The sequence below is a fragment of the Mesorhizobium sp. Arg314 genome (assembly GCF_053714275.1).
This window is the reverse complement of the sequence record NZ_JBSKBP010000001.1, coordinates 159,617-386,144: the sequence shown is the minus strand read 5'-3', so window position 1 is coordinate 386,144 and position 226,528 is coordinate 159,617. Positions and strand designations below refer to the sequence as shown.

Below are 226,528 nucleotides of genomic sequence, written 5' to 3'. Positions count from 1 at the left end.
CAGACCAAGTCGATCGAGCGCGCCGTCGGCTCGCTCAAGCTCAACGAGATCGCCTTCGAGGGCTCCGACAGCCTCGATGCTCCCGACAAAGTGTTCAAGTAAGGTCCAGGGCATGATCCCAGAAAGTGGAAACCGGTTTTGGGATAAGATCATGCCCGACTGGGAAACCGGCATGATCCCAGAAAGTGGGAACCGGTTTTTGGACTAACAAACCAGCCAAGTGGCGCCAGACCCGCCGTCAGCCAGAGCAAGTAAATGCTGATCTGTCATTGCAACATCATCACTGAAAAGGAGATCGAGCAGACGATCGTCGGCCTGCTGGATGAGGATCCCTGGCAGCTGATCGTGCCCGCCAAGGTCTACCATGCGATGGGCAAGCGCGGTCGCTGTTGCGGCTGTTTCCCAAATGTGGTGGAAACGATCATTCGGGTCACCGAGAACTACCACGCCCGCTCAGAGGTGGGCGACGTGGACATCGTTTCACACCTGGATCGCGTGAGAGGCTTGCGCGTCCAATACGGGAGCAGAAGCCATGAAAGGCGAACCGCAGATCATCGAGCGGCTTAATGAAGCTCTGTTCCTGGAGCTTGGGGCCGTCAACCAGTACTGGGTGCATTATCGTCTGCTCGAGGATTGGGGCTACACCAAGCTGGCAAAGAAGGAGCGGGCGGAATCGATCGAGGAAATGCATCACGCCGACCGGCTGATCGCGCGCATCATCTTCCTCGAAGGCCATCCGAACCTGCAGTCAGTCGCGCCGCTGCGCATCGGCCAGAACGTCAAGGAAGTGCTCGAATCCGATCTGGCCGGCGAATATGACGCGCGCACCGCCTACAAGCGCTCGCGCGAGATCTGCCACGACGAAGGTGATTTCGTCACGATGAAGCTGTTCGAGGACCTTTTGACCGACGAGGAAGGACATATCGACTTCCTGGAAACGCAGCTCGACCTGCTTGCCTCGATCGGCGAGGAAAAGTACGGCCTGCTCAACGCCGATTCGGCTAACGAGGCGGAGTAAGGACATGCGGGAATGCGGCGCCCCGTAGATTTTTCGCGCCGTTCGCGTCGGGCCGGAAACGACGGCCTGTCGTTTCAACAGACCCCGCGATACCGGATTTGTCTCGGGGCATCGCTTTTGCTGGCAATCATGCTTTCCGCATCCGCCTGGGCCGGTGCGCCAGCCGATCTGCCGACAAGCCGGACCGACCTGACGCCGAAGGATCAGGCGCGGGTCCTTGCGGTCACCAAGCCAACGACCGATTTTACCAAACCCGAGCAGTTCGAGTTGATGCAGGGCGGCGCCGGCACGTCGCGCAAGGACGTCAACCGCGATGCCTTCTCGCAATCCTCGGCCAACATCACCTTCGAGGAGGAGGGCAGCTTCAAGCTCGGCAACGCGCTTTTCCGCAAGAACTGGGTGTCGTCGCCGTCTTCGACCCAGGCTTCGGATGGGCTCGGCCCGCTGTTCAACGAGCGCGCCTGCCAGAACTGCCACCTGAAGGATGGCCGCGGGCGTCCTCCGGAAGGCCCGGTTGGCTCGACATCGATGTTTCTTCGGCTCGCGCGCGACGCCGGCAGCGCCGAGGAAAAGGCAGCGCTTGCCGACCGCAAGCTGCTGAACTTTCCCGATCCGGTCTATGGCGCGCAATTGCAGGACCTCGCGGTCCCCGGCCTCAGGGGCGAGGGCCGCATGCGCGTCGACTACAGGCAAGAAAAAGTTACGCTCGGCGACGGCGCCGTCGTTGCGCTGCGCAAGCCAAGCTATTCTGTCGAAAATCCGGGCTATGGCCCGCTCGATCCGCGCACCACGCTCTCGCCGCGCCTGACGCCGCCGATGATCGGGCTCGGTCTGATCGAGCAGATTGCACCGGCCGATATCCTTGCCCATGCCGATCCGGACGATCGTGACGGTGACGGCATTTCGGGCAGGCCGAACATCGTGCGCGATGAGTTGAGCGGCGTGGTGACTTTGGGTCGCTTCGGCTGGAAGGCGCAGACCGCCTCGATCCGCCAGCAGGCGGCCGATGCCTTTGCCGGCGATATCGGTATCTCGACCCCGGAAATGCCGAAGCATTGGGGCGATTGCAGTGAAGCGCAGCAGGATTGCCGTGCCATGCCGAACGGCGTGCAGCAGCGTCTCGGCACGGCCGAGGCGCCGCCGCCGGTGATGGACCTCGTCACCTTCTATTCGCAGAACCTGGCCGTCCCGGCGCGGCGCGATCTCGACACACTGCAAGTGCTTGCCGGCAAGAAACAGTTCTACGATATGGGCTGCATTTCCTGCCACACGCCGAAATTCGTCACCATGCGCGGCACACACAGCAAGGCGCAGTCCTTCCAGCTGATCTGGCCCTATTCCGACTTCCTGCTGCACGACATGGGCGAGGGTCTCGCCGACGGGCAACGGGTGGGGGAAGCGAGCGGCAGCGAGTGGCGCACCCCGCCGCTTTGGGGCATCGGGCTCACCGCGATAGTCAACGGCAATGCTTTTTATCTACATGACGGCCGCGCCCGCACGCTTGCCGAGGCGATCCTGTGGCATGGCGGCGAGGGCCAGAAGGCACGCGACCGCTTCGCCGGAGCCCCCGCGGCCGATCGTGATGCGCTGATCAAATTCCTGCAGTCGCTCTGATGTCGACACGCCTGGCCGCCGCGCTTGCCCTTCCGCTTCTTCTGGCCGCCGCCTTGCCCGCATCGGCCGCGGTCAAGGCCTCCGATCTCATAGGCCCCGCGATCGACGGTTTCGTCCGCCCGGCCTATGCCAGTCTCGACGAGCACGCGGCGGGCCTGGCCGAGGCGATGCACCAGCTTTGCGAAACGCCATCCGAACAGAATCTCGAAGTAGCGCGTTCGACGTTTTCCGCAACGGTCGAGGCCTGGTCGGTGGTCGAGATCATTGCCTTCGGACCGATCAAGGAAAACAACCGGCTGGAGCGCATGCTGTATTGGCCGGACCGCAAGAGCATCGGTCTGCGGCAGGTGCAGTCGACGCTTGCCGCCAAAGATCCCTCAGCCACCGATCCGGCGCAACTGGCGCAAAAGAGCGTGGCCATGCAAGGTCTCGGCGCGCTCGAATACGTGCTTTACGGCGATGGCGCCAAAACGCTCGTCAGGAAGGACGATCCCTATCGCTGCGCCTATGGCGCCGCGGTTGCCGGCAACATCGAAACGATCTCCGGCGAGGTGCGCGATGCCTGGAACAAGTCCGACGGCTTCGCGTCGCTCTGGGCCAATCCGGGGCCGAAGAACCCGCTCTACCGCGACGGCGCCGAAGCCGTGACGGAACTGGTCGGCGTCTTCATCAACGAGCTGGAAATGATCCGCGACGTGCGGCTCAAGGGCTTTCTCGGCGCCAAGCCCGATGCCGACAGGCCGAAGCAGGCGATCTACTGGCGCTCGCAGAACACGATGGCTTCGCTGGCCGGAAACCTGTCCGGCGTCGACGAGCTGTTCCAGGCTTCCAAGCTTGGCGATGCGCTGCCCGCCGATGCGCAATGGATGGCCGGATCCATCCACATCCAGCTCGTCAATGGCGTGACCACCGCGAAATCCGTCAGCGGCCCGATCGACAAAGCGCTCGCCGATCCGGCGCTGCGCGACAAGCTGGATCAATTCGCGCTGGTAACCTCCAGCCTGTCGACCTTGATCGCCACCAGGATGACCGCCGAGTTCGGCCTGACCGCCGGCTTTTCGTCGCTGGACGGGGATTGAACGATGATGTGGCCAGGTACACAGCTCATCGACCGCCGCGATTTCCTGCGGGCCGCGGGCGCGAGTTTCGCCGCCATCATGACGCCGCGCGCCTGGGCCGACACGCTGGCGGTGGATGCGGTGTTTGCCACGGCCTTCGTCAAGCGCGACGGAAGCTTCGGCGCCGCCGTGCTTTCCGAGGCCGGCAAGATCCTGCACACGGTCGATCTGCCGGACCGCGGCCATGACGTCACCTTCGATCCGGTGTCGAAACGCTCGGTTGTCTTCGCTCGCCAGCCCGGCACTTTCGCTGTGGTCTTCGACCATGCCGGACGCGACAAGCCTTTGACCATAGCCAGCATCGCCGGCCGGCATTTCTTCGGCCATGGCGTGTTTTCGCCCGATGGTGCCTTGCTTTATGCGACCGAGAACGACTTCGTCAACGCCGCCGGCGTCGTCGGCATCTACGACGCGCGCGCCAGGTTCAATCGCATCGGCGAGTTCCCGACCTACGGCATGGGGCCGCACGAGCTGCTACTGCTCGGCGATGGCCGAACGCTCGCCATTGCCAATGGCGGCATCGAAACCCATCCCGACTATGGCCGCGCCGAGCTCAACATCGCGACGATGAAGCCGTCCTATGCGCTGGTCGACAGCATCACCGGCGACCTGATCGAAAAGCACGAATTGCCGCCGGCGCTGCATCAGCTTTCGATCCGCCACATGGATCGCGACAAGGCGGGCACGGTCTGGTTCGGCTGCCAATATCGCGGGCCGGCAACCGACCGTCCGGCACTGGTCGGCCGTGCCGCGCGCGGCAACGAGCTCGAACTGCTGGAGATGCCGCAGGACGTGCTTTCCGGCTTTCGCAACTATATCGGCTCTGTCGCCGCCAATGCCGCGACGGGTACGGTCGCCGTCACCTCGCCGGAAGGAAACTCGCTGGCCGTCATCGACGCCGCCAGCGGGCGCGTGGTCGCGACCAGATCGCTGATCGAGGTCTGTGGCCTGGCGCCCGACGGCGCCGGCTTCATGGCAACGACCGGCGCCGGCGAGATCGTCGGCGGCGCCGGCGCGACCCGTTCCGAATCGGACTATGTCTGGGACAACCACATGCTGCGCATTGTCGCGACGGCGTGATCGCCGCGCGTAGAAGCAAAGCCGCTTAACATTTCTGCGCCCTGGCCCTTGCGATGGCGGGCCATGCCGGGCACAGGGAATTGTGTTTCGGTCCAGTTCGTTAACCGGTCATATGAAGCTGCTCATATGAAGTTGCTCGCCATCGACTGCGCCGCCAACCTCTGCGCCGCCTGCATCTATGACACAGGCGCGGGAGCGGAGCTTGGCCGCGAGGTGCTTGATCTCGGCAAGGGCCATGCCGAGCATCTGATGGCCGTCATCGAAGCTGCTTTGAAAGCCGCCAGCACCGGCTATCACGACCTTGGCGCTATCGCCGTCTCGATCGGACCGGGCTCCTTCACCGGCCTGCGCGTCGGCGTCTCGACCGCGCGCGGCCTGGCGCTGGCGCTGAAAATCCCGGCGATCGGCGTGACGACGCTGGAAGCCCTGGCGGCGGAGGGTGCGAATACCTTTCCCGGGCGCGCGGTGCTTGCCGCGCTCGATGCCGGCCGCGAGGAAATCCATGCGGCGCTCTATGACAAAGCGTTAGCCAAGGCTTACGGACCTTCGGTAACCACGCTTGCCGAGGCAACGACCATGGCTATCGGCGCGCAAGCGGTTTTTGTCGGGACCGCCGCGCCGCAGATTGCCGCGGCGGCCGGGCGTGCCTTCGACACTGGCCCGGTTGCCGCCACCGCCGACATTGCGACCTATGCCAGGCTGGCCTCGGCAAAGGGGCCGGGCGAAAGGCCGAAGCCGCTCTATCTGCGCGGTGCCGACGCCAAACCGCAGGCGGGTTTCATCCTGCCAAGGCAGGATAAGGGATACGATTCCTGATGCGCATACCGTTCTTTCAGCCGCGCCGCAGGGACTATGCCTTGGAACCGCTGACGGTTGCCGACAGCGCCGCTGTTTCGGTCCTGCATCGAGAGGATTTCGTGCGGCCATGGACCGATGGCGAATTCGCCGCGCTCCTCGAACAGGATACAGTCTTCGGCTATGCGGCGCGGGAAACCGGCCAAGGCGCCAAGCCGCCGGTCGGCTTCGTCCTGGCCCGGCTCGCCGCCGGCGAGGGCGAGATCCTGACCGTGGCGGTCGCCCGTACGCATCGCCGCCAGGGTCTCGGCTGGCAATTGATGGACGCGGTGCTGCGCGAACTGCATGCGCAGCGCGCCGAAGCGCTCTTCCTCGAGGTCGACGAGACCAATGCGCCGGCGATCGGGCTTTACCGCAGGCTTGGCTTCCGCCAGGTCGGTCACCGGCCGAACTATTATCGCTCGACCGAGCACGGTCCGACCGGCGCGCTTGTCATGCGCCGCGATCTTCGCTAGCCACAGTCGCGCATGACCCCGAAAATCGGCTCCGATTTTCGGAAAGGATCATGCGCCAAGTGGGAGTGTTACAGCGTCCTTTGCGCGCCCAAGGCGCGCGGCGCTGTAATGTTAGGGCCGGAGCGAATGATCAAGAAGTTACGGATTTTCCTGGCGCTCGGCTATGTCGTCGTCTGTTCACTGGTGCTGGTGCCGCTGCAGATCCTGTCGATGAAGACGGGGCTCTGGCCCGAAACTTTCATCCTGAAAATCTGGCACGGCATGATCCTACGGGCGCTTGGCACGCGGGTCCATGTGAAGGGCGCGCTGGCCAAGGAGCGCCCTCTGCTGGTGGCGGCCAACCACATTTCCTGGACCGATATCATGGTGCTCGGTTCCTTTGTCGATGTGAAGTTCATCGCCAGGGCCGATATGGAGGGCTGGCCGCTGATCGGCATGCTGTCCAAGCTGCAACGCACCGTCTTCATCGAGCGCGAGCGCAAGCGCACCTCCGGCGACCAGGCAAGCGAGATCGCCAGGCGTATGGCCAAGGGCGATGCCATGGTACTGTTCGCCGAAGGCTCGACCGGCGACGGCAATCTCGTGCTGCCGTTCAAGAGCACGCTGTTCGGCGCGGCCTCCATGGCGATTTCGGAAGGCGCGGCGGAACAGGTCTTCATCCAGCCCGTGGCGATCGCCTATACGCGGTTGCACGGCATGCCGATGGGCCGGCGCCACCGCCCGATGGTCTCCTGGATCGGCGACCAGGATCTGATGCCGCATCTCAAGGGTCTGCTTGCCGAGGGTGCGATCGATGCCGAGGTGCATTTCGGCGAGCCGGTGCCGTTCTCCAAGGGCTCGAACCGCAAGGAAACGGCAAGGCTGATGGAAGCCAGGGTGCGCGAGATGATGCAGGCCGTCCTCGCCGACCCGGCCAAGAGCCGGTAATCAATGCATGTCGCCCAAAAGTGTGCAGCGGCTTTGGGATAACGACATGCACAAAAGGGAAGAGGCCTGAGGCGCGTCTTGCTCAGTCCATACAGCACGAGGCGCTTCAGGCAAAATCGTCTGTTTTTTGTCACGGAAAGGCGGTAGAAGCCGCCCGATGGAATTGAACACGATTGAAAGCCACGACATGGGCGGTGCCACTGAGCATCAGCCGGTGCCCGCCAGGGCGGCGAAAAAGGTCTTCGTCAAGACCTATGGCTGCCAGATGAACGTCTACGATTCCCAGCGCATGACCGATGCGCTGGCCGCTGACGGCTATGTCGCCACCGACGTCGTCGAAGACGCCGATCTGGTGCTGCTCAACACCTGCCATATCCGCGAAAAGGCGGCGGAAAAGGTCTATTCGGAGCTTGGCCGCATCCGCGACATGAAAGCAGAACGCGCCGAAGCCGGCCGCGAGCTCTTGATCGGTGTTGCCGGCTGCGTGGCGCAGGCCGAAGGCGCAGAGATCATCCGCCGCGCCCCGGCGGTCGATCTGGTCATCGGCCCGCAAACCTATCACCGGCTGCCCGATGTGTTGGCCAGGGTCCGTGGCGGCGAAAAGATCGTCGAGACCGAATACGCCATCGAGGACAAGTTCGAGCATCTGCCGCAGCCGAAGCGCGCCGAGCTTGCCAGGCGCGGCGTCACCGCCTTCCTGACGGTACAGGAAGGCTGCGACAAGTTCTGCACCTTCTGCGTGGTGCCTTACACGCGCGGCTCCGAGGTCTCGCGTCCTGTGGCGCAGATCGTCGCCGAGGCCGAGCGCCTGGCTGAAGCCGGCGTGCGAGAGGTGACGTTGCTCGGCCAGAACGTCAATGCCTGGCACGGCGTCGGCGAGAATGGCCAGGAATGGGGTCTCGGCCGCCTGCTGTTCCGGCTTGCGGAAATCCCCGGCCTGGCGCGGCTGCGCTACACCACCAGCCATCCGCGCGACATGGACGACGAATTGATCGCCGCGCATCGCGACCTGCCGGCGCTGATGCCCTATCTGCATCTGCCGGTGCAGTCTGGCTCCGACCGGATTTTGAAGGCTATGAATCGCCGCCATACGGCGCGCGACTATCTGGCGCTCATCGGGCGCATTCGCGCCGCCCGCGCCGATATCGCCATGTCCGGCGACTTCATCGTCGGTTTCCCCGGCGAGACGGATGAGGATTTCGAGGCGACGCTGAAACTGGTGCGCGAAGTGAACTATGCCTCGGCTTTCTCGTTCAAATACTCGCCGCGCCCCGGCACACCGGGCGCCGAAATGAATGGCCATGTCCCTGAAGCGGTGAAGGACGAGCGTCTGCAGCGTCTGCAGGCTCTGCTTCTCAAGCAGCAGCAGGATTTCGGCTTGAGCCTGGTCGGCAGGACCATCGGCACGCTGATCGAGAAGCCTGGCCGGCAGGCTGGCCAGAAAGTTGGCCGTTCGCCCTGGCTGCAGCCGGTTATTGTTGACGACAAGGCTGGCGGAATCGGTGACATTATCGACGTACGAATCACAAGGACCGGCTACAACAGCCTGTTCGCCGAGTTGGCCTGATGCATGTCGTCCAAAAGTGCTCGCGGTTTTGGGACAACGACATGCATAGCCACAAGCCTCGGCAGATGAGGAGAGACGGTTGAGCGCTGCTGAACTGAAGAATCCGCCCCAGAGCCAGGCGTCCGGGGCCTCCGATATGGCGCACATCGTACTGACCTTCGACAACAACAAGCTTGCCAGCGCCCTTTACGGTCAATTCGACGAGAATTTGGCCCGGCTTGAGCAGAAGCTCGGTGTCGACATACGCTCGCGCGGCAACCAGCTTACGATCAAGGGCTCGGCGGCAGCCTCCGAACAGGCGCGTCGCGCGCTGGATACGCTCTATGGCATCCTGCAAAAGGGGGTCGATATCGGCCAGTCGGATGTCGACGGCGCAGTGCGCATGGCGATCGCCGCCGACGACCAACTGACGCTGCCGACGCTGGAGCGCAAAGGCAAGGTCTCGGCTGCCCAGATCGCGACGCGCAAGAAGACGATCTATGCCCGCTCGCTCAACCAGGACGCCTATATGCGGGCGTTGGAGCGCTCCGAAATGGTGTTAGGCATCGGTCCTGCCGGCACCGGCAAGACCTATCTGGCGGTGGCGCATGCTGCGATGCTCTTGGAGCGCGGCATGGTCGAGCGCATCATCCTGTCGCGCCCGGCCGTCGAGGCCGGCGAGCGGCTGGGCTTCCTGCCTGGCGATATGAAGGAGAAGGTCGATCCGTATCTGCGGCCGCTTTACGACGCGCTCTATGACATGATGCCGACCGACAAGGTCGAGCGGGCGATCGCGGCCGAGGTGATCGAGATCGCGCCGCTGGCCTTCATGCGCGGCCGCACGCTGGCGCATGCGGCGGTGATCCTCGACGAGGCGCAGAACACCACGCCGATGCAGATGAAGATGTTCCTCACCCGCCTTGGCGAGAACTCGCGCATGATCGTCACCGGCGATCCGACCCAGATCGATCTGCCGCCCAACACCAAGTCGGGACTTGTCGAGGCGCTGCGCGTCCTCGACGGGGTCCCCGGCATCGTCACGGTCCGCTTCAACGAAGGCGACGTTGTCCGCCATCCGCTGGTTGCCGAGATCGTCAAGGCCTATGATCGCGACGGCAAGCTGGCGAGAGGGCTCGGCGCCGAAAGCTGATCAAAGGCCGCATGGCTGAAGACACCAAATCCCCTGCCGGAATCCCGGTCGATATCGATATTTTCGTCGAGGCCGGCGACTGGCCCGCGGAAGCCGAACTGACGCGTCTGGTCGAGCGCGCCGTCGCGGCCGCCTTTGCCGAAACCGGCGCCAGCGGCGCCTCCGAGCTCAGCATCGTCTTTTCCGACGATGCCCATATCCAGACGCTCAATGCCGGATGGCGCGGCAAGGACAAGCCAACCAACGTCTTGTCTTTTCCGGCTTTTTCGGCTCCGAAAGGCGGCCCGTTGCCGCCGATGCTGGGCGATATCGTGCTGGCTTCCGAGACGGTGGCGCGCGAGGCCACTCTGGAAGACAAGCCGATTGCGAACCATATCACTCATCTCGTTATCCATGGCCTGCTGCATCTTTTGGGCCATGATCACGAGACCGACGCCGAGGCCGAGGAGATGGAAGCGATCGAGCGCGCCGCGCTCGCGAGGCTTGCCATTCCCGATCCCTACGCGTAACAAAAAAGCTCAATTGACCCGATGGCGATGAACGACACACCAGAAACTGCCGCCCGTCCGGACGCCGGCAGTGCTGCCAAGTCTTCCGAAAAGACGGAAGAGGGCTCCAGTCCGAGTATTGCGACCGGCAGCGCGGGCGCGGAGCCGACGCATGCCGGTCCTTCTCTCTTCGACCGTGTGCTCGGCTTGTTCCGGCACCGCAACGGCACCAGCCTGCGCGAGGAGATAGCCGGCGCGCTTGCCGAAACGGCGACCGATGCCGGCGCTTTCTCGCCCGGCGAACGCGCCATGCTCAACAACATCCTGCGCCTGCGCGAGGTGCGGGTCGAGGACGTCATGGTGCCGCGCGCCGATATCGAGGCGGTCGAGATCAACACGACGCTTGGCGACCTGCTCGGCCTTTTCGAGCAGTCCGGCCATTCGCGCATGCCGGTTTATTCCGAGACGCTCGACGATCCGCGCGGCATGGTCCACATCCGCGACGTGCTCGCCCACATCACCAAGGTCGCCCGCGTCAAGAAGGGCCGCACGAGCCGCAAGACGCCGGCGACGGCCGCGCTCGACCTCGCGCAGGTGGATCTCGCCCGCACCATCGGCGATCTCAACTTGATCCGCCAGGTGCTGTTCGTGCCGCCGTCGATGCTGGCCTCCGACCTGATGGGCCGCATGCAGACGAACCGTACGCAGATGGCGCTGGTCATCGACGAATATGGCGGCACCGACGGCCTCGCCTCGCTGGAAGACATCGTCGAGATGGTGGTCGGCGACATCGAGGACGAGCACGACGACGACGAGCCGATGATCACCCGGACCGGCGACGGCGTCTTTGTCGTCGACGGCAAGGCCGAGATCGACGAGGTCGCCAAGATGATCGGCGAGGATTTCGCCGCCGGCGAACACGGCGAATATGTCGACACTATCGGCGGCATGATCTTCAACACGCTCGGCCGCGTCCCGGCCAGGGGCGAAGTGGTGCAGGCGATTCCCGGCTTCGAGTTCCATGTGCTCGACGCCGACCCGCGCCGCGTCAAGCGCGTGCGCATCGTGCAGAGCCCGAAGGGCGAGCGGCAGCGCCGCCGCGCCGCCCGCACCGAACAGGCCTGATATCCTGGAGCAATTCCAGGAAAAGTGCGTAGCGGTTTTCCGTCCGGAATTGCGTAAGACAAAAACTTGGAGCGCAATTCCAGGAAAAGTGCGTAGCGGTTAGGCTCGGCGCCTTCGCCGTAGCCTTCCGTCCGGAATTGCGTAAGACAAAAACTTGGAGCGCAATTCCAGGAAAAGTGCGTAGCGGTTAGGCTCGGCGCCTTCGCCGTGGCCTTCCGTCCGGAATTGCGTAAAGACAAAAACTTGGAGCGCAATTCCAGGAAAAGTGCGTAGCGGTTAGGCTCGGCGCCTTCGCCGTGGCCTTCCGTCCGGAATTGCGCAAAGACAAAGACTTGGAGCGGCATGCCGATCGACGATCCGTTCAAGCACGCGGTCCTGGGTTCGGGCGTTTTCTATAAGGATCCACGCGCGGCCTTGGCCTGGCTGCAGGCCGCCTTCGGCTTCGAGCCGAGCATGCTGGTGAGCGACGCCGACGGTCGGCTTGTGCATGCCGAAATGCGCTTCGGCGACGGCTACATCATCGTCGATTCCGAATGGACCGACCACGTCGCCAGTCCCGCATCCGTCGGCGGCAGGAATACGCAGGCCGTCTATGTCCGTCTGCAGCAAGACCTTGACGCTCATTGCGAAAAAGCACGCATGGCGGGCGCGGAAATTCTTGAAGAACCGGCGGACCACTTCTACGGCGAACGGCAATATCGCGCCCGCGACCCCGAGGGCCATATCTGGACATTCACCCTAACCGTGCGCGTTGTCCTGAAGGACGAGGCCGAGCAACTGAGCGGCCTGCGGATCGAGGGCTGGCACCGCTGAGCATTTTGCAGCCAAGCGGAATCGCATGGCGTTGCGGAAATGCGGCTAAAACAAAGAGCTATAGCGGGATACTGTTCCCGCTATAGCGCAACCGTGTTCAGGCCGCGCGCCTATCTGGATTGGATCGGGCAGCGCAGCCTGTTAAATCTCTAACTCCCTGATTCGCGCGACTTGGGAAGTTGAATGCAGCGCTTTGCCGGCCGGATAATTCTGCTGTGGGGGTGGCGGCGGGCGCTGGTCGCGTTTGCCGCCGGCGCGCTCGCGGTGCTTGCCCAGGCGCCTTACGACTTTTTCGCCGTCTGCTTCGTTTCGTTCCCGGTTCTGGTCTGGCTGCTCGACGGCGCCACCGGCGAGGCTTCCGATGGCTGGTTCAGGCGCCTGAGGCCGGCTTTCGCCACCGGCTGGTGGTTCGGCTTCGGCTATTTCCTCGCCGGTCTCTGGTGGATCGGCCAGGCATTGCTGGTCGAGGCCGACAGCTTCGCCTGGGCCTTGCCCTTCGCCGTTGTCGGCATCCCCTTCGCGCTGGCTTTCTTCTATGGCTTTGCCACCGTGGTGGCGCGGCTGTTCTGGAGCAGCGATGTCGGCCGCATCGCCGCCCTTGCCTTCGGTTTCGGCCTTGCCGAATGGCTGCGCGACTTTCTCTTCACCGGCTTTCCCTGGAACGCCGTCGGCTACGCGGCGATGCCGGTGCCGCTCTTGATGCAGAGCGTGTCGGTGACCGGCATGATCGGCATGAACGCGTTGGCGGTCTTCCTGTTCTCCCTGCCGGCACTCGTCGTGGCGCGCCGCCATCTGAGACTGGGCGTCGCCCTGTTCGTCGTCCTTGTCGCCGCTCATGTCGGCTTCGGCTATTTCAGGCTCGTCGCGCCGGTCGAACCGACACGCTCGATCGATGTCCGCATCGTCCAGCCCGCGGTCGATCTCAGCGAAAAATGGGACGCCTCGGTGCGCGACCGCATCTTCGCAACTTTGCTGGGGATATCGGGGGAAGCGCCGGTAGACGGCCACGCCAGGCCGCAGCTCATTCTGTGGCCGGAAACATCGGTGCCGTTCCTGTTCACCGAGCGTCCGGACGCGCTGACGGCGCTAGGCGACATGTTGGCCGACGGCCAGATGCTGATCGCCGGTGTCGTGCGCGAGGAGGGCGGATCGGCGAATGCCCGCAGCCGCTATTACAATTCCGTCATGGCGATCAACGACAAGGGTGAGATCGTCGATGCCGTCGACAAGGTGCATCTGGTGCCGTTCGGCGAATACCTGCCATTCGCCGACCTGTTCGAACGCTTCGGCATAGGCCAGCTCGTTGCCGGGCCGATGAATTTCGCCGCCGGCAACGAACGCCATCCGATCAGCGTGCCGGGCGGCCTGCGCGCCGCTCCGTTCATCTGCTACGAGGTGATCTTTCCCGATCTGGTTGCAGTTGACGCAGCGTCAGCTGAGCTTATTGTGAACGTCACCAACGACGCTTGGTTTGGCGACACGCCAGGCCCGTATCAGCACTTCAGGCAGGCCCAGATTCGTGCGGTGGAGAATGGATTGCCTCTGTTGCGCGCGGCTAACAATGGCATCTCCGCCGTAGTCGATTCGCGCGGGCGCATTGTCGATGCGCTGGCCGTCAATGCGCGCGGCGCCATCGACGCGCATGTGCCGATTTCCGGCCACGCGCTTTTTCCTGCCGGCCAGCGGCGAGTTAACGGATTGCTGATCATGTTGGTGCTTGCTCTGGCGGCCTTCACATTGAATGTAAGGCAGCGGCTACGGGTGAATTGACAGTCGGCACATTAGAAACTCATACTGTAACGCCTAAAATTTTCTCGAAGTCGGTTGGAGGGTTCTGTTGGGGCAGGTGGCTCCGGCTTCATATGGGCGGAACAAAATAGAAAAAGCCGGAAAAATTCGGCGAGGAAAAAATGACAGAAGAGAACAAGAAGAAGCCGAATCCGATCGATATCCATGTCGGGAGTCGCATCCGGCTGCGTCGCAATATGCTTGGAATGAGCCAGGAAAAGCTGGGTGAAAATCTCGGCATCACGTTTCAACAGATCCAGAAGTACGAAAAGGGCACGAACAGGGTCGGCGCTAGCCGTCTGCAGGCGATCGCCTCCATCCTGAGCGTTCCCGTCGCCTTCTTTTTCGAGGACGCCCCCGGCGAGGAGACCGGCGGCGGCAATCGGGGATTTGCCGAAGACTCCTCGATGGCGTTCGCCATCGAATTCTGCGGCAGTCCGGAAGGGCTTCAGCTCAACCGGGCCTTTGTCAAGATCGGCGACGTCAAGGTCCGCCGCAGGATCATCGATCTGGTGAAGGCGCTGTCCGCCGACGACGCCGAATGATTTGTCTCATGCCGCCGGCGGTGACACCGCCGGTGGCATAGCCGGCTTTGCCGACATTCATGCCAGATCCGTCGCGCCGCTTGACGAGCAGCGCCCGGCACCGCTAACACGTGGCGCGCCAAAAATCGGCAGCCTGCCGATCTTTTTTCAAGAGGGGACACCCGTGACGCGGCAGAATTATCTCTTCACCTCGGAATCCGTCTCCGAGGGTCACCCCGACAAAGTCTGTGACCGTATCTCCGACGAGATCGTCGATCTGGTCTATCGCGAAGCCAAGAAGACGGGCATGGATCCGTGGAAGGTTCGCGTCGCCTGCGAAACGCTGGCCACCACCAACCGCGTCGTCATTGCCGGCGAGGTCCGCGTCCCCGACACGCTTTTGAAGAAGGACAAGGCGGGCAACGTCCTGATGGATGCGTCCGGCCACCCCGTGGTCAACCCGGCCAAGTTCAAGTCGGTTGCCCGCAAGGCGATCCGCGAGATCGGCTACGAGCAGTCCGGCTTTCACTGGAAGACCGCCAAGGTCGACGTGCTGCTGCACGGCCAGTCGCCCGACATCGGCCAGGGCGTCGACAATGCCGCCGACCGTCAGGGTGAGGAAGGTGCCGGCGACCAGGGCATCATGTTCGGATACGCCTGCCGCGAGACGCCCGACCTGATGCCGGCGCCGATCTACTACAGCCACAAGATTCTGGAACTGCTGGCCGCGGCGCGCCATGAAGGCAATGGCGACGCCGGCAAGCTCGGCCCGGACGCCAAGAGCCAGGTCACCGTTCGCTATGCCGACGGCAAGGCGGCGGAAGTCACGCAGATCGTGCTTTCCACCCAGCATCTCGATGCGAGCTGGGATTCCAAGAAGGTCCGCAAGGTCGTCGAGCCGTACATCCGCGAGGCGCTTGGCGATCTCAAGATCGCCGAGGACTGCAACTGGTACATCAACCCGACCGGCAAGTTCGTCATCGGCGGGCCTGACGGCGATGCCGGTCTCACCGGCCGCAAGATCATCGTCGACACCTATGGCGGTGCGGCACCCCATGGCGGCGGCGCCTTCTCCGGCAAGGACACGACCAAGGTCGACCGTTCGGCGGCTTATGCGGCGCGCTATCTCGCCAAGAACGTGGTGGCGGCCAAGCTTGCCGACCGCTGCACCATCCAGCTGTCCTACGCCATCGGCGTCGCCCAGCCGCTGTCGGTCTATGTCGACCTGCATGGCACCGGCAAGGTCGACGAGTCGAAACTCGAGGATGTGCTGCGCAAGGTGATGGACCTGTCGCCGTCGGGCATTCGCCGTCATCTCGACCTCAACAAGCCGATCTACGCAAAAACCTCGTCCTACGGCCATTTCGGCCGCAAGGCCGGTCGCGACGGATCCTTCTCCTGGGAGAAGACCGATCTCGCCAAGGCGCTCAAGGACGCCGTCGCCGCCTGACGCCAGTAGACGCCAAGGACAGGCCGAGCCGCGCGACCGAAGGATTTTTCGGTCGCCGGCACGGCAAGACTATACGCCCGCAGCAGGCGGTCGCCCTTGAAAGCGGCCTGCGCGAATACGGGGTCGACCTGACGGCGGAAGCGCCGGCCGACCTCCGAAGCCTGTTCAAGGCGGAAATTTCGGCCCTCCAGCTGGAAATCGGCTTTGGCGGCGGTGAGCATCTTCTGCACCGGGCCACCGAATTGCGGGCAGTCGGCTTCATCGGCGTCGAGCCTTTCGTCAACGGCATGGCCAAGATGATGACAGCGCTTGGCAAGGCGCCGCTTGCCAATCTGAGGGTTTATGACGACGACGCCACGCGCCTGCTCGACTGGCTGCCGTCAAGCTCGCTCGACGGCATCGACCTGCTTTATCCCGATCCGTGGCCGAAGAAGAAGCACTGGAAGCGGCGCTTTGTCAGCGCCGCCAATCTCGGCCGCTTTGCCCGGGTGCTGAAAGCCGGCGGCAGGTTCCGCTTCGCCTCCGACATCGACAGCTATGTGAACTGGACGCTGCTTGCCTGCCGCGATCACGGCGCCTTCGCATGGCGGGCCGAAGACGCTGCCGGCTGGCACCGGCCCTATGACGGCTGGCCCGGCACGCGCTACGAGGCCAAGGCCATCCGCGAGGGGCGGCAGCCTGCCTACCTGACCTTTATCCGGAGATAGGCCGGAAGATATCGAAGCACCAAAGCGCCGGTAGTCAGCCGCTACAAAAGCGAGCGGTCTTGTCAGAAGCGGCGCCGGTCGCCGTGGCTCGACTTGCGGCCGGCACCGAGGATCGTTGTGCCGCAAAACCCCAGCGCCGACCATACTGGCGACGCAAATACTGTGGATCCCGGCAGAACCGCGCGGGCATGGCGCATGGGCGAGGGCAGTGTCGCCATTCCCACAGGTCATTAAGATCGCAGGCCCTATCGCGATATTCTGACACCTATGGCGTGGGAGGCAATCAACGACAGCTTTATCGGTCAATTGGATGAAGGGTATCTTGGCACATCCGCTCGCCTCGCGGTCATGAAGCGCGCGCCGTTGCTACTCCAATATGGATTTTGGCCGATATTCCCGCTCTTTGACGAAAAGCTTGCCGCAGCTCTGCTGAGCACAACGGCAGATGAGCGACACGAAAAGAGTGCCCTTCAGCGCGCTGTAAGGCAATTGCTCGGCGACAAAGACATTTTCGGCGTGTATGAAAAAGAGACGCTTGAGCGGGCTTCGCACGAAGCACTTTGCCTCACCCAAAACAAAGTCCTGGATGATTTTGCGAATGCTCGGCTAATCGATTTGCGGATAATTCGCGCAGGTGTAATAAGCCCAGATGTGATTGGTGATCTGTCCAACCCAAGAAATCCGTTTGTACCTGTATTATCCATTCTACATGCAGTTGAAAAGTTTGTGCGATGGAATTTTTGACGTGGTAAATTACGAACTGGTCGTTAACGAGCTGCTGCCACGCGATGCCGGCTCAATCGAGCTTATATCAGACGGCGTCAACAAGATTTTGCGGCTCGAAGACCGCAATGATGATCTCTTCATGCGGCTGAGTCCGACGCAGTTGCACTCCAAGGCGGCTCTTCAGCACGAAGCAGCGCTCGTGCGAGGTGCTCACACTTCAGGGGTCCCATGCTGCGAGATGGTCGAAGTCGGCGGCCAGCCGGTACTTGGTCCGGTTGATATTGATGGAGTTGAGTATCACGCGGTTCTGACGCGAGCTATTGCCGGCCACCCGGCAGAGCCGAGCATCGCCCATGCGGCGGCCTTTGGGAAATCGCTTGCCAAATTGCATAGGGCCAATATCGCGACCCCTGAACGGCTATCGGAGCCGGGAAGTGAGCAGCAAGTTAAACCGATTTTCCAGCCAATCATGGACGAGCTGTCGGAGGCGCTAGATCGGATTTTCCCGGCGAGGCAACATCCGTCATCATCGGGCATACGTCATGGCGACGCGCGTATCGGCAATGCAATCATGCTCGACGACACTGCCATCTTGTTCGATTTCGAGTTCATCGGAATGGGCGATCTGGCCTACGACATAGCCACTTTTCTGTGGTGCCTTGTTACTGAACCTAAGGTTGAAACTGTTTCTGTATTTCGCTCGTTTGTTGCCTCATACAGGCAGGAACACAATATCCTGTTTGCTCAGGATGAGCTGAGACGAGCCTATCTCAATAAAGAGATGAACAACTTATATTTTCTAAGCAATTTCATCCGTATAGATCGGGACACTACACTTGCAGCCATCAACTACGCACGAGATACGATCAGCTTCGTCATGAGCGACCGATTTGACCGCTATGGGTGGAACTGACCAAAGCTCTACTCCACCGGCCGGTATATCGATACGGTCTCCGCGATTCTCGGATAAGGGTGGGCTCGAAAGGGTTTACCTGTCGGATTCGTTCAACGAATTTGTATCTATTCCCCCGGACAAGGCGACCATAGCCGCAACTGTTGATGCGAATCTCGGCGAGGCACGCCAAAATCCTCGAAAATTCATTTTCCGGGTCGCGTCTCATGCACAAGCGGTAGCTGGCTTCGCGATCTGTTACAAAAAGGAGAGCGGCAGCTGGGGGCTTCAAGTCGGCGTCCATGCCGATGCCAGGAGGCGTGGGATTGGAACGGCGCTGCTCAGGGAGATGTTTTACCAAATGGAACGGCGCGGCCCCGGTTGCTGCGAAGCAGTTGTTCACCCCAGGAATCTCGCGTCTCTTCGCCTACTGACGCCATTTTTTCACGATCGTATCGCGCACAAAAGCATGGCGGGTTTCTTAATGTGTATTTCACGCTGGTGAGCAATCGATTGCCCGCCCTCTGCTCTAACTCGCTTGTGCAACATGAGATCGTGCACCCATATGGCTAAAAGGGTTTCAATATCGTTCCGCATGCCCTCTACCGCAGCGGCACAAAATTTCGTCATCAGGGCCATTTCCCAAGAACAGCGCCTGGGAAAGGACGATTTTCCGCCCACTCTGACAGTTTCAGAACAACTGCTATTCTGACGTATTTCTACAAATATAGTAGATATTAGCTGACCTGGCGATTTCGTTATTTTAATAGAGGCTAAATTGAAGAGGTTCTAACATGATGTATCGCAGACTGGTAGGATTCGCCGGCAGCTTCAACCGCCCGTCGCGGTCCCGTGCGCTCGTCGAGCTGGTGGCCGATCTTGCCGCCGAGCGATACAACGTCACGGGGAGCGTCTACGACACTACCGACCTCGGCGCTTCACTCGGCAATGCGCATCGCTTCGCGGATCTGGACGCAACGGCGCAGAAGGTCCTGCGTCAGATCACCGATGCCGACGTGCTTGTGGTCGGGACGCCGACTTACAAGGGTAGCTACACCGGGCTGTGATCGAAGAGAGCACCGCTTTTCCTCGCGAGAATTTCCGGCTCCTTCACGAGGCGGGCCTACTTGCACTGACCGCTCCGATAGAGCTTCGCGGCTGCGGAGCTGGGCTGGCGACAACGTCAGAGGTCATCCAAATCATCGCGCGCGGCGAACCGTCGACGACGCTGATCCTGATCATGCAATATATATCAACCTCGCGACCATGCCGAAGGGATGCTGGCCGCGGCACCTAGTACGCCGGGTCGTCGCCGGACAGCCTGCAGGCTTGAATCACAATTCGGGATCGTCTATATCAGCCTCAAATTCTTGGTCGGTATGACGAAGAGTGGGTCCACCCGGTCCCGCTCTTTTTTGTTACCTGGCGGCCGGAAGCAAAAAGCGACAGGGATCTGATGACTGCAGCGGCAAACGAGGCCGACGACCGTATCATCCGCGAAAGCGGCATCGATGCGCGCATTGCGCTGATCGTGCAGCCGGTGCTCAAGGCCATCGGCTTTCGGCTCGTGCGGGTGCAACTGACCGGCCAGAACGGGCTGACGCTGCAGATCATGGCTGAGCGCGAGGACGGCACCATGACCGTCGAGGATTGCGAAGAGGTCAGCCGCGCCGTGTCGCCGGCCCTCGATGTCGATGATCCCATCGAAAAGGCGTATCATCTCGAAGTTTCGTCGCCCGGCATCGACCGGCCGCTGGTGCGCAAGTCGGATTTCACCACCTGGACCGGCCATCTGGTCAAGCTGGAGACATCGGTTCTTGTCAGCGATCGCAAGCGTTTCAAGGGCAAGATCGCCGAGGCGGATGCCGACGGCATCCTTATCGAGCGCGACAAGGCGGCCTATGGCGAGGAGCCGACGGTGCGCGTGCCTTATGACGCGATTGCCGAAGCCCGGTTGGTGCTGACCGACGATCTCATCCGCGATGCCCTGTCGAAGGACAACCGGGCGCGCAAGGAAGCCAAGAAGCGCCGCGGCGAAGCGGAAGACGCCGCCGCCGGCGAGGAAAACGAAACCGAACAGGAAAGTTGATTGAGTAGCCGGGCCATATGCCCGGCGCGAAATCGGGAGAAAGACAATGGTTGTAAGCGCCAACAGGCTTGAACTGCTGCAGATCGCCGATGCGGTCGCGCGTGAAAAGTCGATCGACAAGTCGATCGTCATCGCCGCCATGGCCGATGCGATCCAGAAGGCGGCGCGTTCTCGCTACGGCCAGGAGACAAACATCCGCGCCGACATCAACCCGAACACCGGTGAGATGAAGCTGCAGCGGCTGATGGAAGTGGTCGAGAAGGTCGAGGACTACGCGACGCAGATCGCGCTTTCCACGGCGCGCGAGCGCAACCCCGACGCTCAGCTCGGCGACTTCATCGCCGAGCAGCTGCCGCCGATGGATTTCGGCCGCATCGCCGCCCAGTCGGCCAAGCAGGTCATCGTGCAGAAGGTGCGCGAGGCCGAGCGCGATCGCCAGTATGACGAATACAAGGATCGCATCGGCGAGATCGTCAACGGCACTGTCAAGCGCGTCGAATACGGCAACGTCATCGTCGATCTCGGCCGCGGCGAGGCGATCATCCGCCGCGACGAGCTGATCCCGCGCGAGAATTACAAGTATGGCGACCGCGTCCGGGCCTACGTCTATGACGTGCGCCGCGAGCAGCGCGGCCCGCAGATCTTCCTGTCGCGCACGCATCCGCAGTTCATGGCCAAGCTGTTCACCATGGAAGTGCCGGAAATCTATGACGGCATCATCGAGATCAAGTCGGTCGCCCGCGATCCGGGCTCGCGCGCCAAGATCGCCGTCATCTCGCGCGATTCCTCGATCGATCCGGTCGGCGCTTGCGTCGGCATGCGCGGCAGCCGCGTCCAGGCGGTGGTCGGCGAGTTGCAAGGCGAGAAGATCGACATTATTCCGTGGTCGCCTTCGGCGGCTTCCTTCATCGTCAACGCGCTGCAGCCGGCCGAGGTCGCCAAGGTGGTGCTCGACGAGGATGCCGAGCGCATCGAAGTGGTGGTGCCGGACGACCAGCTGTCGCTGGCCATCGGACGCCGCGGCCAGAACGTGCGTCTTGCCTCGCAGCTCACCGGCTGGGATATCGACATCCTGACCGAGCAGGAGGAGAGCGAGCGCCGCCAGAAGGAATTCGTCGAGCGTTCGGCACTCTTCATGGAAGCCCTCGACGTCGACGAGATGGTCGGCCAGGTGCTCGCCTCGGAAGGCTTCACCAGCGTCGAGGAAGTCGCCTATGTGGATTCAGGCGAGATCGCGTCGATCGACGGCTTCGATGAGGACACCGCTTCGGAAATCCAGACCCGCGCCCGCGAATATCTGGAGAAGATCGAGGCCGAGCATGACGAAAAGCGCAAGGCGCTTGGCGTCAAGGACGAGTTGCGCGAGATCCCCGGCGTCACCACCGCCATGATGGTGACGCTTGGCGAGGACGGCGTGAAGACGATCGAGGACTTCGCCGGCTATGCCGCGGACGATCTGATCGGCTGGAAAGAGCGCAAGGACGGTGAGACCAAGGTCTATCCGGGCGTGCTCGCCAGCCACGGCGTCTCGCGCGCCGAGGCCGAGCAGATGGTTCTGGCCGCCCGCATTAAGGCTGGCTGGATCAGCGAAGACGAGCTTGCAGCCGAACAAGTCGCGGCTGACGAAGCTGTTGGTGCGTGAGGTGAAACCGCATCGCACACAACCCGCCCCAGGACGAGATGAACGATCGCACTTGCATCGTTACGCGCAGGCAGGCCGAAGCGGATGAACTGATCCGCTTCGTCGTCGGCCCGGATTCGGCCGTCGTTCCCGACATCAAGAGAAATCTGCCCGGCCGCGGTTGCTGGGTCACCGCCGATCGCCTACATATCGAGAAGGCAGCGGCGAAGAACCTGTTTGCCCGTGCTTTCAAGGCGCAGGTGACCGTTCCAGCCGATCTCGGCGGCATGGTCGACGGGCTGCTCTCCAGATCCGCTCTGGGCATGCTTGGCCTAGCCCGCAAGGCGGGTGCCGTCGTTCTCGGCGCAGCCAAGGTCGAAGGTGCGGTGCGCGACGGGCAGGCGCTCCTCGTGCTGCATGCGGCCGAGGCTGCGGACGACGGTATCCGCAAGATCAGTCAGGCGCGGCGGGCAACCGTCCATCTCGGCGGCCCCGCCATCCTTGCCTATAAACTTTTCTCCGAGGCCGACTTGAGCTTGGCATTGGGGGGTACAAATGTGATACATGCTGCCGTCCTCGCGCAGGACGCGGGACAGGCGGTTGAGAAGCGCGTTGTTGCGCTCGACCGATATCGGGGCGGTACCCCGAACGATCTGGCAATGCTTGCGGCCGTTGCTGACGAAGATGAGGCCGCAGAGGATATGGAATGAACGATACGAAATCGGGCGACGACAAGACGTTGAGCGTTACGCCGAAGAAGACCTTGACGCTGAAGCGCCCCGGCCTCGAGCAGGGCACCGTGCGCCAGAATTTCTCGCATGGCCGCACCAAGTCGGTCGTGGTCGAGACCAAGAAGCGCAAGTTCTCGTTGCCCGGCGACAAGCCGGAGCCGGTGGCGCCGTCCGTCTTCACGCCGAAGCCCGTCGCCGCTGCCCCTGTTGCCGCAGCGCCTGTCGTGCAGGAAGCGCCGAAGGCGCCGCCCCCGCCGCCGGAACGCTCAGGCATGGTGCTGAACGAACTTTCGCGCGGCGAGATGGAAGCGCGTCGCAAGGCGCTTGAAGGCTCCAAAGCTCGCGAGGTCGAGGATCGCCAGCGAGCCCAGGAAGAAAGCAAGCGCCGCGCCGAGGAAGAAGATCGCCGCAAGCGCGAGCGTGAGGACTCCGCACGCCGTCAGGCCGAGGAGGAGGCACGCCTCCAGGCTGAGGCCGAGTCGCGCCGACGCGCCGAGGAAGAGGCTCGCCGCCGCGCGCCGCTGGCAGCCGATGTTGCCACTGTCGACGACGACGAGGGGGCCAAGCCGAGGCGTACCGGCCCCGGCGCCGGCGCGAGTACGCCAGCGCGCCGCCTTGCCACGCCCGAAGTGGCGCGGCCAGCCAAGCCCACCAAGGGCGAGGAAGACCGCCGTCGCGGCAAGCTGACGCTGAACTCTGCGCTGTCGGATGAAGATGCGCGCGCCCGTTCGCTGTCGTCGATGCGCCGCCGCCAGGAAAAATTCAAACGCGCGCTCCACAATGAGCCGCGCGAGAAAGTCATGCGCGAAGTGATCCTGCCCGAAACCATCACCATCCAGGAATTGGCGCAGCGCATGTCCGAGCGCGCCGTGGACGTGGTCAAGTTCTTCATGAAGCAGGGCCAGATCCTGAAGCCGGGCGACGTCATCGACGCCGACACGGCCGAGCTGGTCGCCTCCGAATTCGGCCACACGGTCCGCCGCGTCGCCGAGTCCGACATCGAGGAAGGGCTGTTCAACATTGCCGACCGCCCGGAAGACCTGGTGTCGCGTCCGCCGGTCGTGACCATCATGGGCCATGTCGACCACGGCAAGACCTCGTTGCTCGACGCCATCCGCAACGCCAACGTCGTCTCCGGCGAGGCCGGCGGCATCACCCAGCACATCGGTGCCTACCAGATCGAGAAGAACGGTCAGAAGATCACCTTCATCGACACGCCCGGCCACGCCGCCTTCACGGCGATGCGCGCCCGCGGCGCCCAGGTCACCGACATCGCCGTGCTGGTGGTGGCGGCCGACGACAGCGTGATGCCGCAGACGATCGAATCGATCAGCCACGCCAAGGCGGCCGGCGTGCCGATCATCGTGGCCATCAACAAGATCGACAAGCGTGACGCCGACCCGCAGAAGGTGCGGACCGAACTGCTGCGCCACGAAGTGTTCGTGGAATCGATGGGTGGCGAGGTGTTGGACGTCGAGGTTTCGGCGACCAAGGGCACCAATCTCGACAAGCTGCTCGAAGCGATCCTGCTGCAGGCCGAAGTTCTCGACCTCAAGGCCAATCCCGACCGCACCGCCGAAGGCGCGGTCATCGAGGCGCAGCTGGACAAGGGCCGCGGTCCCGTCGCCACCGTGCTGGTGCAGACCGGCACACTGATGCCGGGCGACATCATCGTCGCCGGTAACGAGTGGGGCCGTGTGCGCGCGCTTGTCAACGATCGCGGCGAGCACGTGCCGGAAGCGCCGCCGGCAATGCCGGTCGAGGTGCTTGGCCTCCAGGGCACGCCGCAGGCGGGTGACCGCTTCGCCGTCGTCAACAACGAGGCGCGCGCCCGTGAGATCACCGAATACCGCCAGCGCCTGGCGCGCGACAAGGCGGTGGCCAAGCATGCCGGCCAGCGCGGCTCGCTCGAGCAGATGATGTCGCAGTTGCAGACGAGCGGACTGAAGGAATTCCCGCTGGTCATCAAGGGCGACGTGCAGGGTTCGATCGAGGCGATCAATGCCGCCCTCGAAAAGCTCGGCAACGACGAGGTGCGCGCGCGCATCGTTCATGCCGGTGCCGGCGGCATCACCGAAAGCGACGTCTCGCTCGCCGAGACGTCCGGAGCGGCGATCATCGGCTTCAACGTCCGCGCCAACGCGCAGGCGCGTGCGGCCGCGGCCGCCGCGGGCATCGAGATCCGCTACTACTCGATCATCTACAACCTCGTCGATGACGTGAAGGCGGCGCTTTCCGGCATGCTTTCGCCGGAACGGCGCGAGACCTTCATCGGCAATGCCGAGATCCTCGAGATCTTCGACATCTCCAAGGTCGGCAAGATCGCCGGCTGCCGCGTAACCGAAGGCAAGGTCGAGCGTGGCGCGGGCGTTCGCCTGATCCGCGACAACGTCGTCATCCACGAAGGCACCTTGAAGACGCTGAAGCGCTTCAAGGACGAGGTTTCGGAAGTGCCGGGCGGCCAGGAGTGCGGCATGGCCTTCCAGAACTACGAGGACATGCGCGTCGGCGACGTCATCGAGTGCTTCCGCATCGAGATGGTAACCAGAACGCTGTAAATTCGGGTATACGTGCCGGAATGAAACGGGCGGCGGCCGAAAGGCTGCCGCCCAGCCCCTTATGCAGTTGAGACATGTGGCGCGGTCCCATCCCGCGCTTCACGATTTCAGGACCGAAGAAAAATGCCCCGTTCGACCATATCAGGCCCCTCCCAGCGCATGCTGCGCGTCGGCGAGCAGGTGCGTCATGCCCTGTCCGAGACCTTGCAGCGCGGCGAGATCATAGATCCGGTGATCGAAAACAGCGTCGTCTCGGTGTCCGAGGTGCGCATGTCGCCCGATCTCAAAATCGCCACCGCCTTCGTCTCGCCGCTCGGCGCCGGCGACACCGGCGCAGTGATCGAAGCGCTCAACAAGCATGCGAAATTCATCCGCGGCCGTGTTTCCGGCGCGCTCAGGCAGATGAAATACATGCCGGAATTCCGCTTCCGGCTCGATACCTCCTTCGACAATTTCGCGAAAATCAATGAACTGCTGAAGTCGCCCGAAGTGGCGCGCGATCTCGGTGACGGCAAGAATAACGACAAGGACGAGGAATAGGTGGCGCGTCGCGGCAAGAAGAAGGGGCGGCCGGTCTCCGGCTGGGTGGTGCTGGACAAGCCGGTCGGCATGGGCTCGACCGAGGCGGTCTCCAAGATCAAATGGCTGTTCCAGGCCGAAAAGGCCGGCCACGCCGGCACGCTTGATCCGCTGGCCTCCGGCATGCTGCCGATCGCCTTGGGCGAGGCCACCAAGACCGTTCCCTACGTGCAGGATGGCGCCAAGATCTACCGCTTCACCGTCGCCTGGGGCGAGGAGCGCACGACCGACGATCTCGAAGGCCCGGTGACCAACAGCTCCGACCGTCGACCGGACGAGGCGCAGGTGAGGGCGCTGCTGCCGAAATACACCGGCGTCATCATGCAGACGCCGCCGCAATTCTCGGCCATCAAGATCGCCGGCGAGCGCGCCTATGACCTCGCGCGTGAAGGCGAGACGGTCGAGATTCCGGCGCGCGAGATCGAGATCGGCCGCCTCGAAATCGCCGAGCACGGTACCGACAAGACTGTCTTCGAGGTCGAATGCGGCAAGGGCACCTATGTGCGCTCGCTGGCGCGCGACATGGGCCGCGACCTCGGCTGCTTTGGCCATATCGCGGAATTGCGCCGCGTCGAGGTCGAGCCGTTCACGCCCGATGATTTTGTCACCGTGGCCGAGCTCGAAGCGGCCCGCTTTGGCGGCAACACCGAAGCCAGTCCGGACGAAGCCGAGGCTGCGGTCGATTTCAGCGCCATCGACGCGCTGCTGGTCGACACCGCGGTCGCGCTCGACTGCCTGCCGCAGGTCGCGGTCAGCGACGACGCGGCCACCAAGATCCGGCTTGGCAATCCCGTCATCATTCGCGGCCGCGATGCGCCGGTCGAGGCCGAGGAGGCCTGTGCCACCGCGCGCGGCAGGCTCGTCGCCATCGGCGCCATCGAACAGGGCATGTTCAAGCCAAAACGGGTCTTTGTCGGGTGAAACCGGCTGAGCGCTGAAGTTCCAGGGATCTCATGGCCAAGGCTGATACAGGCAAGAAGCGGGCATCGCTGAAAACCCGTCGGCCGCCGGTCGGGGCGTCGCCTGGCACGCTTATCGCCGATCCGGCGGCGCGGCGCAGCGAGCTTCGGCTGACGCTGATTTCGCCGGAAAATACAAAACCATCGACAACGCCAGCATCGACGATCTCAACACCCATTGCGAGAAATGGCCGGTGGTCTGGCTGGACTGCACCGGGCTTGCCAACATCCCGCTGATCGAGGAGATCGGCCGGATCTTCAATTTGCACCCGCTGGCGCTGGAGGACGTCGTCAACACCGGCCAGCGGCCCAAGGTGGATTTCTACGAGGATCACGCCTTCGTCGTCATGCGTATGGTCGACGATGTCACCTCGCATCGCTACGAGCAGATCGCGATGTTCTTCGGCAGGAATTTCGTCGTCACCTTCCAGGAGCGCGAGGGCGATCCCTTCGATCCGGTGCGCAAGCGCATTGCCGGCGCGATGCCGAACAGGCTCCGTTCGCGCGGCGCCGACTATCTTGCCTATGCGCTGATCGATGCCATCGTCGACAGCTACTTCCCGCCGATCGAGGCGGCGAGCGAATTGGTCGACGGCATCGAGGACGAGATGCTGAACAACCCGCACAAGCATCAGATGCGGCAGTTGCATGAGTTGCGGCGCGACGCCAATGTGCTCAAAGGCGTGCTGTGGCCGATGCGAGACGCGCTGGCGACGCTGATCCGCAACGACGTGCCCTTCGTGAAGGCCGAGACCAAGATCTTCTTCAACGACACGCTCGACCATTCGCTGCGCCTCATCGAACTGGTCGAGAACCAGCGCGATATGCTCACCGGCCTGATCGAGATGCATGTCTCGCTGACCCAGGCTCGCACCAACGACGTTATCTCCTATCTCACGATCGTCTCGGTGATCTTCATGCCGCTGACCTTCCTTGTCGGCGTCTGGGGCATGAATTTCGATCCGCAGACCTCGCCCTGGAACATGCCGGAGCTGAAAGCCTATTACGGCTATCCGGTGGCGCTGGTGTTCATGGTGCTGGTCGCCGCCGGTTTGATCGCGTTCTTCAAGTGGAAGAAGTGGCTGTAGCCTCTGAGTTCTGCCGTTTCGCAACCGGAACCTGCGACAAGCCGGCTTGACAATTGGGCTGGCGTTTTATCCGGAATTGCACTATATGCGCCGCAGCTTCGCGCCCTGACGCGTCGCTTGTACTGGCCCTTGCTGGACGACATCCCGGCTGTGGGCGTCCCGTTTCCTCCAACAGATAAGGAAAAGCACGATGTCGATCACTGCCGATCGCAAGAAGGAATTGATGACTGAATTCGCAACCGCCAAGGGCGATACCGGGTCTCCGGAAGTCCAGGTTGCCATCCTTTCCGAGCGCATCAAGAACCTGACCGAGCACTTCAAGGACCACAAGAAGGATAACCATTCCCGTCGTGGTCTGCTTGCTCTGGTCTCCCAGCGCCGCAGCCTGCTTGACTACCTCAAGCGCAAGGATGACGCGCGCTACCAGACGCTGATCGACAAGCTCGGCCTGCGTCGCTGACGAATTGACCGGCGGGCTCTCCAAGGGGGCCCGCCGGTCGCGCATTGGCGTATCGGATGGTCCGGTGCCTCGATGCAGGAAAAGTAAATTCCCCTCCGCGCATGGCGCGTTCCGGAAACACCGGTTTCCGGCGTCATGCGCAAGGCCGGCCGACCAATCGGCCAATCGGGTTCCGGACTTGCAGAGGGCTTTCCGGAACCGCCCATGGACGGTCATGGGGCAGGATTGCAGGACGCTCGCTCGGCTGAGAGCCGGACTTGATCGAGCTTCCCGTTGTCTTGCCCGTGGCTGCCCGAAGGAAGCCAGGAAAGGGAGAACCCGCGACCGCTAAGACGGTGCGGCCCTTTCCGCATATGAAGGACAAGATATGTTCAATCAACACAAAGTGGAAATCGAATGGGGCGGCCGTCCGCTCATCCTGGAAACCGGCAAGATCGCCCGCCAGGCTGACGGTGCGGTGCTCGCCACCTACGGTGAGACCGTTGTTCTCGCCACCGTCGTCTCGATGAAAGAGCCGAAGCCCGGCCTCGATTTCTTCCCGCTTACCGTCAACTACCAGGAAAAGACCTACGCGGCCGGCAAGATCCCGGGCGGCTATTTCAAGCGCGAAGGCCGTCCGAGCGAAAAGGAAACGCTGGTTTCCCGCCTGATCGACCGCCCGATCCGCCCGCTTTTCGCCGACGGCTACAAGAACGACACCCAGATCGTGGTCACCGTCGTCCAGCATGATCTCGAAAACGATCCGGACATCCTGTCGATCGTCGCCACCTCCGCGGCGCTCACGCTTTCGGGCGTGCCCTTCATGGGCCCGATCGGCGGCGCCCGCGTCGGCTACATCAACGGCGAATATGTGCTCAACCCGCATATTGACGAGATGCAGGAATCCAAGCTCGACCTCGTCGTCGCCGGCACCGCCGACGCCGTGCTGATGGTCGAATCCGAGGCCAAGGAACTCTCCGAGGACCTGATGCTCGGCGCCGTCGTGTTCGGCCACAAGAGCTTCCAGCCGGTGATCGAGGCGATCATCAAGCTGGCCGAGGTCGCCGCCAAGGAGCCGCGCGACTTCACGGCGCCGGATTACTCCGCGCTCGAAGCCGAGATGCTGAAGATCGTCGGCGACGAGCTTCGCGAGGCTTACAAGATCACCGACAAGCAGAAGCGCTACGCCGCCGTCGACGCCGTCAAGGCGAAGGTCAAGGCCGCGTTCGCGCCGGCCGAAGGCGAAGAGGCCAAGCACACCTCCGAGCAGATCGGCTCGGTGTTCAAGGAGCTCCAGGCCAAGGTCGTGCGCTGGAACATCCTCGACACCGGCTCGCGCATCGATGGCCGCGACCTGAAGACGGTCCGCAAGATCGTCTCCGAAGTCGGCGTCCTGGCGCGCACCCATGGTTCGGCGCTGTTCACCCGCGGCGAGACCCAGGCGCTGGTCGTTGCCACGCTCGGCACCGGCGAGGACGAGCAGTATGTCGATTCGCTGACGGGAATGTATAAGGAGAAGTTCCTTCTTCACTACAACTTCCCGCCCTACTCCGTCGGTGAAACCGGCCGCATGGGCTCGCCCGGCCGCCGCGAAATCGGCCACGGCAAGCTCGCCTGGCGCGCTATCCGCCCGATGCTGCCGAGCGCTGACCAGTTCCCCTACACGCTGCGCGTCGTTTCGGAGATCACCGAGTCCAACGGCTCGTCCTCGATGGCGACCGTCTGCGGCACCTCGCTGGCGCTGATGGATGCCGGCGTGCCGCTGGCAAAGCCGGTCGCCGGCATCGCCATGGGCCTGATCAAGGAAGGCGAGCGCTTCGCCGTGCTCTCCGACATCCTCGGTGACGAGGATCATCTCGGCGACATGGACTTCAAGGTCGCCGGTACCGCCAACGGCGTCACCTCGCTGCAGATGGACATCAAGATCGACGGCATCACCGAGGAGATCATGGGTATCGCGCTTGCCCAGGCCAAGGACGGCCGCCTGCATATCCTCGGCGAGATGGCGCATGCGCTGTCCGGCGCCCGCGCCGAGCTCGGCGAGTTCGCGCCGCGCATCGAGGTCATGCACATCCCGACCGACAAGATCCGCGACGTCATCGGCTCCGGCGGCAAGGTGATCCGCGAGATCGTCGAGAAGACCGGCGCCAAGATCAACATCGAGGACGACGGCACGGTCAAGATTGCTTCGGCGAACGCCAAGGAGATCGAGGCGGCGAAGAAGTGGATCCACACCATCGTCGCCGAGCCGGAAGTCGGCGAGATCTACGAAGGCACCGTCGTCAAGGCGGCCGACTTCGGCGCGTTCGTCAACTTCTTCGGCCCGCGCGACGGTCTCGTCCACATCTCGCAGCTCGCCAATGAGCGCGTCGCCAAGACGTCCGACGTCGTCAAGGAAGGCGACAAGGTCTGGGTCAAGCTGATGGGCTTCGACGAGCGCGGCAAGGTCCGCCTGTCGATGAAGGTCGTCGACCAGGCGACCGGCAAGGAAATCGCTCAGGACAAGAAGAAGTCGGAAGGCGAGGAAGACGCCGCCTGATCGGTCTTATGCATGTCGCCCAAAAGTGCGTAGCGGTTTTGGGATAACGACATGCATCAGACAAAAAGCCACGGATACATCGAGACGGGCGCGCCGCGAGGTCGCGCCCGTTTTGCTTCAGGGTGAATGAATGGCCGCGGAGCCGCTGAAAACGCTGTTCTATCCGTTTGAGGCCGAGGCGCTGCCTCTGCCGCGAAAGGATGCCCGCGTTCTTTTTCTGGGCGCCGAGCCCGGTTTCCGCTTGCCCGCCGGCTTCGACGCGCTGCATCTCGTGCAAGGTTTCCGGCCGCATTTTCGCGCCTTGCAGGCGTCAGGCCATAATGTGACGGCGCGGGCGGAAGGGCAGCGCTACGACATGGCTCTCGTGCTCGCCGACCGGCATCGCGGGCAAAATGAGTTGCGCATCGCCGAAGCCATCGAGCGCGTCGCCCCGGGCGGGCTGATCGCTGTCGCGGGCGGCAAGGACGACGGCGTCGACAGCCTGCGCAAGCGGATCAATGCCCTGACGCCGCTCGAAGGCCACCTGCCGAAGCATCACGGCGTTGCCTTCTGGTTCCGGCGAGCCGGCACGGAGACCGCCGCGACGCTGCGCGCCGGCAACCCCGACCTTGTCGTCGAAGGCGTCTTCAAAACCGCGCCCGGCATGTTCTCTTTTGATCGGGTCGACGCCGGTTCAAAATTGCTGGCCGCAAGCCTGCCGGGTGACCTCAAGGGCAGCGTGGCTGATTTCTGCGCCGGCTGGGGTTATCTGGCGGCGGAAGTCGCTCGGCGCTCGCACGGCCTCACGGCCCTCGATCTCTATGAAGCGGATTTCGAAGCCCTCGAAGCAGCCAGGCTGAACGTCCATGGCGCCGTCGAGCCGCGCTTCTTCTGGACCGATCTTCTCACCGAGGCGGTCGAACGGCGCTACGACGCAATCGTCATGAACCCGCCCTTCCATAGCGGCCGCGCGGCCGAGCCTGGCATCGGAGCCGGCATGATCGGTAAAGCGTCGAAAGCGCTCAAACCGGGCGGCCGCCTGTTTATGGTCGCCAACCGCCAGCTTCCCTACGAGCAAGCGTTGTCGGCCGCCTTTGCCAGCTATTCAGAGGTCGCCCGCGACGGCATGTTCAAGGTGTTTTCGGCGCGCCGCTAAAAAGCAATTCCAGGAAAAGTGTGGAGCGGTTTTCCGTCCGGAATTGCGCCGCTAAAAAGCAATTCCAGGAAAAGTGTGGAGCGGTTTTCCGTCCGGAATTGCGCCGCTAAAAAGCAATTCCAGGAAAAGTGTGGAGCGGTTTTCCGTCCGGAATTGCGCCGCTAAAAAAGCAATTCCAGGAAAAGTGTGGAGCGGTTTTCCGTCCGGAATTGCGCCGCTAAAAAAGCAATTCCAGGAAAAGTGTGGAGCGGTTTTCCGTCCGGAATTGCGCCAGGAAAAGAGCGCGCGCCCTACTGCACGCTGACGATGCGAGCCGGCTCGCGCGCGCCGAACGCCGGCCGCGCTTCGCCGAGCTCCACCTTGAGCGGTGCCGGCCGGCCGAACAGATAGCCTTGCACCACCTCGCAGCCGGCGGCCCTGAGCAGCGTGGCCTGATTCTCGGTCTCCACGCCTTCGGCAATGATGCTGACGCCCAGCGCCCGCGACAGCCCGACGATGGTCGAAACGATCGCGCCGGAGCTGGAGTCGGTGTCGATGCGGCTGACGAAGGAACGGTCGATCTTCAGCTTGCCGAAGGAGAAATCGATCAGGTAGCTCAAATTGGAATAGCCCGTGCCGAAATCGTCGACGGCCACTGAAATGCCCATCTCGGCAAGCTGCTCCAGGATCGTCGCGGCGCGGTCGCGATCCTGCATCATCGCCGTCTCGGTGACCTCGAGCTCGAGCCGCGACGGTTTGATGCCGGTCGATTCCATCACCTCCCGCACGATGCCGACGAAATCCCTGGTCATGAACTGGACCGGCGAGATGTTGACGGCGACGAAGCAATCCTGCGGCAGGTACTGGGCATCGCCGCAGGCCTTGCGCAGCACCCATTCGCCGATCGGATTGATCATGCCGGTTTCCTCGGCGATCGGAATGAACTCCATCGGCGGGATCATGCCGCGCTCCGGATGCTTCCAGCGGATCAGCGCCTCATAGCCGACGACGCGGCCGCTCGGCAGGTTCAGTTGCGGCTGATAGTGGAGGCTGAAGTCGCCACGGTCGAAAGCGGTCTTTAGCTCCGACTCGATCCATTGCCGATAGTCCGCCACGCGGCCCATGTCGGCGTGGAAGACGGACCAGTTGCCGACGCCGCTGGCACGCGCGTTCTGCAGCGCCAGGTTCGAGCGGCGCAGGACAAGAACGGGATCGACGCCGTCCTTCGGCATCGCCACGATCCCGACCGACAGGCTGACCGACTGCAGATGCGTCTGCAGCTGGTAGGGCTCCATCATCTCGTTGATGAGTTTTTCGATCAGCCGCTCGATCGAACCCCTGATGTCGCGATCCGGCAGCAGCACGCCGAATTCGCCGGCGCCGGTGCGCCCGATCACCGCACCCTTCGGCATATTCTCCTTTAGCCTGCTGGTGAAGGCGCGGATCAGCTCGTCGCCCTGGCTGTAGCCGATGGCATCGTTGATCTGCTTGAAGCGGTCGATATCGATGTCGATCAGGAACACCGGCTCGCCGGTTCGGATCGTCCCGGAGGCGGCATCGGCAATCTTGCCGACCATGGCCTGGCGCGACAGCAGGCCGGTCAGCTTGTCGAAATGGGTCTCCTTGAAGACATAGGCCTCCGATTCATCGACGCCCGCGAAGAACGACAGCGCCGCACCGCCGGCGGCAAGGGCACAGAGCGCGGCGATGATGCCCGCCATCATCTCGGCGGGCATGCCGGCCATGCCGTCGCCGAAGCCGAACCGAAGCCCCCATAATCCAAGGATGAAACTGCCCATGCCCGAGCTGGCGATGGTGATCAGCCGGAACAGCGGTGTTCGCTTCGGGTTGCTGACTGCAGACATGCAAGCTCCCTAGATTAGGGGGCCTTATAGCGGATATCTCCTTAAAATGAGTTTCCGCCAATGCATCCAATTTTACTGGAGGCTACTATCGCGGCCGCAAACTATTCGCGAGCGCCGTCGTTCTGCTTCAGTTCCTCCAGTGCAGGCATCGAAACGATGTGATAGCCGGAATCCACATAATGGATCTCACCGGTGACGCCCGACGACAGATCGGAGAGCAGGTAAAGCGCCGAACCGCCGACTTCGTCGATGGTCACGGTGCGCCTGAGAGGCGAATTGCGCTGCTGGTAGGAGAACATATGGCGGGCGTCGGAAATGCCCGAGCCGGCAAGCGTCCGCACCGGACCGGCCGAGATGCCGTTCACCCTGATGCCGCGCGGGCCGTAGTCGTTGGCAAGGTAGCGTACGCTGGCCTCGAGCCCGGCCTTGGCGACGCCCATGACATTGTAGTTCGGCATCACCCTGACCGAGCCGGCATAGGTGAGCGTGATCATCGAGCCGCCATTGCCCATCAGCGCGGCGGCGTTGCGGGCGACCTCGGTGAAGGAATAGCAGGAGATCACCATGGTGCGCACGAAATTGTCGCGGCTGGTGTCGGCGTAGAGGCCCTTGAGCTCGTTCTTGTCGGAAAAGCCGATGGCGTGCACCACGAAGTCCAGCCCGCCCCAGGCCTTGCCGAGGGTCTCGAAGGTCGCGGTGACCGAGGCGCTGTCCTCGACATCGCAGGGCACGATCAACGAGGCTCCCACCTTCTCGGCAAGCGGCTTGACCCGCCGCCCGAAGGCGTCGCCCTGGTAGGTGAAAGCCAGCTCCGCCCCATGTTCCGAGAGCTTTTTGGCAATGCCCCAGGCAATCGAATGGTCGTTGGCGACACCCATGACAAGCCCGCGCTTGCCCTTCATCAACCCGTCCATAAAAGGCATCCTTATGCGGAATAGCGCTGGAAAATCAGCGTTGCGTTGGTGCCACCAAAACCGAAGGAGTTGGACAGGACGGTGTCGATTTTGGCGTTGTCGATACGCTTGCGCACGATAGGCATGCCCTCGAATTCCGGATCGAGCGCCTCGATATGGGCGCTCTCGCCGATGAAGCCGCCCTGCATCATCAGGATCGAATAGATCGATTCCTGCACGCCGGCCGCCCCCAGCGAATGGCCGGTCAGCGACTTGGTCGAGGTGATGTAAGGCATCTTGTCGCCGAACACCTCGCGGATGGCGCCCATTTCCTTGGAATCGCCGACCGGCGTCGAGGTGCCGTGAGTGTTGATGTAGTCGACCGGGGTCGAGACGGTGGCAAGCGCCTGCCGCATGCAGCGCATGGCGCCTTCGCCGGATGGGGCCACCATGTCGTAGCCATCGGAAGTCGCGCCGTAGCCGACGATCTCGGCATAGATCTTGGCGCCGCGCGCCTTGGCGTGTTCCAATTCTTCCAGCACCAGCACGCCGGCGCCGCCGGCGATGACGAAACCGTCGCGGTTGACGTCATAGGCGCGGGATGCGGCCGATGCATTGTCGTTGAACTTCGACGACATTGCGCCCATTGCGTCGAACAGGTCCGACATCGTCCAGTCGAGGTCCTCATGGCCGCCGGCAAACATCATGTCCTGCTTGCCCCACTGGATCAGCTCATAGGCATTGCCGATGCAATGCGCCGAGGTCGAGCAGGCCGACGAGATCGAATAGTTGACGCCGTGGATCTTGAACCAGGTGGCCAGAGTGGCCGACGCCGTCGACGACATCGCTTTCGGCACGGCGAACGGGCCGATACGCTTGGGACTGTTGTTCTTGATCGTGGTTTCCGCCGCTTCGACGATGGTCCGGGTCGAGGGGCCGCCGGAACCCATCACGATGCCGGTCCGCTCATTGGTGATGTCGCCTTCGCCGAGTCCGGCATCGGCGATCGCCTGATCCATGGCAACGTGGTTCCAGGCAGCACCCTGGCTCAGGAAGCGCATGGCGCGGCGGTCGATCATCGGGGCGGGATCGAGCGTCGGCGCGCCCCAGACCTGGCAGCGGAAGCCGTGTTCGGCGAAGGAATTGGAAAAGCTGATGCCGGATTTGGCATCGTAAAGCGAGCTCTGCACCTCATTGGCATTGTTGCCGATCGACGACACAATGCCGAGCCCTGTCACTACGACCCGTCTCATTCGCAACTCCTTCCGGCGTATTGGGACGAAAAACCTAGCCGGTTTTCGCCTTTGATCATACGCAAATAAACTGCTCCCTTGCGGTCCGTCGGACACGCGGGCGCCACGCTAATCGGTCAGGCGGCGGACTGCTTGGACAGGCCGACCTTCAGATCCGTAGCCGCGTATATGGGTTCGCCATCCGCCTTGAGCCAGCCGTCGGCAATGCCGAGCACCAGGCGGCCGCGCATCACGCGCTTGAAGTCGATGCCATATTCGACCTTCATCACCGACGGCGTCACCATGCCCTTGAACTTCACCTCGCCGGTCGAAAGCGCCATGCCCTTGCCCGGCTCGCCGAGCCAGCCGAGATAGAAGCCGGTCAACTGCCACATGGCGTCGAGGCCGAGGCAGCCCGGCATGATCGGATTGCCGATGAAGTGGCAGGCGAAAAACCACAGGTCCGGCTTGATATCGAATTCGGCGCGGATGAAGCCCTTGTCGAAAGCCCCGCCGGTCTCGCTGATCTCGGTGATACGGTCGAACATCAGCATCGGTGGGTAGGGCAGCTGGGCGTTGCCTGGCCCGAACAGGTCGCCGCGCGCGCAGGCAAGCAGTTCCTCGTAATCGTAGCTGGACTTTTGATCCGCCATCAAATTTCGGTCCCCGTGTTCTTCGCGGGCGGCAGGGCGCCCTTGTCGGTGGTTTCCTAACACACTCTGTTTGCGGCCGGAAACCGGCGTTTGCGCTTAACCCGTGCGTCTGCCCGGGTCAATGCGCGCTATTGATCGCATTCGGACTACAGAATATATGTCGGCTGATGTCCGGTTTTGGCTTTTGACGTCTTTTTGCCATTCTGGACCTGTTGATGGGCTGGGCAGCAAAGCTTCGACGCGAAGATGGATTCGGGCTACCGGAAGGAAAATGTCGCTGTGGACAAGCGGGTTCGCGAAGCCGGCCTGAGGCCGACGCGTCAGCGCATTGCGCTGGCCGATCTGCTTTTCGCCAAGGGCGACCGCCACCTTTCGGCCGAGGAACTGCATGAAGAGGCGATCGCGGCCGGCGTGCCGGTTTCTCTGGCGACGGTCTACAACGCGCTCCACCAGTTCACCCAGGCCGGCCTGCTGCGCATCCTGGCGGTCGAAGGCTCGAAAACCTATTTCGACACCAACACCTCCGACCATCATCACTTCTACGTCGAGGGCGAGAACCGGATTTTCGATATCGAAAGCGGGCCGGTAACCGTCTCCAACCTGCCGGCACCTCCGGAAGGCATGGAGATCGCCAATGTCGACATCGTGGTGAGGCTGCGCCCCAAACGGTGCGATTGATCCGTTCGCGATGCGTCCCGTCGACCTGGCAGTCCGGCTGGAATGGGTCGCCGTCGCTGTAGCTGCCATCGTTTTCTACGCAATGGCGGGGGTCTCCTGGTGGCTGTTCGCGCTGCTCATCCTGGCGCCCGACCTGTCGATGCTCGGCTATCTTGCCGGGCCGCGCATCGGCGCGATTGCCTATAACGCCCTGCACATCCTGATAGCACCGCTCGTTCTGGCGCTCGCCGGCAAGCTTCTTGGCAATTCAACGGTCACTGCCGTGGCGCTGATCTGGATCGCCCATATCGCCGTCGACCGCGCGTTGGGCTATGGCCTGAAATTGTCCACTGGTTTTCAGGATACCCATCTCGGGCGCATCGGGCGCCGTGGGGCGGAGCCTTCCGGCAAACTCAGTTCTTGACCTTCTCGCCCGGATAGGCGCCCCACACCTGCGACTGGGCCATCCAACCGGTGTGGCCGTCGAAGGTCATTTCGCACCATTGGCCGTCGCATTTCTTGATCGCGCCGATCACGCCCGGCTCGATGATGGCGATGACACCGGCATCCTTGTCGGGCCCGTTGAGCAGGTTGATTCGCCCGCCCTTGCCGCGCTGCCACGGCGCGACGATCGCGGTGCGGCGGCCGGAGAGCAGCGATTGGTTGATCCAGCCCTCCGAGCCGTCGGCATCGCGCACGCGGCGCCAGGTATCGAATTCCTGGATGACTTCCATCGGCAGGCCGGCCTTCATGTACATCCAGTTGACGGAGTAATTGGCGCCAGGGCCGACGCGCGAGTTGACGCGGGCCGGCTTCAGGCTGACGAAGCGCGGCAGCGGCAGGCCGCTTGGGCCGAGCGTTATGGTCTGCGCCGGCGCGGCCGCACTCTGCGCGAATGCCTGCGGCGCGCAAAGCAGGGCACCGAGAATGGCTGCGCTGAAGGCCAGGCGAAGCGACGCGATACCAGACACTTTCGTTCCTTTCGGCGCCGGTCCGTCGGGATGAGCGCCCCTTTTTCTTTGTCTTCGGCGGCACCGCTTGTTACAGGAGTGGGCTGATGCCGCGATTGGCTACAAGTTTCGCCGGTCTTGGTTAAAGAGGTCTCAACGAGATCGGTTTCGAGAGCATGATCCCGAAAAGTGGGAACCGGTTTTCGGAAAGATCATGCTCCAAAAAAGAGTAGGATCAGGATGACGATTCAACGAAACGTCATTCTGATCTAGGAAGCTTCGGGGATAAAATGGCAGGCAAAAAACGGCCCCTCGTCGTCATCACGCGCAAGCTGCCCGATCCGGTCGAAACCCGCATGCGCGAACTGTTCGACGCGCGGCTGAATGTCGAGGACCGGCCGATGACGCAGCCGGAGCTGGTCGCGGCGGTCAAGGAAGCCGATGTGCTGGTTCCCACCATCACCGATCATATCGACGCCGCGCTGATCGCCCAGGCCGGCGAAAACCTCAAGCTGATCGCCAATTTCGGCAACGGCGTCGACAAGATCGACGTCGCTGCGGCAGCCAAGAAAGGCATCACCGTCACCAACACGCCGAATGTGCTCACCGAAGACACCGCCGACATGACCATGGCGCTGATGCTCGCCGTGCCGCGGCGGCTGGCCGAAGGCGCCAATGTGCTTACAAGCGAGAAGAAATGGGCCGGCTGGTCGCCGACCTGGATGCTCGGCCGGCGCATCTGGGGCAAACGGCTGGGCATCGTCGGCATGGGCCGCATCGGCACGGCGGTCGCCAGGCGGGCCAAGGCCTTTGGACTGTCGATCCACTACCACAACCGGCACCGCGTGTTGCCGGCGGTCGAGGAAGAACTGGAGGCAACCTACTGGGAAAGCCTCGACCAGATGCTGGCCCGCATGGACATCATCTCGGTCAATTGTCCCTCGACGCCGGCGACGTTCCACCTGCTGTCCGGCCGTCGGCTGGCGCTGATGCAGCCTTCGGCCTACCTCGTCAACACCGCGCGCGGCGATATCATCGACGAGGAATCGCTGATCAAGCTCATCCATGACGGCAAGATCGCCGGCGCCGGCCTCGACGTTTACGAGCACGAGCCGGCGCTGAACACCAAGCTGTTGAAGCTTGCCGCCAAGGGCAAGGTGGTGCTTTTGCCGCATATGGGCTCGGCCACGCTCGAGGGCCGCATCGACATGGGCGAGAAGGTGATCATCAACATCCGCGCCTTCTTCGACGGCCACCGCCCCCCGGACCGGGTTCTGCCCCTGAGGACCTGAAAAGGTTCAAGCGGCCACGATGACTGCACCGTCCGCGGCGACCGTCACGGCGGTCCCGTGATAGGTATCGAACGCGCTACGTTCGAGCCGCACCGCCATCGGCGTTTCCCAGCCCATTTCCCTGGCGACGATCAGGCCGAGCAGAAGGATGGCGTCAGGCTCGTGCAGCACCAGGGCCGCCGGCGCCCGTCCGTTGTGGACGAGCTCCATCAGCACCGCCGAAGCGGATGACGAGCCGATCGTGCCCGGCAAAAACAGCACCCGGCCGGCGATGACTTCGCCATGCTGAGGGTGGCGAACGTCGGCGATGCGCCCGGTCCTGGGATCGACGCCGCCCCAGAAGCTGATTGGCGCCGTCAGCACCAGCGCCTCGCCTTCGCCCGCCTTGCCAGGCAGCAGGATTTCGGCCCGAGCGCTCATGTGGCGATATCCGTAAAGACCGGCTTGCCGAGGACCGCGCTTTCGACGCAGTCGGCCAGCGATGCGTAGAGCACCGCATAGCCGGTGTTGCCCGGCGCGTAGTGCGCGAACTTGCCCGAATTGGTCATCAGCACGCCGTTGCCGAGGTCCGGCATGATCGGCGTCACCACCACGCAGGTATCGGCGACGATGACGACGCCGCTGGCTTCGAGCCTCTTTCGCCGGCCGTTCTGCTCCAGCAAGGCAAGCGCGTGGCGGCCGGTGCAGGCATAGACCGGCACCGCAAGCCGCCGCCCGGCGATCAGCCGCTCCAGGCTGTCGAACTCGGCGTGCGACAGATGCGGGCTGCCGATCGCCACCGCGTCGATGGCTTTGCCCGCGGCGGTGGTCGACAGGCCGGCGCGAGCCTTCGCCGCCATCTCGCGCGTCACGCGGATCACCGCCTCCGGTTCAGCTCCGGCCAGAATGGTTTCGACGTCGGGAGCCTCGGGCGTGACGCCGGCAATATGGAACAGGCCGACCGCGCCGGACGAAGCGGCTGCGGCGCCGAAGGCCTTCAGCGCGTCCTCGCCGGGATGACTGGCCACGCCGGTGACGACAGCGATCGCGTTGCCGACCTCGCGGCCATAGAGGCTGCCCAGAACAGGCCAGGCGATCTCCGAGGCAAGGAAAGATGGCGACAGGCCCGAGACATCGAAAATGAGCCGCGCCCGGCGATTATCAGGCCGGTGCAGGCCGTAATCCGGCGCGCGGCCGGTAATGGCGCACGCAATGTCCAGGAAATCGCCGTAGCGGTTGGTGCGCGCCCCCAGCACCGAATTGCAGAAGACCACCGCGTTGGACTCGCCCCAGGCGACGTCGCTGCCGAGCGGGGGCCTGTGTCCGGCCTGATAGGGCGCGCAGGTCCAGCTCTGTTCGCAGCCGAGCTTGCGATAGGCCTCCATCATCCGGCGAGCCATGCCGCGCTGCGGCTCCTCGAGACGAATGCGCGAGCAACCCGTCAGGTCGAGCGCTCCGACATTGAGCGTCGAGCGCACCGCGATCTTCGCGCCGCCTTCGACCAACTTCTCGGCAAACAACGTGCCGGAATCGCCATGGTAAAGCGCGCCGTCGATATGGGTGGAGGCGATCGGGATGAGCCGCGGCGCGCCGAGCAGGCGAGCGCTTTCGGCGACGATGCGCATCGCCATGCCGGCGCCGTCCTGGCCGGCGGCGATCGCCTGTTCTTGCGGGCTGAGTGCGAGGCTCAAGACAGCACCTTGCGCATGGTGATGGAGGTTGGCCTGTCATAGCCCTCATGCGCCGTGCGCTCGGTTTCGCGAAAGCCGAGCCGGGCGAAGGCTGCGTGGTTTGCGGTCAGTTCGATACGGGTCTGAAGCTCAATGGCATCCTTGCCGCGTTCGCGGGCAAGATCCTCGACCGCCCGCATCAGCCGGGTTCCGATGCCCTGGCCCTGGAACCGTGGCTCGACCGCGAGCTTGCCGACATAGAAATCCCGCACTCGCTCCAGCGCGAAGACGCAGCCGACGATGCGGCCGTTCTCGACGGCCAGAAACCCGGTTTCCTGTTTTGCCCTCCCGCCAAGCCTGTCGGCGGTCAAAAGATGAGCCGATGACGGCGGGTCGATGACGCCGTCCATATAGGCAAAGGCGCGCCGGATCAGCGCGAGCAAGTCGTCCCATCGGTCGAAATCCGCGGGAAGGCCGACTATGGAGATGCCGACGGTCTGGTCCATGTGCTCAGACGGCCTTGTAGCGGATGGTGTCGAAGCGGGCGGTGAGCCCATCGTAGAGCAGAAGCCGGCCGATGAGTGGCTCGCCTATGCCGGTGATCAGCTTGATCGCCTCCATCGCCTGCAGCGTGCCGATGACGCCCGTCAGCGCGCCGACAATGCCGGCAACGGCGCAGGACGGCACCAGCCCTTCCGGCGGTGCTTCCGGGAACAGGTCGCGATAGCTCGGATTGCGCTTGCCGTCGGCGCCAGTTTCGAATGGCTTCAGCACCGTCACCGAGCCGTCGAAGCGGCCGACGGCGGCGGTGACGAGGGGTTTCTTCTCGCTGACGCAGGCATCGGCGACCGCGTAACGCGTGTCGAAATTGTCGGAGCCGTCGACAACGATATCGTAGCGGGCGACGAGGGCAGGGGCGTTCTGCGCCGTCAGCCTCAGGCGGTGCGATTCCACCGTGACGTTGGGGTTGATGCGCATGATCGCTTCCCGTGCACTGTCGGTCTTGGCCATGCCGATCGTGTCGCCGCCATGGATCACCTGCCGCTGCAGGTTGGACAAGGACACCGTGTCGTCGTCGACGATGCCGAGCGTGCCGACGCCGGCGGCAGCAAGATATTCGAGCACCGGCGCACCGAGCCCGCCGGCGCCGACCACCAGCACCCGCGCCCGTTTCAGCTTCTGCTGCCCTGGGCCGCCGATCTCGGGCAGCACGATGTGGCGGGCATAGCGTTCGAGCTCTTCGTCGGTCAGGGCGGTATTGGTCATGGCTGGACCTTATAGCCGGTGCAAAGCCTTGTCATGTACGGGCAAGGCGCAGCCTTGTCCCGCAGGCACGGCAAGGCGAAGCCTTGTCCCGCAGGTACGGGCAAGGCGCAGCCTTGTCCCGCAGGACACGCGCTGATGCCGGTTTGGTTCTTCAAGAGATCAGCCGGTCGGCCCGACGCTGCCGTGATCGACCGTCAGGAACTGCGCGCGCCCGGCAAGGCTCGAAAACAAGGCGGCATCCGTGCCCGTCATGAAGGCCTGGCAGTTCAATTCCTCGAGGATGGAAAACAGTGCCGCGCGCCGGCCTGCATCCAGATGCGCGGCGATCTCGTCCAGCAGGAGGATCGGCGTCAGGCCCGACATCTCGCCGGTCAGCCTGGCATGCGACAGCACGATGCCGACCAGCAGTGCCTTCTGTTCGCCGGTCGAGCATAGTTCCGCCGGCGTCGACTTCGGCCGGTGCCGCACCACGAGATCGGAGCGGTGCGGGCCATCCAGCGTGCGGCCGGCGGCGCGGTCGCGATCCCGGCCGTTGGCAAGCGCCGCGCGATACCGCTCCTCGACATCGACCGCCGGCGCGCTGTCGAGCGCGCTCTCCAGATCGCCGGCAAGACTGATGTCGGCCTGCGGAAACGGCCCGCTGCCGGGCAATCTGTCGATCATGGCGGCAAGCAGCCGTACCAGCTCGGCCCGCGCCGCCGCGACCGCCACTCCCGTTTCGGCCATCTGCGTCTCGATTGCGTCGAACCAGGCACCGTCACGGGAGCCTTCGGTAAGCAGGCGGTTACGGCCACGCATGGCTTTCTCATAGTCGAGCGCGCGCTGGCCGTGGCCGGGGTCGATCGCCAGCACCAGCCGGTCGAGGAAGCGGCGGCGATCGGCCGCCGGTCCAGGAAACAACCCGTCCATAGCCGGCGTCAGCCAGACGATCCGCAGCCATTCCAGCATGTCCTCGGCCGATCGCGCCGGCGCACCGTTGATCCGCACTCTCCTGCCGCCTTCTCCGGCGGCGTCGCCGCCGGAAATGCCGGTGCCGATCTCGACATAGCCCTCCGGCCCCTCGATGCGCGCGTGCAAGGCGAAGCCGCCATCGCCGCCTTCGCGCGCCACATCGGCATAGGGCGCGCGGCGCAAGCCCCGGCCCGGCGTCAGGAACGAGATCGCTTCCAGGAGATTGGTCTTGCCGGCGCCATTGTCGCCCGAGAGCACCACCGCGCCGGGCGCGAGCTCAAGCGACAGCGCCGCATAATTGCGGAAATTAGTAAGTGTTAGCTTACTAACGTAGCTTTGCTGCCGAAGCTGTTTCGCGTCCGCGGTCACGGTCAAACATCGGGTCCGCTAGAGCAATTCCAGGAAAAGTGTGACACGGTTTTCAGTCCGGAATTGCGACAGACAAAAGCGCAATTCCAGGAAAAGTGTGACACGGTTTTCAGTCCGGAATTGCGACAGACAAAAGCGCAATTCCAGGAAAAGTGTGACACGGTTTTCAGTCCGGAATTGCGTCGGCAAAGAGAACCTAGACCCGCATCGGCATCAGCACGTAGAGCGCTGTCTCGTCGGCCATGTCGTGGATCAGCGTCGGCGAGCCGGCATCGGCCAGCATGAACTTGGCTTCCGAGCCGGTGAGCTGGGCCGCGACGTCGAGCAGGTATTTGGCGTTGAAGCCGATCTCGATCGGATCGGACGAATAGTCCGCCGCCAGCTCCTCGGTGGCGCTGCCCGAATCCGGGTTGTTGACGGCAAGTGTGACCTGACCTTCGTTGATCGAGAGCTTCACCGCGCGGCCGCGTTCGGACGAGATCGTCGACACGCGGTCGACGGCGGCGGCGAAGGTTTGACGGTCGATGATCAGCTGCTTGTCGTTGCCGGTCGGAATGACGCGCTGATAGTCGGGGAAGGTGCCGTCGATCAGCTTCGAGGTCAAAACGACGCTGCCGATGGTGAAGCGGATCTTGGTGTCCGACAGTTCCGTGGTCACCGCCACATCAGGGTCGTCGACCAGCTTCTGCAGCTCGCTCACCGTCTTGCGAGGAATGATGATGCCGGGCATGTCTTCCGAACCGGCAGGCGCGTCGATCTCGGCGCGCGCCAGGCGGTGTCCGTCGGTCGCCACCGAGCGCAGCTTCAATTTGCCATCCACCTCATGCGTGTGCAGGAAGATGCCGTTGAGGTAATAGCGCGTCTCTTCGGTGGAGATGGCGAATTGGGTCTTGTCGATAAGTCCCTTGAGCGCCGCCGATTCCAACCGGAAGATATGCGAGAACGAACCGGCCGAAAGCTCCGGAAAGTCGGATTGCGGCAGGCACTGCAGGCGGAAGCTCGAGCGGCCGGAGGTGACGGTCATCGCGTTGCCGTCTTCGTCCGTCTTCAGCATCACCTCGGCGCCGTCGGAAAGCTTGCGCACGATGTCGTAGAGCAGATGCGCCGGCACTGTCGTCGCACCGCCGCGTTCGACCTTGGCGGGCGTCGCCTCCGTCACTTCGAGATCGAGGTCCGTAGCCTTCATCTCGAGGCTGGCGCCCTCGGCGCTGAGCAGCACGTTGGACAGGATCGGTATGGTGTTGCGCCGCTCGACCACGCGGTGGACGTGGTTGAGGGACTTCAAGAGATTTGACCGTTCCAGGATAACACGCATGACGAAACAGGCTCGCTTCAATGAATGAACGGGTCACCGGCGGGCGGCATCCCGCGAAAGCTCTGAAAGGCTTTCAGAATCTGTGTAAGCTGACAGTAAAAAGCCTGCGAACGCAAGCCCGCGGCACCGGTTCCGGCCGGTTGCGCGGGCTTTCTGGGGATAAAGCCGGCGAAGCACGCCGACCGATGCACGTCGCCAAAAAGTGCGCAGCGGCTTCGGGAAAACGACATGCATGAAAACAACTGCAGGTCGCCCAAAAGTGCGCAGCGGTTTTGGGAAAACGACATGCATGAAAACAAGGACTTAAAGCGCGTCGCTCGAATCCGTGCGACACGACGCGCTTTAGCGTTTTGCGCTGTCTCAGGCCTGGTCGTTGATCAGCCTTCTGAGCAGCTCGAGTTCCTGCGCCAGCGTGTTGTCGCCGCCTGAAAGGTCTTCGATCTTGCGCACGGCATGGAGCACGGTCGTGTGGTCGCGGCCGCCGAAACGCCGCCCGATCTCCGGCAATGAGCGCGGCGTCATCACTTTCGACAGATACATTGCCACCTGCCGCGGCTTGACGATGGTGCGCGTGCGCCGGTTGGACAGCAGCTCCGTCTTCGACACGTTATAGTGGCGCGCCACGATGCGCTGGATATCCTCGATGCGCACCCGCTTCGGCTCACCCGACCGGTAGATGTGGCCGAGGATCTCGTCGATACGGTCGATCGTGATCTGCGGCTCGAAGGACTGTCGGAACAGAAGCTGGTTGAAGGCGCCTTCAAGCTCGCGCCCGCTGCCGGTAACCGTACGGGCGACATGCTCCAGGATCTCGTCGGAGATATCGAGCGAGGTGTCGTCGGTCTTGGCGGTGGCACGGCGCAGCTTGAGCATGCCAAGCCGCATGGCGAAATCCGGCGCCGACATTTCCAGCGCCACGCCGCCATTGAGGCGCGAACGCACCCGCGGCTCCAGCGATTCCAGTTCCGACGGCGGCCTGTCGGCCGCGACCACCACCTGCTTGGCGCTGTCGAGCAGCATGTTGATCAGGTGGCAGAACTCGTGCTGGATCGATTTGCCCTGCAGGAACTGCATGTCGTCGATGATCAGGAGATCGATGTCGCGCAGCTGTTCTTTCAGCGTCAGCGCGTTGTTGTCGCGGATCGCGGTCGCGAAGCGCCACATGAAATACTCCGCCGTCAGATAGACGACGCGCGACTTCGGATTGTGCCGCAGCGATTCGGCCGCGATCGCCTGCAAGAGGTGCGTCTTGCCGAGCCCGACGGTGGCATGCAGGAAAAGCGGGTTGAAACGCACCGCGCTCGACTGCGATTCCGCCACCGCCCTGGCCGCGGCGAAGGCAACCCTGTTCGACGGTCCCTCGATGAAGGAGGCGAACGTATAGCGCGGGTCAAGCGGCGACCCCAGCACATTGTGGCGGAACTCCGGTTCCACGGGCACGCCCTGGCGGGGCGCGGGTGCCCGTTGTTCCACTCGCCCGGCGCCCGCGGTGCCGTTGGCGAGCGCGGTATGCGTCTGCTTAGTCATCTTGCGCGCCGGTGCGATTTCCGGCTCGACATGGTTGCGCCCCTGGCGCGTCGCGGTGCGCACGACGATCTCGATCTTGAGAATGTCGGGATCCTCATGCCGCCACAGCTCCGCGATAAGCTCGAGATAATGGCCGTTGATCCAGGACCGCAGGAAGGCCGTGGGCACCGAAATGCGGACAATGCCGCGGGAAGCCTCGGCGACCTTCATACGGCCAAACCAGCTCGAATAGACCTCGGCCCCCAGACGCGCCTTCAGCTGGGTCTTGACCCGCTCGAACTTCTGTTCCGCGTCGCTGGATGCCGCCACGTCGCTGCCCCCGACAAAAGTTGCTGGAAGTGGAAGCTCGCCCGCCAGCTCCCTCTCAATGCCGCTTTGCATGATCAAAGTTCCTTGTCTTCTCGTACCCTTTTCCCGCCGGGGATGCGCCTCCTGCATCCTCGGTCCGGCGACCTCATTTCGCTGCGCCGCCACTGCCGCCGCCGGCAATGATGGTCGCAACGCGCGCAAGGGACCGGCTGCCGTCTCCGCACGCCGGCTTTCCGACAACGACAAGGCAATACCTCACCCTCCGGCGAAAACGCCGGCGAGACATCGACCGCCATGTACAATTACGCCAGTCCCCTACCCGCACCGAAGAGACAGACCAAGCCACACGCGGAATTGCTCCACGTCATGAATTCTGCCATTTTGTGCTGGCCGATTCAGGCTGGGTCAGGGGCAAGAGCCCGTCCCTTCGATGGATGGACATTACCGAAATCGTTGTGGATAGGGCAAGGCCACGTCTAACGGTTTTTTAACGAATCTGGTTACCGGACGGGCCTTGAAATCCGGTGCTGCGACGGCACATTTTGACAAAGCCATTGTGATTCAAACCCTTTTCCGGCGAATATGAAAAAGGCCGCCCGAAACGAAATAATCTGAAATAAATCTCTTGACAGCTACTTCTCCCCCGCCGCTCGATCATGAGTTGAACAAGCTGTGGATGACCGGCTGTAAGTCACTGAAAAAACAGCAGATTTTTTGACAGGAGAAATTTGGCAGCTTGCCGCGGAGCGGTCCCGTCAATATCGGCGGCGCTGTATATGCCGGCAAAGCATCCACGCCATTGCAAGTCCATTCCGAGAGCTGTTCTCGCGTTTTTTTTAAGTACTTGCCGGCAAACGAAAAAACCCGGCCTGTGGGGCCGGGTTCAACGTCGATGGATCGAGGGTTAAATCGGTCAGGCCGACAGCGTCTTGACCCGCTGGGCCAGCCGCGAAACCTTGCGGGAAGCCGTGTTCTTGTGGACGACGCCCTTGGTGGCGGCGCGCATCAATTCCGGCTCTGCCACCTTGAAGGCTGCCACCGCCGCGGCCTTGTCGCCGGCGGCCAGCGCCTCTTCGACCTGGCGGATATAGGTGCGGACACGCGAGCGGCGGTTCTTGTTGACCGCCGCGCGGCGGGCGATCTTGCGCGTTGCCTTTTTGGCCGAAGACGTATTGGCCATGATGCCTCTCTTCTGATCTGGTGGGCGCCAGCGGGGTGCCGCAGGGCGCAAAAAACAAACGGGCAGCCACAGGGCCGCCTCGGTTGGTGCGGCTTATAGTTCAGCTTTTCCGGCGCGTCAACGCCACTTGGCGGTCTTTTTGGAGACTGGAAGCGCGTCACGTCACGACCCGCTCTCAGTCATTGGGCAGCATGCCCTAGCGATTGGTGAAATTCGGCTTCCGTTTCTCGACGAAGGCGGCCATGCCTTCTTTCTGGTCGTCGAGCGCAAACAGCGAATGGAACAGGCGGCGTTCGAAGCGCAGCCCCTCGGTCAGCGTCGTCTCGTAGGCGCGGTTGACGGCTTCCTTGGTCATCATGACCGACGGCAGCGAGAACTCGGCGATCTTCGCCGCCGCCTTCAGCGTTTCCTCGAGCAGCTCTGCGACCGGGACCACCCGCGACACCAGTCCGCAGCGCTCGGCCTCGGCCGCATCCATCATGCGCCCAGTCAGGCACATGTCCATGGCCTTGGACTTGCCGACGAAGCGGGTCAATCGCTGCGATCCGCCCATGCCCGGCATGACGCCGAGCGTGATTTCGGGCTGGCCGAACTTGGCGTTGTCGCCGGCGATGATGAAGTCGCACATCATGGCCAGCTCGCAGCCGCCGCCGAGCGCATAGCCCGCGACCGCCGCGATGATGGGTTTGCGCGTGCGCGTGAATTCCTCCCAGCCGACGAAGAAGTCTTGCGTGTAGGCGTCGGCGAAGGACATCGCCTGCATTTCCTTGATGTCGGCGCCGGCGGCAAACGCCTTTTCCGAGCCGGTAAGCACCATGGCGCCGATCCCGGCATCGGCGTTGAACGCGCTCGCCGCCGCCACCACCTCCGCAAGGACTTGCGAATTCAGCGCATTGATCGCCTTGGGCCGGTTCAGCGTGATCAGCCCGACCTTGCCGCGCGTCTCGACGAGAATGGTTTCATAAGCCATGGTTTCGCTTCCTCCGCGGCAGTGGGACGATCGATACCGTTCCTAGCTTACCGCTGACAGGTCCGGCAATAGAAGGTCGAGCGGCCGCTTTGCACGATGCGCTCGACGTGGCCGCGGCAGCCCGGTTTCGGGCACGGCTCGCCTTCGCGATCGTAGACTGCGAAGGAATGCTGGAAATAGCCAAGCGATCCGTCGGCCTGGATATAGTCGCGAAGCGAGGAGCCCCCGGCGGCGATGGCGTCGGCGATGACCGAGCGGATCGCCTCGGCAAGGTGTTCGCTTTGCTCTCTCGCCTTCTTGGCCGACCCGGCAATGGTACCGGCTTCGCGCAGCGGCGAGAGGCCGGCGCGCCACAAGGCCTCCGCTACATATATATTGCCAAGCCCGGCAATCAGCCGCTGATCGAGCAGGGCTGCCTTGAGCGGCGATCTGCGGCCCTCGAGCAGCGACGCGAGCAGCGCGCCGTCAAGCGCGTTGCCGGTCGGCTCCACACCCAGTCCGGCCAGCATCGGATGCGTGTCCGGCGCGCCTTCGGCAAACAGCATGAAGCCGAAGCGGCGCGGGTCGTTGAAGATGACGCGCGAGCGCTCGCCCTTCGGCGAGACGACGTCGAACACGACGTGATCGTGCGCGGCGCTTTTCGAGCGCTCGTCATGGAAGGTGCCGGGGACGTCGCTGCTCTCGGCGGCTTCGACCCGGAACGATCCCGACATGCCGAGATGACAGATCAGCACGGGACCGTTTTCGATATGCATCGTCAGATATTTGGCGCGCCGGCCAAGCGCCGTCACGGTCCTGCCGGTAAGCCGCTCCGAAAAGCGTTCGGGGAAAGGAAAGCGAAGGTCGGGCCTGCGCGCCTCGACCTTGACGAGCCGCGCCCCTTCGAGCACCGGCTGCAGTCCGCGCCGGACGGTTTCGACTTCAGGCAGTTCAGGCATGGCCGCCTATCGTTGCGAGGAATGATGTTCCGTGGCGGCCGGCTGCCAGGCCAAGGTGATCCGCGACCGTTTCGCCGATATCGGCGAAGGTTGGCCTCAGCCCGATGTCACCGCCCTTCAGCCCCGGCCCGATGCCGATCACCGGAACGCGCTCGCGTGTATGGTCGGTGCCGCGCCAGGTCGGGTCATTGCCATGATCGGCGGTGAGGATGAGAAGGTCACCCGGCCTGATGCGCGACAGCGCCTCAGGCAGTCGGCGGTCGAAGGCTTCAAGCGCGGACGCATAGCCGGCGACATCGCGCCGGTGACCGAAATCGGTGTCGAAATCGACGAAATTGGCGAAGACCAGGTCGCCTTCGCCGGCGTCGTCCATGGCGCCGAGCGCCTTGTCGAACATCGCCATGTTGCCGCCGGCCTTGCGCACTTCAAAGATGCCGCGATGGGCGAAGATGTCGCCGATCTTGCCGACGGCGATGACCTTGCTGCCGCGGCCGGTCAGCCGGTCGAGCAAGGTCTCCTCTGGCGGCGGCACCGCATAGTCGCGGCGGTTGTGGGTGCGCTGGAACGTGGCTGGTGTCTCGCCCACGAAGGGACGCGCGATCACCCGCCCGATCTTCAGCGGGTCGACCAGGCGGCGCACGGTAAGACAGAGCTCATACAGTCGCTCGAGGCCGAAATGCGTCTCATGCGCGGCGATCTGCAGCACGGAATCGACCGATGTGTAGCAGATCGGCTTGGCCGTCCGGATATGCTCTTCGCCGAGCCGCTCGATGATCTCGGTCCCCGGCGCATGGCAGTTGCCGAGGATTCCCGGCACCTTGCCTTCGCGGATGATCGCCTCGGTGAGCTCGGCCGGGAAGGCCGGCACGGTGTCGGGAAAATAACCCCAGTCGAAGCGCACGGGCAGGCCGGCAATCTCCCAATGGCCCGACGGCGTGTCCTTGCCGCTCGACACTTCCTGGGCGGCGCCATGGAAGGCCGAGGCACTTAGCGGCGCGTCGATGCCTGGTCTCAGTCCAGTCGCGGTTCGCGCCGCACGGCCGAGCCCGAGCGACATCATGTTGGGCACGGCGAGCGGCCCGTTGCGCAGACCTTCCCGATCGGCGCGACCTTCGGCGCAGGCCTTGAAGATATGTCCGAACGTGTCGGCGCCGGCATCGCCGTAGCGTTCGGCATCGGCCGCGCCGCCGATGCCGAAAGAATCGAGAACGAACAGGAAAGCGCGCGCCATGGGTATCTTTGTTGTCAGTCCTGGCTGCCAGACATAAGGTTCCCCGGCGGCGTTGGCAAATCGGAAACCAAACCGCAAAGGGTTCGCGCCATAGTTGCGACGAGGCGCAGACGCGGCGGGAGCAAAGCAGGTATGGCGAGGCGCGGCAGAACCGCGGCAAGACTGGCCGTGAAGGTGTTCGCGGCCGCTCTCATGGCGTTAGGCGCTGCCTCCTGGCCGGCACGCGCCGACTGGCGTGACGACATCGGCACGTTCCGCATCGGCGTCGTTGCCGAGCCGGGCGGCGGCAACACCATCCCCGGACTTGCGCGCCTGACGGACGCCTATGCCAATGCGCTCGGCATGAAGGTCGAGTTCGTCGTCGCGCGTGACTATGCGGCGTTGATCGAGGCGCAGGCGAGCGGGCGCGTGCAATACGCAGTCTATTCGGCTCTTGCCTATGCTACGGCCTCGGAGCGCTGCGGCTGTGTGGAACCGCTGGTGGCGCCGGTCGATGCCGACGGCGCCGTCGGCATCCGCTCGGTCTTGGTGACGCGCGACGGCAGGCTTCCGGATATTGCCGCCATGGCCTCGCATCGGATCGCGATCGCGCCGGCCGAAAATGTCGGCGGCGCGCTGCTGCCGCTGGCGGCTCTTTCCGCCGAAGGCGTCAAGATCGCGCAGGATTCGCCCTTCCTGGCACGCGCCGCTTCGGCCACCGCGGCCGAGACGATGCTGGCCGGCGGCGAAGTGGACGCCCTGTTCGGCTGGGAGCCGGCCGATGCAGACGGCCAGCCCGCCCATTCCGACGGCACGGTGGCGCGGCTGGAGGCTGCGGGCATCCCCGGGGCGTCGCTTCGGGTGTTGTGGATTTCGGGCATCATGCGCTACGGCCCGCACGCCGTCCGCAGCGATCTCGATCCCGAGGCGAAGCGCCGGCTGACGGTCTTCCTGACCAATCTCAAGTCCCAGACCCCTGATGTGTACGGTCTGCTGGAATCGACCCATTCCGGCGGCTTTGCGCCGGCCGTGCAGAAGGACTACGCAATGGCTCTGGCGATCGTGCGGCGGGAAACGGCCGGAAAAGAATAGCCGGTCAGCAGTCGCTGCAAGGGATCGTCGGACTCCGGCGAGGCCTGAGATAATAAGTCTCGCTCATGTTTATGTGGCTGAAGGTCGACAGCAATCCAAACGATTTCGCTTTTTCATCGGTCGCGCTCCAGGCGATGACCGGTGTATAGCCGAGATCGCTTTCCACACGAATTAGGAAAGTGTTGCGGACTATCAGCGTCGAGGGGACAGTCGTGGTGTCGCCGGGCTTGGCATCGGCGCTGTAGGTGTTGCCCACCAGCTTGCGCGACCACACCACCTTCACTGTCGGCGACGCCTCGTCCGACATCTGTATGGCGGTGATGTTGATCGTCGGATCCGAGCGGTTGTAGGGCAGAAGCGTCGTGCTGCCGATCTTCATGATGGCATCGAGGTTCGCCTTCATGACCGCTTGCTGCTGCGTCACGAGATCAGCCACCATGCTGCCGATGCGGCTGACCTTCTTGCTGGTCTCGATGGCCTGCGAGGCTTCCATCGTGATGAAATACATGATGAGCAGCACCGGAACGATGAACGCGAACTCGATCGCCGCGACGCCGCGCCGATCGCGGCCAAACCGCCTGGCTCGCGCCACGATGGCCGAAATCCCCCAATGTGCCCCCGCACGGTACATCCTATCCTCCAGATCGCCGCAGTCTCAGCCGTCCACCAGTCTCAGTTGTTGTCGAACGGTTCGTTCTGCCAGGTTACGGACGCGAAATGCAGCGTGGTGCCGTCAGTGAAATTCTGCATCTGTTTGGCCAGGAGATCAGTCATCACCGGCCATTTGTAGAACACCCGCAGCATGTTGATCGATTCGGCCAGCCCGGGCGAAATCGTGAAGGTCTTGTCGCTTCCGCTTTGCGTCAGCACGATTTGGTCGCCATTTATTCTGTAGCCTGCCGTGGCGGCGTCCGCGAAGCTTGAATATTCGCGCAGATCCACCAGCAATCCAGGGCAGTCCTTGGCCACGATAATCTCCAGCCTGGTGCAGATCAGTTGCTTGATGGAGGCCTCGGTGACGTTCGACTTCTGAAGCTGCCCTGTCCGCAACTGGCGGGCGACATCGTCGGTGATGTTGGCCATCACCTCCTGGCCGGCGAACGAAATGCAGCTCTCGAGGATGGCGAAGACGAGAAGCGCGAACGGGACGGCCAGCATCGCGAATTCCATCGCCGTGCTGCCGCGTCTGTCGCTGAAGAAGCCGGGGCGGAATTTGGCGCGCGCCTTGCTGTCCATGCCGTTGCCGGATGTGGCATCCTTGCTCATTTTGCGTTTCCTGCCGATCCCATAGCGGTACGGCGGCAAGGTTAGCGAAAACCCATTGAGGGCCGGTTTGGATGATCGATAAATTCGCCGCGCAAGCTTTAAGCTGTCTTTAACGCCTGCGGGTCGCCCTTGTTTGGGCTCAGTGCGCGGCGCTCATTTCGGATTCGGAAGTCTTCTCGGCCTCGGTCTTGAACGCACTCTCGCAATAGGGCGTGCAGGACATGGTCTGGATTTCGGCGCGCCTGTAGATGCGTACCGAGGACGCGGCCTGTCGCACGACGGTCACCTGTTCATCGATGATCGGGCTGCCGTCCGAGTCGAGCACGACCAGATTGGTGACGCCAAAACCTTTGCCGGTGAGAACGATGGTCGAGGCGTCCTGCACGGAGGCGTCGGCGATCAGCGGATTGCCGACGACGACCGTGTCGGCCGCGCGTGACAATTTGACGATCTTTGCCTGGTTCATGGTGACTTCTATCCCCGCGCCGGCCATGGCCGGCATGACCAAGGCGGCAGTTGCCAGCAGCGCGGCGACTGGAAACAGCGATCTGGACAAGGTCATGGAAGCGCTCCCGGCGGGCAGATTCTTCAACGGAACATGAACGAGATTGGTGAACCAACGGTTAAACCGTGCCTGGCCACGATGGAGGATCGGCTTCCCATGCCTTGCGCATCAATGGAGCTCGCTGTTTTAGCAATATTGCAGGAGCCGCCGGTTTCCGCCGTTTTCCGGGATCCCATGCTGCCTGACAGTGTTTAGGTCACGGTTAACCACGCAACGCGTTCGCCATCGGAAAGGAATCGGTAAGGCTGTTTATTAAGCCGATTGAAAGGGCTTCTCCCTAGATTTGCAGCATCCGATCAACCGTGAAGAGAAGTTGACGGAAGTGCTGTAACACGTGGAGTAGGAGCTCTCGAATGTCTAATCTCATTGCACGTTTTGTGAAGGACGAATCCGGCGCGACCGCTATCGAATACGGTCTGATCGCTGCTCTCATCGCGCTCGCCATCATGGTCGGCGCCAGCCAGCTCGGCGGCGCCCTGAATGCCAAGTTCGTCGCCATCGCAGGCGCCGTCAACACCGGCACGGCTCCGTGATAAACGGAAACCTCCTTGTCTAGCAAAGAGGGCCGCCAAAGGGCGGCCCTTCTTGTTTGATACGGGCCACCAATGCATGTCGCCCAAAAGTGCGCAGCGGTCTTGGGAGAACGACATGCATCAAACAAAGACTTAAAACGCGTCGCTTGAATTCGTTTCGTCGCGGCGCGCTTTAAGAGCGCCCCCGTCTCATCAATCGTTAATCGGATATGCCTAGGGTGCAGGCCGAGAGTTTTCCACGGGCGCCGCGTCGATGCTTGAAGCTGTGATCTTCGTCGTCTTTCCTTTCTGCATGCTGTTCGCGGCGATCTCGGACACGCTGTCGATGACGATCGCCAACCGGGTGCCGGTGCTGCTTCTGGCGACATTCGCCCTGATCGCTCCGTTGACCGGAATGGACTGGGCCACCTATGGCTGGCACTTCGCGGCAGGTGCCCTGGTGCTGGCAGTGACATTCGGCCTGTTCGCGCTCGGCGGCATGGGCGGGGGTGATGCCAAGCTTCTGGCGGCGACGGCCGTCTGGATGGGGCTCAACATCAATCTCGTCGGCTATCTGGTGACTTCGACACTGATCGGCGGCCTGCTGACGATCGCCATTCTGGTCTACCGAAAATCGCCGCTTGCGGCCTACACCGGCCACAACCGCTTCCTGCGCCATTTCGCCGACGAGAGGGTAGGTGTTCCTTATGGTGTCGCGCTGGGGCTCGGCGGGCTCATCACCTTTCCGGAATCCCCGCTAATGGTCTGGGCGCTGGAGAGGCTCACTGCCTAATGCATGTCGACCAGAAGTGTGCAGCGGTTCTGGGACAACGACATGCATAAAAACAAAGACTTAAAGCGCGTCGCCTGAATCCGGTTCAGCGCGACGCGCTTTAGTTCGCCCCGTCGACGAGAACTGGCTAACGAGGCGGCAAGGCCGCCTTTTTTCGTTAACGGCAAGCGGTTCGTTCCAATTTGAGTAAACCTTAAATTAATCACGATCGTAAGCATTGCATTAACCTTGTTTTGACGATTGCGGTTGCAAAGTCCGGCCTGGCGAGGGTGGTTGCCACGAGGCGAGGGTTTCGGACGAATGCCAGCATCCCGATTGATCATTCTGGGCGTGGCCGCGGTGGCGGCGGGTGGTGCAGGCTATGTCGCGAAGAACATGGTCGTGGCGCCTGCGCCTCAGCTCATTGTCGATGGGCCCAAGCAGCCGGCGATCGCGTTGCAGGATGTGCTGGTGCTTTCCGGCGACGTGCCGATGGGCAGCCAGCTCGCCAACAACATCAGTTGGGAAGAATGGCCGGCCGACGGCGTCAATGCCAATTTCATCACCCGCGCCGCCGAACCGGATGCGATCGAAAAGCTCAAGGGCTCGGTCGCGCGCGTCGCCATGTATACGGGCGAGCCGCTGCGACGCTCCAAGCTGGTCGGCGAGGGGCAGAGCTTCATGTCGTCGATCCTGCCTTCCGGGATGCGCGCAGTCGCCACTGCGATATCGGCCGATACCTCCGCCGGCGGCTTCATCCTGCCCAACGACTTCGTCGATGTCATCATGACCCGCCGCGCCGACACCGGCAATGGCGGCACCGGCTTCAACACCGAGACGATCCTCAAGAACATCCGCGTGCTGGCCATCGACCAGACCATCCAGGAAGACGAGGAAGGCAAGAAGACCAGGGTCGGCCAGACCGCGACGCTGGAGCTGACGCCGCAGCAGGCCGAGATCATCACCGTGGCGCAGCAGATGGCGGACCGCCTGACCCTGGCGTTGCGTCCGATCACCGACATCCATGACAAGAATACGGGCGAAGCCGACTACCTGGTCAACGGCAATGGTCGACGCGGAACGGTGCGGCTGATCAAGTCGGGTGAGGTTTCCGAGGTAGGAGCAAGGAAATGAGGCGAGACGGTAAACTGCTGCCCTTCTTGGCGGCCGCGGCGATCGGCCTGTTCCTGCTCGGCACCAACGCCGTGGGCTTGGCCGAAGCCAAGGCCGCGAGTGCCGGCGTATCGGCTTCCGTCGCCACGCAGCGCGTCAAGCTCGGCCTCAACAAATCGGTGGTCATCGACCTGCCAAGCGACGCCTATGATATCCTTGTCGCCAATCCGGCGGTTGCCGATGCCGTGACCCGCACGGCGCGGCGCATCTACCTGTTCGGCAAGGCGGTCGGCGAAACCAACATCTTTGTTTTCGGCCCCAATGGCGAGCAGATCGTCAGCCTGGATCTGGCCGTCGAACGCGACGTCGCCGGGCTGGAGGACTATCTGAAGCGCTTCATCCCGTCCTCGCAGATCAAGGTCGAGCTTCTCAATGACAACGTCGTCCTGACGGGCATGGTCGACACGCCTCTCGACGCCAAGCGTGCGGTCGACCTGGCGACCATCTTCGTATCCGGCGGTGAAGCGACGACGGGTCAGTATTCGCAGACTGCCGCCGGTGGCTCGGTCAATGGCGGCGTCGACATCAACAACCCCGACCAGCAGCGCCGGGTCTCGAAGATCGTCAACCTGTTGCAGATCATCGGCGACGATCAGGTGACGCTGAAGGTGACCGTCGCCGAGGTGAGCCGCTCCGTGATGAAGCAACTCGGTGTGAACATGGTGGGTAACGGCAGCGCCAACGGCATAACCTTTGGCTCCGCCGTCGACACCTATCCCGGCCTCGGCAAGCCGCTGTCTAATTCAGGCTTCAACATCAAAAGTTCGTCCCTGCAAGGCACTATCAACGCCATGGAGCAGTCCGGCGTCATGAAGACACTGGCGGAGCCGACACTGACGGCCGTGTCGGGCGAGAAGGCGACGTTCAAGGTCGGTGGCGAATACAACATGGTGAGTACCGTCACCAACAACAAATCGACAGACAATCAGACCGGCGAAAGGACATGGACGGCAGACAAGGTCGAATACGGCATCGGGTTGGAATTCCAGCCCGTGGTATTGTCTGCCGGCCGTATCAGCCTGAAGGTAAGAACCGCGGTTTCGGAGCCGACTACGGAAGGCTCGTTCGCGTTGGGCGACACGAATATCATATCGCTGCGCAAACGCTTGGCGGATACGACGGTCGAATTGCCTTCCGGCGGCTCGATGATGATCGCCGGCCTCGTCCGCGACGATGTCCGGCAGGCTGTCGACGGCTTGCCCGGGTTAACAAAAATCCCGGTGCTCGGCGCGCTGTTCCGCAGCCGCGATTTCGTCCGCAACGAGAGCGAGCTCGTCATCATCATCACGCCCTATCTGTCGCGGCCGGTGGCGCGCAACGACCTCGCCAAGCCGGATGACAATTTCAATCCGGCGAGCGACGGCGCCGGCATGTTCCTCGGCCGCGTCAACCGCGTCTACGGCACCATGCAGACCGACAGGCCGCCCGGCCGTTACCACGGCGTCGTCGGCTTCATCTACAAATGAGTGGGAATGCGGATATGTCCAAGTCAGCATCGAAAGTCATGACAGTTCGGACCGCATCCGGTATCGCGAGAATCCGTCTGCAGGTGATCCCGGCGCTGGCGATCGCCCTTGCGGCGTCGCTTGCCGGCTGCGCCAATCGCGACAGCATCACGGTCGGGTCAGTCCCGGACGATTACCGCACGACCCATCCGATCGTCATTGCCGAGAAGAACCAGAAGATCGACCTGCCGGTCGGCGCCGGCGATCGCGGCATGACAGGTGCCCAGCGCGACACGCTGCTCGGCTTTCTCGACGGTTACGACAAGAGCGCCGCGCCGACGCTGACGATCGCCATGCCGGCCGGCTCCGCCAACGAGATTGCCGCCCGGGCGGCAGGCCGCGATTTTGCCAGGCTCGCCATGGCGGCGGGCGTCAAGCGCAACCGTATCGTCATGACATCCTATCAGTCGGCTGTGCCGGAGGCGTCGGCGCCGGTGCGCGTCGCCTTCGTCGCAGTGCGGGCCCAGACCGACAAATGCGGGCGTTGGCCCGATGACCTGACGGAGACGTCGGAAAACAAGCACTATGCCGATTTCGGGTGCTCCTATCAGAACAACCTCGCGGCCCAGGTGGCCAATCCCAACGATCTGCTCGGGCCGCGCAAGCAGTCCGACATCGATGCCGAAAACCGCGGCGCGGTCATCGACAAGTACCGCGCGAGGGGCATCACCGGCGAATTCCTCGGCGGTTCTGAAGTGACGTACTGAGCCGCGCCAGACGACGGAAAGAGCATGACGATGAGCAATCTTGCCTACGACACGCCCGCGGAAACCGGCGACCTTTCGCAGCAGGACATCGCCGCCATGCAGGCGCTGCGTCCGGTGCCGCGCATTTCGATCCAGGCCTTCTGCGAGACCGAAGGCGTCGCCAACCCCGTGGAGCGCGCGGGTGAAGACCGCCGCATGGCCAAGGCCCATCTCAAGGTCCACATGGGCGGCGTCCCGACCGCGATCGAGTTCTACCAGTCCGCGCCGACACCGAACCTGATCCTGCTGGAATCGCGCAGCGAGCCGCAGCAGCTGCTCGAACAACTCGGCCAGCTCTCGGAATACTGCGATCCGTCCTCCAAGGTCGTGGTCATCGGCCACTACAACGATGTCGGGCTCTACCGCGAGCTTATCCGTTCGGGCATTTCAGAATATGTCATCGCGCCGGTCTCGATGACCGACATCGTCAGCGTCGTGTCGTCGATCTTCGTCGATCCTGAATCGGAGCCGATCGGCCGCTCGATCGCTTTCATCGGAGCCAAGGGCGGCGTCGGCTCATCGACCATCGCTCACAATGTCGCCTGGGCGATGTCGTCACTGTTCAAATCCGAAGTCGTCATCGCCGATCTCGATCTCGCCTTCGGCACCGCCAACATCAATTTCGATCAGGACCCGGCGCAAGGCATCGCCGAGGCCGTGTTTTCGCCTGAGCGGGTCGATGAGGTCTATCTCGACCGCTTGCTCGCGCAATGCGCCGAGCATCTGTCGCTGCTTGCTGCTCCCTCCACGCTGGAGCGCGTCTATGATTTCGATGCCGAGGCGTTCTCGCAGATCATCGAGACGGCGCAGCGCAGCGCGCCTTTGCTTGTGCTCGATATCCCTCACGTCTGGAGCGGATGGACGAAGAGCACGCTGATCAAGGCCGACGAGATAGTCATCACCGCCACGCCCGAGCTCGCAAATCTTCGCAACACCAAGAACATGGTGGATATGCTGAAGCGGCTGCGTCCGAACGATCCGCCGCCGAAGCTGATCATCAACCAGGCAGGTGTGCCGAAACGGCCCGAGATCGCGGCTTCCGATTTCGCCGAACCGCTCGGCATCACGCCCATGGCCGTGATCAACTTCGAACCGTTGCTGTTCGGCAATGCCTCCAACAACGGCCGCATGCTCAGCGAGATGGACGCCAAGAGCCCGGTCGTCACCACCATCAATGAGATAGCGCATGTCCTGACCGGACGCAGCGAAATCAAGGCAAAGAAGAAGGCGGGCCTGGGCTCCATCCTCGGCAAGCTCTCGCGCAACAAGAAGTGACGCTGATTGAGCGGCATCGGGTAGTCGATCATGTTTGGTAAAAGAGGCAAGGACGACGGCAACCGGGCAACGCCCGAATTCCGTCCGCCGGCATCTGCTCCCGCCGCTGCCGCTTCAACGGGAACGATGACGGCCGAGCGGCCGGCCGCGCCGACGTCCAGCGCGCCGGCCGCGCCGGCGCCTCGCCGTCCCGTCGAGGCGCCGCCGATGGCGTCAGAGCCGCCGAAAAGGGTCCAGCGCGAGCGCAGCGAACTCTACTACGACACCAAGAGCCAGGTTTTTTCCGCGCTCATCGATACGATCGACCTGTCGCAGCTCGCCAAGCTCGATCCCGAGAGCGCGCGCGAGGAAATCCGCGACATCGTCAATGACATCATCGCGATCAAGAACTTCGCGATGTCGATCTCCGAGCAGGAAGAGCTGCTCGAAGACATCTGCAATGACGTTCTGGGCTATGGACCGCTGGAGCCGCTGCTTGCCCGCGACGACATAGCCGACATCATGGTCAACGGCTCCAAGAACGTCTACATCGAAGTCAACGGCAGGGTCGAACAGACCGGCGTCCGCTTCCGCGACAATCAGCAGCTGCTCAACATCTGCCAGCGCATCGTCAGCCAGGTTGGCCGCCGCGTCGATGAATCGAGCCCGATCTGCGACGCGCGTCTTCCCGACGGCTCGCGCGTCAACGTCATCGCGCCGCCGCTCTCGATCGACGGCACCGCGCTCACCATCCGCAAGTTCAAGAAGGACAAGCTGACGCTGGATCAGCTGGTCAAGTTCGGCGCCATCTCGCCGCAAGGCGCGGAAATCCTCAAGATCATAGGCCGCGTCCGCTGTAATGTCGTCATCTCAGGCGGTACCGGCTCCGGCAAGACGACGCTGCTCAACTGCCTGACCAACTATATCGACCGCGAGGAGCGCGTCATCACCTGCGAGGATTCGGCGGAACTGCAGCTGCAGCAGCCGCATGTGGTCCGTCTCGAAACCCGGCCGCCCAATCTCGAGGGCGAGGGCGAAGTGACCATGCGCGACCTGGTCAAGAACTGCCTGCGCATGCGTCCGGAGCGGATCATCGTCGGCGAAGTGCGCGGACCGGAAGTGTTCGACCTGCTGCAGGCGATGAACACCGGTCACGACGGCTCGATGGGAACGATCCACTCGAACAGCCCGCGCGAATGCCTCAACCGTATCGAATCGATGATCGCCATGGGCGGCTATTCGCTGCCGCAGCGCACTGTGCGCGAGATCGTGGTCGGCTCGATCGACGTTATCATCCAGGCGGCCCGCCTGCGCGACGGCTCGCGCCGCATCACCCACATCACCGAGGTGGTCGGCATGGAAGGCGACGTCATCATCACCCAGGATCTTGTCCTCTACAACATCAAGGGCGAGGACTCGAGCGGCCGGCTGGTCGGCGAGCATGTGTCGACGGGCATCGGCCGCCCGCATTTCTGGGACCGCGCCCGCTATTATGCCGAGGAACAACGTCTCGCCAATGCGCTCGAGGCGATGGAGAAACGCGCTGACTGATGCAGCTGGAGGTCTAGAGCAATTCCAGGAAAAGTGTGAAACGGCCGGGCTCGGCGACTTCGCCGTAACTTTCCGTCCGGAATTGCGTGAAATTAAAGAGATAGAGCGGTTCGTCGTTTCCGTGAAACGATGAAACGCTCAGGGATACCGGTCGATGTTCGGAATTGACACCACCGTACTGGCTTTCATCGTGCTTGCCGGCTTCAGCGCAGGCGCGATAGCCTATGCTTTCCTGTTCACGCGCATCGACAACGAGAAGCAGGCCGGCAAGCGGCTTCAGACCATCAAGACAGCCGAAACCGACCGGTCCGTGGTGAAAGCCACGCGCGACCGCGCCTCGGAAGCGGTCAAGCGGCGCAAAAGTCTTCAGGACTCGCTCAAGCAGCTCGACGAGAAGCAGAAGGCCAACGATCGCAACGTCAAGAAACCGCCGCTGAGGGTCCAGATCCGCCAGGCCGGCATGCAGGTTCCGATCGAGCGTTTCTACATCTACTCCGCCGTCTGCAGCATCGTCCTGACGGCCATTCTCTTTTTCCTCGGCGCGCCTCTTTGGGCTCTGCCCGGTGCCCTGCTGGTGGGGGGCCTCGGCCTGCCGCGCTGGTTCGTTACGTTTCGCCGCACGCGTCGCGTCAAAGCCTTCCTGGAGGAGTTCCCGAACGCGCTCGACATCATCGTACGCGCGGTCAAGTCCGGTCTGCCGCTCAACGACGCGATCCGCCTGATCGCCACAGAGTCGCCAGAACCGGTCCGGTCCGAGTTCCGCCGCATCGTCGATTCCCAGCAGCTGGGCATGTCGGTGCCCGACGCCGCCTTGCGCATGTCCGAGACCATGCCGTGCAGCGAGGCCGGCTTCTTCGGCATCGTCATCCAGATCCAGTCACAGGCCGGCGGTAACCTGTCCGAGGCGCTGGGCAACCTTTCGCGTGTGCTGCGCGACCGCAAGAAGATGAAGGCCAAGGTCCAGGCGCTGTCGATGGAAGCCAAGGCATCCGCCGTCATCATCGGCGCCTTGCCTTTCGTCGTCGCCGTCCTCGTCTATCTGACAAGCCCGACCTATATCATGCCGCTGTTCACCACCAACGTCGGTAACCTGATTCTCGGCTGTTCGGGTGTCTGGATGTCGATCGGCATCCTGGTGATGCGCAAGATGATGAACTTCGAAGTGTAGGGGCGCGGATCCAGTGACAGAGCAGGTCGTCAAAACACTCACCGATCCTTCCTTCCTGATCGCGCTGCTGGTCGGCATCGCCGTGTTTGCGACCGTCTTCACCCTCATGCCCGCGCTCGGCGGCACTTCGCTCAAGTCGCGCATGAAAACCGTGGCGCTCGAACGCGACGAACTGCGCGCCAAGCAGCGCCAGCGTCTTGCCAACGAAGCCGACCGCCGCCGCAAGGGTCTGCGCGAGGAGCAGTCCATCGGCATGCGCAACATCGTCGACCGCCTGGATCTCAGGCGCGCGCTTGCCGACGAAAACACGATCCAGAAGCTCAAGGTCGCGGGCTTTCGCGGCCAGAACCCGATGACGCGTTTCCTCTTCTTCCGCCTCGTTCTGCCATTCGTCGGCTTTGCCCTGGCGGCGATCTACCTGTTCGTGCTCGGCGGCCTGCCGCAGCAGCCGGCGTTCGTCAAGCTGTTCGTCTGTGTCGTCGTCGCTTATGGCGGCTTCTACGCGCCCATCCTCTATGTCAACAACCGCGCGACCAAGCGCAAGCAGTCGATCCAGCTGGCGTGGCCTGACGCGCTCGACCTGATGCTGATCTGCGTCGAATCCGGCATGTCGGTGGAAGCGGCCTTGCGCAGGGTTGCCGACGAAATCGGCGCGCAGTCGGTGGCGCTTGCCGAAGAATTCGTGCTCACCAATGCCGAGTTGTCCTATCTGCAGGATCGCAAGATCGCTTATGAGAACCTGGCAAGCCGCACCGGCCTGGAATCGGTGAAGTCGGTGTCGCAGGCCCTGGTCCAGGCCGAACGCTACGGCACGCCGGTGGCGCACGCGCTGCGCGTGCTCGCCTCGGAAAGCCGCGACATGCGCATGAATGCGGCCGAGAAGAAGGCCGCGGCACTTCCGCCCAAGCTCACCGTGCCGATGATCCTGTTCTTCCTGCCGGTCCTATTCGCCATCATTCTGGGCCCGGCTGGCATCCAGGTCAGCCAGCGTGGTGTCTTCGGCGACCAGCACAGTTCCTCGAGCCAGTAGGCGAGCCCGTTCGCATCAGTCAAAAAGCCGCGCGTGGTCCGCGCGGCTTTTTATCTCCAGCAGTGATCGGCGCCCAGAGCAATTCCAGGAAAAGCGTGACTCGGTTTTCCGTCAGGAATTGCGTCAAAACAAAGAGATAGACAGCGCCGTACGCGGTCAGTTCGTGGCGACTTTCGCCTTGTTCTTGTCCTGATCCTTCAGCTGGCTCCAGGCGTTCTGCTGGGCAAGCATCTGGCGCAGATAGGCGACGTTGGCCTGGGCCTGCTCCGGCGAAAGCTCCTGCGAGGCGATCTTCTCGGCCTCGTCGAAGCGGCCCTGCAGGCCCACCACAAGCGCGAGGTTCTGTCGCACCCGGCTGTCGGCGCCGGGCTGTTGCGCGGCCGAACGCATATAGGTCTCGGCGGTGCGCAGGTCGCCTTCGAGAACATAGGACATGCCGAGATTGGACAGCACCGAAGGCTCGTTCGGCTTGAGTTCCAGTGCCTTCCTGTAGTTCTGCCGCGCTTCGTCTTTCTGGCCCATCTGGTCGAGAATGGCGGCTTCCGCCGAGACCAGCTTCCAGTCCGGATATTCGGGCGTCTGGGCGCGGCGCACGGCGTCGAGCGCCGGCTCGAACTGCCCGTTGGCGGCGAGCGCCTTGCCATAGGCGGCAAGCACCTCACGATCCTTGGGGTAGGCGATCGCCAGCTTGCGCATCACGGCCAGCGACTGATCGGCATCGCCATCCATCTGCAGGGCCGCCGCGAAATTTATCGCCATGCGCTTATCGTTGGGATTGCGGGCGTAGGATTCGCCGAGCCTGGATGTGGCGGCGTGCAGTTCGCCGGTCGACATCGTTTCCAGCGGCCTGCTGTCGGAGCGGGATATGGAGCCGGTGGTGAGCCTGCTGGTGCTGCCGCAACCCGCCACGCTGGCTGCCAGTGCCGCGATGAAGGCCGTGGTGATCAGACGCTTGGCTGTAAGGTTCAACGCTTTGATCGGCATCGGCGCCCGGTCTCCATTCCTGTGCGGCCATTGGCTGGCCGTCTTCCCTCCCGCAGAAATATTCTGTTAACCCTAACGGACCGTTAAGAAGCCGACTCGTCGTGTTCGGCCGGAGATCATCGCATGCCTGTCGAACTCGTCGAGCAAAAGCCGGACGCCTCCTTGCCTGTCTATCTGGTGGCAAGGGACGCCCTTGAAGCCGCGGCGCTGCCGCCGCCCGCCATCGCCTGGGCAAGGGCCAACGGGTTTTCCGGTGAGGCCGGGCGCACGCTGGTCTTGCCGGGCGAGGGCGGAGGCCTTGGCGGCGCATTGTTCGGCACGGGCGACGGCGAGAGCGCGCTTGCGCTCGGCGCGCTTGCAAGGGCGCTGCCTGAAGGCGATTGGCATTTTGCTTCGGACTTGCGGGAGCCCGATCTGGCTGCGCTGGCGCTGGTCCTCGGCGGCTACGTCTTCACCCGCTACGGCAAGAAACCGGGCAAGGCGTTGCGCTTTGCGCTTCCGGACGGCGCCGACCGTGCGCATGTCAGCCGCGTCGCCGATGGCGTGTTCCTGGCACGCGACCTCGTCAACACGCCGACCAGCGACCTCGGCCCGCTCGAGCTGGAAGAAGCCGCCAGGAAGCTGGCGGCCGCCCATGCCGCCGATATCTCCGTGATCTACGGCGATGATCTTCTGGCGCGAAATTTCCCGATGATCCACGCCGTCGGCCGTGCCTCTACCGGCGCGCCGCGGCTGATCGACATGACCTGGGGACCGACCGAAGCGCCGAAGGTGACGCTGGTCGGCAAGGGCGTCTGCTTCGACACCGGCGGCCTCGACATCAAGCCGTCGTCGGGCATGCTTTTGATGAAGAAGGACATGGGCGGCGCCGCCAATGTGCTGGGTCTCGCTTCCCTGATCATGGCGGCGAAACTGAATGTCCGGTTGCGCGTGCTGATTCCCGCCGTCGAGAATTCGATCGCCGGCAATGCCTTCCGGCCCGGCGACGTGCTGCGCAGCCGCAAGGGCATCACGGTCGAGATCGGCAACACGGACGCCGAAGGGAGGCTGATCCTGGCCGATGCGCTGGCGCTGGCCGATGAAGAGCAGCCCACCTTGCTGATCGACATGGCGACGCTGACCGGTGCTGCCCGCGTCGCGCTGGGACCCGATTTGCCGCCTTTCTACACCGCCGACGAGACGCTGGCGGCCGATCTGGCCGCCGCGTCCGTTGCGGTCGAGGATCCGCTCTGGCGCATGCCGCTGTGGCGTCCCTACGATGCTAAGCTCTCTTCGAAGATTGCCGACATCAACAATGTCACCACCGACGGTTTTGCCGGATCGATCACCGCAGCGCTTTTCCTCAAGCGCTTCGTCGAGAGGACTCACGGCTGGGCGCATTTCGACATCTTCGCCTGGAACCCGGCCGATCGCCCCTACGGCCTGGCCGGCGGCGAGGCGCAAGGCATTCGCGCGCTGGAGCGGATCATCGCTCAGCGATTTGCGTAGAGGCCAAGGAGCAAGTAGGCGGGCAAGCCGTCACTGAAACGGAACCGAAACAATTTGCCGGCATGCTTGGGCGATGTCGATCTCGATGCGCCCGAGCCAGGCCTTGCGACTGTGGCAGCAGGTGATGCTGGCCCAGGTGCGCGACGGCGCGCCGGATCTCACCATGCGCCAGACCGCGATCCTGTTCACCATCTATCTCGATCCGCCGCCCCATACGGTGCGCGGGCTGGCCGCCAAGCTCAATGTCACCAAGCCGGTGATCACCCGAGCCCTCGATACGATGGGCGCGCTGAAGCTGGTTTCGCGCCATCGCGACGAACTCGACAAGCGCAACGTGCTGATCAGGCGAACGGTGGAAGGCGCGCTCTTTGTCGAGCGCTTCGGCGATGGTATCGTCGCCAGGGCGCACGAACTGCCCATCTAGAGCATGATCCCGAAAAGTGGGAACCGGTTTTCGGATAAGATCATGCTCCAACAAAAATTCGACTGGATTATCGATTTGACCGCCAGGGATGCCCGCCTTCATGCCTTCCGCTCCGACCTTGCCGATGCGAGGCTGAAAGGCGAGGTCGCCGCCGACCGCTTCGTCATCGGCCGCCCGGCGCGGATCACGGCATCGGTCGCCGATCTGCGCAAGGCGCCGCGACCCGATGCGGGCGTGAACACACAGGCGCTGTTTGGCGACGACGTGCTGGTCTTCGAGGATGCCGAAGGCTGGGCCTGGGTGCAGGCTGAGCGCGACGGCTATGTCGGCTATGTGGCGGACAATCTCCTTGGTCAGCGCGACCATGCGCCGACGCACATCGTTTCGGTGCCGCGCACCTTCCTCTATCCCGGGCCGGATCTGCGCTTTCCGATAGGTGGGCAACTGTCGATGGGCTCCACCGTCACGGTGACCGGCTCGGCCGAAACGCGCGGCACGCATTATGCCTTGCTGCCCTCCGGGGAGGCGATCATCGCCAGACACCTGCGGCCGGTCGACGACATGGCGGACGACTATGTGACGGTCGCCGAAAACTTCCTCGGCACCCCCTATCTGTGGGGCGGCGTCTCCGGCTTCGGCATTGACTGTTCCGGCCTCGTGCAACTGTCGATGCGCATGACCGGCAGGCAAGTGCTGCGCGATTCCGATATGCAGGCGGCGAGCATCGGCACGCCGTTCGAGCCGGGTCCGGATTATTCAGGACTTCAACGCGGTGACCTCGTCTTCTGGAAAGGCCACGTCGCGATCATGACCGATGCCCGCGACATGATCCACGCCAACGGCCACACCATGCTGGTCTCGCGCGAGGGGCTGAAAGAGGCGGTTGACCGCATCGGCTATCTCTATGGCGGTCCGACTGGGTTCAGGAGGCCGTAGCGTCTTCACCTCTCCCCCTCCTGTGGGAGAGGTCGGATTGCCCCGATTTGTCCTTCGCAAATCGGATGGCAATCCGGGTGAGGGGTAAGTGGCGCCAAGCTGGAACACCCCTCATCCGTCTCGGCGCTGCGCGCCGATCCACCTTCTCCCACAAGGGGAGAAGGGAAGAATGATCCCCTTTTGTTCCGATTTTTCTTGGCGATTGCTTGCGGTCGCGCTACCTGTTGCGCGTGACCGAGCAGCCGCGCCTCGCCGAACGGAATGCCGCCGTCCTGCTGCCTGAGCCATTCGTCAAATGGTTCGGCGAAAAGGGCTGGTCCCCGCGCGTCCACCAGCTCGAGCTGCTTGCGAAGGCGCAAGCCGGCCAATCGGTGCTGCTGATTGCGCCGACCGGCGCCGGCAAGACGCTGGCCGGCTTCATGCCGTCGCTGACCGAGCTGGCCAACCGCCCAAAGCGAAAGCCGGGCCAAGCCCACCGCGGCATCCACACGCTCTACATCTCGCCGCTCAAGGCGCTGGCTGTCGACATCGAGCGAAATCTCGGCAAGCCGGTCGAGGAGATCGGACTGCCCGTCACCATCGAGACGCGCACCGGCGACACGCCTTCGCACAAGCGCCAGCGGCAGAAATTGGTGCCGCCCGACATCCTGCTCACCACGCCCGAGCAACTCGCGCTGCTGATCGCGTCGAACGACGCAAAGCGTTTCTTCGAGGATCTGCGCTACGTCGTGCTCGATGAATTGCATTCGCTGGTCACCTCGAAGCGCGGGCACCTGCTGGCGCTCGGGCTGGCGCGGCTGCGCGCGTTCGTTCCGGAATTGCAGACCATAGGTCTCTCGGCGACGGTAGCCGAGCCGGACGAATTGCGGCGCTGGCTGGTCAGCCAGGCTTCGCCCGGCGCGATGTCCGAACTGATCGTCGTCACCGGCGGCGCGAAACCTGAGATTTCCATCCTCGACTCTGAGGAGCGCGTGCCCTGGGCTGGCCATTCGGCGCGCTATGCCACGCCGGAAATCTACCGTGAGATCAAGCGGCACAAGACCACGCTGCTCTTCGTCAACACCCGCAGCCAGGCCGAGCTGCTGTTCCAGGAGCTTTGGCGCGTCAATGAAGACACTTTGCCGATTGCGCTCCATCACGGCTCGCTCGACGTCGCCCAGCGCCGTCGCGTCGAGAAGGCGATGGGCGAAAACGCGCTGCGCGCCATTGTCGCCACTTCCACGCTCGATCTCGGCATCGACTGGGGCGATGTCGATCTGGTCGTGCATGTCGGTGCCCCCAAGGGCGCCAGTCGCCTGGCGCAGCGTATCGGTCGTGCCAACCATCGCATGGACGAGCCTTCAAAGGCGATCCTCATTCCCGCGAACCGTTTCGAGGTGCTGGAGTGCCGGGCGGCGCTCGACGCGAACTATCTCGGCGCCCAGGACACGCCGCCGCTGGTCAATGGCGGACTCGATGTGCTGGCACAGCACGTGCTGGGCTGCGCCTGCGGCGCGCCGTTCCATGCCGACGCGCTGTTCGATGAAGTAAGGACGGCTGCACCTTACACCAGCTTGGATAGGCCAACCTTCGACAGGGTCATCGATTTCGTTGCCACGGGCGGATACGCGCTCAAGAACTACGAGCGCTATGCCCGCATCCGCTTGAACAAGGAAGGCCTTTGGCGGGTTTCAAATCCGGGTGTCGCCCAGCAATACAGGCTCAATGTCGGCACCATCATAGAAGTGCCGGCGCTGAACGTTCGCTATGTCCAGGCTGGCAGCCGAGGGGCAGCCTCGCGCGGCGGCAGGGTGCTGGGAAAGATCGAGGAAGCGTTTCTGGAGACTTTGACCCACGGCGACACTTTCATGTTCGCCGGCAGGATCTTGCGCTTCGAAGGTATCCGCGAAAACGAGTGCTTCGTCTCGAACGCACCGGGCAGCGACGCCAAAGTGCCCTATTACGGCGGCGGTAAATTCCCGCTTTCGACCTATCTCGCCGAGCAGGTGCGGGCCATGCTCGATGACCCGCAACGCTGGAAGAAACTGCCCGAGCAGGTGGCGGATTGGCTGCGGTTCCAGGCGGACAAGTCCGTATTGCCGAAACGGGACGATCTGTTGATAGAGACGTTTCCGCGCGGAAACCGCTTTTATCTCGTCGCCTATCCGTTCGAAGGCAGGCTGGCGCATCAAACGCTCGGCATGCTGCTCACGCGCCGCCTGGATCGGGCCGGCGCGAAGCCGGTAGGCTTCGTCGCCACCGACTACGCGTTGGCTATTTGGTCCCTGGCTGACATGGCCTGGATGTTCAAAAATAGGAAGCCTTCCCTGGCCGCGCTCTTTGATCAGGATATGCTTGGGGATGATCTCGAAGCCTGGTTCGCCGACAGCTGGCTGCTCAAGCGCACCTTCCGCAATTGCGCGCTGATTTCCGGACTGATCGAGAAGCGCCACCCCGGCAAGGAGAAAAGCGGTCGCCAGGTGACCGTCTCGACCGACCTTATTTATGACGTGCTGCGCAGCCACGAGCCCGACCATATTCTGCTGCAGGCCACCCGTACGGATGCCGCGACCGGGTTGCTCGATGTCAGCAGACTTGCCGAGATGCTCTCGCGCATCCGTGGTCGAATCATGCATAAGAATCTTGAACAGATATCGCCGCTGGCGGTGCCGATCATGCTCGAAATCGGCAAGATGCCGGTGAACGGCGAGGCTGATGAAGCCCTGTTGATGGATGCCGCTACCCTCGTTGAAGAGGCCATGGGGCCGGAGATGGCGGACTGAGAGAAGGCGGAGAGGGGATGAATTTTTCGCTGTCGCGCGCAACGCTGATCGCCGAGGCCGACCTTGTCGGCATCGCCGGCGAGCGCGCGGTCTGCGACCGTCGTGGCGTGCTCTATTTCCCCGATCTTCGCTTGCTCACGGTTTCCGATCTGCATCTCGAAAAAGGTTCGTCCTTCGCCAGGCGCGGTGCGCTGATCCCGCCTTACGACACTGGCGCGACGTTGCTCCGGCTGCAGGCGGTGATCGCCGACTACCAGCCGCGGATCGTCGTCAGCCTCGGCGATTCCTTCCACGACGGCGGCGGCGCCGAACGCATGCATGAGAGCTTCCGTGAGCGCTTGGAAGCCATGATGGCCGGACGCGACTGGTTCTGGGTCGCCGGCAACCATGATCCGGATGCCCCAGCCGACCTGCCCGGCGAGACGGTCAAGGAACTCGCCATCGGCTCGCTGCTCTTCCGGCACGAGCCGTCGAAATTGCGTGTCGAAGGTGAGATCGCCGGTCATCTCCACCCTTGCGCGCGCATCGTCCAGCGTGGCCGCTCGGTCAGGCGGCGCTGCTTCGCCGGCGATGGCGGCCGCATGATCATGCCGGCCTTCGGCGCCTATACCGGCTCGCTCAACGTGCTCGACCGTGCCTATGCCGGCCTGTTCCGCCTGGAAACGCTTGTGGCCTATGTGCTCGGCGCCGAGCGCATCTTCGCCATTTCAGGCTCGATGCTGCGGCCGGGCTGAGACCTACTGCCTGCCGTAATAGAGCGTGACCGTGTGCTTGGCTTCGGCGAAGAACAGCCAGCGCTCGACCAGCATGCCGGCCAGTTGCGCGACGGCTGCAAGCACGGATGCGATCGCGCCCAAAGGCCATGGCAGGAAGAACACTATGGCCAACAGGACAGCGGGCGTTACGAAAGCCAGAGCCTGCGCGATCAGCCGCAGCTTTGCGCTGTGCTTGCGCGCGATGCGGAATCCCATCTCCTTGAGCAGATAGTTCTCTTCCGTATGCGGCCATTCGATCGACCGCACCGTGCCGCCGGCGAGGCCTGTCGCCGTGTTGGCAGTGGTCGCGATTTCCAGCCGGTCGTTGTGCCGCCAGGTCGCAAGCTTCCAGCCCCAGCCGGCGAGCGTGGCAAGTATCGCGCCGATCAGCACCGCCGCCGAACCCATCGCGAAACCCTGGAGAAGGACATTCAACAGCACACCGCCCGTCATCGCCGCGAAGATAAGATAAGCCGGCAAAGTATAGCGGCTATGCCACTGCGCGATCGGCTTGAGCGACGCATAGATCATCCCGGTCGTGCAGACGGTTATAGCCGCGCCTGTCGCCGTCAGCAGGCCGGCGACCGCCACCCAGCCGCCGCTCTTGCCGAGAAACACCCAGCCGATGCCGAACAGCCCGGCCGGAATGAAGGTCGCCACCGAAGCCACGCCTTCGCGCGACAGCCACGAACTGCGCCATTGCGAGAAGGCGCGCCAAGCGCGCTCGGGCCGGCCGAGATGGCCGGTGGAGGACAAGAGCCCGGCCGCGATCAGGCCGAGCGCGAGCGCCATGCCGACAAGGCCAAGCCAGAAATCGGCGGGGATCGATCCAAGCCCGCCAAGCAGGCCGAGCAGCGCCAGCAGGCCGTAGCCGGCCCCGGTAGCGGTGGTGAAGAAGACGACCGAGAAAGCGGGATGCATGATCGCTAGTTCGAAAACATGCGGTCGATCCAGCCGAGGAAACCGCCCTCGGCCCGGATCGGCTCCAGCGCTGGCGCGTCCACCTTCGCCGCGCGCTCGCTGCGGGCACGCGGTGGCAGGTATCTGTTGGTCGGCTTGTAGCCAAGCTCCGGCATCAGCGCGACGCCGCCACGCTCCTCGACAAGCTGTGAGATGGCCGAGGCCGGATCGCCGAGGTCGCCGAAATGCCGGGCGCTGGTCGGGCAGGCGGCGACGCAAGCCGGCACGCGATCCTCCGCGGCCAGATTGTCGTTGTAGATGCGGTCGACGCAGAGCGTGCATTTCTTCATCACGCCGACATCGGTGTCGAACTCGCGCGCGCCATAGGGACAAGCCCAGCTGCACAATTTGCAGCCGATGCATTTATCCTCGTCGACCAGCACAATGCCGTCCGCGGCGCGTTTGTAGGAGGCGCCGGTCGGGCAGACGGTGACGCAGGCAGGCGTCTCGCAATGCAGGCAGGAGCGCGGGAAGTTCACCGTGCGGCCGCCGAATTCCGTCGTGTGCTCATAGCTGTGCACCCGATTGAACCAGACGCCGTCGACATGTCCGCCATACGGGTCGATGTCGGTCAGCGGCGCCATGTGTCCGCCCGTGTTCCACTCCTTGCAGGCGGTTACGCAGGCCTGGCACCCGACGCAGGTGTCGAGGTCGATGACGAGGCCGAGCTTTTTCTCGGTTTGGGCGGGAAGGCAGGTCATTCGGCGGCTTCCCTCTTCATGCGAAACGCGGCGCCGAAGCGAAGAACGTCCGGTGACGCTTCCATATGTGGCGGCTGACGGAAGCGCTCGAATTGCGGCTCGGTGAAGCCGGCTTCCTGCGGCGCGCATTTGACGATGCGCACGCGCACGTCGAACCATGCCGCCTGTCCCGTGACGGGATCCGAATTCGAATAGCGCTTGCCGTTGGCATCGGCCGACGTCTGGTCGCCGATGATGTGGTTGAGCAGGAAGCCGCGGTTGGACTCCGCCGCATCGTCCTTCAGCCCCCAGCTGCCGCGCCGCTTGCCGATAGCGTTCCAGGTCCAGACCGTATCCGGGTTCACGCCGTCGATCAGCTTGATCTGGCCCTTCACCCGGCCATTGATGCTCTCGATCCACACCCAGTCGTCATCGTCTAGGCCAAGCCCGGCGGCCGTCTGGTGATGGACGAAGAGCCGGTTCTGGCTGGTGATCTGCCTCAGCCACGCATTTTGCGAGCCCCAGGAATGGTACATGTGCATCGGCCGCTGCGTCAGCGCATGCAGCGGATATTTTTCAAGATCGACGGTCTCCTCCTCGAAGGGCGCATACCAGAACGGCAGCGGGTCCATATAGGCTTCGATGCGGCCGCGCTCAGCTTCCGGCGGCTGGACCTTGCCTTGGCCACGCGCGGCGAGCCTGAAGCGCTGCATGGGCTCGCAGTAGAGTTGAAAGACGATAGGCTCGGCCTTCGGGATAAAGCCCATCTCGACCGCGAAATCGAGATAGGAGCGGTTGCCCATCTTGTAATAGCGCTGGTCGTCGGAAAAATCGTGGTGCCAGAAGCCGCCATTGTCGATGTAGCGCTGCAACTGGTTGGGGTTGACGTCGCCCTTGCCGATCGCGTCGCCATTCTTGCCGCGCCAGCCGGCGAGCGGACCGATGCCGGGCGTGCGCTGATGGTTGACGATGTAATCGGCATAGTCGCGATATCTCGCCGAGCCGTCCTCGTCGACGAAGCCGGGCAGGCCGAGCCGCGCGCCGAGCTCGATCAGCACCGACTGGAACGGCCGCACATCGCGGTCCGGCTGCACCACCGGATGGCGGATGGCGTCGCCCGGACCGTCGGCATGGCTGATCGGCCGGTCCAGCAGGCTGATGCAGTCATGCCGCTCGAGATAGGTGGTGTCGGGCAGCACCAGATCGGCGAAAGCCACCGTCTCGGAATAATAGGCGTCGGAATAGATGATGAAGGGGATCTTGTGGGCGCCCGCCTCGTCCTTGTCGGTCAGCATCCGAATCGTCTCGACGGTGTTCATCGACGAGTTCCAGGCCATGTTCGACATGTACATCATCAGCGTGTCGATCGGATAAGGATCGCCGGCCCAGGCGTTGCGGATGACGCTATGCATCAGCCCGTGCGCGGCCAAAGGCGCCTCCCATGAATAGGCCTTGTCTATCCGGGTAGGCCGGCCGGCCTCGTCGACCAGAAGATCGTCCGGGCCGCAGACGAAGCCGAGCGGCATGCCGTCGAGCGGCGTCATCGGCCGAACGTTTTTGCCGCATGGCTTGGGACCAGGGGGCGCGCAACGGGGATAGGGCGGCTTGAAGCGGAAGCCGCCTGGAACGTCCACCGTGCCCAGCAGCACTTGTAAGAGATGGATGGCGCGGCAGGTATGAAAGCCGTTGGAATGGGCCGAGATGCCGCGCATGGCATGCATCGAGACAGGCCGGCCCTTGATCGTCTCGTGCCGGCGGCCCGCCCAGTCGGTCCAGGCGACCGGCAGTTCGATGGTCTGTTCGAACGCGACATGCGCCAGTTCGGCCGCAATGCGCCTGATCGTCTCGGCGGCAACACCGCAGCGCTCCGCCACGGCGTCCGGCGAGTAGGTCTCGCCGAGATAGCGCTCGGCCATGAGCTGAAACACCGGCACGCAGCGCTGTCCGCCGACGTCATAGCTGCCGGTCAGCGCCGGCTTTGCTTCAGGGTCGGCTGCATTGACCGGCCGCTTCGCCACCCTGTCCCAGGCAAGCGGATTGCCGTCGGCGTCGCGAACGAACAGCCCGTCATCGGCGGCCCCCGGCTCCTGCACGACCAGCACCGGCGCGTTGGTGTAGCGCAGCAAATAGTCGAGATCGACGCGGCCGGCCTTGAGCAATTCATGGACGAGCGCCAGCACGAACAGGCCGTCGGTGCCGGGGCGGATGCCGATCCAGTCGTCGGCGATCGCATTGTAGCCGGTGCGGCAGGGGTTGATCGAAACCACCTTGGCGCCACGCGCCTTGAGCTTGCCGAGGCCGATCTTGATCGGGTTGGAATCATGGTCCTCGGCAACGCCGAACAGCATGAAGTATCTGGTGTTGTCCCAGTCGGGCTCGCCGAACTCCCAGAACGAGCCGCCGATCGTGTAGAGCCCGCCCGCCGCCATGTTGACCGAGCAGAAGCCGCCATGCGCGGCGAAATTGGGTGTACCGAACTTCGACGCCCACCAGCCGGTCAGCGATTGCGACTGGTCGCGTCCGGTGAAGAAGGCGAGTTTCCTCGGGTCGGTGCGGCGGATCGCCGACAGCCTTTCGGCGGCGATGGTCAGCGCTTCGTCCCACTCGATCTCGCGGAATTCGCCCGAGCCGCGCGGTCCGCTGCGCAGCAACGGCTTCCTCAGCCGGGCCGGGCTGTAATGCTGCATGATGCCTGAACTGCCCTTGCCGCAGATCACGCCGCGGTTCACCGGATGGTCCTTGTTGCCGTTGATGTAGCGGACCTTGCCGTCTTTGATATGGACATCGATGCCGCAGCGGCATGCGCACATGTAGCAGGTGGTCTTGGCGATGCGGTCGGAGACGTTTGGCGAGGTCTCGACGCCGTCGCCTTCATTCGGCGCTCGGCTGTCGGCCAGAGGCCGCTGCGAGGGGGCGGAATTGGCGCCGCGCGGCGCGGCTTTGCTCATGATTCGCGAACGCTCTTGCCGTTCGCCATCTTGGCCTTTGTCTTAGGTCCCGGGCCGCGCATGTAGTGGAGCTCGGGATGATAGCGCTCGCCGGCGAGCTGCCGCTTCAGCCGGCGGCTCCAATGCGCGAATAGGGATTTGAAGCGCCCTGCCATTTCCAACTCTTGGCGTAAGACGGCCAATTTTTTCCATCTTCCGGCAAAAACTTAGAACAAAGCAATTGATCCGTCTAACAAGCAGCTCTTGTAATTCCGATCGATTTTGCTTCTTAGTTAGCCCATGACCCTCGACCAGTTGCGCATATTCGTCGCCGTCGCCGAGCACGGCCACATGACCAAGGCCGCCGAGCGGCTCGGCATCTCGCAGTCGGCGGCATCGGCCGCCATCCGCGCGCTCGAAAGCCAGCACGGCGTGCGCCTGTTCAACCGGGTCGGCCGCAACATCGAATTGGCCCAGACAGGCCACCGCTTCCTGCCGGAGGCGAAGGCGGTCCTGGATCGCGCCGCGGCTGCCCGCGGCGTGCTGGAGGATGTCTCGCAGACCGTCGCCGGCAGCCTGTCGATCGCGGCCAGCCAGACCATCGCCAGCTACTGGCTGCCGCGTCGCCTGGCGTCCTTCCATGAGGCCTATCCTGCAGTGAAGCTGAGCGTGACGATCGGCAACACGAGGCAGGTCGAGACCAATGTGCTGGACGGCCGCGCCGATTTCGGGCTGGTCGAGGGCCGCACCGAGTCCGACATCCTGCGCCGCGCCACGGTCGATGAGGACCATCCGATGCTGGTGGTGGCCCGTTCGCATCCTGAGATTCCGATGACGCGAGCGGGAAACCTCGACATCAGGGCATTGCGCTGGATCATCAGGGAAGGCGGATCGGGCACGCGCGAGGCGCTGGAGGATTTCGCGCACAGTCAGGGCGTCCCGCCGGCGGAGCTGCAGATTTTCCTCGTTCTGCCCAGCAACGAGGCAGTGCGTCAGGCGGTTGAGGCCGGCGCGGGGGCTACGATCATCTCGGAACTCGTTGTCGCGCGCTCGCTGGCGGAGGGCAGCCTCAGGGCCGTGCCGGTCGAATTGCTGAAGCGCGACTTCGCCATGATCACGCACCGCGACCGCCAGGCGAGCCTCGCCCAGATGGCGCTGAAGGCGCATCTTAGCGGGAAGCTCGGCTGATCTCAGGGCGCGGCCGGATTGCGTCGTTGGATTGCAGATCCATCGCGAACGTTCGCGATTGGCCGAAGATTGCGAACTTCGTCATCCACGGGCGGAGCGACGCGAAGCGGAGCGCAGACCCGAGGATCCATGCCGTTACCTTGGCCGAGGAGCTCAACGGAGCAGAATTCTGCACCCTAGCAGCGCTCTGAAGTCACGGCATGGATCCTCGGGTCTGCGCCGCGTCGCTTCGCTCCCTGCTCCGCCCGTGGATGACGACGTCACGGGCGTTTCGTCCAACCTCCGGGCATGCCATCGCTACCTGATGGACAACCCCCGCGGCTACCTTGCATCAGAAACGCTCACGCGTATTTGCGCTGCGCGTCGAGCGCCAGGCCGAGGCCGACCGAGCCGAACATGTCGCCTTCGATGACGGAGGCCTGCGGCACCAGCGAAAGGATCTGCCGCTTCGCCAGTGGGATGGCGGTTGAACCGCCGGTGAGGAACACGGCGGTGATGGCCGAGGCGGCAACGCCGGCGTCGGCAATCGTCTGTTGGACTGTAGCGGCCACGCGTTCGATGTCGCCGCGGATCGTCTCCTCAAGGCCGGCACGCGTGATCTCGGCCGCGAAGCGCGCGCCCGGCAGCGACACCTTCACTTCGGCCGAAGGCTGGTCGGTCAGCGCGATCTTCGCCCTTTCGACCAGTCCTGCCAGCGCATGGCCGTAGCGATGCTCGACGACATGGACGAAGCGGTCGACGAGGTCGGCCCGCTCGGCTTCGTAGCGGATCTGTCGCAGGTCGTTCATCGCCTTGGCGGTGTAGACGAGGTTGATGCGCTGCCAGGTCGCGAGGTCGATGAAATAGGCCGCCGGCAGGTTGCGCTTGTGGTCCTTGGTCCGCGTCAGATAGCCGAGCTCGGGCATGACATGGCCGATGCTGAGCAGCCGGTCGAAGTCGGTGCCGCCGATATGGATGCCGCGATTGGCAAGGATATCGGCCTTGCGATCGGTCGAGCGGGCGCGCTCCGGCGAGACCCGCACGATCGAAAAGTCGGAGGTGCCGCCACCCATGTCGACGATCAGCGCCAGCTCCTCACGGGCGACCTTCTGCTCGTAGTCGAGCGCCGCCGCGATTGGCTCGAACTGGAAGGCGATATGTTTGAAGCCTTGCGCATGGGCGGCCTTTTCAAGCTCGCCTTGTGCCTTCGCATCGGCAGCCGTGTCGTCGTCAACGAACTGCACGGGCCGGCCAAGCACGACGCTTTCGACCGGACCGCCTGCGTCTTCTTCCAGCCTCTTCTTGAGATGGTCGATGAACAGGCCGATGATGTCGATGAAGCCGATCTGGCGCGCCTTGATGCGCGTCTTCTCGTCGGCAAGCGAGCTGCCGAGAACGCTCTTCAGCGAGCGCATCAGACGGCCTTCGATGCTATCGGTGTAGTCGCTGATCGCGCGGCGGCCGAAATAGGTGAAGCCGTCCTCGAAGTTGAAGAACACGGCGCTTGGCAAGGTGGGCTGCTCGCCTTCCAGCGCCACCAGTCGCGCCCGGCCGTTGCGGATCACGCCCACCGTGGAATTGGACGTGCCGAAATCGATGCCGCCGAATGCCGATTGCATCGCAGCCTCCTGTCGTTTGCCTTGTGGCAGGATTGCCAATGACGCGAAGCGCGCCGTCATCCGGATGGCCGGACCGCTCTGCCGAATTGATCGTGCGTGCTTACCTTGGGCTGGGAGGCGGCGGTTTATCGCATGATCGCTTGAAGGGAAACCCCTTTTCACGGAAAAATGGGTCGCCCCATTTTTCCCGGGAAACGTCAATCTTTGCGGAAGATGAGCCGGCCCAGCCAGCCGGTCAGCATGGCGAGCGATATGGCGAAAACGCCATAGAGGAAGGAATAGTCATGCGCGACGCGGAAGACCGACTGCTCGAAACCGGACTTGCGGATTTCGAGCTGGGCCGAGCTCTCCTTGATGAACAGGCCGCTCTTGAACAGGAACGCGCGCGCCTTGTGCGTGCCGACTGGAACATTGGGCGCCAGGCGCACAGTGGCGCGAAACAGGTTCTGCGACAGGAACTGCACCCCGCCGACATTCTCGCTGTAGAGGCCCGTCGCCGCCTTGCGGTCGCGAAGCGCCGCGGTGAATTCCTCGATGGTGGCCGGGCTGTCGGTCTCGTCGGCGGGCTTCATGTAGAGGTTCTGCGCGCCGAGCGAGAGCTGCTTGTATTTGGCAGGCTCAGTGATGTCCTGCAGCGGCCGCGTGGTTGCGACGGAATAAGAGACCGGCACATTCTCGAACGTCTCCGACTCCAGGTTGATCCAGACGCCGAGCACCCGGTCCTTGCGCCGGACCACGACAGGCCGTGGCGGCCCTTCGAGCACCACGATCACGTCGTAGCGCCCCTGGCGCGCGACCAGCGGGTCGGGATTTTCCAACGACCCGAAGATCGTCAGGTCGGCGCCGGAGAAACCCGCCGTGATCGAAATGGCGTCGGTCGACAGGCCGATCTGGATGCTTTCGGCGGGCGGCGTCTGCGCGGTCGCCGGGGAAAGGGCAAAGAGCATCGACAACGAGACGGCGGCTGCAAATGCTCTCAATCCCGCCATCAGTTGAGGCCCGCGGCGGTAAGCGAATAGAGATTGGGCGGCGTCACGAAGAGATCGACGGCAAGGCGGATGGCAACGGCCAGCACCAGCATCGCCAAGAGCGCGCGCAACTGTTCGCCGCGCAGCCTCTGGCCGGCCTTGGCGCCATATTGCGCGCCGGCGACGCCGCCGGCCATCAGCAGGAAGGCCAGGATCACGTCGACCGTCTGGTTGGTCGTGGCGTGCACCAGCGTCGTGTAGGCCGAGGTGAAGATGATCTGGAACAGCGAAGTGCCGATAACGACATTGGTCGGCACCTTGAGCAGGTAGATCAGCGCCGGCACCATGATGAAGCCGCCGCCGACACCCATGATCGACGACAGGAAGCCGATCCCGGCTCCGAGCCCAAGCACCGGGATGACGCTGACGAACAGCTTCGAGGCGCGGAAGCGCATCTTGAACGGCAGCCGGTGGATCCAGTTGTGCTGTCCGGATTTCTTCAGCACGGGCGCCGCGCCGCTGCGGCTGGCGCGCAGCGCATTGACGCTTTCGACCAGCATCAGCCCGCCGACGGTGCCGAGCAGCACGACGTAGAGCAGCGAGATGAACAGGTCCAATTGGCCAAGGCGGCGCAAGAGCGCAAAGACGAAGATGCCGGCCGTCGAGCCGACGATGCCGCCGGCCAGCAGCACGCCACCCAGCTTGAAGTCGAGCGTGCCGCGCTTGAAGTGCGAGAGCGCGCCGGAGAAAGAGGAGGCGATGACCTGGTTGGCGCCGGTGGCGACCGCGATCGCCGGCGGGATGTTGTAGAAGATCAAAAGCGGCGTGATCAGGAAGCCGCCGCCGACCCCGAACATGCCCGACAGGAAGCCCACCGCCGCGCCCATTGCCAGCAGCACGAAGACGTTGACGGAAATTTCCGCGATCGGGAGATAGATGCCCACCCGTCTGTCTCGATCAGTTTGTCTGTCGGCGCATAGTGCCGTCCCCGGACAATAAAGCACGAAAAGCCAATTTTTTCTTGCACCGACGCGGCGGCAGGGCCAAACCCTGCCGCCGCGTCGAAACAAAAACCATCTCAATCAGTTAACAGGCAAATGTGTGGCAAGGCGTCGCGTATGCGACGCGTCTGCCGTTATTTGTGCGCCAGCAGCGCCTTGACGAGCGGTGCGTCGATCTCCCCGGTAGGCTTCATCTGATTGTCGGTCTGGAAGGCCATGATGGCGTTCTTGGTTTTGCCGCCCATCACGCCGTCGGCGCCGCCGGCATCGTAGCCGTTCTTGCTGAGGATCAGCTGGATGTTCTTCACCGCCTTCTTCATGTCGATGCCGGCGGTGGTCTGTGGCGTCGAGTCCTGCCAGGACTCCGGAACGTCGGCCGAGTTGGCGGCCGGGTTGAGCGGCTTGGCCTTCCACAGCTCCGTGGCGGCACGCGCCCGCTCGAGCTGCTCGGGCCGCAGCGCATTGGCGATCTCGTCGCGCTTGGCGGCGGCGTCCTTGTCGCCGGTCTTGGCGACCAGCGCGAACCATTTGTAGGATTCTTCCAGGTTCTGCTTCATGCCGACGCCCTTGGCGGCCAGGATGCCGAGGTTGAACTGGCTGTCCTTGACGCCGAGATCCGCGGCTTCCTGGAACCAGTGCGTCGCCGATTCATTGTCGGTCACCCCGTCCGCGGCCATGGCGAACAGCACGGCCAGATTGTGCATCGCGCTGGCGTTGCCCTGTTCGGCGGCGAGCTGGTAGTAGGTCTTGGCCTTCTTGATGTCGCGCGCGACGCCGATGCCTTTTTCGTAGAAATTGCCGATGCGGTATTCGGCCGGCGCGAAGCCCAGCTCAGCCGACTGCTCATACCATTTGGCGGCTGCCTTCATGTCTTCCTTCACGCCGCGCGTTTCCGCGTAGCGCGAGCCGATCTCGAACAGCGCCTTGGCGTCGCCGCCGGCGGCTGCGTCGCGCAGCGCCACCGGGCCGATTTCTGAAGGAATGTCGAATTTGGCCGCGGCCGGCTGGCTCCCGGCCGGCGGCACGGCGCCTGTCGTGTCGGCGGTGGTGGCCGCCGGTACGCCGGCTACTGCGCCGTCGGCCGCCGGACTGGTCGTCGCCGGTTCCTTGGCCATCGGCCGCGTGTCGCCATCCGTGTCCGTCGCGGTGGCGGCCGCGGCGGCAGGTTCGGCCGGCGTCGCCGAAGCCATCGGCGCAGGTTCGGCAGGCATCGCAAGCGCCAAAGGCGCCGGTGCCGGCTCGGCGGGCATGGCGGCGGCATTTTCAGGACTTGAGGGGATAGAAGCGGCCGGTGCCGTGTCCTGGACGGGCTCGGCCTGCCTGACGGGGCGGGCCGGGGCGCTTTCGGCCTGTGCGGTCCCCGTGTCGACTTTCGGCGTGTCGGCCTTCGGCGCGGCGGTAGCATTTAGCGAAGCCGTATCGACCGTCTGCGCGGAGACGATCGGGGCGGGCTGGTTGTTGGCCACTGCGACGGGATCGGAGAAGAAGGCCTTGCCCAGTTGCAGGCCGGCCAGCGCCATCATGATCGCGGCCGCCGCCATCAGGATCGGCTTGCGCCGCGCCTTGAGCAGGTCGCCGATCCTCAGCGCCTTCACCGGGCCGGTCATGGTCGATTGCCGCTTCAGCGTGTCGGCTTCCGCGGCGGCCGCCTGGGCCGCGCGGCGGGCCGCGGCGATGAAATCGGACTTCGCGGCATCGCTCTCGTTGCGCCTGACCGGCTGGCCGCCGCGTTCGTCGCGCACGCGCTTCATGATGGCGTTGAGGTCCGGCGCGCCGGAACCGGGTTCCAATGGCCGGTTGGCGGCCTTGGGGTCGAGTGGTTCGTCAATGTCGACGCTTGGCACGTCGCCGACCGGTGCCGAGCCGGCAAGCGGCTGCGTATCCGCATCCCTCTTGCCCTTGAAGGCGCGCGCCAGGCCGCCGAACATCGATCTCTTGCGGCCGGCCGTCTCGCTCTTGTCGCCGACCACATCCGGTCCGAGCGCAGCCATGGCCGCTGCTGCCGCAGCCTGCGCAGGCGTGCGCGGCGCATCTGGCTCTTCGCGCATGATCGCCGCGGCGCGGCCTTCAAGACTGGCCATGTCTCCCGTAAGAGGCAGTGGCTGGTCGATATCCATCGAAGGCGCGTCCTGCACCGCGATCTTGCCGCCGCGGCCGCCGCGCTTGCCGGCCGGTTGCGGATCGACCAGTTCGCTCACCGCTTCGCTGGTTTCATCCGTTTCCAGCGAGCCGAGCCGATCGACGATCTTCAGCAGCGTGTCGTGGATCGCCTCGAATGTCCGCGAGTTGCGCTCGTCCGAGCGGCGGGTCAGCGCTTCGAGCGTCTTCAAGTCCTGGGCAAGGCCGGCAACGGCGATCGCATTGGTCTGGGCGGTGCTGGAAGTCGACTCGGCGAGCGATTTGACGGCGCCCTCGGCCGCCTCGCGCGCCACGCTCAGGATGGAATCGCGTGTGCCGGCCAGCGACTTCTCGATCTCGTTGAGACGCGGGCCGATGTCTTCGAATTCGGGCAGCGGCGTGCCGGGCTTGGAAAGATGCGCCGACAGACCGGCGACCTGGGCTTCCAGGCTGCGGATCAGGGCCGGATCGATGCCCGCGACCTGCTGCGCCGACGATTCCAGCCGGCTGGAAATATCCTCGAGCCGGCTTTCCAGTCCGCGGATCGCCATGTCGCTGGCGGGATCCGGCGCGCGTGTCTCGATGCGCTGGGCAAGCGCGGTAAAGCGGGCGTCGATCGCTTCCATGATGCCGGCGCTGTCGTCCTGGCGCATGCGCTGGTCGAGCCTGTCGGCGACCTCGTCCAGCCGACGCTCGAGATCACGGAACAGGAGATTGCCTTGTTCCATCGCATCGCCCTGGCGACGCTCAAGCAGCATGGACAGAGCGTCGAAGCGCTGCTCCAGGCCCTGGAAGATATGATCGGCGTCGGGCATGGCCGGCGCGCTGTCCATCTTGTCGGTGATCAGCGCGATTTGCTTGCCCAGCCGCTCCATGGCCTGCTCGGGCAGGTCGGCGCGGCCGGCCAGCTGGTCCACGCGGCTGGAGAGAAGGCTGAGGCGGTCGAGGACCTCCGCTCCCGGCCGCGACTGCGCGACCTCTTCGATCTGCACCGCCAGGGAGGCCATGCGCTTCTCGATCCGGCCGAAGGTTTCAGGATCGAAGGCGTTGGCCTGCGCGGCCACGGTCGAGGCGACGATGGCGCGCGAAATCTCATCCAGCCGCTCGTCGATCATGGCGAGCGTTTCGCCGCCGCGCACGGTCTGCTGGCCGGCGAAACGGTCGACCGCGCCGGCAAGCGTGCGCACCTTTTCCTCCAGCGAGCGTAGCGAAAGCGATTCCGGCAGGCTGTTGACGGCGCTGCTGATCTGCTCGAGCCGGTCGGTCAGCACCGAAAGGCCCGGACCTTCGGCGCGTTTGCGCTGATCGGCGTCGACGCGGTCCTCGAAGGCGCTCCAGCGGCGATCGAAATCGTCCCAGCGGCGGTCCACCTTCTGAACGCTTTCCTCGCGGGCCAGCGTGTCGAGCGCGCCCTTCACCTGCTCCAGTTCCAGCCGCAGCAGGTTGACGCTGCGGTCGTCGCTCTTTTCGGCGAGCGTCTGGATGGCGCCCGAAAGCCGTTCGAATTCGAGGCCGAGCTCGGCGCTGCTCTTGTCCGGCAGGCCGTTGGCGCCGCGCTGGCTGTTGGCCTGCATGGCACGGTCGATGTCCTGGCGAAACGCTTCGAATTCGCGCTGCAGGCCGACGGTCATCTGGTGGCGCAGTTCCTCGCGCAGCCCGCGCAGCTCGACGGCGATCTTGCCGACCATGGCGACGCTGTCTTCCTGGCCGCGCACCTGATCGATGTCGCGCGCGATCGCCTGATAGCTCTGGCCGAAGGCAGGTGCGGCGGGCGCCGGATTTTGCGGAGCGCGATATTGCGGCCGCGGATTCTGCGGGCCTGGAGCCTGTGAGCCAGGGGTCTGCGGCGCCGGACTTTGCGGCGCCCGGTCCAGAGGCCTTTGCGCGGAATAGGGATCTTCGTACCAGCGCGGCTGGCCATAAGGCTGGGCGCTGGGATAACGCGGCTCGACGGGCGGCCGCCGCAAGTCGGGGCGATCGGGCATGTCGGCGCGCGTGCGGTCCAGCCGCTGCTCCAGCGTTTCGAGCGAGCGGTTCAGTTCTTCGAGCGAGGCGTGCGACCGGCGTTGCCTGCCGGCGTTGAGTGTATCGAGATAGGACCGCTTGCTGTTCATCGATGCGCCCGTGTTCAGAATGGCCGGCCAAAGACCGGCTTCCCAGTAGCCTGCCGGGAACGAAGCGAGCCGAGCGGTTTTGCTGCGGAGGAAGACGAGCTTCCCGGGTTTTCACCCGCGCTTCGAAAAACCGTGAAAAATTCGCTACAGGATAAACACGGGTGACCGACATGCGCACATTTCGCCCAACGTGGTAAACAAGGCGTTAACCAAGCTTAAGAGCCGCGCATAAATCATGGGCCGCCTGCCGGGTGCGGCATAAAGGTCCGTTTTGACAACGCCCTTGCGTCACCTCGCGGCTGTCGGTATAGAATTGACGTAAACGTAAAAGGTGCGAAGCCGTGCCTCTTGCGATTGACTTGTTGCAACCACGATTGGAAGCACGCCCCCGCTTCCATTCAGGCGACGCTTGGTCCGCGACCGCGACGCCGCCAGGGGAAAGCCAGTGACCATGAAACTTGTTTCGCCCGGCGAAGCCGCGGCTAATACCAATGACATTCCAGCTGAAGCAGGCGAGGAATTCGTCCGCATCGGCGAGATGGCCAAGAAATACGGCGTGACCCTGCGCACGCTGCGTTTCTATGAAGACAAGGGCCTTCTCAACCCGCATCGCGACGGCTCGACCCGTCTCTATACGCGCCGCGACAAGGCTCGGCTGAAGCTGATCCTGCTCGGCCGCAAGGTCGGGTTCTCGCTGCGCGACGTCAAGCAGATGATGGATCTCTACGATCCGACCGGCACCAACACCAAGCAGTTGCGGCTGGCGCTCGACAAGTCGGAGAAGCAGCTCGCCCGCCTGCAGAAGCAGCGCGCGCTGATCGACGACGCCATCAACGAGTTGAGCACGTCGATGACGGCGGTGCGCCAGATGCTCGTCGAACGCACTGCGGCGCCGCAGGCCAGCGCCGCCGGCTGAACGCTCGCGTTCAACAGCGACGATCCCGGAAACGGAGAGCCGCGCGGCTATAGCCGCGCGGCTTTTTTGTCGCCACAATGCCTGACCGCTCACAAAATTTTTTGGCTGCGACGAAGTTGACGTTTACGCAAACGTCAATATTTGCTATCCGGGCATCGACATTGGCCCGGCCTCCTGTCCAGGACGAGGACAAGGCAACTTGCCGGCCGGGACTATAAGGGTGGAGGAAGGCATGACGATCTACAGGGCGCCGATCCAGGACACGCTGTTCGTGCTCAACGACGTGCTGGGCTATCAGCGCTATTCCAATCTTCCGGGTTTCTCCGACGCGACGCCCGATGTGGTCGAGGCGATCCTTGCCGAGGGCGCCAAGCTTGCCGAGAACGTCATGCATCCGCTGAACCGTGTCGGCGACATGGAAGGCTGCGTGCGCCATGACGATGGCTCGGTGACGACGCCCAAGGGCTTCAAGGACGCTTACGACCAGTATCGCGAAGGCGGCTGGATGGGGCTTGCCGCGCCTGCCGAGTTCGGTGGCCAGGGCCTGCCTTACGCCGTCCACACCGCCGTCTCCGAATACATGATCTCCGCCAACATGGCGCTGATGATGTATCCCGGCCTGACGCAGGGCGCGATCGCGGCCATTGTCACCCACGGTACGGACGAGCAGAAGGCAACCTGGCTGCCGAGGCTGATCGAGGGCATCTGGACCGGCACCATGAACCTGACCGAGCCGCATTGCGGCACCGACCTCGGCCTGCTGCGCACCAAGGCCGTCCCCAACGGCGACGGCACTTACAAGATTTCCGGCCAGAAGATCTTCATCTCGGCCGGCGAGCACGACATGTCGGACAACATCGTCCATCTGGTGCTGGCCCGCGCCGAGGGCGCGCCGGAAGGCGTCAAGGGCATCTCGCTGTTCATCGTGCCGAAGTTCAAGCTCGATGCCGCGGGCAATCCCGGCCAGCGCAACACACTCTCCTGCGGCTCGATCGAGGAGAAGATGGGCATTCACGGCAACTCGACCTGCGTCATGAACTATGACGAGGCCGAGGGCATGCTGCTCGGCGAATTGAACGGCGGCCTGAAGGCCATGTTCACGATGATGAACGAGGCCCGCCTCGGCGTCGGCCTGCAGGGGCTTTCGGTCTCCGAGATCGCCTATCAGAATGCCGTTTCCTACGCCAAGCACCGGCTCCAGGGCCGCTCGCTCTCGGGCGCCAAGGCGCCGGACAAGAAGGCTGACCCGATCATCGTCCATCCCGACATCCGTCGCTCGCTGATGACCATGAGGGCCTTCAACGAGGCCGGCCGTGCGCTGGCGTTGTGGACGGCGATCAAGTCGGACGTCGCGCATCGCTCTGGCGACGACAGGGACCGCGAGGCGGCCGACGACTACACCGGCCTGATGACGCCGGTCGTCAAGGGCGTGCTCACCGACAAGGGTTTCGATCACGCCGTGATGGCGCAGCAGGTGTTCGGCGGCCACGGCTATATCGAAGAGCACGGCATGAGCCAGTTCGTACGCGATGCCCGCATCGCCATGATCTATGAAGGCGCCAACGGCATCCAGGCGCTCGACCTCGTCGGCCGCAAGCTGGCGCAGAATGGCGGCCGAGCCGTCCAGGCCTTCTTCAAGGAGGTTGGCGAGTTCTGCGAGGAAAACCGCGCCGACGAGAAGATGGCGTCCTTCACCAAGGCGCTGAAGAAGGGGCTCAACGACCTGCAGGCGGCTACCATGTGGCTGATGCAGAACGCGATGGCCAAGCCCGACAATGCGGGTGCGGCCTCGACCGACTACATGCACCTCTTCGGCCTGGTGGCGCTGGGATATATGTGGGCGCAGATGGCGAAATCCGCTGAGGCGAAGCTCGCGGAAGGCGCCAATGGCGCTTCGGCGTTCTACGACACCAAGCTCACGACGGCGCGCTTCTTCATGGAGCGCATCATGCCTGAAACGGCGACGCGTCTCGCCCGCATTTCCAGTGGCGCGGACACGCTGATGGCGCTGCCGGCGGAAGCGTTCTAGTTTGGCGGGCCGGCACCGCCGGCCCACAATTGTCGGAACGCGGAGGAAATCGTGGCGACAAACCCAGCCGAAATTCTTGGTCTTCCGAAGCCCGCCTGGGCGGCGGACGAGGTCGGCATGCTCTACGACATGGCGTCCCGCTTCATGGCGGAAGAGATTGCGCCGCGCTACGACGAATTCGAGAAGAACGAGATGTTCGATCGCGAGAGCTGGCTGAAGGCGGGTGCTGCCGGCCTGCTCTGCGCCTCGATGCCGGAAAAATACGGCGGCTCGGGCGGCAGCTTCGCGCATGAGAGCGCCATCATCGAGGCGATCGGCCATGTTGGCGTCGACGGCTTCGGCATCGGCCTGCACAATTCGATCGTAGCACCCTACATCCTGCATTACGGCTCCGAGGAGCAGAAGCAGAAATGGCTGCCGAAGCTTGCGACCGGCGAGCTGATCGGCGCCATCGCCATGACCGAGCCCGGCGCCGGCTCCGATCTGCAGGGCGTGAAGACCCGCGCCGAGAGGGACGGCAACCATTACAAGATCAGTGGCTCGAAAACCTTCATCACCAATGGCCAGCTCGCCAATCTGATCATCGTCGTCACCAAGACCGATCCGGACAAGGGCGCCAAGGGCACCTCGCTGATCGTCGTCGAAACCGACGAGGCCGAGGGCTTCGAGCGCGGCCGCAATCTCGACAAGATCGGTTTGAAGTCGAACGACACCTCCGAATTGTTCTTCAACGACGTGCGTGTGCCGACCTCCAACCTGCTCGGCCACGAGGAGGGCAACGGCTTCGTCCAGCTGATGCAGCAACTGCCGCAGGAGCGGCTGCAGATCGGCACCGGGGCGATCGCCATGATCGAGCGGGCGCTGGCGCTCACCATCGACTACGTGAAGGAACGCAAGGCCTTCGGCAAGGCGGTCATCGATTTCCAGAACACCCAGTTCAAGCTTGCCGAATTGAAGACCGAGGCCACGATCGGCCGCGTTTTCTACAATGACTGCGTCGCCCGCCACATCGATGGCGGCCTCGACCCGGTCACCGCCTCGATGGCCAAATACTGGCTGTCCGACCTGCAGGGCAAAGTCGTCGACGAATGCCTTCAATTGCATGGCGGCTATGGCTACATGAATGAATATCCGATCGCCCGCATGTACCGCGACGCCCGCGTCCAGCGCATCTACGGCGGCACCAACGAAATCATGAAATTGCTGATCGGGCGCTCTCTCTGAGCGCGGCGACCGGCAAAGCCAAGGAGCACGAAAATGACTGAGGCTTACGTCTATGACGCCGTGCGCACGCCGCGCGGCAAGGGCAAGAAGGATGGCTCGCTGCACGAGGTGCCGGCGGTACGGCTCGCCGCCAGGACGCTCGAGGCATTGCGCGACCGCAACGGGCTCGACACCGGCAATGTCGACGACATCATCTTCGGATGCGTCGACCCGGTCGGTGAGGCGGGCTCCGTCATTCCGCGTGCCGCGGCGTTCGAGGCCGGCTACGACACCAAGGCCCCTGGCATGCAGATCTCGCGCTTCTGCGCCTCGGGTCTCGACGCCATCAATTTCGGCGCCGCCAAGATCGCCCAAGGGGCGGACGAGATCGTCATCGCCGGTGGCGTCGAATCGATGTCGCGCGTCGGCATGGGCATGTCCGGCGGTTCCTGGTTCATGGACCCGTCCGTCGGCCTGCCCGGCTGGTTCGTGCCGCAGGGCATTTCGGCCGACCTGATCGCCACCAAATACGGCTTCAGCCGCGACGACGTCGATGCCTATGCCGTCGAGAGCCAGAAGCGCGCCGCAAAATCCTGGGCTGATGGCCGCTTCAAGAAGTCGGTGATCCCGATCAAGGATCAGAACGGCCTCACCATCCTCGACCATGACGAGCATATGCGGCCTTCGACCGACATGCAGTCGCTGGCCTCGCTCAACCCGTCCTTCGTCATGCCTGGCGAAATGGGCGGCTTCGACGCGGTCGCCGTCCAGAAGCATCCGGAAGTCGAGGAGGTCAACCACGTCCACCACGCCGGCAACTCGTCCGGCATCGTCGATGGCGCCGCCGCCGTGCTGCTCGGCTCCAAGAAGGCCGGCAAGGCGATGGGCCTGAAGCCGCGCGCGCGCATCCGCGCCTTCGCCAATATCGGCTCCGAGCCGGTGCTGATGCTGACCGGTCCGGTCGACGTCACCGAGAAGCTCCTGAAGCGCGCCAAGATGAAGCTGTCAGACATCGACCTGTTCGAGCTCAACGAGGCTTTCGCTTCCGTCGTGCTGCGCTACATGCAGGCCTTCGAGATCCCGCACGACCAGATCAACGTCAATGGCGGGGCGATCGCCATGGGGCACCCGCTCGGCGCCACCGGCGCCATGATCCTGGGCACGGTGCTTGACGAGCTGGAGCGCCGGGATCTCAACACCGCGCTGGTCACGCTCTGCATCGGCGCCGGCATGGGCACCGCAACCATCATCGAACGCGTCTGACGGGGAGAGAAGAAATGAGCTACACCAATTTTACCCTCGATATCGACGCCGACGGCATTGCGCTGGTCACCTGGAACATGCCGGACCGCTCGATGAACGTGTTCACCGAGGAGGTGATGCGCGAGTTGAACGCCATCGTCGATCACGTGGCCGGCGATGCCGGCATCAAGGGCGCGGTCATCACCTCCGGCAAGGACTCTTTCTCCGGCGGCGCCGACATCGCCATGCTGCAGAAGATGCTGGCGACTTTCGCCGTCGACAAGGAGAAGGACCTCGAAAAGGCGACCAAGGCGCTGTTCGACAATGCCGGCTACATGACCGGCCTGTTCCGCAAGATCGAGACTTGCGGCAAGCCGTTTGTGTCGGCGATCAACGGCACCTGCATGGGCGGCGCCTTCGAGATGTCGCTCGCCTGCCACGGCCGCGTCGCCGCCGATTCCGACAAGGTCAGGATGGCGCTGCCCGAAGTGAAGATCGGCATCTTCCCCGGCGCGGGCGGCACCCAGCGCGTGCCGCGGCTGACCGACCAGCAGCAGGCGCTGCAGATGCTGACCACAGGCCAGAACCTTTCGCCGCAGAAGGCGAAGTCGATGGGCCTGATCCACGAGATCGCCGAGCCTTCGAAACTCGTCGAGACCGCCAAGGCGATGATCAGGAACGGCCTGAAGCCGGTGGCGCCCTGGGACGAGAAGGGTTTCAAGCTGCCGGGCGGGCCGATCTATTCGGCGGCAGGCGCCAATCTCTGGCCGCCGGCCATCGCCATCCTGCGCCGCGAAACCTACGGCAACTATCCGGCCGCGGCCGCGATCCTGAAATGCGTCTATGAAGGCCTGCTGGTGCCCTTCGATACGGCGCTCAGGATCGAGCAGCGCTATTTCACCGAGATCATGCAGTCGAAGGAAGCGGCGGCGATGATCCGCTCGCTGTTCCTGTCGCTGCAGGAGCTGAACAAGGGCGCGCGCCGGCCGGCCGGCGTGCCGGACACCAAGTTCAAGAAGATCGGCATCCTCGGCGCCGGCTTCATGGGCGCCGGCATCGCCTATGTGACTGCACGGGCCGGCATTCCGGTGGTGCTGCTCGACCGTGATCTGCCGTCGGCCGAGAAGGGCAAGGCGCATTCCGACAGCCTGATGGCCGATCAGGTCAAGAAGGGCCGCGCCAAACCGGAAGACAAGGACAAGCTTCTGTCGCTGATCACGCCGACGGCGGACTATGCCGACCTTGCCGGCTGCGATCTCGTCGTCGAGGCGGTTTTCGAGGATTCAGGCGTCAAGAAGGAGGCCACCGAGAAGGCGGAGGCGGTGCTGAAGTCGTCGGCGATCTTCGCTTCCAACACCTCGACTATTCCCATCACCGCACTGGCAAAGAACTCGGCGCGGCCGAAGAACTTCATCGGCATCCACTTCTTCTCGCCGGTCGACAAGATGATGCTGGTGGAGATCATCCTCGGCAAGAAGACGGGCGACAAGGCTTTGGCCGTCGCGTTCGACTTCGTGCGCGCCATCAAGAAGACGCCGATCGTCGTCAACGACACGCGCGGCTTCTACGTCAACCGCTGCGTGCTGCGCTACATGTCGGAAGCCTACAAGATGCTGATCGAAGGCGTCCCGGCGGCAATGATCGAGAACGCCGCCAAGGCTGCCGGCATGCCGGTCGGCCCGCTGGCGCTGACCGACGAGACCGCCGTCGACCTTGCCCAGAAGATCATGAAGCAGACCATCAGGGATCTCGGCGAGAAGGCTGTCGACCCCAGGCAGATGGCGCTGATCAACACCATGGTCGACACACATCGCCGCTTCGGCCGCAAGAACGGCAAGGGTTTCTACGACTATCCGGCGAAGCCGGCGAAAAAGAAGCTGTGGCCAGGCCTGAAGGATCTCTATCCGCAGATGAAGCCAGAGGAGGTCGACTATGAGGAGCTGAAGCAGCGCCTGCTGGTCACCATCGCGCTGGAAGCGGCGCGCGTGATGGAGGAAGGCATCGTCACCGATCCGCGCGAAGCCGATGTCGGCTCGATCCTCGCCTTCGGCTTCGCGCCTTTCACCGGCGGCGCGCTGTCCTATATCGACGGCATTGGCGCCAAGCGTTTCGTCAAGATCGCCAAGGGCCTGCAGAAGAAGTATGGCGCCGAGTTCAAGGCGCCGAAGCTTCTGCTCGACATGGCGGAGAAGGGCGAGACCTTCTACCAGCGCTTCGACCCCTACCAGAAGGGCGAGGTCAAGCAGGCGGCCTAAGCCCTTTCGATGTATGTCTGGGGGCGCATGGCCCGCACCATGGCCACGGCGTCGAGCCGTGGCCCTTACCGGGTCGGCGACGAAAGCCGGCTGGCCTTTCGCTGCCTGCCGATCGACATCGACTTCAACCTGCATCTCAACAATGCCCGCTACATGATGCTGGCCGATCTTGGCCGCATCGATATCTTCCTGCGCATAGGCCTGATCGCTCTGGCGAGGCGCAACGGTTGGGCGCCGATGATCGGCGGGCTGCAGGTGGCCTATGTGCGCGAGATCAAGCTGTGGCGCCGCTTCGAGGTGGTCTCGTCGATCGAGACCTGGGAAGATACGTCCGTCATCGGCCGGCACCGCTTCGTTCTCGACAATGGTGAGACGGCGGCGCTGATTCTGACCACGGGCGGCGTCTATGATCTCGGTGGTCGTCGCTTCCTCGACATCGACCAGGTCGTTGCGGCGCTCGGCCACGCCGCCAGTCCACGCCCGTCGACCGAAGCCGAGCGGGCGTTCATGCTTTCGCACCGGAATTTGCGCGAACAGGCCAAGGGGGCCTGATCGCGCCTCGAAGCGGCTCAGGCCGACTTGCCGAGCAGGAAATCGGCCACCTCATCCGAAAAGACCATCATCTATGCATGTCGCCCGGAAGTGTGCAGCGGTTCTGGGACAACGACATGCATCAAAACAAAGAATTAAAGCGCGTCGCCTGAATCCGGTTCAGCGCGACGCGCTTTAGCCGTCAAGGTGAGGACGGCCCGCCTGCCTTGAGGGTCTGGCCGTCCGGCCGGCATGAGGCATTCTTAACGATCCGCCGGCTAGGCCGGTGGACAAGGGCGTGACTGCGCGCTAGACAGGATCGAGGCATTTTTTCCTGTTTGAAGGAGAGCGCGCGTGCTCTCACACGACCGCGTTTGGGCCGCAATCGACGCACTCGCCGAGCGCTATTCGCTGTCGGCTTCCGGCCTCGCCCGGCGCGCGGGTCTCGATTCGACGGCCTTCAACAAGTCGAAGCGCCTGTCGTCCGACGGCCGGCCGCGCTGGCCGTCGACCGAATCGCTGGCCAAGATCATCGAGGCCACCGGCGCTTCGCTCGAGGAATTCACCGGACTGGTCGAAGGCCGCGGCGTCGACTCCATAACCCAACAGCGCAGCGCCGTTCCGTTGCTTGGCTTCGCCCAGGCCGGTGCGGGCGGCTTCTTCGACGATGCCGGCTATCCGGCGGGGCAGGGCTGGGATCTGGTCGAGCTTCCAGCGCGGGCGACCGAGACGTCCTACGCGCTGCAGGTGCAAGGCGATTCCATGCTGCCGCTCTACCGCAATGGCGACGTGCTGATCGTCGAACCGGGCGCGCCGACGCGCAAGGGCGACCGTGTCGTCGTGAAGACCACCGCCGGCGAGGTGATGGCCAAGGTGCTCGACCGGCAGACCGTGAAGTCGATCGTGCTGGTTTCGCTCAACCCCGCCCACCCGGACCGGGACATCCCGGCGCGCGATATTGAATGGGTGGCGCGCATCGTCTGGGCGAGCCAGTAGGTCCGGACCGGTGCGGCTTCTTCAAACAGCCCTGGCGGTTCTGGCAATTCCGGTGATGGCGGCGCTCGTCATTGCCGGCGGCCGCGCGGTCAAAGGCCATGAGAGCGTGATCGCCGTGGATCAGATCGATCCGGCCGCGATCTACGATCCGGGAACCGACACGCCGGCGGAAGAGGCGGCGACCTCGGCCATTCCCGCGCCCGCCGCTCCGCAGCCACCTGTTCATTCGAGAGCCATCGATCCCGAAACGGTCGCGCCGCCCGCTCTTTCGGACAACCAGCTCGAACGGGTGGAACCGCGCGCGCCGCTCAGCGACCTGGCGCTGGCCGGGCCGCCCAAGCCGCCGAAATTGAAGATGCCGGGCGACTGGAACGGCACCAAGCTGTTCCAACCGGTCGCCATCGCCGCCGGGCTGATCGAGGCGAATGGCTATGCGGTCGCCGTGTCCGGCGTGGACGTCGTCAAGGCGGACGAAACCTGTAGCGACGCCGGCAACACCTGGGCTTGCGGCGCGCGTGCCAGGACAGCCTTCCGCGCCTTCCTGCGCGGCCGGGCGGTCGCCTGCACGGTGCCGCCGGAGGGTGGCCGCGACAGCATTTCCGCCGAGTGCCATATCGGCAATCAGGACATCGGCCAATGGCTGGTCGAGAATGGCTGGGCGCGGGCCGCGCAAGGCGGCCCCTATGTCGAGGCCGAGAACAAGGCCCGCACGGCGAAGAAGGGAATCTTCGGCCAGGCGCCGAGCCTTGGCGGCTTGCCGGCGATGCCGGCAGCGCCAGAACCGGCGCCGGTCGCGCCGGATTCGATCCTGCCGGCGGAAGGCGGCGCCGTTACGCCGCCAGCTGACCAGCCAGCGCCCGCTCAATGAGCGCGCGCGTCTCGGCGATGCCGTAAAGTGCTGCGAACGAGCCGAAGCGCGGTCCGCGCTCCTGGCCGATCAGCACCTGGTAGATCATCTGGAAGAAGGCGACGGATACGCCGGGCCCGCCTTCCGGGCTCTGCTTGGAATGGTCCTGGTAGCGCTCGATGCGGCGCGCGACATTGAGCGCCGCGTTCTGGATCGCCTCGCTGTCGGCGCCCTGCGGCAGCGCGCCAAGCGCCTCGGAAAGCTTCGCCAGCGCCTCGCACTCCACCTCGTCGGCGGCGCGGTAGATCTTGGACGGCTTCACGAAGTCGTCGAAATAGCGGATCGCGTAGCCGGTCAGCCGGTCGAGCTCCGGATGCGTCTTCGGCGTCACGCCGGGCGCATGCCGCGAGATGAAGCCCCACAGCACCGCCTTGTCATGCGCGTTGGAAGCGCTCACCAGGTTGAGCAGCAGCGCGAACGGCACCGGCAGGTCGATGGCTGGCGGGTTGCCGTCATGCATGTGCCAGACCGGATTGCCGAGCCGCTCCTTCCAGTCCTGGCGCGGATAGGCGCCAAGGAAAGCGTAATACTCGTCAACCGCCTTCGGGATGACGTCGAAATAGAGCTTCTTCGCCTGCCGTGGCCGCTGGTACATATAAAGGCCGAGGCTTTCCGTCGGCGCGTAGGTCAGCCATTCGTCGATGGTCAGGCCATTGCCCTTCGACTTCGAGATCTTCTGGCCCTCCTCGTCGAGGAACAGCTCGTAGACGAAATGCTCCGGCGCGCGCCCGCCGAGGATGTTGCAGATGCGGTCATAGATTGCCGCGTTGGTCTGGTGGTCCTTGCCGAACATCTCGAAATCGACGCCGAGCGCTGCCCAGCGCATGCCGAAATCCGGCTTCCACTGCAGCTTCACATGGCCGCCGGTGACAGGCAGCGTCGTCTCGGTGCCTTCGTCGTCGAAGGTTATGGTGCCGGCCTTGGCGTCGACATCCTTCATCGGCACGTAGAGCACGCGGCCGCTCTTCGGCGAGATCGGCAGGAACGGACTGTAGGTCGCCTGACGCTCCGGTCCGAGCGTCGGCAGCATCACGCCCATGATCTCGTCGTAGCGCCCGGCGGTGCGCAGCAGTATCTCGTCGAAGCGGCCGGCCTTATAGTATTGGGTCGCGCTGGCGAACTCGTAGTCGAAACCGAACGTATCGAGGAAGCGGCACAGCATCGCATTGTTGTGGTCGGCAAAGCTCGCATAGTCGCCGCCGAACGGATTGGGCACCGCCGTAAGCGGCATGTGCAGATAAGGCTCGAGCGCTGCGCGGTCTGGTACGCTCTCTGGGATCTTGCGCATGCCGTCCATGTCGTCGGAGAAGCACAGAAGCTTGGTCTTGACCTTGTTCCCTGTCAGAACCCGAAAGGCGTGGCGCACCATGGTCGTGCGCGCCACCTCTCCGAAGGTGCCGATATGCGGCAGGCCGGACGGACCGTAGCCGGTCTCGAACAGGACGGTCTCGGGATAGTCCTTGCCCTTGTATCGCGCGATGATCTTCTTGGCTTCCTCGAACGGCCAGGCCTTGCTTTCGGCGGCCGCGGCAAGCATCTCGGGAGTGAGATCGATGATGTTTGATCCCGTCATGTCAAAGTTCCAGTCATGGCCGTCTTCGCGGCGGTAAGATTTTTCAACCGGTCTCTAGGCGCGACAGGCCGGAGCGTCAACGATTTGCGGCTGTTTTCCTTGCGGCGGCATGACGGCGTCCCTACTTTCGAACCTCATCGTCAAGGAGTTTTGGATGCCTTTGCTGAACCCGCATGAAGCCCTGATCCACCTGATGGTCATCACATCGGCCTCCGATCGCGACATGACCGATGTCGAGCTGGCGCGGATCGGCGACGTCGTCCGCTCCTGGCCGGTGTTCGTCGATTTCAACCAGGACAGGCTGGTGGCAGTGGCGCAAGCCTGCCAGAAGGCACTGCATGAGAAGGACGGGCTGGAAGGCGTGCTGGCGCGCGTTGCCGAAGCACTGCCGGAGCGGCTGCGCGACACCGCTTACGCAGCTGCTTTCGAGGTCGCCGCCGTCGATCTCGAAATGCGCATGGAGGAGGTGCGCGTCCTGCAACTCATCCGCCTCAAGCTCGATCTCGACACGCTGACGGTGGCCGCCATCGCGCGTGCGGCCAAGGCGCGCCTGCGCACGCTGACGTGAAGCGATGCCAGGAAAAGTGCGCAGCGGTTTTCCGCCCGGAATTGCGTAGATAACGGCTAGAAAAAGCTCACAGGAAAATAGCGCAGATAGAACTCGGCGAACGTGCCCTTGATCGAGATTTCCTGCAGCGCGTAGTCGAAGGCCGCCGCCAGCGCGGGGTCGCCCGCCCTGGTGGCGATCGCCATGCCCGAGCCCAGATATTCCGGCGCCAGATACGGGCCGCCGGCGAAGCGGCAGCAGCCGGCGGCATCGGAGCCGCCCAGCCAGAAGGCGAAGCGCATGCCGTCGCCGAAGGCGGCGTCGATCTTGCCGGCCTTGAGATCGGCATACAGCTCCTCGGCCTTGTCGAAGGTCACGACCTGCACGGTGTTGAAGTAATCGCGCAGCATTTTCTCATGCGCCGAGCCGGCAACGACGCCGACCCGCTTGCTGCGCAGCTTGTCGAGGATCGGCTCGGCGAAGGCATTCGCCTTCGGCATGATGAAGCGCGCCGGGAATTGCATATAGGAGCGCGAGAAAGCGTATTTCTCGCGGCTGTCCGGCGTCGCGGCGATGCCGGCAATGATCGCCTCGCCTTCGCCTTTCTGGAGAGCATCCTCAAGCTCATTCCACGGCAGTGCCTGGACCTGGCATTTCTCGACGACGCCCAATTCGGCGCAGATCGCCCGCGCCAGATCGATGTGGAAGCCCGACAGGCGGCCAGAGCCGTCGAGGAAGTTGAAGGGTGGAAAATCGGTGGTGGTGAGGAATCTGAGTCGCGGCAGCGCGGAGAGATCGGGTTTCGGCAGCCGCTCCTTGGCATCCCACAGCACCGGCACCTGCGGCTCCGCCGCCTGAGTCGCGCCGGCAAACGGCAACACACCGATCAGCGCAGACATCAGGGCCAGCAATATCCACCGCAATTTCACGACATGGCTCCGCCCGGTCCTTCGCTCGGAGGCTTTTCGTATGAAAATGATGCAGGCACAACGGTTTTTGATTTCAAGCGGTCAAATTAGGCGTATGGTTTAGCAGGTTTGCAAGTGACCTCGCGGCGCCGGAAAGGGGAAGTTACCGGCATTCGCAAAGGTGTTTCCAATCCGGGGGTTGATGGCGAAGGACGGTTCGGGCATCTACCGTCGGTAACGAAAAAACAGAAGCAACATGGGGTAGATGTTGCGATGAGTATGTTCGACAGAACTCTGGAATACATCGACCAGCTGCAGAATGCTGGCACCGCGGCAGCGGTTTGCGAGCGCCTGCTGGGTGTCACCTCGAATTTCGGCCTGACGGCCCTGATGGCGGGAACCGTGCCGCAGCCCGGCACGCCACGCGGCCAGCAGAAGCAGCACGTTCTGCTTTGCGATTGGCCCGGTGCTTGGCTGGAGCGCTACGTGGCGCGCAACTATGTCGACCATGATCCGGTCGTCAGCCACATGAAACAGCTGCAGGCGCCGTTCCAGTGGCGAGAAGCGTCTCGCAGCATCGCCATCGACAAGAGCAGCGACGAAGTCATGGGCGACGCCCGCGAGTTCAAGCTGCGCGACGGCCTCGCGTTTCCGCTGGTCACGCTCGACGGCCAGATCGTCATGGTCTCGCTCGGCGGCGAGTCCGTTGAACTGTCGGATGCCGAATTCGGAATGGTCTCGCTGGCGTCGACCTACGCGATCGGCCGCGCCATGCAACTGCACACCAAGGCCGACAACATCATCGATCACATTGAATTGACGCCGCGCGAGCGCGAATGCCTGCAATGGGCCGCCGTCGGCAAGTCCGAGTGGGAAATCTCCCAGATTCTCGGCATCTCGGAGCACACCTCCGAGAAACATCTTCTCAACGCCAAAGGCAAACTCGGCGCAGCCAATCGCGTGCAGGCTGTCGCCGAGGCAATCAGGCGCGGCTATATTAGCTAGGACGTGCCGGCCTAAAATTCCTGCTTACGCGATCACGTGATATCTTCAGAAAAGCGCAGCCGAATCTCCCTCTTGGGAGAGGGCTAATGATTTCTTAACGCCAAAAACAAACTAGGCCCCACTACCTTGTGCAGACAGTCGCGGAGGCGATTAGGCGTGGCTATATTAGCCAGGTCGGCCGTGCTGGCCTAGAATTCTTGCCTACGCGATCGCGTAATATTTTCGGGAAAGCCCGGCCGTATCTTCCTCTAAGCCCAGGAGACGGCTAATGCTTTTTTCCCTTACAACCCAGGAATTGATGGAACGTCCCGACCTTTGGGAGGCCGTCCATCGCCTGCGCTACAGGATATTCGTCGAGGAAATGGGGTGGGCCGATCTCGATCGTCCGGACCAGCTCGAGATCGACCAGTTCGACCATGACGAGGCCGAACATCACCTTGTCATCCGCAACGGTGAACTGGCTGGTTACCAGCGCATGCTGCCGACGACACGGCCGCATCTTCTGACGGACGTGTTGTCGGATCTCTGCGAGGGGCCGTCCCCCTCGGGACCGAACGTCTGGGAGTTGACCCGCTACGCGGTGGCTCCGGGTTTTCGCGACGGCAAGCGCGGCGTCTCGACGGTCGGCACCGAGCTGATCGCCGGCTTCGTTGAATGGGGCCTCAAGCGCAACGTCAACCAGGTCATCATCGAGTTCGAGCCGATGTGGGTGTTGCGGGCGCTGCAGCTGCACTTCCTGGCAACGCCGCTCGGCTACCAGCGCACCTACGGCAACCAGCAGGTCGTGGCGACGTTGCTCACCTTCACCGAGCATACGCTCGATATCGTGCGAGCCCGCCGCAACCACTTCCTGCCGGTGCTGAACTGGGGTTATCCGGGTCTGCTCGGCCTGAAGCAGGCTTCGTGATGGAGGCGGTCATGAGTTTCCATCCCGAACCGGAACTGCGCGGCCATACGCTGGTGGTCACGGTATCCTCGCATGACGGCCGGCCGGTGCTCGACAGGCACGCCTATGCGAGCCTTGCCAGGACCTTCCACGAGGCCGCCGTCAATGACGAGGTCCGCGTCGTCATGCTGCGCGGCCTTGCCGGCTGCTTCTGCCTTGGCGGCGACTTCTCGGAGTTCCTCGATGCCACCAAGCACCGAGAGCTGATCGCCGCCGTCACCGACATGTTCCGCATGTTGGCGACCTTCCCCAAGCCGGTGCTTGCCTGTGTCGACGGCGACGCCGTCGGCGTCGGCTGCACCATCCTGTTCCATTGCGACATGGTGATCGCTTCCAGGGGCAGCACCTTCAGGGTGCCGTTCGTCGATTTCGGCCTGGTGCCGGACGCGGCGACCAGCATCCTGGCGCCCCAGAAACTCGGCTATGCCGGCGCCTTCCGCTTCTTCTGCCTGGGCGACACGCTCGGCGTCGAAGACGCCAGGGCGCTCGGCCTGGTCGGCGAGATCGTGACGCAAGGCAGCGCCGAGGAAGCAACGCTGGCGAGGGCGAAACAGCTCGCCAAGAAGCCGGTTGCGGCGTTGCTGCAGACGCGGAGCCTGCTCAAGGGCGATACGGACGTGTTGTGCGACCGTATCGACCACGAGATCACGCTGTTCCAGCAGGCGCTTCAGGATGACACCACGCTGAAGCGGCTGCAGCGGATCGCTCGCCTGGCCGCCTGATCGGCCGGCATGAAAGTCTCAGCGCCGCGCGAGCTGAAAGGCGCGCGGCGCTGTAATTCGGGATCTTTGCTTGATGTATCTCGTTTTCCCAAATACCACCGCGCTCCGGGTCGGGCCCGAGGGCATGCTTTTGAGAAACGTGCATCAGTCCTTCAGGAACGACGGCCCTTCGCCGATGATCTTCTTGTCGGGCTTGCCGACGGCATCGAGGTCGCGGCCGTCATAGGGCAGCGACAGAAGGATACGCTGGATCACCGCAAGCCGGGCGCGGCGTTTGTCGTTGGCGCGCACGACGATCCAGGGCGAGAACTCCTTGTGCGTGCGCTCGATCATCTGGTCGCGTGCCTTGGTGTAGTCGTCCCATTTGCTGACGCCGGCGATATCGATCGGCGAGAACTTCCAGTTCTTCAGGGGCGACCAGCGGCGGTCATGGAACCGTTCGAGCTGCGTCTCGCGGCCGATGTTCAGCCAGAATTTGAAGAAGTGGATGCCTTCGTTGCAGATCATCCGCTCGAAATGCGGCGTCTCGTCGAGGAATTTCTCATGCTGCTCCGGCGTGCAGAACCCCATGACCGGCTCGACGCCGGCGCGGTTGTACCAGGAGCGGTCGAAGGTGATGAATTCGCCCGACGTCGGGAAATGGTCGACATAGCGCTGGTAGTACCATTGCCCCGTCTCGGTCGGCGTCGGCTTGGTCAGCGCCACGTTGCGCGCCGTGCGCGGGTTCATAAATTGCCGCAGCACGAAGATCGTGCCGCCCTTGCCGGCGGCGTCGCGACCCTCGAACAAAGCCATCACCCGCTTGCTGGTCGCTTGCAGCCAGGCCTGGGCCTTGACCAGTTCGATCTGCAGCCGCTCGAGCTCCTTTTCGTAGTCCTCGCTTTTCATCTTCTTGTCGTAAGGATAGCCGCCGGCGGTCAGCTTGTTCTCCTCGATCCAGTCCGGAAGCGTCGGATTGTCTATATCGAACTCGCGCTCCTTGCCGCCGATCTTGATCTTGATCGGTCCCGTGGCCGGCACCGCTTCAGCCGTTTCCTTGGCGTTTTTCATCCAGACGAACCTTTCCAGTTTGCGGACTCATGCTATGGAGCCTGTGCGGCGTGGCGCCCATCCGGGCGCAAAGACGCGCTGTAGCATTTTGATTTTGCGCATGAACCTTCGCGAAAATCGATCCTGATTTTCAGGGCCTCATGCGCCAGGCCAGTCCAGCGAGCCGCTGACCGGTCGACGGGATGCGGGGTAGCGCAGGCCTATGGCAGAGACGAGCGCGGAGCAAGAGAGCAAGGGGCAAGCCTTGGCGGCGCGGCTTTGGCGCAACCGCTGGCTGCTTGCCGCGGGCGTTGTCGCGGTCTTTGCCGTCTATTATTTCGCCGGCGTCTCCGGCTATGCACTGCTGCTGGCCCTGGCTCTGCTAGCGGCCGCGGCAATGCTGCCCGTCGACGCCGAGCGCCAGTCGACCGATGCCGCGGCCGCCATCGAGGCCAGCGGGCTGCAGCGGCTTTCCGGCGAGTATCTGGCCGCCGCTGTCGCCGATCCGCTGATCATCTTCGACCATTCCGCCGCCATGGTTCATGCCAATGCGGCCGCGTTCGCGGTCTTTGGCGGGCTGGCGCCCGGCATGTCGCTGGCGCTGAAGTTTCGCGCGCCGGAAATGCAGGCGCTGCTGGACAGCATTCTGTCGGGGGAGGTCGCCTCGGACGCGGTCGACTACACCGAAAAGCTGCCGGTGGAGCGGACATACCGGGTTAGCGCGTCGACGGTCGGCCATGCCACGGGCCTCTATGTGCTGGTGTTCAAGGATCAGAGCGAAACGCGCCGCATCGATCGCATGCGGGCCGACTTTATCGCCAATGCCAGCCATGAGCTGCGCACGCCGCTCGCCTCGATCGCCGGCTTCATCGAGACGCTGCGTGGCCCGGCCCGCAATGATCCGGCGGCGCGTGACCAGTTCCTCCAGATCATGCAGAACCAGACCGGCCGCATGGCCCGCCTGATCGACGATCTGCTCTCGCTGTCGCGGCTGGAGATGAAACCCTACCTGAAGCCGGGCACAGAGGTCGATCTTCGCCAGACGATCGACAGCGTCATCGATTCGCTCGGGCCGCTGGCCGCGGAGAACGGCATCGTCGTCGAGCGGGAGTTCGCCAATGGGCGGCTTGTCGTTCCCGGCGACCGTGACGAACTGTTCCAGGTTTTCGAGAATCTCCTGGAGAATGCCTGCAAATACGGCCAGTCAGGCGGGCACGTCACCGTATCGGTTGCCGCCGGCGAGGATGCCCAGCAGGCGGGCTTCGACGTCACGATCAGGGACTATGGTCCCGGCATCGCCGAAGAGCACATCCCGCGCATCACCGAGCGTTTCTACCGCGTCGATGTCGAAAACAGTCGCACTCACAAAGGCACCGGCCTTGGCCTTTCGATCGTGAAACATATATTGACTCGTCATAACGCAAGGCTGTCCATCAAGTCGGAAGTCGGCAAGGGCGCGGCGTTCACGGTTCATTTGCCGGCTCGCTGATCGTGTACCGGTTGCTAACCGAGATTTTCTTCTTTCTGTCATGCGGTTCGCGTATCAGCGACAGATTGAGGGAACGCACCAGCCGGCACAAACCGGGAAGGCATGTTTATGCAGTCCGTCCATATCGCCAGTGCCTATGATGAAGAGCTGAAGTTCCTGTCGAAGCGCATCGCCGCGATGGGCGGCCACGCCGAGCGCATGGTCGAACAGGCGGTCGCGGCGCTGGTCAATGCCGATCTCGGCCTCGCCCGGAAAGTCATCCAGGATGATCTGGTCCTCGATGAAGGACAGCGCGAGATCGACGACAAGGCCATCATCATCATCGCCAGGCGCCAGCCGATGGCAACGGATCTGCGCGAGATCGTCGGCGCCATCCGCATCTCGGCCGACATCGAGCGCGTCGGCGACCTCGGCAAGAACGTCGCCAAGCGCGTTGCCTCGGTCGACGGCCGCCAGCCGAACAGTCTTTTCCGCGGCCTGGAGGCCCTTGCCAACCTGGCGTTGACGCAGCTCAAGGAAGTGCTCGACGTCTACGCCTCGCGCTCGGTCGAGAGGATCGGCTTCGTGCGCGACCGGGACGACCAGATCGACGCCATGTACACCTCGCTGTTCCGCGAGCTTTTGACCTATATGATGGAAGATCCGCGCAACATCACGCCCTGCACGCATCTTCTGTTCTGCGCCAAGAATATCGAGCGCATCGGCGACCATGCGACCAACATCGCCGAGACCATCTACTACATCGTCACCGGCGACCAGATGCCCGCCGACCGGCCGAAGGGTGACAAAACCGATCAGGTGGTTCTTCCGGGAACGGTATCGGTTAAGTGAAGTCCGGGCTCTCGAACGCTTTTCTAAATTAGGCTAAACTCTTCCGGCACAGCGATCTGTCAGGCGCTGTCGCGGGAGGTCGCGATGGAACAAGTTCGAAACCTGACCCCGGCCACAACGTCGGGCATCATTGCATCCAGCGTCTATTCGGGCGGCAAGCGCATCGCCGACATCGCGATTGAACAGGCCGGCGAATGGGCGGCAAAGCCCGGCCATGTCGTCTGGATCGGCCTGCTCGAGCCCGATCGCAACCTTCTGCTCAGGGTGCAGGCGCAATTCCACGTGCATGACCTGGCGATCGAGGATGCCGAGCACCCGCATGCGCGCCCGAAGATCGAGCAATATGGCGACGCCCTGTTCATCGTCGCCCGCACCGCGCAATTGATCGACGGCCGCGTTACTTTCGGCGAGACGCATCTGTTCGTCGGCACCGGCTACATTGTCAGCGTCCGGCACGGCCCGTCGACCTCCTACGCCGCCGTGCGCCAGCATTGGGAAAGCTGCCCGCATTCGCTCGCCAAAGGCGAGGACTTCGTCCTCTACGCCATCCTCGATTTCATCGTCGACAATTACATGCCGGTGCTGGAACAGATCGAGGATGAGGTCGAGGCGATCGAGGACAAGGTGCTTTTGAAGCCGATGACCGGTTCCGATATCGAGCGGCTTTACATGTTGCGCCGCGATCTGCTGCGCCTGCGCAACGCAGCCGTGCCGCTGGTAGAGGTCTGCCGTCGGCTGACCAGCGCCGATCTGCCGCAGGTCCATGCCGCCATGCATCCGCTGTTTCGCGACGTCACCGACCACATCCGCACCGTGCAGGAAAAGATCGACTCCCTGCGCGAGGTTCTGGCCTTCGCTTTCGAAGCCAGCCTTCTTGTCGGACAGAGCCAGGAAACCGCGATCTCCAAGAAGCTCGCCTCATGGGCCGCCATTCTGGCGGTGCCCACTGCCTTCGCCGGCATCTACGGCATGAACTTCTCCGACATGCCGGAACTGAAGATGGAATATGGCTATCCGACCGTGCTCACGGTGATCGCGCTGATCTGCGCGTTCCTGTACTGGCGGTTCAAGAAGAATGGATGGCTGTGAAGAGGTGAGTAGTGAATAGTCAGTAGTGGTTGGTAAGGACGGCCCGCATCCTCACTCACTACTCACTACTCACTCCACTCACTACTCACTCCGCTCAGCGGCTTCTGCGCCGTTCCGCCGCCGGCTGGAACGCGACACGGGAATGATACTTGCAGTACGGTCCCGTTTCGGCGGCGTCGTTGCCGCAGAAGCTGAAATCTTCCGACAGCGGATCGCCGTTCGGCCATTTGCAGGTGCGTTCGGTGAGCTCCACGAGCTGCAGGTGCCGCGAGATCGGCACCACGACGTTCTCGACCGGGCGGAGGTAATGACGCGCGACCGGCTCGGCGTCGAACTGCACCTGCAGCGCGGTGGCGCCGATGGTCGCCGTGACATGGCGCGTCGCACTTGCGGCGCGGGTCACCGATTTCTGCATCGACGCGCCTTGTGTCACCTTCTTCTGGCGTGCCGGGGCGGCCGTCGCGCGACCGCGGCCCGATAGCTTCAGGCGATGCACCTTGCCGATGACGGCGTTGCGGCTCACTCCGCCAAGCTGTGCGGCAATCTGGCTGGCGCTCAGACCCTCCGACCACAATTTCCTGAGAAGTTCTACCCGCTCGTCAGTCCAGTTCATGAGACCGCGCTCCTGCTGAAGCGTGCGGCAGCCAGAATCCTTTCCCGAGCCGGCTCTCGCCGGGCAAACGACACCACATGTACCGGGTGATTTAGGTCCGCCGCACGAAATATAGTTATTTCTCGACTACAAATACCTTATGCGCTGACTCGGTGACAAGAGTCCCAAAGGCAACACCGATTCGGTTTTTACGGTTTTCCCCAACTTGCGGCCTCATCATGTGCCGGCGTGGCGTCAGGGGCTTGCCACGCACTTCTGCGTGACGTTTTCGTTGACTTCATGGCCGAAAAACATGATAAGCCGCAAAGGCCGCCGCATTGGCGGCTTTTTTGATTTCCGGTTCCGGAGACGCATATAATGAGCGGTTCGGCGCTTTACGAGACCTTTGCCCGCGCACCCCTGGCTTTCGACCGTGGGGAGGGGACCTGGCTGGTCACCGACAAGGGCGAGCGATATCTCGACTTCGCGGGCGGCATCGCGGTGAATTCGCTGGGCCACAGCCATCCGCATCTCGTCGCGGCGCTCACCGAGCAGGCCGCCAAGCTCTGGCACGTCTCCAACCTCTATGAGATCCCGGAGCAGCGCCGGCTGGGCGAGCGGCTGGCCGATGCGACCTTTGCCGACAAGGTGTTCTTCACCAATTCGGGCGCCGAGGCGCTGGAATGCGCCATCAAGACGGCCAGGCGCTATCATTTCGTCAAGGGCCATCCCGAGCGTTTCGGCATCATCACCTTCGAGGGCGCCTTCCACGGCCGAACGCTGGCGACGATCGCCGCCGGCGGCCAGTACAAATATCTCGAAGGCTTCGGCCCGAAGGTCGAGGGCTTCGACCAGGTGGCCTTCGACGACATCGACGCGGCTGAAAAGGCGATCACGCCGGAGACCGCGGCGATCCTGATCGAGCCGGTGCAAGGCGAGGGCGGTATACGCCCGGTGCCGACGCAATCGCTGAAGCGGCTGCGGCAACTCTGCGACAAGCACGGCCTGCTTTTGATCTTCGACGAAGTCCAGTGCGGCATCGGCCGCACCGGCAAGCTGTTCGCGCATGAATGGACAGGCGTCACGCCCGATCTCATGGCGATCGCCAAGGGCATCGGCGGCGGCTTTCCGATGGGCGCCTGCCTTGCCACCGACGAGGCGGCGACCGGCATGACGGCCGGCGTGCACGGCACGACCTTCGGCGGCAATCCGCTGGCGATGGCAGTCGGCAATGCCGTGCTCGACGTTGTTCTGGCCGACGGCTTCCTGGAGGACGTGCAGCGCAAGGCGCTGCTTCTGAAGCAGGGCCTTGCGGCGGTCGCCGACGAGTTTCCCGATGTCATCGAAGGCATCAGGGGAACCGGCCTTATGCTGGGCCTGAAATGCGCCATGCCCAACACCAAGGTGAACATGGCGCTGCGCGACCAGCACCTGCTTGCCGTGCCGGCGGGCGACAATGTCATCCGCCTCCTGCCGCCGCTCACCGTCACCGACGAGGAGATCGCCGAGGCGCTGAAGCGCATCCGTGGCGGCGCCAAGGGCCTGGCCGACGCGATAGCGGCCGAAGCCGCGAAATAATTTCTGGAAACCTGCCGATGAGTGTTCGCCACTTCACCGATCTATCCGCCGTTTCCGCGGGCGACCTGCGCATCATGCTGGATGACGCGGTGGCGCGAAAGACCAGGCTCAAGGCCGGTGAGCGTTCAAAGCCGCTCGATGGCAAGGTACTGGCCATGATCTTCGACAAGCCGTCGACGCGCACGCGCGTGTCCTTCGACGTCGGCATGCGTCAGCTCGGCGGCGAGACCATCATGCTGACCGGCACCGAGATGCAGCTCGGCCGATCGGAGACCATCGCCGACACCGCCAAGGTGCTGTCGCGCTATGTCGACGCCATCATGATCCGCACCACCTCGCATGACCGGCTGCTGGAACTCACCGAGAACGCCAACGTTCCGGTCATCAACGGGCTGACCGACGACACGCATCCCTGCCAGCTCATGGCCGACATCATGACCTATGAGGAGCACCGCGGTCCGGTGGCCGGCAAGACCTTCGCCTGGACCGGCGACGGCAACAATGTGCTGCATTCGCTGCTGGAAGCCTCGGCGCGGTTCCGTTTCAGCTTGAATGTCGCGGTGCCGGAAGGCAGCGAACCTTTCGAGAAATATGTCGATTGGTCGAAGGCCAATGGCGGCAAGGTTCGCTTTTCGCGCTCGGCCGAAGAAGCCGTCGACCAGGCCGACTGCGTCGTCACCGACAGCTGGGTCTCGATGGGTCAGGAACACCGCGCCCGAGGCCACAACGTCTTCCTGCCCTATCAGGTCAACGCGGAGCTGATGGCCAAGGCCAAGTCCGACGCTTTGTTCATGCACTGCCTGCCGGCGCATCGCGGCGAGGAGGTCACCGACGAGGTGATCGACGGGCCGCATTCGGTGGTCTTCGACGAGGCCGAAAACCGACTGCACGCCCAAAAGGCGGTGCTGGCCTGGTGCCTGGGCGCTTGATCCGACGCGACCGGTACGGGGATGTCGACTTGATCCGGGGATATGTGATGCCTATTTGGGGGCCATCACGTAAATTGAACGCGCTTCGACGCATGCGGCTCACCGGGCGGCATGGCTGCGCCCCGGAGTATTGTCATGTTGGAAACCCAGACTTTGGCTGAGCATAAACCCCAACTCGGTGAATTCGGCTTCGCCGGCGACGATCATGTCGTGCCTTACGAGGTCGCGCCGCTCGATGTGCGCGGCCGCACCGTACAGCTCGGGCCGATGCTCGACGCTATTTTGAGCCGCCACGATTATCCCGAGCCGGTCGCCCGCCTGCTGGCGGAAGCCTGCGTGCTCACCGTGCTCCTTGGCACCTCGCTGAAGTTCGAAGGCAAATTCATCCTGCAGACCCGCACCGACGGGCCGGTCGACATGCTGGTGGCTGATTTCACCACGCCGCATGCGTTGCGCGCCTATGCGCGCTTCGATGCCGACCGGCTGCAGGCCCTGATCGCCGCCGGCGAGACCTCGCAGCAGACGTTGCTTGGCAACGGCGTGCTGGCTTTAACCATCGACCAGGGCGCGCATACGCAGCGCTATCAGGGCATCGTCCAGCTCGACGGCACCTCGCTTGAGGACGCCGCGCGCACCTATTTCCGCCAGTCGGAGCAGATCCCGACCGAAATCAGGATGTCGGTCGCCAAGCTGGTCACGCCCGGCCCGGCCGGCGCACGCGAGCAATGGCGCGCCGGAGGCATCCTGGCGCAGTTCCTGCCGCAGTCGCCGGAGCGCATGCGCATTCCCGATATTTCGGGCGGCGACGGCGATCACCGCGAGGTGGCGGACCATCCGGCGGACAATTCCTGGCAGGAATTGCTGGCGCTGCTCGGCACGATCGAGCCGACCGAGCTGATCGATCCGACGGTGGGCGCCGAGCGGCTGCTCTACCGGCTGTTCCACGAACATGGCGTGCGCGTTTTCCGCGGCGTTCCGGTCGCCGACCAGTGCTCCTGCTCGCGCGACAAGATCCGCGGCATCCTCGAAGGCTTCTCGGCTGAGGAGATCAAGGACTCGACCGAGGAGGGCGGCATCCATGTCGCCTGCGAGTTCTGCTCGACGCAATACGACTTCGACCCGGCTGAGTTCGCGGCCGAGTAACGCCTTTCCTTCTCCCCGTTTCACGGGGAGAAGGTGCCCGAAGGGCGGATGAGGGGCGGCGCCAACCTCGAAGAGATCACGCCGGCGCCTCAAGGCTTTCGTCGAGCTCGAAGGTAATCTCGGGAAGCCGGCGCTGCCCCTCATTGCCCTACCGGGCATTTCTCCCCCGTATAGTGACGGGGAGAAAGAGGCTAATTCACCGTGCGCCTGGTCCCCGGCATATCGAGCGAGAAGGCGGGAATGGCGATATCGAACGTCTCGCCGCGGCCGTTTCGCATCGTATAGTGGCCGACCATGATGCCCGACGGCGTCGAGAGCGGGCAGCCAGAGGTGTACTGATAGCTGTCGCCGGGGTTGAGTTCCGGCAGGTCGCCGACGACGCCGGCGCCGCGCACCTCCTCGACACGGCCTCGGCCGTCGGTGATGTGCCAATAGCGCGACAAAAGCTGCACGAACTCGTCGGAGCGGTTGTCGATCGTCACCTGATAGCCCCAGACATAGCGGTTCTCGGATGGATCGGAGCGGTCCTCCAGATAGAAGGGCCTGACCAGCACTTCGATGTTGCGCGTCACTGCGCGATACATGGGCTACTCCGGTTGCCGCCGCAGGAGAATGTCTTCAGCACTTCGCTGTTATCACGCGAGGCGCCGGCCGTCCTGCCAGCCTTTAAGCGCAAGTGCCGAAAAACAATGTCATTTAAGTGACACATGACAATGTTGGTGTGCACGAACCGTGCCGGGCGACTCGGGCGCTCTGTCGACTGATGAAACGGCCGCATGCGGCCTTTCGGGAGTGACCAGATCTCGATGGAACTGACTATCGCAGCCGCGCTCGCTTCGTCAGCCCTTCTTCTCTGCAATCTCATCAGCATTCTGCTCGCCTCGTCGCGGCTGAAACGGCGGCGTGTCGTTGCGCCGCCAGCCGTCGCGCAGCCGCCGGTCTCGATCGTCGTGCCGTCGCGCGGCGTCGAGCCGTTCACGCAGGAGACCTTGCAGCGCGCCTTCTCGCTCGACTGGCCGCGCTATGAGCTGATCTTCTGCGTTGCCCACACCGAAGACCCGGTGGTCAAGCTCATCAATACGGCAATCGCGCGCTACCCGAAGGTTCCGGCGCGGCTTATGATCGGCGACGACCGCATCAGCGCCAATCCCAAGCTCAACAACTGCGTCAAGGGCTGGCAGGCGGCGCGGCACAATTGGGTGATTCTCGCCGATTCCAACGTGCTGATGCCGACGGACTATGTCCAGCATCTGATGGCGGCATGGCGCCCGGGTACCGGACTCGTCTGCTCGACGCCGATCGGCTCGCGGCCGGACGGTTTTTGGGCCGAAGTCGAATGCGCCTTCCTCAACACGCTGCAGGCGCGCTGGCAGTATGCCGGCGAGGCGCTTGGCCTCGGCTTTGCCCAGGGCAAAAGCATGCTGTGGAACAAGCTGATGCTCGACGCCAGTGGCGGTATTCAGGCGCTTGGCGCCGAGATCGCCGAGGACGCGGCCGCCACCAAGCTGGTCAATAGCCTGGGCCTGCGCGTCAACCTCGTCGCCTCGCCCTTCGAGCAGCCGCTCGGCCAGCGCACGCTCGCCGAGATCTGGTCGCGCCAGGCGCGCTGGGCGCGGCTGCGTCGGGTCACATTCCCGCTGTTCTTCGCGCCCGAGATCCTGACGGGCGCCGCGATGCCGTTGCTGCTGGCGCTGATTGCCGCGGCAAGCGCCGGGGTCAGCCTGCCCGGCACGGCCTTGTGCGTGCTGGCCATCGCTTATCTGCCGGAATGCCTGCTGGCCTCGGCCAAAGGCTGGTATCTGTCGCCGCGCAGCGTCACCGCGATGATCGCGCGCGACGCGATGCTGCCCGCCATCTGGGCGCGCGCCTGGTTCGGCGGCGCCGTCGAATGGCGCGGCAACGCCATGACCATCCGCACCAAGGCGATGACCGAACTGGAAGAGCTCGCCTGAAGTCCTATGGTCGCTGCGGGCGCCGCGACAGGTCCTATTTGGCCGCCTTCAGCGCCTGTTCGACGTCGGCCAGCAAATCGTCGGTGTCCTCCAGACCTACGGAGAGCCTGAGCGTACCAGGGCCGATGCCGAGCTCGGCGCGCGCCTCGTCGCTCAGGTTTTTATGCGTCGTCGTCGCCGGATGGGTGATCAGGCTCTTGGCGTCGCCGAGATTGTTGGAGATCAGCACGATGTCGAGCGCGTTCTGCAAGGCGAAGGCCGCCTGCTTGCCGCCCTTGACGTCCAGGCAGATCAGCGTCGAGCCGCCCGACATCTGCTTCTTGACGATATCGGCCTGCGGATGGTCGGCGCGGCCCGGATAGATGACGCGGCCTATCTCCGGCCTGCCGGCCAGGAAATCGGCGATCTTGCCCGCACTTTCTGTCTGCTGGCGCACGCGCAGCGGCAGCGTCTCCAGGCCCTTGAGCAGCGTCCAGGCATTGAAGGGCGACAGGCTCGGGCCGGTATGGCGGAAATAATCGTGCAGGTTCTCGTCGATCCATTTCTTGTCGGACAGGATGACGCCGCCAAGGCAGCGGCCCTGGCCGTCGATATGCTTGGTCGCCGAATAGACCACGATATGGGCGCCGAGCTGCAGCGGCTTCTGCTGCAGCGGGGTGGCGAAGACGTTGTCGACGATCAGCCGGGCGCCGATCGAATTGGCAAGTGCTGCGACTGCCGCGATGTCCACCACCTCCAGCGTCGGATTGGTAGGGCTTTCCAGGAAGAAAAGCTTGGTGTTCGGCCTTATCGCCTTTTCCCAATTGGCGATGTCGGTGCCGTCGACCAGCGTCGCCTGGATGCCGTAGCGCGGCGCCAGTGTCTCGACCACCCAGCGACAGGAGCCGAACAAAGCGCGCGCCGCGACGATATGATCGCCGGCCTTGACGCTGCAGAGCAATGCGGCGGAGACAGCCGCCATGCCGGAGGCGGTGGCGCGGGCATCCTCGGCCCCTTCCAGCGCGCACATGCGCTTTTCGAACATGTCGACGGTCGGATTGGCGTAGCGCGAATAGATGAAGCCCGGCTCCTCGCCCTTGAAACGGGCCTCCGCGGCCTGCGCCGTCTCATAGACATAGCCTTGGGTGAGGTACATCGCCTCGGAGGTCTCGCCGAAGCCGGAACGCAATGTTCCGCCATGCACGAGTGCCGTCTGAGGTTTCCAGTTGCGCTTCTTGGTGCTCATAGCCCTGCTTCCAGACACAAAAAAACCGGCCGCGAAGTCGCAACCGGTCCATATAGCCTTGCGGCTCGACGGTCCTTTAGCGACTTGTTTAACGTGGCTGCAAGCCGACCGGCCAAATCACCACGGGATAACGACCCTTTAGACCCGCGCCGCGCTTGCGTCAATTGCCGGCTTCATTAAGAGGTTTGTACCAGCAGAGCGGAGTAAGACTTTGCGGCAGACAGGCATTCTTCCCGACCAGGATATCTCCGCGCTGTTCCAGTCCGGTGCGCTGAAGTCGCCGCGCGCGCTGGATGCCGATCAGATCCAGCCGGCCAGCCTCGACCTCAGGCTCGGCGACAAAGCCTTCCGCGTGCGCGCCTCGTTCCTGCCTGGCCCGGACCACCTGGTCGCCGACAAGCTCGAGCGGCTGAAGCTGCACGAGATCGACCTTACCGGGGGGGCGGTGCTCGAGACGGGCTGCGTCTACATCGTGCCGTTGCTCGAGAGCCTGGCATTGCCGGCCGAGGTTTCAGCTTCGGCCAACCCGAAGAGCTCGACCGGCCGGCTGGACATCTTCACGCGCGTCATGACCGATCGTGGCCACGAGTTCGACAAGATCGCCGCCGGCTATCACGGGCCGCTCTACCTCGAAGTCAGCCCGCGCACCTTCCCGATCGTCCTGCGTGCCGGATCGCGCCTGTCGCAGATCCGCTTCCGCACCGGCAACGCCGTGCTTTCCGAGAGTGAACTGCGTGACCTTCACCGCGCCGAGATGCTGGTCGCCACCGAGCCGCCCAACATTTCCGGCGGCGGCATCGCGCTCTCCATCGACCTCGATGGCGACAAGGACGGCCTTGTCGGTTACCGCGGCAAGCACCACACCGGCCTCGTCGACGTCGACAAGCGCGCGGCGCAGGATGTCGTCGATTTCTGGGAGCCGATCTACAAGAGCGGCGCCGGCGAGTTGGTCCTCGATCCCGACGAATTCTACATCCTGGTCAGCCGGGAGGCCGTGCACGTGCCGCCGCTCTACGCCGCCGAGATGACGCCGTTCGATCCGCTGGTCGGCGAATTCCGCGTCCACTATGCCGGCTTCTTCGATCCGGGCTTCGGCCACTCCGCCGCCGGCGGCAGCGGCAGCCGCGCGGTGCTCGAAGTGCGCAGCCACGAGGTGCCGTTCATCCTCGACCACGGCCAGATCGTCGGCCGTCTCGTCTACGAGCACATGCTGAAGCGGCCGCAGGCGCTTTACGGCACCGATCTCGGCTCGAACTATCAGGCGCAGGGCCTGAAGCTCTCCAAGCACTTCCGCGCCGCGCGCTGAGGTTGGAACTGCCCCTTGTGGGGAGATCACCCACTCACAGTGCCTTCACCGCCACCTTCACCGGCTTTTCGATCTCCAGCGGATTGCGCAGCGGCAGGCCGAAATCCTGCGCCTCGATCTCGAAAGTATCGCCGGCCTCGGTCCTGATGCCGTCGGCGAAGGACAATGTCGCGGTGCCGAACATATGCACATGCACGTCGCCCGGCTGGCGGAAGGCCGAATATTTGAAATGATGATGCTCGAGATTGGCGATGGTGTGCGACATGTTCGCTTCGCCCGACAGGAACGGCTTTTCCCACAAGAGCTTGCCGTCGCGCCAGATGCGCGATGCGCCGCGGATATCGGCGGGCAGGTCGCCGATCAGGATTTCGGGGCCGAACGAGGCGTTGCGCAGCTTGGAATGGGCGAGGAACAGATAATTCACCCGCTCGGTGACGTGATCGGAGAACTCGTTCGACAGCGTGAAGCCGACGCGGAACGGCGCGCCGTCATCGCCGATCACATAGATGCCGGCGATCTCTGGCTCCTCGCCGCCGTCCTGCGCGAAGGCGGGCGACATCAGGGGCGCGCCGGGCGCCACCGCCATCGTGCCGTTGCCCTTGTAGAACCATTCCGGCTGCACGCCGACCTGGCCCTTGGCGGGTTTGCCGCCTTCGAGACCCATGCGGAACATCTTCATGGAATCGGTGAGCTCCTCCTCGCCGCCCTCGCTGAGTTTCCTGTGCATGGAATCGCGCGTCGCCGCGGAGCCGAGATGCGTGAGGCCGGTGCCGGTGAGGTGCAGATGCGCCGGATCGGGATGATTGATCGGCGAAACCAGCCTGCCTCTCTTGTAGGCGGCATCGAGATCGACCGCCTCGCCATAGCCCTTGCGTTCGATCAGCGCTTCGAGGCCTGTGCCGGTCCGTGCGGCCTCCATCGCCAGCGAATAGACGCTGCGCGCGCCGTTGATGACCCTGGTCTTGCCGCCGCCATTGCGGGCAACGACGCGGATCGTCTCGGCGTCGTCGAGGATCTGGGAGATCAGCATGTTTGAATCCTCTCTCATTTCGCCGGGTGCGGCTGCCAACGCGCAAACCTCGACCGGCGCGGCGCGAAGCAATCCGCGCCACGGTTGAAACTCTTCGTCCGGATTGCGCTCGCGAGCCTGGTCCTTGCCTGGACTTCTTGGCGCCGACGGGTTGCCGGCAGCTTCGCGATCTAGAACCCGTATGCCTCCTGAACCTCGCTTGCCGCCTTTAGATTGAGCATGATCTTTTCCGAAAACCGGTTCCCACTTTTAGGGATCACACCCTAGGCCTTGTTCTTGTTGTAGACGTCGAAGATGACGGCGCCGAGCAGCACCAGGCCCTTGACCACCTGCTGCCAGTCGACGTTGACGCCCATGATCGACATGCCGTTGTTCATCACGCCCATGATGAAGCCGCCGACGACGGCGCCGATCACCTGTCCGACACCGCCCATTGCCGAGGCACCGCCGATGAAGACGGCCGCGATGACGTCGAGCTCGCTGCCGAGACCGGCGGCCGGCACCGCCTGGCCGAGGCGCGCCGCGATGATCAGCCCGCCCAGCGCCGACAGCACGCCCATGTTGATGAAGACCAGCAGCGTCAGCCTTTCGGTGTTGATGCCCGAAAGCTGCGCGGCCTTGGCGTTGCCGCCCATCGCATAGATGCGGCGGCCGATGGTCATGCGCTTGGTGACGAAGACGAACAGCGAGATCAGCACGCCCATCACCATAAGCACGACCGGCAGGCCCCTGTAGCTCGCGAACTGGAAGACCAGGAACAGCGCCAGCGCGCTGCCCACCAGCGTCTTGACGACGAACATCGGGAAGGGCTCCGCCTCATAGCCATGACGCTCGCGCTTGCGCCGCGTCCTGAAGCCGAAATAGGCGTAGGCCAGCACCGCGATCAGGCCCAGCACGACCGTCGTCATGTGCAGCGTCAAGCCGCTGCCGACGATGGTCTTGCCGGCGGCATTGACGGTCGGTGGGATCAGCACGAGCGGCCCGATCACGTCCGGAATGAAGCCGGAGCTCAGCGCCTTGAAGCTGTCCGGCAGCGGGCCGACCGAGGAGCCGCCGCCAAGCAGCGCCTGACAGATGCCGCGAAAGATCAGCATGCCGGCCAGCGTCACGATGAAGCTCGGTATCCGGTGGTAGGCGATCCAGTAGCCCTGCGCGGCGCCAATGAGCGCGCCGACGATCAGGCAGACGATCGAGACCACCAGCGGATTGCTGAATACACCGAGCGGCCAGATCACCATCATCATCGCCGCAAGCGCGCCGACGAAGCCGGCGACCGACCCGACGCTGAGGTCGATATAGCCGGAAACGATCACCAGCAGCATGCCCAGCGCCATCACGATGATGAACGAGTTCTGCTGCACCAGGTTGCTGAGGTTCACCGGTTTGAACAGCGTTCCCGACGTCGTGTACTGGAAGAACAGCATGATCACGATCAGCGCGATGATCAGGCCGTACTCGCGCAGGTTCGTCGTCAGCGCCGAGACGGCAACGCGCGGTCCCTGCTTGATGTCCTCGGCGACGCCGCTTTGCGGCGCGGGAGCGCTGTCTGTGCTCATGATGCTTTTCCTTCTCCCCGAACGATGGCGCGCATGATTTTTTCCTGGCTGGCGTCGCTTGCCGCCATTTCGCCGACGATACGCCCTTCGTTCATCACGTAGATGCGGTCGGAGATGCCGAGCAACTCGGGCATTTCCGACGAGATGACGATGATCGCTTTGCCCTCGGCGGCGAGGCGCGCGATGATCGTATAGATTTCGTACTTGGCGCCGACGTCAATGCCGCGGGTCGGCTCGTCGAGGATCAAAACTTCCGGATCGGCGAACAGCCATTTCGACAGCACCACCTTCTGCTGGTTGCCGCCCGACAGGTTGCCGGTCAGCTGGTAGACGCTGGAGGCGCGGATGTTGGTCTTCTTGCGATAGTCGTTGGCGACGCTCATCTCGCGCATGTCGTCGATGACGCCGCGGCTGGAAACGCCTCCGAGATTGGCCAGCGTCACATTGTGCTTGATGTGGTCGATGAGGTTGAGGCCGTAGGTCTTGCGGTCCTCGGTGACATAGGCGACGCCGCTTGCCACCGCCTTGCTCACTGACGAGAGGTCGATAGGCTTACCACGCAGCGACACCTCTCCGGTGATATGCCGGCCGTAGGAGCGTCCGAAAAGGCTCATCGCGAATTCGGTGCGGCCGGCGCCCATCAGCCCGGCGATGCCGACCACCTCGCCCTTGCGCACATTGAGGTTGATGTTCTTGATCACCTGCCGCTCGGCATGGATCGGGTGGTAGACCGACCAGTTCCTCACCTCGAAGATGACATCGCCGATCTTCGGCTCGCGCGGCGGATAGCGGTCGTCGAGCGAGCGGCCGACCATCGAGGTGATGATGCGGTCTTCCGAGATGTCCTTCCTCGGCAAGGTCTCGATGGTGCGCCCGTCGCGGATCACCGTCACCTTGTCGGCGACGCGGTTCACCTCGTTGAGCTTGTGCGAGATCAGGATCGAGGTCATGCCCTGGCGCTTGAACTCGAGCAGGAGGTCGAGCAGCGCCTGGCTGTCCTTTTCGCTGAGCGAGGCGGTCGGCTCGTCGAGGATCAGAAGCTTCACTTCCTTGCTGAGCGCCTTGGCGATCTCGACCAGCTGCTGCTTGCCGACGCCGATATTGGTGATCAGCGTCTTTGGGTCTTCCTTGAGACCAACCTTTTGCAGCAAGGCGCCGGTGCGCTTCTCGTTCGCATTCCAGTCGATGACGCCATAGGTGGCATGCTCGTTGCCGAGAAAGATGTTTTCCGCGATCGACAGCATCGGCACCAGGGCAAGCTCCTGGTGGATGATGACGATGCCGATATGCTCGCTGTCGTGAATGCCTTTGAAATTGCATTCCTGGCCGCGAAAGATGATCTGGCCATCATAGGTGCCGGATGGATAGACGCCCGACAGCACCTTCATCAGTGTCGACTTGCCGGCGCCGTTCTCGCCGACGACGGCGTGGATCTCACCTTCCTCGACGCTGAGATTGACGTTCGACAACGCCTTCACGCCGGGAAACGTCTTGGTGATGTCGCGCATCTCCAAAATCGTCGAGGCCATGAGGTTCTGCTCCCTGGCGCATGTCTTCCATTCGCGGAAAGCGTCATGCGCGAAATCAACATACTGCAGTCTGGCCAGCGCCGCGACGGCGCATGGCGCTGCAGAAGCCGGCAAAAACAATACCGGGGTCGCTTGTGAACGAAAAGGGGCCCTGCGTCGCGCAGGACCCCTTCCTTTGAGGCTGGATTACTTCAGCTCGTCGGCCTTGATATAGCCGGAGTCGACGACCTGCGCCTTGTAGTTCGACTTGTCGACCTCATGCGGCGTCAACAGGATCGACGGAACGACCTTGACGTCGTTGTTGTAGGTCTTTTCGTCGAGACCGTCCGGCTTGCCGCCGGAGAGCACCTTGTCGACCAGCTGCACGGTGGCCTTGGCCAGTTCGCGGGTGTCCTTGAACACCGTCGAATACTGCTCGCCCGAGATGATCAGCTTGACCGAGGCGGTCTCGGCGTCCTGACCGGTCACGATCGGCCAGGGCTGTGCGTCCGTGCCGTAGCCGACGGCGCGCAGCGAGGCGGTGATGCCGCGCGACAGGCCGTCATAGGGCGACAGAACGCCATCGACGCGGCTGCCGTCCGAGTAGTTGGCCGAGAGCAGGTTATCCATGCGGGCCTGGGCGGTGGCGGCGAGCCAGCGCAGCGTGCCGACCTTGTCCATGCCCATCTGGCCGGACTTGATCTTGATCGAGCCGCCGTCGATCAGCGGCTGCAGGACCGACATCGCGCCGTTGTAGAAGAAGAAGGCGTTGTTGTCGTCCGGCGAGCCGCCGAACAGTTCGACGTTCCACGGCTTGGTGTTCGGGAAACGCTCCTTGAGGCCCTTGACCAGAGAGTTCGCCTGGATGACGCCGACGCCGAAATTGTCGAAGGTGGTGTAGTAGTCGACATTCTTGGTCTTCTTGATCAGGCGGTCATAGGCGACGACGACGACGCCTGCGTCATTGGCTTTCTGCAGCGCGTCGGCCATAGTGGTGCCGTCGATCGAAGCGATGATCAGTGCCTTCGGGCCCTTGGTGATTTCGTTTTCCAGCTGGCTGAGCTGGTTCGGGATATCGTCCTGCGCATATTGCAGGTCGACCGTGTAGCCAAGCTTCTCGAGCTGGGACTTGACGGCGTCGCCGTCGTTGATCCAGCGCTGCGAGGTCTTGGTCGGCATCAGCACGCCGACGAGACCCTTGTCGGCTGCATGCGCCGAATAAGTCATGGCGGCGATGCCAAGGGCCGCGACGGCGGCCAGCGTCTTGATGATCTTCACATTACTCTCCCTGGTTGATGGACGCGACACCTCGGGGCTTCGCGGGGCGCGCAGTCGAACAGGTGCGCTGGCGCGCCACTGTCGGCTTTATCGATCTCCGGTATCCTCCCAATCGGTCCCGCGACGCAGTTTCAATCGATACGAATTGGCTCGTTGCCGACTGTTGCGCCTCGGAACGCCCAAAGGTTGGGTTCCTTTGACATAACTGTCAAATGCGATCTTCGCTGGTTGCTATATCGGAACCGGTATAGCTTAAAGGACTGATATAAGCCCGGTGGAGAGGCTCCAAAACATGGCGGCACTGCGCGATTCCGACGCGATTTCAGTTAGCTACGAGAAATTGCCGGGAGACGGCGAGACGCTGCTGCGCAGCGGCCTGAGCCTTCGCCACATGCGCATGATCACCGCCCTGGACGATCACGGACGGGTGAGCGCCGCCGCGCAGGTCATGAACATCTCCCAGCCGGCCGCCTCGCGCATGATCGCCGAGATGGAGGCGGTGCTCGACGTGAAGTTGTGCGAGCGGCTGCCGCGCGGCGTGACGCTGACCCCTTATGGCCAGGCGCTCGCCCGGCGCGCCCGTTCGATCCTGCTCGAGATGCGGGAGGCAGATCGCGAGATTTCCGAGCTAAAGGCCGGCAAGGGCGGGTCGGTGTTCCTCGGCGCGGTGACGGCGCCGGCGATCGAACTCGCGGTGCCGGCGATTCGCGAGATCCGCCGTATCTATCCGCGCATCGAGATCACCATGCAGGTCGAGACCTCGAACGTGCTTGCCCGCGAGCTGATTGCGTCGCGCCACGATTTCATCATCGCGCGCATCCCCGACGACCTCAATCCTCGGCTTTTCGAATCGCGCGTCATCGGTGTCGAGAAGGCCTGCCTCATCGTGCGCCGCGGCCACCCGCTGGCCTCAGGCAAGGCGGTGCGGCTGGAGGAGACGGCTGGCTATGACTGGGTGTTCCAGTCCGGCGGCTCGCCGCTGCGCCAGGCTATGGAAAGCAATTTCCTCAACCGCGACATTCCGCTTCCCGACCGCATCCTCAACACGTCTTCGCTGCTGCTCACTTTGGTCATGGTGGCGCAGTCCGACGCCATCGCGCCGGTGTCGATCCAGGTCGCCAAGTTCATTCAAGGCGGCGATGGGCTCGCCGGCGCCATCGACGTCGTGCAGACCGAGTTCGACATAGAGGTCCGGCCCTACAGCCTGATCACGATCAAGAATCGCGTGCTCTCGCCGGCCGCAAAAATGCTGCACGACTTCATCTTACGCGAAGTGGGGTGATGGAACGAGAATGCTACTTGTACGTTCAATCCGATCGGCGGCTCGCTGGAGCCTGTTGCGGGTGAGGGAAGTGCTGCCGTTGCTCAACATCTCGGGAGGTTTGATGGAACGTCGATTGTTTCTGACTGGAATACTTGGCGTTGCGGGGGCGGGTGCACTTGCAGGCCTGGCCGGACCTAGCAAGGCGGTTGCCGGAATTCCCGCCGGCAACGGAATCCTGGACGAACTCGACAAGCCGGATATGCTCGAAAATCCGGACGAGGCGGTGTTCGAAGGCGACGATCAGGCTGAAGTAGAACTGGTTTCGCACTACCGTCACCATCATGGCCATGGAAACTGGCGCTGGCGTCACCGCCGTCGTGGCCGTCGGCGCGGCTGGAGGCATGTCTGTCGCCGCTTCTGGCATCATGGCCGCTGGCGCCGCCGCTGCCGGCGCGAGCGCGTATGGATCGGCTTCTGGCTGTAGTTCAGGCGCAAGCGGCGTTGAAAGGATGGGTCTTGCAAGACGACCGTGCAAGACCCATCACCCCGTTGATCGGTTACGCAGCCAGGTACTTCGAGACGAATTCAGAGACCGAGGTGTGGAAATCAGGCATCGCCGCTTCGATTTGATCGTCGCTCCAATCCCACCAGCGGATGGCTAGGAGTCCTTCTATGACTTTCGGCTCAAACCGATGCCGGATTAGCTTGGCAGGGTTGCCGGCGACCAAGGCGTATGGCTGAACATCTTTTGTGACCACGGCACCTGCGCCGACGACCGCGCCATCACCTATCTTCACACCGGATAAAACAATGGCGCGGGAACCGATCCACACGTCATTCCCTACGGTGATTGGACCCTTTGCGATGTCACGCGTGGGTGGTCCAAATCGGTGAGCGTCTGGAAAAGGGTAGCTGGATACCGAAGACATCGGGTGCTCGCCGGCTGCGATAAAAAGTACGCCAGCAGCGATCGAACAATAGCTTCCAATGCTAACAGGCGCCTCTGCAGTCGCCTGGAAAATGTTGCCAAAGTCGACGCCGTAGGTCTTTCTGCCTATAATGACATGCCTGCCAGGGTATGGTTTTCTCAAGCCCAGTTTTGTTCTAAGTTCTCTAAACATTGCCATGGATGCGTCGATAGCCGACCCTAGCCGACCAGTACAGCTCCGTTTAACCCTGGGGCAGGCGAATTATGCGGGCAGAGCCATCAAGATATCCAGGATGCTGCGTCGCTTAAGCGCAAGCAATTGCTGGCGGCGAGCCGGCTCCATGTCAATGTCGGTCGTGAAGCGGCTTTCGTGAAGCCAACTGTCGATACGCTCGAAAAGCGCTTCGTCCATTGCTACGCCGGCAGCGACTGTTGTCCGTTGATAGTCGGCCGCGCATAGATCTTCATTGCCGAGTTCCCGGTACAGACAGTGCCAATTCAGGCCGCCGGTATCAAATCCGTCGAGCCAGTCCCGACCGAAGTTGAGCCGATCTGTCAGCAATCGACCCAAGTTGAAAAAGGCGAAACCGGGCCATAGGTACCAGCGCTCATTCGGCGCCGTCCGAACCAAGCCCGCTACGGCCGCTTGATCAAGCATGCGGAAAGGATCTGTCTTGGCGGTCGGGAAAATATCGTGATCCAGAAAGCCGACCATGGAAGGCCGGTTTGCAAGAACGATATTCCTCCATGCCCAATTAAGGGCATAGCCATGCGATTTGCCCCCTTCCTTCTCTCGACTTATCCAAGGGTTGGCCGGCACCGCTACGAAAGCAACATCGGCCGCCGCGCAGATGTCTCGAATCGCGACCCTTGCCGTCGAGACGGTTGAGTTGTCAGCCACAATATGGATGGCCTCGGACACGTTTTTAGCGATCAGCCTGGTCTGCCACTCGATCACCTGGGGATCATTGAACCCGATCGTAATCAGGACTTTCCGGCCACGGATACGAGGAAGAGCCACCGGGCTGGCGTGCCTGGCCAGCGCAATTCGTTCCCGAACCTGATAGCGAGCATGATTCTTGCGGTCGACCAACGGCCGTAGCCTGAACCATTCGCGGACAGTATATTTCGATAGGGCGCGCGGCATGCTTCGCCTTGTATCCATCAGCGACCGAAACAACAACCATAAGCCGTGGTCCGAGCGGCTTGGAGTTCGCCTACGCGCAAGATGTGCCTCCGTGTCAACGGAAGCATGGCCGATATCGGGCTTAGATATTTGCGGAGACTGGAGCGGGTAGCGGGAATCGAACCCGCGCGTTCAGCTTGGGAAGCTGACAGGCTACCATTACATCATACCCGCGCGAGCCCTCGTTACCATGATGGCGCTGCCTCAAGCAATCGGCAAAACAGAACCGCTTATGACGGCAAGGTGGGCAGTTGCATACGCACGCGCGCACCTCGCCACCCGCAGCTCAATATCCTGATCGAGCCGCCATGCAGCCCGGCGATCTGCCGGGCGAGATTGAGGCCGAGGCCCGCGCCGCGCGACTGCGGCTGCAGGCGATAGAAGGGCTGGAACACATTTTCCCGCTCCTCCGGCGGAATGCCCGGACCTTCGTCGCGCACTTCGACGCCACCGCTCTCGTCGACGGCGACCGTGATCGCGCCGCTGCCGCCACCATGGTCGATGGCGTTGCGAACGAGGTTGGCCAGGGCGCGCTCGATCTGCAAGCCATTTGCGGCGACATGGACCTCGCCGGCCGGAGGCTCGAAGCCGAGGTCGTAGCCGGCTTCGATGGCCAAAGGCGCGAAGTCGGCTGCCACCTGGCGGGCAAGCTCGCCTAGATCGACGATCTGGCGTTCTTCGTCGGGGCGCTCGAGCAGTTGATGGTCGAGCAACTGCTGCGCCAGGTGCGACAGGCGTTCAATGTCCTGCAGCAAACGTTCGCTTTCGGGTTCCTTCTTCAGCAATTCGGCACGGGTGCGCAGAATGGCGATCGGCGTGCGCAGCTCATGCGCCGCATCGGTCAGGAAGCGGTTGTGCCGATCATAGCCGCGGGCCAACCGGGCGAGCGTCTCGTTGAAGGCCTGGACCAGCGGCGCGATCTCCTGCGGCACGCGCTGGACCGGCAGTTGCATGCCGCGCGTGTTGATGTCGATGCGCGCCGCCTGATCGGCCGTGTCGACTAGGCCGGAAAAGGATCTGCGTACCACCGCCGGCGTCGTCACCAGCGTGGTGATGCCCATGACCACGACGATCGGCAGAAGCAGAATGGCGATGATCAGCGCCAGGGCCGGCAAGGCCCGCTGCCAGTTGCGGCTGCCGTCCGGATTGCGGGCGACGTCGATCGTCGCCGAGATGTTGATTTCCAGCCCGTCGGTCTGCTCTCGCGACGAGCGGGTGGCAGCGATGATCTGGACTGGCCCGGCCTTGGTCGGGGCGTTCTCGACATAGGCTTCCGGGCGAAGGTCGTCCCTGGCGAACTCAAGCGTGGCATGATCGACCGCACCCAACAGCGCGCCGGGCGTGCCGGTGTAGACATCCGGCACAGCACCGGAACGGACGCTCTGTCCGGTCCTATCGCGAACGATGTACCAGGCATGCGGGAAGCTCTCTTGGAAGTGTCTCAACTCCTCCGTCTCGTGCACGACCAGCGTGCCGTCGCTGTTGCGGTCGATAGCGTCCTTCAACGCCGCCACGGCGGCCTCGTTGTCGACCAGCAGCCGCGGGTTGGCGACCCAAAGAGCCGCCGCGCAAAGCGCGATGAAGATAGCGAGCATAGCCGCCTGCAGCAGGATCAGCCGCCGTACCAGCACCCATTGCAGCGAACGCGGGCGCCGCTGCCTCATGGCACGGTCCTGAGCAGATAGCCGACGTTGCGGATGGCACGGATCTCGATGCCGGCGGCGACGTCTGCGAGCTTGCGGCGCAGCCGGGAGATATGGGCGTCCAGCGCGTTGGAGCCGATCTCGTCGTCGAGCGCATAGACGGCTTCTTCCAACACTCTGCGCATGACCGTGCGGCCTGGCCTGCGGACAAGCGTTTCGAGCACCAGACGCTCGCGCCGGGGCAGGTCGAGCACCCGGTCGCCCACCAACGCCTCGCGGTGGCCGAAATCATAGACGAGGCGGCCGGCCTCGATCCGGTCGGCGCGCAAGGTGAACTGGCGGCGATGCAGCGCGCGAAGCCGAGCGACCAGTTCCTCGGTGGCGAAAGGCTTGACCATATAATCGTCGGCCCCGGCATTCAGCCCGCCGACGCGGTCGTGGAGGCCAGCCATGGCCGTCAGCGCGATCACCGGTGTGTCGACATGCATGGCGCGCAGGCGAGGGATGAGGTCGAGGCCCTCGCCGTCGGGGAGGCGGCGGTCCAGCACGATCGCGTCGTAGGCTCCGACCCTGGCCATCATTTCGGCGTCGGCCAGCGTCGAGCTCCGGTCGACGATGAATTCCTGTCGCTCCAGCGCGGTCTTGAGCACTGATGCCATTTCCGGCTCGTCCTCGATCAGCAGGATGCGCATGGTGCAGTCTCCGTCGTCGGTTCGGCGGCGTCCGCCCTTTCTCGGCTGCCGGGCAGGCTGTAGATCGCGGGCCGATCGCGAACAAGGGCCAGCCAGAAGGCGGTGCTTAGCCTATTCGCACTCGAGCTTCGGCTTGCGGAAATTGGTGATGAACCAGCGGCTGCCCGATGCGCGGGCGTAGAACGTGTAAAAGCACTCCTGGCGTTCGACATAGCCGGGCGTCTCGGTCATCTCGTACTCGGTGCCGTGCTTGGTTTGATGCACCTCGCCGCTCGAAGTGCCGGAAACTACCTTGGCGGATATCTTGCGCCACTGATAGGCCCGCTCGCCCGGGCCGAGATCGACGACCGCGGTCGGCGGGCCGTAGTCGAGGACGACGGATTCGATCGGCTGTCCGACATAGTTCTTCATGATGTCCGAGGCGCAGGCGGACATGCCGGTGAGCGCCGCCGCGAGGAAAGCCTTCAGGATGAGGTTCCGGCCCCTGCTTGTCGTGAACATGGTCTGATTCCTGGGATCGAGATGCGTTCTGGCAGCTAGGCCATGAAAATTGCACCGACATTACGCGGAAGGTTCGGCGGCCAAGAGACGAAGAAAGGCAGTTTCCTGTGGTGGAGATCGGCGGGGCAGCCGCCACGGAAAACTGCTCTCCGGCGCGCCACGAGCTAGAAGCGGTAGTTGATCCCGGCCTTCAACTCCTGGCTGCCTATACCGGTCTTCGCTGTGCCGAAGGCCGATCTCGTTTCCACATTGGGTGTGCGGATGTAGTCGTATTCGATCTTGGCGGAGAGGCCGCCGGCGAAGGCCTGCTCGACACCTGCGCCGACCAGGTAGCCAAGCTTGCGGCTGTCGGTGTCGCGCACCCCGCCTGCCTTGTCGAATGTGGTCATCGCGACGCCGGCGGTGCCGAAGACCAGCGTCTGGTCGAAGGCGAGGCCCGCCTTGGCCTTGGCGGCGGCGCGCCATTTCTCCTTGATCTTGCCGCCCTCGACATTGTGCTCGGCGCCGCCGAGATAGGAGCCTTCTAGCTCGGCGCCGAACACGGCCGGACCCGTCTGTATGTTGTAGCCGGCCTGCAGCCCGCCGCTCCAGCCATTCCGGCCGGCAAACGGATTGGGCATCTTGGTGAAGGCCGTTCCGCCATGGACGCCGACATAGGCGCCGCTCCACTGGAAGGCGGGTGGATTGTTGTAGGTGGGGGAGAGGTCGGCGGCCATCGCCGTCCCGCTGAGACAGGCGGCAAAAGCCGCCGTAAGGGCAATCTTGGTTCGACAAAACACGTTCCACACTCCAAACGCATAGGCGCAGGGCATCGCCATGCGCGGATTGACCCGTGGAGTCGGCTCCTGGAATGACCGCTCCGGTTCGTTTGTCTCTCGCAGGCAACAAAATCTTCTGCCGCAAAGCGCCTGCCTTGCGGTCCGAACTTCCGTTGCGACGCACTGCTCGAAAGACCAGCTCTATCTGTCAGGCGAAAATTGCCGGCACATTGCGCGGGTCGGCAAAATGAAGATTTTTCTATTTATTTTCAGCGATTTGCTGCGTTTCTGTTTACGCAAAATTAAGCATTCGCGGCGGCCTGGACTGTCCTCCTGGCCGCTTGATGGCGGACAATCGAGTGCGTATTTCTGGGCTGCGCTGCCGAATCGGGCGGCTCGAACCGGAGAATGGCCTTGTCCGCACTGACGCGCTTTCTTGGCGACACGCCGCTCAGGGTGCTCCTGAAGCTGCTCGTGGTCTCTTTCCTCGTCGGCCTCGTCATGCATGCCTTCGGCTGGTCGCCGATGGATGTTTTCTATGGCATCCGCCAGTTCTTCGTCGATTTGTGGAATCTTGGCTTCCACGCCATCGACCGCTTCCTGGGCTATATCCTGCTCGGCGCCGCGATCGTCGTGCCGGTGTTCATCCTGCTCCGGATCGCCAGCTACAGGAAATAAGAGCATCCCGAACCGAAGGACCACGATCGCGAAAAGCGGTTGCCGGTTTTTGCTTCGCTGACCTCCGGTTCGGAAAGATCATGCTCAAGATAGATACTCAGGCGTGTTGGGCGGCCACCTCGAAGAGGATGGCATGACGCGCGGCCAGCGCCGGCACGTCGGTCGAGTAGCCGCCGCCGATGACGCCGCACAGCGGCACGCCGCGGTTGCGGAAGTGGCCGATGACCATGTCTTCGCGGGCCCGCAGGCCGTCGTCGGTCAGCGCCAGCCGGCCGAGCCTGTCTTCGGCGTGGACATCGACGCCGGCATTGTAGAAGACGATGTCCCAGCGCCTTTGCCCGGATAGTTCCGGCAGGATGGCGGCGAGCCGCTCGAGATAGGCGTCGGCGCCGGTGCCGTCCGGCAAGGCGACGTCGAGGTCCGAGGCGATCTTGCGCACCGGGTAGTTGCGCTCGCCATGCATTGAAAAGGTGAAGGCACGCGGTTCGTCCCTCAAGATGTCGGCCGTGCCGTCGCCCTGATGCACGTCGAGATCGACGACCAGGATGTTTTTCACGACCCCTTCCGCAAGCAGCGTCAACGAGGCGACGGCGACATCGTTGAAGGTGCAGAAGCCGGCGCCTTGCGCCCGCCGTGCATGATGGCTGCCGCCGGCGGCGTTGCAGGCAATGCCGTGTCTCAGCGCCAGCTGGGCCGCCAGCACGGTCCCGGCGGTGGCGAGCTGCGCCCGCAGCGACACGCGCGGGCCGATCGGAAAGCCGATCTCACGCTCGATTTTCGCCGGCACCCGGCAGGCGATCACCTGGTCGACATAGTCGCCTGCATGGGCAAGCTTCAGCCACGCCGCCGGCGCCGGCTCGGGCGTTGAAAGCGCGCCCGGCACAGCCAGGCCGCGTAAGCGCAAAGCCTCCATCAACAGCGGATATTTGCTCATCGGAAAGCGATGGTTGACGGCGAAGCCGGCGTCATAGTCGGGGTGATGGACGATCTGCAGCGGCATGGATCGGGAGGTCTGCGCCAGCCTGGAGCAATTCCAGGAAAAGTGTGAAACGGTTTTCCGTCCGGAATTGCGTAAGACCAGCAGAAAATTCGGTTGGCAGTTCGACGGATGGCGGTTGCGTGACGCCGGCAAACTGGGGCACATCGGTTCCTCGATCAAGCCGCAATCAGCCAGGAAGCAATCTCCTTGGATGCAACCCAAGCCAACGTCAGGTCCTTCGCCGTCACCAACCGTTCGGTGCTGGCGATCGCCGTGCCGATGACGCTTGCCTATCTGACGACGCCGCTGCTCGGCATCGTCGACACGGCGGTGGTCGGCCAATTCGGCGACGCGGCCCTGCTCGGCGGCCTGGCTGCGGGATCGCTGGTCTTCGACGTCGTCTTCACCACCTTCAATTTCCTGCGTTCGGGCACCACCGGCCTTGTCGCTCAGGCCTTCGGGCGCGGCGCTGCGCTGGAAGAACAGGCGGTGCTGTGGCGCGCCGTGCTGATCGCGGTCGTCGCAGGCGTCATACTTGCCGCCCTTTCGCCGCTCTTTGCCGTCGCCGGCCAATGGTTCATGGGCGCCGAGCCCCGCGTCGGCGCGGCGATGTCGGTCTATATCCGCATCAGATTGCTCGCCGCGCCCTTCTCGCTGATCAACTACGCCATACTGGGCTACGTGCTGGGACGCGGCGAAGGCGGGCTCGGCCTGATGCTGCAAGCGGTGCTCAACGGCATCAACATCGCGCTCTGCTTCCTGCTCGGCCTCGAGCTCGGCTGGGGCGTCGCCGGCGTCGCCTGGGCGACGGTTACGGGCGAATTCCTGGCCATGCTGCTTGGCCTCGCCATCGTGCTCAGCCGCTTCCGCAAGCTGGAGCGGCCCTCGCGCCGGCGCATCCTCGACCTGCCGGCCTACCGGCGCATGCTGTCGCTCAACCGCGACATCATGATCCGCTCCTTCTCGCTGCTTGCCGCCTTCGCGCTGTTCACGCGCCAGGGCGCGCAGTTCGGCACGGTGACGCTTGCCGCCAATGCCGTGCTGATGAATTTCTTCCTCATCGCCGGTTATTTCCTCGACGGTTTCGCCACCGCCGCCGAACAGCTCGCCGGCCGCGCCATCGGCGCGCATGCGCCCGCCCCGTTCCGGCAGGCGGTCCGGCTGACGCTGATCTGGGGTTTTGCCCTCGCCGGCATCGCCACGCTCGTCCTGCTGACCGCGGGCGCCGGTTTGGTGGCATTGGTGACGACGTCTCAAGAAGTCCGCGCCATCGCCGACACCTATCTGCCCTGGGCGGCTTTCACGGCGCTGAGCGGCGTGCTCGCCTTCCAGATGGACGGCGTTTTCATCGGCGCCACCTGGTCGCGCGACATGCGCAACATGATGCTGTTGTCGTTTCTCGCCTTTAGCGCCGCGCTCATCACCCTGGCCCCGGCCTTCGGCAACAACGGCCTGTGGGCATCGCTGCATGTCTTCCTGCTGGTGCGCGGCTTGAGCCTGCTGACGGTTCTGCGGCTGCGAGTGCGCACAGCGTTCAGCTGATCGGCTTTGCAGCCCAGAGCTCGCAAGCGGAGTCGCGCAGTTCCCCGATCGAGCCGAGCCGCTCGCGCTCCGCAAACCGCGCCATGCCGGCAACGATGCGGCCAGGCAGCGCCGGCCCGGCATAGATCATGCCGGTGTAGAGTTGGACGAGGTCGGCGCCGGCTCGGATCTTCTCCAACGCGGCCTCGGCCGAGTCGACGCCGCCGACACCGATGATGGCCATGTTCGGCCCGAGCAGCTTGCGCATCCTGGCGAGCACTGCCGTCGAGCGCTCGAACAGCGGCTTGCCCGAAAGGCCGCCGGTTTCGCCAGCGCTGGTCGTACTCCGCAATCCGGTCCGTGCAAGCGTCGTGTTGGAGACGATGACGCCGTCGATCTTCTTCTCGGCGACCTCGGCGGCGATGTCCTCGAGTTCCGCCTCGACGAGATCCGGCGCGATCTTGAGGAAAACCGGCGGCTGCGCTGCCGCTGCCGCACGCGCGGCCATCACCCGCGACAGCAATTCGCCGAGTTGCTCGCGCGCCTGCATGTTGCGCAGGCCCGGCGTGTTGGGCGAGGAGATGTTGACGGTGAGATAGCTGGCATAGGGCGCGAAGCGGGTGACGCCGCGCTCATAGTCAGCGATGCGGTCGGCGCTGTCCTTGTTGGCGCCGATGTTGACGCCGACGATACCCGGCCGTCCCTGGCGTGCGGCAAGACGCTTTTCGGCGGCCGCGTGGCCTTCATTGTTGAAGCCCAGCCGGTTGATCACCGCTTCGTCCGCCGTCAGCCGGAAGATGCGCGGCTTCGGATTGCCCGATTGCGGCAGCGGCGTGATGGTGCCGACCTCGGCGAAGCCGAAGCCAAGCCCAAGCAGCGCGTCCGGCACTTCGGCATTCTTGTCGTAGCCGGCCGCCATGCCGAGCGGATTCGGGAAATCGAGGCCGCAGAGACTGACCCTGAGCCGCGCGTCGTGCGGCGCCGCGGTGCCGACCGGCAGGCCGCAGCGCAGCGCCGCGATCGACATGCCATGCGCTGTTTCCGGATCGAAGGAGAAAAGCAGCTTCTGGCCGATCCGGTCGAGCACGCTCATTCGCCCTCCAGCGCCGGGAATTCGTGGCCGTTGGCGCCGAGCGGCAGCGGTTTCACCCAGAGAACGGCATCGAGAGCGAGCGGAGCATAGAGATGCGGAAACAGGGCGCCGCCGCGCGACACCTCGTATTTGAGCCCTTCGCCCAGCCGGTTCCCGTCGATGGCGATCAGCAGCAGGTCCGTCTGGCCGGCAAAATGCTTGGCCGCCGTCTCGCGCACTTGGCTCGCGGTGGAGAAATGGATAAAGCCGTCGGCAACGTCGATCGGCGCGCCGGTGAAGCGCCCGTTCGTCTCGGCTTCGCGCCAAAGCGCCTTGGGCGCGATCTTGTAGATAATCTGAGACATTGTCGCGCTATAGTCCGAAGCTGAAGCATGGGGAAGAGTTGAGCCGCGTTCTTCCCCATTTCAGGCGCAAAGCTATGACAGGCTGCGCATATTGGCTCATGGAGGACAACATGCGTCTTCAGCACATCCTTATCCCCGCGGCGCTCTGCTCGCTGGTTGCCGCTTCCGCCTATTCCGAAGAGACCGACCGCTACCGGCTGGAGAAGTCCGCCGACGGCTATGTCCGCATGGACACCCAGACCGGCGCCATGTCGATCTGCGAGGAGCGCTCCGGCCAGCTCGTCTGCAAGATGGCGGCCGATGAGCGTGCCGCCTACCAGGACGAGATCGACCGGCTGGACAAATCGGTCAAGGCGCTCGACACGCGTGTCGCCAAGCTCGAGAATTCGCTCTCCGCCCGGCTGGAATCGCAATTGCCCAGCCAAGAGGATTTCAACAAGACGATGGGCTACATGCAGCAGTTCTTCCGGACCTTCAAGGACATCGTCAAGGACATGGACAAGGAAGACGGAGACGGCGGCGCCAAGCTGAACCAGAAGACCTGAACCGGGGCGCAATTCCAGGAAAAGTGCACAGCGGTTTTCCGTCTGGAATTGCGCAAAACAAGAGCCGAATCGTTGGGAAAAACCCTTCGCACGGCCTTTGCCGCTTGAAAACGCGCCGCGCCGCCGCATAATCATTCTGGTCCCCGCAAGAAGCTAAAAAATCATGATGGGATCGGGGGAGGGATACTTGCCGTCGGGCCACACTTTCGTCATTGCCGACGACCATCCGCTTTTTCGCGGCGCCTTGAAGGAGGCGCTGGCCGGCATCGGCGACGTTGCCGCCATCCACGAAGCCGGCGATTTCGAAAGCGCCAAGGCGCTGGTGCTAGCCAATGAGGATGTCGACATGGTGCTGCTCGACCTGTCGATGCCGGGCGCCAGCGGGCTTTCCGGCCTGGTCTCGCTGCGCGGCATCCATCCGGCAGTGCCGCTGGTAGTGGTGTCGGCGCATGACGATCCCGTCACCATCCGCCGCGCCCTCGATCTCGGCGCTTCCGGCTTCATCTCCAAATCGGCCAGCATGGAGGAGATACGCAGTGCCGTGCAGGCGGTGCTTGCCGGCGATATCGCCGCGCCTTCCGGGATCGAACTGGGCGTGGAGCGCGACCCGGAAATCTCCGACCTGATCAAGCGGCTGCAGGCCCTGACGCCGCAGCAGACGCGGGTGCTCGGCATGCTGGCGGAAGGCCTGCTCAACAAGCAGATCGCTTATGAGCTCGGCGTCTCCGAGGCGACCATCAAGGCGCATGTCTCGGCCATCCTGCAGAAGCTCGGCGTCGACAGCCGCACTCAGGCGGTCATCCAGCTGTCGAAGATCGGCGGCGATCCGCTGCAGCCGGTCGGCTGATCGGTTCGCCTCAATCGGAGCGCTGAACCGCTGCCTGCCGCGCTAATGCATGTCGCCCAGAAGTGTACGCGGTTCTGGGACAACGACATGCATAAAAACAAGAACTTAAAGCGCGTCGCCTGAATCCGTTTCAGCGCGACGCGCTTTAGTCGTGCCTTGAAGATCGCAAAGCCGATCGCCGCCATGATCCGGACACCGATGTCGCCATAGAGCATCACCCGGCCGAAGCCGTTTGACAGCGCGTCGCGCGCGGCATTGTCCGGCGGTTGAGACTGCGGCTGGAGGTTACTCCGCGGCCGGCGCCAGCGGCCTGGCGCGTGCCATCATCGAGCGCAGCACGGCCGGCTTCAGTGGCTTGTTGACGACCGGGATGTCGAGCCGGCCGGCAGCCATGCGCACTTCGCTGGAGCGGTCGGCGGTGACCAGCACGCAGGGCAGATCCTGACCGTAGGCGGCGCGCAGCGTGGCGATCGCATCGAGCCCGCTGCTGCCGTCGAGATGATAGTCGGCAAGAACGAGGTCCGGCTTTGGCGCGTCGGACTTCAGGAGATCGCCTGATCCCGAAGCCGTCTCGACACGGCAGCCCCAGCCTTCGAGCAGCAGCCGCATGCCGTCGAGGATGCGCGCGTCATTGTCGATACAGAGCACATTGAGCCCGGCAAGCGTGGAGGCGGAGCGCGCCGGCGCCTTGCCGATCTCACGCGGCGGCGCCGCGACCGCCGCGACCGGCAGGAGGACGGAAAAGCGCGTGCCTTTGCCAGGGTTGGAGGAGATGCGGATTTCGAGTCTCAGCACGCGGGCTATGCGGTCGACGATCGAGAGCCCCAGACCAAGGCCTTCGGCCTCGCGCGCGCCTTCGTCGAGCCGCGTGAACTCATGGAAGACCGTGTTCAGCTTGTCGCCGGCAATGCCGATGCCGGTGTCGATCACCTGGATTTCCGCCAGTTCGCCGCGCCGCCTGACACCCACCAGGATGCGGCCCTCGCGCGTGTATTTGATCGCATTGGAAACCAGGTTCTGGATCAGCCGGCGCAACAAATTGCGGTCGGTCATGACGCCGAGCGAGGACGGTATGATCTTGAGCTCGAGCTTCTTTTCGGCGGCAAGCGGGCGGAAATCATTGCCGATCTGGCCGAGCAGCCCGCCGAGGCTGAAGGCGGTGTCCTCGGGTTTCATCGCGCCGGCGTCGAGCCGCGAGATGTCGAGCACCGCGCCGAGGATGGTCTCGACCGACTCCAGCGAGGACTCGATGTTGACCGCCGCCTTGCCAGCCGGCCCCTTGCCGGTCTTTTCGATCAGCGACGAGCAATAAAGCCGGGCGGCGTTCAGCGGCTGCAGGATGTCGTGGCCGGCGGCGGCGAGGAAGCGCGTCTTGCCGAGGTTGGCCTCCTCGGCCAGCATCTGCGCCTGCGCCAGTTCCTCGTTGACGCGGGTGAGCTCCACGGTGCGGGTCTTGACCCGCTGCTCCAGCGATTCATTGGCCCGCTTCAGCGCCAGGTCCTGTTCGACCCGGCCGGAAATATCGGCATAGGTGGCGACGATGCCGCCGTCGGGCATCGGGTTGGAGCGCAACTCCAGGATGCGGCCGCTGGTTTTCAGTTCCATCTGCCATGGGCCGGCGAAACTGGTCAGCCGGTTGAGCATCGTCACGCGCTGGTCGGCGGGAATATCGCCGCGCTCGGCGAGATGGCGCAGGATCCGGTCCAGCGAAACACCAACCTGGCCCATTTCGTCCGGCAGGTCGAACAGCAGCCGGTATTGCCGGTTCCAGCAGATCAGGCGGAAATCACGGTCGAAGACGGTGATGCCTTGCTCCATCTGGTCGAGCGCGATCTGAAGCAGGTCGCGATTGTGCTGCAGCGCCTCGGTGGCGTCGTCGAGCAGCTTGAAGGCGTCTTTTGAATCGCGGTCGTTGCGGCGGAAGAGAAGCGACAGGATCAGCCGCGCCGAGGACGAACCGACGGCGCTCGCCAGCAATTGCTCCGAGAGGCGTATGACATCCATGCTCGCCTGCTCCTTGCCGTGCAGGGAGACGTTGGCGCTCTTTTCGAAGGACTGGAAGGAGCGCTCCGTGCGCTCGACGCCGAGATAGCGCGAAATCGTGTCCTTCAGGTCGTTGACGGTGACGGCGGTGCGAAAGCGCCGCAGGCTTGGCATCGGGCTGGTTTCGCGCGGCACGAAGATCGCCGCCTGGATGCGCTCCAGCGGCACGGACGCGCGGGAGAGGGAGCCGAGGACAAAAAACAGCGCGTTGACCGAGAGGCTCCACAGCACGCCGTGATTGAGCGGCTGGCCGACGGTGCCGAACAGCGCCTGCGGCCTCAGCGCCTCGAAGCCGAACAGGCCGTGCTGGAGGATGCCGGCGTTGGGGCCGGCGAGCGACGGCAGGAGCAGTGTGTAACCCCAGACCGCGATGCCGGCGACCATGCCGAGCGCGGCGCCCCGGCCGTTGGCGCGGCGCCAGATCAGCCCGCCGATCAGCGCCGGCGCGAATTGCGCGATTGCCGCGAACGACATCAGGCCGATCGACGACAGCCGCGCCCTGTCGGTGCTCTCGCGATAGTAGAGGAAGGCGATGAACAGCATGATGAAGATCGACGCGCGCCTGACGTTCAGGATCAGCGTCGACCAGTCCTCGTTCTCCGAAGCGCTGGTCTTGAGCACGCGGCGCACAAACAGCGGGATGACGAGATCGTTGGAGATCATGATCGACAGCGCGACGCTCTCGACGATCACCATCGCGGTCGCCGCCGACAGGCCGCCGATGAAGGCGGCCATGGCGAGCAGATCGTGGCCGCTGAGCAGCGGCAGCGACAACACATAGAGATCGCTGCTGGTCTTGGTGCCGACCAGGGACAGGCCGGCAAAGGCGATCGGCAGCACGAAGAGGTTGATCGCCACCAGGTAGAGCGGGAACACCCATGTCGCCGTGCGCAGCTCCGCTTCGCCGCGGTTCTCGACGATGGTGACGTAGAACTGTCGTGGCAGCATCAGGACGGCAAAGCCGCTCAAGCCGGTCAGCACCAGCCAGGTGGCCAGAGAGGTGCTGTAGCTCATTGCCTGGCGCACCTGGCCGTTTGCGGCGAGCTTGGCGAACATGTCGCCGGGGCCGCCGAAGATCAGGAACGTCACCATCAGGCCGATGGCGATGAACGCGGCGAGCTTGACCACGGTCTCGACTGCCACCGCCAGAACCAGCCCGTCCTGATGTTCCGTGGCGTCGGCATGGCGGGTGCCGAACAGCACCGCGAACAGCGCCAGCAACATCGCCACCACCAGCGAGATATCGCTGACGAACGGATCGAAAGAGGGCGGCGAGCCGGTATAGTGCTCGACCATCAGGCTGACGGAGCCGGAGATCGCCTTGAGCTGCAGCGCGATGTAGGGCACCGCGCCGATGGTGGCGATCAGCGTCGCGATCGCCGCGACGGTGAAGCTCTTGCCGTAGCGGGCGCCGAGGAAGTCGGCGATCGAGGTGATCTTCTCGCTTTTTGCCAGCCTGATCATGCGGTTGAGCAGCGGGAAGCCGAACACGAAGACCAGCACCGGGCCGGTATAGATGCCGAGGAATTCGAGGCCGCGCTCGGAGGACAGGCCGACCGAGCCGAAAAATGTCCATGACGTGCAGTAGATGGCGAGGCTGAGCGCGTAGATGAAGGGCCGTGCCCGGCCCAACCCGATCGTGGCCGAACGCCGGTCGCCGACGCTGGCGATGGCGAAAAGCAGCGTCACATAGGCGATCGCGATGATGACGACGAACCAGCCTTGCACGGTCCGCACTTCCTCCCTGGCCGGTCTCCTATCCGGCTAGCTAGACGCAATCATAGCTTAGGGCCTAAGTCCATCGCGGCTTTTGGCGCATATCCCGTTGATGACGCTGCCTAAACATAAACTGGTGCTCTCGTCGTTTTTCCGGTTTTGCAACCGGGGGTTTTTGTTATTGTGAGCCCGGGCCGGTGCCGAAGGACACTGGAGAGGCGGCAGCGCGGCCCGTGATGCAAGGAGGGTCGAATGCTGAAAGAATTCCAGGAATTCATCTCCAAGGGCAATGTGATGGACTTGGCCGTCGGCGTCATCATCGGCGCTGCTTTCGGCAAGATCGTCGAATCGCTGGTCAATGACATCATCATGCCGATCGTCGGCGCGATCTTCGGCGGACTGGATTTCAACAATTACTTCTTCGGACTGTCCTCGAACGTCCATTCGGCGGCGCTGGCCGATGCCAAGAAAGAGGGCGCGGTCTTTGCCTATGGCAGCTTCATCACCGTGGTGCTCAACTTCGTGATCCTTGCATTCATCATCTTCCTGATGGTCAAGGCCGTGAACAATATGCGCAGGCGGCTTGAGCGCGAAAAGGCCGCCCCTGCTGCCGCGCCGCCGCCGGCCGACGTCGCGTTGCTGACCGAAATCCGCGATCTTCTGGCCAAGAAATAGGTCTCGCGAGCATTCTGGACCAAAACCCTGGTCGTCGCGGCTGGGGTTTTCTCTTTGGCGATCTGGTAAGAGCGCTGGCGAGACGAATACGGATTTGTCCATGACCATCATCCAGACATTGCGCCCCGAAGCCCTCGCGGCGCCTGAAAGCGGCATCGTCGCCGTCGTCAACCACGGCCGCTTGCGCGAAGGACTGATCCCGCTGTGGGCCGGCGAGGGCGATCTGCCGACGCCTTCTTTTATCAGCGATGCCGCTGCACGCGGGCTCGCCAATGGCGAGACGTTCTACACCTGGCAGAAGGGCATCCCCCAGCTCAGGCAGGCGCTCTCCCGCTACTACGCCAGGCATTTCGGCAAGACCTTTGCCGAGGAAGAGTTCATCGTCACCGCCTCCGGCATGCATGCCATCCAGCTGGCCGTCGACGCGATCGCCGGCAGCGGCGACGAGGTGATCTACCTCTCGCCCGCTTGGCCGAATTTCGCCGCTGCCGCCGGTGTGGCTGGCGCCGTGCCGGTTCCGGTCACGCTCGACCAGTCCGGCAATGGCTGGTCCTGCGATGTCGACAAGATCGCCGCGGCGATCACATCCCGCACGAAGCTGTTGTTCATCAATACGCCGTCCAACCCGACCGGCTGGACCGCCGACAAGGAGACCCTCCAGGCGATCCTCGATCTTGCTCGCCGAAAGGGCCTGTGGATCATCGCCGACGAGATCTATTCGCTGTTCCACTATGGCCATGGCCGCGCGCCGTCCTTCCTCGACATTGCCACGCCCGAAGACCGCATCCTCTTCGTCAACAGCTTCTCCAAGAACTGGGCGATGACCGGCTGGCGCGTCGGTTGGATCAAGACCCATCCGGCCTTGCAGCAGGTGTTCGAAAACCTGATCCAGTATTCGACCTCGGGGGTAGCGCAGTTCATGCAGCGTGGCGCGGTCGCCGCCCTCGACGAGGGTGACGGCTTCATCGGGAGCCAAGTCGAGCGCGCGCGGGCCGCGCGCGATCTCGTCTGCGATATCCTGGGTGCCACCGGCAAGGCGCGCTTCACCGTGCCACAGGGCGCCTTCTATCTGTTCTTCACGGTCGACGGCATCACCGATTCCCGCGCCGCCGCCTTCGACATCGTCGACAGCGCCAATGTCGGCCTGGCGCCCGGCACCGCCTTCGGCCCCGGCGGCGAAGCCTTCCTCAGACTATGCTTCCACCGCCGCCTCGATCAGCTGGAGGAAGCGGCGCATCGCCTGGCGAAATGGATGAAGACGGTGTGAGCGAAGCGGCTTCAGCCGCCTGACTTCGGCACCAGCAACGGAATGATGCGGTCGCTCTTGGCGACGGCGGGACGGCCGGAGCCGGCATAGGGAATGCCCAGCGCGTCCCAGGTCTCGACCAGCGCGTCTTGCAATTCGGCGATCAGCGCATCCGAATGGAACGGCGTCGGCGTGATGCGCAGCCGCTCGGTGCCGCGCGGCACGGTCGGATAGTTGATCGGCTGGATGTAGATGCCGTGCACGCCAAGCAGCCGGTCGCTCGCCATCTTGCAAAGCTCGGGATCGCCGACCAGCACCGGCACGATATGGGTGGCCGATTCCATCACCGGCAGGCCCGCCGCGGCGAGAACCTGCTTGGTCGTGGCCGCCTGGCGCTGCTGCGCGTCGCGCTCGGCCTGCGAGCGCTTGAGGTGCCGGATCGAGGTGGTGGCGGCGGCCGCGATCGCCGGCGGCAACGCGGTGGTGAAGATGAAGCCCGGCGCATAGGAGCGCACCGCGTCGATCACAGCACTCGTGCCGGTGATGTAGCCGCCCAGCGTGCCGAACGCCTTGGCGAGCGTGCCCTCGATGATGTCGATGCGGTCGGCCAGCCCTTCGCGCTCGGTGATGCCGCCGCCGCGCGGTCCGTACATGCCGACAGCATGGACCTCGTCGATATAGGTCATGGCGTTGTAACGCTCGGCGAGCTCGACGATCTGCCTGATCGGCGCGATGTCGCCGTCCATCGAATAGACGCTTTCGAAGACGATCAGCTTGGCGCGCTCGCGGCCGGCCGCCTGCAGCAGGCTTTCCAGATGCGCCACGTCGTTGTGGCGGAAGATCTTCTTTTCGGCGCCGGAGCGGCGCACGCCTTCGATCATCGAGGCATGGTTGAGCTCGTCCGAGAGCACCAGGCAGTTGGGCAAGAGCCTGGCAATGGTCGAGATCGAGGCCTCGTTGGAGACGAAGCCGGAGGTGAAGACCAGTGCCGCTTCCTTGTCATGCAGGTCGGCGAGCTCGTGCTCGAGTTCGACCAGCGGGTTCGAGGTGCCGGAAATGTTGCGGGTGCCGCCAGCGCCCGAGCCCATCTTGCCGGCAGCGTCCTGGAAGGCGGCGATGACATCGGCATTCTGGCCCATGCCGAGATAGTCGTTGGAGCACCATACGGTGATTTCCTGGGCGCGGCCGTTGGAACGCCAGATGGCGCGCGGGAACTTGCCCACCATGCGCTCGAGGTCGGCGAAAACGCGGTAGCGGCGCTCCGCGTGGAGCTGGTCGATCGCATCTTCGAAGAACCGCTGGTAGTTCATGTCGACTTCCCGATTTTTGGGCCGGATCATAGTCACTGCCCCATTCCGCGTCCACCGGACCCAACCGGTCAAAATGCCACGCCCCGGCCCTGTTCCTAACGATGCCGGATCGTGGCCTATTCCCGGCTGTTTGACGCAGTTTTGTTTCAGTACGATGCCTCAGGCGGGAGGAACTGTTACGGGTTTAACATTGGGAGGGAATGCATGTCGCCCAAAAGTGCGCAGCGGTTTTGGGAGGACGACATGCATCAAACAATACAGGCTTGCGGCGGGGTTTCCAGCAAGGCGACTGTTTGAGACAGTTTCCGATAAATCTTGATCAGCGAGGTAGATGATGACGGTTTTGGTGACAGGCGGTGCCGGTTATATCGGCAGCCACATGGTCTGGGAGTTGCTGGACGCCGGCGAGAGCGTCGTGGTGCTCGACCGGCTTTCCACCGGCTTCGAATGGGCGGTGGCCCCGGAAGCAAAGCTCGTCGTCGGCGATGTCGCCGATCGCGACCTGGTCGGCGGGATCATCCGCGAAAACAAGGTCGATGCCATCATTCATTTCGCCGGCTCGATCGTGGTGCCGGAATCGGTCGCCGACCCGCTCGGCTATTACGAAAACAACACCTGCAAGACCCGCACGCTGATCGAGACCGCCGTGCGCGAGGGCGTGCCGCATTTCATCTTCTCCTCCACCGCCGCCGTCTATGGCGGCGCCGGACTGGAACCGGTGCGCGAGGATGCGCGGCTGGCGCCGGAATCGCCTTATGGCCTTTCCAAGCTGATGAGCGAATGGATGCTGCGCGACGCGGCGCTGGCGCACGACATCCGCTATACGGCGCTGCGCTATTTCAACGTCGCCGGCGCTGATCCCAGGGGCCGCAGCGGACAGTCGACGCCCGGCGCCACGCATCTCATCAAGGTCGCCTGCGAGACCGCGCTCGGCAAGCGCCCCTTCATGCAGGTCTTCGGCACCGACTATCCGACGCCGGACGGCACCTGCATGCGCGATTACATCCATGTCAGCGATCTCGCCGCGGCGCACCGGCTGGCGCTGCAGCGGTTGCGTGACGGCGGCGAGAGCCTCGTCGCCAATTGCGGCTATAGCCACGGCTATTCGGTGCTCGAGGTGATCGACAGCGTGCGCCGAGCCTTCGGCCATGATTTCGACGTGCGCATGGGGGACCGCCGGCCGGGCGACGCCGCCGCCGTGGTCGCCAATTCCGAGCTTGCCCGCAAGGAGCTCGGCTGGACGCCGCAGCGCGACGATCTCGACCTGATCGTCAATGACGCGCTGGCATGGGAACGCATCCTGACCAGCAAGAACTCGGTTCGAAGCTGAGCAATTCCAGGAAAATTGTGTAGCGGTTTTCCGTCCGGAATTGCGTAATGAGACTGACCTGTTGGGCCAAGGGCTCGTCCGGCGGGTTTAGACGCGGTAATGAGGCACATGCAGTGGTGCGCTGAGGCGCGCCGCCGCGATGATGCTTGAGGGACGGCATGAAGGTTCTGGTTCTTGGGGCCGGCGTGGTTGGCACGGCGGCCGCCTACTATCTGGCTAAAGATGGTCACGAGGTGACCGTGATCGAGCGTCATGAGGCGGTGGCGCGCGGCACCAGCCAGTCGAATGCCGGTCTGGTATCGCCGGGCGACGCCACTGCATGGGCCTCGCCCGCCGCGCTGAAGACCTTCCTGCGCGCGCTCTGGAACCATGACCTCGGTATCAAGGTCAGGCTGCGCCTCGATCTGTATTTCTATACCTGGAGCCTGCGCTTCCTGCGCGAATGCACCGTGAAGCGGCTGCGCGCCAACACCGAAATCAAGCTGAGGCTGGCGCTCCATTCGCGTGATTGCATCAATGCGCTGTCGGAGGCGACCGGCATCCACTATGACGAGCGCAAGAAGGGCATCCTATACTTCTTCCGGTCGCAGAAGAGCCTCGACACCGGTACCGACAATTACCGCTATCTCGGCGAGCACGGCCTGCCGATCGAGATCGTCGGCCGCGAGCGTCTGGTCGAACTGGAACCAGGCCTTGCCGGCGTGAAGGAAAAGATCGCGGGCGGCATCTATTCTCCGATCGACCAGACCGGCGATTCCAAGCAATTCGTGGACAGGCTCGCGGCCTATGCGGCCGAAAAGCTCGGCGTCAAATTCCTGTTCGGCACGACCGTCGAGGGCCTCGACATCGAGGGAGACCGGGTGCGCGCCGTCATGACATCGGCCGGCCCGGTGACGGGTGACGCCGTCGTCATCTCCATGGGGCCGGAAAGCGGCCTGCTCGGCCGCCGCTACGGCATCGACCTGCCGGTCTATCCGGTGAAGGGCTATACGGCGACGATCCCGTTGCAGGACGAGAGCAAGGGGCCGACCATGGGCGGCGCCGACGAGGACCGGCTGATCGGCTATTCCAGGCTGGGCAATCGCCTGCGCATGTCCTCGACGGCCGAGTTCACGGGTTTCGACCGCACGTTCAAGCCGCGCGATTTCAGAACCATCCTGGAAACCGGCAAGGATCTTTTCCCAGGCGCCTTCGACGAGAAGAAGGCCGTGCTGTGGGCCGGCTTACGGCCAATGATGCCGAACTCCGTGCCGGTCATCGGCCAGGCGAAATACCGCAACCTCTATCTCGACACCGGCCACGGCCATGTCGGCTGGACCATGGCCTGCGGCTCGGGTCAATTCCTGGCTGACGTCGTTGCCGGCCGCAAGCCGCAGATCGACCCGCGGGGATTGCTCTACGGGACAGCGCGCTGAGCCGGTTGGCTTACGCCGTAACGATCTTCCGCCACGCTCGCGTGTAGGCTTGCCAAGCCGGATCGGCTGGCGGTTCGGTCCGCTCGCCCTTGCTCATCGCTTGCGTGCCATCAGACGCCAGCAGCGCGGCACCGATACTGGTCCCGGTCGACGTCTCCGACGCAACCACTGGTCTCTCCGTCGAGGCTGCCAGCATGCGGATGAAAAGCCGGTTTTGCGTAAACGGTCCCTCGACGGTCGTCGGTCCGTCGCCGCCGATAAGCTCCAGGCAGGTGGCGGTCATCAGCGCCAGATAGAAAGAGATGACGGCGAAGCGCTGTCCTGGGCCCAGGCCCTCGGCGTTGACCCACTGCGCGGCGCGGTTCGGGAATGGCCCCGACCCCTGTTGTGTGGAAGGCAGCAGCAAGACCTGCCGTGCCAGCACGGCGGCAACATCGTCATCGATCCATTCCTGTGGCTGGCCATCGGTCAGCAGCGAGAACTCACGGCCGCCCATGAAGCGCGCCGAAGGCACGGGATCGCCGAGCGCATTGACATTGACCAGCGTGTCGCGCGCCGGGTCGAGTTCCACCTTCCGGCCGCCAACCGCCATCGAGACCACCCAGGTGCCGGTCGAAACGACGCAGAAGGGCGGCTGGTCGGACAACAGATGCGGCAGCAGCGAGGCGTTGGAATCGTGCAGGCCGCAGAATACGGGCGTCGGCAGGTCGAGCCCTGTCCGCCGCGCCAGCTCCGGCAGGATCGGGCCAAGCCGGTCCTTTGCCCGCCGCACCGGCGCCATCAGCCGGCGCCAGCCCATCCTGTCGACAAGCGAGGAATAGTCGGACGTCCAGGGGTTCCACAAATCGGTGTGGCAGCCGAGCGAAGTCACCTCGTTGGCGGCGACGCCGGTCAGCCGGAACGCCCAGTATTGCGGATACATCAGCATCGCCGCGGCCCTGGCGAATTCCGCCGGAAAGCGCTTCTGCTGCCAGAAGAACTGCGCGCCGAGATTGAGGCCGATCGGCAGCCGCGGCGTACCGGTCTCGGCAAAGGGCGGACGCACGGCGTCATAGTCAATCGCAAGCTGGTCGGGGGCGTCGAATTCATAGTCGAGCACCGGCAGCACCAGTTCGCCTGTTCGGTCGACCAGCGCGCCGGTCGCGCCATGCGTGGTGATCGAGATCGCATCGATCGGCCGCTCGCGGTTGAGATCGGCGAGGCTGTTCAAGACGAACGTCCACAACGCCTCGATATCGTGATGCGGGTAAGGCGCTTGTCGCACCGGCGCGTTGGCGGTACGGCGCAGCGCGATCTCGCTCAGTGTCGCGAGATCGACCAGCGCCACCTTGGCGTTGGTCTTGCCAATGTCGATGACGGCGACAATCATGCCATATGGAACACAGTTTCCAGTGGCGCCGCCACCGGTTCGTTGTCGGCCCCGGTCTCCATCAGGTCGGCCATATGCGCCCACCAGCGCTGCATCGCCGGGTGCTTCGGCAAGTCGTCCATGCCGTGATCATCACGGCGCCACAGCACGCCGAACAGAATGTTGGTCTCCTCGTCGAGATGGATCGAATAGTCGGAGACGCCGGCCTGTCTCAGAAGCGCGACCAGCGACGGCCAGATCTCGTCGTGGCGGCGCTTGTATTCGGCCTTCATGCCGGGGTTGAGCTTCATCTTGAAGGCGTATTTTTCCATCAGGCGAAGCGTCCTTCACGCAGCCGTCGCCAGACGATCGGCAGCGCAATGACGATGATCAAAAGCAGGCCGATGAAGATCGACATGACGATGCCGGGAACGTTGAGCAGGCCGAGGCCGAATGTCACCAGCCCCATGATGAAAGCGGCAAGCACGACGCCCAGAATGCTGCCGGCGCCACCGAGGATCGAGACGCCGCCCAGCACCACCATGGTGATCGCCTCGAGCTCGTAGCCCTGCGCGATGGACGGGCGCGTCGAGCCGAGCCGCGAGGTGATCAGCACCGAGGCGATGCCCGACATCAGCCCCGTCAGGCAAAACAGGATGAACTTGATGCGGTCGACGCGCACGCCGGAGAACTGGCAGGCGACGGGGTTGTTGCCGATGGCGAAGACGCGCCGGCCGAAGCTCGTGCGGTGCAGCACGAACCAGTAGATCAGCGCCGCGACGAGGAACAGCGTTAACTCGAACGAGAAGACCCACCAGACATAGCCCTGGCCGAAGAAGGCGAAGCTTTCCGGATAGCCCTTGTAGGCCTGGTCGCCGAGGATGATGAAGGCGATGCCGCGGAACAGGCTCATCGTGCCGATGGTGACGACGATGGAAGGCAGGCCCAGACGGGTGACCAGCAGCCCGTTGAAGGCGCCGCAGCCGAGCCCCACGACGACGCCGACCAGCACCAGCACCGGCGTGCCGGCGCCGGCCTGCACAGCCATGCCCATCATCGTCGAGGCGAGCGCCACGATCGCGGCGACCGAAAGGTCGATCTCGCCCGAGATGATCAACAGCGCCATGGCAAGCGCGATCAAGCCCTTTTCGGTGAAGTTGAAAGTGAGGTCCGACAGCGACCACGGATCGAGGAAGTAGGGCGAAGCGAAGCTGTTCACCGCGAAGATAAGGATCGCGATGATGACGAGCAGCGCCTCCCAGGAGAAGATCGCCGACGATAGCGGCTTGTCGATCCGGTCGGGGATGTGGCGCGGGGCAGGGGTGTCGGTCATGCCGCTTCCGCCTTTCTCAGGATGATGCGGCCCCGCCGGCGCTCGCCGCGCGCGTTGAGCACCACGGCCAGGATGATGGCGCTGCCCGAGATCGCCATCTGCCAGAAGGGCGAGATGTTGATGACCGGCAGCGCGTTGGAGATGATGCCGAGGAACAGCGCGCCGAGCACCGCGCCGCCGACCGAGCCGATGCCGCCGGCGATCGAGATGCCGCCGATGACGCAGGCGGCGATGATGTTGAGCTCATAGCCGTTGGCGACCTCGACCGAGGCGATCACATAGCGCGATATCCACAGATAGCCGGCGAGGCCGCCGATCATGCCGGAAATGCAAAAGACGATGAATTTGGTGCGGCCGACATCGATGCCGGCATAGACCGAGGCGGTCGGATTGACGCCGATGGCGTAGATGGCGCGGCCGATCGCGGTCCGCGTCATCACCAGGAAGAACAGTGCGATCACCAGGATCGCGATCCAGGACAGTACCGGCAGGCCGAGGAAGGCGGCGCGCTGGAAGTTGATGAAGGCGGGGCTCATCTGGTCGGCGTTGACCCAGGCGCCGCCGGAAACGACGAAGGTGGCGCCGCGATAAATGGTGAGGGTGCCCAGCGTCACCACGATCGACGGGATGTTCAGCTGCCATACCAGCAAGCCGTTGATGGCGCCGAGCGCCAGCCCGACCAGCAGCGCGATGACGATCAGCACCGGGATCGGGATCGCCGGATGGGCGGCGTTGAGCATCGCCACCACCATGCCGGTGAAGCAGAGGTTGGACGCCATCGAGAGGTCGATCGAGCGCGTCAGGATCACCACCATCTGCCCCAGCGCCAGGATCATCAGGATCGACGTGTCGTTGAACACCTGGCGCAGGTTGACCGGGTCGGCGAAGCCGGGGAAGCGCGTCGAGATCAGGCCGATCAGAACGACGATGCCGGCCAGCAGCCAGATCTCGCGATATTTGAGGAAGCTTTTCATGCCGCGATCCCCGCTGCCGTCCGAACCAGCGTTTCGGCATCCAGGCCCTTGTTGTCATAAGTCGCCGCGATACGGCCTTCGCGCATGACCACAACGCGGTCGGACATGCCGAGGATCTCCGGCAGCTCCGACGACACCATGATCACCGAAAGGCCTTGCGCGACGAGCTCGGCCATGAAGCCGTGCACGGCGGCCTTGGAGCCGATGTCGATGCCCTTGGTCGGCTCGTCGAGGATGATCACCTTGGGCGTGGTGGCCAGCCACTTGGCGATGACCACCTTCTGCTGGTTGCCGCCGGAAAGCGTGCCGACATCCTGGCTGAGCGAGGAGGCGCGCAGATCGAGCCGCTCGGTGTAGGAGCGGGCAAGCGCGAACTCTTCGGCCAGCTTGAGCACGCCGGATTTCGAGGTGCGCGCAAGCGACGGCAGCGACACATTCTGGAAGATCGGCAGGCCGATCACCACGCCCTGCTTGCCGCGCTCTTCCGGCACATAGACGATGCCGGCCTCGATGGAGTCCGCGGCCGACTTCGGCGCGATCGTCTGCCCGTCCAGCGAAATCGCGCCTCGGCTCGTGCGGGTGATGCCGGCGATCGCCTGCATCACTTCGCTGCGCCCGGCGCCGACCAGCCCGTAGAAGCCGAGGATCTCGCCCTTGCGCAGCTCGAAGCCGATGTCATCGAACTCGGTCGGATGCGACAGGCCGGAGACGGAAAGCACCGGCGCGCCGATCGTCGGTTCGCGCTGCGGAAAGATGTGGTCGACGTTGCGGCCGACCATCATGCGCACGATCTCGTTCTGGCCGGTATCCTTGAGCAGGCCTTCGCCAACCATCTCGCCGTCGCGGAAGACGGTATAGCGGTCGGCGATGCGGTAGATCTCGTCGAACTTGTGGCTGATGAAGAGCACCGCCTTGCCTTCGCTTTTCAGGAATTCGATCAAGAGGAAAAGCTCCTCGATCTCCTTCATAGAAAGGGCTGCGGTCGGCTCGTCCATGATGACGATGCGCGCGTCGATCGACATCGCGCGCGCCACGGCCACCAGATGCTTGTTGGCGATGCCGAGGTCCTTCAGCCGCGCGTCGGCGTCGATATGGCCGGCGCGCATCGTCTCCAGCATCTCGCGCGCATTTTTGCGCATGGTGCGCCAGTCGATAGTGCCGAAGCGAGTGCGCGGCGCATGGCCGAGGAAGATGTTTTCGGCGACCGACAGGTCGTCGAACAGCACCGTTTCCTGGTGGATGGCGGTGATGCCGTGGCCGAAGGCGGCATGCGCGCTGGGCAGTGTCGTGGCCTGGCCGTCGATGCCGATCTCGCCGGCATCGGGCTGGTAGATACCGGTCATGATCTTGACCAGCGTCGACTTGCCGGCGCCGTTCTCGCCGATCAGCGCCGTCACCTGACCCGGATAGAGCGACAGGCTGACATTGTGCAGGGCGCGCACGCCCGGAAAACTCTTGGAGATGCCGGAGAGAGTCAGGCGGGGAGAGGCGCTCGCAGCCGGGCCCGAAGGCTCGGTCCGCTCCGTCGTCGCATTGTGCTGGGCTGTCGTGTCCATATCCGTATCAGGCCCTGACAGAAGGTCCGGTTGAAGATGCGGCGGAACAATTGTCCCGCCGCATGAGCTTGGAATGCGCCAGGATCAATAGATCTTGGAGAACTTCTCGATGTTGGTCTTGTCGAACTGGAAGGGCGGAGCCATCGCGGCCGAGTTGGTGTCGTCGAGCGTCACCTTGCCGACGCGACCGATTGACAGCGTGGCGCCCGGCTTTGCTTCTTCCTTCTTCACCGCCAGGTCATGGGCGAGGTAGATCGCCGAATAGCCGAGGTCGATCGGGTTCCACAGCGCCACAGCCTGGCTGGCGCCGTTGTCGATGAACTTCTTGAACTCGGAAGGCAGCGCGAGGCCGGTGACATTGACCTTGCCGATCAGGTTCTCGTCGGTGACGACCTGCGCGGCGGCGACGACGCCGACAGTGGTCGGCGCGATGATCGCCTTGAGGTTCGGATAGGACTTCAAGAGGCCCTTGGCTTCGTCGGTGCTCTTGGCCGAGTCGTCATCGCCATAGACGGTGGCGACCAGCTTGATCTTCGGGAACTTCTCCGGCAGCACCTTCTTGGCGGCTTCGATCCAGGCGTTCTGGTTGGTCGCCGTCGAGGATGCCGAGAGGATCGCGACATCGCCGCCTTCCGGCAGGTAGTCGGCGGCGAGCTTGATGATCGTCTCGCCGATCAGGCCGGTGTCGGACGGGTTGAGGTGGAGCTGGCGGCCTTCCTTGGCGACGCCGGAGTCCCATGAGATGACGGTGATGCCGCGCTCCATTGCCTTCTTCAGCACCGGCACCAGAGCGTCGGCATCATTGGCCGAAACGGCGATCGCGTTGACCTTCTGCGCGATCAGCGAGTTGATCACTTCGATCTGCGCTTCGGCGGTAGCCTTGGTCGGACCGGTGTAGATGACGTCGACATCGCCCAGTTCCTTGGCGGCTTCCTCGGCACCCTTGTTGGCGGCATCGAAGAAGCCGTTGCCGAGCGACTTCACCACCAGCGCGATCTTGACGTTCTCGGCATAGGCGGCATTCACGAACATGGCGGCGGAAAAGGCCGCTGTGACCAGCAGTTTCTTCAAAAAGCTCATCGAATATCCTCCCTTGAGCGTTGCATTCCATCGCCGCTGCGGGCGTGAGTTTTCCCTCAGGCCTGCAGTGAAGATTCTTCCTTGTCGCTTGACTGTCTGCGGGCGACGATCAGCGTCACGCCCGCCGTTTCCAGCATCTTGGCCTCGCGGTCCTCGATGCCGTCGTCGGTGATCACGGTTGCGATGCGCGACAGCCCGCACAGGATCAGGCTCGAGCGCATGCGGAATTTCGAGGAATCGACCAGCACCACCAGCTCGTCGGCCTGGTCGATCAGTTTTTGTTCGGCCTGGATCAGCAGCGGATCGCCTTCCATCAGTCCGAGTGGCCCCAAACCCTGCGCGCCCATGAACATGCGGCGCGCATAGAAGTTGCGCGTCACGTCATTGTCGAAGGGTGAAAGTATGATGTTCTGCTCGCGGTAGATCGTGCCGCCCGACAGCATCACCGTGTTCTTGGAGTGCTTGAGCAGATGCTCGGCGATCGGGAAGGAGTTGGTGAAGATCGGCATGCGGCGCCCGGTCAGGAAATGCACCATCTGGAAGGTGGTGGTGCCGCCATTGATGATGATCGGCTCGCCGTCGGTGCAAAGGTTCACCGCTTCCCGCGCGATCGCCCGCTTCTGCGCGGCATTCAGCGTTTCGTTGACGGAGAACGGCCGGCCGGCAAGGCCGATGAACTGCGGTGGCGAGATCGCCTCGGCGCCGCCGCGCACCCGGCGCAGGCGTTTTTGCACATGCAGCGCCGCAATGTCGCGCCGGATCGTCGCCTCGGAGGAGTCGGTCAGATCGACCATCTCCTGCACCGTCACCACAGGCTTTTCCTGGACGGCGGACAGAATGATCCTGTGGCGTTCTTTTTCGTGCATGGTTCCTCCCTGCCTAAGCATCAGGCCTTAGAAAACGCGCAGTGTCAATCATTTCCGATCATATATTTTCATTGTGCAGTGCAATATGATCGATTTTGATCGTTTGTGATTGACAAACGAGGCGCTTGCGTAGACATTCCCCGGCGAGAAATGAGGGGCGCGGCGTTCGCGCTCCAAGGGAGGATACCTATGCTCGACAAGCGCTCCGGCTCGCGCCTCGCCAATCTGTGGGACGATGCAAAAGCCGAGGGGATGAGCGGTCCCGAGCTTCTGGTCTATCGCTCGAACACGCTGGGGTCCGACAAGCGCGTCACCAACTATGGCGGCGGCAACACCTCTTCAAAAGTCTGGCAGAAGGACCCGCTCACCGGCCAGGATGTGGAAGTGCTGTGGGTCAAGGGCTCGGGCGGCGACAGTGCTTCGATCAAGCTCGACGGTTTCGCCACGCTCTACATGGAGAAACTGCGCGCCCTGAAGGGCCTCTATCGCGGACTCGCACATGAGGATGAGATGGTGGGCTATCTGCCCCACTGCACCTTCAACCTCAATCCGCGCGCGGCCTCGATCGACACGCCGCTGCACGCCTTCGTGCCAAAGCCTCATGTCGATCACATGCATCCCGACGCCATCATCGCGGTCGCAGCCGCCAAGGATTCCAAGGCGATCACCAAGGAGATTTTCGGCGACGCCATCGGCTGGCTGGCGTGGAAGCGGCCGGGCTTCGAGCTTGGCATGTGGCTGGAGAAGTTCTGCCTCGAAAACCCCGATGCCAAGGGCGTCGTGCTCGAAAGCCACGGCCTGTTCACCTGGGGCGACACGCCCAAGGAATGCTACGAGACGACGATCTCGGTGATCAACCAGGCGATCGAATGGTTCGAGCGCCGGTCGGAAGGCGTGGCGATCTTCGGTGGCGAAGTGGTACAGGCGCTCGACGCGCCGGCGCGCCGCGCCATCGCCGCGAAGCTGATGCCGAGGATTCGTGGCCTGATTTCCGAAAAGAGCCACAAGCTCGGCCATTTCGACGACCAGCCGGCGGTGCTCGAATTCGTCAATTCGAAGGATCTGCGCCCGCTGGCATCACTTGGCACGTCGTGCCCGGATCATTTCCTGCGAACCAAGATCCGGCCGCTGGTCATCGAGTTCGATCCGGCAAATCCGGATGTCGACGCCGTCATCGCGCGGCTCGCCGACGACATCGCCGCCTATCGTGTCGGCTACCAAGCCTATTATGACAGCTGCAAGCATGCGGACTCGCCGGCCATCCGCGACCCCAATGCCGTGGTCTATCTGATGCCCGGCGTCGGCATGTTCACCTTTGCTGGCGACAAGGCCACCGCCCGCATCTCCGGCGAGTTCTACGTCAACGCCATCAACGTCATGCGCGGTGCCTCGACGGTCTCGTCCTATGTCGGCCTGCCCGCGCAGGAAGCCTTCGACATCGAATACTGGCTGCTGGAGGAAGCCAAGCTCCAGCGCCTGCCGAAGCCGAAGGCGCTCGCCGGCCAGATCGCTTTGGTCACCGGCGGCGCCGGCGGCATTGGCCGCGCCACCGCCAGCCGGCTGCTGCGCGAAGGCGCCTGCGTGGTATTGGCCGACATTGACGAGGCCGCGCTCGCTGCAGCCAATGAAGAGCTGTCGAAGGCCTTCGGCAAGGATTTCGTCCGTCCGGTGGGGATCGACGTGACTTCGGAGGATCAAGTAACCTCCGGCTTTGCCGAAACGTCGGTCGAATTCGGCGGCATCGACATCCTGGTCTCTAACGCTGGCTTGGCCTCCTCCGCTCCGATCGAGGAAACGACGCTGGCGTTGTGGAACAAGAACATGGACATCCTGTCCACCGGCTATTTCCTCGTCTCGCGAGAGGCCTTCCGGCTGTTCCGCGCCCAGAAGATCGGCGGCAACGTCGTCTTCGTCGCTTCCAAGAACGGGCTTGCCGCTTCGCCGAATGCGTCCGCCTATTGCACGGCCAAGGCGGCCGAGATCCATCTTGCCCGCTGCCTCGCGCTGGAGGGTGCGGAAGCGCAGATCAGGGTCAACGTCGTCAACCCCGACGCCGTGCTGCGCGGCTCCAAGATATGGACAGGCGAGTGGAAGGAACAGCGCGCCGCCGCCTACAAGATGTCGACCGACGATCTCGAGGAGCATTACCGCTCGCGCTCGATGTTGAAGCGTTCGGTCTTTCCGGAAGATATCGCCGAAGCGATCTACTTCTTCGCCTCCGGCATGTCGGCCAAGTCGACCGGCAACATCGTCAACGTCGACGCCGGCAACGCGCAGAGCTTTACGCGATAAGCTTGCCTCTCCCCGTTCAACGGGGAGAAGGTGCCGGCAGGCGGATGAGGGGCAGCGCCAGCCGAACGAGTACTGGGAGGAATTGCAGTGTCCGAATCGATCATATCGGCTGACGTCATCGAAAAGAGCAACGCCGCCCGCAAAGCCGACCTCGATCGCGATTACGCCTCGCTCGGTGAGCGCCTCGACCGGCGCGGCATCGCCATCGACGTCATCCGCGACAAGGTCGAGAAATTCGCCGTGGCGATCCCGTCCTGGGGTGTCGGCACCGGCGGCACGCGCTTTGCCCGTTTCCCCGGCGCCGGCGAGCCGCGCGACATCTTCGACAAGATCGAGGACTGCGCCGTCATCAGCCAATTGACGCAGGCGACGCCGACGGTCTCGCTGCACATTCCATGGGACAAGGCCGACCCGAACCGGTTGAAGCAGGCGGCGTCCCGCTTCGGCCTCGGCTTCGACGCCATGAACTCCAACACCTTTTCCGACGCCAGGGGCCAGGAACGTTCCTACAAATTCGGCTCGCTGTCGCACGCCGATGCCGGGACCCGCCGCCAGGCGGTCCAGCACAATCTCGAATGCATCGAGATCGGCAAGACGCTCGGCTCGAAGGCGCTGACGGTGTGGATCGGCGACGGCTCGAACTTCCCCGGCCAGGTCAATTTCGCAAAAGCCTTCGAGCGCTATCTCGATGCGATGCGCGAGATCTATGCCGGCCTGCCGGACGATTGGCGGCTGTTCACCGAGCACAAGATGTATGAGCCGGCCTTCTATTCGACGGTCGTGCAGGACTGGGGCACCAACTACATCATCGCCAAGGAACTCGGCGACAAGGCCTTCTGCCTGGTCGACCTTGGCCACCACGCACCCAACGTCAACATCGAGATGATCGTGTCGCGGCTGATCCAGTTCAAAAAACTCGGCGGCTTCCACTTCAACGATTCCAAATATGGCGACGACGACCTCGATGCCGGTTCGATCGATCCTTACCGGCTCTTCCTCGTCTTCAACGAGCTGGTCGATGCCGAGCTCGCCGGTGCCGAGGGCTTCAATCCGGCGCACATGCTCGACCAGAGCCACAACGTCACCGATCCGATCGAAAGCCTGATGCTGTCGGCGGTCGAGGTGCAGCGCGCCTATGCGCAGGCGCTGCTGGTCGACCGCAACGCGCTCGAAGGCTTTCAGGAGGCCAATGACGCGCTGATGGCGACGCAGACGCTGAAGGCGGCCTACCGCACCGATGTCGAGCCGATCCTTGCCATGGCGCGCCTGAGGACCGGCGGCGCCGTCGATCCGGTCTCCGCCTACCGGGAAGCCGGCTACCGGGCGAAGGTGGCGGCGGAGCGCCCGGCGGTCGCCGGTGGCGGCGGCGGCATCGTCTGACAGGCAGATATCCGATTTGATCTGGTCCAGCGCCATTGGCGGTGGACAGGTCTGCCGGCAGGGTCTTTCCTAGGCGTACCCAACGCCAGGAGCACCGCCATGCCCTTGACCCGCCGGACGCTGATTGGCGTCACCCTTTCGTTCGCATTCGCGCTCACGCCATCCGCCGCGGTCCTCGCCGCATCGCCCGCCCCCGCCAAAGGCGAGCATGGCATGGTGGTGACCGCCCAGCATCTCGCCACCGAGGTCGGTGTCGAGGTGCTGAAGAAGGGCGGCAACGCGGTCGACGCCGCTGTCGCGGTCGGCTACGCGCTGGCCGTCGTCTATCCCAATGCCGGCAATATCGGCGGCGGCGGCTTCATGACCGTGCGCATGAAGGACGGCCGCACGACCTTCATCGATTTCCGCGAGCGCGCGCCGCTCGCCGCGACCAAGGCCATGTATCTCGACAAGGACGGCAATCCGGTGAAGGGCGCCAGTCTTGACGGTTATCTCGCCGCCGGCGTGCCGGGTTCCGTCGCCGGTTTCGAGATGGCGCGCGAAAAATACGGCACGCTGTCGCGGCAGGACCTGATGGCGCCGGCGATTGCCTACGCCAGGGACGGCTTCGTCCTCAATCAGGGCGACGCCGCCTCTTTCGCCGGCAGCGCCGACCGGCTGGCGAAGGACCCGGCCGCGGCCGCCATCTTCCTGAAGAAAGACGGCAAGCCCTACGGCATCGGCGAGACGCTCGTTCAGCCGGACCTCGCCGCCTCGCTGTCGGCGATCTCGGATAAGGGCCCGGACGCCTTCTACAAGGGCGCCGTCGCCGATGCCATCGTCAAGGCGAGCGGTGCCAAGGGCGGCATCCTCGCCAAGGGCGATTTCGAGCAATATGCGGTGCGCGAGCTGAAACCGGTGACTTGCGACTACCGCGGCTATGAGATCATCTCCTCGCCGCCGCCAAGCTCGGGCGGCGTCATCATCTGCGAGATCCTCAACGTGCTCGAAGGCTATCCGCTGTCCTATCTCGGCTCCGGTTCTGCCGAGACGGTCCATGTCATGGCGGAAGCCATGCGCCATGCCTATGTCGATCGCAATTCCGCGCTCGGCGATCCCGATTTCGTCGACAATCCGGTCTCGAAGCTGCTCGACAAGAATTACGCGAAAGGCATCCGCGACAAGATCGATCCGTTCCGCGCCGGCGTCTCGAAGGATCTGATGCCGAAAGGGTTCGGCGAGTCGAAGGAAACAACCCATTATTCGATCATCGACAATGACGGCAACGCGGTCGCCGTCACCTATACGCTGAACGGCTCCTTCGGCGCCGGCGTCGTCGCCGACGGCACCGGCATCCTGCTCAACAACGAAATGGACGATTTCACCCAGAAGCCCGGCGTGCCCAACCTCTACGGGCTGGTCCAGGGCGAGGCGAACGCCATCCAGCCGAAGAAGACGCCTTTATCCTCGATGAGCCCGACGATCGTCACCAGGGACGGCAAGCCGTTCATGGTCATAGGCAGTCCAGGCGGTTCGCGCATCATCACCATCACGCTGGAGGCGATCGTCAACGTCATCGATCACGGCATGAACATCCAGCAGGCGATCGACGCTCCGCGCATCCACCATCAATGGCTGCCGGACACGGTCTATGTCGAGCCGTTCGGGCTTTCCCCAGACACCGAGAGGCTGCTCGCCGGCATGGGCTACCATCTCGACTTGGGCGATCAGACCTGGGGCCAGGCGGCCGGCATCCTGGTCGGCGGCAAGAGCCTCAGCGAGATCGAGAAGGGCGGCGGTGCGCGCTACAACGGCGCCATCGACAGCCGCGCGGCCGCCGGCGAGGCGCTGGGGTATTGATGGATTACACGACCAGCGTGATGGTCGAAGCGATCAGCATCACGGCGGCGATCGCGACGAACAGCGCATAAATGCGCGGCCGGTCGAGCAGCAGCGCATTGCCGGAAATCCAGGCCGCTGTGGCGCCGCCAAGCGCGAACAGGAAGCCGTTGCGGTGGCCGAACGACATGGAGGCGGCCATCAGGCCGCCGATGATCAGCGCGCCGAAGACGATGATGACGGCGACCGCGTATTTCTCGAAATCATTGCCGCCGCCCATCGCCGGCCCCATCGCATTGAGATTGGACAGGTCGTCGGGGTCGAAAGGACTGGTCGAGCCGTATTCGTCTTGACCGAGGGATTCGCGCATCATTCGTTCTCCGCTGAGCGGCAACAAACCATCAACGCCTGCCGAGCGCAACCCGGCAACGCCGCCACGGCGATGCGTTCGCCGCCCGGCTGATGCCCGCGTGCCACGGTTCCCCGGTCGGTCTTAACGGCATTGGGGCGTTGCGGTTCCCAGAGCATGATGCCGAAAAGTGTGAAAGCGGTTTTCGGGCGACATCATGCTCTATCTCTTTGATTTTAGAGCCGGATGATTTCGGGTCGAATCGACCGGAGATCATCTCGGCTCCAGGCTTGTTCTATCTGGAAAAATCGCTGCGCACGATGCCGTGCCGCTGCAGCTTGTCGTAGAAAGTCTTGCGCGGAATGCCTAGCGCCTCGATGGTGCGGCGAACGTCGCCGTCATTGCGACCAAGTGTCTCGCGAATGATCTCGGCCTCGTAGCGATCGAGCCGTTCCGGCAAGGGCGCGGAGGCGTCGCTTGCCGCTGCCGCTGGGGAAGGCGCTTCGGCCATGTCTTCCAGCCCGAGCACGAAGCGTTCGGCGAAATGGGCGAGCTCGCGCACATTGCCCGGCCAGTCATGTTCCCTCAGATGGCGCTGGACCACGGCCGATGTTGCCGGCACGGCGCGCCGGAAGCGGGATGCGGCGCGCTCGGCGAAATAGCCGAACAGCAGCGGCACGTCGTCCCGCCTTTCGCGCAGCGGCGGGATCGAAAGCGTCACCACATTGAGCCGGTAATAGAGGTCCTCGCGGAAATTGCCGCGCTGGCTGGCATTGCCGAGATCGACCTTGGCGGCGGCGACGACGCGCAGGTCGACCGGTCGGATTTCATTGGTGCCGAGCGGCGTCACCTCGCGCATTTCCAGCACCCGTAGCATCTGCACCTGCGTCGAGGCCGGCATGCTTTCGATCTCGTCGAGGAACAGCGTGCCGCCGCTCGAATGCTCGATGCGGCCGACGCGCTTTTTCTGCGCGCCGGTGAAGGCGCCCGCCTCATGACCGAAGAGCTCGCTTTCGATGACCGTCTCCGGCAGCGTGCCGCAGTTGAGCGCGACGAAATTGCCTTTGGCGCGCCGGCTCCAGCGGTGCAGCAAGCTTGCAACCACCTCCTTGCCGGAGCCGGTCTCGCCGGTCACCAGCACGTCGACATCGGTGTCCGCGATCTGCCTCAGCGTCCGGCGCAGCCGCTCCATGGCCGGCGTCTGGCCGATCAACGGCAGCCCTTCCTGCGCCTGCTCCGCCGCCTCGCGCAAGGCGCGGTTTTCCATCACCAGCCGGCGTTTTTCGGCGGCGCGGGCAACGCTCTGCGCCAGCCGATCGGCGGCGAAAGGCTTGGTGATGAAGTCGTAGGCGCCATCCTTGATCGCCTTGACGGCCATCGCGATGTCGCCATGGCCGGTGACGAGGATGACGGGGATGTCCGGATCGAGCCGCAGCACGCGGTCGAAAAGCTGCAGCCCGTCGATCTCCGGCATGCGGATGTCGGACACCACCACGCCGCCGAAATTTCTGTCGAGCGCCGCCAGCGCTTCTCTGGCGATTGAAAAGGCCGATACCGCAAAGCCGGCAAGCTCCAACGTCTGCCTTGTCGCCTTGAGCAGATCGCTGTCGTCATCGATCAGGATGACCGGCGCGGGATCGTCCTTCGTCATGCTGCGCCAGCTTTCGACAGATGGATGGTGAAGCGCGTGCCCTGGCCGCTGCTCGACACTTCGATGCGTCCGCCATAGTCGGCGACGATGTCCTTGGAGATGACGAGCCCGAGCCCAAGACCCTTTTCCTTGGAGGTGTTGAAGGGCGTGAACAGGGATTTCAGGATCGCGGGCGGGATGCCCGGGCCGTTGTCGGAAACGATCAGCGCCACGTCCTCGGCGGTTTCAGCGGCGGTCACTTCGACCCGCGCGTCGTCGCGGCCATCAAGCGCCTCCAGCGCATTCTGGAACAGGTTGATCAGCACCTGTTCCAGCCGCAGCCTGTTGCCCATCACCTTGAGCGCCGGCGGCGGCAGCGTGATTGCCAGCGCGTCCAGCCGGCCGGCGAAGCGGCTCCTGAGCAGCACGACGGCGCCCTCGATCACGCTACGCAACTCGACCGGCTCGGCTGCCGTTCGGCCCTTGCGGGCGAAGGCTTTCAGCTCCTCGGTGATCGAGCCGATGCGCTCGGTCAGCGCGGCGATGGCGCCAAGATTCTCCTCGGCCGGCGCGCTCTGCTTGCGCTCCAGGAAGACGCGCGCATTGTCGGCATAGGCGCGGATCGTCGCCACCGGCTGGTTGATCTCATGCGCGACGCCGGCAGCGACCTGGCCAAGCGTGGCAAGGCGGTTGGCCTGCACCAGCTCCTGCTGCATCGCCTGCAGCTTCGTCTCCGTGCTGCGATGGTCGGCGATCTCGGCCTGCAGCCGGTCGCGCGCCAGGCTCAGATCCTGCGTGCGCTCGACGACGCGGCGCTCGAGCTCGGCGCGCGTGGCCTGTTCGGCGGCAATCCGCATCTGGACGGATTGCCGGCGCCAAAGCAGATAGGCGGCCAAGGCAATGAGAGGCACGAGAACACCGAGCGCCAGAAGCCGCATCTCGCGCTGCGCGGCGGCGATCGGCGCTTCGGCCGGGACGAGATAGTCGAGCCGCCACGGCGTCGACGGCACCGCCGTCGAAAGCCGCAGATACTCCGCGTCGCTGCCTCCGGGCGTAAGGGCATGGACCAGCGTGACATCGGCGGAGAGCGCCTCCGGCTTCGTGATCGGCAAGGGCACCAGCGGCGCATCGCCGAATTGCTGGCTGGCGCGGATCTCGGCGAGCACCGGCCGGCCAAGCGGCTCCGTCGTCAGGAAGCGCCAGGAAGGCACGCTGGTGATCAGCACGACGCCATGCGCATCGCTGACATAGGCAGGGCGGTTCGCTTCGTGCCAGTCGGCCTCGAGCTGGTCGAACTCCATCTTGACCACGACGACGCCGAGCGGTGCCGCAGCACTGCCGACGCGGCGGGAGATGTAGAGACCGGGACGCTTGCTCACGTTGCCCAGCGCGAAATATTCGGCGGTGCCCGATTGCATGGCTCCGGAGAAATAGGCGCGAAAACCGTAGTCGTTGCCGACGAAGCTCACCGGCTCGCGCCAATTGCTGGAAGCGATCGCCAGCCCGTCGGTGCCGGTGACATAGAGCACCGAGGCCTTCGTGCCCGACACCAGCCCTTCGAGCTTGCGGTTGAGCACGTCGATCGACGCGGGGCTGCGCTCGGTCAGCGCGTCATGCACCTGCTGGTCCTCCGACAGGAGCAGCGGCAGCGCGCGCGGATTTTCCAGCACCGCGCGCAGCAGCGCAACTTTAAGATTTGCGTCCGTGCGCCCTTGCGTGGCCAGCGCCTCGATTTCGGTCGAACGGCCATAGAGGCCGGCGCCATAGAGCGCTGCGAGCACGATAAGCAGCGCCACCGCCGCGAACAGCAACCAGGCGCGCCGTGCCCGCCCGGCAAGCAGTTCGGGCGTCGAGGCAAGGGCAGCGGCAGGGCGTTGCAGCATGCCGCATTTGTGCATGATTTCGCACAAAGCACAATTCGCCCTATGCGGACAACCGCACCGGTGGCTTCCAGAGTGCATGTATCGAGTGCGAAAAAATCAGCAAAATCAACGAAGCGAGGCTCCTGGCGCAATCTGGCACGCTCGTTGCAAATGCCTCTGCAGCAGTCGCGAGGCTGTGGAGGTCAACTGCCCCGGGAGGTCGAGTTTCTCGATCGGGGCCGAATGGAGGACATCATGCAGACAGCAATCGCTGCCGCCGAACCGCGCGGCAAGGTTCCCCTTTACCGGCATCTCTATGTTCAGGTCCTGGTGGCGATCGCCGCCGGCATCCTGCTTGGCCATTTCTATCCCGATGTCGGCGCCTCGCTGAAGCCGCTTGGCGATGCCTTCATCAAGCTGGTCAAGATGGTGATCGCGCCGGTGATCTTTCTGACGGTGGCGACCGGCATCGCCGGCGTCTCCGACCTGCACAAGGTCGGCCGCGTCGCCGGCAAGGCGATGATCTACTTCCTCGTCTTCTCGACGCTGGCGCTCGTCGTCGGCCTGATCGTCTCCAACGTCATCCAGCCCGGCGCCGGCATGCACATCAACCCGGCGACGCTCGATCCCTCGAAGGTGGCGACCTTCACCGAGAAGGCGCATGACACGACCATCGTCGGCTTCCTGATGAACATCATCCCCGACACCATCACCGGCGCCTTCGCGCAGGGCGACATCCTGCAGGTGCTGTTCTTCTCGGTGCTGTTTGGCATTGCGCTGGCGCTTGTCGGCGAACGCGGCCGTCCGGTGGTCGATTTCCTGCAGGCGCTGACGTCGCCGGTCTTCCGCCTCGTCGCCATCCTGATGAAGGCGGCCCCGATCGGCGCTTTCGGCGCCATGGCCTTCACCGTGGGCAAATACGGCATCGGCGCGATCGCCAACCTCGCCCTGCTGATCGGCACCTTCTACCTGACGTCGCTGCTCTTCGTGCTCGTCGTTCTGGGCGCCGTCGCATGGTACAACGGCTTCTCGATCCTGGCGCTGATCCGCTACATCAAGGAAGAGCTGCTCCTGGTGCTCGGCACCTCGTCGTCGGAGGCCGCACTTCCCGGCCTGATGGCCAAGATGGAGCGCGCCGGCTGCAACCGCTCGGTGGTCGGCCTGGTCATTCCGACCGGCTATTCCTTCAACCTCGACGGCACCAACATCTACATGACGCTGGCCGCGCTGTTCATCGCCCAGGCGACCGACACGCCGCTCACCTTCGGCGATCAGATCCTGCTTCTGCTCGTCGCCATGCTGAGCTCGAAGGGTGCGGCCGGCATCACCGGCGCCGGCTTCATCACCTTGGCCGCGACGCTGTCGGTGGTGCCTTCGGTGCCGGTCGCCGGCATGGCACTGATCCTCGGCGTCGACCGCTTCATGTCGGAATGCCGCGCGCTCACCAACTTCGTCGGCAACGCGGTCGCGACAATCGTCGTGGCGCGCTGGGAAGGCGAGCTCGACCAGAAGCAATTTGCCGCCGCCATGGCCGGTCAATTGCCGGAAGAGGCGGATCTCGCGCTGTCCGGCGATTTGCAGCCCGCCTGACGGACCAGGCATCCTCCCAAGCTCGTGCAGGCCGCGGCTCAGCCGCGGCCTGTTCTTTTTGCCGGACGCCGCATAGGGTGACGCCGGCCGGCTCTCCACCGGTGCAACCATTCAGCCGTGAGGGCGGTCGATGAGCAGTGCGTTTCCCGAAATCTACCTGGTTCGCCATGGCGAGACGGAGTGGAGCGCCTCGGGCAGGCACACCGGCCGCACCGACATTCCCTTGACCGCCAAGGGCGAAGAGGCCGCGCGCGGTGTTGCCGATCGGCTTGAGGGGCTGACTTTCCAGGCGGTCTGGTCGAGCCCGTCGCAGCGCGCCTTCGACACATGCCGCCTCGCCGGCTTCGGCGAGCGCGCGGTGAAAAAGGCCGATCTGCAGGAATGGGATTATGGCGCTTATGAAGGCGTCACGACAAAGGAGATCCTGTCCAGGCGTCCTGGCTGGCAATTGTTTCGCGACGGTTGCCCGGACGGCGAGACGGTGGCCGATGTCGGCGCCCGGGCGGATGCCATCATCGCCGGGCTGCGCGCGGTTGCCGGCAATGTGCTCGTCTTCTCCAGCTCGCATTTCCTGCGCGTGCTCGCCGCACGCTGGGTCGCTCTGCCGCCGGAAGGCGGCGAACATTTCGTGCTCGACACGGCAAGCCTCAGCATCCTTGGCTACGAGCATGATCTGACCGAGCCGGTGATCCGCAGGTGGAATCAGAAATAGCGAGCGCGACTCCCCCTCATCCGGCCGCTTCGCGGCCACCTTCTCCCCGAGGGGAGAAGAGATTGGCGCCGCGCTGGCGAACTCCTCTCCCCTCGGGGAGAGGTCGGATTGCCCCGAATTGCCCTTCGCAATTCGGCTGGCAATCCGGGTGAGGGGCAGTGCCTGGCGCGTCAAGTCGCCAGGGTAGCCAGTTCTTCGGACGTCAAATGCCGCGCCTTGCCTTTGGCAAGCTCGCCGAGCTGAAGGCCGCCGATCGCCACCCTTATCAGCCTCAGCACTTCGACATCGAAAGCGCCGAGCAGCCTGCGGATCTGCCGGTTGCGTCCCTCGTCGAGCACGATCTCCAGCCAGGCGGTGCTGCCACCGCTGCGCAGCAACTTGACTGAGCTTGCCGTCAGCAGCTCGCCATCCACCTCGGCGCCCTGGCCAAACCGCTCCAGCAGCGCCTCGTCGGGCGCGGAGGCGATCTGCACATGATAGGTCTTGGCAACATGCGAAGCGGGATCGAGCAGGCCGTTCGCCCAGCGCGTGTCGTTGCTCATCAGCAGCAGCCCTTCGCTCGCTTTGTCGAGCCGGCCGACCGGCGACACGAAAGGCAGGTCGAGCCCTGCCAGGCAATCATAGACCGTGCCGCGCCCCTCTGGATCGTCGCGGGTGGTGACCAGCCCGCGCGGCTTGTTGAGGATCAGATAGACCTTGCGCTCGGCAACGACGCGCTCGCCGTCGACGAAGATGCGGTCGCGGTCGGGATCGATGCGCAGCCAGGCATCGCGCACCGTCTTGCCGTTTACCTGAACGCGCCCCTCGGCGACCAGACGCTCGGCCTGCGTGCGCGAGCAGAAGCCAAGTTTGGAGAGCGTTCGGGCGAGGCCAACCTTGGTGGCGGCAGATCGTCTGTCGGGTTGGCGTGCCAAGATACTGCTCTCGAACGAATGCCACGCGACTTGCGCCGCCATGTCGGCACAAGCTGGCTTGCGGCGACCTCTTATCCGCTGCAGTCGCGGTCGTCCAATGTCACTGCTTTGGCGCGCTCAATCGCCGGTAGGAAACGCCGTCGAATGTGGCCGTCACGAAGCTCTTGACCGACATTTTGCGCTCGCGCCCGTCGCTGCAGGCGTAGAGCGGCCAGCCGGCTTCGCTGCACTCGCTGGCCATGCAGATGCGGCCCACGCAGTTCCCGACGGTCAGCCGAAAACCACCCTTGCCGGCAAAGCCTTGCAGCAGGCTGCCATCCGAGGAGCGCCATGTCCGTTGCTGGAATTCAGGCCGCAAAGTCAGGGGTTCGAGTGGGGCGGCGAGATCGGCTGTGCCGGTGACACCGGCGAGCAACAGGCGATAGCGCGCCATTCCGGTCGTATAGCCGGTCACTAGGTCGGACTCACCCGAATAGGTCGTCGCCAGGCCGGAGCCGTCGAGCAGATGAGACAACCGCTCGCCCGCTGCTGTCGGCCCCATCAGGGCAACCAGGGCGACAAAGGCCAGGCTAGCGCGCAACATCTCGATTTCCAGCAGCCATGCATATCCGGCCTGCCAGCGCCCCCGGCTGCCTTCCATACCATCCCGCCGATTGGCCTCCGGCGCAAGCTCAGCCGTGATTTCCCATCCGCGCGAGACAACGCGCCTGGTCGCGCGGCCGGCCGAGCTCCTCGTAGCGGCTGGCGGCCTCTTCGAAAGCGGCGAGCGCACGCACTTCCTTGTCCTGTGCCCGCCGTTGCAAGCCGCGCGCTTCCCAAAGGGCCGCCGCCCAAGGGCCGCCTTGCCACATCCCGGCGATGCGTTCGGCGTCGTTCAGGCGGCGGTCGACCTGTTCCAGCTCGCCCGCCTCGGCGAGCGCGGTTGCCGAGGCGGTGCGCAGCGCCATCGAGCAAGGCTGGCAGGCGCCCGGCGTTAACAGCCTATCACCAGCGAGGATCTCTTCGGCCACCATCTTCGGCGTCGATGCCGCTCGCACCGCCAGCGCCTGCATGCGCATGATAAGATGCGGCGAAAGCCATGAGCGCTCGGCATCGGCGAGGCCGCGCTGGATCAGCCGGCTGGCGCGCCATTTCTGGCCGCGCTCCAGGGCGATCTCGGCCAGCCGTTCGATGGCCAGCACGCGGCCGGCGACCGCATCCGCCGCGAGCAGCAGCCGCTCAGCCTCGGTAAGGAATTGCTCGGCCCCGTCGAGCTCGCCCGAAAAAAGCGCCGCCTCTCCGAGAAGCAGGCAGGCGAGACCTCGTCCGGCGCTCGATTCCGCTTCCTCGGCGACAGCGAGCAGTTCCTTGGCCAGTCCCGCGACTTCGGCGTGGCCTTTCGCGCTGCACAAACAGAACTCCGACAGGCAGAGATGCCCGTCGAAGACATGCTGCACGAAGGCCGGCTTGGCGCGGACCCATTCGATGAATTCGGAGCGGAACAGTTGCGGCCATTGCGCCTGCATCATCGAGGCAAGCCCCAGCAGCGCGCTCGCCTCGCCGACCTCGCGCGGCAGGTCGGCGCCGAGCGCCAGATCGCGTGTCTGACGCGCGATCTCGCTCGCCCTGTCGAACTCGCCGCTCTGCAGGTGCACCAGGCCCCAGGCGAGCGAGGTGCGGATACGTTCCGAGGGACTGACGGTCTCCGTGCCGGAGAGCGCCAGCGCCTTTTCGTAAAGGGCGATGGTCGTGGCACTCGGTCCGACGCCGAGCTCGGCGTGCAGGTTGTCGCGGAGCTGGTTGAACTGGCGGATCGCCTCGACCCGGTTGCCCGCATCGAGCGCGGCCTGCATCAGCGCGCATTGGGCCTGCTCGTCGGCCGGATCGAGGGCGATCAACCTCTGCCACAGCCCGCCGGCGCGCAACAGGTCGCTGTAACGCTGCTGTACCTGCGCGCGGGGAGCGTCGAGCCATTCGACAAACAGATCATCCGGCAAAAGCCTGCCGCCATAGAGGTCGGCCGCGCGTTCGTAAGCAACCTTGTCGCCGCCGCGGAGTGCTGTCCTGGCGGCCGCCTCGAAGCCTTCGATATCGATATCGAGCTCCGCATTGGGCGCAAGCGCGATGACGTCGTTGCTGATCTCGATGAGTTCATGGGCACCGAGCGCGCGGCGCGCGAAATGGACAGCTTTGCGTAGGCCGCCGCCGGCCGCCTCCGGGTCGGCGTCCGGCCAGAAAGTCTCCATCGCCTGCTCGCGATGCATGCGATGCGCGGGCTTCAGCGCGAGCAGCTTGACCAGCGCCGCGGCACGGTCGCGACGCCAGTCGGCCGCCGGGATCGACCGGCCATCGACGCTGACGACGAAGCGGCCGAGCAGATGGATCGAAACGCGCATTGAAGCACCATCAGGAAGATCCGTCTCCAGGCAGGGAACGCTGGGGAACGCTGGCGGAACATAGATTTCCTAATATGCCCTCGCAATCGAATTCCAACCGGAAAGGAACGCAACCATGTCACTCCGTATCGCAGACATCGCCCCCGACTTCACCGCCGAGACCACGCAAGGTCCGATCTCCTTCCATGAATGGCTTGGCAAGGACTGGGGCATCCTGTTCTCGCATCCCAAGGACTACACGCCGGTCTGCACCACCGAGCTCGGCTACATGGCGCGTCTCAAGCCCGAGTTCGACAAGCGCGGCGTCAAGGTCATCGGCCTCTCCGTCGACCCCGTCGAGAAGCATGCCGGCTGGGCGAAGGACATCGCCGAGACGCAAGGCATGGCGCCGAACTTCCCGATGATCGGCGACCCGACGCTTGCCATCTCGCAACTCTACGACATGTTGCCGGCCTCGGCCGGCAACAGCGCCGACGGCCGCACTGCCGCCGACAACCAGACGGTGCGCAATGTCTATGTCATTGGCCCGGATAAGAAGATCAAGCTCGTCATATCCTACCCGATGACGACGGGCCGTAACTTCGACGAGGTGCTGCGCGTGGTGGACTCCCTGCAACTGACGGCGAAGCACCGTCTGGCGACACCGGTCAACTGGAAGCCTGGCGACGATGTCATCATCGCGGGTTCCGTGTCGAACGATGAAGCGAAGCAGCTTTATCCGCAGGGCTGGAAGGAACCCAAGCCCTATATCCGCATCGTGCCGCAGCCTGTGCTGACCTGACCGGTCGAGCATCGAGGTTGTGGCGGGCATCGGCGGCGAGGACAGAGACGCGTCCTCGCCGCCACCCGAAGGGCAATGAGCAAATTCGGTCAGGCGCCCCCGCTTGGCGCCAAGATTTGGGGAACCGAGATGAGCACTGCAAACAAACCGCGCATCGTCGTCCTAGGAGCGGGCTTTGGTGGCCTGGAACTGACGACGCTGCTTTCCGAGGCGATGGGCGACGGCATCGACGTCACGCTCATCGACAAGAGCGACGCCTTCGTATTCGGCTTTTCGAAGCTCGACGTGATGTTCGGCTTGAAGGCGCCGGAGGCGGTGCGCCTGCCTTACAACCGCTACGCCAAGCCCGGCGTGCGCCTGCTGAAGCGCACCATCACCGCGATCGATCCCGAAAGGCGGCGAGTGACCACCAATGACGGCGTCTACGATGCCGACTACCTGATCGTGGCGCTTGGCGCCGAATATGATTTCGACGCCACGCCTGGGCTGTCGGGAACCAGCGAGTTCTATACCGTTGCGGGCGCGGAGCGGCTGCGCGACGTGCTGCCGACCTTCAAGAAGGGCAGGGCGATGGTCGGCGTCTGCGGCGCGCCCTATAAATGCCCGCCAGCGCCAAGCGAATGCGTCTTGATGCTGCACGACTATCTGATGCGCCAGGGCGTGCGCGAGGCCTGTGAGATATCGTTGGTGCTGCCGCTCGGCAGTCCGGTGCCGCCGTCGCCCGACACGTCGAGGGCGCTGCTTGCGGCCTTCGCCGAGCGCGACATCAGGTTCATCCCAAGCCGTCGCGTCGCATCGGTCGACAATGCCCGCAACGTGGCGGTACTCGACGACGGCACGGAAATGCCGTTCGATCTTTTCCTCGGCGTTCCCAAGCACCGCGTGCCGCCGGTCGTGCTGGAAAGCGGCATGTCGGAGAACGGCTGGATCCCGGTCAACCCCCGCACGCTCGAAACGAAGTATGAGAATGTCTATGCTGTCGGCGACGGCGCCAACACCGGCACGCCCAAGGCCGGCGTGTTCGCCGAGGGCGCCGCGCGCGCCGTCGCCACCGCCCTCATCGCCAAGCTCCGCCAGAGCGGCAGCGGCACGCTCTATGACGGCTTCGGCACCTGCTACATCGAATTCGGGGGGGGCCGCATCGGCAAAGTCGAGGTCGACTTCTTTTCTGGCCCGGCGCCGACCGGCAACTACTATGAGCCTTCGGTGGCGCTACGCGCGGACAAGGAAAAGTTCGGCTCGAGCCGACGGTCGCGTTGGTTCGGTTCGTGAACCGACGATGGCCGGAGCGTGGGCGGATCGAGGGCACGGCCGTTGGGAAGAGACCGCGCACGGACAAATCTGAAGGCGGCCCGTGGGCCGCCTTTAGCCATTGGCGGCCGGCGGCAGCTCGAATAGGGTGGCGCCGTCCTCCCGCCCTCGGTCGATATAGCCGATCACGCGGAACCATTTCGCGACGTCGGGCCTGTCCAGCCAGCTGCGCGAATGGATGGGAAGGTTGCCCGCAAGCGCCTGGACGTGGCGGATGTGCCGCCTGCAGAAGCGGATCGTCGCGGCGTTGAAGAAATCCTCCTGCGCGGCAAACAGCGTATCGGCGGCATCCGCGTGCTCATGCCAGGCGATGATCGCGACGGTCCTGTCGCCTTGCACGAGCGCATGTGCTCGGCCTTCTTTCAAATTCATCATCAGATTGTCATAGGCGCTTTTGCTGTCCTTGCCGGCCGCCACATATTCGTCCGACATTCGCTTGGACAGGCCGCGGAAAACATCTTCCAGGTCTCCGACCGTCGCCGCGCGTGCTCTCATTTCTCCTCCTGACAGCCCGTTAGCAGTTTGCCCCAACGAAGTGGGATCACCAAGAAAAACAAATCCTCAATCTGGCCTATGCGGGCAATCTCATTACAAGTGGGCAGATCCGGCCCCTGCCAGGCTTGTATATAGCGTTGGCTTGAGATCGAGCTTCCGGTGTCGGATACTGCTGCCTCGGGGCTCACCCGGCTCGCACCGCTCCTGTGGCAGCCATGATCGACCTGATTGAAACATATACGAGGCGGCCTTCGTTCCTGAGCGTTGGAACTCAGTGCTGCAGAAGGCGAGCGGCTTGTCGAACTCGGCCAGCGCTCAGGTCTTCTTCAGCGACGACGGCCCGCCGCGCGGAACGACGCTCGACAATCTGCGGCCGCTGTTCGACGAGTTCATCAAGGGCGATTTCTGGAAGTTCTGCGACAGCGTGCAGAAGATGTGCGGTTTGCAGCCGGCGAGCTTCGTGCGCGTCGACGACTTTATGAGCCCCGATGAGATCGAGCGCGACCCAGCCCGCATCATGCTGAGACAATTCGGCATAGGCGCGCATCTGTGCACGGCGATCCCGATGCCGACAGGAGAGCTGGCGACCTTCGTCTTCCAGAAATGGGTCCGGGATGGCGGCTTTGCCCAAGGCGAGGTCGACAGGCTCGATGCGCTGCGGCCTTATCTTGCCCGCGCCAGCCTTGTCGCCGGCCGGCTGCGGGTGGAGCGGGCGGCCGACGCCACCTCGGCGCTCGAGCTGCTTGGGCTGCCGGCCGCGGTGCTGTCGGCGAACGGACGTGTCGTGGCGACCAACCCGCATCTGGATCGGCTCGATACCGCTTTCCTGCCCGTGGCCTATGGCGGATTGGCAATAGCCGACCGCGACGCCAACCGGCTGTTCCAGCTGGCCGTGACCGGCATGAGCCGCGCCGAGGAGGCGGTCGGATCCATTCCTGTTCCGGGGATCGGCGGCGAGGCGCCTTTCGTCGTCCACCTGTTGCCGCTGCGGCGCTCCGCGCACGACATCTTCGGCAATGCCGACATCCTTGTCATGGCCACGCCCGTCAAGCCGAGCGCGCTTGTGCCTTCGGCAAGCCTGCTCAACGCCTTGTTCGATCTGACGCCGGCGCAAGCGCGGCTGGCAGCCGATCTTGCCGCTGGCCTCACTTTGGCGGAAACGGCCGCCCGGGGTGGCATCACCGTCAAGTCCGCCCGCACCTATCTCGAGCGTGTCTTCCAGAAAACCGGCACCCACCAGCAGAGCCAATTGGTCGCCATGTTGAAGACGTTGCAGCCGCTGGCCCCAATTCCCGCGCGATGACGGGGAGCGTTGGAACGGCGGAAGACAGCGTATCGTTGAATTTATCGGCGGCCTGCCATAAAAGGCGCAAGTTTTCGACCGGCCTGAGGAAAAATCCGGACGTGCCCGAGCCTGTCGCCATGATCGGCCTTGGCTGCGTCGGTCCGCGGGCTGTCGGTGAGGCTGGTCGGTGAATGGTCTGGCTACAACGTTAGGGGCATGCATTGACATCGAGCAGGCCGATCCTGATCACCGGCGCAGCCGGCTTCATAGGTTTTCACCTCTGCCACAGGCTGCTTGCCGAAGGCCGGCAGGTTGTCGGCCTCGATTCCATGAGCGAGTATTACGACATCGCGCTGAAGCAGGCACGGCTCGAGCGGCTGAAGGTGTTCCCGAACTTTCGTTTCGAGCATGTCGATCTCACCGACCGCGACCGCATCTCGGCGCTCTTTGCCTCGGCCGCGCCGGAGATCGTCGTCAATCTCGCCGCGCAGGCGGGCGTTCGCTATTCGCTGATCAATCCGCACGTCTATGCGCAAAGCAATATCAACGGCTTCCTCAACATCCTGGAAGGGTGCCGGCAGGGCTCGGTCGGCCATCTCGTCTATGCATCGTCGAGCTCGATCTATGGCGGCAGCACGCGAATGCCGTACTCGGTGCATGATTCCGCCGACCATCCCCTCAGTCTCTATGCCGCCAGCAAGAAGTCAAACGAGTTGATGGCCCACACCTACAGCCATCTGTTCGGGCTGCCGACGACGGGCTTGCGTTTCTTCACCGTCTACGGTCCGTGGGGACGGCCCGACATGGCCTTGTTCATCTTCACCAAGGCCATCCTCGCCGGCCAGCCGATCGACGTTTTCAACTATGGAAATATGCAGCGGGATTTCACTTATATCGACGATATCGTCGAGGGGATGGTCCGAGTCATGCAGCATCCGGCGACGCCCAACCCCGATTGGACGAGTGCCGCGCCGGATCCCGCGACAAGCAATGCGCCGTTCAGGATCCACAACATCGGCGACAGTTCACCCGTTCAGCTGAGCCGGCTGATCGACGTGTTGGAAGACGCGCTTGGGCGCAAGGCAATCCGCAACATGATGCCGCTCCAGCCGGGCGACGTGCCGGCGACCTTCGCCGATGTCACATCGCTCGAAGAGGTGACCGGCTTCAAGCCCGGGATCCCGGTCGAGATCGGCGTCCCGCGTTTCGTGGAATGGTATCGGGATTTCTATCAGGTCCGATTGGACGTTTGCGGCAAGCCTGCGTGAATTGCTCGCGGCCGGTGCTGTTGACTTATCGGTCGCTCGCCGACGACTGCCTGTCGATCCAGAGCGCGATCAGCGTGCAGGCGGCGCCCGAAAGCAGATAGGCGCCGGCGGCGATTAGGCCGAAATTGCCGGCCAGAAGCAGCGCGGCAAGCGGCGCGAAACCGGCGCCGAACATCCAGGCCAGATCCGACGTCACAGCCGAGCCGGTATAGCGGTGCTGGCGCGAGAAGCTCGACGCCACGACGCCCGAGGATTGCCCGAAGCTGAGGCCGAGCAGGATGAAACCCAGCACCATGAACAGCGCCTCGCCGACTGTGCCGCCATTGAGAAGCTGCGGGGCAAAGCCGCTGAATGCGGCTATGGCGACGGCGGAGCCGCCGAGCAGGGCGCGGCGTCCGACGCGGTCGGCCAGCGGACCCGATGCAACGATTGCGGCAATGCCAAACAGCGCGCTCACCGCCTCGATGACCAGGAAGCGCTCCGGGCCCTCATTGGTGAACAGGAACACCCACGACAGCGGAAACACCGTCACCATATGGAACAGGGCGAAGCTTGCCAGCGGCGCGAAGGCGCCGACGACGACGTTGCGGCCTTCCGTCCTGACCATCTCCCTGATGCGCGTCGGCTGCAGATCGCCGCTCTCGTAGAGTTTCGAGAATTCGGGCGTCACGACGATGCGCAGACGGGCAAACAGCGCCACGACATTGATGGCGAAGGCGACGAAGAAGGGATAGCGCCAGCCCCAGGAGAAGAAATCGTCGGCCGAGAGGTTGGCGACGAAGAAGGCAAACAGCGAGCTTGCCACGATGAGCCCGATCGGCGCGCCGAGCTGCGGGATCATCGCGTAGATGCCGCGCCGGTTGTCCGGCGCATTCAGCGCCAGCAAGGAGGGCAGCCCGTCCCAGGTTCCGCCGAGCGCCAGGCCCTGCAGAAAGCGGGTAAGCGCGAGCAGCCAGGCAGCGACCACGCCGACATCTTCATAGGAGGGCAGGAAGGCCATGGCGACCGTCGAGGTGCCGAGCAGGAACAGCGCGATCGTCAGCTTGGCGCCGCGGCCATAGGCGCGGTCGACCGCCATGAACAGCACGGTGCCGAACGGGCGCGCGATGAAGGCCAGCGCGAAGATGGCGAAGGAATAAAGCGTTCCGACCAGCGGATCGTGCGTTGGAAAGACAAGCCTGGGAAACACGATCACGGAAGCGATCGCGTAGACGAAGAAATCGAAGAATTCCGACGTCCTGCCGATGATCACGCCGACAGCGATATCGCCTGCGCTGACCTGGCCGTGATGCGAGCCGATCAGCCTGCTGTCAGTTTCGGCAGTCGAAGTTTCAGCCATCTTGTCCGTCGCCACCGAGCTCGGTCCGGGACGCGATTGTCGTCCCATTATGCGTGCGCAGTTTCGCCAAAGCCACCCCAGCTGGGCATTGGACAAATTGTCCAATGTCGTTGCGCTGCCAGCGGCAGTAGCCGTTGGTCCGTACCGCATCGCAACCTGCAAAGACCTGCTGCAGCGCCACCCGAGGGCCGCGTTTGATGAAACGATCCGGAGCCTTGCTTCTCTTTCCGCTGGCCGTGCTGCTGAGTGGCTGCGACCTGGTCGTGCTGGCGCCCGCGGGCGATGTTGCCGCGCAGCAGCGCGACCTGCTCGTCGTTTCGACCCTGCTGATGCTGCTCATCATCGTGCCGGTCATGGCGCTGACCGTGCTGTTTGCCTGGCGTTACCGGCAATCCAGCACCACGGCGACCTACACGCCCGACTGGGACCATTCGACCAAGCTCGAGCTGGTGATCTGGGCGGCACCCCTGCTCGTCATCATCTGCCTCGGCGCGCTCACCTGGCTCGGCACGCATCTGCTCGACCCTTATCGGCGCATCGACCGGATCGAGCCGGGACAGCCCGTCACGCAGAACCACAAGCCGCTCAAGGTCGAGGTCGTCGCGCTCGATTGGAAATGGCTCTTCATCTATCCGGATTACGGCATTGCCTCCGTCAATGAGCTCGCGGCGCCGGTCAACCAGCCGATCGACTTCCGCATCACCTCGTCCACCGTGATGAACTCCTTCTACATTCCCGCCCTTGCCGGGCAGATCTACGCCATGCCCGGCATGGAGACGAAGCTGCACGCCGTCATCAACAGACCCGGGACCTATACCGGCTTCTCGGCCAACTACAGCGGCGCCGGCTTCTCCGGCATGCACTTCGCTTTCCACGGCCTCTCCGACCAGGCCTTCGGTGAGTGGGTGGCGCAGACCAGAAGCGCGCAGGCGACGCTAAGCCGAGACAGCTATCTCGAGCTCGAACGTCCAAGCGAGAACGAGCCGATCCGCCACTATGCCTCCGTCGATCCCGACCTCTTCGGCGCCATCCTCAATTTGTGCGTCGAGCGCGGCAAGATGTGCATGAACGAGATGATGTCGATCGACGCCCGGGGCGGCCTGGGGCTCGCCGGCGTGCGCAACACCCAGCCGTTGCAATACGACAAGCTTGCCCGACGCGGCGCTGTGTTCGGCAACGACCCGTCCTATGTCGCCAGCATCTGCACGGCGCAAGAGGCTGCCGCCGCCTCGCGCGCGGCCAGCAATGCCGACGCGAAATATTGGCCGCTGCGCGATCTTTCCCCGTTGCGCGGGGCAGGGCTGCTCAGCCCCGGAACCGGCAGCCGCCGCGCCGACGCCGAGACGCCGTCGCTCGGCCTGCTGCGCTTCGAATTGTGAGGAATGGCGGATGCCCGAGACGCTGACCAAATTCATCTTCGGCCGCCTCACTCTGGAGTCGCTGCCGCTGCACGAGCCGATCGTAGTCGGCACCTTCGTCGTGGTGGCGCTCGGCGGCCTCGCGGTTCTCGCCGCCATCACCTATTTCCGGCTCTGGGCCTATCTGTGGCGCGAGTGGTTCACCAGCGTCGACCACAAGAAGATCGGCATCATGTATATGGCGCTCGGTCTCGTCATGCTGCTGCGCGGCTTCTCCGACGCCGTCATGATGCGCCTGCAGCAGGCCATCGCCTTCAACGGCTCCGAGGGCTATCTCAACGCCCATCACTACGACCAGATATTCACCGCCCATGGCGTGATCATGATCTTCTTCGTGGCGATGCCCTTCGTCACCGGACTGATGAACTTCGTCGTGCCGCTGCAGATCGGCGCGCGCGACGTCTCCTTCCCCTTCCTCAACAATTTCAGCTTCTGGATGACGGTCGGCGGCGCCATCCTGGTCATGGCCTCGCTGTTCGTCGGCGAATTCGCCCGCACCGGCTGGCTCGCCTATCCGCCGCTCTCAGGCATCAATTACAGTCCCGATGTCGGCGTCGATTACTACATCTGGGCGCTGCAGGTCGCCGGCGTCGGCACGACACTATCCGGCATCAACCTGATCTGCACCATCGTCAAGATGCGCGCGCCCGGCATGACGATGATGCGCATGCCCGTCTTCACCTGGACCTCGCTCTGCACCAACGTGCTGATCGTGGCGTCCTTCCCGGTGCTGACGGCGGTGCTCACGCTTTTGGCGCTCGACCGCTATGTCGGCACCAACTTCTTCACCAACGACTTCGGCGGCAACCCGATGATGTATGTGAACCTCATCTGGATATGGGGTCACCCGGAGGTCTACATCCTCATCCTGCCGCTGTTCGGCGTCTTTTCCGAGGTCACCTCGACCTTTTCCGGCAAACGCCTGTTCGGCTACACCTCGATGGTCTACGCCACGGTGGTCATCACCATCCTGTCCTATCTGGTCTGGCTGCACCACTTCTTCACCATGGGCTCCGGCGCCAGCGTGAACTCCTTCTTCGGCATCACCACGATGATCATCTCGATCCCGACCGGGGCGAAGATGTTCAACTGGCTGTTCACCATGTATCGCGGCCGCATCCGCTTCGAACTGCCGATGATGTGGACGCTGGCCTTCATGCTCACCTTCGTTGTCGGCGGCATGACCGGCGTGCTGCTCGCCGTGCCGCCGGCCGACTTCGTGCTGCACAACAGCCTGTTCCTGATCGCGCATTTCCATAACGTCATCATCGGCGGCGTGCTCTTCGGCCTGTTCGCCGGCATCGCCTACTGGTGGCCCAAGGCCTTCGGCTTCAAGCTCGATCCCTTCTGGGGCAAGGTTTCGTTCTGGTGCTGGGTGCTCGGCTTCTGGTTCGCCTTCATGCCGCTCTACATCCTCGGCCTGATGGGCGTGACGCGCCGCATGCGCGTCTTCGACGACCCTTCGCTGCAGATCTGGTTCGTGATCGCCGCCTTCGGCGCGGTGCTGATCGCCGGCGGCATCGCCGCCTTCCTGGTCCAGATATTCGTCTCCATCCGCAAGCGCGCGGAGCTTGTCGACCTCACCGGCGATCCCTGGGACGGCCGCACTCTCGAATGGTCGACCTCCTCGCCGCCGCCTGCCTATAATTTCGCCTTCACGCCGGTCATCCGCGACAATGACGCCTGGTGGGATATGAAGAAGGCCGGCTACCGGCGACCGCTCACCGGCTTCAAGCCGATCCACATGCCGAGCAACACCGGCACCGGGGTCATCCTCGCCGCCTTCAGCGTCGCGCTCGGTTTCGGCCTGATCTGGTACATATGGTGGCTGGCGGCGCTGAGCTTCACCTGCCTGATCGCAACCGCGATCGGCCACACCTTCAACTATCACCGCGACTTCGACATTCCGGCGGTCGAAGTCGCGCAAACGGAAGCGGCGAGGACGACGCTCCTCGCCGCCCAGGGTTAGGGTTTGAGCATGGCATCGACGGCAATCACGGCCGACGCCGGACCGGTCTTCCACCTGGAAGAGGAGCATGCGCATGCCGAAGGCGGCAGCACCATGCTCGGCTTCTGGCTCTATCTGATGAGCGACTGCCTGATCTTCGCCATGCTGTTCGCCGCTTATGGCGTGCTCGGCGGCAATTACGCCGCGGGTCCGGCACCGAAGGACCTGTTCGACCTTGGCCTGGTGGCCGTCAACACCACCCTGCTGCTGATCTCCTCGATCACCTACGGCTTTGCCATGCTGACCTCGGACAAGGGCCGCGTCGCGGCAACGCAAGGCTGGCTCGCCGTGACCATGCTGTTCGGCCTCGGGTTCCTGTCCATCGAGCTCTACGAATTCGCGCACATGATCCACGAGGGCGCGACGCCGCAGCGCAGCGCCTTCCTGTCGTCCTTCTTCACGTTGGTCGGCACGCACGGCCTGCACGTCACCTTCGGCATCGTCTGGATGGTGACGCTGATGGTGCAGGTCGCCAGGCATGGCCTCATCGAGGCCAACCGCCGCCGGCTGATGTGCCTCTCGATGTTCTGGCATTTCCTCGACGTCGTCTGGATCGGCGTCTTCACCTTCGTCTATCTGATGGGAATGTTGCGATGAGCGCTCATGATCATGCCGATCACGACCACACGCATGGCGGCGCCGCGCACGGGTCGCTGAAGGGCTACCTGATCGGCTTCGTCCTGTCGGTGATCCTGACCGCCATCCCGTTCTGGATGGTCATGACCGGCGCCATCGACAACAAGCAGGCTACGGCCGTCATCGTCATGGCCTTCGCGGCGGTGCAGATCGTGGTGCATATGGTCTTCTTCCTGCACATGAACCCCGCCTCGGAGGGCGGATGGTCGATGCTGGCGCTCATTTTCACGGTGATCCTCGTCGTCATCGTGCTGAGCGGCTCGCTCTGGGTGATGTACCACCTCAACGCCAACATGATGCCGGGGCTCCACGAGATGCGGCAGATGCCATGAGCCCTGTGTCGGGCGTGGGGAGGGCCAATTTCGAGGCAAAAGACATGATCGGCCGGGCAGATATTGGCTCCCACGCCGCGCCGTCGAAGGCCGTCGGCTCCGCGTCGCGATTGTTGCTTGCGCTGTTAGGGCTTCTCGGCGTTCTGGTGTTTCTCGGGCTCGGCGTTTGGCAGCTGGAAAGGCGGGTCTGGAAGCTCGACCTGATTGACCGCGTCGACCAGCGCATCCATGCTCCCGTCGTCGATGCGCCCGGCTCCCAAAGCTGGAGCGGCTTCAGCGCGCCTGAGTATGAATATCGCCATGTGCGCCTGACCGGCCGCTTTCAAGGTGGCGCCAACACGCTGGTGCAGGCGGTGACCGAGCTCGGCGGGGGCTATTGGGTGCTGACGCCGATGCGCAGCGACCGCGGTTTCACCGTCCTCGTCAACCGCGGCTTCGTTCCGCAGGCGCGCAAGGCGGAGTTCGAGCGCGAGAATGGCGGGTTCACCGCACCGTCGACGGTCGACGGGCTGCTGCGCACCAGCGAGCCCGGCGGCGGCTTCCTCCGCAGCAACGACCCGACGGCCAATCGCTGGTATTCGCGTGATGTCGATGCGATCGCAAGGGCTCGCGGCCTGAAGGATGCCGCGCCATATTTCATCGACGCCGAAGCGTCCGGCGCGGATAGCTGGCCGCGCGGCGGGCTCACCGTCGTCACCTTCCGCAACAGCCATCTCGTCTATGCTTTGACCTGGTTTGCCCTGGCAGTGATGCCGGCGATTGCCCTCGCCATGCCGATCCTCGCCGGCCGCCGGCAGCAGGGCGCCGCAAGATGAACATCCCGATCGCGCGGCTTCATCACGACAAGTCGTTCCTGACGGCTTCTCCTCCCGGCGTCGGAGGCACCGCTTCGAATTCCGACGTGACGAACAGGAAGAACCTGCTCCTGCTCATCCAGCTGCGCTGGCTGGCGGTGGCCGGGCAGGTGCTGACCATCCTGGTGACGCAATACTGGCTCGCCATCCCGCTGCCCTTGACCGAGATGGCCGGCGTGGTGCTGTTCCTCGTCGGGCTGAACATCTTCAGCCTCCTTGCCTTGCGCGGCAATCGCCGCATTAGCAACGCGCAGCTCTTCGTCGCGCTGATCTTCGACATGGCGGCGCTGACCACGCAGCTCTACCTGAGCGGCGGTGCCTCGAACCCGTTCGTGTCGCTCTATCTGCTGCAGATCACGCTCGGCGCCGCGCTGCTGGCGCCATGGTCCACCTGGACCCTCGTGGTGGCTGCCTCGGCCTGCTTCGTCTTCCTCATCGTCGTTTTCCAGCCGCTCGCGCTCCCGCATCACGGCGGCAGCGATCTTCTGGCCTTGCACCTGCGCGGCATGTTCATCTGCTTCGTGCTGGCGGCCGGCCTGATCGTGATCTTCATGACGCGCATCAACCGCAACCTGCGCGAACGCGATGCCTATCTCGCCGACCTGCGCCAGCGTTCGGCCGAGGAAGACCACATCGTGCGCATGGGCCTGCTGGCCTCAGGCGCTGCGCATGAGCTGGGCACGCCGCTCTCGACCATATCGGTCATCCTGTCCGACTGGCGCCAGATGCGCGGCGTCAAGCGCAACCGCGAGCTTTCCGAGGACGTGGCTGAAATGCAGGCGCAGGTCGAGCGCTGCAAGAGCATCGTGACCGGCATTCTCATGTCCTCCGGCCAGGCGCGCGGCGAGGGCACGATCCGCACCACGATCCGCCACTTCCTCGACGATCTTGTCCAGGAGTGGCGTGGCAGCCGCCAGCCTTTCAAACTGGACTACAGCAACGGTTTCGAGCCGGACGAGCAGATCGTGTCCGATACCGCGCTGAAGCAGGTGATCTTCAATGTGCTCGACAACGCGCAGGAAGCATCGCACGATTGGGTCGGCATCACTGCCGAGCGGCAGGATGAGAAGCTGGTGTTCACCGTCAAGGATCGCGGACCGGGTTTCGACAAGGATATTCTGGCCGCGCTCGGCCAGCCCTATATGTCGAGCAAGGGGCGGCCTGGCGGCGGCCTTGGCCTCTTCCTGGTGTTCAATGTGGTGCGCAAGCTCGGCGGCGACGTTTCGGCGCGCAACATGGCCGAGGGCGCCTGCGTTACCCTTTCGCTGCCGCTGGCGGCGCTGACCGATGGAGGCGACCGTGAAGCCTGATCGATCCTTGTTCGTCGTCGAGGACGACGCGACTTTCGCGCGCACGCTCAAGCGTTCCTTTGAAAAGCGCGACTACGACGTCGTGGTCTGCCATGACCGCGACGCGTTGCTGGTCGCCCTGGAAACGGCCGTCCCGGCATACGCCGTCGTCGATCTCAAGCTCGGAGCGGGATCGGGGCTCGAATGCGTCAAGCTTCTGGGCGCCCGCAATCCGTCGATGCGGATCGTCGTATTGACGGGATTTGCCAGCATCGCCACGGCGGTCGAGGCGATCAAGCTCGGCGCCTGCCACTATCTGGCCAAGCCCGCCAACACCGACGACATCGAAGCCGCCTTCGGCCGCGCCGAGGGCGACATTTCGGTGCCGCTCACCAGCCGCCCCACCTCGATCAAGAACCTCGAATGGGAGCGCATCCACGAAACCCTGGTCGAGACCGGCTTCAACATCTCCGAAACCGCGCGCAGGCTCGGCCTGCACCGGCGCACGCTCGCCCGCAAGCTCGAGAAGCGCGTCGTGCAGTAGGCAGGTGCGCGCCGGGTTGACTACCGGACGGCCACGGCCATCACCGAGACGCAATCGCCCGCCTTGACCAGGCCTGGGAAGTGGCGCGCTGCGAGCAGCCCCGGCATCCTGGCCTTGATCTCCTGCGGCGCCTGCCCGGTTCGCCCGACCGGATGGATGCGCGCCACCACCTGGCCGTCTTCCACAGGCTCCCCGAGATCGACCATGGTTTCGATCATGCCGTCGTCCTCGGCGAAGGCGAACCAATCGCCGGACGGCATGTCCAACCATTGGGTTCGACCCTTCTCGACCGCACCATCGACGATGCCGGCGTGGCGAAGCACGTTGAGGATGCCGCGCCGCGCAATCCGGACCGTCTCCGCCCGCGATGTTCCGCCGCCGCCAAGCTCGGTGGTGACGAAGACCTTGCCCATCTCCTCGGCGGCAGTGTCGTACATGCCGACCGCGTCGATCTCGGTCATGCGCATCGAGAACGGCGCCGAGAAAGCCTCGACCGCGGCGAAAGCCTTTTTCTCCTGTGTCTTGTCCGGCAGCGTGTGCGCCGCGCAGAAGGGCACGAAGTCCAGCGTCTTGCCGCCGGAATGGAAGTCGAAGACGATATCCGCTCGCGGCAGCAATTCGCGCTGGAAATAGTCGGCGATCTTCTGTGTCGCCGTGCCGTCCGGCCGACCGGGGAAGGAGCGGTTCATGTTGCCCTTGTCGATCGGCGAGGTGCGCGTGCCGGCGCGGAAGGCCGGATAGTTCATCGCCGGCACGATGATGACCGTGCCGGAGACATTCTTTGGATCGAGCGTGCGGGCGAGCTCGTAGAGCGCCAGCGGCCCTTCATACTCGTCGCCGTGATTGCCGCCGGTGAGCAGCGCCGTCGAGCCCTTGCCGTTGCGCACGACGCAGACCGGGATCATCATCGAGCCCCAGGCGGAATCGTCGCGGCTGTAAGGCAGGCGCAGGAAGCCGTGCTGGACGCCATCGCGCTCGAAGTCGACGGTGGGCGCGATCGGCGACGGACGCAAAGCTGACATCGGTCTCAGTCCTTCACGAACAGCTTGCGCGGCACATTGGCCAGGCATTCGACGCCGGTGTCGGTGATCAGGATCGACTCGGTGATCTCCAGCCCCATCGTCTCGCACCGGCGGCATCGTGCCGCCGCCGGCCGGCTACTGGCAGAAGATCGAGGCCGTGCTGACCAAGTACGATGTGCTGCTCGTCGCCGACGAGGTGGTGACCGGCTTCGGCCGTCTCGGCACCATGTTCGGCTCCGATCATTACGGCATCAAGCCGGACCTGATCACCATCGCCAAGGGCCTGACCTCGGCCTATGCGCCGCTCTCCGGCGTCATCGTCTCCGACAAGGTCTGGCAGGTGCTGGTCGTGCAGCTGGCGCGAGCGCGCGGCGCCATCCCCTATGCCGTCGTCGGCAAGGGCAAGGAACAGGCCGTGCTCGACATCGGCGCCGAGAAGGTGATCACGCGCGGCGTGGCCGACCTGCTCACCGCTGTCAACGAAGCGACGGGCGGCGAGCCCATCGATGTGGTGGCCGACCTGGTCGGTGGCGCCATATTCAACGACCTCTTGCGCATCCTGCGGCCCGAAGGCCGTTACACCACGCGCCATTGCCGGCCCGGTCGTGCAGCTCGATCTTCGCACCATGTATCTGAAGCAGCTCCAGCTCCACGGCTCGAGCCAGGGCACTAGGGGCGATTTCCGCCGCATCGTGCGCTATATCGAGGAAGGGAAGATCAAGCCGCTGGTCGCCGGCGTCAACAAACTGTCGGACTTCCACCGCGCCCAGACCGACTTCATGGGCAAGGACTTCGTCGGCAAGCTGGTGGTGGTGCCGGATGCGATGTGGGGCGGTGCCTGACCGCGCAGGGGGCGCAAGCAAGCGCCCTGTTGGCCTTGCCGTCGTCGGCATCGGCCAGGTCGCCTCGTAGAGCTTAGCCTGCCGAACCCGCGCCGATCACAGGTCGAGATGCTTGTAGACGGTGGTTCGCGAAAGGCCGAGTCGGCGCGCCGTTTCCGAAATATTTTCGGACGCATCGCGATAGGCCCGGCGAATTTCGCGGCACCTGCTCTCGTCGAGCGGGTGTCCGCGGCAGGCCGCGCAGCTGTCAGTTTGTTCCGGGTACGAGCAATCATCGAAGGATGCTTCGTCGACGAAATCCACGCCGCGGACAAGCGCGCGCTGCAGTGCCGCCTGCAGCTCGCGGATGTTGCCGGGCCACTTCCGCAGCGAAAGCGCCGTGATCGCGGCGTCGGTGATGGCCGCGTCCGGCGCGAGCTTGCGCATCAGGTGCCGCACGATCGACGCGAAATCGGAACGCGCCTCCAGGGGCGGCAGATGCAGCGTGAAGGCGTTGAGGCGATAGAGCAGATCGGCGCGGAAGCTTCGCGCGGCGACCATTTCCGCAAGATCGCGGTTCGTGGCGGAGACGATCTGCACATCCACCCTGTGCGTGTGCTGGCCGCCGATCGCGCGGACTTCCATGGAATCGAGGAAGCGCAGCAGCGCGGTCTGGGCGGGCAGGGGGATGTCGGCGACCTCGTCGAGGAACAACGTGCCTCGGTCGGCGAGGCGCGCGAGGCCGGGCGATCCCTCGCTCCGGGCATTGGTATAGGCACCGCGTTCATGTCCGAAGATCTCGGCTATGAAGAGCTGCTCCGGCACCGCGCCGCAGTTCACGGCGACGAATTCGCCTTTCCTGCCGCTGACGGTGTGGACATGACGCGCCATCAATTCCTTGCCTGTTCCCGTCTCACCCGTGACGTGGATCGGCATGCGCAGCGCGGCGGCCCGGCCGATCTCGGCCACGGCGCGCTTCAGGCTGCGATCCTCGCACACGAAATCGGGCGCGCGGTCATCATAAGCCGCGGGCGCGCCGCCGGACCGCCGCGCCGGTGATACACGCCCGCCCGGGGCTATCTGGCGGCACACCATGAAGACGCCGCTGCCCGCCCGGTCGCGGATGGTGGTGATGCCCCCGTTGAGCAGGCCGCTGATCGTGGCGCCGAAGCTTGCCTCGAACAACTGGTCGAAATGGCTGCCCGCGGCCGCAGGAAGACCCGCGAGCAGGGAGGTGCCGGGTCTGTTGAGCGAGATCACCTCGCCGTCGCGCGAGACGGCGACCAGGCCGGCCGAAAGCGTGTCCAGATATTCCGCGCGTGGGTGAAAGGCAAGGATGAAGCACTCCGTGCGTTCCTGGAAGATCAGGCCGTTTTCGATCTGCGCGGCCGCCATGCGCACCAGCGCGTGGGTATGTTGCTGGCGTGCCTCGTTGGAGCAGGACGCGTCGAGGAGGCCGAGGATCCGGCCGTTCGAATCGAGGATGGGAGCGGCCATGCAGCTCAAATGGCCGTGGCAGGCGAAATAGTGCTCGCGCCCGTAGACGGCGACGGCCTCCTTACCGGCCGCGGCCAGTCCAAGCGCATTGGTTCCGTACCATGCCTCGCTCCATATGCTGCCGGGGATGACGGATCGGCCGGCGGTGCTGTCGGCGAAGTGCTGATCGCTGATCGTGTCCAGCACCATGCCTTCGGCATCGCCGAGCGCGATGATGAAATTCGACCCGGCGATCTGGGAATGCAGCAGCTTCATCTCCGCCAGCGCCAGGCGGCGCAATGCCGCGACCTGCTCGCGCTTGCGCGTCACCTCGGCAAAGGCGATCACCTCGCCGTTCGGGACCGAGCGGGGATCGAGCCCGAGATCGCGGCAGCGCTGCCAGCTCTCGGCGATCGCCGCCGGCAGCGTTCCGCCCGGCAGCCGGTCTCCGCGTTCCAGCGCCTGGCGCGCGCGGTCAATTCCGGACAGGTGCAACATGGTTCCTCCGCATCGCGGCGTGCCTGCGTGACGCGTCGCGACATCGACTTGAGCTTGGCTGGAAACTGAACAGCTTGCGCCCGCAGCTGTTCAGCCGATGGACGGGCGCGCGCCCGGTCCGGAATATCAAACAATTGATTCTATTGGAATTTGTGATCTGGCATGCGGGTTGCTGATCTCTTGGTCGAAGGCCGGCGCAATGCCCGGGCCCGCGGAGGAGACAACAATGAAAGCCCAGGTTCTCACCAGATACGACGACAGCCTGACCGGGAGCGAATGGGTCTCCCAGCAGGAGGTCCCGGACCCGAAGATCACCAGGTCCACTGACGTGATCGTGCGCATCGGCGGCGCCGGCGTTTGCCGGACAGACCTGCACATCATCGAGGGTGTATGGCGCCCGCACATGGATCCGACCGGGGACGCCCTGCTGCCGCTGATCATGGGCCATGAGAATGCCGGCTGGGTCGAGGCGATCGGCAAGGAAGTCGAAGGCATCAAGGTCGGGGACCCGGTCATCGTCCATCCGAAGATCTCCGGCGGCACCTGCCTTGCGTGCCGCCGCGGCTTCGACATGCATGGTCCTGGAAAGTTTCCGGGGCTCGACTGCAACGGCGGCTACGCCGAATATCTTTGCACGTCCGAGCGCAACATCGTGGCGCTGCCGAGGACGCTGGCTCCGAAGGACGTCGCGCCCTACGCGGATGCGGGCCTGACGGCCTATCGTGCCGCCAAGAAGGCGAGCCGCCACCTGCTGCCGGGCGAAAGCTGCGTGGTGATCGGCGCGGGCGGCCTGGGGCACATCGGCATCCAGTGCCTCAAGGCGATGTGCGCGGCGGACGTGATCGTTGTCGACAAATCGGAGGACTCGCTGACGCTCGCTGGACGCATCGGCGCCGACAAGCTGGTCAAGGCGGACGGCAACGAGGTCGAGGCCGTTCTGGCGCTGACGGATGGCCAGGGCGCCGAGGCCGTCATCGATTTCGTCGGCGAGAAAGGCACCACCGCCAGGGGCCTGGCAATGACCCGGCCGATGGGCAGCTACTATGTCGTCGGCTATGGCGAGGACATCAAGGTTCCGACCGTCGACATGGTCATCACCGAGAAGAACATCATCGGCAATCTGGTCGGCACCTGGGCTGAACTCGTCGAGCTCATGGCGCTGGCCGATCGCGGCCTGGTCGACCTGACGACGGTCGAATACCGGCTCACCGACGCCAACAGGGCGCTGCATGATCTCCACCACGGCAAGATCCACGGCCGCGCGGTGCTCATTCCCTGACAGGGGGAATGCAATCCCGGGCCCGGTCGCGCGATCGACGCGCGGCCGGGTCCAAAACGCCGAACCCTGTCGCGGGGCAGCGCATGGTTGCCTCGCGTCGCTTCCGCGCATCAGGAGGCTGTCATGCCGTCCGTTGGCATCAATGAAAGCTGGAGCCGCGCAAACACGGCCTGGGCAGGTTACGCCCGGATCGGCGCCGCTCCCCGAAGGATACCGGGAGGAGACATGTGCAAGCTCCTGGCCAGGCACGATCCGCGTCGCTTCAGGCAGACCAGCCGGTCCCTGCGCATCTCGGGACAATCGACCAGCATCAGGCTGGAAACGGCGTTCTGGGAGATACTGGATGCCATCGCGGTCGGCGAAGGCGTATCGGTATCGCGCCTCGTCGCCTCGCTTTACGACGAGGCCATGGACCTGCACGGCGAGGTCGCGAACTTCGCGTCGCTCCTGCGCACGATCTGCCTCATCTATCAGGGCGAGCGCGCCGAGATGGCAATCCGCCGGCATCCGCCGGCGTGATGCCTTTCCGGCTGTGGCCGCCACGGCGGCGGCGCTGCGGCATGGCGCTGTCACGATGGCGTTCCCGCGCGCGCTTCGCCGCCGATGCGGTTTTCCGCGATCCAGCGGGCCGCGAGCACCAGCGCGCCCATCGAAAAGTCCTTGCCGTGCTTGGCCACCATCTCTTCCGACAGCCTGGCAAGCTGCTGGAAGAAAGCGTCCTTGCTCAGTTCTTCCGGGGTCAACTGTGTCTGCATCGTTTCCTCCTGATCGTTGTCGCCTGTCATTTGAACATCTGGGCGGGGAAAGTGACGAGGCTGGCGTCTCCGTCCGCGGTGCCCGCCGCCAGGTGGCGGCCGTCGGCGGACCAGGCCAGGGCCGTGACAGCTCCGCCGGAGGGCCTGACCAGCAGTTCGTCGCGCTCGCCGATCTGGGCGACGACGATCTGTCCATTGGCGAAACCGGCGGCCGCGATCGGCCGGGTCGGGTGGCCCGCCACCGCCTCGACCACCACCAGGCCGGGACGTCCGGTGACGATCGCGCCCCCGGTCTCGCCCTCGAGCGGCGGAAGCTTCATCGACCAGGCCGCGATGCGGAAGGCACCGGAGGCAACCAGCGCACCGGCGCGTTCGCTCCAGGACACGGTGCGCACCTTGGCAGGAAAATCGCTGACGGCGCCCGCCTTCCCGTCGGCGAGACGGGCGACGCCGAATCCGCCGGATGCCAGCGGGCAGGCAATCCATTCGCTGTCGGCGCTCCACCGCACCGCCGCCGGCGCCTGGGGGAAACGGATCGTTCGCGCCAGGGCGGGTTCCCCCACGAGCGTCCAGATCGAAATCTCGTCGCCGCGGCATACGGCAAGCTGCCGTCCGGAGGGAGAAAAGCCGAGCGCCGCGACGTCGCCGCCGTGCCGCGCCAACGAGCGGACGATGCCGTCCGGAGCGTTTGCAAGAAGGACTTCCGCCCCGTCGCTGACCGCCGTCAGGCCTTGCCCGCGAGCGTGATCGAGGGCCATGATCGCGCCGTCCAGCCGGATTTGCGTATTGCTGATCTCTCCGGTCACGGTCACGCGCACGATTCTGCCGTCCGACGCGCCGGCGAGAAATTCCGATTTTCCGGACACGGCCATCAAAGGCGCGCCGTCGCAAAGGCGTTCGGTGACGATGACCGGCGCCGTGGGCTTCTCACGGGGCCGGATGGTCGTCTGGCCGAGATCGGCGCTTACCCTGACGCGCGACTCCGGCGGCTCGGGATCGGAGAGCGAGGCAAGGGCAATCGTGCCGTTCGCGCAGGCGAAGGCCGCCGCGGAACTGTCAGTGCTGAAGTGCACAGCCTCGACGGACGACGGCAGCGCCCAGCTTCTGGCAAGCAGGTCGAACAATGTCAGGTTGCGTATATTCTGCTGGTTCACGCTTCAAGCTCCCTTCATTCATGTCAGGCCGTAGCCAGCAGGCGGTCGACCTCGTCCACCTGCCGCTCTGCGGCGGCGATGCGCTCCTCGCAGTCCGACAGCGCGGTGCGGATGGAGGCGATGCTCGTTTCCGCGCCATGCAAGTCCCGCACCAGTTGCTCGGCGGCACCGCTTCGGCCGAGCTCGAGCTCCATGCGCTGGATGTCCATTTCGATCGCGCCCAGGAGCTGGGTCCATTTCAGGGCCTCCGCGTTCAGCCCCGACAGGGCCCCCACGAGCGACAGGCGCCTCTCCAGCAATTCCACGCGCATAGATGAGGCGTCCGTCATCGCGGTTCTCCTGGCTGCAGGCTGGGCTCTGGGGGAAATCTGAGATGTTCGAGACCACCGGCAGGACCTTCTTCCAGGCGCTGCACGCGGCCGCCGAAAAGCGGCTGGGCCAACAGCATCCATGCTGCCGGGCGATCGCCGAAGCCGCGCGGGACCCGGAAGCGGCGGCGGTTCGCGCGGCGCAAGCGGCCCTGAACAGCCTGCCCAAAGAGGTGCTGATCGCGCTCATGGCCGACGCGCACAAGGCGTTGCGCGAAGACCCGTCCGCGATCCTGGGGGCGTGGGGAGACTTTGCTTCGCGGCATTGACGGCATCCTCAACGATCGCCTGGCGGGGTCTCCGGCACCGGTGCAGCCCAGCCCGACAAGAGCTGGGGCAGGCCGGGAACCTGGGCCCGGAATTGCCGTTCGGCTATCGCGATGTGGCCCTTGAGCTGATCCCATATGTCGACGCGCAGCAGCGAGGTGCTGTCGCCGATCAGGCGCTCGATTTCCTCGATCCGGAACTGGCGGGTGAGCGCGACGCCCGAGAAGACGAAATCGCGCAACAGCAGCGCGTGCCGCTCGATGAAGGCATGGATCATCGGGTGCGTCTCCTGCGTCATGCCGGCCGCCGCCATCTCGGCTTCCATGAAGCTCTGGAAATGTCGTTGCAGCAGGTTCTGGCTCTCGCCAAGGAAGCGCATGGTGAACACCAGGTCGCGCGGCATCAGGCGGACCAGATCGGTTGCGACGTCGTCTTGCTCTTGGCGCCCCGGCAGAGGGCGGTCTTCCTTCCCAGGCATGGTCGTTCCGTTGGCTGCTCTTCGCCTGCACGTATATTAAAGGATAGAGTCGCCGTCGAAGGTTGTCGATAAATGATTGTGCTGCAATAGCTAAGTAATATTTCGCAAATGCGAATATGTGATAAATATTACAAATGTAAATTGCGAATGTAACGATTCTTTACAGTTGTACGTCCGCAGGCTGTCCGCGCCGACATCTGAGACCGGGTACAAGTTGATTTGCCGGCGGTTGACCGGGGATTTCGGCGTTAACTCAAACTGGCACGGCCCTTGCTTCACTGATTTGCATAAGAAGCCCATCGCGCCTGGCGCGGTGCCACAAGAACGAAGGAGCGGAGGAGGAGACCGGAAACCGCGCATGCGGGCCGCAGTGGCGCCTGGCGCCATGGCATTCCGGAGATCTCGTCGCACACCTTTGCCGTGATCCACTTGAACGGCTGGCCGGGCGCCCGACTGTGCCCTGTCCGGCTGCCGTTCGATCTGCAACTGGCGGCGATGGTGTGTGCCGCTCATGCCCGGACCATGGGGTCCGGGACCCTAATCTGGTGGAGGCTTATGGCTATGACGTCTTTGACGCTCAATAAGATCACCTCGCAACGCGGCATCTCCGTGGGCGAGGCGACCAAGAAGATTTCCGACCTCGGTTGGAACCCGACCTACGTCCAGGAAGCGATGACCTTCCCGACGGACTACAAGATCACCAAGGCGCCGCGCGACCCGATGAAGCAGGTGCTGCGCTCCTATTTCCCGATGCAGGAAGAGAAGGACAACCGCGTTTACGGCGCTCTCGATGCGGCGCTGCGCGGCGACATGTTCCGCAATGTCGAGCCGCGCTGGGTGGAGTGGATGAAGCTGTTCCTGGCGATCATCCCGTTCCCGGAAATCTCGGCGGCGCGCTCGATGGCGATGGTGGCCCGCCTTGCTCCCGGCGAGGATTTGCGCACCGGCTTCACCATGCAGATGGTCGACGAGTTCCGTCATTCCACGATTCAGATGAATCTGAAGAAGTGGTACATGGAAAACTACATCGATCCGGCTGGCTTCGACATCACCGAAGAAGCCTTCGGCAAGTGCTACGCTACCACCATCGGCCGTCAGTTCGCCGAAGGGTTCATCACCGGCGACACCATGACCGCTGCCTGCATGTACCTGACCGTCGTGGCTGAGACCGCCTTCACCAATACGCTGTTCGTCGCCATGCCCTCGGAAGCCGCCCGCAACGGCGACTATGCGCTGCCGACCGTCTTCTTGTCGGTGCAGTCGGACGAGAGCCGCCACATCGGCAACGGTCACTCGCTGCTGATGGCTGCGCTGAAGGAGCCGGAAAACCATCTGCTGCTCGAGCGCGACCTGCGTTATGCCTTCTGGCAGAACCATGCCATCGTCGATGCGGCTATCGGCACCTTCATCGAATACGGCACCACCAACCGCGACAAGAACAAGGAGTCTTACGCGGAAATGTGGCACCGCTGGATCTATGAAGACTACTACCGCACCTACATGCTGCCGCTCGAGAAATACGGCATCAAGGTCCATCACGACGACGTCCAGTTGGCCTGGGAACGCCTCACCAAGAAGAAATACGTCCATAAGGTGGGCCAGTTCTTCGCGGTTGGCTGGCCGGTGAACTTCTGGCGTATCGAGGCCCAGAACGAAAAGGACTTCGAGTGGTTCGAGCACAAGTATCCGGGCTGGTATGCCGAGTTCGGCGACTTCTGGAAATGGTATGCCAAGCTCAGCCACAAGGGCGAGAAGGTGCTGCTGTTCAACAGCGACGTCGGCTACGTCTATCCGCATCGCTGCTGGTCGTGCCTGGTGCCTTGCCTCATCCGCGAGGACATGGTCACCGACGAGATCGACGGGAAGCTCTACACCTTCGCCCACGAGCTCGACCGCTGGACCGCAGTCGAGGCCTTCGCTGACGAATACCAGGGCCGGCCGACGCCCGCGATGGGCCGCTTCAGCGGCAAGCGCGAGTGGGAGACCCTGTACGACGGTTGGGACCTGGCCGACGCCATCAAGGACCTGAACTTCGTCCGCAGTGACGGCAAGACCCTGATCCCGCAGCCGCATATGCGCTTCGACGACAAGGAAATGTGGACGCTGGACGACGTGCGCGGCAACACGCTGGGCTCGCCGCTCAACGCGCTGCGCGCGATGTCGCCGGCCGAGCGCGAGAAGCATCTGGCGGAGTATCGGGCAGGCTTCACCATCAACCCCTGCCACTAAGACCCTCGATCCCGCGGAGGCCGGTTTCCGGCCTCCGCGACAACAAACTTAAGACCTTTCGTCTCGCGCGGAAGGAACGGCGAAGCTTTGGGAGGAAAAGGCATATGAGTGGCGCTCACACAGTGCGTCTGGAGCCGGTCGGCGTAGAATTCGAGGTCGAGACCGGAGAGACGGTCCTGAACGCGGCATTCCGCCAGGGCATCGCGTTGCCGCACGGCTGCAAGGAAGGGCAGTGCTCGGCCTGCAAATGCATCCTCAACGAGGGTGAGGTCGACATGCTGAAATATTCGACCTTTGCGCTCAACGACATGGAAAAGGACAGCGGCCACATCCTTCTGTGCCGGGCGATCGCCTATTCCGACATGCAAGTCGAGCTCCTCAACTACGACGAGGAACTGCTCGCTAAGGCCATTGCGGTGAAGACCTTCCAGGGTCGCATCGCCGCGATCGAACACCTCACGCACGACATCCGAGGGATCCAAATCGACCTCAGCACCCCGATCAAATTCTGGGCCGGACAATATGTCGACATCACGGTCACCACGGAAAAAGGGGAGACGATTACGCGCTCGTTCTCCATGGCAAATACGCCGGACGAAGCCCAAAGGCTCTCCTTCATCATCAAGAAATACCCCGAAGGAAAATTCTCAGGAGAGCTCGATTCAGGAGGAATCAAGGTCGGAGCCGACGTCAAGCTCGTCGGACCTTACGGAGCCTGCTTCCGACGGGAAAACCGGCACGGACCCATGATCCTGGTCGGCGCAGGTTCCGGCATGTCGCCCGTCTGGTCGATCCTCAACGACCACCTCAACAGCGGCGAGCAACGCCCGGTCTATTTCTTCTATGGCGCGCGCACGCAGCAGGATCTGTTCTACCTGGACCGCATCGCCGCGCTGGTCGAGAAACATCCCGATCTGAACTTCATCCCGGTGCTGTCGCATGTGAACGGCGATGCCTCCTGGGATGGCGAGCGCGGCTTCGTGCACGAGCGAGTCGACGCCAAGCTCAAGGAACTCGCGGTGGACGGCCAGGGCGACGTCTATGCCTGCGGCCCGCCGCCCATGATCGATGCGCTGCAGCCGGTTCTGTTCATGAACGGCTTCGAGAACGAACGCATCTTCTTCGATAGATTCACCACCTCTTCGGCCGGAAGCGCCGGCCATTAGGAACCGCCTGCGCGGGACTTCGAGAGCAACTGAAAAGGGAGAGAGAAAATGGCAGCAGTATCAAGTTCAGTCGGATCCGGAGCCGCAGGCGCCGCGATCTTCGCCGACTCCGACAGCCGGAAGTATCGGTATTTCCAACCCAGAGGCCAGCGCGCCACGCATTACGAGGACGTCACGGTCGACGTCCAGCCGGATCCGGAGCGCTACCTCATCCAGGACTGGATTATTTCCTTCGCCAACGGCAAGGGCGCCTACGTCAAGGACGCCACGGCGGTGCAGAGTTCCAACTGGCACGCCTTCCGCGCGCCGGATCAGGAATGGGAGCGCACCCACTACCAGCGCCAGTCGAAGATCGAAACGATGGTGCAGAGCGTCATCGCCAACGGCCGCAAGTCCGGCGCGCCAAAGAGCTTCGACAAGGCCTGGGTGAAGATCCTGCAGACGCATCTCGGTGCTTGGAAACACGCCGAGTTCGGCCTGGGCACCTCGCTCATGCAGGCGCAGCGCTACGGCTACACCCAGATGATCAACAACGCCACGCTGACCAATTCCTCCTACAAGCTTCGCCTGGCGCAGGACATCACGCTCTACCTCGCCGAGATCGGCATGGACATTCCCGGCTGGAGCGACGAGCTCGGCAAGAAGGCCTGGCTCGAGGACGGCATCTGGCAGGGCACTCGCGAGGCGATCGAGACCATCATGGGCACGAGCGACTACCTCGAGCAGTATTTCGCCACCAACATCGTCTTCGAGCCGCTGGTGGGTGAATTGTTCCGCTCCGGCTTCCTGATGCAGGTGGCGGCGGCCAACCACGACTTCATCACGCCGCCGGTGATCTCGGCCGCCGAGGCCGACTACGAGCGCAACCTCGCGAACACGATCGACCTGATCTACCTGCTCGCGCATGACGAGAAGCACGCGGCCGCGAACCAGAAGCTCTTCAAGGGCTGGCTGAAGAAGCACCGCGCACTTGCCGAGAAGGCCGCGCAGGGCCTGCAGCCGATCTGGTCGGCGCCGCACTCCAAACCGGTCTCGTTCGACGACGTGCGTGCCGCCTCGCAGGAGCGCATCGGCCAGATCATCGGCGAACTCGGCCTCTAATCGCAATCGCAATCAGGAGACACCACATGTCAACAGTAGCCCGCGATGCTTCACACGACAATATTTTCAAGTCGATGAAGGACATCACCTTCGAGCAAACCATCTCCGACCAATGCGGGGTGACCATGAACGACTCGGTCGAGGCACGCGCCATCGCCGAATTCATGAGCTCGAAGCCCAATGTGACCGTCACCTATCAGCCGGCGCTCATCCGTATCGATGGCCATGGCAAGCTGATCTTCAAGATGGACGAGATCGGCAACTATCTGGGCCGCGAGATGACCGCCGAGATCTTCGAGGTCAACACGTCCACCCACTACGGCCGCATGGTCCGTGTCGACGACAACACGGTGATCCTCTTCGGCAATATGGACGACGTTTTCGAGTACATCTGAGCAGGTCTCGATACGGGCGCGCCGCGCTTCCGCGGCGCGCCGACAAACCAATAATTCCGACTTGCGGAGCAGAAACATGTTCATCACACCGGAAGGCAAGGAAATCTTCGTGGTCGACGGCCATACCCATTTTTGGGACGGCAGCCCCGCGAACCAGCGCAACATCCATGGCAAGCAGTTCATCGACTGCTTCTACGGCTACCACACGTTCCTCAGCCCGAAAGAGGAATACTGGCCAAAGGAGAAGTTCGAGAAATACAGCGCCGACGACCTTTATAGCGACCTTTTCATCAACGGACCGGATGACGTGGCGATCATCCAGTCGACCTACCTGAAGGATTTCTACAAGAACGGCTTCAATACGATCGAGCGCAACGCGGAAGTGGCGAAACGCTACCCCGAGCGCTTCATCGTCAACGGCTCCTTCGATCCCCGCGACGGCGAGAAGGCGATCGAATACATCCACTACATGAAGGAGACCTACGACATTCAGGGCGTGAAGATGTACACGGCCGAATGGAATGGGGCCTCCAAGGGCTGGCGGCTGAACGATCCGGACGCCTACCGGTGTTTCGAGCTCTGCGAGAAGCTCGGTATCAAGAATATCCATGTCCACAAGGGGCCGACGATCATTCCGCTGGCCAAGGATTCCTTCGACGTTCATGACGTCGACCATGCCGCCACGGATTTCCAGAACCTCAACTGGATCATCGAACATTGCGGCCTGCCGAGGCTCGACGATTTCTGCTGGGTCGCCGTGCAGGAAACCAACGTCTACGGCGGATTGGCGGTCGCTTTGCCGTTCATTCACAACCGGCCGCGATACTTCGGCGAGGTGATCGCGGAACTGCTCTACTGGCTCGGCCCGGACAAGCTCCTGTTCGGTTCCGACTACGGCATCTGGACGCCGCGCTGGCTCGTCGAGAAGCTCTGGGCCTACCAGATTCCCGAGGACATCGCGGCCGAGCGGGGCGTTCAACTGACCGACGAGATCAAGGCGAAGATCCTCGGCCTCAACGCGGCACGGCTCTACGACATCGACGTGGAGGCCAAGAAGGCGGCGCTCGCGAAATCGCCGCTGCGGATCGCGGCGGAGTGAAGGCGATGAGCGTGCAGGCCGACCCGCGAGGCAGCCGCCAGGGCGAGCTCCGGCGGCGCCTGGAAGGCGTCAACGATCCCGAACTCGACGAGCCCGTGACCGACATGGGCTTCGTCGAGCGGGCCGAGGTTCTGGCCGACGGGTCCGTGGCGGTCGATTTTCGCTTGCCGACCTATTGGTGCTCACCGAACTTCGCCTTCCTGATGTTGGACGGGATGCGCCAGGCGCTCGAAGCGCTGTCCTGGTCGCCCGCCTACCGGATCCGGCTGCACGACCACATGTTCGCCGAGGAGGTAAACCGCGGCGTCGAGGCCGGAAAGACGTTCGGCCAGATATTTGGTGAACTGGCCGGCGACGAAGACATCGCCGGCCTGCGCGGGACCTTTGCCCGAAAGGCCTATCTGAGGCGCCAGGAGGCCATGCTTCTCGGATTGCGGCGGCAAGGCCTGACCGATCGCGAGATCCTCGGCATGGACTTGCTTGCCTACGACACCGCAAGGCTCGAAGGCGAGGAGGCTGTCAAACAGAAGCCGCGATACCGTGAAGCGCTGCTGCTGCGGTGGCCCGGCCGGCGGCCGACCGAGCCCGCGTTCGTTACCTGGGAGGGGTCGCCAATCCCCACGGAAGCGCTTGGTGCCCATCTCGCCGAGCTCAGAAGCGTGCGCATCAACATGGAGTTCAACGGCGCGCTGTGCCGTGGACTGAAGACCACACGGTACAAGGAACTGGAGGTGGTGGACGGCGAACCGACGCTGGTCGACTTCATCCTGGACCGCGTGCCGCCCCGGGACTGCGCAAGCCGTCCGGCACATAGCTGAAAAAGCCTCCTCAAGGAGGCCGCAACAAGCGCCGTCCCCACGGCGAAGGAGGAGCCATGCCCAAATTACTGATCCACAACTCACATGCTCGCCGCGCGCTCGCCAGGGGCGTCCACCAGCTTGCCGCCGCCGTCGAGCCGACGCTCGGGCCGAGAGGCATGAACGCCATGATCGACCGCCCGATCGGCACGCCCATCGTCACCCGCGACGGCGTGTCGATCGCCGCATCGATCGAGCTGCATGACCGGTTCGAGAACATGGGCGCGCAGGTCGTGCGCGAAGTTTCCATGCAGACGAACGAAGTCGCGGGCGACGGCACCACGACCGCGATCGTGCTCGCCAACGCTCTCGTCCAGAACGGCGTGGAAGCCAACGAGCGCGGCGCCAAATCCGTCGACCTGGTCAGGGGCATCGACCTTGCGGTGGCAAGGGTCGTGGAGGCGCTGAAGGCGTCGGCGAAGCCGGCCAGGTCCAACGGCAATTTGGCCGCCGTCGCCAACATCGCAGCGACGGACCCAAAGCTCGGCACTCTGGTCGCGGAAGCCTATGAGCGGGTCGGCGCCGATGGCGTCATCACCACCGACTTCAGTGTAACGAGGGATACGACGCTGGACGTGGTCGAAGGCATGTCCTTCGATCGCGGCTACCTCTCCCACCATATGGTCACCGACCAGGAGAAGATGGAGGTGGTGCTGGAGCGGCCGCTGATCCTGATGAGCGACCTCAAGATCAAGGAGCCGAAGGCGCTCGACGCAGCCAGGGCCATCGCCGAAAGGCAGAACAGGCCGTTGCTGATCATTGCCGAGGAGATGTCGCCGGATGTCGTGGTCACGCTGCTCGGCAAGAATGGGCCTGGCAGATACCTTGTGGTGCACCCGCCGGAATACGGCCACTGGCGCAAGGCCATGATGGAGGACCTGGCGATCCTCACCGGCGGCCGCGTGATCGCGCGCGATCTCGGCGGGCGGCTCGAGGACATCCAGGAGGAGGATCTCGGCTCGGCCGAGCGGGTCCGCACCAGCGCCACCCACACCTCCGTCATCCGGGGTGGCGGCCAACCCCAGGCAATCGCCGCGCGCCGAGCCCAGGTGCAGCGCCAGTACGAGGTCGCGCCGCCGAATGTCGAGCAGGACAAGCTGCGCGAAAGGCTGGCCAAACTGTCCGGCGGCACGGCGGTTCTCTATGCCGGCGGCGTCACGCCGGTCGAACAGAAGCGCACCATCCAGCTCATCGAGGACTCGCTCTCGGCGGTCCGCGCCGCGTGGGAGGAGGGCGTTGTCGCCGGCGGCGGCGTGGCGCTCGCGCAGATAGCCCCGGTGCTCGACGAGGTGCTGGCCAAGGTCGATGGCGACGTCGCCGAAGGCGTGCGGCTGGTCAAGTCGGTGCTCTCGCGTCCGCTATGGCGCATCGTCACCAATGCGGGCGGCGACGCGGATGCGGTGGTCACCAAGATTTCGAGCGTCAACGGCGGTTACGGCTACAACGCCGACAAGGGCGAATTCCAGAACATGTACGAAGCCGGCATCATCGACCCGGTTCGCGTCACCTGCGCGGCGCTCAGCAATGCCGCGTCGGTCGCCAAGCTCATCCTCACCACCGAAACGCTGGTCGGCGACCTGGCCGAGGACGAGGACCCCACCGAAGGGCCGGCGCGTGGCGGCGGCGCGGAGAAGCTCGGGCGTCAGTGATCCGGAACCAACCGGCCGCGGTGCGTCGCGCCGCGGGCATCCCTCCTCGCGATCGTTCCGGCGCCGGAGGCGCCGGTTCGTCGCCGTCAACCATCGGAGACACACATGAACAAATACATCTGCGAATTCGTCGGTACCTTCGCGCTGGTCTTTTTCGGCTGCGCGACCATTCTCTTCATGCGCTCGGAGGTCGGCCTCCTCGGCGTCGCCTTTGCCTTTGGCCTCTCGGTCGTGGCGATGGCCTACGCCATCGGTCCGGTTTCCGGCGCCCATCTCAACCCGGCCGTCAGTCTTGGCTTCCTGGTCTCGGGCCGGCTCGGCTCCGGTGATTTTGTCGGCTACGTCATCGCTCAATGCGCCGGCGCGATCGTTTCGGCCGGGGTGCTCTACCTCATCGCCGCGGGCAAGGCCGGCGGCTACGATGTCGCGGCGAACGGCTTTGCGCAGAACGGCTGGTCGACCTACTCGGCGACTTCGGCATTCGTGTTCGAGCTGGTGGCGACCTTCCTGTTCGTGACCGTCATCCTCAAGAGCACCGCGCCAGGCGGCGCCGGCGCGCTCGCCGGCCTGGCGATCGGGCTGACGCTTGTCGCGATCCACCTCGCGGGGATCGCGGTCTCGGGATCGTCCGTCAATCCGGCCCGTGCGCTGGGTCCGGCACTGTTCGCCGGCAGCGCCGCCCTCTCGCAATTGTGGCTCTACATCCTGGCGCCCTGCCTGGGAGCGGCCGCGGCCGGTCTGCTGCAGCGCAACCGGGCGGTCGACGTCGAAGGCGCCGCGCAACCGGCCTGAGCCCAGGCGTCGGACGGCGACGATCTTGGCCCCACGGCATGATGCCATGAGGCCTTCGCGATCCGGACTCGGGCCGGCAATTCTTTCTTCAATCCCATGGCCGACGCCATTGGGTTTTCGGGATCAGGACATCATGCGAAGCGCGATCCTGAAACGAGCTTCATAGCTTCGTCGGAAAAAAGGGAGGACAACATGGATCTGATTACGGGACTGGCCGTCGTCATCGGCATTATGGGTGGCATTGTAACATGGGCAGCGATCACGATCGGCAACCCCTATCTGTTGATCTGGGCGGTGTTTGTAGGCTGGGGGAGCTTCTACCACTGCGGCGGCAAGGAAGCCGGATTCAAAAATTCAGCTGTTGCGAACCTATGGGGGGCGATCTGCGCCGCCAGCGCGTTGATAGCTCTGACTTCCATTGGCGTGACGGCGATCATGGCCGGCATTTGCGTCGGCATTTCAATTATCGTGCTGATTCTTGCCAGCAAGCTACCGTTGCTAAGCGCAATTCCGTCAGCGGTCTATGGCTATGCAACAACCGCCGCGCTTTTTCTACTTGGTGCCGCAGCCTATGGCGAAGGCGCCAGCGGCATCATCAAGGTCGCGCTCGCTGTGGTGCTGTCCTTAATTGTCGGCAACATACTCGGATATATTTCAGAGAAAGTGACCGGGGCTGTCGTGAAGAGCTGATCCTCAACCGCTGCACACTTTTCGGGGGCCTGCTCTAACCTCGCGGCGCGCATGCCGCAGGGGTTTTTGCCAGGTCGATAGACGGATTGAAGATGTCTCCCGAATGTGGGAACCGGTTTCGGGAGACATGCTTTAATGTGTACATGATCCCGAAAAGGTGCAGCGCTTTTGGCGTGTGATCCCGAAAAGTCTGTAACTTTCAGGATCATCCTCTATATGAAGCCGCGCCGGATGCCGAACTGATCGAGCTTGCGATAGAGCGTCGGACGCGACACCCCGAGGCGCAGCGCAGCGCGGCTCAAATTGCCGCCTTCCGCAGCCAGCGCGTCCCTGATCACCTGGCGTTCGGCATCCTCGATGCTGCGGACAGGCGCTGCGATAGCGCAAGGCGGCGCGCCGGTCGCGCCTGCCGATGCCGGAGCCGCCACCTGAATTTCAGTGCTCGCGCTCGCCGTTCCGGCACCCAGCATTTCCTCAGGCAGGTCGCGCAGGCCGATGACCGCGCCGCGCGACAGCACATGCAGCCGCTCCATCAGGTTCTTCAGCTCGCGCACGTTGCCCGGCCATTGGTAGGCCACGAACGCGTCCATGGCCTCGGTGGAGAATTCAAGCGGCGCCGATCCCAGCCGGGCCGAGATCTTGTGGTTGAAGTGCTCGGCAAGCAAAAGCACGTCGCTGCCGCGGTCACGCAAGGGCGGCACGCGGATGGAGACGGTCGAGATGCGGTAGTAGAGATCGCGGCGGAACCGCCCGGCTTCCACCTCGCGCTTCAGATCGCGGTTGGTCGAGGCGATCAGGCGCACGTCGACAGGCCGGGCGCGGCTGTCGCCGATGCGATGGACCACGCGCTCTTCCAGAACCCTGAGCAGGAACGGCTGGATCTCGAGCGGCATTTCACCGATCTCGTCGAGGCTGAGCACACCGCCATTGGCGAGTTCGAACACGCCGGGCTTTCCGTCGCGGCTCGCGCCGGTGAAGGCGCCCGGCACGTGGCCGAACAACTCGCTGCCGAACAGCTCCTTGGTGATCGCGCCGCAGTTCACGGCGATGAACGGGCTGTTCTGCGAGGCGCGGCTGCCGATATGAACGAGCCTTGCGAACAGCTCCTTGCCGACGCCCGTCTCGCCTTCGAGCAGGACCGAGGTGACTTCCTTCGATTCCGCGACCCTGCAGGCGATGTCGACGGCGGCAAGCAGAGGCTCGCTCTCGCCGATGATCAGCGCCGACGCCGCCTCGAGCTGCTTGAGCTGCGTTCTGCGGCTGTCCGAGATGATCGTGGTCGATCCCTGTGCAGGGAAGACGAGGGCGGCGCCGCGCAGGCCGTCGTCGAACTCTAGCGCGCTGATGTGGCAGGACCGCAGCGATGCCGGCAGAGCGTCGCCCAGTTCGACGCCGGAGCCGAGCTCGGGCAGCTTGACCAGGAACCTGGCGTTCGGGTTCTTCGCGGACGGCTCGGCCAGCAACTCGCGCGCGGCTTCTTCCGGGAGGTTGTTGCAGTAGATCGGCCGGCCGCGGCGGTCGACGATCATCAATCCGTCGCGCCGGCGATAATTGGGGGCCGAAGCGATGAAGGCCTCGAGCAGGCGCGCGCGGTCCTCCATCTGCTGCTCGGCGAGCGCCTTCTCGATCTCGCGCGCGGCCGCCGCGACCAGCACGGTATTGTGCGGCCGGAAGATGTCTGGATGGCCTGAAAGGTCGACCACGCCAATGGTGTTTCCATCGATCGGATCGCGAATGGGCGCGCCGGCGCATGTCCATGACTTGATGCCGGCGCAAAAATGCTCCGCCGCATGCACGAAGACCGGCTCGCCCGCCCATAGCGCGGTGCCGATCCCGTTGGTGCCGACGACGTCCTCGGTCCACTTCCCGCCGACGGCGAGATGGATATCCCTGCCGTCGTGGATCGTGCGCTTGTCGCCGATGGCATCGATGAGTACGCCGTCACCGTCGGTCAGCACCAGCATGGCGCCGGTCCCATCGAGAAGGCGGCCGATGGTGAAGAAGGACCGCCGCGCGGCGGCAAGCAACTCGCCGTTGGAGCGCGAAAGCAGCTCTATATGGTCCTTGCCGTTCTCCAGCGGCGCTTCGCTCTGCTGGGCGTTGATGCCGCTTGTGGCGCAGCGGCTCCAGGAGTCGTGGATCAGGGAGCGCACCGGAAAGCCGTTGCCGGCTCGCTCGCTGTCGCCGGCGAGCAACGTCTCCCAGGCTCGCATGGTCGCGCGTTCGTCATAGCTGGGCGCGACAAGCGTGTCGGAACGCATCGGATGGCGGGCGGGATGCGTCATGAGCAGCCTTTCGTCCTGGCCGGTGCTACGCTTCATTTAACCATCGTGCGATCTCGCCCACCTCAGGTCATGCCAAGCCTGTTGCCGATATCCGCGGCGAGCTGCTCTTCGCCGTAATCCGCTCCGAGCCGGCCGCCGTCGAGATCGGCCAAGGCAGCCGCGATGTCCTCGTCGACCGGCGAGAAATACTGATTGACCTTGGTCGCGAGGACAAAGACGTCGGTGCCGTCCCTGCGCCTGAGATCGCCGATATGATGGAGTTGCCGGCCCGAGTTCTCGTCCACCGCGATCACCCGACCGTTGAGGCTGATGCGGACCCTGGGGTTCGCGTCGGCGGTGGGCCTTGCGCTGCCGACGGAATGGATGATGAGGCCTTTTGCTTCCGGCTTCGGCTTTGCCGTCTTGCCCGCCGAATAGCTGCCGCCGCTGATATGATCGGCGAGCCGCGTGATGGTTGCGCGGTTTTGCTCGATCAAGCGCTTTATCGCGGCGTCCTCGCGTCGCGAGCCGTCGCGCTTCGATATGATTTCGACCATTACTCCTCCCAGAGTCACTTGGTCAAAAAGCCGCCTGCAACGCCCCTTTTTTCAAACCGTATCGCAGAACCACCTTTCGTGCCAGTAAACTAACATACGATATCCGACGCCGGTGCGGGTGGTAGCCCCATGCCGCATCATGGCCGGCGAAATCGCTCCCTCGATATCCGTTGCACGGGCTCAAGCACCAAGGACTGATCGTTGAGACAGGTGCCGCCTTTAGTGCGGCGCGCAGGCAATGGCTGGGTGAGGTCGGCCGATGCCGGCCAGGGCCGGCGTGGCTCGCGACAGGCGGCGACGCACTTGCCTAGGTCATTGCGGCGCCAGGGCCTCTGAGCTATTTTAGAAGTTGGTTGGATACGCGATCTGCCTTGCAGTCGCGGGGCGCGGTTCCTTCCGTTGCCATCTTGGCAGATTGTGAAGTCTTTAACAGACCACGATGCCGCAAGCTGCGTTCTTGTGGCCGATAGGTGATAGCAGTTAGGGATTTTGCCATGCTGCGACGCTGCGCGCTGATAGCAGCCTTGATCCTCGTGGGCCTCACGACAGTACAGGCGCATGCCGATCGAAGGGTTGCGCTTGTCATCGGCAATTCCGAATACCGCGAGATCCCGGCGCTCAAGAATCCGGACAAGGATGCCGAGGACGTGTCGAACACGTTCCGGCTGGCCGGGTTCGATGTGTTCGTCGCCAAGGACCTCACCAAACTCCAGTTCGAGAAGGAGTTCCGCAACTATCTCGCGGCGGCGGACGGCGCCGATCTGGCGATCGTCTATTATTCGGGTCACGGCTTTCAGATCGGCGGCGAGAATTTCCTGATCCCGGTCGATGCGTCGCTCAAGGATGCAGCCGACATCGAGGTCCAGGCGGTCAAGCTCGACGACGTCCTGCAGCAATTGCGCGCCAAATCGAAGATCCAGGTGATCATCCTCGACGCCTGCCGCAACAACCCGTTCCCGCGCAAGGACTACTGGCTGCGCGACCAGTTGATTGCGGCCGGCGGCACCGGCCTTGCGCAGGTGAAAAGTTCGCTGAACACGCTGATAGCTTTCGCCACGGAGCCCGGTGCGGTCGCCTATGACGGATCCGGCGATCTCAGTCCGTTTTCATCCGCCTTCTCCCGTCGCGCGCTGGCGCCGAACCAGGAGATACGCTCGGTCATGGCCGCCGTCCGCCGCGACGTGGTCGAGTCTACCAAGGGCGCGCAGGTTCCGTGGGAGAATTCCTCGCTGATCGACGAAGTGGTGCTGATGCGCCGCGCCAGCCGGCCGGCTTTGCCGCCGGTGCTGGAAAAGACCGTGCCGTCGGGCGTCGGACCCGTCGCGCTCGGCCTGCCGGTGCCGGTCGATGTCGACGGCGGCGCGGTTACCGTCAGCATTGAAAGGCCGCCGGCGCTTGGTCGTCTGATCTTGGACGGCAAGCCGGTCGCAACGGGTGAGCCGATAGCGGGCAAGGACCTGCCGCGACTTGAGATGGATGTGCCGAAGGGTGCCGGCGCTGAGGACCAAGTCGATATGCTGGCCTATGCCACGCATGACGAATGGGGCGGCGCATCGCAGGGCATCCTGGTGTTCCGGGTCAAGAACGGCGAGGGCGCCGCGGGCAAGCAGCTCGTGGCCTCGCTCGAGTCCGAGCAGAAGCAGGAGACGGTGGAGCGCGGCATCCACATCACCGGCGCCGCCGAAGCGATCGAGAACCGAGATATCGACACTCCGGTCGGCGTCGGCCCGGTTCCGCTGAAGCTGGATTTCCCGACGAAGGATCCGGCGGTAAGCCTGAAGCTTGCGAGCTATCCGGCAACCGGGACGCTGTCCCTGCCGGATCGGACCCTGTCGCCGCAATCGAGCCTGATGGCCGGCGAAGTCGATCAACTCCGCTACGAACCGCAGATAGGCGCCGCCAAACCACTGATAGTCGGCTTCGAAATCAGGGCCGACAACGCGTCGTCAAAGCCGGCGACGATGAAGCTGTCGCCAAGCGTCGATCCGTGCGACCAGGCCGCCGGGGAGCCCTTGGACCTGCAAGGCGTCGTCCCCGGCCTGCTGCCGAACGAGATCGCCGCCGGCGCCGTGGACGCCTGTCAGGCGGCGGTGAAGGCCTATCCCGATGTCGCGCGCTTCCATTACGAGCTAGGACGGGCGCTGTTGGCGGCTGGTAAGGTCGACGAGGCAAAGAAGGCGATCAAGGAAGCAGCCGACAAAGGGCATGTCCGCGCCTTGTTCGAGCTCGGCTACCTCAACGCGACCGGGACGGGAATGCCCGCCAACCGCAAGCAAGCCAACAGCTTCTACGCTGCGGCATCCGATAAGGGCGATCCCTACGGGATGACGTCATGGGGCCGCGCGCTGTTCAACGGCTACGGCGTCGAGCGCGACACCGGAAAGGGTCTGGACTTGCTGCTCAAGGCGGCGGCGATGGGCCACACCTATGCCATGAACGACCTCGCGGCGATCTTCACCGAGGGCCGCAACGGCGTGCCCGCCGATCCAGCGCGCGCCGCGGCCTTCCTCAAGGCTGGTGTCGAGCGACAGGACATGTATTCGATGAACCTGCTCGGCCGCAATTATCTTGCCGGCACGGGGGTAGAGAAGGATCCGAAGCAGGCGCAAGCACTGTTTCAGAAGTCCATGGATCTTGGCCAGCCCTATGCTCCCGGCAGTCTTGCGCGCATGTACCGGGACGGTGTCGGCGTCCGGCAGGATCTAGGCGAAGCACAAAAGCTGTTCGAACTGGCTACCAAGCGGGGCGATCAGTCGGCCGCCTATGATCGTGCGGCTCTGGAGATGCAAAGGGGCGATAAGGCCGATCAGGCCCTGGCCGCGCGCTACCTTGCGTTCGCCGCTGCGCTCGACCTTCGCAACGAGATTCCGGATGCAAGGACCACGCTGGCGAAATTCGGAGCCAAGGCCAAGACTGCCGCTCTGAAGCAGATGCGTGGGGAACTCAAATCGAAGATTTTGGCTGACGGTTCGTTGGACGATCAACTGGTCAAGACGGCCAGGGCGGTCTGGGAACAGGCCAATCCGCGTCGGGACTTGTTCTGACTAGCAAGGAGGCAATGTGGTGGGCTGGGCATCGAAACAGGCAATCGTCGCAACAATCTTATCTGGTGCTCTGGCTGTCGCAGGGTGTACGACCGCGACGCCCACGGTCGAACCGACCCCGACGGCGAAGCACAGGACGAAGGTCGTCCGCACGACAACCGCGCCAAAGATCGTCAAGCAGAAGAAGGTCACCGCCAGGAAATTGATCAAGCCCGTTCAGACCGAAACCGCGCCTGTCATAGCGCCTTTGGGCGGCAGCGGGGGCGGCGGTAGCGGCGGCGGAGGAGGAGGCGGTTGGGGATGAGTGCTCGATAGCAGGCAACTCCCGCTCGCGCACGGTAGGTGGTGTCACTTGCCGAGACCCGCCGTAACCGCTCGCCAAGCAAGGGCAAGTGCTCTATGCTCCCGCCGCGTGCCGGTATCGAGATCGGGTTGTCCTGGCGGGGGCGTTCCATGTTCGAAGTCGTTGCATTCTGGCGAAAGGTGCGGGCCAAGGCCGCAGCCTTTAGCTTGATGGTTGCCGCGCTGCTGGGCCTGCTGGTCTTGGGATCGCAGACTGCAAGCGCTTCGCCGAACTGGACGCTCGATCCGTCCGCTTCGGTGCTCACCTATCAGTCGGTCAAGAAGAACACGATCGTCGAAACCAACAAGATCAGGAACATCACCGGCACGTTGAGTTCGGCCGGCGACGCCAAGATCAGCTTCGACCTCAATTCCGTCGATACCGGTGTCGACCTGCGCAACGTTCGCATGCGCTTCCTGTTTTTCGAAACCTTCACCTATCCGACGGCCGAGGTCACGGCGAAGGTGGACCCCGCGGCATTCGCCGATCTGCCGACCAGGCGCCGGGTGAAGACGACATTGCCGTTCCGCCTCAGCCTGCATGGCGTCGACAAGGATCTCGAGGCGAGCGTCGTCGTCACCATGATCAGCGACACCCAGGTTTCCGTCGCTTCGGAAGCGCCCGTCGCGGTCCATGTCGAGGATTTCGGCCTGCTGCCCAACATCGACAAATTGCAGCAGGCGGCCAATGTGACCAACATCGTGCCCACCGCGTCGGTGTCCTTTGATTTCGTCTTCACCGCCGACGGCAACAAGCCGGCCGCCGTGCAGACCGTTGCGGCCGGCACTGCCGAGGTCGGTCCCGTCGCCACCGATGCCGCGAAGGCCAATTTCAGCGACGAGGAGTGCCTCAACAGGTTTGCCGTGCTCTCGCGAACCGGCGCCATCTATTTCCGTCAGGCGAGCGCAAGGCTCGACGCCAAGAGCCGCCCGCTGCTGGCGGAGGTCGAGGGCGTCGTCGGCAAATGTCCGGCCCTCAAGGTCGAGGTGTCCGGCTACACCGATTCCGACGGATCGCCGGAGGCGAACAAATTGCTGTCGGAGCGGCGCGCCCGGGCAGTCGCCGATGCGCTTGTCGCCGACGGCGTTCCGCGCAACCAGTTAAGCTCCGCCGGCTATGGCGAGGACAAGCCGGTCGCCGCCAACAACACGCCCAAGAACAAGGCGCTCAACCGGCGGATCGAATTCTCCGCCAGCAAACTCGCCAACTGAGGTCGCGGTGAGTTCTGGTCCGATCGCCTTTTGCGGTGGCATGCTTCGCGCTGCGGGGTTCGTGGCGCTTGCCCTGCTTTTGACGATGGCGGCCGCGAGTGCCGAGCGTCGCGTCGCGCTGGTGCTCGGCAACTCGCAATATCAGCACGCAGCGGCGCTCGCCAATCCGGCGCGGGATGGGCAGGCCATGGCCGAGCGGCTCAAGAACCTCGGCTTCGAGGTGGTCTCCGGCTTCGACCTCACCAAGCAGCAGACACAAGGTACGGTTGCCCAGTTCGCCAGAGAGGTGCGCGGCGCCGACATCGCCCTTTTCTTCTATGCCGGCCATGGCCTGCAGGTCTCCGGCAAGAACTATTTGCTTCCGGTCGATGCCGCGCTCGAGGATGAGACCTCGCTCGATTTCGAGGCCGTCTCGGTCGATTTCGTCCTGCGCCAGATGTCGCGCGAAACCAGCATCAGGCTGGTCTTCCTGGACGCCTGCCGGGACAACCCGCTTGCTGAAGTGCTGGCGAAGACCGCCGGCATAAAAGGCGCAAGCAGCGGCCTTGCCGAAATCCCGATCGAAAATGGCGGCGCGGGCACCCTGGTCGCTTTCGCCGCCAGCCCGAACCAGCTTGCCTATGACGGGTCGGGCGACCACTCGCCTTTCACCACCGCGCTGCTCCAGCATATCGGCGAATCCAATGTCTCCATCACCGAAGCGATGAACAGGGTGACCAGCGACGTCTTCAAGGCGACCGCCGGCAAGCAGCGTCCCTGGATCAATGTCTCGCTGACCACCGAGGTCGTCCTCCATAAGGTCGATCTCAACGCGCCGTTGATCGTCGGCGAGGCGGGTGCGCCGCAGGGCGAAACGGGTTCCGAGACGCGCAATACGGGCGCGGCATCCGGCCAGACCGACGACCAGCTTGCGCTCAATGCGCTGCGCGAGAAGCTTCCGAAGCTGGCGACGGACGGGCCGATCTTTTTCAATCGTCCGGTCAAGTTCGGCGACCCGGCGATCGACGGCAAGAGCATAGCCCAATTGATCAAGGGAGAACCGATCTTCAGTCCGGTCGAAGGCCTCGACAAGTCGGTCTGGCAAGGCAAGCACTGCGACGGCTGTCATCAATGGAATGAGACCCGCCTCTGCGAGCAGGCGAAGAATTTCGCCGCCAACGACGTCTCCGTCCTGCGCCTGCAGCATCCGCTCGGCACCCGCTTCAAGGTCGCGCTCGCCAGGTGGGCCAAAGGCGGCTGCCAATGATGTCGGATAGGGCATTCAGAACGTTGCTGGCGGAAAGCCGCTAATACGCGTCGACCGATAGTCGTTGCGCCTCCATCTCCACCATCTGGATTCCCATTTCGACGAAAGCTGAGAGGACGCCAAAGCGGTCTGCTGTCGAGACGCGGGCCAGCCCCGCGAGGATCCCGGCGTTGACAGCGTGGGCGGCGGGAAATCCGGTCGATAGCATGTCGAAAGCCGGATCACGCCATGCCGCCGACAGCACGATCCACGCGGCCGGCGTCGCCGGCGACAGATCGACGGCGTCGCTCAGGGCCGCTCGATGATGGGGATTGCCGGGCTCGCCCACCCAGTCGTTCACAAGCGCCAGCAATTCGAGATCCCTGTCGGCAAGGAGCTCGGCGAGATTGCTCAGGCATTCATGTCCCCACCAGACCGCGGCGCGTTCGGGCAGGAGGTAGGCACAGAACGTGACGGCTTCCTCCGGAACGCGTCCGGCGAGCAGGGCGCGGCAAAACTCGAGCGGTGGCTGAGCGGCGGCCGGCGATTTCATGTCCCGGGCGATCGCGGGACAGGCGAGAAAGAGATCCCTTGCTGTCCTGTATCCGAGTTCATTGGCCATGGCTGCCGCACCCCGAGAACCAGCGAAATAGCACTCAAGCCTGCGGCCGAGCGCCGGTCAAGCCTCAGCCTTCGGAGCAATTTCAGGAAAAGTGCAATGCGCTTCTCCGTCCGCAATTGCCCCAGAACAAAACAGCTTGAACGGTTCGCCGTTTCACGGAAACGGCGAACCAACTCTATCAGACCGCGGCCACTGGCAACGTGCGCTTGTTCACAGACAATCCCTTCAAGATTTGATATAGTTCGCGCCAGCGAAACCAGCTCAAACATCAAACAGGAGTGACGGTCATGCGGTGGGGCAGCTCAGCCTTGGCATTGGCGGCCGTGCTTTTTTCAACGCACATTTCCGCCGATCCGCTTCAGAAATCGGAAGACATTGTGAAGTTCTTCGCCGGCCAGGGCAATCTCGGCGCCTCACGCGGCATCTGCGTCGGCACCGAGGAAGAGTGCAAGAGCAAGGCCGAGAAGAACGAGGCGCCGCCCCAAAAGGCCGGCCTCGACATGATGATCAATTTCGCCCTGGATTCGGCTCAGCTCGACCAGACCGCGCGCACGGAGCTGGACGAGTTCGCCAAGGCCCTGAAGGACAACCGGCTGAGCACGTTCAGCTTCGTCGTCGAAGGCCACACCGACGCGACCGGCACGGATCGCCACAATCAGGACCTGTCGCAGCGAAGGGCGCAATCGGTGGCGGCCTTCCTGACGGCGAACGGGGTTCAACCGACACGGCTCGAGCCGATCGGCCTTGGTAAGTCGCACCCGCGCGTCGCCAATCCCTATGATCCGGTCAACCGCCGGGTGGAGATGCGGATCAGGACGGAATAGGCCGCTGTCGCCGGCCAGCTCATAGCGAAACAATGTGGAGCCCTGCCCATAGGCCAGGGCTCCACCTTGCCCTCAATCAGTTCTTGAGTGCACCGCCCACCGCAATGCCGGTGCCGAAGATCAATGCCTTGGTCAGGAAGTCGTTGTTGTCTCTTGGCGGCGGCGCGTCCTCGCGGACTGCGGTCTCGCTGTTGCGCCTGCGCTGGACGACCATCTGTTTCTTGCGCGGCTTTTGCTGCGCCACCGGGTTCAGCGTGCGGGTCTTCTGCGCGATCTGTTTCTTGGGTGGCGCGGCACGGACCTGGTCGGCGGCGTTCCTGGTGCGCACCGCATCCATCATCGGGTCGGTCTGGATGACCAGGAAGGCCAGCTGTTCGTGCGTCAGATAGGTGGTTGGCGGCAGGCCGTTCTTGCCTTGCCAGACGCCGATCGCCTGGCGCGTCCGCGGGCCGAGATTGCCGTCGACCTGGCCGAGCTCGTTGCCCAGCGCTTCGATGCGCAGTTGCAGATCGATGCGGCCGTTGCGGTCGAGCCCGATGGCGCTTTCCGTCAGCTCGGTGCCTTGTGTCTGCTTCATCTCGTCGGTGATGCCGACCGAGGTCCGAACGGCCGAGCCCGGATTGACGTTCGCATCGTTGGCGTCGAGCGCCGCGACCTGCTTACCCGTCGCCGGATCCTTCAGCTGGTCGATGTTGAGCTTCGCCACCGTAGCGAAGCGGCCGTTCGGGAACTGGTCGAGATAGGCCTCGTAATAGGGAACGGCATTCTTCTTCGAGGCCTCATCCCAAAGCCGCTGCTCGACCTCCCAGGACGGCGCCTCGCTGCTTGCCTGAGCAGGGGCGGGCGCCGCCGTCGTCTCGGCTGCCCCGGTCACGAGCGTCGCGGCTGTTTGTGACGTAGGCTTGCCCAGGAACACCTCGCGCCCCAGCGAGGCATTGTGCCATGGCCGCTGCCGTCCCTGCGTGGCTTCCGTCACCTCGCCGCGCACGCGCGTCAAGGCGCTCTGGATCTCGACGCCCGGCTCGGTCAGGTGCTTGGCTAAAGCCAGCGAATAGGGGCTGTCGACGCCGTTGCCGTCGAAAGCGATGGCGCCTGGGTCGGTGGCATAGGCGATCAGGACGCCGCCGGTGCCCATGCCGTCGGCCTTTGCATCGACCGGTGCAAGACCGGCGCCCAGCGAGCGGCTCTTCGGCAGCGCTGCGGCCAGCGAGCGTGCCAGCGGATTGTCGCGGCAGGCATCGAGGATGATGATGCCGACGGCCGGATCGGCTGGTAGCGCCGCCATGAATTCGTCGATCTGTACCGTGCGTGTCTTGAGATAGGCCGGCGATGTCAGCTCGGCATCGACCGGGATGAGGTAGTTCTTGCCGTCGACCTGCATGCCATGCCCGGCATAGAAGATGACCGCCAGGTCGGCATTGTAGGACTCCTCGGTGAACTTGCTGATCAGGCCGTGCATGCCGGCATTGTCCTGGTCGACGCCTTCGATCACTTCGAAGCCCGCATTGCGCAGCGTGGACGCGATGAGGTGCGCATCGTTCGCCGGGTTGGGCAAAGCAACGGCATTGACATATTTGCTGTTGCCGATGACCAGCGCGACACGCTTGCTGTCGGGCGTGGCGGCCTGGGCGCCGAACGCGGCATGGAAAAGCAGGATCAACCCGCCCAAAAGGATGGCGAACGCTTTCATGGATGAGCCCTCCGCCCCTGGGGGCGCGTTATCGATGTCTGCGCATGCTGAATTTCGTAAGCGACAACGTCGCTTCTGCCAAAACTGTCTCTCGGACGTCTGTGATCTCGACCACAGATTTGGTTCACGAAAGGCCCGAAAACGCCGTCATAAATATCCGCTAACGTATCATTCGCAGGCCTGAAAACCAATCGGCCCAGCGAAAACGCGGTGTTTGGTGAACCGAGAAACCGCGACTAGCCGGGCTCAAGCGTATTCTGGATGGAACTTATCAGCGCGGTGATTGCCTGCTTGTATTTTTCGAACTCCGGCGACGTCTGCCGGACCTCGGCCGTGGTCGTCGCGGGCTGGCTCTGATCGATCGCCACGCGCGGCGCTTTCTGCCCCATCTTGCGCTCGGCCCAGTCGATGACGTAGCCGACGCTCTTGCCGGTGAGGAACGGGTTGGCCTGGATGACGGCAGATCCGAGAACGGCGCTCAATTGCGACGAACCTGCGGCCGCCAGCACTTGGTGCGCCCCTTCCATGCCGAGGAAATGGCAAAGATAGAGGCGCCCCGCGGTGATCTGGTGGCCGCGGGCGCGCAGATAGGCTTCCCCTTCGCGCGCCAGGTTGCGCACCATTTCGCGCGACAGCGTCGCATCGTAGCGAAGCGCCAGCAGGTCGGCGGTCGAAAGCGAACGGGCAAGGTCGGGACGATAGGTGTTCATCATCCGGATCCAGGTCTTGGTGATGAACTGGCCGGCGCCGGTCGCCGACGAGTTGGGATTCTTGGCGCGGGCGCTGCCGCCGCTTTCGACATGCACGATCCGGTCGGTCAGCGTCTCGACGGCGGAATCGCCGGGGCCGCCGGAACTTGCGGAAACGGCGGTGGCGACCGTGGTGACCGTCCCCAGCGGGTCGATCGCCTCGCCGTTCTGATAGAGCTCGAAATGCAGATGCGGGCCGGTCGAAAGCCCCGTTGTGCCGATATAGCCGATGACGTCGCCGGCCTTCACCTTGGTGCCGACGCCGCTGGCGATGGCGAATCTCTGCATATGCGCGTAACGCGTCTCGCGGCCGTTGGCATGCGTGATCTTCACCAGATTGCCATAGCTGCCGCCATCGCCCTGGAAAGAGATTTCGCCGTCGAAGGCGGCCATGATCGGCGTGCCGACCGGAGCCGCCCAGTCGACACCCTTGTGGATCCGGACGGTGCCGAGGATCGGATGCTTGCGCGGGCCGAAGGTCGAGGTCATCACGCCGGCGACCGGCGTGACCATGCCGTTGGTGACGGTCAGCGAGCGGACCTGGTCGTCGCCGGTCACGCAGGCATACTCGCCGTCGCTCTGCTGGAAGACGAAACAGTCGAGGCTCTTGTCCGTGCCCTGGACACCGACATAGAGCACCCGTCCGGAGATCTCGCCCTGGCCGCGCGGCGTCTGCGAATAGATCAGCACCAGGCGCTGGTCCTCGCTGGCGAAGGCATCGAGGTCCTGGCCTCGCGACAGATACATGATCGCCTCGCCGATGACGCTGGTCGGCACCTTGTTGCGTGCCGCCGTCGAATAGATCGCGTCGAGCAGGCGGTACTGGCGCTTTGGCCCGCCCTGGTCCGAGGCGCCGGAATAGTTGAAGAGGTCCTCGCGGACCCACGGGTCGACGCCCGACACGAAGGCGCCGGCCGCATTGCGCGTCAGGGTGCCGACATAGACGTTCTTCGCGTAGATTGAGACCTGCATCAGCGACATGGTCGTCGTCTCGCGGTTCGGCCGGAACCCGCGCATGGCGACGACAAAGCCTGGCTCCAGCCCGTCGCGATTGAACAGGGCCTTCAGCGCCTCGCCTGCAAGCTTCGCGTCATCGGCGGAAAAATGCGCGTCGAGCGCCACGCTGTCCAGGCTGCGGTCGTTGAGGATCTTGACGAACGTGTCCTCGGTCGCCTCGAAGCGCTGATACTCGCTGGTGACGGTCGCAACGGTCGTGTTGTTCTCGATCGCGGTTTTCTTGAAGGCGGGAAGTGCTGCTTCACCCTGGTCGATGGTCTCGCCCCAGCCGGCCTCGGGGTCGTCGGCGTCGGCCTTGGGCGCCGAACCGGCGGCGGTGCCGCTCTCGTCCGGCGCCGCCTGGAGGTCGTTCTCCAGGTCGCCCTGCTGATCGCCCTGTTGATCGTCCGGCGCCGCGGGTGGAGCGGGCGGGGCCGATCGCTCATCGTCGGGTGCCGTTGCCGAAGGCTTGGGGGCGGCCTGCCGCTGCGCCTGGAAGAAGGCGAAATCCTCCTGCGTCGACGGGATTGTCGTCATGAATTTTTCGCTGGCGCTCAGCATCACGTCGGAGAGGATTTCGATCTGCGGCGAAGCCCCGGAACTGTCGAGCTCGGCCGGACGCGCCACCGTATGGCCCTTCGTCGCGGTGTCCGCGTCGGGCGCGAGCGTGATCCACATCGGATCGCCGGCCAGATCGATGATCGCCGGCACATAGACCGAGGCGTCGGGCGGCACGTCTTCCATGCCCTCGACCGGATGCAGCTCTTCGTCCTCGTCGCCGAACGACCAATAGTCCCTGGTCAGATAGAAGCCGGCGGCGACCGCAACGACGGCGAGCGTGGCAAGGCCGGCAAGAGCGCGGCGCCAGAGCTTGCTCCGGCGCTCGGCCAGGCGCGCCTGTTTCTTTGCCTTGAAGCTCGTGTCGATCGAGTGCGTCACGGGCTGTTTCCGGTCAGGAAATAGGTCCAACGCACCTGCTCGAGCGTGTCGACCTCGACGAAGCGCGCCGCGATATGGCCGCGCTGCCAGCACTCCTCGATGCCGCGGATCGAGAAGCGCCTCCGGTCGATGCACATTTCGGTGGATCCGTTGAGGATCGCGTGGCCGAAGACGTCCGTCGCGTAGAGGTAGATGTAGCGGTTGGTCAGCTCCTCGCGGATGACGTTGACGCACTGGTTGGCGCCGATCGTCCACCAACCGTCCGTCTGGTCGCCATTGTCGACCTTCTGTCCGACGGCGAGATTGACGACGTCGAGCGTCTGGTTGCAGACGGTGAATTCGGCATGCGCCTTGCTGGGCGACAGGATTGACAGCAGTGCCGCGCCGAGAAGCGCGGCAAGCGTCATGCGGCCCGGGAAGCTGGAGCAATTCCAGGAAAAGTGTGAAGCTGTTAGGCTCGGCGCCTTCGCCGTAGCCTTCCGTCCGGAATTGCGTAAAAACAAAGAGATAGAGCGGTTCAGCGTTTCCGTGAAACGATGAACCGCTTGAGGCGGGAATCGGAGCCGGCTACGCTGCTTGCGTGGCGAGGACTGGCACAATGAACGCGAGCGGCGAAGGTCCATCGGCGTTCATGCTATCCGCCAAGCCGGAAATATGTGGCCGTGGCGGAGAACTGCGATCCGTCGGCCTCGATCTCCTCGAGGATCCTGGGCAACAGCTCCGAGGCCGGCGTCGGTCTTGAGAACATGGCGGCCTGGACGTCCTTGGGCCCGGTGATCACCAGCATGATCTGCGGCACCGCCTTGCCGGCCGCCTTATCCGGGGCGGCAAGGCCGATCGGGATGTTGAAGGTCACCTTGTCGGTTTGCGGCACCATGCGATCGTCGAGATTGAAAGCGATGCCCTTGTGGTCGATCAGCATGATGTTCGAGATCAGCCCGCCGCCCGTATACAGCGCGCCGCTGACCGGCGAGCCGTCCGGGACCGACGTCCGGTCGAGGACAAGCTTTGGTTTTTCAGCCGAGTTCCGGTCGAGAAAGCGAAGGAAGGTGGGTACTCCGCACTGGGGCGGGTTGATGAGGCGCACGCTGATGTCCGGCTCGATATGGAACTTGGACTGGAAATCGTTGAGCAATTGTTCGAAGGGCTGGACCGCCTCACCGAATCCCTCGATCGCGGGGGAAGCGCCGGGTCCTGATGTCACGTTCGCGTAAAAACAGCTGCCGCCGCTGAAATCGCGTACCCAGGAGCGGCGCTCCATCCACTTGGCTGTCTCCTGTTCTGGTGACGGAAGCGCCGGCTTGGGCACATTGATGGCGACGTCGGTGTTGTCGGGCTGCTTGGTCGCCGGCGGCTGCGGTTGCTGCGCCGGCTGTGTTGGCGCGATCGGCGTTTGCGGCTGGCTGGCTGCTGGGGTCCGTGCCTCTGGCTCGGCCGGCGGGGTGGTCGGCTGCGCCGGTGCCTGGCTTTGCGCGGCCGGAGGACTGGAAGCCTTCGGCTTGGGCAACTTGGAAAGCATGTCAACGAGGTCTTTTACGCTGGGCTTGGCCGCCGGCGGATTTTTTTCCTGCACAGGCTTGTTTTCAGCCGTCTGGCTTGGCTCCGGTGTCTTGACCGCCGGCGGCTCGCCGGCCGGCTGCGCCGGCGTCGGGCTCTCCGCGGCCTTCGTTGCGGGCGCGGGCGCCGGTGTCGGCGATTGCTCTGCCGGCGGCTGTGCAGGCTTGGTCTCGACCTGGGGAACCTGCACCTGGTTGTTGGCCTCCCTCTTCGGCTGAGTGGCGGGCGGCGTCGGCTTTTCGACGGGCGTCTTGACCTCCGCATCCGGTTGGGCAGGTGGCTTCGCCGTTTCGATGGTGGCGGCGCGGTCAGGTTTTGATGGTTCCGGCTGAGGCACGGTCGGCGCCTGCGGCTGAGGGTTCGGCGCCTCCGGTTGCTGCGCTTCGGCCGCTGGTTTGGCTGCTTCCGCGACCGGCTTCGGCGTCAGTGGCTTGGATTTTTCCGCCGCCGGCGGAGACGCCAGGATGCCGCTGAAATAAACGCCGCCCCCCAGCAGGACCGCGAGCGCCGCGACGCCGCCGGCGATGGCGGGCATGCGCGAAGCCTTTTTCGGCGCAGCCGGTGCGGGCGCGCTGGCCGGAGCGGCCGCCGGCGCGGGCCGCGGGTCCGACAGATGCGCCGGACGCACATGCTCAACGAAACGCGGCTCGCCGGACGGCGTGGACGGCTGGGGCTTGGAGTCGGGCGGCGCCGTCCAGCCGGCGCGCGGCAGGCCCGAGCGTTCGCGTGCGCCAAACGATACCGGCGGCGGCAATGTCGCCTCGAGATCCTCGCCGCGCGTTGCCCTGGCGATCTCGGTCATGCTGGCCGGGCGGTCGCGCGGATCCGGCTGCAGCATCGCTTCGATGAGTTCGTGGAAATCGGGATCGATATCCGACAGGTCCGGTACCGTCCGGCGTTTCTCGATGACCTCGTATTGCGAGCCGCTCATATCGAGCGGCTTTCCGCGCAATGCCGCGGCAAGCACCAGTCCGAGGCTGTAGATGTCGGACTGCTCGCTGACCTCGCCGCCATAGAGGCCGAGTTGTTCCGGCGAGACGTAATTGTATTTGCCGGCGAACTTTCCGCCGATCAGCGTTTCGCCGCCAACGGCCGCCGAACGGGCGATGCCGAAATCGATGATCTTGGCGCGCTCCACCCGTCCGCCAGGCAGGATGATGTTGTCTGGCGAAAGGTCGCGGTGAACCGCGCCCGCCAGGTGCACTGCTGCGAGCCCCGATGCCAGGCGATGGCAAAGCCGACGCACATCGTCTCCCGGCATCGGCCCGCGCCGCATGACATCGAACAGCGACTGGCCGTCCACGAACTCCATCGCAAGATAGGGGCGGCCGATCCCCGGATCGATGGTGAAGACGTGGTAGCGGACCACCGCGTCATGCGACAGATGGTTGAGGATCGACGCTTCCTTGCGGAACAGCGACAGGATCGTCTGGTCGCGGGCGAATTCGGGCAGCACGATCTTGATCGCCACATGGTCGCCGGTCTGGATGTTGTGGCCGCGATAGACTTCGCCCATGCCGCCGGATGCGATCCTCTCGTCGAGCTCGTAAATGCCGCTGAGTTGCGTGCCGACACCGGTATAGGTGACGTTCGTCGATATCCGTGTCTTGTCGTCGTCGCTCATCTGGCCAGGGCCTCCGCTCCGGACCGATCCGAATGGTGCGCGCCGTTGTGCCCGCCGATCTTCACGAGCACGATGGTCACATTGTCGGTTCCGCCGCGCGCCAGCACCGTATCCAGCAGGTTCTGGCATGCCGCGCGCGGCGTGGCGGATCTGACCGCGGCCTCGATCTCGGCGTCGCTGACATGCGCGGTCAGTCCGTCGGTGCCCAGAACGAAGACATCGCCCGGCATCAATTCGCCCTGCTGGAAGTCGATCTCCAACTCGTCGCTGACGCCGACCGCATGCGTGATCACGTTGCGGCGCGGCCAGGTGAGCGCCTCCTCCGCGCTGATCATGCCGCGGTCGAGCAATTCCTGCACCTCGGTATGATCCTTCGAGACCTGGAAGATTGAGCCGTTGCGGACGAGATAGATGCGGCTGTCGCCGGCCCACAGGCAGGCGAACCTCCCATCCATGGCAAGCAGGGCAGCGAAAGTGGAGCCGATGGTGATGCCGCGCGATCGCGATATGTCGCGGATCTCGGCATTGGCGCGGCTGAGCCGGTCCTCGAAACGGGCGCGAAGATCCGGCGCCGAACTGGCAATGCCGATCGTCGCCAGGTGGTCGACGATGCTGGCCGAGGCGACTTCGCCTGCCTCATGCCCGCCCATTCCGTCAGCCACCACCCACAGGCCGGTCTGCGGTTCGATGAGGTAATTGTCCTCGTTGTGGTCGCGCACGCAGCCCTTGTGGCTCACGCCGAAGCTCTCGATGGGGAGGGCGACAGTGCTCAATTTGCCACCAAGCGCTCAGCAGGCGTCCTCTGTGACCAGCCATGGGCCGCGTGCCCGGGCCACTCTGCCACAAGCGTGTACATTAGAGTATCGAAATGAAGACTGGAGCCGGACATCTCAGAACGCCTTCGGACAACTGAAGCCGGACAAAGCCGGCAGCAGCAAGGGATTGGCCCCCGAGCCGGCCTGGATCGTGTAGGCGACATCGCGTCCGCCGATCACGAAACGGGCTTCGGTGTTGGCGCCGTCGCCGGTGATGGTCGCCTTGTCGAAAAGCCGCTTCAACGCCCACGGTCCTTCGAATTTGAGCGCGGACTCGCGGCCGGGCATTTCCGGCACAAGGCGCAGGCTGGCGGAGGCCGATGCTGTGCCGTTCGGCCACGTCACCGTGCTTGGCGCGTTGCCGGCCTGGCTGCTCTGTACGGTCTGGCCATCGATGTTGAGCACCGCGCCGTCCGCATCGCCATTCAGGGAGAACGGCGTGAAGGTGATCGACACCGACGGCGCCGAGCCGCCGGAAGGGAAGAAGGCGCTGCGGATTTCCGCCGCCGACTGGAACGCCTTCAGGGTCGATTTCGCAAGGTCGCGGCTGGAACGCGCGTCCTGCTTCCAGGTCCACTCCTGGCCGGTCATGTCGATCAGCGGCGCGAGATTCTGCGCGAAGAAGCGGTCCATCAGGCCGCCCGGCGCGAACAGCTTGGCGAAATCCGCCATCGAGATGTCCTGGGTGCCGTCGCTGGCGAAGGGATAGCGGCCGTTGACCGCCTCCTCGCAGGCGCGCGTCACCGTCTGGTCGAGGTTCTGATTGAGGTTGGCGACAGAGGTCTCGGCGACATTGCCCTCGAACTCGTCCGCCGCCGCGTTGACCATGCGCGCCAGCGGCTTGGGCAGGCGCGAGACATTGGCGCGCAATGTCGAGATCTGCAGTTGCAGGTTGGCGTTGACGCGTTCGGTCTGCGAGGGGACGTCGGCTGAGAGCTTCAGGCTCTGGAAGATGTCGTGGAAATTCTGCGTCAGCGCATCGAGCGGCCGGCGCCCGGCGGCCCCGCTGATCAGCGCCTGGAACGACCGGAACTGCGCCTCGACGCTCGCGCCGGCATTCTGTGCAACGGTCGAGCTTGCGCCGGCGCGGCTTTGCGACTTGCCGCCGGCGATCTGCAGGCCGATGCGGGCCAGGCCCTTGGCCATGCCGGCCGGATCCTGCTGCGCCGTGGCGGTCTCGCCCTCGGCGGCGGCTGCGTCCTTCGTCAATGCGGTCTCATCGGCGATCGCCGTGAACAGCTGCTCGAGAGGCGAGTCCGGCGAGGCGACGGCGGAGAGCGCCAGATATTGCGGCTTGTCCTTCAGCATCGCCTTGAGCTTCAGCTGGTCGAGCACTCCGTTCCAGGCGGCGGCGAACTCCTTGCCGTAGCGGTCGATGAGCTCGGGACCGAGCTTGGGCAGGTCCTGGTCGATGCCGCCCTGTTCGCCGCCGCCGCCGAGCACCCACCGGTCGTCGACGAGCATCTGCGCAATGCGCGAGAGCTGCGGCAGGAAGAAGCGATTGAAGCCGGCGCGCGTGTAAAGGCCGGGGACGCGAAGATCGGCAAGCTCGCTGCCGTCCGCGCGCTCGAACAACAGCTGCGCTTCCGGACCGGCTTTCGCGGCGACGGAGAAATCTTGCAGCCTTGCCGCGTAGACGGCCGACTTGACCTGCGCCGAGGCGCGGTCGGCGAGGCTCATGCGCCCCAGCGATCGCTGCGCGGCCTCGACCAGCGGCTGGTTGAGCTCGAAGACCGGGTCATAGGCGTCGTCGAGCGCAAGCATGGCGCGCAGATGCTTTTCGAGCTGTGCGCGACCCTCGCGATTGTTTTCGCCGGGATAGCGGTTCTCTTCCCAGTCCTGCCGCATCCAGGAGACGATCAGCTCGTCGTCGACCTTCGGCGCCTTGCCACCCAGCATCAGGTAGATTTTAAGCGGCTCGTAGAGCGCGATCGGATCGGCCATCTTGGCCTGGATCGTCCGCTCGGCCTGCACCAGCAGCCGGGAGCGGAAAGTCCGCTCCAGCGCCTGCCGGTAGGCCGTCTTGGAGGCCGACAGCAGCCTCTCCCGCTGGCTGAGCCCGAACGTCTCCTCGATCGGCTTTCCCTGGTCGCCGTTTTCGAACCCGGCAGGAAGGTTGCGCAACTGGTCGAGCGGATCGATGACGTTTTCGAGATCGACGTCGGTCACCGTCGTGCTCTTCAGCAGGGAATCGGCGCTGTCGCGATAGTGCGCCATGGCTTGCCTTGTGGAGGCGATCAGCGACTTGTTGGCGAAGAAGCTGAGGCCCAATACGCCGAGCGCCGCGAATGCCGCCAGCGCGATCGCGGCCAGGCCGCCGAACCTGGCGAGCCTGGCGCGCCGCTCGGCGGCCCTGTCGAAGGACACCCAGCCCGATTCCGGGAAGACCACATCGGCCAGCAGATCGTGCAGGAAGAAGCTCTTGCCGGCGCCGGAAAGATGCGCTTGCGAAGCGCTGCCGAAACTGCGGCCGATCGCGCCCAGCACCTGATCGAAGGGCGTACCTTCCTGGGTGCCCGACGAGAAATAGAGCCCGCGCAGGCTGACATTGACCTGTGACCGCGAGGTGTCGAACAGGCTGCTGACAAACTGCGTTATCCGGTCCTTCAGTGCCCCGAACTGCGCTGGGAAGCCGAACAGCGCGATCCGCGCCACGGGGTCGGCCTCTTCCTGCAGGCGGTCGGCAACCTCTTCGGCGAGCCGCTTCGCCAGCCCGTCGAATTCCGCAGGCGCCTCGCCGGCCATGTTCTTGGTGCGATCGGCGGTCTGGAATGTCGCGCCCCATACCTTGCGCCTGCGCGCCTCGTCGAAATCGCCGAAATAGTCCATGAAGCCGGAGACGAGATCTGCCTTGGTGAAGAGCAGATAGACCGGGAACTTGATCTTCAGCGTCTCGTGCAATTCGCGCAGGCGGCTCCTGATTTCGGTAACATGCGCGTCGAGCTGCTGGTCGTCGAAGCCGACCAGATCGGCAACGCTGATGGCGAGGATCACGCCGTTTATCGGTTGCATGGTGCGATGTTTCTTGAGCAATCCCAGGAATGCGAGCCAGCTTGCCTTGTCGCGCTCGCGATCCGACTCCTGCGTCGTGTAGCGGCCGGCCGTATCGATCAGCACCGCTTCGTCGGTGAACCACCAGTCGCAGGACCGCGTGCCGCCGACGCCGGCCACCGGCTGCGCGCTGCCGGAGCCGGCAAGCGGAAACTTCAGCCCGGAATTGACCAGCGCCGTCGTCTTGCCGGCGCCCGGCGGGCCGATGATGATGTACCAGGGGATGTCATAGAGGAAATTGCGCTTGCCGCTCGTCCGCTTCAGCGTCGCAATTGCTTCGCTCATGCGCGCTTCAAGCACCTGTGAATCGTCGTTGCGCTCATCACTGCGCACGATGGCCGTTTCGAGCGCCTTTTGCGCCTTGCGCCGCTGCCAGAAGCGAAGCCCGTAGAACAGCGCGAGCACCGCAACGGTGACGCCGATGATCGTGGCCCTGAGCCACACAGGCCCAATCGGGCGTGTATCGGCGAAGCGGATCAGCGGCCCGGCGTACCAGACGGCCGCCGAGAAACCGGCGAGCGCAGCCAAGCTGAAGATGCGCAGCATCCAGCCCATCAGTGCCGTGCTCCGCGGCACCCGCTCACAGCGTCTCCTCCTTCGGGATCATGACGTCGACGCGGCGGTTCTTGGCGCGGCCGTCCGCCGTTCCATTGTCGGCGATCGGCTCGTCCTCGCCCTTGCCGTCGACACTGAGCCGCGACGGATCCTTCAATTGCTTGGCCATCATAGCCTGGACGGCTTTCGCCCGGCCGACGGAAAGATCGAAATTGGATTTGAACGTGCTCGACTTCTTCGGTTTCACATTGTCGGTGTGGCCGACGATCTTGATCGGTCCGGGTTCGGCATCGAGTGTCGTAGCGATGTCGGCCGCGATCGGCTGGAATTGCGGCTTCAGGTCCGCCTGGCCGGACGCAAACAAAAGCTGGTTGCTGATCTCGACGACGATGAACTCGCCCTTCTCGCCGACGCTCAGTCCACCACCGGCGATCTCCTTGGCAAGTGCCGCGCGAATGCGATCGATCTGGGTGGTGTCTGGAACCGCGGGCGGTGGCGGGCTGGCTTGCACCGGTTCGGCGGGCGGCGCCACGCTGGCGCGCTCGATGGTGACGGGCGTCGACGGATTGAGCGTCAGCAACTCGCCGGCGGTCGCGTCGCCTTGGTCCGTGATCATGACCCGCAGTCCGAAGAAGGCCGCTGTCACCAGGGTCGCCGCTGCGGCCGCGACCGCCCAGAGCGGCAGCCGCGCCCTTGGCTTTGGCATCGCCGCCGCCATGCCTTGCCAGCGGGGCGACACGTCGTCGGCGGCGCGAGGCTTGAAGTAGCGCAGCGTGTCGTAGACGTCGCGCCGGACGCGTTCGAGCGTGTTTCGGTCGCCCGCCAGCCCCCGATACTGGCCCTCGAACCCAAGCGACAGGCAGGCATGCATCAGTTCGAGCAGGTCGTAATGCGCTTCCGGCTTGGCGAGGATCTTGTTCAGCGCTTCGTAGAAGCCGGTGCCCGTCGGTTGGGTGTGGAAGAACTGCGCCACCAGGCTGTGCTGAAGCCAGCTGTCCTTGCTCGGCCAGGGCAAATTGCCGACAAGGTCGTCGGCGGTTTCGCAAAGGGCAAATTTGGCGATCCGCGCGTCTTCCTCGCCAATGCCGGCTTTCGCGATCGTACGGTCGAAGGTCTCGATCGCTTCGGCCATATGCTCCGCCAACGGTGCCGCTTGCCGTTCGACCGGCATCAGCCGCAATTGGCCGAAAAGCATCAGCAGCGGTGCCGCGGCGGCTAGGAGCGGATTTGCCGCGGCGTATTTCACGCCGCTGGCGGCGTTGAGCAGGACATCTTGCTGCAACCCCGGCGTCGCATTTGCGGCTGCTCCCGGAGTAGGCCCTTGAAAGAGCACGGTTCCGGACGACCAGCCGGGCGGCATCTGCCGGCCGCCACCGGGATCGAACACCGTCGATTCCCTTGTGGATGATGGAGCGGGCTGCACGCCTTCCGGACCGGACCTCTCGGGAGCCGCAAGCGGTCGTTGCTTTGGCCGCGGCGCGCGGATCACGGTTTTGTCCGCCGGCCTGGAGGAATCGTCCTTCGAGCTCATCGGCGACGACCCACTGTCGCGGCGCAACGAGCATCTCTTCGGTCGGATGGGAAACGCGCTTCAGGCTGAGCCCCGGCGGCGGGCCGAATGGAAAGGCTCATTTCGCCGAAACATGACATCGCTGCACACGCCCCAAGCCACGCCGCTTTGCCCGCCAGGCAAGCGTCCCTGCGCATTCTAATCGCCCGGGCATCCAATTGAAACGGGCCGCCGATTGAATTCGGAAAGCAAGATGATCGAAGAGGCGGCTTCTTCTATGAGGCTCGTCACATACAGTTGGCTCGGCCCGTGCCCGTGCGGCTATTTCTGCTTGTCGGCCTTGGTGTAGGCTTCGGCGAAATAGGCGAGGAAGACATCCAGCATGCCGTTCTCGTGCCTGTCCTCCATCGTCCGCCAGGTCGCGACAAGCGCATCCCAGGCCTGACTTTTCCTGGACGAGAAAGACGCAGGCGGAATTTTTTTGGCGATCGCCTCCGGCGACAGGTCGTCGAGCAGCCGGGACAGCGCGGCCTGCATGGCGGCGTAGGTGGCGATTTCGTGCGTCTTCAGATCTCGGAACGCATCCTCGATACTATGCCTGGCATCGAGATAGCCGGCCCTGCGCTTGGCAAACATGATCTCCAATATGTCGTCGGTGCCCGGCACGAATTTCAACGGGTTGTTGTCCTCGGCGCCGATCATCGTGCGGTGCGCGCTCTTGGCGAGCACCTTGGCCGCCGCGCGTGCCTTGAGCAGCAGTGAGAGTTGCTCGACCGTGGTCCTCAGCACCGCGCCGATCTCGGCGGCGACGTCGTGCGGATCACGCGACTGCAGCAATTCCGGCGCGATGCCGGCCGCCTTGGCGATCTCGCGCAACATCGCGTCGGCTTCCGCGGGCCGATTGGCGGCGGCTGCCGCCGGGCCGGGCTGCAGCGCCGAGGATGTCGACACCGGCGCCGCCTCGGTTGGACGCTGCTCCATCGGATTGGAGAATGGCTCGTGGCCAAGATCCAGGGGGCGGCCGGTCGAGGGTGGCGGCTCACGTTGCGTCGAGCCGGTCCTGGCCTGCGGATGACCGGTCGCGGCCCGTTCGTCTTCGATCGAAACGCCGACGACATAACGGCCGATCAGCAACCGGTCGCCCTGGGCCAGCCGATGCGGCCCGGCCATGCGTTGGCTCGAACCGTTGACGAAAGTGCCGTTGCGCGAGACATCGTAGAGCCAGAACGAACCGGCCTGGTAGCGGACCTCGCAATGCCGGCCCGAGATGAACTTTTCAGGATCGGACAGCGTCCAGTCGCAATTCTCGCGGCCGATCTCGAAGCTGCGATCGCGGGCGGCGTAGCTGGCGGTGGTGCCGGCTGGCAACCTGTCGACATTGCTGATCTGGAGAGAGATGAACATCCGGAAGCGTCGCCAAACTTGGTCAATAAATACTTACTTTTTCACGCAATTTCGGACGGAAAGCCGCTGCGCGCCTATCCCGGAATTGCTCCGGCATTCTAGCAGCTTGCAAGCCCAGCGGGAGAGGAGCGTTTCACACCGGTGCACGGGCGCGGTTTAGTGCATGTCGCCCAGAAGTGTGCAGCGGTTCTGGGACAGCGACATTCATCGAAACAAAGACCTAAAAGCGCGTCGCCTGGATCCGTTTCAGCGCGACGCGCTTTAGCCATCGCTTTTATTTGGCCTCCATCAAACATGTGCTAGGCTGGCACCCTACGGTGCGGTGAATTCGAACGCTCCCGAACGTGATGCAGTTAATAGAGCGGGGGCTTCAAACCATCACACTGGCGGCCGCGTCGAGGAGGGGCACGACCCATGCCGAACGAACGTGCCACGGTTGTGCAGACGCTGGCTGGCGCCGACCTGACCTTCACCCATCTCATCGGCCGCGATGAGGTCAGCCGTTGTTTCGCCTATACCGTTGGCTTCGTCTCGAAGAACCGGGACGTCGATCCGTTGAAGATGCTGGGCGGCCTCGTTTCGGTCGAGGGCGAATCCGATCCGAAGCGCTGGTTCAGCGGCCTTGTTTCCGATTTCAAGCTTACCCGAATCGAGGACCGGCTGGCCTTTTACGAGGCCACCGTCAGGCCATGGCTCTGGTTCCTCGGCAATACCACCGACTGCCGTATCTTCCAGAACATGACGGCGGTGGAGATCGTCGAAAAGATATTCTCGAAATACGGCATCGCCAAATTCGAGAAGCGGCTGCAGGGGTCCTATCCCTCGCGCGAATATTGCGTGCAGTACGACGAGAGCGATCTCGATTTCGTGCAGCGGCTGCTCGAGCACGAAGGCATCTTCTATTTCTTCGAGCATGACGAGGGCAAGCACACGCTGGTGCTGTGCGATGCGATGAGCAAGCTGAAGCCGGCGCCCGGTTACGAGAAGGTGCTCTACAATTTCGAAGGCCACGGCTCGCGGCGCGATGTCGAATACATTACCGAATGGATTCCGGGCAGCGCGGTGCGACCGGGCGCCTATGCCCACACGGATTATGATTTCGAGAAGCCCGGTGCGGATCTGATGGCGAAATCCGCCCAGCCCTTCGGCCACAAGGAGGCTTCGGGCGAAAACTACCGCCAGCCCGGCGCGCATCTCGATGTCGGGCGGGGCGACAAGATTGCGGGAATCCGTCGCGAGGAACTTCAGGCCGTGCACCAGCACAGCACGGCGGTGGGCACCGTGCGCGGTCTTTTCTCCGGCTGCAAGTTCACGCTGGAAAGTTTTCCGCGCGACGACCAGAATCAGGACTATCTGGTGGTCAGCGCCGAGTACCGGCTGTTCGATCCCGGCTATCGAACCCAGAACGAAGCTCACAGCGAGAACTTCAAGGTGGTGCTCGGCGCGGCACCCACCAAACTGCCCTACCGGCCGCCGCGCATCACGCCGCGGCCGATCATGCGTGGGCCGCAGACGGCGACCGTCGTCGGCCCCTCGGGCGAGGAAATCTTCACCGACAAATATGCGCGCGTGAAGGTGCAGTTCCACTGGGACCGGCTCGGCAAGAAGGACCAGAATTCTTCCTGCTTCGTGCGCGTCTCGCAGACCTGGGCCGGCAGCGGTTGGGGCTTCATCCAGATCCCGCGCATCGGCCAGGAGGTCATCGTCGATTTCATCGAAGGCGATCCGGATCTGCCGATCATCACCGGCCGCGTCTATAATGCTGCTGAGATGCCGCCCTACGCGCTGCCGGGCAATGCGACGCAATCGGGCTGGAAATCCAACTCCTCGAAAGGCGGCGGCGGTTACAACGAACTGATGTTCGAGGACAAGGCCGGTTCTGAGCTGGTCAATTTCCAGGCCCAGAAGGACCATCACCTGCTGATCAAGCATGATCGCAACAAGACGGTCCAGCACGACCAGTCCGACCGCATCGACCACGACGCCAAGCACTCCGTCGGTCATAACCTCGATGAAGACGTCGGCAACAACAAGACGGTCAAGGTCGGCGTCAATCAGACAACCAACATCGGCAGCAATGACACAGAGACGGTTGGTGCGAACCGCTCGCTGACGGTCGGTGCCAACGAGACGATCCACATAGGAGCGAATTCGACGGAGAATATCGACGCCAACCATTCGCAAACGGTGGGGCTCAACCAGACGGTGACGGTGGGTGTCGCGCGCGTGGATACGGTTGGTGCCGCCGAAGCGAGGACCGTGGGCGCCTCGCAGACGAACACGATTGGCGCGACGCGATCGGTGAGCGTCGGCATCAGTCAAAGTCATAGCATTGGCACCGCGGACACTTGGGACATCGGTGCGGCGCAGACCGTCAATGTTGGCGCGGATCAGAGTTTCGCGGTTGGCGGGGCGCAGTCGTCGCAGATAGGTAAGGCGAGGACCACCGTCATCGGTGCTGACGATGCGACCGACGTTGGCGGCGCTCATGCACTCAAGGTCGGTAAAGGCAGCGGCATCCAGATCGCGGAAGACAGCACCATCAAGGTCGGCAAAAAGCTGATGATCGATGCAGACGACGAGATTACACTGGTATGCGGTGACGCTTCGATCAACATGAAGAAGGACGGAACGATTTCCATCAAGGGTAAGGACATCCGCATCCAAGGCAGCGGCGATGTCCAGGTCAAAGCTGACGGCGACGTCAAGATCAAGGGTAGCAATGTCTTCAACAACTGAAATTAAGGGGCGCGAAGAATCTGTTCAACGCATCGAGGGCGTCGTCATCGGGTTGTTGATCGGCTTCGACGATGGCGCCCCCCTGGTCGTGTTCGTCGGCAATCCTGGCGAGACAGCGCTCAAGGCGCGCAGCCTGGCAAGTCTCGACGCTTCGGCGGTAGGCGCGGAAGTTGCGCTGCTGTTTGAAGGCGGTGATCCCGGCCGTCCGTTGGTCGTCGGGCGCATTGTGGATCCAGTGCATGCGCGCGAGCAGGTGCAGGTTGTGCGCGACGGCGAAACGGTGACGCTGAACGCAAAGGAACGCATCGAACTGCGTTGCGGCCTGGCCTCGATCATTCTCGAGAAGAACGGCCGCATCTCGATTCGCGGCAGTCAGCTGAGCAGCCAGGCAAGCGGCGTGAACCGCGTGCGGGGTGCGGCTGTCCATCTCAACTGACAAGTCCATGCATCGAACTGCGACGATCCCGGCGATTATCGATCAGCATGTGGAGGATGCCGCGTTCCTGTGGCACCGTCGCGCGCGGGAGATCGACGGCCCTGTGATGGGCGCCTTCGACATCGGCCGCATCGACCAACGGCTAGACGCCAATCTTGACGGATTGATCGCCGCCGGCCAGGCGGCGTGGGATCTGGTGATGGCTCGCTTAGCGGACTACCAGGAGCCACCCGAATTGTTCGTGCTGGGGGCCTTGGCGTTCGAATGGCAATCCGCTCCCGCCATCAAGTTCGCCTTTGAGAGTGCGAGATTGCTTGGGAGGCGCGGACTGTCGGCGTTGTCAGGCGCGGTCGCTCGCAGCTCGCCGGACAGGTTGAAGCCGTTTGTTGCGCGCTGGCTGGATTCGACGGTCGCAATGGAGCGTGCGTTGGCTGTCGGCGCGCTGCATCATCACGGGGTCAATCCCGGCCCTAGGCTCAAGGAACTGCTGATCGATCGAGATGCCGAAGTGCGCCGCAGGGCGCTGAGGCTTGCGGGCGCGCGACGGCGTCTGGATGTAATCGCGGAGGTTTCGGCGTGCCTCGAAGCGCGTGACGGACTGGAACGCCTGGAAGCTGCGATAGCAGCCTGTCTGCTCGGCCAAGTGCGGCTGGCGCAACCTGTTCTCGACAAGATGCTGGTCGACTATCCGGAGCTTGCGGGAGCAGTCATGGAAATCCGGCTGCTGGCCACGCCGCCGATCGAGGCGCGGTCGTGGTGGCAGCAATGCGTCTCCTCAGCGGCAGCGCGGGAAACGGCAGTGGCTTTGAGCGGGCAGCTGGGTGACGTGGTCATCGTGCCATGGCTGATCGAGAAGATGCGGTCGCCGGAACTTGCCTATGCGGCGGGGCTCGCGTTGCGCGACCTGATCGAGATCGATTTTAACGATACTGATGTGTTCGTCACGGACCCGGCAAAACTCGGGCCGGAGTTCGAGGCCGTCGAGGCGACGCCGCTGCCTTCCGCGTCGCAGGCCGAAGCTTGGTGGGACGATGGGAGAGGCCCGTCTAGGTTCGACAAATTTCAGTCGATGCGGCGGCTGAAACTTGACGCCATGAGAAGTGCGCTCGCCAACGCCGAGATCGCGCTGACCAACTGGCGGCGTTCACGCCCGATTCCGGCGTGGATGTGAAGACCGGTCAAGAGTCTGCCCTGGAGCAATTCCAGGAGAAAGTGTGACGCGGCTCTCCGCCAGAAATTGCGTGTAAACAAAGAGATAGAGCGCTTGCCATTTAGTGAAACAGCATAGAGCGCTACGCATTGACGACTGCGCTCACAAGCGCGGCGGCGCGCATGCCGGCTTCCGATGTGGCTTCGCACATGGCGACACGGCCGGGGGCATAGGACTTAGCGAAGCTGTCGGCGGCGATGAGCAATGTGAGCGCGCCGGCGCCGGCGCCGATTTCGCCCATCGTCATCGCGGGATAAGCCATTGGAAGGGTTTCGCGTCGCGAGCGGTAGAAGCGTGGACGACCTATCAAGCCCTCCCAGGCGCTATAACGCTCACCATTGTCGTTGCTGACGATGAATGCAATGTCGGACTCCGTCGGGCCCTTGCCTTCCATGGCGGCACGGCAGGCTGCCACCAACGCCCTGCCTTGGCTGTAGTTTTCCGACAGCACCGAGTTTTCCTCCAGTGCGGCGCCGACGCCGTGAATGGCGCATTGGGCGGGCAAATCGCGACCGGGCGCGCGGCGCAGGCAGATGACGGCGGCACCTTCGCCCGGCACAAGGCCCTGCGCATTGTCCTCGGTCTTCAGGCGACTGGCGGCCATCAATCGGGCGATGTCCTTGTCGTTGACGAGGCTGTCGACGCCGCCCAGCAGAACCTGCTCGACGCCCGGCGTTGCGAGGAGGCGCGCCGCGTGATCCAGCAATCCGAGGCAGGCCGCCGCGCCTCCGTCGACCACCCGCGAGGAGGGATGAAAGCTTTCGCCCAGACTGCTTTCCAGACCCGCGAGAAATCCGCTGGCCGGCACCTCCGAAAAGGCTGGATGTTGGCGGAATGACTCCGGGGTCACCAGCAGCAGGGCGCTGGCGCTGGCGGCTGCGCCGCCCTTTTGCAGCGCCTCGCCCACCGCACGCGCGGCCATGCTGGTGAGCCAGGCGTTTTCGGTGAGGCGAAGGGAATAATGCGAAGGTATGCGGGAAACGGTTTGATCTTCGCCGAACGGATCGGTGAGTGTGCGTCGCTCGAACGCCGAAAGACTGGCGCGGATCGCCGCCACTGTCTGGCGCGTATTGAGGCCAGCCGGTGTCACCGCGCCACCGCCCGTGACGTAAATCGGTGCCTTTAGCCCAGCCATGTCGCCCTCCTTGCGATCAGTCCGCCATCGCCGCGTGGGCTGAGATAGGCCTTGCGCTTGCGCCGCGCGAGCAGAAACGCGGGTGTAACATGGCCAAAGAGGATCTCCCTCAGCGCCGGCGCGTTCCGCTTGGTAACCATCGACAAGCGCGACTTCAGGGTGACGCGCCGCAAATCTGGCTCGATGACAACCGTGTCTACTTGGAAGACACGATCCTCCGTGCGGTCGTCGTAAAGAAGACGGATCGGCGCCACGACACGCGGCAGGCGAAAGTTCCAACGACCATCGGGCGTCATCCCAATGACGCTGACTTCTTCGCCCCCATTCAGCTGTTGCAGCTGCTGATCGGCTGGCGCGCATAGATTGTAGCGTGGATCGAAATCCGTCGGCGGAAGCGGCCACTGATTGTCGATCCAAGCCTGGTCATATGTACCCGCCAGCGGCAGCCTCGGATGCCAGCCGCGGCCGATCACCCCGAACCCGGCCGGCCTTGGATGATCGGATGGGC

The 226,528-nt window shown here is 63.8% G+C and carries 202 protein-coding genes, 1 tRNA gene, 2 pseudogenes and 1 riboswitch (2 of these 206 cut by a window edge); of the genes and pseudogenes, 120 read left to right on the top strand and 85 right to left on the bottom strand.

Going from position 1 to position 226,528, the window contains the following annotated elements:
- From ACWGS9_RS01760 to ACWGS9_RS01600, 33 genes and pseudogenes are all read left to right on the top strand, one after another.
- Window positions 1–102, top strand: the 3' portion of a protein-coding gene (locus tag ACWGS9_RS01760) for an imelysin family protein (RefSeq protein ID WP_454503597.1). 1,188 nt of this gene lie to the left of the window's left edge; the window shows 102 of its 1,290 coding nt (coding positions 1,189–1,290); its start codon lies off the left edge, out of view; it ends in the stop codon at window positions 100–102.
- 153 nt (window positions 103–255) lie between these two features.
- Window positions 256–567 carry a (2Fe-2S)-binding protein gene (locus tag ACWGS9_RS01755; RefSeq protein ID WP_320214254.1) on the top strand — a complete coding sequence of 104 codons (312 nt, stop codon included), beginning with the start codon at window positions 256–258 and terminating at the stop codon, window positions 565–567.
- The gene (bfr, locus tag ACWGS9_RS01750; RefSeq protein WP_320214255.1) at window positions 533–1,018 is read left to right on the top strand and encodes a bacterioferritin; all 486 of its coding nucleotides are present in this window, start codon (window positions 533–535) and stop codon (window positions 1,016–1,018) included. The genes ACWGS9_RS01755 and bfr overlap by 35 nt, the downstream gene beginning before the upstream one ends.
- Before the next feature lie 12 nt (window positions 1,019–1,030).
- The gene (locus ACWGS9_RS01745) at window positions 1,031–2,632 is read left to right on the top strand and encodes a di-heme oxidoreductase family protein (protein ID WP_454503596.1); all 1,602 of its coding nucleotides are present in this window, start codon (window positions 1,031–1,033) and stop codon (window positions 2,630–2,632) included.
- Window positions 2,632–3,711 carry an imelysin family protein gene (locus ACWGS9_RS01740; RefSeq protein ID WP_454503595.1) on the top strand — a complete coding sequence of 360 codons (1,080 nt, stop codon included), beginning with the start codon at window positions 2,632–2,634 and terminating at the stop codon, window positions 3,709–3,711. Before ACWGS9_RS01745 ends, ACWGS9_RS01740 begins: the two co-directional genes overlap by 1 nt.
- 3 nt (window positions 3,712–3,714) lie before the next feature.
- A complete protein-coding gene (locus ACWGS9_RS01735; protein ID WP_454503594.1) occupies window positions 3,715–4,830 on the top strand; it encodes a DUF1513 domain-containing protein in 1,116 nt (371 codons plus the stop codon).
- 126 nt (window positions 4,831–4,956) lie between these two features.
- Entirely contained in the window at window positions 4,957–5,646 is a 690-nt protein-coding gene (tsaB, locus tag ACWGS9_RS01730) for a tRNA (adenosine(37)-N6)-threonylcarbamoyltransferase complex dimerization subunit type 1 TsaB (protein WP_454503593.1), read from the top strand.
- The gene (locus tag ACWGS9_RS01725) at window positions 5,646–6,140 is read left to right on the top strand and encodes a GNAT family N-acetyltransferase (protein ID WP_454503592.1); all 495 of its coding nucleotides are present in this window, start codon (window positions 5,646–5,648) and stop codon (window positions 6,138–6,140) included. Before tsaB ends, ACWGS9_RS01725 begins: the two co-directional genes overlap by 1 nt.
- A 126-nt stretch (window positions 6,141–6,266) precedes the next feature.
- Window positions 6,267–7,067, top strand: a complete 801-nt coding sequence (gene olsA, locus ACWGS9_RS01720; protein ID WP_454503591.1) for a lyso-ornithine lipid O-acyltransferase — start codon at window positions 6,267–6,269, stop codon at window positions 7,065–7,067.
- A gap of 187 nt (window positions 7,068–7,254) precedes the next feature.
- On the top strand, window positions 7,255–8,634 hold the full coding sequence (gene miaB / locus ACWGS9_RS01715) for a tRNA (N6-isopentenyl adenosine(37)-C2)-methylthiotransferase MiaB (RefSeq protein WP_454503650.1): 1,380 nt from the start codon (window positions 7,255–7,257) through the stop codon (window positions 8,632–8,634).
- Window positions 8,635–8,770: 136 nt separating this feature from the next.
- Window positions 8,771–9,763, top strand: coding sequence for a PhoH family protein (locus ACWGS9_RS01710; RefSeq protein ID WP_454503649.1), 993 nt, complete (start codon window positions 8,771–8,773; stop codon window positions 9,761–9,763).
- Window positions 9,764–9,774: 11 nt separating this feature from the next.
- Window positions 9,775–10,272: an rRNA maturation RNase YbeY gene (gene ybeY, locus ACWGS9_RS01705; RefSeq protein ID WP_454503590.1), complete on the top strand. Its 498-nt coding sequence runs from the start codon at window positions 9,775–9,777 to the stop codon at window positions 10,270–10,272.
- Between the two features lie 27 nt (window positions 10,273–10,299).
- Window positions 10,300–11,376, top strand: coding sequence for a hemolysin family protein (locus ACWGS9_RS01700; protein ID WP_454503589.1), 1,077 nt, complete (start codon window positions 10,300–10,302; stop codon window positions 11,374–11,376).
- A gap of 342 nt (window positions 11,377–11,718) precedes the next feature.
- Window positions 11,719–12,189 (top strand): VOC family protein, encoded by a 471-nt coding sequence (locus ACWGS9_RS01695; protein ID WP_454503588.1) that lies wholly within the window; start codon window positions 11,719–11,721, stop codon window positions 12,187–12,189.
- A 183-nt stretch (window positions 12,190–12,372) separates the two neighbouring features.
- Entirely contained in the window at window positions 12,373–13,959 is a 1,587-nt protein-coding gene (gene lnt / locus ACWGS9_RS01690; RefSeq protein ID WP_454503587.1) for an apolipoprotein N-acyltransferase, read from the top strand.
- 140 nt (window positions 13,960–14,099) lie between these two features.
- A complete protein-coding gene (locus tag ACWGS9_RS01685; RefSeq protein ID WP_454503586.1) occupies window positions 14,100–14,522 on the top strand; it encodes a helix-turn-helix domain-containing protein in 423 nt (140 codons plus the stop codon).
- Window positions 14,523–14,685: 163 nt separating this feature from the next.
- A complete protein-coding gene (metK, locus tag ACWGS9_RS01680) occupies window positions 14,686–15,951 on the top strand; it encodes a methionine adenosyltransferase (RefSeq protein ID WP_454503585.1) in 1,266 nt (421 codons plus the stop codon).
- On the top strand, window positions 15,948–16,658 hold the full coding sequence (trmB, locus tag ACWGS9_RS01675; RefSeq protein WP_454503648.1) for a tRNA (guanine(46)-N(7))-methyltransferase TrmB: 711 nt from the start codon (window positions 15,948–15,950) through the stop codon (window positions 16,656–16,658). Before metK ends, trmB begins: the two co-directional genes overlap by 4 nt.
- Before the next feature lie 267 nt (window positions 16,659–16,925).
- Window positions 16,926–17,402 carry a hypothetical protein gene (locus tag ACWGS9_RS01670; RefSeq protein WP_454503584.1) on the top strand — a complete coding sequence of 159 codons (477 nt, stop codon included), beginning with the start codon at window positions 16,926–16,928 and terminating at the stop codon, window positions 17,400–17,402.
- Window position 17,403: 1 nt separating this feature from the next.
- A complete protein-coding gene (locus tag ACWGS9_RS01665) occupies window positions 17,404–18,297 on the top strand; it encodes a phosphotransferase enzyme family protein (RefSeq protein WP_454503583.1) in 894 nt (297 codons plus the stop codon).
- A complete protein-coding gene (locus ACWGS9_RS01660; RefSeq protein WP_454503582.1) occupies window positions 18,284–18,781 on the top strand; it encodes a GNAT family N-acetyltransferase in 498 nt (165 codons plus the stop codon). The genes ACWGS9_RS01665 and ACWGS9_RS01660 overlap by 14 nt, the downstream gene beginning before the upstream one ends.
- A gap of 289 nt (window positions 18,782–19,070) precedes the next feature.
- Entirely contained in the window at window positions 19,071–19,343 is a 273-nt protein-coding gene (locus ACWGS9_RS01655) for an NADPH-dependent FMN reductase (RefSeq protein WP_454503581.1), read from the top strand.
- Window positions 19,340–19,573: an acyl-CoA dehydrogenase family protein gene (locus ACWGS9_RS01650; protein ID WP_454503580.1), complete on the top strand. Its 234-nt coding sequence runs from the start codon at window positions 19,340–19,342 to the stop codon at window positions 19,571–19,573. Before ACWGS9_RS01655 ends, ACWGS9_RS01650 begins: the two co-directional genes overlap by 4 nt.
- 159 nt (window positions 19,574–19,732) lie before the next feature.
- The gene (gene rimP, locus ACWGS9_RS01645; protein ID WP_454503579.1) at window positions 19,733–20,365 is read left to right on the top strand and encodes a ribosome maturation factor RimP; all 633 of its coding nucleotides are present in this window, start codon (window positions 19,733–19,735) and stop codon (window positions 20,363–20,365) included.
- 46 nt (window positions 20,366–20,411) lie between these two features.
- On the top strand, window positions 20,412–22,007 hold the full coding sequence (gene nusA, locus ACWGS9_RS01640) for a transcription termination factor NusA (RefSeq protein ID WP_454503578.1): 1,596 nt from the start codon (window positions 20,412–20,414) through the stop codon (window positions 22,005–22,007).
- A gap of 38 nt (window positions 22,008–22,045) precedes the next feature.
- Window positions 22,046–22,696, top strand: a complete 651-nt coding sequence (locus tag ACWGS9_RS01635) for an RNA-binding protein (RefSeq protein WP_320214271.1) — start codon at window positions 22,046–22,048, stop codon at window positions 22,694–22,696.
- Window positions 22,693–25,275, top strand: coding sequence for a translation initiation factor IF-2 (gene infB, locus ACWGS9_RS01630; RefSeq protein ID WP_454503577.1), 2,583 nt, complete (start codon window positions 22,693–22,695; stop codon window positions 25,273–25,275). The genes ACWGS9_RS01635 and infB overlap by 4 nt, the downstream gene beginning before the upstream one ends.
- Window positions 25,276–25,398: 123 nt before the next feature.
- The gene (rbfA, locus tag ACWGS9_RS01625; protein ID WP_454503576.1) at window positions 25,399–25,815 is read left to right on the top strand and encodes a 30S ribosome-binding factor RbfA; all 417 of its coding nucleotides are present in this window, start codon (window positions 25,399–25,401) and stop codon (window positions 25,813–25,815) included.
- Window positions 25,816–26,775, top strand: a complete 960-nt coding sequence (gene truB / locus ACWGS9_RS01620) for a tRNA pseudouridine(55) synthase TruB (protein WP_454503575.1) — start codon at window positions 25,816–25,818, stop codon at window positions 26,773–26,775.
- A 32-nt stretch (window positions 26,776–26,807) separates the two neighbouring features.
- Window positions 26,808–27,901, top strand: a pseudogene (gene corA, locus ACWGS9_RS01615) (magnesium/cobalt transporter CorA).
- Window positions 27,902–28,091: 190 nt separating this feature from the next.
- Window positions 28,092–28,361 (top strand): 30S ribosomal protein S15, encoded by a 270-nt coding sequence (gene rpsO / locus ACWGS9_RS01610; RefSeq protein WP_027165894.1) that lies wholly within the window; start codon window positions 28,092–28,094, stop codon window positions 28,359–28,361.
- Between the two features lie 367 nt (window positions 28,362–28,728).
- Complete coding sequence (pnp, locus tag ACWGS9_RS01605) at window positions 28,729–30,879, top strand: polyribonucleotide nucleotidyltransferase (RefSeq protein WP_454503574.1); 2,151 nt, start codon at window positions 28,729–28,731, stop codon at window positions 30,877–30,879.
- A 130-nt stretch (window positions 30,880–31,009) separates the two neighbouring features.
- A complete protein-coding gene (locus ACWGS9_RS01600) occupies window positions 31,010–32,014 on the top strand; it encodes a class I SAM-dependent methyltransferase (protein ID WP_454503573.1) in 1,005 nt (334 codons plus the stop codon).
- 290 nt (window positions 32,015–32,304) lie between these two features.
- On the opposite strand, the gene ACWGS9_RS01595 is transcribed toward ACWGS9_RS01600, so the two are convergent.
- From ACWGS9_RS01595 to fabA, 4 genes are all read right to left on the bottom strand, one after another.
- On the bottom strand, window positions 32,305–33,858 hold the full coding sequence (locus ACWGS9_RS01595) for a putative bifunctional diguanylate cyclase/phosphodiesterase (protein ID WP_454503572.1): 1,554 nt from the start codon (window positions 33,856–33,858) through the stop codon (window positions 32,305–32,307).
- Between the two features lie 101 nt (window positions 33,859–33,959).
- Window positions 33,960–34,772 (bottom strand): enoyl-ACP reductase FabI, encoded by an 813-nt coding sequence (fabI, locus tag ACWGS9_RS01590; RefSeq protein ID WP_454503571.1) that lies wholly within the window; start codon window positions 34,770–34,772, stop codon window positions 33,960–33,962.
- 11 nt (window positions 34,773–34,783) lie between these two features.
- Window positions 34,784–36,004, bottom strand: coding sequence for a beta-ketoacyl-ACP synthase I (gene fabB, locus ACWGS9_RS01585; RefSeq protein ID WP_454503570.1), 1,221 nt, complete (start codon window positions 36,002–36,004; stop codon window positions 34,784–34,786).
- A gap of 116 nt (window positions 36,005–36,120) precedes the next feature.
- Window positions 36,121–36,636, bottom strand: a complete 516-nt coding sequence (fabA, locus tag ACWGS9_RS01580) for a 3-hydroxyacyl-[acyl-carrier-protein] dehydratase FabA (protein ID WP_454503569.1) — start codon at window positions 36,634–36,636, stop codon at window positions 36,121–36,123.
- 246 nt (window positions 36,637–36,882) lie between these two features.
- Between fabA and irrA the strand changes: the two genes are divergently transcribed.
- Both irrA and ACWGS9_RS01570 read left to right on the top strand, forming a co-directional pair.
- Complete coding sequence (gene irrA / locus ACWGS9_RS01575) at window positions 36,883–37,314, top strand: iron response transcriptional regulator IrrA (RefSeq protein WP_140645394.1); 432 nt, start codon at window positions 36,883–36,885, stop codon at window positions 37,312–37,314.
- Window positions 37,315–37,324: 10 nt separating this feature from the next.
- The gene (locus ACWGS9_RS01570; RefSeq protein ID WP_454503568.1) at window positions 37,325–37,717 is read left to right on the top strand and encodes a DUF4260 domain-containing protein; all 393 of its coding nucleotides are present in this window, start codon (window positions 37,325–37,327) and stop codon (window positions 37,715–37,717) included.
- Here ACWGS9_RS01570 and ACWGS9_RS01565 read toward each other — a convergent pair.
- On the bottom strand, window positions 37,707–38,264 hold the full coding sequence (locus ACWGS9_RS01565) for an SH3 domain-containing protein (protein ID WP_454503567.1): 558 nt from the start codon (window positions 38,262–38,264) through the stop codon (window positions 37,707–37,709). The two genes, ACWGS9_RS01570 and ACWGS9_RS01565, sit on opposite strands and share 11 nt — an antisense overlap.
- Window positions 38,265–38,533: 269 nt before the next feature.
- On the opposite strand from ACWGS9_RS01565, the gene ACWGS9_RS01560 reads away from it, so the two are divergent.
- Window positions 38,534–39,535: a 2-hydroxyacid dehydrogenase gene (locus ACWGS9_RS01560; RefSeq protein ID WP_320214285.1), complete on the top strand. Its 1,002-nt coding sequence runs from the start codon at window positions 38,534–38,536 to the stop codon at window positions 39,533–39,535.
- A 6-nt stretch (window positions 39,536–39,541) separates the two neighbouring features.
- Here ACWGS9_RS01560 and ACWGS9_RS01555 read toward each other — a convergent pair whose 3' ends face one another.
- The 11 genes from ACWGS9_RS01555 to ACWGS9_RS01505 all read right to left on the bottom strand — a co-directional run bounded on the left by ACWGS9_RS01555 (window position 39,542) and on the right by ACWGS9_RS01505 (window position 51,240).
- On the bottom strand, window positions 39,542–39,955 hold the full coding sequence (locus ACWGS9_RS01555) for an aconitase X swivel domain-containing protein (protein ID WP_454503566.1): 414 nt from the start codon (window positions 39,953–39,955) through the stop codon (window positions 39,542–39,544).
- The gene (locus tag ACWGS9_RS01550) at window positions 39,952–41,205 is read right to left on the bottom strand and encodes an aconitase X (RefSeq protein ID WP_454503565.1); all 1,254 of its coding nucleotides are present in this window, start codon (window positions 41,203–41,205) and stop codon (window positions 39,952–39,954) included. Before ACWGS9_RS01550 ends, ACWGS9_RS01555 begins: the two co-directional genes overlap by 4 nt.
- Window positions 41,202–41,690: a GNAT family N-acetyltransferase gene (locus ACWGS9_RS01545; RefSeq protein WP_454503564.1), complete on the bottom strand. Its 489-nt coding sequence runs from the start codon at window positions 41,688–41,690 to the stop codon at window positions 41,202–41,204. The genes ACWGS9_RS01550 and ACWGS9_RS01545 overlap by 4 nt, the downstream gene beginning before the upstream one ends.
- Before the next feature lie 4 nt (window positions 41,691–41,694).
- Entirely contained in the window at window positions 41,695–42,450 is a 756-nt protein-coding gene (locus tag ACWGS9_RS01540) for a molybdopterin-synthase adenylyltransferase MoeB (RefSeq protein WP_454503563.1), read from the bottom strand.
- A gap of 159 nt (window positions 42,451–42,609) precedes the next feature.
- Window positions 42,610–43,770 carry a DNA replication/repair protein RecF gene (recF, locus tag ACWGS9_RS01535; protein ID WP_454503647.1) on the bottom strand — a complete coding sequence of 387 codons (1,161 nt, stop codon included), beginning with the start codon at window positions 43,768–43,770 and terminating at the stop codon, window positions 42,610–42,612.
- Window positions 43,771–43,966: 196 nt separating this feature from the next.
- The gene (gene dnaN, locus ACWGS9_RS01530) at window positions 43,967–45,085 is read right to left on the bottom strand and encodes a DNA polymerase III subunit beta (RefSeq protein ID WP_454503562.1); all 1,119 of its coding nucleotides are present in this window, start codon (window positions 45,083–45,085) and stop codon (window positions 43,967–43,969) included.
- Window positions 45,086–45,445: 360 nt separating this feature from the next.
- Window positions 45,446–46,993, bottom strand: coding sequence for a chromosomal replication initiator protein DnaA (gene dnaA / locus ACWGS9_RS01525; protein WP_454503561.1), 1,548 nt, complete (start codon window positions 46,991–46,993; stop codon window positions 45,446–45,448).
- Window positions 46,994–47,834: 841 nt separating this feature from the next.
- Window positions 47,835–48,101 carry a 30S ribosomal protein S20 gene (rpsT, locus tag ACWGS9_RS01520; RefSeq protein ID WP_454503560.1) on the bottom strand — a complete coding sequence of 89 codons (267 nt, stop codon included), beginning with the start codon at window positions 48,099–48,101 and terminating at the stop codon, window positions 47,835–47,837.
- 196 nt (window positions 48,102–48,297) lie between these two features.
- The gene (locus ACWGS9_RS01515; protein ID WP_454503559.1) at window positions 48,298–49,071 is read right to left on the bottom strand and encodes an enoyl-CoA hydratase; all 774 of its coding nucleotides are present in this window, start codon (window positions 49,069–49,071) and stop codon (window positions 48,298–48,300) included.
- A gap of 47 nt (window positions 49,072–49,118) precedes the next feature.
- A complete protein-coding gene (gene mutM / locus ACWGS9_RS01510; protein ID WP_454503558.1) occupies window positions 49,119–50,009 on the bottom strand; it encodes a bifunctional DNA-formamidopyrimidine glycosylase/DNA-(apurinic or apyrimidinic site) lyase in 891 nt (296 codons plus the stop codon).
- Window positions 50,002–51,240, bottom strand: a complete 1,239-nt coding sequence (locus ACWGS9_RS01505) for a phosphopentomutase (protein WP_454503557.1) — start codon at window positions 51,238–51,240, stop codon at window positions 50,002–50,004. Before ACWGS9_RS01505 ends, mutM begins: the two co-directional genes overlap by 8 nt.
- A gap of 132 nt (window positions 51,241–51,372) precedes the next feature.
- On the opposite strand from ACWGS9_RS01505, the gene ACWGS9_RS01500 reads away from it, so the two are divergent.
- Window positions 51,373–52,311 (top strand): phosphate/phosphite/phosphonate ABC transporter substrate-binding protein, encoded by a 939-nt coding sequence (locus tag ACWGS9_RS01500; RefSeq protein ID WP_454503556.1) that lies wholly within the window; start codon window positions 51,373–51,375, stop codon window positions 52,309–52,311.
- A gap of 4 nt (window positions 52,312–52,315) precedes the next feature.
- Here ACWGS9_RS01500 and ACWGS9_RS01495 read toward each other — a convergent pair whose 3' ends face one another.
- From ACWGS9_RS01495 to ACWGS9_RS01485, 3 genes are all read right to left on the bottom strand, one after another.
- Window positions 52,316–52,942 carry a TadE/TadG family type IV pilus assembly protein gene (locus ACWGS9_RS01495; protein WP_454503555.1) on the bottom strand — a complete coding sequence of 209 codons (627 nt, stop codon included), beginning with the start codon at window positions 52,940–52,942 and terminating at the stop codon, window positions 52,316–52,318.
- Between the two features lie 41 nt (window positions 52,943–52,983).
- The gene (locus ACWGS9_RS01490) at window positions 52,984–53,577 is read right to left on the bottom strand and encodes a TadE/TadG family type IV pilus assembly protein (protein WP_454503554.1); all 594 of its coding nucleotides are present in this window, start codon (window positions 53,575–53,577) and stop codon (window positions 52,984–52,986) included.
- A gap of 139 nt (window positions 53,578–53,716) precedes the next feature.
- A complete protein-coding gene (locus ACWGS9_RS01485; RefSeq protein ID WP_454503553.1) occupies window positions 53,717–54,139 on the bottom strand; it encodes a pilus assembly protein N-terminal domain-containing protein in 423 nt (140 codons plus the stop codon).
- Window positions 54,140–54,495: 356 nt separating this feature from the next.
- On the opposite strand from ACWGS9_RS01485, the gene ACWGS9_RS01480 reads away from it, so the two are divergent.
- Together ACWGS9_RS01480 and ACWGS9_RS01475 are read left to right on the top strand one after the other, a co-directional pair.
- Window positions 54,496–54,675: a Flp family type IVb pilin gene (locus ACWGS9_RS01480; protein WP_040973431.1), complete on the top strand. Its 180-nt coding sequence runs from the start codon at window positions 54,496–54,498 to the stop codon at window positions 54,673–54,675.
- 253 nt (window positions 54,676–54,928) lie between these two features.
- Window positions 54,929–55,447 carry an A24 family peptidase gene (locus ACWGS9_RS01475; RefSeq protein ID WP_454503552.1) on the top strand — a complete coding sequence of 173 codons (519 nt, stop codon included), beginning with the start codon at window positions 54,929–54,931 and terminating at the stop codon, window positions 55,445–55,447.
- On the opposite strand, the gene ACWGS9_RS01470 is transcribed toward ACWGS9_RS01475, so the two are convergent.
- The gene (locus ACWGS9_RS01470; RefSeq protein WP_454503652.1) at window positions 55,444–55,770 is read right to left on the bottom strand and encodes a hypothetical protein; all 327 of its coding nucleotides are present in this window, start codon (window positions 55,768–55,770) and stop codon (window positions 55,444–55,446) included. The two genes, ACWGS9_RS01475 and ACWGS9_RS01470, sit on opposite strands and share 4 nt — an antisense overlap.
- On the opposite strand from ACWGS9_RS01470, the gene cpaB reads away from it, so the two are divergent.
- The 7 genes from cpaB (at window position 55,748) to ACWGS9_RS01435 (ending at window position 63,853) form a co-directional block, all read left to right on the top strand.
- Window positions 55,748–56,560 carry a Flp pilus assembly protein CpaB gene (cpaB, locus tag ACWGS9_RS01465; protein WP_454503551.1) on the top strand — a complete coding sequence of 271 codons (813 nt, stop codon included), beginning with the start codon at window positions 55,748–55,750 and terminating at the stop codon, window positions 56,558–56,560. The genes ACWGS9_RS01470 and cpaB overlap by 23 nt on opposite strands.
- Entirely contained in the window at window positions 56,557–58,065 is a 1,509-nt protein-coding gene (locus ACWGS9_RS01460) for a type II and III secretion system protein family protein (protein ID WP_454503550.1), read from the top strand. Before cpaB ends, ACWGS9_RS01460 begins: the two co-directional genes overlap by 4 nt.
- Before the next feature lie 14 nt (window positions 58,066–58,079).
- On the top strand, window positions 58,080–58,811 hold the full coding sequence (locus ACWGS9_RS01455; RefSeq protein WP_454503549.1) for a CpaD family pilus assembly protein: 732 nt from the start codon (window positions 58,080–58,082) through the stop codon (window positions 58,809–58,811).
- 30 nt (window positions 58,812–58,841) lie between these two features.
- On the top strand, window positions 58,842–60,125 hold the full coding sequence (locus ACWGS9_RS01450; RefSeq protein WP_454503646.1) for an AAA family ATPase: 1,284 nt from the start codon (window positions 58,842–58,844) through the stop codon (window positions 60,123–60,125).
- A 30-nt stretch (window positions 60,126–60,155) separates the two neighbouring features.
- Window positions 60,156–61,655: a CpaF family protein gene (locus tag ACWGS9_RS01445; RefSeq protein WP_454503548.1), complete on the top strand. Its 1,500-nt coding sequence runs from the start codon at window positions 60,156–60,158 to the stop codon at window positions 61,653–61,655.
- 154 nt (window positions 61,656–61,809) lie between these two features.
- A complete protein-coding gene (locus ACWGS9_RS01440; RefSeq protein ID WP_454503547.1) occupies window positions 61,810–62,823 on the top strand; it encodes a type II secretion system F family protein in 1,014 nt (337 codons plus the stop codon).
- A 13-nt stretch (window positions 62,824–62,836) separates the two neighbouring features.
- A complete protein-coding gene (locus ACWGS9_RS01435; protein ID WP_454503546.1) occupies window positions 62,837–63,853 on the top strand; it encodes a type II secretion system F family protein in 1,017 nt (338 codons plus the stop codon).
- Between the two features lie 156 nt (window positions 63,854–64,009).
- Here ACWGS9_RS01435 and ACWGS9_RS01430 read toward each other — a convergent pair whose 3' ends face one another.
- On the bottom strand, window positions 64,010–64,837 hold the full coding sequence (locus ACWGS9_RS01430; RefSeq protein ID WP_454503545.1) for a tetratricopeptide repeat protein: 828 nt from the start codon (window positions 64,835–64,837) through the stop codon (window positions 64,010–64,012).
- Window positions 64,838–64,960: 123 nt separating this feature from the next.
- Between ACWGS9_RS01430 and ACWGS9_RS01425 the strand changes: the two genes are divergently transcribed.
- The 5 genes from ACWGS9_RS01425 to pdeM all read left to right on the top strand — a co-directional run bounded on the left by ACWGS9_RS01425 (window position 64,961) and on the right by pdeM (window position 71,181).
- Window positions 64,961–66,325, top strand: coding sequence for a leucyl aminopeptidase family protein (locus ACWGS9_RS01425; RefSeq protein WP_454503544.1), 1,365 nt, complete (start codon window positions 64,961–64,963; stop codon window positions 66,323–66,325).
- Window positions 66,326–66,398: 73 nt separating this feature from the next.
- Window positions 66,399–66,749 (top strand): MarR family winged helix-turn-helix transcriptional regulator, encoded by a 351-nt coding sequence (locus tag ACWGS9_RS01420; protein ID WP_140782196.1) that lies wholly within the window; start codon window positions 66,399–66,401, stop codon window positions 66,747–66,749.
- Between the two features lie 75 nt (window positions 66,750–66,824).
- Entirely contained in the window at window positions 66,825–67,685 is an 861-nt protein-coding gene (locus ACWGS9_RS01415) for a C40 family peptidase (RefSeq protein WP_454503645.1), read from the top strand.
- A 230-nt stretch (window positions 67,686–67,915) separates the two neighbouring features.
- Window positions 67,916–70,447: a ligase-associated DNA damage response DEXH box helicase gene (locus ACWGS9_RS01410; RefSeq protein WP_454503644.1), complete on the top strand. Its 2,532-nt coding sequence runs from the start codon at window positions 67,916–67,918 to the stop codon at window positions 70,445–70,447.
- Window positions 70,448–70,464: 17 nt separating this feature from the next.
- On the top strand, window positions 70,465–71,181 hold the full coding sequence (gene pdeM / locus ACWGS9_RS01405) for a ligase-associated DNA damage response endonuclease PdeM (protein ID WP_454503543.1): 717 nt from the start codon (window positions 70,465–70,467) through the stop codon (window positions 71,179–71,181).
- Window positions 71,182–71,184: 3 nt separating this feature from the next.
- On the opposite strand, the gene ACWGS9_RS01400 is transcribed toward pdeM, so the two are convergent.
- From ACWGS9_RS01400 to ACWGS9_RS01385, 4 genes are read right to left on the bottom strand one after another with little or no spacing between them, the layout of a single operon-like run.
- Window positions 71,185–72,123: a dimethyl sulfoxide reductase anchor subunit family protein gene (locus ACWGS9_RS01400; protein ID WP_454503542.1), complete on the bottom strand. Its 939-nt coding sequence runs from the start codon at window positions 72,121–72,123 to the stop codon at window positions 71,185–71,187.
- Window positions 72,124–72,128: 5 nt separating this feature from the next.
- The gene (locus tag ACWGS9_RS01395) at window positions 72,129–72,863 is read right to left on the bottom strand and encodes a 4Fe-4S dicluster domain-containing protein (protein ID WP_454503541.1); all 735 of its coding nucleotides are present in this window, start codon (window positions 72,861–72,863) and stop codon (window positions 72,129–72,131) included.
- A complete protein-coding gene (locus ACWGS9_RS01390; protein WP_454503540.1) occupies window positions 72,860–75,790 on the bottom strand; it encodes a molybdopterin oxidoreductase family protein in 2,931 nt (976 codons plus the stop codon). The genes ACWGS9_RS01395 and ACWGS9_RS01390 overlap by 4 nt, the downstream gene beginning before the upstream one ends.
- The gene (locus ACWGS9_RS01385) at window positions 75,787–75,945 is read right to left on the bottom strand and encodes a hypothetical protein (protein ID WP_320214313.1); all 159 of its coding nucleotides are present in this window, start codon (window positions 75,943–75,945) and stop codon (window positions 75,787–75,789) included. Before ACWGS9_RS01385 ends, ACWGS9_RS01390 begins: the two co-directional genes overlap by 4 nt.
- 124 nt (window positions 75,946–76,069) lie before the next feature.
- Between ACWGS9_RS01385 and ACWGS9_RS01380 the strand changes: the two genes are divergently transcribed.
- Window positions 76,070–76,957 carry a LysR substrate-binding domain-containing protein gene (locus tag ACWGS9_RS01380; RefSeq protein WP_454503539.1) on the top strand — a complete coding sequence of 296 codons (888 nt, stop codon included), beginning with the start codon at window positions 76,070–76,072 and terminating at the stop codon, window positions 76,955–76,957.
- A gap of 341 nt (window positions 76,958–77,298) precedes the next feature.
- Here the strand turns inward: ACWGS9_RS01380 and ACWGS9_RS01375 are convergent, their stop codons facing one another.
- From ACWGS9_RS01375 to ACWGS9_RS01360, 4 genes are all read right to left on the bottom strand, one after another.
- Window positions 77,299–78,555, bottom strand: a complete 1,257-nt coding sequence (locus tag ACWGS9_RS01375) for an Hsp70 family protein (protein WP_454503538.1) — start codon at window positions 78,553–78,555, stop codon at window positions 77,299–77,301.
- A gap of 197 nt (window positions 78,556–78,752) precedes the next feature.
- Window positions 78,753–79,544 (bottom strand): TIGR02186 family protein, encoded by a 792-nt coding sequence (locus ACWGS9_RS01370; protein ID WP_454503537.1) that lies wholly within the window; start codon window positions 79,542–79,544, stop codon window positions 78,753–78,755.
- Window positions 79,544–80,467 (bottom strand): sulfite exporter TauE/SafE family protein, encoded by a 924-nt coding sequence (locus tag ACWGS9_RS01365; protein WP_140629510.1) that lies wholly within the window; start codon window positions 80,465–80,467, stop codon window positions 79,544–79,546. Before ACWGS9_RS01365 ends, ACWGS9_RS01370 begins: the two co-directional genes overlap by 1 nt.
- 191 nt (window positions 80,468–80,658) lie before the next feature.
- Entirely contained in the window at window positions 80,659–84,756 is a 4,098-nt protein-coding gene (locus ACWGS9_RS01360) for a peptidoglycan-binding protein (protein WP_454503536.1), read from the bottom strand.
- Between the two features lie 451 nt (window positions 84,757–85,207).
- Between ACWGS9_RS01360 and ACWGS9_RS01355 the strand changes: the two genes are divergently transcribed.
- The 8 genes from ACWGS9_RS01355 to ACWGS9_RS01320 all read left to right on the top strand — a co-directional run bounded on the left by ACWGS9_RS01355 (window position 85,208) and on the right by ACWGS9_RS01320 (window position 94,796).
- Window positions 85,208–85,672 (top strand): MerR family transcriptional regulator, encoded by a 465-nt coding sequence (locus tag ACWGS9_RS01355; protein ID WP_320214328.1) that lies wholly within the window; start codon window positions 85,208–85,210, stop codon window positions 85,670–85,672.
- A gap of 232 nt (window positions 85,673–85,904) precedes the next feature.
- The gene (locus tag ACWGS9_RS01350) at window positions 85,905–87,701 is read left to right on the top strand and encodes an acyl-CoA dehydrogenase (RefSeq protein ID WP_454503535.1); all 1,797 of its coding nucleotides are present in this window, start codon (window positions 85,905–85,907) and stop codon (window positions 87,699–87,701) included.
- Between the two features lie 51 nt (window positions 87,702–87,752).
- On the top strand, window positions 87,753–88,925 hold the full coding sequence (locus ACWGS9_RS01345) for an acyl-CoA dehydrogenase family protein (RefSeq protein WP_454503534.1): 1,173 nt from the start codon (window positions 87,753–87,755) through the stop codon (window positions 88,923–88,925).
- A 33-nt stretch (window positions 88,926–88,958) separates the two neighbouring features.
- Window positions 88,959–90,167 (top strand): acetyl-CoA C-acetyltransferase, encoded by a 1,209-nt coding sequence (locus tag ACWGS9_RS01340; protein WP_454503533.1) that lies wholly within the window; start codon window positions 88,959–88,961, stop codon window positions 90,165–90,167.
- A 14-nt stretch (window positions 90,168–90,181) separates the two neighbouring features.
- Window positions 90,182–92,401 (top strand): 3-hydroxyacyl-CoA dehydrogenase NAD-binding domain-containing protein, encoded by a 2,220-nt coding sequence (locus ACWGS9_RS01335; protein ID WP_454503532.1) that lies wholly within the window; start codon window positions 90,182–90,184, stop codon window positions 92,399–92,401.
- 9 nt (window positions 92,402–92,410) lie between these two features.
- Complete coding sequence (locus tag ACWGS9_RS01330; protein ID WP_454503531.1) at window positions 92,411–92,953, top strand: thioesterase family protein; 543 nt, start codon at window positions 92,411–92,413, stop codon at window positions 92,951–92,953.
- A 333-nt stretch (window positions 92,954–93,286) separates the two neighbouring features.
- Window positions 93,287–93,928 (top strand): S24 family peptidase, encoded by a 642-nt coding sequence (locus ACWGS9_RS01325; protein WP_454503530.1) that lies wholly within the window; start codon window positions 93,287–93,289, stop codon window positions 93,926–93,928.
- Window positions 93,929–93,938: 10 nt separating this feature from the next.
- Window positions 93,939–94,796, top strand: coding sequence for a thermonuclease family protein (locus ACWGS9_RS01320; RefSeq protein WP_454503529.1), 858 nt, complete (start codon window positions 93,939–93,941; stop codon window positions 94,794–94,796).
- On the opposite strand, the gene ACWGS9_RS01315 is transcribed toward ACWGS9_RS01320, so the two are convergent.
- Window positions 94,759–96,408 (bottom strand): lysine--tRNA ligase, encoded by a 1,650-nt coding sequence (locus ACWGS9_RS01315; protein WP_454503528.1) that lies wholly within the window; start codon window positions 96,406–96,408, stop codon window positions 94,759–94,761. The genes ACWGS9_RS01320 and ACWGS9_RS01315 overlap by 38 nt on opposite strands.
- A 154-nt stretch (window positions 96,409–96,562) precedes the next feature.
- Between ACWGS9_RS01315 and ACWGS9_RS01310 the strand changes: the two genes are divergently transcribed.
- Complete coding sequence (locus tag ACWGS9_RS01310; RefSeq protein ID WP_320308628.1) at window positions 96,563–96,976, top strand: tellurite resistance TerB family protein; 414 nt, start codon at window positions 96,563–96,565, stop codon at window positions 96,974–96,976.
- 56 nt (window positions 96,977–97,032) lie between these two features.
- Here the strand turns inward: ACWGS9_RS01310 and ACWGS9_RS01305 are convergent, their stop codons facing one another.
- Window positions 97,033–97,854, bottom strand: a complete 822-nt coding sequence (locus ACWGS9_RS01305) for a transporter substrate-binding domain-containing protein (RefSeq protein ID WP_454503527.1) — start codon at window positions 97,852–97,854, stop codon at window positions 97,033–97,035.
- A 282-nt stretch (window positions 97,855–98,136) separates the two neighbouring features.
- Here ACWGS9_RS01305 and ACWGS9_RS01300 point away from each other — a divergent pair, with 282 nt between their 5' ends.
- The 3 genes from ACWGS9_RS01300 (at window position 98,137) to ACWGS9_RS01290 (ending at window position 100,536) form a co-directional block, all read left to right on the top strand.
- On the top strand, window positions 98,137–98,868 hold the full coding sequence (locus tag ACWGS9_RS01300) for a helix-turn-helix transcriptional regulator (protein WP_454503643.1): 732 nt from the start codon (window positions 98,137–98,139) through the stop codon (window positions 98,866–98,868).
- A gap of 268 nt (window positions 98,869–99,136) precedes the next feature.
- Window positions 99,137–99,775: an acyl-homoserine-lactone synthase gene (locus tag ACWGS9_RS01295; protein ID WP_454503526.1), complete on the top strand. Its 639-nt coding sequence runs from the start codon at window positions 99,137–99,139 to the stop codon at window positions 99,773–99,775.
- 11 nt (window positions 99,776–99,786) lie between these two features.
- On the top strand, window positions 99,787–100,536 hold the full coding sequence (locus tag ACWGS9_RS01290) for an enoyl-CoA hydratase-related protein (RefSeq protein WP_454503525.1): 750 nt from the start codon (window positions 99,787–99,789) through the stop codon (window positions 100,534–100,536).
- Window positions 100,537–100,680: 144 nt separating this feature from the next.
- Here ACWGS9_RS01290 and ppk2 read toward each other — a convergent pair whose 3' ends face one another.
- A complete protein-coding gene (gene ppk2 / locus ACWGS9_RS01285; protein ID WP_454503524.1) occupies window positions 100,681–101,586 on the bottom strand; it encodes a polyphosphate kinase 2 in 906 nt (301 codons plus the stop codon).
- Between the two features lie 202 nt (window positions 101,587–101,788).
- Between ppk2 and ACWGS9_RS01280 the strand changes: the two genes are divergently transcribed.
- The 3 genes from ACWGS9_RS01280 to ACWGS9_RS01270 all read left to right on the top strand — a co-directional run bounded on the left by ACWGS9_RS01280 (window position 101,789) and on the right by ACWGS9_RS01270 (window position 104,974).
- Entirely contained in the window at window positions 101,789–103,054 is a 1,266-nt protein-coding gene (locus ACWGS9_RS01280) for an ATP-binding protein (protein ID WP_454503523.1), read from the top strand.
- A 108-nt stretch (window positions 103,055–103,162) separates the two neighbouring features.
- Window positions 103,163–103,885: a phosphate signaling complex protein PhoU gene (gene phoU / locus ACWGS9_RS01275; protein WP_454503522.1), complete on the top strand. Its 723-nt coding sequence runs from the start codon at window positions 103,163–103,165 to the stop codon at window positions 103,883–103,885.
- 84 nt (window positions 103,886–103,969) lie between these two features.
- A complete protein-coding gene (locus ACWGS9_RS01270) occupies window positions 103,970–104,974 on the top strand; it encodes a magnesium and cobalt transport protein CorA (RefSeq protein WP_454503521.1) in 1,005 nt (334 codons plus the stop codon).
- A gap of 94 nt (window positions 104,975–105,068) precedes the next feature.
- Here ACWGS9_RS01270 and ACWGS9_RS01265 read toward each other — a convergent pair whose 3' ends face one another.
- Window positions 105,069–105,587 carry a GcrA family cell cycle regulator gene (locus ACWGS9_RS01265; RefSeq protein ID WP_454503520.1) on the bottom strand — a complete coding sequence of 173 codons (519 nt, stop codon included), beginning with the start codon at window positions 105,585–105,587 and terminating at the stop codon, window positions 105,069–105,071.
- Between the two features lie 357 nt (window positions 105,588–105,944).
- Here ACWGS9_RS01265 and ACWGS9_RS01260 point away from each other — a divergent pair, with 357 nt between their 5' ends.
- The 3 genes from ACWGS9_RS01260 to ACWGS9_RS01250 all read left to right on the top strand — a co-directional run bounded on the left by ACWGS9_RS01260 (window position 105,945) and on the right by ACWGS9_RS01250 (window position 109,216).
- Entirely contained in the window at window positions 105,945–107,144 is a 1,200-nt protein-coding gene (locus ACWGS9_RS01260) for an aspartate aminotransferase family protein (RefSeq protein ID WP_454503519.1), read from the top strand.
- Window positions 107,145–107,161: 17 nt separating this feature from the next.
- Window positions 107,162–108,073, top strand: a complete 912-nt coding sequence (gene argF, locus ACWGS9_RS01255; RefSeq protein ID WP_454503518.1) for an ornithine carbamoyltransferase — start codon at window positions 107,162–107,164, stop codon at window positions 108,071–108,073.
- Between the two features lie 111 nt (window positions 108,074–108,184).
- Window positions 108,185–109,216 (top strand): Hsp33 family molecular chaperone, encoded by a 1,032-nt coding sequence (locus ACWGS9_RS01250; protein WP_454503517.1) that lies wholly within the window; start codon window positions 108,185–108,187, stop codon window positions 109,214–109,216.
- A gap of 191 nt (window positions 109,217–109,407) precedes the next feature.
- Here the strand turns inward: ACWGS9_RS01250 and apaG are convergent, their stop codons facing one another.
- Window positions 109,408–109,800: a Co2+/Mg2+ efflux protein ApaG gene (apaG, locus tag ACWGS9_RS01245; RefSeq protein WP_320308615.1), complete on the bottom strand. Its 393-nt coding sequence runs from the start codon at window positions 109,798–109,800 to the stop codon at window positions 109,408–109,410.
- Between the two features lie 222 nt (window positions 109,801–110,022).
- Between apaG and ACWGS9_RS01240 the strand changes: the two genes are divergently transcribed.
- A complete protein-coding gene (locus ACWGS9_RS01240) occupies window positions 110,023–111,168 on the top strand; it encodes a ceramide glucosyltransferase (RefSeq protein ID WP_454503516.1) in 1,146 nt (381 codons plus the stop codon).
- Between the two features lie 34 nt (window positions 111,169–111,202).
- On the opposite strand, the gene ACWGS9_RS01235 is transcribed toward ACWGS9_RS01240, so the two are convergent.
- Entirely contained in the window at window positions 111,203–112,393 is a 1,191-nt protein-coding gene (locus ACWGS9_RS01235; protein WP_454503515.1) for an O-succinylhomoserine sulfhydrylase, read from the bottom strand.
- Between the two features lie 56 nt (window positions 112,394–112,449).
- Window positions 112,450–112,527, bottom strand: a riboswitch (SAM riboswitch).
- A 77-nt stretch (window positions 112,528–112,604) separates the two neighbouring features.
- Here ACWGS9_RS01235 and ACWGS9_RS01230 point away from each other — a divergent pair.
- Window positions 112,605–113,699, top strand: a complete 1,095-nt coding sequence (locus tag ACWGS9_RS01230; protein WP_454503514.1) for a 2'-deoxycytidine 5'-triphosphate deaminase — start codon at window positions 112,605–112,607, stop codon at window positions 113,697–113,699.
- Window positions 113,700–113,733: 34 nt separating this feature from the next.
- Here the strand turns inward: ACWGS9_RS01230 and araD1 are convergent, their stop codons facing one another.
- The 4 genes from araD1 to chvE form a co-directional block, all read right to left on the bottom strand.
- Window positions 113,734–114,729, bottom strand: a complete 996-nt coding sequence (gene araD1 / locus ACWGS9_RS01225) for an AraD1 family protein (protein ID WP_454503513.1) — start codon at window positions 114,727–114,729, stop codon at window positions 113,734–113,736.
- Between the two features lie 263 nt (window positions 114,730–114,992).
- Window positions 114,993–116,285: a multiple monosaccharide ABC transporter permease gene (gene mmsB, locus ACWGS9_RS01220; RefSeq protein ID WP_454503512.1), complete on the bottom strand. Its 1,293-nt coding sequence runs from the start codon at window positions 116,283–116,285 to the stop codon at window positions 114,993–114,995.
- Window positions 116,282–117,814 (bottom strand): multiple monosaccharide ABC transporter ATP-binding protein, encoded by a 1,533-nt coding sequence (mmsA, locus tag ACWGS9_RS01215; protein WP_454503511.1) that lies wholly within the window; start codon window positions 117,812–117,814, stop codon window positions 116,282–116,284. The genes mmsB and mmsA overlap by 4 nt, the downstream gene beginning before the upstream one ends.
- Window positions 117,815–118,000: 186 nt before the next feature.
- The gene (gene chvE, locus ACWGS9_RS01210; RefSeq protein ID WP_454503510.1) at window positions 118,001–119,071 is read right to left on the bottom strand and encodes a multiple monosaccharide ABC transporter substrate-binding protein; all 1,071 of its coding nucleotides are present in this window, start codon (window positions 119,069–119,071) and stop codon (window positions 118,001–118,003) included.
- 292 nt (window positions 119,072–119,363) lie between these two features.
- Here chvE and ACWGS9_RS01205 point away from each other — a divergent pair, with 292 nt between their 5' ends.
- Window positions 119,364–120,353, top strand: coding sequence for a LysR family transcriptional regulator (locus tag ACWGS9_RS01205; protein WP_454503509.1), 990 nt, complete (start codon window positions 119,364–119,366; stop codon window positions 120,351–120,353).
- A gap of 61 nt (window positions 120,354–120,414) precedes the next feature.
- Complete coding sequence (locus ACWGS9_RS01200; RefSeq protein ID WP_454503508.1) at window positions 120,415–120,819, top strand: protamine-2 (modular protein); 405 nt, start codon at window positions 120,415–120,417, stop codon at window positions 120,817–120,819.
- A 73-nt stretch (window positions 120,820–120,892) separates the two neighbouring features.
- On the opposite strand, the gene ACWGS9_RS01195 is transcribed toward ACWGS9_RS01200, so the two are convergent.
- From ACWGS9_RS01195 to ACWGS9_RS01165, 7 genes are all read right to left on the bottom strand, one after another.
- Complete coding sequence (locus ACWGS9_RS01195; RefSeq protein ID WP_454503507.1) at window positions 120,893–121,462, bottom strand: CatB-related O-acetyltransferase; 570 nt, start codon at window positions 121,460–121,462, stop codon at window positions 120,893–120,895.
- 63 nt (window positions 121,463–121,525) lie between these two features.
- Window positions 121,526–122,356, bottom strand: a complete 831-nt coding sequence (locus tag ACWGS9_RS01190; protein ID WP_454503506.1) for a hypothetical protein — start codon at window positions 122,354–122,356, stop codon at window positions 121,526–121,528.
- 193 nt (window positions 122,357–122,549) lie between these two features.
- Window positions 122,550–122,623, bottom strand: a tRNA-Gly gene (locus ACWGS9_RS01185).
- Between the two features lie 56 nt (window positions 122,624–122,679).
- A complete protein-coding gene (locus tag ACWGS9_RS01180) occupies window positions 122,680–124,113 on the bottom strand; it encodes a sensor histidine kinase (protein ID WP_454503505.1) in 1,434 nt (477 codons plus the stop codon).
- Window positions 124,110–124,784, bottom strand: a complete 675-nt coding sequence (locus tag ACWGS9_RS01175) for a response regulator transcription factor (protein ID WP_454503504.1) — start codon at window positions 124,782–124,784, stop codon at window positions 124,110–124,112. The genes ACWGS9_RS01180 and ACWGS9_RS01175 overlap by 4 nt, the downstream gene beginning before the upstream one ends.
- Window positions 124,785–124,895: 111 nt before the next feature.
- Complete coding sequence (locus ACWGS9_RS01170) at window positions 124,896–125,285, bottom strand: hypothetical protein (RefSeq protein WP_454503503.1); 390 nt, start codon at window positions 125,283–125,285, stop codon at window positions 124,896–124,898.
- Between the two features lie 164 nt (window positions 125,286–125,449).
- Window positions 125,450–126,064: an outer membrane protein gene (locus ACWGS9_RS01165; protein WP_454503502.1), complete on the bottom strand. Its 615-nt coding sequence runs from the start codon at window positions 126,062–126,064 to the stop codon at window positions 125,450–125,452.
- Window positions 126,065–126,101: 37 nt separating this feature from the next.
- Between ACWGS9_RS01165 and ACWGS9_RS01160 the strand changes: the two genes are divergently transcribed.
- Both ACWGS9_RS01160 and ACWGS9_RS01155 read left to right on the top strand, forming a co-directional pair.
- Window positions 126,102–126,470, top strand: coding sequence for a hypothetical protein (locus ACWGS9_RS01160; protein WP_454503501.1), 369 nt, complete (start codon window positions 126,102–126,104; stop codon window positions 126,468–126,470).
- Window positions 126,452–126,721, top strand: a complete 270-nt coding sequence (locus ACWGS9_RS01155) for a DUF6460 domain-containing protein (RefSeq protein ID WP_224714515.1) — start codon at window positions 126,452–126,454, stop codon at window positions 126,719–126,721. The genes ACWGS9_RS01160 and ACWGS9_RS01155 overlap by 19 nt, the downstream gene beginning before the upstream one ends.
- 97 nt (window positions 126,722–126,818) lie before the next feature.
- Here ACWGS9_RS01155 and ACWGS9_RS01150 read toward each other — a convergent pair whose 3' ends face one another.
- A complete protein-coding gene (locus tag ACWGS9_RS01150) occupies window positions 126,819–127,721 on the bottom strand; it encodes a histone deacetylase family protein (RefSeq protein WP_454503500.1) in 903 nt (300 codons plus the stop codon).
- 186 nt (window positions 127,722–127,907) lie between these two features.
- On the opposite strand from ACWGS9_RS01150, the gene ACWGS9_RS01145 reads away from it, so the two are divergent.
- On the top strand, window positions 127,908–129,242 hold the full coding sequence (locus tag ACWGS9_RS01145) for an MATE family efflux transporter (RefSeq protein ID WP_454503499.1): 1,335 nt from the start codon (window positions 127,908–127,910) through the stop codon (window positions 129,240–129,242).
- Here ACWGS9_RS01145 and ACWGS9_RS01140 read toward each other — a convergent pair.
- A complete protein-coding gene (locus tag ACWGS9_RS01140) occupies window positions 129,235–130,314 on the bottom strand; it encodes a quinone-dependent dihydroorotate dehydrogenase (RefSeq protein ID WP_454503498.1) in 1,080 nt (359 codons plus the stop codon). The two genes, ACWGS9_RS01145 and ACWGS9_RS01140, sit on opposite strands and share 8 nt — an antisense overlap.
- Window positions 130,311–130,658 (bottom strand): DUF952 domain-containing protein, encoded by a 348-nt coding sequence (locus ACWGS9_RS01135; protein ID WP_454503497.1) that lies wholly within the window; start codon window positions 130,656–130,658, stop codon window positions 130,311–130,313. Before ACWGS9_RS01135 ends, ACWGS9_RS01140 begins: the two co-directional genes overlap by 4 nt.
- Before the next feature lie 110 nt (window positions 130,659–130,768).
- Between ACWGS9_RS01135 and ACWGS9_RS01130 the strand changes: the two genes are divergently transcribed.
- A complete protein-coding gene (locus ACWGS9_RS01130) occupies window positions 130,769–131,203 on the top strand; it encodes a hypothetical protein (protein WP_454503496.1) in 435 nt (144 codons plus the stop codon).
- Between the two features lie 187 nt (window positions 131,204–131,390).
- Window positions 131,391–132,050, top strand: a complete 660-nt coding sequence (locus ACWGS9_RS01125; protein ID WP_454503495.1) for a response regulator transcription factor — start codon at window positions 131,391–131,393, stop codon at window positions 132,048–132,050.
- Between the two features lie 285 nt (window positions 132,051–132,335).
- On the opposite strand, the gene ACWGS9_RS01120 is transcribed toward ACWGS9_RS01125, so the two are convergent.
- Complete coding sequence (locus ACWGS9_RS01120) at window positions 132,336–135,821, bottom strand: PAS domain-containing hybrid sensor histidine kinase/response regulator (protein WP_454503494.1); 3,486 nt, start codon at window positions 135,819–135,821, stop codon at window positions 132,336–132,338.
- 240 nt (window positions 135,822–136,061) lie between these two features.
- Between ACWGS9_RS01120 and mscL the strand changes: the two genes are divergently transcribed.
- Together mscL and ACWGS9_RS01110 are read left to right on the top strand one after the other, a co-directional pair.
- Window positions 136,062–136,484, top strand: a complete 423-nt coding sequence (mscL, locus tag ACWGS9_RS01115) for a large conductance mechanosensitive channel protein MscL (protein WP_454503493.1) — start codon at window positions 136,062–136,064, stop codon at window positions 136,482–136,484.
- Between the two features lie 100 nt (window positions 136,485–136,584).
- Entirely contained in the window at window positions 136,585–137,751 is a 1,167-nt protein-coding gene (locus tag ACWGS9_RS01110; protein ID WP_454503492.1) for a pyridoxal phosphate-dependent aminotransferase, read from the top strand.
- Between the two features lie 11 nt (window positions 137,752–137,762).
- Here the strand turns inward: ACWGS9_RS01110 and hemA are convergent, their stop codons facing one another.
- The gene (gene hemA, locus ACWGS9_RS01105) at window positions 137,763–139,040 is read right to left on the bottom strand and encodes a 5-aminolevulinate synthase (RefSeq protein ID WP_454503491.1); all 1,278 of its coding nucleotides are present in this window, start codon (window positions 139,038–139,040) and stop codon (window positions 137,763–137,765) included.
- 334 nt (window positions 139,041–139,374) lie between these two features.
- On the opposite strand from hemA, the gene galE reads away from it, so the two are divergent.
- Window positions 139,375–140,370: a UDP-glucose 4-epimerase GalE gene (gene galE / locus ACWGS9_RS01100; protein ID WP_454503490.1), complete on the top strand. Its 996-nt coding sequence runs from the start codon at window positions 139,375–139,377 to the stop codon at window positions 140,368–140,370.
- 158 nt (window positions 140,371–140,528) lie between these two features.
- On the top strand, window positions 140,529–141,785 hold the full coding sequence (locus ACWGS9_RS01095; protein WP_454503489.1) for a D-amino acid dehydrogenase: 1,257 nt from the start codon (window positions 140,529–140,531) through the stop codon (window positions 141,783–141,785).
- Between the two features lie 10 nt (window positions 141,786–141,795).
- Here ACWGS9_RS01095 and ACWGS9_RS01090 read toward each other — a convergent pair whose 3' ends face one another.
- The 7 genes from ACWGS9_RS01090 to ACWGS9_RS01060 form a co-directional block, all read right to left on the bottom strand.
- Window positions 141,796–143,154 carry an FGGY-family carbohydrate kinase gene (locus ACWGS9_RS01090; protein WP_454503488.1) on the bottom strand — a complete coding sequence of 453 codons (1,359 nt, stop codon included), beginning with the start codon at window positions 143,152–143,154 and terminating at the stop codon, window positions 141,796–141,798.
- Window positions 143,151–143,465 (bottom strand): L-rhamnose mutarotase, encoded by a 315-nt coding sequence (gene rhaM, locus ACWGS9_RS01085; protein WP_454503487.1) that lies wholly within the window; start codon window positions 143,463–143,465, stop codon window positions 143,151–143,153. The genes ACWGS9_RS01090 and rhaM overlap by 4 nt, the downstream gene beginning before the upstream one ends.
- Window positions 143,465–144,466, bottom strand: a complete 1,002-nt coding sequence (locus tag ACWGS9_RS01080; protein WP_454503486.1) for an ABC transporter permease — start codon at window positions 144,464–144,466, stop codon at window positions 143,465–143,467. The genes rhaM and ACWGS9_RS01080 overlap by 1 nt, the downstream gene beginning before the upstream one ends.
- Window positions 144,463–145,440, bottom strand: coding sequence for an ABC transporter permease (locus tag ACWGS9_RS01075; protein WP_454503485.1), 978 nt, complete (start codon window positions 145,438–145,440; stop codon window positions 144,463–144,465). Before ACWGS9_RS01075 ends, ACWGS9_RS01080 begins: the two co-directional genes overlap by 4 nt.
- Window positions 145,437–146,996 (bottom strand): sugar ABC transporter ATP-binding protein, encoded by a 1,560-nt coding sequence (locus tag ACWGS9_RS01070; RefSeq protein WP_454503484.1) that lies wholly within the window; start codon window positions 146,994–146,996, stop codon window positions 145,437–145,439. Before ACWGS9_RS01070 ends, ACWGS9_RS01075 begins: the two co-directional genes overlap by 4 nt.
- A gap of 84 nt (window positions 146,997–147,080) precedes the next feature.
- On the bottom strand, window positions 147,081–148,076 hold the full coding sequence (rhaS, locus tag ACWGS9_RS01065) for a rhamnose ABC transporter substrate-binding protein (RefSeq protein ID WP_140647400.1): 996 nt from the start codon (window positions 148,074–148,076) through the stop codon (window positions 147,081–147,083).
- A 56-nt stretch (window positions 148,077–148,132) separates the two neighbouring features.
- Window positions 148,133–148,942 carry a DeoR/GlpR family DNA-binding transcription regulator gene (locus tag ACWGS9_RS01060; protein WP_454503483.1) on the bottom strand — a complete coding sequence of 270 codons (810 nt, stop codon included), beginning with the start codon at window positions 148,940–148,942 and terminating at the stop codon, window positions 148,133–148,135.
- A 189-nt stretch (window positions 148,943–149,131) separates the two neighbouring features.
- Here ACWGS9_RS01060 and ACWGS9_RS01055 point away from each other — a divergent pair, with 189 nt between their 5' ends.
- From ACWGS9_RS01055 to ggt, 3 genes are all read left to right on the top strand, one after another.
- Window positions 149,132–151,234 carry a bifunctional rhamnulose-1-phosphate aldolase/short-chain dehydrogenase gene (locus tag ACWGS9_RS01055; RefSeq protein WP_454503482.1) on the top strand — a complete coding sequence of 701 codons (2,103 nt, stop codon included), beginning with the start codon at window positions 149,132–149,134 and terminating at the stop codon, window positions 151,232–151,234.
- Window positions 151,235–151,321: 87 nt separating this feature from the next.
- A complete protein-coding gene (gene rhaI / locus ACWGS9_RS01050; RefSeq protein ID WP_454503481.1) occupies window positions 151,322–152,614 on the top strand; it encodes an L-rhamnose catabolism isomerase in 1,293 nt (430 codons plus the stop codon).
- Window positions 152,615–152,713: 99 nt separating this feature from the next.
- Window positions 152,714–154,453: a gamma-glutamyltransferase gene (gene ggt / locus ACWGS9_RS01045; protein ID WP_454503480.1), complete on the top strand. Its 1,740-nt coding sequence runs from the start codon at window positions 152,714–152,716 to the stop codon at window positions 154,451–154,453.
- Window positions 154,454–154,457: 4 nt separating this feature from the next.
- Here ggt and ACWGS9_RS01040 read toward each other — a convergent pair whose 3' ends face one another.
- The 3 genes from ACWGS9_RS01040 to ACWGS9_RS01030 form a co-directional block, all read right to left on the bottom strand.
- Window positions 154,458–154,805 (bottom strand): hypothetical protein, encoded by a 348-nt coding sequence (locus ACWGS9_RS01040; RefSeq protein WP_454503479.1) that lies wholly within the window; start codon window positions 154,803–154,805, stop codon window positions 154,458–154,460.
- 271 nt (window positions 154,806–155,076) lie between these two features.
- Window positions 155,077–156,432 carry a sigma-54-dependent transcriptional regulator gene (locus ACWGS9_RS01035; RefSeq protein WP_454503478.1) on the bottom strand — a complete coding sequence of 452 codons (1,356 nt, stop codon included), beginning with the start codon at window positions 156,430–156,432 and terminating at the stop codon, window positions 155,077–155,079.
- Window positions 156,429–158,294 (bottom strand): ATP-binding protein, encoded by a 1,866-nt coding sequence (locus ACWGS9_RS01030; protein WP_454503477.1) that lies wholly within the window; start codon window positions 158,292–158,294, stop codon window positions 156,429–156,431. Before ACWGS9_RS01030 ends, ACWGS9_RS01035 begins: the two co-directional genes overlap by 4 nt.
- Before the next feature lie 234 nt (window positions 158,295–158,528).
- Between ACWGS9_RS01030 and ACWGS9_RS01025 the strand changes: the two genes are divergently transcribed.
- Window positions 158,529–159,863: a dicarboxylate/amino acid:cation symporter gene (locus ACWGS9_RS01025; protein ID WP_454503476.1), complete on the top strand. Its 1,335-nt coding sequence runs from the start codon at window positions 158,529–158,531 to the stop codon at window positions 159,861–159,863.
- Window positions 159,864–159,993: 130 nt separating this feature from the next.
- A complete protein-coding gene (locus ACWGS9_RS01020) occupies window positions 159,994–160,575 on the top strand; it encodes a histidine phosphatase family protein (protein WP_454503475.1) in 582 nt (193 codons plus the stop codon).
- Between the two features lie 170 nt (window positions 160,576–160,745).
- On the opposite strand, the gene ACWGS9_RS01015 is transcribed toward ACWGS9_RS01020, so the two are convergent.
- From ACWGS9_RS01015 to ACWGS9_RS01005, 3 genes are all read right to left on the bottom strand, one after another.
- Window positions 160,746–161,489: a pseudouridine synthase gene (locus ACWGS9_RS01015; protein ID WP_454503474.1), complete on the bottom strand. Its 744-nt coding sequence runs from the start codon at window positions 161,487–161,489 to the stop codon at window positions 160,746–160,748.
- A gap of 100 nt (window positions 161,490–161,589) precedes the next feature.
- Window positions 161,590–162,072: a hypothetical protein gene (locus ACWGS9_RS01010; RefSeq protein WP_454503473.1), complete on the bottom strand. Its 483-nt coding sequence runs from the start codon at window positions 162,070–162,072 to the stop codon at window positions 161,590–161,592.
- A gap of 88 nt (window positions 162,073–162,160) precedes the next feature.
- On the bottom strand, window positions 162,161–163,864 hold the full coding sequence (locus ACWGS9_RS01005; protein WP_454503472.1) for a BTAD domain-containing putative transcriptional regulator: 1,704 nt from the start codon (window positions 163,862–163,864) through the stop codon (window positions 162,161–162,163).
- A 115-nt stretch (window positions 163,865–163,979) separates the two neighbouring features.
- On the opposite strand from ACWGS9_RS01005, the gene ACWGS9_RS01000 reads away from it, so the two are divergent.
- Together ACWGS9_RS01000 and ACWGS9_RS00995 are read left to right on the top strand one after the other, a co-directional pair.
- Window positions 163,980–164,645: a peroxiredoxin gene (locus tag ACWGS9_RS01000; RefSeq protein ID WP_454503471.1), complete on the top strand. Its 666-nt coding sequence runs from the start codon at window positions 163,980–163,982 to the stop codon at window positions 164,643–164,645.
- 129 nt (window positions 164,646–164,774) lie between these two features.
- A complete protein-coding gene (locus ACWGS9_RS00995; protein ID WP_454503470.1) occupies window positions 164,775–165,917 on the top strand; it encodes an NAD(P)/FAD-dependent oxidoreductase in 1,143 nt (380 codons plus the stop codon).
- 93 nt (window positions 165,918–166,010) lie between these two features.
- Here the strand turns inward: ACWGS9_RS00995 and ACWGS9_RS00990 are convergent, their stop codons facing one another.
- Window positions 166,011–166,451: a hypothetical protein gene (locus ACWGS9_RS00990; RefSeq protein ID WP_454503469.1), complete on the bottom strand. Its 441-nt coding sequence runs from the start codon at window positions 166,449–166,451 to the stop codon at window positions 166,011–166,013.
- A gap of 295 nt (window positions 166,452–166,746) precedes the next feature.
- Between ACWGS9_RS00990 and ACWGS9_RS00985 the strand changes: the two genes are divergently transcribed.
- Window positions 166,747–167,754: a helix-turn-helix transcriptional regulator gene (locus ACWGS9_RS00985; RefSeq protein WP_454503468.1), complete on the top strand. Its 1,008-nt coding sequence runs from the start codon at window positions 166,747–166,749 to the stop codon at window positions 167,752–167,754.
- 203 nt (window positions 167,755–167,957) lie between these two features.
- Window positions 167,958–169,004, top strand: a complete 1,047-nt coding sequence (locus ACWGS9_RS00980; RefSeq protein WP_454503467.1) for an NAD-dependent epimerase — start codon at window positions 167,958–167,960, stop codon at window positions 169,002–169,004.
- 25 nt (window positions 169,005–169,029) lie between these two features.
- Here the strand turns inward: ACWGS9_RS00980 and ACWGS9_RS00975 are convergent, their stop codons facing one another.
- On the bottom strand, window positions 169,030–170,391 hold the full coding sequence (locus tag ACWGS9_RS00975; RefSeq protein WP_454503466.1) for an MFS transporter: 1,362 nt from the start codon (window positions 170,389–170,391) through the stop codon (window positions 169,030–169,032).
- Window positions 170,392–170,540: 149 nt separating this feature from the next.
- Between ACWGS9_RS00975 and cyoA the strand changes: the two genes are divergently transcribed.
- Genes cyoA through ACWGS9_RS00940 form a run of 7 tightly spaced genes read left to right on the top strand, consistent with a single transcriptional unit; the run spans window position 170,541 to window position 177,424 of the window.
- Complete coding sequence (gene cyoA / locus ACWGS9_RS00970) at window positions 170,541–171,722, top strand: ubiquinol oxidase subunit II (protein WP_454503465.1); 1,182 nt, start codon at window positions 170,541–170,543, stop codon at window positions 171,720–171,722.
- Window positions 171,723–171,732: 10 nt separating this feature from the next.
- A complete protein-coding gene (gene cyoB, locus ACWGS9_RS00965) occupies window positions 171,733–173,730 on the top strand; it encodes a cytochrome o ubiquinol oxidase subunit I (RefSeq protein ID WP_454503464.1) in 1,998 nt (665 codons plus the stop codon).
- A gap of 9 nt (window positions 173,731–173,739) precedes the next feature.
- Complete coding sequence (gene cyoC / locus ACWGS9_RS00960) at window positions 173,740–174,366, top strand: cytochrome o ubiquinol oxidase subunit III (protein ID WP_454503463.1); 627 nt, start codon at window positions 173,740–173,742, stop codon at window positions 174,364–174,366.
- Window positions 174,363–174,737, top strand: coding sequence for a cytochrome o ubiquinol oxidase subunit IV (gene cyoD / locus ACWGS9_RS00955; RefSeq protein ID WP_454503462.1), 375 nt, complete (start codon window positions 174,363–174,365; stop codon window positions 174,735–174,737). The genes cyoC and cyoD overlap by 4 nt, the downstream gene beginning before the upstream one ends.
- Window positions 174,734–175,552 carry an SURF1 family protein gene (locus ACWGS9_RS00950; protein WP_454503461.1) on the top strand — a complete coding sequence of 273 codons (819 nt, stop codon included), beginning with the start codon at window positions 174,734–174,736 and terminating at the stop codon, window positions 175,550–175,552. The genes cyoD and ACWGS9_RS00950 overlap by 4 nt, the downstream gene beginning before the upstream one ends.
- On the top strand, window positions 175,549–176,901 hold the full coding sequence (locus ACWGS9_RS00945; RefSeq protein ID WP_454503460.1) for an ATP-binding protein: 1,353 nt from the start codon (window positions 175,549–175,551) through the stop codon (window positions 176,899–176,901). The genes ACWGS9_RS00950 and ACWGS9_RS00945 overlap by 4 nt, the downstream gene beginning before the upstream one ends.
- The gene (locus ACWGS9_RS00940; RefSeq protein WP_454503459.1) at window positions 176,891–177,424 is read left to right on the top strand and encodes a response regulator transcription factor; all 534 of its coding nucleotides are present in this window, start codon (window positions 176,891–176,893) and stop codon (window positions 177,422–177,424) included. The genes ACWGS9_RS00945 and ACWGS9_RS00940 overlap by 11 nt, the downstream gene beginning before the upstream one ends.
- A gap of 20 nt (window positions 177,425–177,444) precedes the next feature.
- On the opposite strand, the gene doeB is transcribed toward ACWGS9_RS00940, so the two are convergent.
- A complete protein-coding gene (gene doeB / locus ACWGS9_RS00935; RefSeq protein WP_454503458.1) occupies window positions 177,445–178,446 on the bottom strand; it encodes a N(2)-acetyl-L-2,4-diaminobutanoate deacetylase DoeB in 1,002 nt (333 codons plus the stop codon).
- Window positions 178,447–178,540: 94 nt separating this feature from the next.
- Here doeB and ACWGS9_RS00930 point away from each other — a divergent pair.
- Together ACWGS9_RS00930 and ACWGS9_RS00925 are read left to right on the top strand one after the other, a co-directional pair.
- Window positions 178,541–178,975, top strand: a pseudogene (locus tag ACWGS9_RS00930) (aminotransferase class III-fold pyridoxal phosphate-dependent enzyme); the annotation flags it as partial.
- A 97-nt stretch (window positions 178,976–179,072) separates the two neighbouring features.
- Window positions 179,073–179,288 (top strand): hypothetical protein, encoded by a 216-nt coding sequence (locus tag ACWGS9_RS00925; protein ID WP_454503457.1) that lies wholly within the window; start codon window positions 179,073–179,075, stop codon window positions 179,286–179,288.
- Between the two features lie 96 nt (window positions 179,289–179,384).
- On the opposite strand, the gene ACWGS9_RS00920 is transcribed toward ACWGS9_RS00925, so the two are convergent.
- Window positions 179,385–181,241, bottom strand: coding sequence for a sigma-54-dependent Fis family transcriptional regulator (locus ACWGS9_RS00920; protein WP_454503456.1), 1,857 nt, complete (start codon window positions 181,239–181,241; stop codon window positions 179,385–179,387).
- Between the two features lie 226 nt (window positions 181,242–181,467).
- On the opposite strand from ACWGS9_RS00920, the gene ACWGS9_RS00915 reads away from it, so the two are divergent.
- Entirely contained in the window at window positions 181,468–182,520 is a 1,053-nt protein-coding gene (locus ACWGS9_RS00915) for an NAD(P)-dependent alcohol dehydrogenase (protein ID WP_454503455.1), read from the top strand.
- Window positions 182,521–182,745: 225 nt separating this feature from the next.
- Window positions 182,746–183,039, top strand: coding sequence for a ribbon-helix-helix domain-containing protein (locus ACWGS9_RS00910; RefSeq protein WP_454503454.1), 294 nt, complete (start codon window positions 182,746–182,748; stop codon window positions 183,037–183,039).
- Window positions 183,040–183,089: 50 nt separating this feature from the next.
- On the opposite strand, the gene ACWGS9_RS00905 is transcribed toward ACWGS9_RS00910, so the two are convergent.
- Genes ACWGS9_RS00905 through ACWGS9_RS00895 form a run of 3 tightly spaced genes read right to left on the bottom strand, consistent with a single transcriptional unit; the run spans window position 183,090 to window position 184,758 of the window.
- A complete protein-coding gene (locus ACWGS9_RS00905; RefSeq protein WP_320310994.1) occupies window positions 183,090–183,275 on the bottom strand; it encodes a hypothetical protein in 186 nt (61 codons plus the stop codon).
- Window positions 183,276–183,301: 26 nt separating this feature from the next.
- Window positions 183,302–184,399 (bottom strand): WD40 repeat domain-containing protein, encoded by a 1,098-nt coding sequence (locus tag ACWGS9_RS00900; protein WP_454503453.1) that lies wholly within the window; start codon window positions 184,397–184,399, stop codon window positions 183,302–183,304.
- Between the two features lie 53 nt (window positions 184,400–184,452).
- Window positions 184,453–184,758 (bottom strand): hypothetical protein, encoded by a 306-nt coding sequence (locus ACWGS9_RS00895; RefSeq protein WP_454503452.1) that lies wholly within the window; start codon window positions 184,756–184,758, stop codon window positions 184,453–184,455.
- 44 nt (window positions 184,759–184,802) lie between these two features.
- Between ACWGS9_RS00895 and ACWGS9_RS00890 the strand changes: the two genes are divergently transcribed.
- On the top strand, window positions 184,803–185,066 hold the full coding sequence (locus ACWGS9_RS00890) for a hypothetical protein (RefSeq protein WP_454503451.1): 264 nt from the start codon (window positions 184,803–184,805) through the stop codon (window positions 185,064–185,066).
- Window positions 185,067–185,074: 8 nt separating this feature from the next.
- Here the strand turns inward: ACWGS9_RS00890 and ACWGS9_RS00885 are convergent, their stop codons facing one another.
- Window positions 185,075–185,542 carry a hypothetical protein gene (locus tag ACWGS9_RS00885; RefSeq protein WP_454503450.1) on the bottom strand — a complete coding sequence of 156 codons (468 nt, stop codon included), beginning with the start codon at window positions 185,540–185,542 and terminating at the stop codon, window positions 185,075–185,077.
- 555 nt (window positions 185,543–186,097) lie between these two features.
- Here ACWGS9_RS00885 and ACWGS9_RS00880 point away from each other — a divergent pair.
- From ACWGS9_RS00880 to ACWGS9_RS00840, 9 genes are all read left to right on the top strand, one after another.
- Entirely contained in the window at window positions 186,098–187,771 is a 1,674-nt protein-coding gene (locus ACWGS9_RS00880; protein WP_454503449.1) for an aromatic/alkene/methane monooxygenase hydroxylase/oxygenase subunit alpha, read from the top strand.
- A 104-nt stretch (window positions 187,772–187,875) separates the two neighbouring features.
- Window positions 187,876–188,937 (top strand): NADH:ubiquinone reductase (Na(+)-transporting) subunit F, encoded by a 1,062-nt coding sequence (locus ACWGS9_RS00875; protein WP_454503448.1) that lies wholly within the window; start codon window positions 187,876–187,878, stop codon window positions 188,935–188,937.
- Window positions 188,938–188,985: 48 nt separating this feature from the next.
- A complete protein-coding gene (locus ACWGS9_RS00870; protein WP_454503447.1) occupies window positions 188,986–190,038 on the top strand; it encodes an aromatic/alkene monooxygenase hydroxylase subunit beta in 1,053 nt (350 codons plus the stop codon).
- 26 nt (window positions 190,039–190,064) lie between these two features.
- Window positions 190,065–190,433, top strand: a complete 369-nt coding sequence (locus tag ACWGS9_RS00865; protein ID WP_320216076.1) for an MmoB/DmpM family protein — start codon at window positions 190,065–190,067, stop codon at window positions 190,431–190,433.
- Window positions 190,434–190,509: 76 nt separating this feature from the next.
- Entirely contained in the window at window positions 190,510–191,532 is a 1,023-nt protein-coding gene (locus ACWGS9_RS00860) for an amidohydrolase family protein (RefSeq protein ID WP_454503446.1), read from the top strand.
- 5 nt (window positions 191,533–191,537) lie between these two features.
- Window positions 191,538–192,350, top strand: a complete 813-nt coding sequence (locus ACWGS9_RS00855) for an iron-sulfur cluster assembly protein (RefSeq protein ID WP_454503445.1) — start codon at window positions 191,538–191,540, stop codon at window positions 192,348–192,350.
- A gap of 56 nt (window positions 192,351–192,406) precedes the next feature.
- Entirely contained in the window at window positions 192,407–194,038 is a 1,632-nt protein-coding gene (gene groEL / locus ACWGS9_RS00850) for a molecular chaperone GroEL (RefSeq protein ID WP_454503444.1), read from the top strand.
- A 105-nt stretch (window positions 194,039–194,143) separates the two neighbouring features.
- A complete protein-coding gene (locus ACWGS9_RS00845; RefSeq protein ID WP_454503443.1) occupies window positions 194,144–194,830 on the top strand; it encodes an aquaporin in 687 nt (228 codons plus the stop codon).
- 192 nt (window positions 194,831–195,022) lie between these two features.
- Complete coding sequence (locus ACWGS9_RS00840; RefSeq protein ID WP_454503442.1) at window positions 195,023–195,520, top strand: DUF1097 domain-containing protein; 498 nt, start codon at window positions 195,023–195,025, stop codon at window positions 195,518–195,520.
- A gap of 212 nt (window positions 195,521–195,732) precedes the next feature.
- Here ACWGS9_RS00840 and ACWGS9_RS00835 read toward each other — a convergent pair whose 3' ends face one another.
- Together ACWGS9_RS00835 and ACWGS9_RS00830 are read right to left on the bottom strand one after the other, a co-directional pair.
- A complete protein-coding gene (locus ACWGS9_RS00835; protein WP_454503441.1) occupies window positions 195,733–197,841 on the bottom strand; it encodes a sigma-54-dependent Fis family transcriptional regulator in 2,109 nt (702 codons plus the stop codon).
- Between the two features lie 26 nt (window positions 197,842–197,867).
- Complete coding sequence (locus tag ACWGS9_RS00830; RefSeq protein ID WP_454503440.1) at window positions 197,868–198,341, bottom strand: hypothetical protein; 474 nt, start codon at window positions 198,339–198,341, stop codon at window positions 197,868–197,870.
- Window positions 198,342–198,835: 494 nt separating this feature from the next.
- Here ACWGS9_RS00830 and ACWGS9_RS00825 point away from each other — a divergent pair, with 494 nt between their 5' ends.
- From ACWGS9_RS00825 to ACWGS9_RS00815, 3 genes are all read left to right on the top strand, one after another.
- Window positions 198,836–201,385, top strand: coding sequence for a caspase family protein (locus ACWGS9_RS00825; RefSeq protein WP_454503439.1), 2,550 nt, complete (start codon window positions 198,836–198,838; stop codon window positions 201,383–201,385).
- A 453-nt stretch (window positions 201,386–201,838) separates the two neighbouring features.
- Window positions 201,839–202,939, top strand: a complete 1,101-nt coding sequence (locus ACWGS9_RS00820; protein WP_454503438.1) for an OmpA family protein — start codon at window positions 201,839–201,841, stop codon at window positions 202,937–202,939.
- A 40-nt stretch (window positions 202,940–202,979) separates the two neighbouring features.
- Window positions 202,980–204,185, top strand: coding sequence for a caspase family protein (locus ACWGS9_RS00815; RefSeq protein WP_454503437.1), 1,206 nt, complete (start codon window positions 202,980–202,982; stop codon window positions 204,183–204,185).
- A gap of 40 nt (window positions 204,186–204,225) precedes the next feature.
- Here ACWGS9_RS00815 and ACWGS9_RS00810 read toward each other — a convergent pair whose 3' ends face one another.
- Entirely contained in the window at window positions 204,226–204,786 is a 561-nt protein-coding gene (locus tag ACWGS9_RS00810) for a DUF6931 family protein (protein WP_454503436.1), read from the bottom strand.
- Between the two features lie 287 nt (window positions 204,787–205,073).
- On the opposite strand from ACWGS9_RS00810, the gene ACWGS9_RS00805 reads away from it, so the two are divergent.
- Entirely contained in the window at window positions 205,074–205,610 is a 537-nt protein-coding gene (locus tag ACWGS9_RS00805) for an OmpA family protein (RefSeq protein WP_320216137.1), read from the top strand.
- Window positions 205,611–205,686: 76 nt separating this feature from the next.
- On the opposite strand, the gene ACWGS9_RS00800 is transcribed toward ACWGS9_RS00805, so the two are convergent.
- The 8 genes from ACWGS9_RS00800 to tagH form a co-directional block, all read right to left on the bottom strand.
- A complete protein-coding gene (locus ACWGS9_RS00800) occupies window positions 205,687–207,300 on the bottom strand; it encodes a caspase family protein (RefSeq protein WP_454503435.1) in 1,614 nt (537 codons plus the stop codon).
- 236 nt (window positions 207,301–207,536) lie between these two features.
- Entirely contained in the window at window positions 207,537–209,984 is a 2,448-nt protein-coding gene (locus ACWGS9_RS00795) for a M23 family metallopeptidase (protein ID WP_454503434.1), read from the bottom strand.
- On the bottom strand, window positions 209,981–210,391 hold the full coding sequence (locus ACWGS9_RS00790; protein WP_454503433.1) for a DUF1036 domain-containing protein: 411 nt from the start codon (window positions 210,389–210,391) through the stop codon (window positions 209,981–209,983). The genes ACWGS9_RS00795 and ACWGS9_RS00790 overlap by 4 nt, the downstream gene beginning before the upstream one ends.
- Before the next feature lie 227 nt (window positions 210,392–210,618).
- Window positions 210,619–213,165: a serine/threonine-protein kinase gene (locus tag ACWGS9_RS00785; protein WP_454503432.1), complete on the bottom strand. Its 2,547-nt coding sequence runs from the start codon at window positions 213,163–213,165 to the stop codon at window positions 210,619–210,621.
- Entirely contained in the window at window positions 213,162–213,938 is a 777-nt protein-coding gene (locus tag ACWGS9_RS00780; protein ID WP_454503431.1) for a PP2C family protein-serine/threonine phosphatase, read from the bottom strand. The genes ACWGS9_RS00785 and ACWGS9_RS00780 overlap by 4 nt, the downstream gene beginning before the upstream one ends.
- A 117-nt stretch (window positions 213,939–214,055) precedes the next feature.
- Entirely contained in the window at window positions 214,056–217,586 is a 3,531-nt protein-coding gene (gene tssM / locus ACWGS9_RS00775) for a type VI secretion system membrane subunit TssM (RefSeq protein WP_454503642.1), read from the bottom strand.
- A 25-nt stretch (window positions 217,587–217,611) separates the two neighbouring features.
- Complete coding sequence (gene tssL, locus ACWGS9_RS00770; RefSeq protein ID WP_454503430.1) at window positions 217,612–218,973, bottom strand: type VI secretion system protein TssL, long form; 1,362 nt, start codon at window positions 218,971–218,973, stop codon at window positions 217,612–217,614.
- Between the two features lie 444 nt (window positions 218,974–219,417).
- The gene (tagH, locus tag ACWGS9_RS00765; protein WP_454503429.1) at window positions 219,418–220,500 is read right to left on the bottom strand and encodes a type VI secretion system-associated FHA domain protein TagH; all 1,083 of its coding nucleotides are present in this window, start codon (window positions 220,498–220,500) and stop codon (window positions 219,418–219,420) included.
- Window positions 220,501–220,914: 414 nt separating this feature from the next.
- On the opposite strand from tagH, the gene ACWGS9_RS00760 reads away from it, so the two are divergent.
- The 3 genes from ACWGS9_RS00760 (at window position 220,915) to ACWGS9_RS00750 (ending at window position 224,846) form a co-directional block, all read left to right on the top strand.
- Window positions 220,915–223,239, top strand: coding sequence for a type VI secretion system Vgr family protein (locus tag ACWGS9_RS00760; RefSeq protein WP_454503428.1), 2,325 nt, complete (start codon window positions 220,915–220,917; stop codon window positions 223,237–223,239).
- A complete protein-coding gene (locus tag ACWGS9_RS00755) occupies window positions 223,223–223,675 on the top strand; it encodes a DUF6484 domain-containing protein (protein WP_454503427.1) in 453 nt (150 codons plus the stop codon). Before ACWGS9_RS00760 ends, ACWGS9_RS00755 begins: the two co-directional genes overlap by 17 nt.
- 163 nt (window positions 223,676–223,838) lie before the next feature.
- A complete protein-coding gene (locus ACWGS9_RS00750; RefSeq protein WP_454503426.1) occupies window positions 223,839–224,846 on the top strand; it encodes a hypothetical protein in 1,008 nt (335 codons plus the stop codon).
- A gap of 121 nt (window positions 224,847–224,967) precedes the next feature.
- On the opposite strand, the gene ACWGS9_RS00745 is transcribed toward ACWGS9_RS00750, so the two are convergent.
- Both ACWGS9_RS00745 and ACWGS9_RS00740 read right to left on the bottom strand, forming a co-directional pair.
- Window positions 224,968–225,942, bottom strand: a complete 975-nt coding sequence (locus tag ACWGS9_RS00745) for a hypothetical protein (protein ID WP_454503425.1) — start codon at window positions 225,940–225,942, stop codon at window positions 224,968–224,970.
- A gap of 65 nt (window positions 225,943–226,007) precedes the next feature.
- Window positions 226,008–226,528, bottom strand: partial view of a DUF2169 family type VI secretion system accessory protein gene (locus ACWGS9_RS00740; protein WP_454503424.1) — the 3' end only. The gene runs 565 nt beyond the window's last position; only the last 521 of its 1,086 coding nucleotides appear in the window; its start codon lies off the right edge, out of view — the gene reads right to left on this strand; it ends in the stop codon at window positions 226,008–226,010.

Excerpts from the sequence above, each read along its gene's own strand:
- ACWGS9_RS01755 (WP_320214254.1), top strand. The coding sequence starts at position 256 with ATGCTGATCTGTCATTGCAACATCATCACTGAAAAGGAGATCGAGCAG.
- bfr (WP_320214255.1), top strand. The coding sequence starts at position 533 with ATGAAAGGCGAACCGCAGATCATCGAGCGGCTTAATGAAGCTCTGTTC.
- ACWGS9_RS01745 (WP_454503596.1), top strand. The coding sequence starts at position 1,031 with ATGCGGCGCCCCGTAGATTTTTCGCGCCGTTCGCGTCGGGCCGGAAAC.
- ACWGS9_RS01740 (WP_454503595.1), top strand. The coding sequence starts at position 2,632 with ATGTCGACACGCCTGGCCGCCGCGCTTGCCCTTCCGCTTCTTCTGGCC.
- ACWGS9_RS01735 (WP_454503594.1), top strand. The coding sequence starts at position 3,715 with ATGATGTGGCCAGGTACACAGCTCATCGACCGCCGCGATTTCCTGCGG.
- tsaB (WP_454503593.1), top strand. The coding sequence starts at position 4,957 with ATGAAGTTGCTCGCCATCGACTGCGCCGCCAACCTCTGCGCCGCCTGC.
- ACWGS9_RS01725 (WP_454503592.1), top strand. The coding sequence starts at position 5,646 with ATGCGCATACCGTTCTTTCAGCCGCGCCGCAGGGACTATGCCTTGGAA.
- olsA (WP_454503591.1), top strand. The coding sequence starts at position 6,267 with ATGATCAAGAAGTTACGGATTTTCCTGGCGCTCGGCTATGTCGTCGTC.
- miaB (WP_454503650.1), top strand. The coding sequence starts at position 7,255 with ATGGGCGGTGCCACTGAGCATCAGCCGGTGCCCGCCAGGGCGGCGAAA.
- ACWGS9_RS01710 (WP_454503649.1), top strand. The coding sequence starts at position 8,771 with ATGGCGCACATCGTACTGACCTTCGACAACAACAAGCTTGCCAGCGCC.
- ybeY (WP_454503590.1), top strand. The coding sequence starts at position 9,775 with ATGGCTGAAGACACCAAATCCCCTGCCGGAATCCCGGTCGATATCGAT.
- ACWGS9_RS01700 (WP_454503589.1), top strand. The coding sequence starts at position 10,300 with ATGAACGACACACCAGAAACTGCCGCCCGTCCGGACGCCGGCAGTGCT.
- ACWGS9_RS01695 (WP_454503588.1), top strand. The coding sequence starts at position 11,719 with ATGCCGATCGACGATCCGTTCAAGCACGCGGTCCTGGGTTCGGGCGTT.
- lnt (WP_454503587.1), top strand. The coding sequence starts at position 12,373 with ATGCAGCGCTTTGCCGGCCGGATAATTCTGCTGTGGGGGTGGCGGCGG.
- ACWGS9_RS01685 (WP_454503586.1), top strand. The coding sequence starts at position 14,100 with ATGACAGAAGAGAACAAGAAGAAGCCGAATCCGATCGATATCCATGTC.
- ACWGS9_RS01670 (WP_454503584.1), top strand. The coding sequence starts at position 16,926 with ATGGCGTGGGAGGCAATCAACGACAGCTTTATCGGTCAATTGGATGAA.
- ACWGS9_RS01660 (WP_454503582.1), top strand. The coding sequence starts at position 18,284 with ATGGGTGGAACTGACCAAAGCTCTACTCCACCGGCCGGTATATCGATA.
- ACWGS9_RS01655 (WP_454503581.1), top strand. The coding sequence starts at position 19,071 with ATGATGTATCGCAGACTGGTAGGATTCGCCGGCAGCTTCAACCGCCCG.
- rimP (WP_454503579.1), top strand. The coding sequence starts at position 19,733 with ATGACTGCAGCGGCAAACGAGGCCGACGACCGTATCATCCGCGAAAGC.
- nusA (WP_454503578.1), top strand. The coding sequence starts at position 20,412 with ATGGTTGTAAGCGCCAACAGGCTTGAACTGCTGCAGATCGCCGATGCG.
- ACWGS9_RS01635 (WP_320214271.1), top strand. The coding sequence starts at position 22,046 with ATGAACGATCGCACTTGCATCGTTACGCGCAGGCAGGCCGAAGCGGAT.
- infB (WP_454503577.1), top strand. The coding sequence starts at position 22,693 with ATGAACGATACGAAATCGGGCGACGACAAGACGTTGAGCGTTACGCCG.
- rbfA (WP_454503576.1), top strand. The coding sequence starts at position 25,399 with ATGCCCCGTTCGACCATATCAGGCCCCTCCCAGCGCATGCTGCGCGTC.
- rpsO (WP_027165894.1), top strand. The coding sequence starts at position 28,092 with ATGTCGATCACTGCCGATCGCAAGAAGGAATTGATGACTGAATTCGCA.
- pnp (WP_454503574.1), top strand. The coding sequence starts at position 28,729 with ATGTTCAATCAACACAAAGTGGAAATCGAATGGGGCGGCCGTCCGCTC.
- ACWGS9_RS01600 (WP_454503573.1), top strand. The coding sequence starts at position 31,010 with ATGGCCGCGGAGCCGCTGAAAACGCTGTTCTATCCGTTTGAGGCCGAG.
- ACWGS9_RS01595 (WP_454503572.1), bottom strand. The coding sequence starts at position 33,858 with ATGTCTGCAGTCAGCAACCCGAAGCGAACACCGCTGTTCCGGCTGATC.
- fabI (WP_454503571.1), bottom strand. The coding sequence starts at position 34,772 with ATGGACGGGTTGATGAAGGGCAAGCGCGGGCTTGTCATGGGTGTCGCC.
- fabB (WP_454503570.1), bottom strand. The coding sequence starts at position 36,004 with ATGAGACGGGTCGTAGTGACAGGGCTCGGCATTGTGTCGTCGATCGGC.
- fabA (WP_454503569.1), bottom strand. The coding sequence starts at position 36,636 with ATGGCGGATCAAAAGTCCAGCTACGATTACGAGGAACTGCTTGCCTGC.
- irrA (WP_140645394.1), top strand. The coding sequence starts at position 36,883 with ATGGATTCGGGCTACCGGAAGGAAAATGTCGCTGTGGACAAGCGGGTT.
- ACWGS9_RS01570 (WP_454503568.1), top strand. The coding sequence starts at position 37,325 with ATGCGTCCCGTCGACCTGGCAGTCCGGCTGGAATGGGTCGCCGTCGCT.
- ACWGS9_RS01560 (WP_320214285.1), top strand. The coding sequence starts at position 38,534 with ATGGCAGGCAAAAAACGGCCCCTCGTCGTCATCACGCGCAAGCTGCCC.
- ACWGS9_RS01555 (WP_454503566.1), bottom strand. The coding sequence starts at position 39,955 with ATGAGCGCTCGGGCCGAAATCCTGCTGCCTGGCAAGGCGGGCGAAGGC.
- ACWGS9_RS01545 (WP_454503564.1), bottom strand. The coding sequence starts at position 41,690 with ATGGACCAGACCGTCGGCATCTCCATAGTCGGCCTTCCCGCGGATTTC.
- ACWGS9_RS01540 (WP_454503563.1), bottom strand. The coding sequence starts at position 42,450 with ATGACCAATACCGCCCTGACCGACGAAGAGCTCGAACGCTATGCCCGC.
- dnaN (WP_454503562.1), bottom strand. The coding sequence starts at position 45,085 with ATGCGTGTTATCCTGGAACGGTCAAATCTCTTGAAGTCCCTCAACCAC.
- dnaA (WP_454503561.1), bottom strand. The coding sequence starts at position 46,993 with ATGCAAAGCGGCATTGAGAGGGAGCTGGCGGGCGAGCTTCCACTTCCA.
- rpsT (WP_454503560.1), bottom strand. The coding sequence starts at position 48,101 with ATGGCCAATACGTCTTCGGCCAAAAAGGCAACGCGCAAGATCGCCCGC.
- ACWGS9_RS01515 (WP_454503559.1), bottom strand. The coding sequence starts at position 49,071 with ATGGCTTATGAAACCATTCTCGTCGAGACGCGCGGCAAGGTCGGGCTG.
- mutM (WP_454503558.1), bottom strand. The coding sequence starts at position 50,009 with ATGCCTGAACTGCCTGAAGTCGAAACCGTCCGGCGCGGACTGCAGCCG.
- ACWGS9_RS01505 (WP_454503557.1), bottom strand. The coding sequence starts at position 51,240 with ATGGCGCGCGCTTTCCTGTTCGTTCTCGATTCTTTCGGCATCGGCGGC.
- ACWGS9_RS01500 (WP_454503556.1), top strand. The coding sequence starts at position 51,373 with ATGGCGAGGCGCGGCAGAACCGCGGCAAGACTGGCCGTGAAGGTGTTC.
- ACWGS9_RS01495 (WP_454503555.1), bottom strand. The coding sequence starts at position 52,942 with ATGTACCGTGCGGGGGCACATTGGGGGATTTCGGCCATCGTGGCGCGA.
- ACWGS9_RS01490 (WP_454503554.1), bottom strand. The coding sequence starts at position 53,577 with ATGAGCAAGGATGCCACATCCGGCAACGGCATGGACAGCAAGGCGCGC.
- ACWGS9_RS01485 (WP_454503553.1), bottom strand. The coding sequence starts at position 54,139 with ATGACCTTGTCCAGATCGCTGTTTCCAGTCGCCGCGCTGCTGGCAACT.
- ACWGS9_RS01480 (WP_040973431.1), top strand. The coding sequence starts at position 54,496 with ATGTCTAATCTCATTGCACGTTTTGTGAAGGACGAATCCGGCGCGACC.
- ACWGS9_RS01475 (WP_454503552.1), top strand. The coding sequence starts at position 54,929 with ATGCTTGAAGCTGTGATCTTCGTCGTCTTTCCTTTCTGCATGCTGTTC.
- cpaB (WP_454503551.1), top strand. The coding sequence starts at position 55,748 with ATGCCAGCATCCCGATTGATCATTCTGGGCGTGGCCGCGGTGGCGGCG.
- ACWGS9_RS01470 (WP_454503652.1), bottom strand. The coding sequence starts at position 55,770 with ATGATCAATCGGGATGCTGGCATTCGTCCGAAACCCTCGCCTCGTGGC.
- ACWGS9_RS01460 (WP_454503550.1), top strand. The coding sequence starts at position 56,557 with ATGAGGCGAGACGGTAAACTGCTGCCCTTCTTGGCGGCCGCGGCGATC.
- ACWGS9_RS01455 (WP_454503549.1), top strand. The coding sequence starts at position 58,080 with ATGTCCAAGTCAGCATCGAAAGTCATGACAGTTCGGACCGCATCCGGT.
- ACWGS9_RS01450 (WP_454503646.1), top strand. The coding sequence starts at position 58,842 with ATGAGCAATCTTGCCTACGACACGCCCGCGGAAACCGGCGACCTTTCG.
- ACWGS9_RS01445 (WP_454503548.1), top strand. The coding sequence starts at position 60,156 with ATGTTTGGTAAAAGAGGCAAGGACGACGGCAACCGGGCAACGCCCGAA.
- ACWGS9_RS01440 (WP_454503547.1), top strand. The coding sequence starts at position 61,810 with ATGTTCGGAATTGACACCACCGTACTGGCTTTCATCGTGCTTGCCGGC.
- ACWGS9_RS01430 (WP_454503545.1), bottom strand. The coding sequence starts at position 64,837 with ATGCCGATCAAAGCGTTGAACCTTACAGCCAAGCGTCTGATCACCACG.
- ACWGS9_RS01425 (WP_454503544.1), top strand. The coding sequence starts at position 64,961 with ATGCCTGTCGAACTCGTCGAGCAAAAGCCGGACGCCTCCTTGCCTGTC.
- ACWGS9_RS01420 (WP_140782196.1), top strand. The coding sequence starts at position 66,399 with ATGTCGATCTCGATGCGCCCGAGCCAGGCCTTGCGACTGTGGCAGCAG.
- pdeM (WP_454503543.1), top strand. The coding sequence starts at position 70,465 with ATGAATTTTTCGCTGTCGCGCGCAACGCTGATCGCCGAGGCCGACCTT.
- ACWGS9_RS01400 (WP_454503542.1), bottom strand. The coding sequence starts at position 72,123 with ATGCATCCCGCTTTCTCGGTCGTCTTCTTCACCACCGCTACCGGGGCC.
- ACWGS9_RS01395 (WP_454503541.1), bottom strand. The coding sequence starts at position 72,863 with ATGACCTGCCTTCCCGCCCAAACCGAGAAAAAGCTCGGCCTCGTCATC.
- ACWGS9_RS01390 (WP_454503540.1), bottom strand. The coding sequence starts at position 75,790 with ATGAGCAAAGCCGCGCCGCGCGGCGCCAATTCCGCCCCCTCGCAGCGG.
- ACWGS9_RS01385 (WP_320214313.1), bottom strand. The coding sequence starts at position 75,945 with ATGGCAGGGCGCTTCAAATCCCTATTCGCGCATTGGAGCCGCCGGCTG.
- ACWGS9_RS01380 (WP_454503539.1), top strand. The coding sequence starts at position 76,070 with ATGACCCTCGACCAGTTGCGCATATTCGTCGCCGTCGCCGAGCACGGC.
- ACWGS9_RS01375 (WP_454503538.1), bottom strand. The coding sequence starts at position 78,555 with ATGCAATCGGCATTCGGCGGCATCGATTTCGGCACGTCCAATTCCACG.
- ACWGS9_RS01370 (WP_454503537.1), bottom strand. The coding sequence starts at position 79,544 with ATGGCGGGATTGAGAGCATTTGCAGCCGCCGTCTCGTTGTCGATGCTC.
- ACWGS9_RS01360 (WP_454503536.1), bottom strand. The coding sequence starts at position 84,756 with ATGAACAGCAAGCGGTCCTATCTCGATACACTCAACGCCGGCAGGCAA.
- ACWGS9_RS01355 (WP_320214328.1), top strand. The coding sequence starts at position 85,208 with ATGAAACTTGTTTCGCCCGGCGAAGCCGCGGCTAATACCAATGACATT.
- ACWGS9_RS01350 (WP_454503535.1), top strand. The coding sequence starts at position 85,905 with ATGACGATCTACAGGGCGCCGATCCAGGACACGCTGTTCGTGCTCAAC.
- ACWGS9_RS01340 (WP_454503533.1), top strand. The coding sequence starts at position 88,959 with ATGACTGAGGCTTACGTCTATGACGCCGTGCGCACGCCGCGCGGCAAG.
- ACWGS9_RS01335 (WP_454503532.1), top strand. The coding sequence starts at position 90,182 with ATGAGCTACACCAATTTTACCCTCGATATCGACGCCGACGGCATTGCG.
- ACWGS9_RS01330 (WP_454503531.1), top strand. The coding sequence starts at position 92,411 with ATGTATGTCTGGGGGCGCATGGCCCGCACCATGGCCACGGCGTCGAGC.
- ACWGS9_RS01315 (WP_454503528.1), bottom strand. The coding sequence starts at position 96,408 with ATGACGGGATCAAACATCATCGATCTCACTCCCGAGATGCTTGCCGCG.
- ACWGS9_RS01310 (WP_320308628.1), top strand. The coding sequence starts at position 96,563 with ATGCCTTTGCTGAACCCGCATGAAGCCCTGATCCACCTGATGGTCATC.
- ACWGS9_RS01305 (WP_454503527.1), bottom strand. The coding sequence starts at position 97,854 with ATGTCTGCGCTGATCGGTGTGTTGCCGTTTGCCGGCGCGACTCAGGCG.
- ACWGS9_RS01300 (WP_454503643.1), top strand. The coding sequence starts at position 98,137 with ATGAGTATGTTCGACAGAACTCTGGAATACATCGACCAGCTGCAGAAT.
- ACWGS9_RS01295 (WP_454503526.1), top strand. The coding sequence starts at position 99,137 with ATGCTTTTTTCCCTTACAACCCAGGAATTGATGGAACGTCCCGACCTT.
- ACWGS9_RS01290 (WP_454503525.1), top strand. The coding sequence starts at position 99,787 with ATGAGTTTCCATCCCGAACCGGAACTGCGCGGCCATACGCTGGTGGTC.
- ppk2 (WP_454503524.1), bottom strand. The coding sequence starts at position 101,586 with ATGAAAAACGCCAAGGAAACGGCTGAAGCGGTGCCGGCCACGGGACCG.
- ACWGS9_RS01280 (WP_454503523.1), top strand. The coding sequence starts at position 101,789 with ATGGCAGAGACGAGCGCGGAGCAAGAGAGCAAGGGGCAAGCCTTGGCG.
- phoU (WP_454503522.1), top strand. The coding sequence starts at position 103,163 with ATGCAGTCCGTCCATATCGCCAGTGCCTATGATGAAGAGCTGAAGTTC.
- ACWGS9_RS01270 (WP_454503521.1), top strand. The coding sequence starts at position 103,970 with ATGGAACAAGTTCGAAACCTGACCCCGGCCACAACGTCGGGCATCATT.
- ACWGS9_RS01265 (WP_454503520.1), bottom strand. The coding sequence starts at position 105,587 with ATGAACTGGACTGACGAGCGGGTAGAACTTCTCAGGAAATTGTGGTCG.
- ACWGS9_RS01260 (WP_454503519.1), top strand. The coding sequence starts at position 105,945 with ATGAGCGGTTCGGCGCTTTACGAGACCTTTGCCCGCGCACCCCTGGCT.
- argF (WP_454503518.1), top strand. The coding sequence starts at position 107,162 with ATGAGTGTTCGCCACTTCACCGATCTATCCGCCGTTTCCGCGGGCGAC.
- ACWGS9_RS01250 (WP_454503517.1), top strand. The coding sequence starts at position 108,185 with ATGGCTGCGCCCCGGAGTATTGTCATGTTGGAAACCCAGACTTTGGCT.
- apaG (WP_320308615.1), bottom strand. The coding sequence starts at position 109,800 with ATGTATCGCGCAGTGACGCGCAACATCGAAGTGCTGGTCAGGCCCTTC.
- ACWGS9_RS01240 (WP_454503516.1), top strand. The coding sequence starts at position 110,023 with ATGGAACTGACTATCGCAGCCGCGCTCGCTTCGTCAGCCCTTCTTCTC.
- ACWGS9_RS01235 (WP_454503515.1), bottom strand. The coding sequence starts at position 112,393 with ATGAGCACCAAGAAGCGCAACTGGAAACCTCAGACGGCACTCGTGCAT.
- araD1 (WP_454503513.1), bottom strand. The coding sequence starts at position 114,729 with ATGCTGATCTCCCAGATCCTCGACGACGCCGAGACGATCCGCGTCGTT.
- mmsB (WP_454503512.1), bottom strand. The coding sequence starts at position 116,285 with ATGAGCACAGACAGCGCTCCCGCGCCGCAAAGCGGCGTCGCCGAGGAC.
- mmsA (WP_454503511.1), bottom strand. The coding sequence starts at position 117,814 with ATGGCCTCGACGATTTTGGAGATGCGCGACATCACCAAGACGTTTCCC.
- ACWGS9_RS01205 (WP_454503509.1), top strand. The coding sequence starts at position 119,364 with ATGGCGGCACTGCGCGATTCCGACGCGATTTCAGTTAGCTACGAGAAA.
- ACWGS9_RS01195 (WP_454503507.1), bottom strand. The coding sequence starts at position 121,462 with ATGGCAATGTTTAGAGAACTTAGAACAAAACTGGGCTTGAGAAAACCA.
- ACWGS9_RS01180 (WP_454503505.1), bottom strand. The coding sequence starts at position 124,113 with ATGAGGCAGCGGCGCCCGCGTTCGCTGCAATGGGTGCTGGTACGGCGG.
- ACWGS9_RS01175 (WP_454503504.1), bottom strand. The coding sequence starts at position 124,784 with ATGCGCATCCTGCTGATCGAGGACGAGCCGGAAATGGCATCAGTGCTC.
- ACWGS9_RS01170 (WP_454503503.1), bottom strand. The coding sequence starts at position 125,285 with ATGTTCACGACAAGCAGGGGCCGGAACCTCATCCTGAAGGCTTTCCTC.
- ACWGS9_RS01160 (WP_454503501.1), top strand. The coding sequence starts at position 126,102 with ATGCGCGGATTGACCCGTGGAGTCGGCTCCTGGAATGACCGCTCCGGT.
- ACWGS9_RS01155 (WP_224714515.1), top strand. The coding sequence starts at position 126,452 with ATGGCCTTGTCCGCACTGACGCGCTTTCTTGGCGACACGCCGCTCAGG.
- ACWGS9_RS01150 (WP_454503500.1), bottom strand. The coding sequence starts at position 127,721 with ATGCCGCTGCAGATCGTCCATCACCCCGACTATGACGCCGGCTTCGCC.
- ACWGS9_RS01140 (WP_454503498.1), bottom strand. The coding sequence starts at position 130,314 with ATGAGCGTGCTCGACCGGATCGGCCAGAAGCTGCTTTTCTCCTTCGAT.
- ACWGS9_RS01135 (WP_454503497.1), bottom strand. The coding sequence starts at position 130,658 with ATGTCTCAGATTATCTACAAGATCGCGCCCAAGGCGCTTTGGCGCGAA.
- ACWGS9_RS01130 (WP_454503496.1), top strand. The coding sequence starts at position 130,769 with ATGCGTCTTCAGCACATCCTTATCCCCGCGGCGCTCTGCTCGCTGGTT.
- mscL (WP_454503493.1), top strand. The coding sequence starts at position 136,062 with ATGCTGAAAGAATTCCAGGAATTCATCTCCAAGGGCAATGTGATGGAC.
- ACWGS9_RS01110 (WP_454503492.1), top strand. The coding sequence starts at position 136,585 with ATGACCATCATCCAGACATTGCGCCCCGAAGCCCTCGCGGCGCCTGAA.
- hemA (WP_454503491.1), bottom strand. The coding sequence starts at position 139,040 with ATGAACTACCAGCGGTTCTTCGAAGATGCGATCGACCAGCTCCACGCG.
- galE (WP_454503490.1), top strand. The coding sequence starts at position 139,375 with ATGACGGTTTTGGTGACAGGCGGTGCCGGTTATATCGGCAGCCACATG.
- ACWGS9_RS01095 (WP_454503489.1), top strand. The coding sequence starts at position 140,529 with ATGAAGGTTCTGGTTCTTGGGGCCGGCGTGGTTGGCACGGCGGCCGCC.
- ACWGS9_RS01090 (WP_454503488.1), bottom strand. The coding sequence starts at position 143,154 with ATGATTGTCGCCGTCATCGACATTGGCAAGACCAACGCCAAGGTGGCG.
- rhaM (WP_454503487.1), bottom strand. The coding sequence starts at position 143,465 with ATGGAAAAATACGCCTTCAAGATGAAGCTCAACCCCGGCATGAAGGCC.
- ACWGS9_RS01080 (WP_454503486.1), bottom strand. The coding sequence starts at position 144,466 with ATGACCGACACCCCTGCCCCGCGCCACATCCCCGACCGGATCGACAAG.
- ACWGS9_RS01075 (WP_454503485.1), bottom strand. The coding sequence starts at position 145,440 with ATGAAAAGCTTCCTCAAATATCGCGAGATCTGGCTGCTGGCCGGCATC.
- ACWGS9_RS01070 (WP_454503484.1), bottom strand. The coding sequence starts at position 146,996 with ATGGACACGACAGCCCAGCACAATGCGACGACGGAGCGGACCGAGCCT.
- rhaS (WP_140647400.1), bottom strand. The coding sequence starts at position 148,076 with ATGAGCTTTTTGAAGAAACTGCTGGTCACAGCGGCCTTTTCCGCCGCC.
- ACWGS9_RS01060 (WP_454503483.1), bottom strand. The coding sequence starts at position 148,942 with ATGCACGAAAAAGAACGCCACAGGATCATTCTGTCCGCCGTCCAGGAA.
- ACWGS9_RS01055 (WP_454503482.1), top strand. The coding sequence starts at position 149,132 with ATGCTCGACAAGCGCTCCGGCTCGCGCCTCGCCAATCTGTGGGACGAT.
- ggt (WP_454503480.1), top strand. The coding sequence starts at position 152,714 with ATGCCCTTGACCCGCCGGACGCTGATTGGCGTCACCCTTTCGTTCGCA.
- ACWGS9_RS01040 (WP_454503479.1), bottom strand. The coding sequence starts at position 154,805 with ATGATGCGCGAATCCCTCGGTCAAGACGAATACGGCTCGACCAGTCCT.
- ACWGS9_RS01035 (WP_454503478.1), bottom strand. The coding sequence starts at position 156,432 with ATGACGAAGGACGATCCCGCGCCGGTCATCCTGATCGATGACGACAGC.
- ACWGS9_RS01030 (WP_454503477.1), bottom strand. The coding sequence starts at position 158,294 with ATGCTGCAACGCCCTGCCGCTGCCCTTGCCTCGACGCCCGAACTGCTT.
- ACWGS9_RS01025 (WP_454503476.1), top strand. The coding sequence starts at position 158,529 with ATGCAGACAGCAATCGCTGCCGCCGAACCGCGCGGCAAGGTTCCCCTT.
- ACWGS9_RS01020 (WP_454503475.1), top strand. The coding sequence starts at position 159,994 with ATGAGCAGTGCGTTTCCCGAAATCTACCTGGTTCGCCATGGCGAGACG.
- ACWGS9_RS01010 (WP_454503473.1), bottom strand. The coding sequence starts at position 162,072 with ATGTTGCGCGCTAGCCTGGCCTTTGTCGCCCTGGTTGCCCTGATGGGG.
- ACWGS9_RS01005 (WP_454503472.1), bottom strand. The coding sequence starts at position 163,864 with ATGCGCGTTTCGATCCATCTGCTCGGCCGCTTCGTCGTCAGCGTCGAT.
- ACWGS9_RS01000 (WP_454503471.1), top strand. The coding sequence starts at position 163,980 with ATGTCACTCCGTATCGCAGACATCGCCCCCGACTTCACCGCCGAGACC.
- ACWGS9_RS00995 (WP_454503470.1), top strand. The coding sequence starts at position 164,775 with ATGAGCACTGCAAACAAACCGCGCATCGTCGTCCTAGGAGCGGGCTTT.
- ACWGS9_RS00990 (WP_454503469.1), bottom strand. The coding sequence starts at position 166,451 with ATGAGAGCACGCGCGGCGACGGTCGGAGACCTGGAAGATGTTTTCCGC.
- ACWGS9_RS00975 (WP_454503466.1), bottom strand. The coding sequence starts at position 170,391 with ATGGGACGACAATCGCGTCCCGGACCGAGCTCGGTGGCGACGGACAAG.
- cyoA (WP_454503465.1), top strand. The coding sequence starts at position 170,541 with ATGAAACGATCCGGAGCCTTGCTTCTCTTTCCGCTGGCCGTGCTGCTG.
- cyoB (WP_454503464.1), top strand. The coding sequence starts at position 171,733 with ATGCCCGAGACGCTGACCAAATTCATCTTCGGCCGCCTCACTCTGGAG.
- cyoC (WP_454503463.1), top strand. The coding sequence starts at position 173,740 with ATGGCATCGACGGCAATCACGGCCGACGCCGGACCGGTCTTCCACCTG.
- cyoD (WP_454503462.1), top strand. The coding sequence starts at position 174,363 with ATGAGCGCTCATGATCATGCCGATCACGACCACACGCATGGCGGCGCC.
- ACWGS9_RS00950 (WP_454503461.1), top strand. The coding sequence starts at position 174,734 with ATGAGCCCTGTGTCGGGCGTGGGGAGGGCCAATTTCGAGGCAAAAGAC.
- ACWGS9_RS00945 (WP_454503460.1), top strand. The coding sequence starts at position 175,549 with ATGAACATCCCGATCGCGCGGCTTCATCACGACAAGTCGTTCCTGACG.
- doeB (WP_454503458.1), bottom strand. The coding sequence starts at position 178,446 with ATGTCAGCTTTGCGTCCGTCGCCGATCGCGCCCACCGTCGACTTCGAG.
- ACWGS9_RS00925 (WP_454503457.1), top strand. The coding sequence starts at position 179,073 with ATGTATCTGAAGCAGCTCCAGCTCCACGGCTCGAGCCAGGGCACTAGG.
- ACWGS9_RS00920 (WP_454503456.1), bottom strand. The coding sequence starts at position 181,241 with ATGTTGCACCTGTCCGGAATTGACCGCGCGCGCCAGGCGCTGGAACGC.
- ACWGS9_RS00915 (WP_454503455.1), top strand. The coding sequence starts at position 181,468 with ATGAAAGCCCAGGTTCTCACCAGATACGACGACAGCCTGACCGGGAGC.
- ACWGS9_RS00910 (WP_454503454.1), top strand. The coding sequence starts at position 182,746 with ATGTGCAAGCTCCTGGCCAGGCACGATCCGCGTCGCTTCAGGCAGACC.
- ACWGS9_RS00905 (WP_320310994.1), bottom strand. The coding sequence starts at position 183,275 with ATGCAGACACAGTTGACCCCGGAAGAACTGAGCAAGGACGCTTTCTTC.
- ACWGS9_RS00895 (WP_454503452.1), bottom strand. The coding sequence starts at position 184,758 with ATGACGGACGCCTCATCTATGCGCGTGGAATTGCTGGAGAGGCGCCTG.
- ACWGS9_RS00890 (WP_454503451.1), top strand. The coding sequence starts at position 184,803 with ATGTTCGAGACCACCGGCAGGACCTTCTTCCAGGCGCTGCACGCGGCC.
- ACWGS9_RS00885 (WP_454503450.1), bottom strand. The coding sequence starts at position 185,542 with ATGCCTGGGAAGGAAGACCGCCCTCTGCCGGGGCGCCAAGAGCAAGAC.
- ACWGS9_RS00880 (WP_454503449.1), top strand. The coding sequence starts at position 186,098 with ATGGCTATGACGTCTTTGACGCTCAATAAGATCACCTCGCAACGCGGC.
- ACWGS9_RS00875 (WP_454503448.1), top strand. The coding sequence starts at position 187,876 with ATGAGTGGCGCTCACACAGTGCGTCTGGAGCCGGTCGGCGTAGAATTC.
- ACWGS9_RS00870 (WP_454503447.1), top strand. The coding sequence starts at position 188,986 with ATGGCAGCAGTATCAAGTTCAGTCGGATCCGGAGCCGCAGGCGCCGCG.
- ACWGS9_RS00865 (WP_320216076.1), top strand. The coding sequence starts at position 190,065 with ATGTCAACAGTAGCCCGCGATGCTTCACACGACAATATTTTCAAGTCG.
- ACWGS9_RS00860 (WP_454503446.1), top strand. The coding sequence starts at position 190,510 with ATGTTCATCACACCGGAAGGCAAGGAAATCTTCGTGGTCGACGGCCAT.
- ACWGS9_RS00855 (WP_454503445.1), top strand. The coding sequence starts at position 191,538 with ATGAGCGTGCAGGCCGACCCGCGAGGCAGCCGCCAGGGCGAGCTCCGG.
- groEL (WP_454503444.1), top strand. The coding sequence starts at position 192,407 with ATGCCCAAATTACTGATCCACAACTCACATGCTCGCCGCGCGCTCGCC.
- ACWGS9_RS00845 (WP_454503443.1), top strand. The coding sequence starts at position 194,144 with ATGAACAAATACATCTGCGAATTCGTCGGTACCTTCGCGCTGGTCTTT.
- ACWGS9_RS00840 (WP_454503442.1), top strand. The coding sequence starts at position 195,023 with ATGGATCTGATTACGGGACTGGCCGTCGTCATCGGCATTATGGGTGGC.
- ACWGS9_RS00835 (WP_454503441.1), bottom strand. The coding sequence starts at position 197,841 with ATGAAGCGTAGCACCGGCCAGGACGAAAGGCTGCTCATGACGCATCCC.
- ACWGS9_RS00830 (WP_454503440.1), bottom strand. The coding sequence starts at position 198,341 with ATGGTCGAAATCATATCGAAGCGCGACGGCTCGCGACGCGAGGACGCC.
- ACWGS9_RS00825 (WP_454503439.1), top strand. The coding sequence starts at position 198,836 with ATGCTGCGACGCTGCGCGCTGATAGCAGCCTTGATCCTCGTGGGCCTC.
- ACWGS9_RS00820 (WP_454503438.1), top strand. The coding sequence starts at position 201,839 with ATGTTCGAAGTCGTTGCATTCTGGCGAAAGGTGCGGGCCAAGGCCGCA.
- ACWGS9_RS00815 (WP_454503437.1), top strand. The coding sequence starts at position 202,980 with ATGCTTCGCGCTGCGGGGTTCGTGGCGCTTGCCCTGCTTTTGACGATG.
- ACWGS9_RS00810 (WP_454503436.1), bottom strand. The coding sequence starts at position 204,786 with ATGGCCAATGAACTCGGATACAGGACAGCAAGGGATCTCTTTCTCGCC.
- ACWGS9_RS00805 (WP_320216137.1), top strand. The coding sequence starts at position 205,074 with ATGCGGTGGGGCAGCTCAGCCTTGGCATTGGCGGCCGTGCTTTTTTCA.
- ACWGS9_RS00800 (WP_454503435.1), bottom strand. The coding sequence starts at position 207,300 with ATGAAAGCGTTCGCCATCCTTTTGGGCGGGTTGATCCTGCTTTTCCAT.
- ACWGS9_RS00790 (WP_454503433.1), bottom strand. The coding sequence starts at position 210,391 with ATGACGCTTGCCGCGCTTCTCGGCGCGGCACTGCTGTCAATCCTGTCG.
- ACWGS9_RS00785 (WP_454503432.1), bottom strand. The coding sequence starts at position 213,165 with ATGAGCGACGACGACAAGACACGGATATCGACGAACGTCACCTATACC.
- tssM (WP_454503642.1), bottom strand. The coding sequence starts at position 217,586 with ATGGGCTGGATGCTGCGCATCTTCAGCTTGGCTGCGCTCGCCGGTTTC.
- tagH (WP_454503429.1), bottom strand. The coding sequence starts at position 220,500 with ATGTTCATCTCTCTCCAGATCAGCAATGTCGACAGGTTGCCAGCCGGC.
- ACWGS9_RS00760 (WP_454503428.1), top strand. The coding sequence starts at position 220,915 with ATGCCGAACGAACGTGCCACGGTTGTGCAGACGCTGGCTGGCGCCGAC.
- ACWGS9_RS00755 (WP_454503427.1), top strand. The coding sequence starts at position 223,223 with ATGTCTTCAACAACTGAAATTAAGGGGCGCGAAGAATCTGTTCAACGC.